The organism is Halomonas sp. JS92-SW72 (assembly GCF_003547075.1).
GTDB lineage: Bacteria > Pseudomonadota > Gammaproteobacteria > Pseudomonadales > Halomonadaceae > Halomonas > Halomonas alkalicola.
The window spans coordinates 114,251-340,541 of the sequence record NZ_CP032147.1 but is presented as its reverse complement, the minus strand read 5'-3'; the positions used below and the strand labels follow the sequence as shown (position 1 = coordinate 340,541).

Below are 226,291 nucleotides of genomic sequence, written 5' to 3'. Positions count from 1 at the left end.
TGCACGCTGCGCCCCAGGGTCTCCAGCAGGCGCTGCAGGAAGGCGTCGCGGGGCGCCGGCACCAGCTGGCCCTGTTCGTCCAGGGGCAGGGCGAGGAACCAGATGACCGGCTCGGGCATGTCACCCAGGCGGAACACCAGGCCGAGACGCGCCTGGCCCTGCCAGGGGGCCGGCCAGGCCTGCTCGCCCGCCTCGAAGGCCGCCAGGGTCGCCATCTCGCAGGGCTCGACGCGTCTGCCCAGATGGTAGAGCCGTACCGCGGCGCCGCTGCGCACGAAGAAGTCATGTAAGGTGTTGATGGGCTGCATGCTCTCTCCCGTCGTCGAACCGTGCACTCTACCTTGGTCGTGCCTTGCTGTCAGCAGCTTCGGGGCGGCCGGGAGGGGGTGGCTGGTCAATTCTTGAACGATGCGCGGCGAGGCCCGTGAGACGTGGCCCCTGGACGCCTTTCCAGAGTTTATCCACAGCCCCGTTCAGGAAAACTGTGAACTGTGCACAACGCTGCCCGAGACGCCGTCGCGCTGTGCACAACCCCGGGGATTGCGCCCGGCGATGAGCGTGCGGTGGGGTGGTCGGGGAGGGAGCCGGTGGGGATAATGGTGGCTCATGCACCAGAGGACGTCACCATGAGTGTTCATCAGGAGCTGGCGGCGGCCCTGCGCGAGCTGGAAGCCACCATGCGCGCCACCGACCAGTGGCGAATGGCCCGACCAGACCCCATCGCTTTCGAGAGCGTCGAGCCCTTCTGTGCCGACACCATGTCGCTGCCCCAGTGGCTGCGCTTCGTCTTCATCGTGCGCCTGGAGGCGCTGGTGGAGGCGCGGGCACCGATGCCGGCGAAGTGCGAGGTAGCCCCCGCCGTGGAGGCGTGGCTGGCCCAGTCCGGGGTCAGCGGGGTCGAGGGGCGGATGCTGATCCAGGCCGTGGCGTCGGTCGACCGGCTGGTCACCGAGAACTGAGGCCGTGGTGGCCTGTGGCCTTGCGGCTGCCACAGGCACCCGATGACACGCCGTAGCACGCCGGCCCTCCCGGGCCGGCGGGTCTACTCGGCCGTCGCCAGCAGGCTGGCGTTGCCGCCCGCGGCGGTGGTGTCGATGCACAGGTGGCGCTCCACCACATAGCGTTCCGGGGCGATGGTCTGGGTCTCCAGTGGTACGATGGCCCCGTCGCGCTCAGCCAGGGCCATGCGAAGCTCGCGGGTCCAGTCGCTGGCACCGGCCGCGGCCACGGCCGCAATGCCGCTGACCTGGCTCAGCGTCTCGGCCTCGAGGCGGCCATCGAGGCCGACCACGGGCGCCCCGGCATCGACCAGCGGCTGCACGGCCTGGGCCGCCCCCGGGGCGACGAGCACCGCCGCACAGCCCGCGCCCAGCGCCTGGGCCGCCTGGGCGATGGCGATCTCCAGGGTCGGCCCCAGGCAGAGCACCGGGCCCTTCGGATAGAACGAAAGCCGGTTGCTCTCTCCCGTCGGCCCCGGCAGGGTCTGCGGGGTCAGGTCCAGGGCCGCGGTCTCGGCCAGCGCCTTGCGGATCACACCACGCTTCCCCGACAGCGTGCGGCGCAGTACCTCGACCCGATCGGGACGCGCCGCCCAGTTGCGGGCGTCCAGGGCATCCAGGGCCGACTGCAGATCACCGAGGGACACGGCATTTCCCGTCGGTGCCTCGTGCTGCTCCGCGGCGGCGGTGCGGCGGAAGCGGGCCACATAGAGCGGGCCGCCGGCCTTGGGCCCGGTGCCCGAGAGGCCCTCGCCACCGAAGGGCTGGGAACCGACGATGGCACCGATCTGGTTGCGGTTCACGTAGATGTTGCCCACATGGAGCCGTTCGACGATCTGCTGGACCCGGTCGTCGATCCGGGTATGCAGGCCGAAGGTCAGCCCGTACCCCCGGTCGTTGATCGCGTCGACCACCTTGTCGAGGTCGCGGGCCTTGAAGGTGGCCACGTGCAGCACCGGGCCGAAGATCTCGCGTTCGAGCTCCTCGATGCCCCCGACCTCGACCACCGCCGGGGTGACGAAGGTGCCGACATCCGGCACGGGCAGCGTCTTGATCACCTTGCCGGCCTTCGCCTGGGCCGCCACATAGGCGCCGATCTCGGCCTGGGCCTCGGCGTCGATCACCGGCGAGACGTCGGTGTCGGTGTTCCAGGGGTCGCCGATGGTGAGCGCGTCCATGGCGCCGTCGAGCATGTCGAGCAGGCGCTGGCGCGCCTCCTCCTGGACGTAGAGCATCCTGAGCGCCGAGCAGCGCTGGCCGGCCGACTGGAAGGAGGAGATCAGGATGTCGCGCACCGCCTGCTCGGTGAGCGCCGTGGAGTCGACGATCATCGCATTGAGCCCGCCGGTCTCGGCGATCAGCACCGCATCCGGCCCGGCATTCCGGGCCAGGGCCTGGTGGATGATCTGCGCCACCGGGGTCGAGCCGGTGAAGCAGACCCCGGCGATGCGCGGATCGCTGGTCAAGGGTCCGCCCACCGTCGGCCCGTCGCCGGGCAGCAGCTGCAGGGCCGCCTCGGGCAGGCCGGCCTCGCGCATCAGCTCGACGGCGCGGGCGGCGATCAGCGGCGTCTGCTCGGCGGGCTTGGCGAGCACGGCGTTGCCGGCGGCCAGGGCCGCGGCGATCTGGCCGGTGAAGATGGCCAGCGGGAAGTTCCAGGGGCTGATGCAGACGAAGATGCCGCGGGCGCTGCCGGGCGCCTCCGCCTCGAGTCGCTCGCCCTCATTGGCGTAGTAGCGCAGGAAGTCCACCGCCTCGCGCACCTCGGCGATGCCGTCGAACATCATCTTGCCCGCCTCGCGGGTGGTGATCACGGTCAGCTCGGCGATGTGCTCTTCATAAAGGTCGGCGGTGCGGCGCAGCACCTCGGCACGCTCGGCCGCCGGCCGCGCCGACCAGTCAGCGAAACCGGCCTCGGCGGCGTCGAGGGCGGCCGACACCTCCTCCGGGGTTGCCTCATGCACCCGGCCCACCACCCGGGAGGTGTCGGCAGGGGAGACCACATCGCGAGCCTCCCCCCGGGGTGCTGGGCTGCCCGCCAGCATGGGGCCGGCGGTCCAGGTGGCGTCGGCGAAGCCCTCACGCGCCTCGAGCAGCGGCAGGATCGAGGCGGGTTCGTTGATCCGGTAGCCCTTGGAATTCCTGCGCTCGGGAGCGAAGAGCTCGCCGGGCTGGCGGATCAGCGGGCTCGAGATGGCGTCCCCCAGCTGCTGCATCCCGGCCACCGGGTCCTTCGAGACCTGGTTCGGCGGAATCGAGGCGTCCACCACCTGGTTCACGAAGGAGGAGTTGGCGCCGTTCTCCAGCAGGCGGCGCACCAGGTAGGCCAGCAGGTCGCGGTGCGCACCCACCGGGGCGTAGATGCGGCAGTGGGTGCCCTCCGCCTGCTTGACGATCTGGTGCAGCGACTCGCCCATGCCGTGCAGGCGCTGGAACTCGTAGCTCTCCTTGTCGTCTCCCGCCATGGCGACCACGGCGGCACAGGTATGGGCGTTGTGGGTCGCGAACTGGGGGTAGATGCGGTCGCGCCGGTCGAGCAGCAGCTGGGCGCAGGCCATGTAGCTGACGTCGGTGTTGACCTTGCGGGTGAAGACCGGGAAGGTCTCGACCCCCATCTCCTGGGAGAGCTTGATCTCGGTATCCCAGTAGGCCCCCTTAACCAGCCGCACCATGATCCGGCGGTCGAACCGTTCGGCGAGGTCGTAGAGCGCCTCGATCACCGGTCCGGCGCGGCGCCCATAGGCCTGCACCACGACGCCGAAGCCGTCCCAGCCATCCAGGCAAGGATCGGCCATCAGCGCCTCGATGATATCGAGGGAAAGATCCAGCCGGTCCTGCTCCTCGGCGTCGATGTTGAAGCCGATATTGGCCTTGGCCGCCTGCCGTACCAGCTCCAGGGCGCGGGGCAGGAGCTCGGTCATCACCGTGTCGCGGTGGGTGTACTCATAGCGCGGATGCAGCGCCGAGAGCTTCACCGAGATGCCGGGGCTGCCGCGCACGTCGCCCTTGGCCTGCTTGGCGATGGCGGTGATCGCCTTGGCGTAGGCCGCGTGGTAGCGCCTGGCATCCTCGTCGGTGCGGGCTGCCTCGCCCAGCATGTCGTAGGAGTAGGTGTAGCCCTGCTTCTCGAGCTCGCGGGCATTCTTCATGCCCTCCTCGATGGTCTGGCCGAGCACGAACTGGCGCCCGAGGATCTTCATCGACTGGCCCACCGCGGTGCGCACTACCGGCTCGCCCATGCGGCGGACCAGGCCGCGCAGCGCCCGCACCGGCCCCTTGGGGTCGTCGTCCAGCACCTTGCCGGTCAGCATTAGCGCCCAGGTCGAGGCGTTGACCATCGAGGAGGAGGACTTGCCCAGGTGGGCGCCCCAGTCGGAGGGCTCGATCTTGTCGTGGATCAGGTCGTCGATGGTCTCCGCATCGGGCACGCGCAGCAGCGCCTCGGCCAGGCACATGAGCCCCACGCCCTCGGCGGTGGAGAGGCCGTATTCGGCCAGGAACGCCTCCATCATCGAGGGCTTCTTCTCCTTGCGCACGCGCTCCACATATCCGGCGCCGGCGTCGGCCACTCGCCGCCGCTCCTCCTCCGACAGCCGCAGCTGTCCGACGAGCCCATTGAGCACCGTAGCCTCATCGGCGGAATAGTGGGCGCGGATACGTGCACGAGCCTCGCTCACGGCGCCCTGGGGGTGAAGGTCTGCCTTGTTCATGCTCTGACTCCCTGGGGTTGTGACACTCCGCGTTGAGATGACAGCTGAAAGGGCTCCCGCAGGACCCCTTTCATTGCGCCGGGCGTGTCAGGTGCCCTTCTAGCGATGGATGTGCTGATACTCGCCGGCATCGGCGGTGAGGCTGCTCACCACCACGATGGCCACCATGGAGGCGATGAAGCCGGGAATGATCTCGTAGATGCCGGGCCCGCCCATGAAGGAGCCGCTCCAGCCGAGCGAGATCCAGATCATGACGGTGGCGGCACCCACCACCATGCCGGCAATGGCACCGGCACCGTTGGTGCGCGGCCACATCAACGACAGGATGATCAGCGGGCCAAAGGCGGCACCGAAGCCGGCCCAGGCGTTGCTGACCAGGCCCAGCACCTGGGAGTCCTCGTCGGAGGCGATGACGACCGCCACCAGGCCGACGATCACCACGCAGGCCCGGCCGATGGCCACGAGCTCCTTCTCGCTGGCCTCCTTGCGCAGGAACAGGCGATAGAAGTCCTCGGTCAGCGAGGAGGAGGACACCAGCAGCTGACTGGAGATGGTGCTCATGATCGCGGCCAGCAGCGCCGCGTAGAGGAAGCCGGTGATCAGCGGGTGGAACAGCAGGTTCGCCAGGATGATGAAGATGGTCTCCGGATCCTGGACATCCAGGCCGTTTCGCACCGCGTAGGCGCGGCCGAAGATGCCGAGCGAGATGGCGCCGATCAGGGAGATCGCCATCCAGCTCATGCCGATGTTGCGGGCGACGGGCACGTCCTTGAGAGAGCGGATGGCCATGAAGCGCACGATGATGTGTGGCTGCCCGAAATAGCCAAGCCCCCAGGCCACCGCCGAGAGCCAGCCGATGAAGGTCAGTCCCGCCGTCCAGGACAGCAGGGTGGGGTCGACGCTATTGAGGGTCTCGGACGCCTGGGAGAAACCGCCGCCGCCTTCCCCGAAGAGCACCACCGTCGGCATCAGCACCAGCGCCAGCATCATGATGCAGCCCTGCACGAAGTCGGTCAGGCTCACGGCCAGGAAGCCGCCCACTACCGTATAGACAAGCACCACGCCCAGCGTGATCACCACCCCCATGGCGTAATCGCTCATGCCACCGAAGTTGTAGATGCCCGAGAACGCGCTTTCGAACAGCTTGCCGCCGGCCACCAGGCCGGAGGCCGTGTAGACCGCGAAGAAGATGACGATGACGATGGCGGATACCGTCCGCAGCGGCAGCGCCCGGGTCGGGAAGCGATTCGCCAGGAACTCCGGGATGGTAATGGCGTTGCCGTAGTGAACCGTCTGCTCACGCAGGCGCGGTGCGACCAGGGTCCAGTTGAAGAACGCGCCCACGAGCAGGCCGATGCCGATCCAGGCCGAGCCCAGGCCGGAAACGAACAGCGCCCCGGGCAAACCCAGCAGCAGCCAGCCGCTCATGTCCGAGGCACCGGCCGACAGGGCCGCCACCTGAGGGCTGAGGGCTCGTCCACCCAGCATGTAGTCTTCGGACGAGGATGTGGATTTGCGCATGGCATAGATGCCGATGGCGATCATGAGCGCAAAGTAGCCAAACAGGCTGATCCAGACTCCAGTAGCCATGAAACGTCTCCAGTTCAGTGGGCCGAAGCTGACTCCGGCTGGATAACGCATCTACCGTTCGGGGTCCGGTAGCAGCGCGGGGTTCTTGTTGTCACTGCGCTTCTTGTCGGCATCACAAGACGCTGTTGCCTGTCATGCCGGGGCCTGCTCAACGTCATTTGAATAGCGTAGCAGCCAAGCCGGATCACTCTGGCTCCAGCTGGGTGGAAAGTGGCGTGCCGTCGAGGGGGCGGCCAACGGGCGGCACGTACCGGTCAGGGAGGATGGGGCCTTTCGGCATGACGCCGCTGGGGCGGTCCGGCGGGCAGCGCTCGACATGTCGAGCCCCCTTCAGGAAAAGGAAATGTAGCGTTAATACTAGTCCGTATCGCGACGAGTCAGCATTTCACGCTGTGTGAACGCACTTAAGGGCTCGGTGGAGCGGTGGTGATGGCGGGAGGATTTCGCCCCTGCCAACGCAACGAGGCCCGCCAGTGGCGGGCCTCGTCGTGGCGCGAAGGGAGGATCAGAAGCGGTAGCTGATGCCGCCCATCACCACCCAAGGGTCGATCTCTACCTTGCCGATCGGAGTACCATCCAGGCTGGCGTCAGTGTCGATATCGATATACCAGGCGGCGGCGTTGAGCGCCCAGTTGTCGTTGATCAGCAGGTCCACGCCCACCTGGCCGGCGGCGCCCCAGGAGCTGTCGAGGTTCAGGTCGCCAAGTGCGCTCTTCTCGCTGGAGAAGCGGGTGTAGTTGACGCCCACGCCCACATAGGGCTGCACCAGGGCCGCGGTGCCGCCCAGCGGGTAGTACTGCACGGTCAGGGTTGGCGGCAGATGCTTGGTGGACGCCAGGTTCTGGCCACCCAGGTTGATGTCATGCTCGAAGGGCAGGGCCGCCAGCAGTTCGACGCCGACGTTGTCGTGGAAGCGGTAGCCCAGGGTAAAGGCAAAATTGGTGTCGTCCTGAACGTCAACAGCAACAGTGTCGTTGACTACTGCACCGTTATCACTCTTCGGCGCTACCTTGGCCACGCCCAGGCGGGTAAAGAAGTCGCCGGCGCCGTAGGCCAGGGCCTGGGTGCTGGTGGTGAAGGCGGCAGCGGCCAGGCCGGCGGCCAGCAGGGTGGGGAGGGTCTTGCGCATGGAGGCGACTCCTTGTTGATGCTGTTGGGCATTGACAGATGGCAGTGCTTGGCCTGCCAGGGGATGTCGCCAGTGTAATCAGTCCGCCTGGAGGCGTTCTTGATCCAGGGCAAGAGTTGTTCGGTACAACTTTCCGACCCCCAGACGGCAAGACGCCGGGCCAGGGCCCGGCGTCTTGGGTCAGCGGCGCCTTCGTCAGGCGATCAGAAGCGCAGGGTCACGCCGCCGCCAATGGTCATCGGGTCCACCTTGGCGGTGCCGATGCGCTCGCCGTCCACGGAGAGGCGCGAGTCCACGTCGGCATAGTTGGCGAAGCCGTTGAGCATCAGGTTATCGGTGATGGCGAGATCCACGCCCACCTGGCCCACGGCGCCGTAGCTGCGGCGGGCATCCACGCCCTCCGGCTCGCCGGAGAAGCGGGTGTAGTTGAGGCCGGCGCCCACGTAGGGCTGCACGCGGGAGTCCAGGCCGCCCAGCGGGTAGTAGTTGACCAGCAGGTTGACCGGCATCCGGTCGATGGTCCCAGTATCGCCACCGGCGCTGATGGTGTGCTCGATCTTCTCGGAGCTGTTGAGCTCCACGCCGATGTTGTCGTGGAACAGGTAGCCGGCGCCGAAGGTGAAGCCGGTCTCGCCGCTGCTGACGCCGTCGAGCACGCCGTTGTCGGAGCGGGTGTCGGACTTGGCGAAGCCGCCGCGCACGAAGGTGTCGCCGGCGCTGTAGGCCAGGGCGGCCTGGCTGGCGAAGGCGCAGCTGGCGGCGATGGCGGCGGCGGTGATCAGTCGAGTGGTACGCATGTCAGGATCCTCCTGTTGCTTCACGCAAGAGCCTAGCCGGAACGCCCGGTGGCTTGTGACGAAGGTATTATAGGAAACGGTGTTTCCAAATGTCCCGTCACGAGTGGTCAAGAATTGTGAAAGTTCTTATCACCGCGGGTCGAGCGAGAAGGGGGAAGGTCGGACGCGAAGGCGCCGGGCAGGTGCCCGGCGCCGTGGCAGAAGTTAGGTAGGAATCAGAAGCGGTAGGTGATGCCGCCACCGATGGTCATGGGATCGATCTTGGCTTCGCCGATCTTGTCGCCGTCGAGCCGCACGTCCGCCGAGACGTCGGCGTAGCTCACGAAGCCGTTGAGCATCAGGCCCTGGGCCACGGCGAGATCCACGCCCAGCTGGCCGATGGCACCATAGCTTCGGCGCACGTCTATCGGCAGAGGGGTATCCTCGCCGGAGAAGCGGGTGTAGTTGAGGCCGGCGCCCACGTAGGGCTGCACGCGGGAGTCCATGCCGCCCATGGGGTAGTAGTTGACCAGCAGATTGATCGGCATCCGATCGACGCTGCCGATATCGCCCAGAGCTTCCAGGTTAAGACTGTGCTCGACCTTTTCCTGGCCGCTGAGCTCGATGCCGAGGTTATCGGTAAAGAGATACCCGACGCCGTAGTAGAGGCCTCGCTCATCGGAGACATCCAGGCGCAGGTTGTCGGCCGTTAGGTTGCCATTGTTGGACTTGACGTCGGTCTGGGCGATGCCGCCGCGCACAAAGATATCGCCCGCCTGGTAGGCCAGGGCCGCCTGGCTGGCGACGAGGCCCCCGGCGGAGAGCAGGGCGGCAGTGAGAAGGAAGTGCTTGTTCATCAGGGGATCCTCGCATCGATCATGGGCGTCACAGGCCCGAGGGGTTTTTCTTGTACATTCTGACTATAGAAAAACATTTGGTAGAAGTCTTGTAAAGATTTTGGATGGCCGTGATAGACCCTGATGGGCGGCATCACGGGAGATTTCGGCGGTGGCGGCGGGGCACAGGAGCGGGCCTTGCTGTACAAGATTTTTCGCGCTGCGGAATCGACGGTTCGCGCTCCGGGCGGAAATCGTCTTGACTTGAGGGAGGACAAGGAGAAGCCAGGGGGAAGACCCATGCGGATTGCCCAGCGCCTGAGTCGCGCGAGGTGGGAGCCCGAAATCTCGCTGCTGGTCGCGGCGTTCCTGGCGGTGTGGCTGCTGCTGGAGCCGGCACTGCTCCAGGGGCTGCCCACGGCGCTGCGGCTGCCGGCCATCCTGCTCGGGCTGTGGGCCCTGGGCGCCGCCTTCCTGCGCCCGCTGGCGCTGCAGGCCCCGCGTCGCCGGGGTCATCGGCTGCTGTCGCCGCCCTGGAGCCAGGTGGCGCTTGCGCTGTTTGCCCTGCTGCTCGTGGGAAGAGCGCTGCTGGCCTGAGTCTCTCCCCCTGCCACTGCTCCCTGGCCACGCCGGAATGCAGAAAGCCGCCCCGTGGGGCGGCTTTCCGGTTCAGGGTGGCAGGGGCCAGGCCCCCGGCACTCAGGCCTGATCGAAGGTGTCGAAGTCGGCGGTGATGGCGTCCGTCGGCTCCTCGGTGGCCAGGCTCGCCACCACGATGGCGATATAGGCGAAGATCACCCCGGGCACGATCTCGTAGAGGTCGAAGATCCCGCCGGAGAGCTCGGCCCACACCACCACGGTGATGCCGCCCACCACGATGCCGGCCAGGGCGCCCCACTTGTTCATGCGGCGCCAGTAGAGCGACATGATCAGCGCCGGGCCGAAGGCGGCACCGAAGCCGGCCCAGGCGTAGGCGACCAGGTCCAGCACGGTGGCATCGGGGTTGAGCGCCAGCAGGTAGGCCAGCACGGCGATGCCGATCACCGCGAAGCGGCCCACCCACACCAGCTCGGACTGCGAGGCCTCCTTGCGGAAGATCGCCTTGTAGAAGTCGTCGGTCAGCGCCGAGGAGGAGACCAGCAGCTGGGAGTCGGCGGTGGACATGATGGCGGCCAGGATGGCGGCCAGCAGGATACCGGCGATCACCGGATGGAAGATCAGGTTGACCATCACCATGAACACCGTCTCGCCGTCGGCCAGGTCGCGCTGCACGAAGCCCACGCCGAGCAGGCCCACGGCGATGGAGCTGACCAGCGCGATGGCGGTCCAGCTCACCGCGATGCGGCGGGCGGCGGGGATGTCACGGTCGCTGCGGATGGCGGCGAAGCGGGCCAGGATATGGGGCTGGCCGAAGTAGCCGAGGCCCCAGGCCAGGGAGCTGACGATGCCGATGACGGAGAGTGCCTCGCCGGTGGAGGCGTCGCGGAACCAGGCCAGCATGTACTCGCTCTCGGCGGCCAGGGCCGCGCCGGCGCCGCTCGCCCCGCCGAGATCGCTGAAGGCGATGATCGGCACGATGGCCAGCGCCGCCGCCATCATCAGGCCCTGGATCAGGTCGGTCCAGGAGACCGCCAGGAAGCCACCGATGAAGGTGTACATGATGATGGTCAGGGTGCCGATGGTGACGGCGATGCGGTAGTCGAAGCCGAACACGGTCTCGAACAGCCGGCCGCCGGCCACCAGGCCCGAGCTGGTGTAGAAGAGGAAGAACATCAGGATGAAGATCGCCGAGATCACCCGCAGCAGGTGCGACTTGTCCTGGAAGCGGTTGGCGAAGTACTCCGGCAGGGTCAGGGCGTCACTGACCTTGAAGCTGTAGAGGCGCAGGCGGCGCGCCACGATCAGCCAGTTGAGCCAGGTGCCGATCAGCAGGCCCACGGCGATCCAGCTGGCCGAGATGCCGCTGACGTAGGCCGCGCCGGGCAGGCCGAGCAGCAGCCAGCCGGACATGTCCGAGGCGCCGGCGGAGATCGCCGAGGTCCAGGGGCCGAGCGAGCGGCCGCCGAGGATATAGTCGGAGAGGTTGGTGGTGCGCTTGTAGGCGACGATGCCGATGCCGAGCATCAGTGCCAGGTACACCACGAAGGTGAAGCCGATGGCCATGTTGTTCTGAACCATTAGGGGGTTCCTTCAGTTTATTGTCGTTACAGACGAGCGGGGCTCACTCGTCTCCCAGCGCAAGCAGTGACGCGTTGCCGCCCAGCGCGGCGGTGTTGACGGTCACCGTCTTTTCCGTGGCGAAGCGCAGCAGGTAGTGCGGCCCGCCGGCCTTGGGTCCGGTCCCGGAGAGGCCCTGGCCGCCGAAGGGCTGAACGCCCACGACGGCGCCGATGATATTGCGGTTGACGTACACATTGCCAACGCGAATCTTCTGCGCTATTTCATCGGCGAAGGACTCATTGCGGCTATGAACGCCGAAGGTCAGTCCATAACCCCGCCCGTTGATCGACTCGATCACCCGGTCGATCTCGCTGGCCCGGTAGCGCACAATGTGCAGTATCGGGCCGAACTGTTCCCGCTCCAGCGCCTCGATGCCGTCGATCTCGAAGGCCACCGGGGCGACGAAGGTGCCGTCGCCGGTGAGCCGCGGGTCGAGGCGGGTCTCGGCGACCAGGCGTCCCTCGGCCTTGAGCCTCTCGATATGGGCCCCGAGGCCGCGGCGAGCGTCCTCGTCGATCACTGGGCCGACGTCGGTGCCCAAGTCGCGGGGGTCGGCCACGCGCAGTTCATTCATGGCGCCCTCGAGGATCGTGATGACCCGGTCGGCCACGTCCTCCTGGAGGTAGAGTACGCGCAGCGCCGAGCAGCGCTGGCCGGCGCTCTGGAAGGCGGACTGGATGACATCGGCGACCACCTGCTCCGGCAGGGCGGTGGAGTCGACGATCATGGCGTTCATGCCGCCGGTCTCGGCGATCAGGGTGGGCAGGGCGGCTCCCTCGCGGGCGGCCAGGGCGCGGTTGATGATCTGTGCCGTATCGGTGCCGCCGGTGAAGACCACGCCGGTGATGCGCGGATCGCTGGTCAGCACGCTGCCCACGGTGGGCCCATCGCCGGGCAACAGCTGGACCACGTCGCGGGGCATGCCGGCCTCGTAAAGCAGCTCAATCACCCGGTGGGCGACGATGGAGGTCTGCTCGGCGGGCTTGGCCAGCACGGTGTTGCCGGCCACGGCGGCGGCCACCACCTGGCCGCAGAAGATCGCCACCGGGAAGTTCCAGGGGCTGATCGCCGCAAAGACGCCCTTGCCGGCGAGCATCAGCTGGTTGGATTCGCCGGTGGGGCCGGGCAGGGCGATAGGCTGGCCGAACAGCTCCTCCGCTTTCATGGCGTAGTAGCGGCAGAAGTCCACCGCCTCCTTGATCTCGTCGACGCCATCGGTGAGCAGCTTGCCCCCCTCCCGGGAGCAGAGCGTCATCAGCTCGGCCATATGGGCCTCCATCAGGTCGCCGAGGCGGCGGACGATGGCGGCGCGCTCGGCCACCGGGGTGCTCTCCCAGCGCGGGAAGGCAGCCCAGGCGGCATCCACGGCGCGGGCGGCCTGCTCGGCGCTGGTCCACTGCACAATCCCGACCCGCTTGCGGCGGTCGTAGGGGCTTGCGACCGCGTGCTGGCTGGCCGGGTCATCGGCCACCTCGAAGGCCAGCAGCGGCCCGACCCGGTGCTCCTTCTCCATGCTGGCGGCCATCTCGTCCATCAGCGGCTGGTACTGGCTGCGCACGTTGAGGTTCACGCCGCGGGAGTTGGGGCGGCCGGGGCCGAAGATGTCACGCGGCAGGGGAATGCGCGGGTTGGCGTAGGTGGGGTACTGGCGCAGGGTCTCGGCCGGGTGCACGCAGAGCGACGCCACCGGCACGTCGGGGTCCACCAGCTGGTGCACAAACGACGAGTTGGCGCCGTTCTCGAGCAGTCGGCGGACCAGGTAGGGGAGCAGGTCCTTGTGGGCGCCCACGGGCGCATAGATGCGGCAGTAGGTGCCCTTGGGCGCGCGGGTCAGGGCGGCGTCGTAGAGCGCCTCGCCCATGCCGTGCAGGCGCTGGAACTCGAACGGGCGGGAGGCGTCGTTGGCCAGCTCCAGGATGGTGCTGATGGTATGGGCGTTGTGGGTGGCGAACTGCGGGAAGATGCGACCGCGGGTGGCATCCGAGAGCAGGAAGCGCGCACACACCAGGTAGGCCACGTCGGTGCTGGCCTTGCGGGTGTAGACCGGGTAGCCGTCGACGCCGAGCTGCTGGGACTCCTTGATCTCGCTGTCCCAGTAGGCGCCCTTGACCAGGCGCAGGGGGATCTCGTCACCCTGCTGGTCGGCCAGCCGGTTGAGGTAGTGGAGCACCGGCAGGGCGCGCTTGGAGTAGGCCTGTACCACCAGCCCGAAGTGGCCCCAGCCCTTGCCGATGTCGCTCTCGTAGACGGCACGGAACACTTCCAGGGAGATCTCCAGGCGGTCGACCTCCTCGGCGTCGATGGTCAGGGCCACGTCGCGCTCGCGGGCCATGGCGCCGAGCTTCTTTACGCTGTCGACCAGCTCGTGCAGCACCTGCTCGCGGCGACCGAACTCGTAGCGCGGGTGCAGGGCCGAGAGCTTGATGGAGACCGAGGGCGCCGGCGTCTTCGCGGAGAGCGCCTTGCTGGTCTTGCCCACCCGCTCGATGGCGCGGGCATAGTCGTCGAAGTACTTGGCCGCGTCGCTGCGGGTGCGTGCCGCCTCGCCGAGCATGTCGTAGGAGTAGGTGTAGCCCTTGTCGAACAGCGGCCGGGAGCGCTTGAGCGCCTCGTCGATATCGCGGCCCAGCACGAACTGCTTGCCCATCACCTTCATGGCCTCGCGCATGGCGCGCCGGATCACCGGCTCACCCAGGCGGTTGACCAGCCTGTTGATGAAGCTGGCCGGCCGGCCATCCTTCGGGTGGTCCAGGTTGATCACCCGGCCGGTCATCAGCAGGCCCCAGGTGGAGGCGTTGACGAACCAGGAGTCGCTCTGGCCGAGGTGGGACTTCCAGTCGGCGGGGCCGAGCTTGTCCTCGATCAGCGCATCGGCGGTGGCCGTGTCGGGAATGCGCAGCATGGCCTCGGCCAGGCACATCAGCATCAGCCCCTCGTGGGTGTCGAGGCTGTACTGCTGGAGCAGCTCGTCGATGGAGTCCACGGCGGTATCCATCTCGCGGACCTCGCGGACCAGCTCGCCGGTCTTGTCGGCAATACGCTGGAAGTCGCGGGAGTCGGCGTCCAGCGCCTTGATCAGCTCGGCCACGAAGGCCTCCTCGTCGACCACGTAATGGTCGCTGATGCGAGCGAAGAGGGTGTCGAGGTCCTGCTGCCAGGTGGCGTTGTCCAGCATCTTGTTGGAATCGAGCATGAAAGGTTCCCTGGTGATGTCGTCAGGCGGTAGGGAGCCGCAGGTACGGCCATGCCCAAGAGGGTAGGAGCGTGCCTGCGGCGCCGCTTGCGGATTCCGCGGAAGAACGTGCCGATTCCGCGGTTTCTGGCGCCTGTCTGTTCAGGGTGTTAGACGTTGGTCTAATTATGTGCTGGGGAGATCGTCCGCGGCGGGAGACGTCTCATCGAAGCGAGGGGGTGCGCTGACCTTTGAGCCGACCGGGGTGTCGCAGGCGGCTGGGGGGCTGGCCGAAGGCTTCTCGGCAGGCGTGGGAGAGGGCGCTCTGGCTGGCGAAGCCGGTCCGGGCGGCGACCTCGGAAAGCGGCAGGTCGCTTGCCGTGAGCAGATGCCGTGCGGCTTCCAGGCGGCGAGTGCGCACGTACTGCCAGGGCGTCACGCCGGCCTGTTCGCGAAAGCAGAGGCGGAAGTGAGCCTCGCTGAGACAGGCCACCCGGGCCAGGTCGGCGACGCTGAGGGGGCTTGCCAGATGGCGCTCGATGAAGCGGTCGAGGCGGGCCAGGTCGAGCCGGCGGCCGCGGGGTGGAGCGGGGGCATCGGGCAGGCGGTCGTTCAGGCAGCCGAGCAGGGTGGCCGCCAGGCGCTCCTGCTGTGGCTCGCTTTCCCCGGCGACATCGAGTTCCAGCAGCAGGAAATCCAGGTAGCGCTTGAGCGGTTCATCCAGGGCGAAGAAGCGCGGTGCGTCGAACAACCGCGACAGCTCGTGGTGAATGCCGATGAGGCAATGGGCTTCGTCCGGCAGGTCGAGAATCAGCTGGCGGTTCTGGCCGGTGCCAGCGTAGTAGTGCACGTGATTGGCGGGGACGATGCAGCCGGAGAAGGCTGAGATGGCACCGCCCAGCCCTTCGATCTCGAACTCTGCTTGCCCCTCCAGGCCGATCACGATCTGGTGAAAGTCGTGGGCGTGATGGCGTGTGGCGGTATCGAGGGGGATCTGGCGGATGGCACTCGACATGTCGGGCCCCGTTCAAGCGGGATGAGCTTTCCATTCTAACGCGGTTCGCGGCCCTGGTTCATTCCACGCTGGGTGGACGCTCCCGGAGGGCCAGGTGCCGGGCGAGGTGATCGCGCAGGGCGGTGAGCTCCTCCTGGCCGGTGGCGTCGAGCAGCGGCTTGCCGCGGGTGACCCGGCCGTGGTTGCCGTGCTCATCGACCAGGCGCTGGGCGCGGCGGCGGATGCCGTCGAGGGTCTCGTCATGGCGGATGGGGTAGCCGATGATGGTATTCCACTCGGTCTCGCCGACCCGGCTGTGCAGGGCGCGATCGATCAGGTCGAGCAGCTGGGCGGGTTCGGTTCGGTAGCGCGGGGTGCCGGAAAGCAGCAGCAGTGCCACCATGCCGCCGAAGATCAGCAAGCAAACAGCGAAGACGAGCAGGAAGAGGGCCATGGGCGCCACCAGAGAAGGATCCCATCTCAGAAGTGCCCCCGGGGAGGGCTCCTGAACCCACGTTTAAAATGAAAAAAATACTGCAATAACGTGGAGCGGGTGAAGGGAATCGAACCCTCGTCTTAAGCTTGGGAAGCTTCTGCTCTACCATTGAGCTACACCCGCTGGGCGGAATCGATAGTAAAACCAACCGCTTAGCCTTGCAAGCCGCGTCGCGCTCTTTTTCACGATTATGACGCAAGTGGCTGTTTTTGCACCGTGTTGCCGGCAGGCCCAGGGGCGACGAGCACGGGACGATGCTGGACCCGGCCAGAAATTTTCGCCCCTTCCCGAACTTTTTCTCGCAGCACTGTCTGAGTTAGCACAGGCAACAGCGCGATAGCAGTCGCTAACACTGTTGTTCTGGCTCGCAGTTTTTCGATCGATGCTTGGCCGCTTCCCCATGGAGGCGGCCTTCTTTTTGGGCACAGGATGGGCGGTGGCGGGGCCGAGACGGCCGCGCGCCTCGCCGGAGGGCCGGCGAGGCGCGCGGGAAGTCGCTCAGTGGTTGTGCTTGTGGCGCATGCTGAGAATGGCGTTGAGGACGTCGCGGCGCGTGACGATGCCCACCAGGCGCTCCTGTTCGACCACCGGATAGACCTTGGGCTTGCTGCCCAGCATCTCCTGGGCCAGGTCGGTGATGCTCTTGTTGGGCGTGACGGTGAGCACCTCGTGTCGCATCAACTCTCGAACCAGCGGCGGCTCCTCGTTCAGGTAGGTGCTCTCCAGCACCTTGCCGAGCACGTCCTGCTCCGAGATGAAGCCGATCAGGTGATCGCGCTCGTCGACCACCGGGACGCCGGGCAGCCTGTGCAGTGACAGCCCTTCGGCCAGGGTCGACACGGCGGTCTTGGCGGTGACCCGGTAGCAGTCACGGGACATGATCTCGCGAACGGTGGTGGGGGCCTTGTTGGGCATGGCGTATCTCCTTGTGCCGGTTCATCAGCAGCCCGGTTCGCCTTCAGCATAGTCGACCCTCGGCCGCTGCCGGGCGCGGCGGGCGTTAAACCGTCAACGCTGTGCAAGCCCAGCGGAACCCCAACCGGCGCCGCGACCTCCAAGAGAGCGTGCCCCCGACGAGACAGGAGCTTCCATGGATGCCCGCGAATACCTGGCCAGGAAGGGTCTCGACGGCGATCGCGACGCCGAGCGTCCCACCACCCTGGAGGAGAAGGCCTGGGCCCGGGCCCGCGAGGCCGGTGACAACCGGCCGCGCTCCGGTACGCCCCACGATTGGGAGGAGTGGGAGCGCTACCACGATGAGCTGGCCGACGGCGCCGAGACGCTGCAGCAAAAAATCGACCGCGAGGCGCACCGCCGGCTGCTCGAACACCCGCCGCCCGAGGGCATCGACGCCCACAAGGCCCGCGGCGCACGCCCTCCAGGCGAGGAGGAGGTGATGCCGTCTTACACGGCGCCAGCCCCGGACGAACCCCGCACGGCGCTGCTGGCCCTGGCCGTGCTGATGCCCCCTCTGGCGGTGGGGCTTGCGCGTGGCCCGGCCGGGAGGGTCGGGCGCTGCCTGCTGCTGACGCTGCTGGGCTGGGTCCCGGGGGTGCTCTATGCCTGGCGCCTGGTGACGCGGGGCATGCGCTGACATTTGCCGGGAGGAGCGGGCTAGACGGGGCTTGGCAGGGCCGGCGGCAGGCGTATAATCGCCGTCAACCTGTCTTGCTCCTGGAGTTGACCGTGGGCTATCTCGTCGGCGTTACCGTGCTGTGGGCCTTCTCGTTCTCGCTGATCGGCGTCTACCTGGCCGGCCAGGTGGACAGCTACTTCGCCGTGGCGATGCGGGTGGTGCTCGCGGCCCTGGTCTTCCTGCCCTTCCTGCGCCCGGGGCTGCTGCGCGGCCGCCAGCGCCTGGCCCTGATGGGGCTCGGCGCCGTGCAGCTGGGGGTGATGTACATCTTCTTCTATCAGTCCTTCCTGCTGCTCTCGGTCCCCGAGGTGCTGCTCTTCACCATCTTCACGCCGCTCTATATCACCCTGCTCGACGACGCCCTGTTCGGCCGCTTCACCCCCTTCTATCTGCTCACCGCGGCGCTGGCCGTGCTGGGCGCCGGCGTGATCCGCTACGACGGCCTCGACAGCGGCTTCCTGCTCGGTTTCCTGGTGGTGCAGGGGGCCAACCTCTGCTTCGCCCTGGGCCAGGTGGGCTATCGGCGCCTCTCGGCGGAGCTCCCCGACTCGCTGCCGCGCCACAGCGTCTTCGCCTGGTTCTACCTGGGGGCGCTGGTCGTCGCCCTGCCGGCCTTCGCCCTGCTCGGCAATGCCAGTGCGCTGCCCACCACCGGCGTGCAGTGGGGTGTGCTGCTGTGGCTGGGACTGGTGGCCTCCGGGGTGGGCTACTTCCTGTGGAACCTGGGCGCCACCCGGGTCGACGCCGGGGCCCTGGCGATCATGAACAATGCCCTGATTCCCGCGGGCCTGGTGGTCAACCTGGTGATCTGGAACCGCGACGCGGACCTCGTTCGCCTGGCGCTGGGCGGGGCGATCATCGCCGGTTCGCTGTGGCTCAACGAGCGCTGGCTCAGGCGCCGCGCGCCGCGGCCCGCCTGAGGCCGCCGCCAAGGCCGTTTGCCGGGGCGCAGGCCAGTGCCCATAATGGGCCGCTGCGATGCGAGAGGCCCGTGCATGCCATCCGACAAGAGTTCACCCCAGGGACGCGACGAGCAGGCGTCCTTCCGCAATATCGGTCTGATCGGCCGCCTGGGCAGCGCCAAGGTGGTCGATACCCTGAAGCGCCTGATCCGCTTCCTTGAGGAGCGGGGCCACCATGTGATCATCGAGGACCGCACCGCCACGGTGCTGCTCGACCACGGGCATGCCGAGTCGAGCCGACGCATGCTGGGTCAGCTGTGCGACCTGGTGATCGTGGTGGGGGGCGACGGCAGCCTGCTGGGGGCGGCCCGCACCCTGTGCCACAGCGGTACCCTGGTTCTGGGCGTCAACCGCGGCCGTCTGGGTTTTCTCACCGACATCTCGCCGGACGAGCTCGAGGCCCGCGTGGGCGAGGTGCTCGATGGCCACTACGAGGTGGAGGAGCGCTTCCTGCTGGATGCCGAGCTCTACCGTGACGGCACCCTGATGGGCAGCGGCGATGCCCTGAACGAGGTGGTGCTGCACCCCGGCAAGGCGGTGCGCATGATCGAATTCGAGCTGTTCATCGATGGTCAGTTCGTCTACAGCCAGCGCAGCGATGGCCTGATCATCGCCACGCCCACCGGCTCCACCGCCTACTCGCTCTCCGGCGGCGGCCCGATCATGCACCCCAAGCTCGACGTGGTGACCCTGGTGCCGATGTTCCCGCACACCCTCTCCAGCCGGCCCATCGTCATCGATGCGGCCAGCGAGATCCGCATCCACATCGGCGAGACCAACCAGACCTATCCGCATATCAGCTGCGACGGCCAGACCCGCGCCGTGGCCAAGCCCGACGATGTGCTGGTGATTCGCCGCAAGCCGCAGTGCGTCCAACTGGTGCATCCGCTCGGTCACAACTTCTTCGAGGTCCTGCGCAGCAAGCTGGGCTGGAGCAACCGCCTGGGAGACTGATGTGAGAACGCAGGCGAGACTCGAGGGATATGACCTGATCGGCGACGTGCATGGCTGCGGCGCCACCCTGGCGGCCCTGCTGGAGAAGATGGGCTACCACCAGCGAGGCGGCGTCTATCGCCACCCGCGGCGCCGGGTCATCTTCCTGGGCGACCTGATCGATCGCGGGCCGCGTATCCGCCTAGCGGTGCAGATCGCCCGTCGCATGGTGGAGGAGGGCGAGGCCCGGATCGTCATGGGCAACCATGAGTACAACGCCCTGGCCTACTGCCATCGCGCGCCCTCGGGACTGGGGCGCGAATGGCTGCGCGAGCATACCCCCCGCAACAACCGCATCATCAAGGAGACCCTGGAGCAGTACCGCGACCACCCCCAGGAGTGGGAGGAGGCGCTGGCCTGGTTCATGGAGATCCCGCTGTGCCTGGAAGAGGGCGGCCTGCGCGTGGTGCATGCCTGCTGGGATCAGGGATTGATCGACGAGCTGCGCAGGCGGCGCCCGGATGGCTGCATGGACGAGACCTTCCTGATCGAGTCCACGGCGCCCGGCACCGGCGCCTTTCGCATCCTCGATCGCCTGACCCGTGGCACCCAGATGCCGCTGCCGCTGGGCGTCGAGATCCACTCCGGGGATGGCTTCACGCGACGCAGCTTTCGCACCCACTTCTGGGCACACGACCCCGAGACCTGGGGCGACGTGGTGTTCCAGCCCGACAACCTGCCCGGTGATCTCGAGCTGCGGCCGCTGTCAGACGAGGAGCGCACGCGCTTGGCCCACTACGGGCCCGACGAGCCGCCGCTGTTCATCGGCCACTACTGGTGCGAGGGCATCCCGGCCCTGCCGGCGCCCAACGTGGCCTGCCTGGACTACAGCGCGGTGAAGTTCGGCCGCCTGGTGGCCTACCGCTGGAGCGGCGAGCGGGAACTCAATGCGGATCACTTCGTCTGGCTGCGGGTCCCCCGCGAGGAGCAGGTGCGCCCGCGGCCCTGGGAGATCACCTTCGAATGATCAGCGTAGTGGATACAAAAAATTACATCTTTTTTTCCTCGACGGCGTGAACTCTCCGCGTCACCCGCCCTCAGAGTAGGTGTTCCCTTGAATGATCCCTTGCTCTTGTCCGGCGGCCCCCTCCGCCGGACTTTTTCTTTGTGCGCGTTTGACACCCCCGTTTCCCCGCTTCAGGAGGCGCCATGTACCGGGTGATGCAGCTGCCCCCCGACCTCGACACCCGAGAGCTGCGACGTGCGCTCTGGGCTCACCGGATCGGCCATCGGATCACCGAGGAAGCCGAGGGGCAGACCCTGTGGCTGGCCGACCCTCGCCAGCAGCAGGAGATGATGCGGCTGCTGGCAAAGTGGCAGCGCGGGGAACCGCTGATGCCGAGGGAGCGGGGGGCGCGCTCGGCTGGGCTGCCGGCCGCTTCGCTGCTGACGCCGCTGCGTCTGGCGCCGGTCACCGCCGTGACCCTGGCGCTCTGTCTGGTGGTGTTCGCGGCCATGGCGGTGTTCGGTGATCGCGTGATCGCGGCGCTGGCCATCGTGCCCCTGGGCGTGATCAACGGCAGCCTGGCGGTGGGCAGCCTGGTCGAGGCGATGCTGGCCGGCCAGGTGTGGCGCCCGCTGTCGCCGGCCTTCCTGCACTTCGGCTGGATGCACCTGATCTTCAACATGCTGTGGCTGTGGTACTTCGGCCGCCAGGTGGAGGCGCTGCAGGGCAGCGGGCGCATGCTGCTGATCGTGCTCGCCGCCGGCATCGGCGCCAACCTGGCCCAGTACGCCGCGGGCACGGTGCTGTTCGGCGGCATGTCCGGCGTCGACTTCGCGCTGCTCGGCTACGTCTGGCTGATGTCGCGGCGGGCGCCCCACAGCGGCTTCTTCGTGCCCCAGATGCTGGTGGTCTTCATGCTCGGCTGGATGGTCTTCACCATGACCGACATGGCCGGTGCGGTGGGCTTCGGCAACGTGGCCAACGAGGCCCACCTCGGCGGGCTGGTCGTGGGCCTGGCGCTGGGCTGGTACTATTCCGAGCGCGCGCGCCGGCAGCGCTGACCTCGCCGTCACGACATCGCGTATGCACACAGGATGCACATAGAGAGACGACCCATGAGCGACATGACCTTCGAGCGCATGATCCAGCAGATGACCCCGGCCATCTACCAGAGCCTCAAGCAGGCGGTGGAACTGCGCAAGTGGCCGGACGGCCGACTGCTCAGCGCCGAGCAGACCGAGCTCTGCCTGGAGGCGGTGATCCGCTACGAGCACGAGAACAACGTGCCCGAGGAGCAGCGGGTGGGCTACCTGCAGCAGCGCACCTGCGGCGGCGCCAGCAGCGGTGCCGGCGTGGACCCCGCCCTGGCGGGCCTGGCCAAGGATGCCGGCCGTGGCTGAGTCCATCGCCGCGGCCGCCGAGGTACAGGGCTGCCTGACCAAGATGGCCATCGCACCGGGCGAGGCGGGGCAGCCGGCTCGCTATACCCTGCGTGCCGGCGAGCAGCGGCTCGATCTCAACGAGCGCCTGGGGCGGCCGCTCACGCTCGTCTGGACCGGTGCCATCGCCTGCACCCATTGCGGCCGGGCGACCAAGAAGAGCTTCGCCCAGGGCTACTGCTACCCCTGCTTCAAGAAGCTCGCCCAGTGCGATACCTGCATCATGAAGCCGGAGACCTGCCACTTCTTCGACGGTACCTGCCGCGAACCTGAGTGGGCCGAGCGTCACTGCTTCCAGCCGCATATCGTCTACCTGGCCAATGCCTCCGGCCTCAAGGTCGGCATTACCCGCGGCACCCAGGTGCCGACCCGCTGGCTCGACCAGGGCGCCGTGCAGGCACTGCCGATGTTCGAGGTCCAGACCCGCCAGCAGTCGGGCTTCGTCGAGACCCTCTTCAAGGAAGAGGTCTCCGACCGCACCAACTGGCGCGCCATGCTCAAGGGCGACACCGTCGAGATGGACCTGCCCGCCGAGCGCGACCGGCTGCTGGTGCGCCTGGAGAGCGGCCTGGCCAACCTGCGCGAACGCTTCGGGGAGGACGCCATCCGCCTGCTCGACGCGCCGCCGGTGACCCTCGACTACCCGGTGCTCGAGTACCCCACCAAGGTGGCCTCCCACAATCTCGACAAGACCCCCGAGATCGCCGGCACCCTGCTCGGCCTCAAGGGCCAGTACCTGATCCTCGACTCCGGCGTGATCAACCTGCGCAAGTACACCGGTTACGAGGTCAGGGTCGCCGCCTGAGCTATCCTGTCGGCACAGCCCACTGCGATCGCCGACAGGAGCCCCCATGAGCGAGACCATGCGCGCCATGCGCCTCCACGCCCCGGGAGAGCCGCTGAGGCTCGAGACCCTGCCGCGTCCGCAGCCGGGCCCCGGCGAGGTTCAGCTGCGGGTGCTCGCCTGCGGGGTCTGTCGCACCGACCTGCACGTGGTGGACGGCGAGCTCTCCGAGCCGCGCCTGCCGCTGGTGCCCGGCCACGAGATCGTCGGCGAGGTCACTGCCCTGGGGGAGGGGGTGACCGGCGTGGCGGTCGGGCAGCGCGTCGGCGTGCCCTGGCTGGGCTGGACCTGCGGCGAGTGCGCGCCCTGCCGGCGCGGCGAGGAGAACCTCTGCGAGCGCGCCGAGTTCACCGGCTACACCCGGGATGGCGGCTACGCGGAGTTTTGCGTGGCCGATGCCCGCTACTGCTTTCCCGTGCAGGGCGACGATGCCCAGGCCGCCGCGCCGCTGCTCTGCGCGGGGCTGATCGGCTATCGCACCTGGCGCCTGGCCGGCGGCGAGGCGCCCCGGCGGCTCGGCATCTACGGCTTCGGCGCCGCCGCCCATATCCTGATCCAGCTGGCGCTGGCTCGCGGCCAGCGAGTTTACGCCTTCACCCGCCCCGGCGACGCCGAGGCCCAGGCCTTCGCCCGGCGGCTCGGCGCCGCCTGGGCCGGCGGCAGCGACGAGATGCCCCCCGAGGCGCTGGATGCCGCCCTGCTGTTCGCCCCGGTGGGGGAGCTCATCCCCACCGCCCTTGCCCACGTGCGTCCCGGCGGGGTGGTGGTCTCCGGCGGGATCCACATGTCCGATATCCCGAGCTTTCCCTACCGGCTGCTGTGGGAGGAGCGCTCGGTGAAGTCGGTGGCCAATCTCACCCGCCGCGACGGCGAGGAGTTCCTGGCCTTGGCCCCCGAGGTGCCGATCCGCACCGAGACCCGCGCCTATGCGCTGGCGGAGGCCAACCGCGCCCTCGACGACCTGCGCGCCGGGCGCCTCTACGGGGCCGCGGTGCTGATTCCCTGACGCCTCTGGCGACTCTGGTAAGATGGGCGCCCCAAGTCAGGATGCCCCTGCCAGGAGTGGCCCCATGAGCGTGATCCCCGATCCTCTTCCCCAGCTCGACAGCATCGCCGCCGAGCGTGCCCTGCGGCGCCTCGACCGCCTGACCAAGCCACCGGGCAGCCTGGGGCGTCTGGAGCGGCTGGCCGTGGAGCTGGCGGCGATCCAGGCAGAGGCGCTGCCGCGGGTCTCGCCGCCCGCCATGCTGGTGTTTGCCGCCGATCACGGGGTGGCGGCCGAGGGCGTCTCGGCCTTTCCCCAGGCGGTGACCGCCCAGATGGTGGCCAATTTCACCGCGGGCGGTGCGGCCATCAACGTCTTCGCCCGCCAGCATGGGGCGCGGCTAGAGGTCATCGACGTCGGCGTGGCCACGCCCCTGCCCGATGGCACGGCCGACCACCCGCTGCTGGTGAGCGAGAGGGTTCGCCTCGGTACGACCAACATGCTCGAGGGCGATGCCATGACCCGCGACGAGGCACAGCAGGCCATGGCGGCGGGTGGGCGCGCCGCCGAGCGTGCCGCCGCGGCCGGCTGCCGTAGCCTGATCGTCGGTGAGATGGGCATCGCCAATACCACCGCCAGCAGCGCCCTGCTGGCGGCGCTGACCGGCAAGCCGGTCGCCGGCCTGGTGGGGCCGGGCACCGGCATCGACGACGAACGACTCGCCCACAAGCGGGCGGTGATCGAGCGCGCCCTGGCGGCTCGGCAGCCCGACCCGGCCGACCCCCTGGGAGCGCTGGCCGCGGTGGGCGGCCTCGAGATCGCCGCCATGGCAGGCGCCCTGCTGGTCGGCGCGAGCCACCGTCTGCCGCTGATCGTCGACGGCTTTATCGCCACGGTGGCGGCCCTCCTGGCCTGTCGACTCCAGCCGAGCCTGCGTAATTTCTTGATCTTCGGCCACCGCTCCCGGGAGCCCGGCCACGAGCTGGCGCTTCAGGCCCTCGATGCCCGCCCGCTGATCGATTTCGAGCTGCGCCTGGGCGAGGGCACCGGGGCGGCACTTGCCTTCCCGCTGCTCGACTCGGCCTGCCGCCTGCTGACGGAGATGGCCACCTTCGATGACGCCGGGATCGACGCGGCCCCATGACGGCCGGATTCACCGAGCTCGCCTTTGGCCCCGGGCTCACCCTCGACGTGGATGTCGACTGCATGCACCTGGCGGCTCCCCAGCCGCTCTGGACCCTGAGCAGCGCCCTGGTGGGCGGGGGGCTCGGCTGGCGTCGGCACTTCTGCAACTTCCACGTGGACAAGGCCTACGACGGCCGCGCGCCAGCCGCAGACCTGGCGAGCTGGCTGGCGGCGCGGGGCCTGCCGGAAGCGCAGAGCCTGGCCATGATGACCGCCGTGCGCCTCGAGCACCTGGCGCTGGCTCAGGACGAGGGCGTTCTGGTGGCGGTGACCGCCGGCGCGGGCAACGCCGTGGACATCGCGGCTCCGCTGGCCGGCGATCCGCGTCCGGTGGGCACCATCAACACCCTGGTCTTCCTCGACGCTCACCTCACCGATGGCGCCCTGGTCAACGCCTGCCTGTCCGCCAGTGAAGCCAAGGTCCGTGCCCTGCAGTCGCTGGCGGTGCGTGACCCCCACACCGGGACGCCGGCCAGCGGCACCTCCACCGACTGCCTGGCGATCGCCGTCACCCAGCGTGGTGCCGCGCAGCCCTACGCCGGCTCCGGTACGCGCCTCGGGCGCGAGCTGGGCCAGGCGGTCTTCCGGGCCACCCGCGAGGCGCTGCTGGCCTCCCGGGAGTGGCAGCGGCGGCGCGAGAGTCAGGAGGTGCCCCATGGCTGAACCGCTCTCCCTGGCGCTGCTGGGCCTGGTGCTGGCCGCCGTGGCGCTGGACCTCGCCATCGGCGACCCACGCCGCCTGCCGCATCCGGTGGTGGGCATGGGAGCGGTGATCGCTCGGCTGGAGCGGGCCTGGAACCATGGCACTCCCCGGGCGCGCCGGATCCGCGGCGCGCTGATGACGATCCTGGTGGTGGCGGGCAGCGGCCTGCTGGCCTGGGCCGCCATCGCGCTGCTGGCGCGGCTTCACCCCTGGCTGGGCTGGCTGGCGGAGTGGTGGCTGCTGGCCAGCTGCCTGGCCATTCGGGCCCTTCGCGATGCCGCCCTGGCGGTGGCCGTGCCATTGGCCAGCGGCGATCTTTCCGCCGCGCGCCGGGCGCTCTCCATGATCGTCGGTCGCGACACCGAGGGGCTCGATGAGGGGGAGGTGGCCCGCGGGGCGGTGGAGACCGTGGCCGAGAACACGGTGGATGGCGTCACCGCGCCGCTCTTCTTTGCCCTGCTGGGCGGCGCCCCCCTCGCGCTGGCCTACAAGGCGGTCAATACCCTGGACTCCATGGTGGGCTACCGCAGCGAGCGCTACCTTCACTTCGGCCGGGCCTCGGCGCGGCTGGATGACGCCGCCAACTGGGTGCCGGCACGGCTCACCGCCCTGACCCTCTGGCTGGGCGCGCTGTGTCTGGCGCGCTGGGAGCGCGGTCTGCGCACCCGGGGTGCGCTGACCGCCACCCGCCGCGAGGCGCCGCGCCATCCGAGCCCCAACAGCGGCTGGCCCGAGGCGATGGTGGCCAACCTGCTGGGCGTCCAGCTCGGCGGCACCAACCGCTACCGCGGCGAGGTCTCCGAACGGGCTCGGCTCGGTGTGCCCCATCAGCCGCTGGGCGCCGCCCATGTTCCGGCGGCGATTCGCCTGATGCACGGTGGCTGGCTGGGCTTCCTGGTCCTGCTGGCGGCGGCGGTGCTGCTGGGGGAGGCGGTCTCATGAGTCCCGAGGGCTTCGGCATGACGTCGGATGACTGGCCCCTGCACGGCGGCCAGCCGGGTCCGCTGCTGGCGCGCTTTGGGCTTGAGGATGACATGCCGCTGCTGGACGCCAGCGCCAACCTCAACCCCCTGGGGCCGCCGGCCTGGCTGGCCGGCTGGCTGGCGGAGCGGCTTCAGGGTGAGGCCAGCGAAGCGGCCCGCTACCCCGACCCCGACTACCGCGAGGCGCGTGAGGCCATCGCCGCCCATGAGGGGGTGGCCCCGGAGCAGGTGCTGCTGACCAACGGCGGCGCCGAGGCGATCTTCCTGGCCGCGGCCCTCCATGCCCGTGAGCGGCCCGGGGCGCCGGCGGCGATCGTCCATCCCACCTTCGCCGAGTATGCCCGGGCCTGTGCGGCCCAGGGGCTGCCGGTCAGGTCGCTCTGCCTGGCGTCGCCGGACTTTCACCTCGATGTCGAGGCCATCGCCACGGGACTGGGAGAGGCGCGGCTGCTCTTCCTGTGCCGGCCCAACAATCCTACGGCTACCCTGGTGCCACGGGCCGACGTGGAGCGCCTGCTGGCGCTGACCGCCGCCAGGGGCTGTCGGCTGGTGGTGGACGAGGCCTTCGTGGATTTCATCGGGGATGACAGCGAGGCGCTGACTCCGCTGCTCGCCGACCACTCGCACCTGGTGCTGCTGCGCTCGCTGACCAAGCACTTCACCCTGCCGGGGCTGCGCCTGGGCTATTTGCTGGCCGGTGCCGAGACGGTGGCGGCGGCCCGCGCCTGCCAGCCCGCCTGGAGCGTCAACGGCCTGGCCGCGGCGCTGGTGGCGCCGCTGCTGGCGGATAGCGACTTCGCCAGGCGCACCGAGGCCTGGCTCGCCGCCGAGCGGCCGCGGCTGGCGGCGGGGCTGCGTGCACTCGGCCTCGAGGTGGTGCCGAGCCGGGCCAACTTCTTCCTGGTTCGCCACCCGGTGGGGCGGGCGGCGACCCGTTGCTTGCTGCCGGCGCTGCTGCGCCGTGGCGTGCTGGTGCGTCATACCGAATCCTTTGCGGGGCTCGACGGCGGCTGGCTTCGCCTGGCCCTGAGTGACGCCGCGGCCAACGATCGCCTGCTGGCGGCCCTGGGCGCCGCCATGGCCGACATGGCACGGCCGGAGGCGGGCCGATGATCGCCTTCGTCAGCGGCGGCGCTCGCTCCGGCAAGAGCCGCCACGCCGAGGCGCTGGCCGGCGCGCTTCACGCCGAGCGCGGCGGCCAGCGCTGGTACCTGGCCACGGCGCGGGCCTCGGACGCAGAGATGACCGCGCGCATCGCCCGCCACCGTCGCGAGCGCGATGACGGCTGGCATACCCTGGAGGCGCCCCTGGCCCTGGCGGCCGCCCTGGCCGAGGTGGGGGAGGGCGACAGCGTGCTGCTCGACTGCCTGACCCTGTGGGCCAGCCAGTGGCTCTATGCCGGCGGTGGCAGCGAGGCGGAGGGGGAGGCGATGCTGGTCCGGGTGATCGAGGCGGCTCGGGAAAGGGATATTGCGCTGGTGGTGGTCTCCAACGACCTCAACGAGGACCTCCCTCCCGAGGACGCCGAGACCTGGCGTTACCTGGCCTTTCTGCAGCGGCTGCATGGCCGGCTGGCCCGGGAGGCCGACCGGGTCATCGAGGTGGTGGCCGGGTTGCCCATCGACTGGAAGCCTGCTGCAGAGCTCGACGAGGAGATCCTGCAATGAGAGACGCCCTTTTCGGGCTCGTGCTGGCCCTGCAGTTCCTGACCCGGATACCACTGCCCGTGGCCTGTCCCTGGAACGCCGCCACCTGCCGCTGGGCGTTGCGCAGCTACCCCCTGGTGGGGCTGTTGATCGGCGCCGCCCTGGCGGTTCTGGCCACCCTGGGGCAGGGGCTGCCCACTCCGCTGCTGGCGCTGGCGCTGCTCAGCCTGTGGGTGGCCCTCACCGGCGGCCTGCACCTGGACGGCGTCATGGACGTGGCCGACGCGCTGGGCAGCAATGCGCCCCTGGAGAAGCGCTGGGCGATCATGAAGGACAGCCAGGTGGGCAGCTTCGCGATCCTGGCCCTGGTGTTCCTGCTGGCCTGGAAGGGGGCGCTGATCTGGGCCCTGCTCGAGGCCGGGGCGAGCCCCTGGCTGTGGGTGGTGCTGCCGGCGCTGGCGCGCTTCGGGGCCCTCGCCCTGCTGCGCCTGGCACCCCTGGCGCGAAGCGAGGGGCTAGCCTGGACCTGGCGGCAGCACCTGGCGCCGCGGGACCTCGGGCTTGCGCTGCTGCCGCTGCTGATCGTCTTCGGCTTTGTGCCGGGCGGTGTCTGGCTGCTCGGCGCCCTGTGCCTCTTTCTGTTTGTCTACGGCCTCGCCATGGTGCGGGCCTTCACCGGCATCAACGGCGATATCGTCGGTGGCGCCATCGAGGGAGGAGAACTATGGCTGCTGTTCATCGCCTGGAGCTGGTGGTGGTTCGTCATGGCGTGACGCGCTGGAACCTTGACCGGCGCTACCAGGGCCAGCGCGACATCCCGCTGCTGCTGCCCGATGCCGTGCCGGACATGGACCGCTTGCGTGACCACCTGGCGGGCGAGACCTTCGACGCCCTGTACTGCAGCGACCTGACCCGCTGTCGGCAGACCCTGGCCCATGTGCTGCCGGGGAGTGAAGGGGCGGCGTCCTTCGATTCGCGCCTGCGCGAACTCGACTTCGGCGACTACGAGGGGCGCACCTGGGAGGAGCTCAAGGACGATCCGCGCTATCGCGCCTGGGTCGACAGCGCCGGCATGCAGGCGCCGCCCGGCGGTGAGTCCGCCGATGATCTCTGGGCGCGCCTCGAAGCCTGGCTCGAGGGCGTGCTGGCCCAGGCCGCCGAGCAGGGGCATCACCGCGTGCTGGCCGTGAGCCACGGTGGCGCTATCCGCGAGCTGCGTCGCCGCCTGGAGGCGACCGATTTCTGGGAGGGGGTCGTGGGCCAGGCCCAGGGGCGCCGTTTCGTGATCGAGAGCGAAAGAGGAGGCTGGCAATGCTGTGCATCATCGGCGGTGCCTGCTCTGGCCGACGCGCCCTAGTCGCCGAGCGCTATCCGCAGGCGGTCTGGCATCGGCTGGAGCCGGGAGAGCCTCCCGCGGACTGGGCCGGCCGTGCGCCGTCGGGCGGTGTCCTGGTGGTCACCGGCTGGGCGGAGTGGCTCAAGGCCCTGCTGGCCGCGACGGCCGATGACGAGGCCGTGCGCAGCGCCTGGCGGGCGCAGCTCTCGGCGCTGGACGAGCGGGAGCGAGAGGCGCAGGGCGAGGCGCTGCTGATCCTCGATGAGATGGGGTATGGCATCGTGCCCATGGCCGCTGAGGCTCGCCGCCTGCGCGACCTCAACGGCTGGCTTGCCCAGGAGGTCGCTTCGCGCAGCCGAGCGGTCTGGCAGGTGCGCCATGGGCTCTGCAAACAATTGAAATAGAATGGCTTTAAGTCAGGCGTTCGACTTTCGACGTTGACCCCGGGGCCGCGGGTTGCTAGCGTACGCGCACTCTCAGGTGCTGGCGGAGTGAGTGCCGCCAGGTAAACGGGAAGTCGGTGCGCGGTGCTCTTCTCAACAGCCCGCCAGTCCGACGCTGCCCCCGCAACGGTGATCGAGTCAAGAACCGCCATCACGCCACTGTGCCCACGGCATGGGAAGGCGGCGGTTCAGCAGGACCTCCGGCATCACGCCAGGCCCTCGCTCGTCAGTCCGGAGACCGGCCCGAGAGCGCATGCCGAATCGCGGAGGGCGGTCATCAGGCAGGGCATCGACCGCTCCGTTCGCGCCGCTTCCCTTCCTTCTGTTCCTCTGCACCGGCCCTCAAAAAAAAGCTGGACGCCGTGCGGGTGAGCACGGCGAAGCAAGGGACAGACATGAACACGATTTTTGCCTCCCGGGGCCTGGCGACCTTCGCCCTGGCCACCCTGCCGCTGGCCATTCAGGCCGCCGAGCCTCAGCTCGAGAGCCCGGCCGAAGCCACCGCCGAGGCGACCAGCCTCAACCCGATGGTCATCACCGCCGCCCTGGCGCCGCGCACCGCCGATGAGACGCTCGCTTCTGTCACCGTGCTCGACGAGGCCACCCTGCGCCGCCAGGATCCGGCGAGCCTTCCTGACCTGCTGCGCGGTCAGCCCGGAGTGGACGTGACCTCCAACGGCAGCTTTGGCAAGTCCAGCAGCGTGTCGATTCGGGGCACCTCGAATAGCCAGAGCCTTTTGATGATCGACGGTATTCGCCTGCGCTCCGCGACTCTGGGTGGCCCCGCCTGGCAGTTCCTCGACCCGCGGATGTTCGAGCGTGCCGAGATCGTGCGTGGCCCCCGCGGCAGTCTCTATGGGGCCGATGCCGTGGGCGGGGTGGTGCAGCTCTCTACCCCGGAAGGCGAGGAGGGCGCCCCCCAGCCGCGGGTCTCCGTGGGCGGCGGTTCCTTCAATACCCAACGCTACAGCGCCAGCCTCTCCGGCGGCAGCGGCGGCACCAGCTACTACGTTGCCGGCAGCCGCTTCGACACCGATGGCACGCCGGTGCGCCGCGGGGGCGAGGACAAGGGCTATGACAACACCTCGGGCCTGGTGCGGCTCTCCCATGCCTTCGAGAGTGGCGCCGAGGTGGGCGCGCTGGCGCTGCGGGCTCGGGGCAATACCGAGTTCGATAGCTTCGGGGCGCCGGCAGAGACCGACTTCGTTCAGCAGGTGTCCGGGGTCTACGGTGAAATTCCCGTCAGCGACACATGGCGCAGCCGCCTGACTCTGAGTGAGGCGCGGGACGAGAGCGATACCCTCGACGCCTTCGGGTTTTCCGTCTTCGATACCCAGACCCGAACGGCGCGCTGGGAAAACACCCTTGGCTTTGGCGTTCACGAATTGGTGGCCGGCGCCGAATATAGCGAAGACAGCATCAGCAGCACCAATGTCTACGACGAGACAAACCGCGACAATACCGCCGTCTTCGCCCAGGGCCTGCTCGACTTCTCCCCAGTCGCCGTCCAGGCTAGCCTGCGCTATGACGACAACCAGGCTTTCGGTGAGGAGGTCACCGGCAGTTTGGCACTGGGCTATGAGTTCGATGCCCACCATACGCTGAGGGCCAGTGTCGGCACCGCTTTCCGGGCGCCCAGCTTCAACGAGCTTTATTTCCCGGGCTTCAGCAATCCGGACCTCAATGCGGAGACGTCCGAGACCTATGAGCTGGGTGTTCGCGGGCAGTATCGCACCCTCTTCTGGGACCTGGCGGCCTACCAGAGCGATATTGATGAACTGATCATCAACGTTGACACAACGGGAGATGGTTGGGTCGATACGCCACAGAACGTTGCCAAGGCGCGTATTCGAGGCATTGAGCTCGCGACTGGGGCCGAAATCGACGACTGGACCCTGGCGGCGGCGCTGACCTGGACCGATCCGGAGAACCGGAGTGGCCTCAATGCGGGCAATCGCATCCAGCGCCGGGCCAGTCAGAGCGCCCGCTTCGACGTGGATCGCGCACTGGGCGACTGGACGCTGGGCGCGTCCTGGATTCTGCAGGGTTACCGCTATGAGGATGCCGCCAATACTGATCGCCTTAACGGCTTCGGGCTGGTCAATCTGCGCGCCGGCTGGGACTTTGCGCCGATGTGGTCGGCTCGCCTGACCGTGGAGAATGCCCTGGACAAGGAGTACGAGACCGCGCGTGACTATATCAACGCCGGCCGTGCGGCCTTCGTGAGCGTTCACTTTGGCCAGTAGCGGCCAGCTCAGCGGGGCCCTTGGCCCCGCTGCCGTCTTCTGCGCCTCGCTTGGCCTCGCCCTCGCGGGGCTGGGCGCGAGCGAGGCGCGCGCCGACTCCCCCTGTGCCGTCGATGACCGCGGCCGCGAGGTCTGCCTGGACGCGCCGGCCAGCCGTATCGCCGCGCTCTCGCCCGGGGCCACCGAGCTGACCTGGGCCGCCGGGGCAGGGGAGAAGGTAGTAGCGGTGGTGGCCTACAGCGACTATCCGCCCGAGGCCCGGGAGGTCCAATCGGTCGGCAGCCACACCCGCATGGACCTGGAAACCCTGGTATCGCTCGCGCCGGATCTGGTGATCGGCTGGATCACCGGCAACCCGGCGGAGCAGCTCGAGACACTCGAGGCGCTGGGGCTGCCGGTGTTCATGATCGAGCCGCGCACCGTCGAGGGGGTCGCCACTGCCATCGAGCGGCTGGCACGCCTGGCCGGCAGCGAGGCGGCGGGCGACGCCGAGGCCGCCCGCTTCCGAGAGGGCATGGCGGAGCTCGCCGAGCGCCACGCCAAGGCCGAGCCGGTGTCGGTCTTCTATCAGGTGTGGGACGAGCCCCTGATGAGCGTCAACGACGAGCACCTGATCGGCCAGGTGGTGACCCTGTGCGGTGGCGTCAATGTCTTCGGTGAGCTCTCGCGGCTGGTGCCGCGCCTCGACGACGAGTCGGTGCTGGCCGCCGACCCCGAGGCGATCATCGCCGGTGGCATGGGCGAGGAGAATCGCCATTGGCTCACCCACTGGGAGCAGTATCCGGGCCTGACCGCGGTCGCCCGCGACAATCTCTTCTTCGTGCCGCCCTCGCTGATCCAGCGGCCGACCCCGCGCCTGCTGGAGGGCAGCCGCATTCTCTGCGACAAGCTGGAGGTCGCGCGTGCCAGACGGTAGCCCCACTCGATGCGACAGCTGAGCCTGCCCCTGGGCCTGCTGCTGGCGGCGGCGCTGGCGGCGCTGGCGCTGTCGGTCAGCGTCGGCAGTGTCGGCGTGGCGCCTGGCGAGCTGTGGGCGGTGCTCCGCGGCGGCGGCGAGGTCCTGCCGCGCACCCTCATCCTCGAACTGCGGGTGCCGCGCTCGCTTGCGGCCTTCGCCGTCGGCGGCCTGCTGGCGGTGGCGGGTGCGCTGATGCAGGTGCTGCTGCGCAACCCTCTGGCCGACCCCTATGTGCTGGGACTCTCCGGCGGCGCCTCGGTGGGGGCGCTCGCCGCCATGCTGGGCGGCATGGGGGGGCTTATGATCTCCGGTTCGGCCTTCGGGGGGGCGCTGGCCTCGACCCTGCTGGTGTTCGGCCTGGCCCATGGCACCGGCAGCTGGACGCCGTCGCGGCTGCTGCTCACCGGGGTGGTGGTGGCCGCCGGCTGGGGGGCGGTGATCACCCTGATGCTGGCGGTGAGCCCCGCCGATCGTCTGCCCGGCATGCTCTACTGGCTGATGGGGGATCTCTCCTACGCGCGCACCCCCTGGCCGGCGCTCGTCATGCTGCTGGCGATCTGTCTGCTGGTGGTGCCCATGGGGCGCAGCCTCAACGTGCTGGCCCGCGGGCCGCTGCAGGCGGCGGCGCTCGGCGTGGCGGTGCGGCCGCTGGAGTGGGTCATCTATGTGGCCGCCAGCCTGCTCACTGCCATGGCGGTGACCATCGCCGGCAGCATCGGCTTCGTGGGGCTGGTGGTGCCGCATATGCTGCGCCTGGTGCTCGGCAACGACCAGCGCCTGATCCTGCCGGCCTGCGCCCTGGCCGGCGGCACCCTGCTGGTACTGGCGGATACCCTGGCGCGCACCCTGATCGCCCCGGAACAGCTGCCGGTAGGGGTGATCACCGCCCTGCTCGGGGTCCCTACCTTCCTCTACCTGCTCTACCGGAGCCGCTGATGAGCCGTCTCGATATCCGGGAGCTGGTCATCGATGTCCCCGCTCGCGCCGACGGCCGGCCGCTGACGCTGTGCGTCGAACCCGGCCAGGTGTGGGGGGTGCTGGGACCCAACGGGGCCGGCAAGACCACCCTGCTGCACACCTTGGCCGGGCTCAGGGCGCCGCGCCGAGGGGAGGTGCTGCTCGACGGCCGGCCCCTCGCCACCCTGGGCCGCCGCCGGGTCGCCCAGCGGCTGGGGCTGGTATTCCAGGAACGCCACGATGGCTTTCCCGCTACGGTGCGCGAGACCGCCCTGATCGGCCGCCACCCCTGGCTGTCGCCCTGGCAGATGGAGGGCGGTGAAGACCTGCGCCTGGCCGAGGCGGCGCTGGCGCGGCTCGATGTCGACCACCTGGCCGACCGCCTGGTCAGCACCCTCTCCGGCGGCGAGCGCCAGCGCCTGACCATCGCCACGGTGCTGACCCAGGCGCCGCGCCTCTGGCTGGCCGACGAGCCCACCAACCATCTCGACCTGCACCATCAGACCGAGGTCATGGCGCTGCTCGCCGGCGAGGCCGCCGCCGGCCGGGCGGTGATGATGTGCCTGCACGACCTCAACCTGGCGGCGCGCTGGTGTGACCACCTGCTGCTGCTCTATCCCGACGGCGAGGCGTGCTGGGGGAGGGCGGACACCATGCTGGTGCCCGCCGCCCTGGAGCGGCTCTACGGCCAGCGCCTGGCCACCGCCGAGGTCGACGGCGCCCCCGTTTTCGTCCCCGTGAGGTGATATGACGTCAATGATTCGCGGCGAGTGCCATGCCGCCCTGATCACCGCCCCCGGCTCCGGCCAGGGCAAGTCCATGGTCACCGCGGCGCTGGCGCGGCTGCACCGCAATGCCGGCCGCAAGGTGAGAGTGTTCAAGCACGGCCCGGACTACCTGGACCCCATGGTGCAGGAGGTGGCCTCGGGCCAGCCGGTGTACCAGCTGCATCCCTGGATGACCGGCGAGGCCGAGTGTCGCTGGCGCCTGGCCGAGGCCGCTCGGGAGGCCGACCTGATCCTCGTCGAGGGCTCCATGGGGCTCTTCGACGGAGCCCCCTCCAGCGCCGATCTGGCGATCCTGGCCGGCCTGCCGGCGCTGCCGGTGATCGACGCCTGGGGGATGGCCCAGACCTTCGGTGCCGTGGCCCAGGGGCTGGCCAACTACCACCCCGAGCTCACCATCCACGAGGTGATCGCCAACCGCATCGGCAGCCCCGGTCATGGCAAGCTGCTCGCCGACTCCATGCCGGAAGGGCTGACGCTGCTCGGCGCCATTCCGCGTCACGCCGCCATGGCGATTCCCGACCGCCACCTGGGCCTGGTGCAGGCCTCCGAGCTTGCGGAGCTGGACCGGCAGCTGGATGCCGCCGCCGAGGTGCTCAAGGAGGCCGGCCTCGACCGGCTGCCGGCCAGGGTGACCCTCGAGGCAGCGGCCCCCGAGCCGCCACCGCGGCTGCTCGAGGGCGTGCGTATCGGCGTGGCCCGCGACGACGCCATCGCCTTTCTGTATCGCGCCAACCTCGACCTGCTCGAGGCCATGGGTGCCGAGCTCGCCTTCTTCTCGCCGCTGGCCGATGACTCGCTGCCCGCCTGCGATGCCCTCTGGCTCCCCGGTGGCTACCCGGAGCTGCATGCGGCGAGGCTTGCCGCCAATGTGCCGATGAGAACGGCGATTCGCGCCCACCACGCCGCCGGCCGGCCGATCCTGGCCGAGTGCGGGGGGCTGATGGCCTGCGTGGAGACCCTGGTGGATGGCGACGGGCAGGCCCATGAGATGCTGGGGCTGCTGCCCGGCACCGCGCGCATGGCCGGCAAGCTCACCGCCCTGGGGCTGCAGTTCCTGGCCACCGATCGGGGCGAGCTGCGCGGCCACACCTACCACCACTCGCGACTGGAGACCGCCGCCGAGCCACTGGGGCGTACGCGCAAGCTGGCCGGCAGCGAGGCAGAGGCGGTCTATCGCGAGGGCAGCCTTACCGCCAGCTACTTCCACGGCTACTTCCCCTCCGCCCCGGAGGTGGTCGCCGCCCTATTCCGGGGTGAGCCGCTTACGCCTACCGCCAAGACCGGAGAATCACCATGAAAAAGGTCGATCCGAAGCGCCATGCCGAACGCATGGCCATCAAGCAGCAGATCATGCAGGCGCGCATCGAGGCCGCCGACAAGGAGCAGGGGCTCCTGCTGGTGCTCACCGGCCCCGGCAAGGGCAAGAGCAGCTCCGGCTTCGGCATGCTGGCGCGGGCACTCGGTCACGGCATGAAGGTGGGCGTGGTGCAGTTCATCAAGGGGGCCTTCAGCACCGGCGAGGAGGCCTTCTTCCGCCAGCTGCCCAAGGTGACCTACCACGTGATGGGCGAGGGCTACACCTGGGACACCCAGGATCGGGAGCGCGACATCCAGACCGCCGAGGCCGCCTGGGAGGTGGCGCGGGACATGCTGGATGACCCGAGCGTCGACCTGGTGCTGCTCGACGAGCTCAATATTGCCCTGCATTACGGCTACCTGGACCTCGACCGGGTGCTCGACGACCTCCAGGCACGGCCGCCGATGCAGCATGTGATCGTCACCGGCCGCTATGCTCCCGAGGCGCTGGTCGAGCTGGCCGATACCGTCACCGAGATGAAGGTGGTCAAGCACGCCTTCAAGGACCAGGGAGTAAAGGCCCAGAAGGGCATCGAACTCTAATCCCATGGCGACATTGATGATTCAGGGCACCACCTCGGATGCCGGCAAGAGCACGCTGGTGGCGGGACTGTGCCGGGTGCTGGCGAGGCGCGGGGTCTCGGTGGCGCCGTTCAAGCCGCAGAACATGGCGCTAAACAGCGCGGTGACCGCGGACGGCGGCGAGATCGGCCGCTCCACGGCGCTGCAGGCGCTGGCGGCGGGTGTGGCGCCCCACAGCGACATGAACCCGGTGCTGCTCAAGCCGGAATCGGATCGTGGCGCCCAGGTGATCCTGCGCGGCCGGGTCCACGGCCATATGGATGCCCTGGACTACCACGCCTACAAGCGCGAGGCGAAGGCCACGGTGATGGCGGCCTGGGAGGCGCTATCGGCGCGCTTTGACGTGATCATCGCCGAGGGGGCCGGCAGTCCGGCGGAGATCAACCTGCGCGAGAACGACATCGCCAACATGGGCTTCGCCGAGGCGGTGGACTGTCCGGTGGTGCTGGTGGGCGATATCGACCGCGGCGGCGTCTTCGCCCAGCTGGTGGGCACGCTCGAGCTGTTGAGCGAGCGCGAGCGGGCGCGCACCCGCGGCTTTGTCATCAACCGCTTCCGCGGCGATATCGCCCTGCTCGAGCCGGGGCTCGACTGGCTGGCCGAGCGCACCGGCAGGCCGGTGTTCGGCACGCTGCCCTACCTGCAGGGGCTGCTGCTGGACGCCGAGGACAGCATCGGCCTCTGCGGTCGCCAGTCGGGCGAGCCGGCGCTCCGGGTGGTGGTGCCGGCGCTGCCGCGCATCAGCAACCACAACGACTTCGATCCCCTGCGGCTGCACCCCCGGGTCGAGCTCAGCTTTATCGGCCCGAATCAGCTTGGGTCCGGCCGGGAGATTCCGCCGGCCGACCTGATCATCCTGCCGGGCAGCAAGAGCACCCGAGCCGATCTCGCCTGGCTGCGCGCCCAGGGCTGGGAGGAAGCGATACGGCGCCATCTGCGCTACGGCGGCCGGGTGCTCGGCATCTGCGGCGGCTTCCAGATGCTCGGCGACTGGATCCACGACCCCGAGGGCCTGGAGGGGCCGGCAGGCGCCAGCAAGGGGCTGGGGCTGCTCGAACTGGAGACGCACATGCTGCCCGGCAAGCGGCTGCGCAACGTCGGCGGCCGCCTGCTGCCCGAGGGCGTGCCGGTCGTCGGCTACGAGATCCACCAGGGGGGCAGCGAGGGCCCGGCGCTGGCGCGGCCCTTCTGCGAGCTGGCGGGACAGCCCGAGGGCGCCGTGAGCGAGGATGGCCGGGTGATGGGCAGCTACCTGCACGGGCTCTTCGATAGCGCCGAGGCGTGCGCGGCGCTGCTGGCACGCTGCGGCCTGGCGGAGGAGGGCGCCGTCGACCTGGCTGCCCATCGGGAGGCGGAGCTGGATCGCCTGGCCGACGCCCTGGAGCAGCACCTCGATATCGCCGCCATCGAGCGGCTGTTGGGGCGCTGAGGCGGGGCGTCTCGTGCGAGCCTGGCCTCGCTACCCCTGCTCCACGTAGGCGCCCATGGCGCGCATCCGCGACTCGAAACTTGCCACGTTGTCGACCAGGTCGTCGGGGCCGAAGGCCACGCACTCCGCCAGCAGCACCTCGATCAGGGTGATCGCCGAGAGGATCGAGGGGAAGAAATGCGGGGTGGCATTGGCCACCGGGAAGGTGATGGTGGCCCCCGGCACCAGCGGCGAGCGCATGGTGTCGGTGACCACGATGGCGCTGACCCCCGCCGCCCGGGTGATCTCCAGCGCCCGCATGGTCTCGGCGCAGTAGGGCTCGAAGCCGAAGGCCACCACCACGTCCCCCTCGCCGAAGGGGGCAAGCTCGGTCAAGAGCCCCCCCTCCTGGCCGCGGATCAGCTGGATATTGGGCATGGCGATACGCCCCACGTAGGCGAAGTGGTAGGCGCAGGCGAAGGTGTCCCGAAACCCCACCACGGCGATCTTCTCCGCGGCCAGCAGCCGCCTGGCCGCCTCGCGCACCCGTGCCTGGTTGTCGGCGGTGAACAGTCGGCCGATGTTGTCGAAGGCGGCGTCGCCCACGTCGAGAAACACCTGGTCGTCGGTCTGGCTGGCCAGGCTGCGCAGCTGGCTGGCCCGCCCGGAGAGCTCCACGGGGCCGGCCTGCACCGCCGACTGGAACACCTCCCTGAACTGCTCATAGCTCTCGAAGCCCAGCCGCTTGGCCAGGCGGACCAGGGTCGAGGCGGTCACCTCGGCGGCGGTGGCGGACTTGCGTATCGATTGGAAGGCGATCTCTACCGGGTGCTCCAGCACATAGCCGGCGGCCAGCTTCAGCTGCGGGCTGAGCTCCGGGTAGGCCTCGGCGAGCTCACGGTTCACCGCATCCAGCCGGGCGGGGCCGCTGTCGGTGTCCGGCGCGTTGTCGTCGCGTGGATCCTGTTCCAGCACGCTGATCTCCTGGGTTGGGGTGGCGCGGGGGCGCCATTGTACCCGATAGGCGACGCTGCTTGATGAAACATTTGTTCCTGGATGTGAATTATCCCGGTACGCACGTGTTGACCCCGATGCGACCTTTGGCTAGGATGCGCGGCAGAACAGGTGTGCTGCAAATCATTCGATAATGGCACGTTTGTTTCCTTGGCGATGGACCATCGCCGCTGATTATCGAAGTCGTTTGCCAAGCCTAGAGAGTGCCCTCCATGAGCCAAGCCGAGTACGAGACCCTGATCCTTCGCCGCCACGGCCAGGTCCAGGAGATTCGCTTCAATCGCCCCCATCGCCTCAACGCCGTCACCGAGGCGCTCTACGCCGAGCTCAATGACGCCCTGACCCGCGCCGAGGCGGACGGCGAGGTGCGCGTAGTGGTGCTTACCGGCGAGGGGCGCGCCTTCTGCGTGGGCGCCGATCTGAAGGAGCACAAGGAGGGGCGCACCGCCTTCGACCGCCGCCAGTACCTGCAGGGGGAACAGATCGTCTGCAAGCGCCTGATGCAGATGCAGACGCCGGTGATCGCCGCGGTGAACGGCTTTGCCCTGGGCGCCGGTGCCGAGCTCGCCATCGCCGCGGACTTCCTGCTGATGGCCGACAGCGCCCAGATCGGCCTGCCGGAGGTCTCCATCGGCAACTTCCTGGGCGGCGGCGTGACCTGGCTGCTGCCGCGCCTGGTGGGCCTGGCCAAGGCCCGTGAGCTGGTCTTCCTGGGTGAGCGCATCGATGGCGCCGAGGCCGTGCGCATTGGCCTGGCCAACCGCCACTACCCCGACGAGGGCTTCCTTGACGCCGCCCTGGCCTTCGCCGAGCGGGTGGCCAGTAAGGCGCCTTTCTCCATGGCGCTGGCCAAGGAGCAGCTCACCTTCTCCGGCGAGCGCACCCTGGATGCCTGCCTGGCCGCCGAGCTCGAGGGGATGACCTTCGTCGGCACCACCCGGGACTGGCAGGAGGGCGTCGACGCCTTCGCCGAGAAGCGCGTCCCGCGCTTCCAAGGCAAGTAGGCCCGTGCCTTCCGCCCCCCGTGAATCCCCCGGCCGCGGCCGGGCCTGAACCACGCGTCATCGCGCACTCTCTACCGCCCACTCTTCATCGCCCCCGAGGGCAAGGTCAGCCAGCACATGAACCCCATCGAAGGACACCTCACCACCCGCAGCCCGCTCCACGACATCCTGGCGCCCGGCGGCATCGCCGTGGTCGGCGCCTCCGCCGACCCCACCAAGCGCGGCTACAAGGCCATGGTCGGCCTGATCAAGGATGGCTACCGGGGCGAGATCTACCCGGTCAACCCCAAGGCCAACATGATCCTCGGGGTCAAGGCGTGGCCCTCGGTCACCGCCATTCCCGGCAACCCCGCCCTGGCGCTGATCTGTACCCCGGCGGCCACGGTGCCGGGGCTGATCGCCGAGTGCGGGCGGCGTGGCATCAAGGGCGCGGTGATACTGGCCAGCGGCTTCGCCGAGATCGGCGGAGAGGGGGCCGAGCTCGAGCGCGAGATGATGGAGAAGGCCCGCGCCCATGGCGTGCGCATCATCGGCCCCAACACCTCGGGCATCTTCAACCTGCACCATCGGGTCAACCTGCTGTCGCTGGACAACGTCAAGCCCGGCGGCGTGGGCATCATCTCCCAGTCCGGCAACATGCTGCTGTCGCTGGCACTCGAGGCCCAGTACAACGGCAACGTGGGCTTCTCCACCTACGTGGGCCCCGGCAACCAGAGCGACATCGGCTTCAACGACTACCTGCGCTACCTGGGCGAAGACGAGAACACCCGGGTGGCGACGCTCTACGTGGAGGGCTTCCGCGACGGGCGCAAGTTCCTCGACGTGGCGCGAGAGGTGACCGCCATGAAGCCGGTGGTGGTCTACAAGTCCGGCTCCACCGAGGCGGGCCAGAAGGCGGCCAGCTCCCACACCGGGGCGCTCGCCGGCAGCTATGCCATGACCGTGGACCTGCTCAAGCAGGCCGGGGTCAGCGTGGTGCAGCACTCCGACGAGATCCTGCCGGTGGCCGAGGGGCTGGGCCTCTTGCAGAAGGCGCGTGGCAAGCGGGTGGCGGTGATCTCCGACGGCGGCGGCCAGGCCACCATCGCCTCCGACCGCCTGGCCGAGGCGGGCCTCGAGCTCGCCGAGCTCTCCGAGTCGACCCGCCAGCAGCTGCGCGACGTGCTCTTCCCCCAGGCCTCCACCGTCAACCCGGTGGACGTGGCCGGCTCCACCGACGCCAATCCGTCGCTCTTGGCCACCTGCATGGAGATCGTTGCCGCCGACGACAACGTTGACAGCGTCTTCCTGGTGGGCATGTTCGGCGGCTACAGCATCCGCTTCGCGGAATCGCTGCTGGGCGACGAGATGCGCGGCGCCGAGGCGATGGTGGACCTCTCCAAGTCGACCACCAAGCCGCTGGTGATCTACAGCCTCTATACCCCCATCAAGCCGCCGGCGCTGCGTCGCCTGCACGAGGCGGGCCTGCCCATCTACGCCTCCATCGAGCATGCGGTGCGGGTGCTGGCGGCCCTGGGCGAGCGTGGCCAGTACCTGGCCCAGGTGGAGCGTCAGAGCCGCGAGCGCAGCGTCGAGCCGCTCCCCGAGCTCACCGCGCTGTTCCGTGAGGCCCGGGCCGAGGGCCGCGACCTCTTCGAGTACGAGGCCAAGCGGCTGCTGCGCGACCACGGCATCGAGGTGCCCCTGGAGCTGGTGGTCAGAAACGAGGCGGAGCTGGCGGAGGCCGCAGGGCAGTTCGGCGAGACGCCGCTGGCCATGAAGGTGGTCTCCCGGGATATCCTGCACAAGTCCGACGCCGGCGGGGTGAGGCTCAACGTGGTGGGCGAGGGCGCCATGCGCGAGGCCCGTGAGGCGATCCTCGCGTCCTGCCTGGCCTATGACGCCGACGCGGAGATCGAGGGCATCCTGGTCACGCCCATGGCGAAGAAGGGCGTCGAGGTGATCCTCGGGGTGATCCGCGACCCCATCTTTGGCCCGGTGCTGATGTTCGGCCTCGGCGGCATCTTCGTGGAGATCCTCGAGGACGTGGCCTTCCGCGCCATTCCGCTGTCGCGGCGCGACGCCGAGGAGATGGTGGATCAGATCAAGGCCAGGAAGATCCTCGACGGCGTGCGCGGCGAGAAGGCGGTGGACAAGGCCGCCCTGGTCGACCTGCTGCTCAAGGTATCGCGCATCGTCGAGGCCTATCCGGAGCTCTCCGAGCTCGACCTCAACCCGGTGATCGTCAACGCCGACGGCTATGCCGTGGTGGACGCGCGGGTTATCGTGGAACGCGACGATTCAGCCGACAGGGAAGCCCATTGATGAGCCAGACGACCCCGCCCAGCCTGCCCCAGCTCACCGACGCCCGCCTGACCCTCGAGGGTCGGGTGGCGACCCTGACCCTGGCGCGCCACGACGTGCGCAACGCCCTGACCGGCACCGCCCTGGTCGAGGACATCGTCGCCGTGGCCCAGTGGGTCAACGCCTGCGACGCCGTCTCGGTGCTGGTGATCACCGGCGAGGGCAGCGCCTTCTCCGCCGGCGGCAACGTCAAGGACATGGCCAACCGCGGCGGCGACTTCGCCGGTGACGTGGCCGAGGTCTCGGCCCGCTACCGCCGTGGCATCCAGCGCATCCCGCTGGCGCTGGCCGAGGTGGAGGTGCCGATCATCGCCGCGGTCAACGGCCCGGCCATCGGCGCCGGCTTCGACCTGGCCAACATGGCCGATATCCGCATCGCCTCGAAGAAGGCGAAGTTCGGCGAGACCTTCCTCAACCTGGGGATCATCCCCGGCGACGGCGGCTCCTGGTTCATGCAGCGCCTGATCGGCTACCAGCGCGCCTTCGAGCTGACCCTCACCGGCCGGGTGATCGACGCCGAGGAGGCGAAGGCCTACGGCATCGTGCTCGAAGTGACCGAGCCCGAGGCGCTGATGGCGACGGCGGGCGAGCTCGCCGGCCGCATCGCCGCCCAGCCGCCGAAGGCGACACGCCTCACCAAGCGGCTGATGAAGATGGCCCAGCGCACCGAGCTCAAGGATTTCCTCGATCTCTGCGCGGTCTTCCAGGGCATGTGCCACAACGAGCCCGAGCACCTGGAGGCGGTCAACGCCATGCTGGAGAAGATGGCGAAATAGCGCCTCTCGCAGCAGGCCGTGAGGCCTGGATTCGAGTCTACAGCGCGCCCGGCTTCGGCCGGGCGTCGTCGTGTCGGAGGGGTAACGGTCGGTTTCCGTGCAGAAAAGACTTGTCGGCGGGCGGCCCGGCTGGCGATGCTGAAGGCCTGATCTCTCACAGGGAAGTGACGCCATGGCCGACAGCACCCTGGTCTTCATCGTCCTCGGGCTGACCCTTGCCGCCTTCGTCTGGGGGCGCTTTCGCTACGACCTGGTGGCGCTCGCCGCGCTGCTCGGCTCGGTGATACTGGGGCTGGTGCCCGGCGAGCAGGCCTTCCTCGGCTTCGGGCACCCGGCGGTGATCACCGTGGCGGCGGTGCTGGTGCTCAGCCGCGGCTTCGAGCGCTCCGGGGTGGTGGACGTCATCGCCGAGCAGGTGCTCCGGGTGGGCGAGCGGCTCTTCCTGCAGCTGCTGGTGCTCACCGGCACCGTGGTGGTGCTCTCCGGCATCATGAACAACGTCGGCGCCCTGGCGCTGCTGCTGCCGGTGGCCATGCGCCTGGCCCGGGAGCACGACGCCTCGCCGTCGATCCTGCTGATGCCGCTGGCCTTCGGTTCGCTGCTGGGGGGGCTGACCACCCTGATCGGCACCCCGCCCAACATCATCATCGCCAGCTACCGCGGCTCGGTCACCGGCGAGAACTTTGGCATGTTCTCCTTCTTCCCGGTCGGCGCCGCGGTGGCACTGGCGGGGCTCGCCTTTATCGTGCTGCTGGGCTGGCGCCTGACCCCGAAGCGGGCCGGCAAGGCGTCCACCGAGGCGATGTTCGATACCGCCAACTACCTGGTGGAGTTGCGCGTCGGGGAGGAGTCGAAGGCCAACGGCCTGACCCTGCGCGAGCTGCAGCAGGAACTGGAGGAGACCATTCCGGTGCTCGCCGTGGTGCGCGACGAGAAGAAGCGGGCCGGCCACGCCTTCTTCGGCACCCTCCGGGAGGGGGACATCCTGCTGATGGAGGCGGGCCCCGATGAGATGAAGCTGCTGGAGGACAAGGCGGGGCTGCGACTGGGCAAGGACGCCGAGGAGGAAGAGCAGGGAGCCGACGAGAAGGAGGAGACCGAAGCGGGCCTGAAGGCGGAGTCGCCCAGCGTGGACTCGAGGCAAGCGCAGGTCGAGGAGAAGGCCGGGGAGGAGGCGGAGAGGGAAAAGGAGAAGGAAGAGAAGCGCGGCGTGGATACCGAAGGGCTGCAGCTGGCGGAGGCGGTGGTGCGCAACGACTCCATGATGGTCAACCGCACCGTCACCCAGCTGCGCCTGCACAACCAGTTCGGCCTGCACCTGGTCGCAGTGGCCCGGGACGGCGGGCGCCTCAAGCAGCGCCTGCGGGAGGTTCGCTTTCGCCCCGGTGATGTACTGCTGCTGCAGGGGGGCGAAAGCGAACTCGCCGAGAGCCTGGCCACCCTGGGCTGCCTGCCGCTCGCCAGCCGCAACCTGACCCTCGGCCAGCCGCGCATGCTGCTCGCCTCCATTGCCATCTTCGCTGCCGCCATCCTGGCGATGATCTTCGACCTGCTGCCGGCGGCCGTGGCACTCTCCCTGGCCGCGCTGGTGGCGCTGCTGGTGGGGGTGCTGCCCCTGCGCGAGGGCTACCAGGCCATCGACGGGCCGGTAATCGTGCTGCTCGGCGCCATGATTCCGGTGGGCCAGGCGCTGGAGACCAGCGGAGGGGCGACGCTGATCGCCGAGGCCATGCTCGCCTGGGGGGCCGAGTGGCCGGTGATCGTGACCCTGGTCGGTCTTTTCGTGCTCTCCATGGTGCTCTCCAATATCGTCAACAATGCGGCCGCGGCGCTGCTGATGGCGCCCATCGCGGCCAGCCTGGCCAGCGGCTTCGACGCCTCGGTGGACCCCTTCCTGATGGTGGTGGCGGTGAGTGCCTCCTGCGCCTTTCTGACCCCCATCGGCCACCAGTCCAATACCCTGGTGATGGGCCCAGGCGGCTATCGCTTCGGCGACTACTGGCGGCTCGGGCTGCCGCTCTCCCTGGTGGTGCTGGCGGTAGCCATTCCCATGATCCTGCTGGTCTGGCCGCTATAGACGAAACGCCCCGGCACAGGGCCGGGGCGTTGGATGACGGCGGTGACTAGAGGCGTCAGGCCGCCTGGTGGCGCAGCACCTTGGACTTGTCGATGACGAAGGCGTCGTATTCGAAGTCGTCCACGGTGAGCAGCTCCAGCACCTGGGCCTCGCGCTCGCGCATAAAGGCGGCGTCGTCTGCCGTGATCAGCCCGGCCTCCAGGGCCGCCTCCACCCGCTGCTCGGGGTGCAGGGCATCGGCGGGCAGCTCGCCCTTGGCGAAGGCCTTGTTGACGGTGCGGTAGAGCGCCTCGGCGCGCTCCTGGGACGCCAGCAGGGCGTTGTAGTGCGCCAGGAAGTTGGGCTGGCTGCCGTCGTCGGCCGACCAGGTGTTGGCCAGAAGCTTCGTGCGCAGGGCGGTGTCGCGGGAGACCGCCTGGGCGATGGCGCGGGCCAGGTCGTCATGGGGGCGCTTGAAGCGCTTGCCCCGCGGCATCACCGCCAGGCGCAGCCCGCAGGCCAGTGCCCGGTTGGGCAGGTTGTCGAACAGCTCGTCCAGGGCCTGCTCGGCGCGGCCCAGCAGCCACTGGCAGCTGTAGTGAAAGAGCGCCGCTTCACCCTCGACCCTGTCGCCCTCGTGCCACTGCTTGATCACCATGGAGGCGAGGTAGAGGTTGGCGAGCACGTCACCCAGCCGCGCCGAGAGCATCTCGCGCTGCTTGAGGGTGGAGCCGAGACTCGCCATGGCGGCATCGGCGCAGAGCCCGAAGCCGGCGGAGAGCCGCGCGATCTCCTGAGCGTAGCGCTTGGCCTCGCCCTCGAAGGGGACCGCGGGGCGGCCTAGCCCCAGGCCCTGGGTGAAGGCGCGGGCGGCGTTGCCGAAGATCAGGCCGGCATGACCGAAGAACGCCTTGTCGAAGGCCCGGACATCATCGGCGTCCCGGGCGGCCAGTTCCTCGAGCACGTAGGGATGGCAGCGGATGGCGCCCTGGCCGAAGATCATCAGGTTGCGGGTCATGATGTTGGCGCCTTCCACGGTGATCGCCACCGGGTTGGCGCTGTAGCCGATCGCCAGATAGTTGCGCGGCCCAAGCGTCACCGCCTTGCCGCCGTGGATATCCATGGCATCGCCGAGGATTACCCGCTGGAACTCGGTGAGCTGGCTCTTGAGGATGGCGGAGGGCACCGCTGGCTTCTCGCCGCGGTCGATGGTGTTGGCGGTCTGGTAGACCGCCGCCTGGGCGATATAGCCCAGCGCCGTCATGCGCGCCAGGGGCTCCTGGATGCCCTCCATCTCGGCCACGGGCACGTTGAACTGGCGGCGGATGCGGGCGAAGCCGCCGCTCCAGCCGATGGCGTAGCGGGCGGTACCGGTGGCGCCGGAGGGCAGGGTGATGCAGCGCCCCACCGAGAGGCACTCCACCAGCATGCGCCAGCCCTGGCCGATCATCGCCTCGCCGCCGATGATGGTGTCCAGGGGCACGAAGACATCCTTGCCCCTGATCGGGCCGTTCAGGAAGGGGCTGCCGATGGGGTGGTGGCGGCGGCCGATCTCCATCCCTGCGGTGTCGCGGGGAATCAGCGCCAGGGTGATGCCGCGATCCTCCTCGTCGCCCAGCAGCTTCTCCGGGTCGAAGAGGCGGAAGGCCAGGCCCACCACCGTGGCGATGGGGGCCAGGGTGATCCAGCGCTTCTCGAAGTTGAGGCGCACGCCGAGCACCTCTTTGCCGTCGATGGTCTGCTTGCAGACCACGCCGGTGTCGGGCAGCGAGGTGGCGTCACTGCCGGCACGCGGGCCGGTCAGGCCGAAGCAGGGGATCTCGCGGCCGTCGGCCAAGCGCGGCAGGTAGTGGTTCTTCTGCTCGTCGGTGCCGTACTTGAGCAGCAGCTCACCCGGCCCGAGGGAGTTGGGCACGCCCACCGTGACCATCAGAGTCTCGTTGACCGAGAGCTTCTGCAGCACCAGGGACTGTGCCTTGGCGGAGAAGCCCAGGCCGCCGTAGGCCTTCGGGATGATCATGCCGAAGTAGCGCTCCTGCTTGAGGTGGTCCCAGAGTTCCTGGGGCAGGTCGGCGCGCTCCTTGGCAATGTCCCAGGCGTTGCACATGCCGGCGGCGACGGAACACTGGTTGTCGATAAAGGCCCTCTCTTCATCCGTGAGCCCCTCGTCGCGGGCGTCCAGCAGCGCCTGCCAGTTCGGCTTGCCGGTGAAGAGCTCGCCGTCCCAGGCCACGCTGCCGGCCTCCAGCGCCACGCGCTCGGTGTCGGAGACCTTCGGCGACACCTTCTTGAACATGGCGAAGAGGCGCGGGGTCAGCCACTTGCCGCGCAGGGCCGGCAGGCCGGCCGCGGCCACGACCAGGGCGCCGACCAGCAGCAGCAGGCCCAGCAGGGAGGAGGCGAGGAGCAGGCTGGCAAGGCCGGTGACGGCGAGCACCGCCAGGGCGGGCAGGGCGCCCGCCTCGCGGCGCATCACCGCCAGCAGGCCGACAACGGCCACGATCAGCAGGATCAGGGTGAGCATGGAGAGACTCCGGTTGTTGTGAGAAGCAGGTATTCGAACAGATGTTTGAATTCTTGCAGACTAGTCCGCTTCAATGCAACCGGCCAGTGGCATGACTCTTGGCTAAGGCTTTGGAGAGGAGCGAGAGGCGCCGGGGATAGGCCGTAGAGGGGGTCCTATGCCAGGGGTGAGGAGCACTGCTCCGAACGGGCTGGCCATGGATGGCCAGCACCGGGCCTGCAAGCGGCACTGCTCCGAACGGGCTGGCCATGGATGGCCAGCACCGGGCCTGCAAGCGGAGCGGGACGCGAGAGCGAAGCAGGGCATCGGTAGCGCCCAGGGAGGGGTTCACAGCGCCCCCTCATAGGCCTGTCGCCGGGAAAGCCTCGAGCGTAGTAGCCATCTTCGACTGTCTGGAATCCGAATAAAAGCCCCGCGCTGCAGGGCAGGGCGGGGCGCTGGAGGCGACGAAAGGCGGCGCTATGTCGCGAGGCGGCGCTGCGGCTCGCCTCGGGCGGGGGCATTGCCCGCCACGTAGTAGGGGGCGTCGCTTCTCGGCAGCGGTTCGCGGCCGCGGATCCGGTCGGCGATCTTCTCGGCGAGCATGATGGTCGGGGCGTTGAGGTTGCCGGTTGGGATGAGGGGAAACAGCGAGGCGTCCACCACCCGCAGTCCCTCCACGCCGTGCACCCGGCCCTGGCCGTCCACCACGGCGTCGTCGCCCTCGCCCATGCGACAGCTGCCGCAGGGGTGGTAGGCGGTCTCGGCATGGGCGCGCACGAAGGCATCCAGCTCGGCATCGGACTGCACCTCGGGCCCTGGGGAGATCTCACGCCCGCGGTACGCATCGAAGGCGGGCTGGGCGATGATCTCCCGGGTCAGGCGGATGGCGTCGCGGAACTCCTGCCAGTCCTTCTCGGTGGACATGTAGTTGAACAGGATGCTGGGTGGGGCCTCCGGGTCCCGGGAGGTGAGGCGGATGCGGCCGCGGCTCTCCGAGCGCATGGAGCCCACGTGGGCCTGGAAGCCGTGGGCCTGCACGGCGCTCTTGCCGTTGTAGCTGATGGCGATGGGCAGGAAGTGGTACTGCAGGTTGGGCCACGCCTCCCGGTCGTTGGAGCGGATGAAGGCGCACGCCTCGAACTGGTTGCTGGCGCCGATTCCGCGGCCGAGGAAGAGCCACTCGGCGCCGATCTTCGGCTGGTTCCACCACTTCAGCGCCGGGTAGAGGGAGATCGGCTGCTTGCACTCGTACTGGATGTACATCTCCAGGTGGTCCTGGAGGTGGGCACCGACGTTCTCGTTGACCTGCACCGCCTCGATGTCGAACGCCTCGAGCACCTCGGCTGGCCCCACGCCGGAGCGCTGCAGGATCTGCGGCGAGGCGATGGCCCCGGCGCAGAGCAGCACCTCCCGATGGGCGCGCACCCGCTGCGTCTGGCCAGCGTGGTGATACCGCACCCCCACGGCGCGCCTGCCCTCGAACTCGATGACGTCGGTGATGGCGCGGGTCTCGATGGTCAGGTTCTTCCGCTGCCTGGCCGTGTCGAGGTAGCCCCGGGCGGTGGAGGCGCGGCGCCCTTTCGGGGTCACGAACCGGTCCATGGGGCCGAAGCCCTCCTGCTGGTAGCCGTTGACGTCCTCGGTCTCCGGGTAGCCGGCCTGCTTGCCCGCCTCGATAAAGGTGCGATAGAGCGGATTGTTGCCCGGCTTTCTATCAGTGCGCGGCGTGGTGACGCTCACTGGCCCGTCGCCGCCGTGGTAGGCGTCGGGGCCGATGTCGCGGCTCTCGGCCTTCCTGAAGTAGGGCAGGCAGTCGGCGTAGGTCCAGTCTTCGAGGCCCGGGGCCTGGGCCCAGCCGTCGTAGTCCAGGGCGTTGCCGCGGATGTAGCACATGCCGTTGATCAGCGAGGAGCCGCCCAGCCCCTTGCCGCGGCCGCACTCCATGCGCCTACCGTCCATGTGGGGCTCGGGGTCGGTCTCGAAGGCCCAGTTGTAGCGCTTGCCCTGCAGCGGGTAGGCGAGCGCCGCCGGCATCTGGGTGCGGAAGTCGAAGCGGTGATCGGGGCCGCCGGCCTCCAGCAGCAGCACGCTCACCTCGGCATCCTCGGTGAGGCGCGCGGCCAGCACGTTTCCGGCGGAGCCGGCGCCGATGATGACGTAGTCGTATTCGCGAACGCGGGACATGAATTCTCCTCAGAACACCGATGCGAAGGGGCCCATCTCCACCTGCACCGACTTGGTCTGGGTGTAGTGGGCCAGCGTCTCGACGCCGTTCTCGCGGCCGATGCCGGACTGCTTATACCCACCCACCGGCATCTCGGCGGGAGACTCCCCCCAGGTGTTGATCCAGCAGATGCCCGCCTCCAGACGGTGGATCACCTGGTGGGCACGGTTGAGGCTCTCGGTGAACACCCCGGCGGCCAGGCCATAATGGGTATCGTTGGCGCGGCGGATCACCTCCTCCTCGTCGTCGAAGGCGAGGATCGCCATCACCGGGCCGAAGATCTCCTCGCGCACGATACGCATCGCGTCGGTGCAGTCGGTAAACACCGTGGGGGCGGCCCAGGCGCCCGCCGACCAGTCAACCCCGGCGCCGTCGCTGCGAGCCCAGGCGTCGCCGCCGGCCAGCAGCCGTGCACCCTCTTCCTGGCCCAGGACGATATAGGAGAGCACCTTGGCCTGATGCTCGAAGCTCACCAGAGGGCCGAAGTTGACGGCAGGGTCCAGCGGGTCGCCGGCGCGGATGCGCGCTACGCGCTCCTTGACCTTCGCCTCGAAGTCTTCCTTCACCGAGCCCTCGACGAAGACCCGAGTGCCGTTGGTGCAGATCTGACCGCTGGAGTAGAAGTTGGCCATCATGGCGGCGTCGGCGGCGCGGTCCAGGTCGGCATCGGCGAAGACGATCAGGGGCGACTTGCCGCCGAGTTCCATGGTCACCTCCTTGAGGGTGGAGCCGCCGGCGGCGGCCATCACCTTCTTACCGGTACCCACCTCGCCGGTGAAGGAGACCTTGGCGATTCCCGGATGCTCGGTGAGCAGGGCGCCTACGCTGCCATCGCCGTGGACCACATTGAAGACGCCATCCGGCAGGCCCGCCTCGGTGAAGATCTCGGCCAGCTTCATGGCGGTGAGCGGGGTCACCTCGCTGGGCTTGAAGACCACGGCGTTGCCGGCGGCGAGCGCGGGAGCGGCCTTCCAGCAGGCGATCTGGATCGGGTAGTTCCAGGCGCCGATGGCGGCCACCACGCCCAGCGGCTCGCGGCGGGTGTAGACGAACGAATCCTCGCGCAGCGGGATCTGGGTGCCCTCGATGGCGGCGGCGAGGCCGGCGTAGTATTCCAGGGCGTCGGCGCCGGTGACGATGTCCACCGCGGCGGTCTCGCTGATCGGCTTGCCGGTGTTGCGGGTCTCGAGCTCGGCGAGTTCGTCGTTGCGCTCCCGGAGCAGTGCCACGGCGCGCTGCAGGACGCGCCCACGGGCCATGCCGCTCATGGCGGCCCATTCGCGCTGGCCGCGCCGGGCGGCGGCCACGGCGGCGTCCACATCGGCCGCCGAGGCCTGCTGCACCTCGGCGAGTCGGCTGCCGTCGAAGGGGTTCACGACCTCGAAGGTCTCGCCGGCGGTGGCATCCACCGCGCGGCCGTCGATGTAGAGGGGCAGAGGGGTTGGAAATGCCATGGGGCTCTCCTTCATGAATCGGTTGAGGGGGCGGCGTCGAGGAGCTGGTCCAGAGTGGCCAGCGCCACCCGGCGGGCCGCGGCGGCGTCCAGGCCCTCGGGGGTGAGGGCGCCGCGCAGCCAGAGGCCATCGATCATGGCGGCCAGGGCGTGGGCCGCCTGGCTGGCCTGGGCGCGGGGCATCAGGCGCCGGAACTGGGCGCAGAGGTTGGAGTGCAGGCGGCGGTCGTTGACCTGCTGCAGGCGCTGCAGGGACGGCTGGTGCATGCTGCTGGCCCAGAAGGCCAGCCAGGTCTTGGCTACCGGGCCGGTGACCTGGCTGCGATCGAAGTTGCCCTCGATGATGGCCCGCAGGTGCCCCCGGGGGGTGTCATCCTCCAGGGCCTGGCGGCGGGCGGCCACGGCGTCGCCCAGGTCGCTGAGGATCTGACGCATGGTCGCCTCCAGCAGGCCGTCCTTGCCGCCGAAGTAGTGGCTGATGATGCCGGCCGAGACGCCGGCATGGCGGGCGATTCGCGCTACCGTGGCATCGGCCAGGCCGACCTCGTCGATGGCGGCCATGGTGGCCTTGATCAGCTGCTGGCGGCGGATGGGTTCCATTCCGACCTTGGGCATCCCTGGCTCCTTCTCTGCTGTTTCTGTTGGACCCTGATCCCAGAGTGCCATTTTTTTATTGAACGTTCAATCAATAAAGATTCCCTGTCGTCCGCCCTTGCCAAGCGGGGGCGGTATGGGCATAATGCTGCCCGTTGATTGGCACCCGGCGTGCCCTTCGGCCTTGGCTACGTAGCTCAGCTGGTTAGAGCACATCACTCATAATGATGGGGTCCCCTGTTCAAATCAGGGCGTAGCCACCAGATACTCGAAACGCCCGCTTGGCTCCTGGCCAGGCGGGCGTTTTGTTTTCGGGGGCGCCGCAGGGGGAGGGAAGGGCGCTTCCCCTTGACCTTCAGAAGCGAATCCGTATACTACGCCCCGTGTTCGACGCCGTTCCCGGATAGCTCAGTCGGTAGAGCAAGTGACTGTTAATCACTGGGTCGCAGGTTCGAGTCCTGCTCCGGGAGCCAACGTCGCCTCGAACACGCTGCTGAAAAGCCGTGATTCCTCGATAGCTCAGTTGGTAGAGCAAGTGACTGTTAATCACTGGGTCGCAGGTTCGAGTCCTGCTCCGGGAGCCAACGTCGCCTCGAACACGCTGCTGAAAAGCCGTGATTCCTCGATAGCTCAGTTGGTAGAGCAAGTGACTGTTAATCACTGGGTCGCAGGTTCGAGTCCTGCTCCGGGAGTCACCGTCGCCTCGAACACGCTGCTGAAAAGCCGTGATTCCGCGATAGCTCAGTTGGTAGAGCAAGTGACTGTTAATCACTGGGTCGCAGGTTCGAGTCCTGCTCGAGGAGCCATCAGCTTTGTTGATGCATAGCCATCAGCCTGGTTCGATGAATCGCCATCAGCCGCATCTTCTTTGTTCCCGGATAGCTCAGTTGGTAGAGCAAGTGACTGTTAATCACTGGGTCGCAGGTTCGAGTCCTGCTCCGGGAGCCATCTTAAGTTCGTCATCCTGATCCGATCCGCTGGTTGAGTACGCTCGCCGGTGCTTCTGCGTGTCTGTCTTTCTGGTACGGCCTGTCTGGTACGGCCTGACTGGTACGGCCTGTCTGGCGCGGCGAAGCCGAAGCAAAAAAGAGCGCCGCCAAAAAGAACGCCGCCCCGAGGGGCGGCGTGATGGCGTGTCGAAGGGCGGGGTGGCTCAGTCGCGATTGGCCAGCCGGTAGCCCTCGCTGCTGAGCAGGGCGAAGTCCAGCAGGATATGGGCGGCTTCCTGCACCTGAACCTGCTCCACCGGCTCTTCGTCGTTCTCCTCGCTGCGCGCGTCGATCCACTCCTCGAGCATGTCCAGGCCCAGGGCCTGGCGGCGCTGGTTCTCGAGACCCAGTTGCTCGGCCTCCTGCTCCTCGACCTCGCGCTGGCGCTGTTCGCGGTTGAGGCTGACGCTGGTGGTCTGCTCGCGCAGCCGGCGATTGAGCTCCGCCTGCTGGGTCAGGTAGCGGAAGTTCGGGTGCTCCGCGGCGCGGCTGCGGTGGCGGTCCTTGATGGACTCCAGGTAGCGCCACGGCTCGCCGTAGTGGCGGTACTGCACCGAGCGAACGGTATCCCAGTCCAGGGCGTTGTCCAGGCTGCTCTCGCCGATCAGCTCGGGATCGATCAGGCTCGGGAAGATGATGTCCGGCTCCACGCCGCGGTGCTGGGTGCTGTCGCCGGAGATGCGGTAGAACTTGGCGCGGGTCAGCTTGATCTGGCCGTGGGAGAGTTCGTTGAGCGTCTGCACCGTGCCCTTGCCGAAGGTCGGGGTGCCCATCACCAGGCCGCGGCCGTAGTCCTGGATGGCGCCGGCGAAGATCTCCGAGGCGGAGGCGGAGAGGCGGTTGACCAGCACGCCGAGCGGGCCGTCGTAGAGGGTGCCTGCCTCGGTGTCGCCGTAGAGGCTGATGCGGCCGCGGGCATCGCGCACCTGCACGGTGGGGCCGCGATCGATGAAGAGCCCGAGCAGCGAGTTGGCCTCCTGCAGGGCGCCGCCGCCGTTGTTGCGCAGGTCCAGCACGATGCCCTCGATGTCCTCCTGCTTGAGCCGCTCGATCTCCCGGGCCACGTCGCGGGTGGTGCTGCGGAAGTCCTCTTCGCCGGCCTGCCAGGCATCGAAGTCCACGTAGAAGGTGGGGATCTTGATCACGCCGATGCGGTGCGGGCCGTCATCGCGCTCGATCTCGATCACCTTGCCCTGGGCTGCCTGGTCCTCGAGGTTCACGGTGTCGCGGGTGATCTCGACGATGCGCGAGCGGGTCATGTCCACCGCCTGGGCGGGCACCACGTCCAGGCGCACCACCGAGCCCTTGGGTCCGCGGATCAGGTCGACCACGTTGTCCAGGCGCATGCCCACCACGTTGACCATCTCACCCTCTTCCTGGCCCACGGCGATGATGCGGTCGGCGGGCTCCAGTGCGCTGGCACGCTCGGCGGGCCCGCCGGGTACCAGGCTGGCGACCTTGACGTACTCGCCATCGGACTGCAGTAGGGCGCCGATGCCCTCCAGGGAGAGGCGCATCTGGATGTCGAAGGACTCGCCCTGGCGGGGCGAGAGGTACTCGCTGTGGGGGTCGATGCTGCCGGTCACCGCGGCCATGAAGAGACCGAAGATGTCCTCCTCGTTGGTCTGGCGCACGCGGTTGAGCTGCCCCTCGTAGCGCTGGCGCAGGTTCTCTTCCACCTGCTCGTCGTCCTGGCCGCTGATGGCGAGCGTCAGAGCGGCGTTCTTGAGGCGCTTGAGCCAGAGGTCGTCGAGCTCGTCGAGGCTCTCGGCCCAGGGCGCTTCGTCGCGGTCCAGGGTCAGGCGCAGGTCGCTGTCGTAGCTGAAGCCAAGCCCTTCGTCGAGCCGGGCCAGCAGCCACTCGAAGCGCGTCTCGGCGCGCTCGTGATAGCGATGATAGAGGGCGTAGATCTCATCCAGTTCGCCGTCGAAGATGGCGTCGTCGATGCGTTCCTCGAGGTGGCGGAAGTCGGCGACATCGTCGGCCAGCAGGAAGGCGCGCTGGCCGTCGAGGACATCCAGGTAGCGCTCGAAGGCCTGGCGCGACCAGGCATTATCCAGCTGAATGTCGGCGTAGTGGCCATAGCGCAGCGATTCGGCGACTTCCACGGCCGCCTGACGCTGGGCATCGGTGGGTTGCGGCTGCGCCAGGGCAACGCCGGCGACCAGCAGCAGGCCGACCAGGGCGGCGGCTGGACGTCCCAGTTGGGCAAGCAGGCTCATCAATGAAGCACTCCCGGTTTCATGTACACTCTAATTCCCTTGACCCTTTCGGGGCCCGCGAGTTGCGTAGGCCGAAGGGCTATTGTAGCAGCATCCCTCGTCATCTCATGACACCTGTTAGCATCCCATGCCACCTGTTAGTAGAGGAATTCATGTCCCAGGACGATCTCATCGAGCGTCTGCTCGACTTCCTGCGTCGCTCGCCCACGCCCTGGCACGCCGCTGCCAGCATGGCGGCACGGCTCGAGGCGTCGGGTTTTCGTCGCCTCGACGAGCGTGAGCCCTGGCGGCTTTCGCCCGGCGAGCGCGTCTATGTGACCCGCAACGACTCCTCGATCATCGCCCTGCAGCTTCCCGAGGGGGAGCTGGACGCGCTGCGCATGATCGGTGCCCATACCGACAGCCCGGGCCTGCGCCTCAAGCCCAGTGCTGCCCAGACCAGTGCCGGCTGGCTGCAGCTCGGCGTGGAGACCTATGGTGGCGTGCTGCTGGCCCCCTGGTACGACCGCGACCTGGGGCTGGCCGGGCGGATCCATGTGCGCCATCCCGATGGGCGCCTGGAGGGGCTGCTGCTCAGCGTGGAGCGTCCCGTGGCGATCATCCCGAGCCTGGCGATCCACCTGGATCGCGACGTCAACCAGGGGCGTCCGATCAATGCCCAGACCCAGATGGCGCCGGTCTTCCTGCAGGGCGGCGAGAATGCCGACCTCGAGCGCCTGCTCAAGGGCTGGGTTGCGGAGCAGCACGGCCTGACGGAGGTCGAGCTGCTCGACTTCGAGCTGGCCCTCCACGACATGCAGCCGCCGGCGCGGATCGGCGTGGCGGGCGAGCTGATCGCCAGTGCGCGGCTCGACAACCTGCTCTCCTGCTTTGTCGGCCTCGAGGCGCTGCTGGCCTCGGATGGCAGGCAGGGTGTCGTGCTGGCCGCCAGCGACCACGAAGAGGTGGGCAGTGCCAGCGCCTGCGGCGCCCAGGGGCCCTTCCTGGGCGACGTGCTGCGTCGTGTCAGCGAGCAGCTCGGCGGGGGCGGGGAGGGAGGCTTCATCCGGCTGATCCAGGCCTCGCGGATGATCTCCTGCGACAACGCTCACGCGCTGCACCCCAACTTCACCGACAAGCACGATGCCGCTCACGGGCCGGCGCTCAACGGCGGGCCGGTGATCAAGGTCAATGCCAACCAGCGCTATGCCACCAACAGCGCGACCGCGGCCATGTTCCGTGACCTGTGTCGCGAGGCCGAGGTGCCGGTGCAGACCTTCGTGACCCGGGCCGACATGGGGTGCGGCAGCACCATCGGGCCGATCACCGCCACCGAGCTCGGCGTGCCGACCCTCGACGTGGGGGCTCCCCAGTGGGCGATGCACTCCATTCGCGAGACCGCAGGCGCGCGCGACGTCGAGTACCTCACCCGCGTGCTGACTGCCTTCTGCAACCGTTCCGAGCTTGCCTGAGCGGGTTTGATCCCGGGCGGGAATGCACCAGGACGAAAAGACCCGGCGCCAGTGGCGCCGGGTCTTTTCGGTATCTGGTGGCTACGCCCTGATTTGAACAGGGGACCCCATCATTATGAGTGATGTGCTCTAACCAGCTGAGCTACGTAGCCAGCGGCGCGTAATTTAGCCTCCAGGGCGGCAGCTGTCAACTCCCTGATGTGTAAGGCATCGGAAGGTGCAGGGCGGTCGCGGGAGGTGCTTGACACTCGAGGGGGCGCTCAGTAACATACGCGCCACCTCGACGAGCCGAGACATTGTGTCCCATTCGTCTAGTGGTCCAGGACACCGCCCTTTCACGGCGGGAACAGGGGTTCGAACCCCCTATGGGACGCCACTCGACTCATCAGGTGCCGGAGTGCAAGAAAGCGCGGGAATAGCTCAGTGGTAGAGCACAACCTTGCCAAGGTTGGGGTCGCGAGTTCGAATCTCGTTTCCCGCTCCATCTATCCTCAGGTAGGTAGAGCAGAGCAGGTAGGAGGGTCGCGAGCTGGAACGCCAGCCCGGTCGAATCTCGTTTCCCGCTCCATCTACCGTAAGGTAGGCGGAATCAGCTTTAAACGGCTTATTGCGTCCCATTCGTCTAGTGGTCTAGGACACCGCCCTTTCACGGCGGGAACAGGGGTTCGAACCCCCTATGGGACGCCACTCTTCCGGTAGCAGCAAGCGGTGCGATCAAGCGGGAATAGCTCAGTGGTAGAGCACAACCTTGCCAAGGTTGGGGTCGCGAGTTCGAATCTCGTTTCCCGCTCCATGCGTCCCATTCGTCTAGTGGTCTAGGACACCGCCCTTTCACGGCGGGAACAGGGGTTCGAACCCCCTATGGGACGCCACTCTTCCGGTAGCAGCAAGCGGTGCGATCAAGCGGGAATAGCTCAGTGGTAGAGCACAACCTTGCCAAGGTTGGGGTCGCGAGTTCGAATCTCGTTTCCCGCTCCATGCGTCCCATTCGTCTAGTGGTCCAGGACACCGCCCTTTCACGGCGGGAACAGGGGTTCGAACCCCCTATGGGACGCCACTTCGCTCGCATTGGCGGTACTCGACAAGCGGGAATAGCTCAGTGGTAGAGCACAACCTTGCCAAGGTTGGGGTCGCGAGTTCGAATCTCGTTTCCCGCTCCATGTCGGTCTGCGCCAGGCCAAGCTTGCGGTCACGAGCTGGAACGCCAGCCCGGTCGAATCTCGTTTCCCGCTCCATGTCGTGAAAATCGTTCAGCCAATTCCCACCAGATATTTCGATGCTTGCCCCCGTGCAGGCGTTTTTGCGTTCCCGGCCGGTGGGCTCAGGCTGCCGGTGGCTTGAAGTGGCCCCGCAGCGTCCCAATATCCTAAGGCCTTTGCGGCATACCGCTTTCGAACCTCGAACCGATCAAGGATTGCCAATGGCCGAACCGGCTCTCTCCATCCGTGGCCTCACCAAGGTCTACGGCAATGGCTTCGAGGCCCTCAAGGGCATCGACCTCGACGTCGCCGAGGGCGACTTCTTCGCGCTGCTGGGCCCCAACGGCGCCGGCAAGTCCACCACCCTGGGGGTGGTCTGCTCGTTGGTGCAGAAGAGCGCCGGCAAGGTCTCCATCTTCGGCATCGACATCGATCGCGACTTCCCCCGCGCCAAGTACCACCTGGGCGTGGTGCCCCAGGAGTTCAACTTCAACCAGTTCGAGAAGGTCATCGATATCGTGCTGGCCCAGGCCGGCTACTACGGCATGCCGCGGCGCGAGGCGCTGCCCCGCGCCGAAGAGCTGCTGCGCGACCTCGGCCTGTGGGACAAGCGCAACGGCAGCGCGCGCATGCTCTCGGGCGGCATGAAGCGCCGCCTGATGATCGCCCGCGCCCTGATGCACCGGCCTAGGCTGCTGATCCTCGACGAGCCCACCGCCGGCGTCGATATCGAGCTGCGCCGCAGCATGTGGGACTACATGCGCCGCATCAACCGCGAGGAGGGCACCACCATCATCCTCACCACCCACTACCTGGAGGAGGCCGAGAGCCTCTGCCGCAACGTGGCGATCATCAACCACGGCGCGATCGTGCGTAATACCGGCGTGCGCGAGCTGCTCGCCGAGCTCGATACCGAGACCTTCCTGCTCGACCTCGCCGCCCCGGTCGAGGCCGCCCCCGAGCTGCCCGGCTTCGAGGTCAGTCGGGTGGAGCCGGCCCAGCTGGCGCTGGTGGTGCATCGTGGCCAGCGCATCAATGACGCCTTCCGCTCCTTGAGTGAGCTGGGCATCGAGGTGGTCTCCATGCGCAACCGTGCCAACCGCCTCGAGGAGATGTTCGTCTCCATGGTGGAGCAGGGCAACGACGCCCTCGACAAGGCCGCAGCCGACGCGGAGGCCCGCCCATGAACCCGACCCAGACCGCCATCGCCCTCTGGACCCTGGTGCTCAAGGAGATCAAGCGCTTCACGCGGATCTGGCCGCAGACCCTGCTGCCGCCCTCCATCACCATGACCATGTACTTCATCATCTTCGGCAGCCTGATCGGCTCGCGCATCGGCGAGATGGACGGCTTCAGCTACATGGACTTCATCGTGCCGGGGCTGATCATGATGGCGGTGATCACCAACAGCTACTCCAACGTGGCCTCGAGCTTCTTCTCCAACAAATTCCAGCGCTCCATCGAGGAGATGATGGTCTCGCCGATGCCCAACTGGGTGATCCTGCTGGGCTTCGTGCTGGGCGGCATGGCCCGCGGCCTGGGGGTCGGCCTGATCGTCACCATCGTGTCGCTATTCTTCACCCGCATCAGCGTGGCCCATCCGCTGCTGACCATCGGCGTGGTGGTGCTCACCTCGGCGCTCTTCTCCATCGGCGGCTTCATCAACGCCCTGCTGGGCAAGAAGTTTGATGATATCTCCATCGTGCCGACCTTCATCCTCACGCCGCTGACCTACCTGGGCGGGGTCTTCTACTCGATCTCGCTGCTGCCGGCCTTCTGGCAGGGGGTGTCGATGCTCAACCCCATCCTCTACATGGTCAATGTCTTCCGCTATGGCTTCCTGGGCGTCTCCGACATCCCGGTGGGCTGGGCGCTGGCCGCCATCGTCACTTTCATCACCGTGCTGTTCGGCGTCGCCCTGTGGATGCTGGAGCATGGCAAGGGGATCCGCTCATGAACCACCATCGTCCCGATACCCTGGCGCATGCGCCCCTGGGTCGCGAGTCCGCCTATCCGGAGCGCTACGACCCCACGCTGCTTTATCCCATCCCCCGCGCCGCCAACCGGGCGCCGCTGGGGATCGCGGAGGGTCCGCTGCCCTTCGTCGGCGAGGACGAGTGGCACGCCTTCGAGGCGAGCTGGCTCAACGCCCGTGGCAAGCCGATGGTGGCCGTGGCGCGCTTCCGCCTGCCGGCGGACTCCCCCAGCTTGATCGAGTCCAAGTCCTGGAAGCTCTACCTCAACAGCCTCAATCAGACCCGCTTCGCGAGCCGCGAGGCGGTCATCGAGACCCTCGAGCGCGACCTGGCCGCGGCGGCCGGCGCGCCGGTGGCGGCCGAGCTGTTCGCTGTGGATGATGAGGCGCTCATGCCGCGCCGGCTGCCCGGCGAGTGCCTGGATGAGCTGGATATCGCCGTGGAGGCCTACACCCCCAGCGCCGAGCATCTGGCGGTGGGCGACGAGATCGTCGAGGAGACGCTGCACTCCCATCTGCTCAAGTCCAACTGCCCGGTCACCGGCCAGCCCGACTGGGGCAGCGTGCTGATCCGCTATCGCGGCCCCAAGCTCGACCGCGAGGGGCTCTTGCGCTACCTGATTGGCTACCGACAGCATCAGGATTTCCACGAGCACTGCGTGGAGCACATCTTCATGGACCTCCTGACGCATGCCCGGCCCGAGCGGCTGCTGGTGCTGGCGCGCTACGTGCGCCGCGGCGGGCTCGACATCAGCCCCTGGCGCGCCACCCCCGGCGAGCGCCCCCCCGAGCCACTGCGCCTGGCGCGGCAGTAGCGCCCCGGGTGGAGCTTGGATAGAGTGCCTTGAACCCACGCCAACAGGAGCACGACATGGATGCGATGACGCTGCTGCACGAACGCAGCTCCATGGGCAAGCTGATGGGGCCGCCGCCTTCGCCTGAGCAGCTCGAGGCGATCTACCGGGCGGCCCTGCGCGCCCCGGACCACAAGGAGCTGCGCCCCTGGCGTTTCATCGAGTTCTCCGGAGAGGGGCTCTCCCGCCTCGGTGAGCTGTTCGCCGAGGCCGAGTATCGCGAGGATCCCCACGTGGGGGACGCCGCCCTCGATGCCGCGCGCAAGAAACCCCTGCGTGCCCCCATGGTCATCGCGGTGATCGCCAGGGTGACCCCGGACCTCCCCAAGGTGCCGAAGATCGAACAGGTGATCTCCGCCGGCTGCGCCGCCCATGGCATCCTGCTGGCGGCCCACGCCCTGGGCCTCGGCGCCATGTGGCGCAGCGGCAAGTACGCCTTCGACCCCACGGTGCGCAAGGGGCTGGGCCTCGAGGAGGACGACGAGGTGGTGGCCTTCCTCTACCTCGGCCAGGTCGGCGGACGCCACCGGCCGATCCCCGAGCATGAGATCGACGCCTTCGTCGAACGCTGGCGCTGAGGGGAAGGGCAGATGCGCGAGATCGGCAAGCCTCACCCGCGGTTACCGCTCGCCGCCCCCGGCGAGGAAGATGACCCTGCACGCTTCCTGGCCTGGCTCGGCGAGGCGATCCCCCTGGTCGAGCAGTTGGGCATCCGCGAGATGCGCCGCGACGGCGAGTGCCTGATGTGGGAGCTGGACCTCTCGCCCAGCCTCAACGACAAGGGCACCGGCTTCGGCGGTGCCCTCACCGCTCAGACCACCCTGCTGGGCTGGTGCTGGACGACCCTCTGGCTGAGACGCCGGGGGCTGGCCCGTGATGTGGTGGTGGCCGAGGCCAGCCAGCGCTTCCTGGCGCCGGTCACCGGTGACTACCGCCTCGAGTGCACGCCGGAGGAGGAGGGCGGGCCCGCGCGCCTCGTCGACCAGCTCGCCGAGAAGGGGCGCGGGCGCATCCTGCTGCGCCAGCGGCTCTGGTGCGGCGAGACCCTGTGCCTGGAGGCCCGCGGCGACTATGCGGTCCTGGCGGAGCGCCGAGTGGAAAACGGCTTGCAATCCGGCACTTGAGGCGATAGGATACGCGCCGTCCTCAAGGGAAAGGCAGCGCCCTTCCCGACAGGGCAACAATGTGGAGAGGTGTCCGAGTGGTCGAAGGAGCACGCCTGGAAAGTGTGTAAGTCGAAAGGCTTCGAGGGTTCGAATCCCTCCCTCTCCGCCACAGAATATCGAAGAAGCCGCTGAGCCATCAGCGGCTTTTTCCGTTTCTGGCCCCGGTGTGCGGGCGGACGGCGCGCCGGGGGGCGAGGGCCTCCTGTTTCCTCCCTGAGCACTTTCTGGACCCTCCCGCCGCCACCCTGCCAGCCTGGCCCGCCGCGCGCTCGAACGCGAAAGGCGGCTTGATCCAGGATACGTCTCTGCATGAAGTGGGCTACTCTGTTGGGCTCATGTTCGCCAGAATGACCACTCGATTTCCCTGGTTGACCGCGCGGTGGAGTTGCCGGCGCGTTGTTCGCGAATCCAAGGAGGGTTCATGCCCACGACCACCCGCCAGCTGATGATGGACAGCCTGCTCCTGCTGATGGCGGCCACCTTCATCATCGTCGGCATCAACGGGCTGCTGCTGGCCTGGCTGGAGCTGGTCTACTCCCCGCTGCATCTGCTGCTGGTGGCGGATGCCTTCTTGGTGCTGGTGCTGGGGGGCGTGGGCCTGCTGGCCCTGTTGGCCGGCTGGGCCGGCGCTCGCCTGCTGGCCGGTGGGCTGCTGGGGGTCCTGCTGCTGCATACCCTCGCCCAGGCGCTGCTGGTTCCGCGGGGGTTCATGCCGGCCGGCATCGGGCCGCGCCTGGAGCTGCTGCCGGCCCTGCTGCTGCTGCCGGTGGCGCTCTGCCTGCTGGTAGGCAGGCCTGGCGGGCGCTGCCGCTGGGTCTGGATCGCCTGGGGAGGGCTCCTGGCGGGGGGCGGAGTGGTTGCCCTGCTGGCGATCGTTCCCTCGTTGCGCCCCTGGCTGCTGTCTCGCTTCAGTGCCCAGCTGCTCTCGGCGCTGGCGGTGACGGGGCTGCTCGGCCTGGGGATGTGGCTGGCCGGGCTGCGCGGCGATCGCCCGCTGCAGCTGGGGCGCCTGGCGGTGACGACCGGGCTGGCGGGGATCCTCCTCAGCAGCCTGGCCTGGTTCATGCTGAGCTGGCAGCAGGAGGAGACCCTCCACCGCCAGGCCGACTACCTGCTGGACAACATCCAGCTCAATGCCGAGCAGGTGATGGTGTCTCGCTTGACCCTGATGCGGCGCATGGCCGACCGCCTGGATGCCGCGGAGGGAGAGCTCGACGCGGCGGTGCTTGCGCGAGACCTGCAGAGCTACCTGCAGGATGCCTCGAGCCTCAAGGCGGTCGGCCTCTATCACCCGGAGTCCGGCTGGGAGTGGCTTGGCGGGGACGACCCCGTCAGCGAGGAGCGGCTGGCCGCAACGCTGGCGCTGGCCCCGGTGCGGGACTGGCTGGGCGTCGACCTTGGCCAGCCGCGCCTGATGCTCTCCGAGCCCGAGCAGCCGGGGCTGGCGCTGATGGCTATCGACGTGCCCGCCGGTGAGCGGCTGCTGCTGAGCCTGTTCGATCTCCCTGAGCTGCTGGCCGATGAGCTGCGCCAGCAGCTCGGGCTCTACCGCGTCGTGATCCAGCGCCATGGGGCCACGCTGCTGGAGCTGCGCCGGCCGGGCATCGCCAGTGATCCCGAGGGCGTCTTCGTCAACCATCTGCTGCACCGGCGCCATATCGGCCTTCCCGGAGGCGCCAAGCTGACCCTCGAGGCCTACCCGGGTGCCCAGCACGACTGGCTGCTCACCGCCCTGATGCCGGTTGGGGTCGCCGGCGGTGGACTGGTGCTGAGCGGCATGCTGGTGTTCAGCCTGGCGCTGGCCGGCCAGCTGCTCGGCCGCACCCGAGCCCTGGGCGAGGTGCGCCAGCAGCTCGAGGCACAGCAGGCCGTGCAGGCCCGCATCGTCCGGGAGGAGCCGCTGGAGGAGACCCTGGAAGCCATCTGCCGCATGCTGGAGCAGCAGGTGCCGGGGGCGCTCTGCTCGATCATGCTGGTCAACGAGGAGGGCACGGCCCTGGAGCTCGCGGGCGGTGAGCGCCTGCCCCCTGCCTACCGGGACGCGGTGATGACCCTCGGGATCGAGGCGGGCGTCGGCGCCTGCGGCAGTGCCGCCTATCTCGGCGATACCGTGATCTGCGAGGACCTGGCCGAAGACCCCCGCTGGCGCGGCTACCGGGAGGTGGCGCTGGCCCATGGCCTGCGTGCCTGCTGGTCGGTCCCCATCCTGGGCAGCGATGGCCGGGTGCTCGGTACCTTCGGGACCTACCTGCCGCGGCCCCAGGCGCCCGACGCCGCGGCCCGCCTGCTGCTCGACAAGGCCGCCGACCTGGCCGCCCTGGCGGTGGAGCGCCACCAGAGCCGGCGCACCCTGCGGCTGCTGGAGCGCAGCGTCGAAGGCAGCATCAACGGGGTGGTGATCGCCGACGCCAGTCGGCCCGATGTGCCCATCATCTACGTCAACCCGGCCTTCGTGCGCATGACCGGCTACGCCAAGGAGGAGGTGCTGGGACGCAACTGCCGCTTCCTGCAGGGGCCCGAGACCGATGCCGCGGCGGCGGCGTCCATCCGGCAGCAGCTGTCGCGGGGGGAGGAGGTTCACGTCACCCTGCTCAACTATCGCAAGGACGGCACGCCGTTCTGGAACGACCTCTATGTCGCCCCGGTACGCGATGCCCAGGGGAGCATCACCCACTACGTGGGGATGCAGAACGATGTCTCCGCGCAGAAGACCTATGAATCCCGGCTGGCCCACCATGCGAGCCACGATGCCCTGACGGGGCTGGCCAATCGCAGCCTCTTCGAGGACCGCCTCGAGCACGATGTGGCGCTCGCGATCCGTCGCCAGGAGCGGCTGGCGGTGCTGTTCGTGGACCTTGACGACTTCAAGCCGATCAACGACACCCTGGGCCACGCGGTGGGCGACGATGTCCTGCGCGAGGTGGCCCGGCGTCTGCAGGCCTCGGTGCGGCCCGGCGATACCCTGGCGCGCATGGGCGGCGACGAGTTCGTGCTGCTGATGACCGACATCATCCGGGAGGAGCAGGTGCTGACCCTGGTGGAGCGCCTGATGCTGGAGATCGCGCGTCCCTACCTGATCGACGGCCATGAGCTCTACCTGACCTGCAGCATCGGCATCGCCCTGAGCGACCCCGCCATGACGGAGCCGCGCGAGCTGATCCAGCAGGCCGATATGGCCATGTACAAGGCCAAGCAGCAGGGGCGCAACGCCTACCACTGGCACACCGGCGAGATCACCGAGCAGTTGGGCGAGCGGGTCCGGCTGCGCAACGACCTGCAGGAGGCCATCGTCTCCGGCAGGATGGAGCTGCACTACCAGCCGCTGATCGCTGGCGATGGGACCCTGGCCGGCGTCGAGGCGCTGCTGCGCTGGCCCCACCCGGAACGCGGCTATGTCTCCCCCGAGGTGTTCATCCCGCTGGCGGAATCCACCGGACAGATCATGCCGCTCAGTCGCTGGGTGCTGGAGCGCGCCTGTGCGGACATGGTCGCCCTGGGGCAGCAGGGCGTCGGCAGGGTGAAGGTGTCGGTCAACCTGTCGCCGCTGCAGTTCCATCGCCCCAGCTTCCTGGCCAATCTGCGCCAGGTGCTTCAGCAGACGGGGCTGCCCGCGGAGCAGCTCGAGCTGGAGCTGACCGAGGGCATCCTCATGGACAACACCGAGTCGGCCATCGATATCCTGCATGCGCTGCGCGGCATGCATATCGATGTCTCCATCGACGACTTCGGTACCGGCTACTCCAGCCTCAGCTATCTCCGGCACCTGCCGATCAGCAAGGTCAAGATCGATCGCAGCTTCATCCACGAGGTCACCACCAACCCCCATGATGCCGCCATCGTGCAGGGCATGATCTCGATGGCCGGCCACCTGGGGCTTCGCGTGGTGGCCGAGGGGGTCGAGACCGAGGACCAGCAGCGTCAGCTGGAGGCCTGGGGTTGCGATATCTTCCAGGGGTACCTTCTGGCCAAGCCGATGCCGCTGGAGGCCCTGTCGCGTTTCATCATCGAGCGTGGCAGGGTTGAATGATGACGACACCACGACCACTCGGGCCGAGAGGACACCAGGCTCCGAGGGACAAGATTCCAGCGGGGGAAAGATGACGCACTGTGCGCGGGTAGCGGACCACTGCGGTCGCTGTGAGGGCGAGCTGCCCTTCGAGTTCACCATGGCCTTCCAGCCCATCGTTGACCTGGCCTCCGCCCGGATCACCACCTACGAGGCCCTGGTGCGCGGACCGAATGGCGAATCGGCCTGGAGCGTGCTCTCCCAGGTCACCGACGAGCTGCTCTACCGCTTCGACCAGGCCTGCCGGGTCAGGGCGATCGAGATGGCCAGCGCCCTCGGCATGCAGGAGCGGCTCTCCATCAACTTCCTGCCCAACGCCGTCTATGAGCCCGAGGCGTGCATCCAGGCGACGCTGGATGTCTCCCGGCGGGTGGGCTGGCCCACCGACAGGCTCGTCTTCGAGTTCACCGAGACCGAGCGGGTGACCGACCAGGGCCATCTCAAGCGGATCATCGACAGCTATCGCGAGATGGGCTTCACCACGGCGCTGGATGACTTCGGCAACGGCTACGCCAACCTGGACCTGCTCACCGAACTCGAGCCGGACAAGCTCAAGATCGATCGTCAGCTGGTGATGGGCTGCGACCAGGACCGTCGCCGTCAGGCGCTGCTGCGGGCGGTGCACGGCCTGGCCAGGGAGCTGAGCCTCGAGGTGATAGCCGAAGGGGTGGAGACCCGGGAGGAGTCGCTATGGCTGGCCCGCGCCGGGATCACCCGCCAGCAGGGCTTCTTCCATGCCCGGCCCGCGGTCGCCGCCCTGGCAGAGGACCTGGAGCCACACCTGCGCGAGCTGCAACGCGCCATGCGGGCCTGAGCCAGCCATCACCGCTCAGCGACATCAGGCCAGCAGGCCGGACTCCGCAAGCCCCCGGGTGTGGCTGGCGAAGGCCTGGGCCATCCTCACGTCGTAGCGGTTCCTGGCGTAGGCGGGGCCGTTGTAGCGGCGTGCGAAGCGGTCCCACTGCTGGTGGCGCAGCGATGAGAGCAATACCGAATCCTTCTGGATAAAGCGCACGAAGGCGGCAAGGTGATCCCGCTCCCCCCGGTGCATGCACTCCACGTAGTGCCGGGCGCTGTCGTATTCCAGGTGCTGCCAGTGAAAGCCCATGATCTGGAAGAGTCCCCAGGAGGCCGACTCCAGCGCGCTGTCGTGGTGGATCTGCTGGGCGCGCTCCAGGCGCTCGTACTCCCTGACGCCCCCCGCGTAGCCCCCCGGTGAGGTGTTGACCAGATCGGGGGCGCTGGCGACATGAGGGGCCGGGTCGATGCCGTGGTGGCGGAGTCGGCGCGCCATGATATGGCGCTCGAACAGAATGGCCGGCCTGCCGTTGGAGAAGAAGCCGCTGCCTCGCGACTCCACCTCGTTCACCGCTATGATCGCCGCCACCGGCACCTCGAGCTCGCCCGCGGCCCAGACCAGATCCTGCTGGCCCAGCAGCCGATCCATGGCAGGGGCCTCGGCATCGGCTACCTCATCGGCATCGGCTGGCTTATGGGCAGGGGGCGGGTCAGGCGGTGTCTCGGCAGGGCAGGCCTCGCTGCTCTCCCGCCCCGCGGGGGCCTGGCGCAGCCTGCGATCGGTCTTGGGGCCTGCCAGGCCATCCACCACCAGGCCTGCCCGCTTCTGGAAGGCCCGCACCGCGCGCTCCGTTGCCGGGCCGAACTGCCCATCCAGCGCCAGCGGGAAGCCAGCCTGGCTCAGCCGCCGCTGCAGCTCCCTCACCTCATCCCCCGAGTCCCCTCGGCGCAGGATGCGCTCCTGATGGGGAATGAAGTCCACCTCCGAATACCAGTCGCTCATGCCACCCCCTTGCGGGCGTGTCGGTCGATCGACGGTCCCGCTGACTGAACGATAGTGGGCGAGCCGGCCTGCTGCCACCCGGCCTGTTCATGCCATGCGGTCTACTCCTCATCCTTGATGAGCTGATGGGGCAGGTTCTCGTCACTGCCTGCCAGGCTCATGGTCAGCTCCTCCCCGCCGGCGTGAGGGAGGTGGGGGCCGAGGAGGGCTGAGCCCGGGCTGGCCGCCGGGCACCGAGGATGGCGGCATCCCGCAGCTCCGGACGCACGAGCGTGTCGCCGTCCAGTTCGGCGAGCAGGCAAGCCAGGCGCTGCCTGGTCGAATCGGTGGCGGACGCGGCGTGGCCGCATGTGGCAGTACGGTTGGTCATGGTCGTCTCCAGTTCCCCTGCAGAGGCTCGCGCCCATGGGGCCTGCGAGTATGGTTCGGCCAGCGCCGACCCAGGGGAGTGGAGTCGCACGCCGCTTTAGCTGCATTTCTATCCCGCCCGCAAGTTGGTGCTTAAATCGGCGGTGGCCCGAGGGCCGAAAAACACGAAGCCCGCTTTGCATGTGCGAAAGCGGGCCTCTGGCGTCGCTTTAGCGGAATTTGTAGAGCGCCCGCAAGCTGGAATTCAAATCGGCGCTGACTCCACCATAGCCAGCGGCGAGGTGCCGTGTCAAACGGGAGCCACCGACCCTGCCGGAGATGCTGCAGGGCCGCGACACCTGTCGGCTCCGAGTCCGCGTGGCAGCGACGCGGCAACGCCTTGCGCTAGCCGGCATTGGGCATGCTCGGCCGATCGGGGTAAGCTGGCGGCATGCCGAAGGAGAGGCATGCCATTCACAGACCGGGAGAGACCCCATGCCGTTACGTTCCCTGCTGGCCGCCGCCCTGCTGGCCCTGCCGCTGGCCGCCGTGGCCGAGACCCCCAACATCACCCCGGGGCTCTGGGAGTTCACCAACACCACCTCGGTGACCGGCGAGGTGCCGATTCCTGACCAGACCGAGACCCATCAGGAGTGCATCGCCCAGGGCGACCTGGCGGATTCCGACTTCCAGTTCCTCGAGGTGGAGGAGGGCTGCGAACTCGTGGAGCACAACGTCTCCGCTGACGGCATCGACTACCGCATGGTCTGCCGCGCCGACGAGGGCGAGGCGCACATCGACGGCCGCATGGACTTCCTCGGCGAGCGCGTCGAGGGCAACGTCAACGTGACGGTGCAGTCCTCCATGGGCGAGATGCAGATGAACACCGTGGTCGAGGGCGAGCGTCTCGGCGACTGCTGAGTCCGCCTCGCCTCGAACGAACAGGGCCACCCCACGGGGTGGCCCTGTTCGCGTCTGGCCCTCGGTTCCCCGGCCTACGGCTGGGCCCGGCTGGCCTCCATCTCCTCCTCCAGGCGTCGCTTGACGTCGCCCGGCGAGCCGGTATGACGGGCCAGCAGGTCGTAGGCCACTGGCACCACGAAGAGGGTGAAGAGGGTGGCGGCGGCGACCCCGGAGAGGATCACGGTGCCGATCACCATCCGCGACTCGGACCCCGCGCCGCTGCCCACGATCAGCGGGATGGAGCCCGCCATGGTGGTCACCGCGGTCATCAGGATCGGCCGCAGGCGGGTCACCGAGGCGTCCACCAGGGCGTCGCGGAAGGCCAGCCCCTGGTCGCGCAGCTGGTTGGCGAACTCCACGATCAGGATGCCGTTCTTGGCGGCCAGGCCGATCAGCATTACCAGCCCCACCTGACTGTAGATGTTGAGCGACTGGCCGGTGACGTAGAGCCCCAGCATCGCGCCGCTCATGGCCAGCGGCACGGTGAGCATGATCACGAAGGGGTGCACGAAGCTCTCGAACTGTGCCGCCAGCACCAGGAATACCACCAGGGCGCCGAGGATCAGCAGGAAGGCGGTGGCGCCGCTGGCCTGCTGGAAGTCCCGGGAGGCGCCGCTGACGTCGGTCTGGGCCTGGGGCGGCAGCAGCTCGGCCGCGGCCGCCTCCAGATACTCGAGCGCCTCGCCCAGGGAGTAGCCGTCGGCCAGGTTGGCCTCGATGGTGATCGAGCGGATGCGATTGAAGCGGTTCAGGGTGCTGGCGCCGGCAAAGTCGCGGAAGGTAACCAGGCTGGCCAGCGGGATCAGCTCGCCGGTGCGCGCCGAGCGCACCTGGATGTTGTCCAGCGCCCGCGGGCTCGCCTGGCTGGCGCGGTCGCCCTCGACGATGACGTCGTACTCCTGGCCGTTGTCCAGGTAGCGGGTGACGTTGCGCCCGCCCAGCAGCACTTCCAGGGTGCGGCCGATCTCGGTGACGGTGACGCCGAGCGAGGCGGCCCGCTCGTAGTCGATGTCGACCCGCAGCTGGGGCTGAGTCTCGCGGTAGTTGCTGTCCACGCCGATCAGCCGCGGGTTGTCCTCGCGGATATGGTCCATCAGGATGTCGCGCCACTCGGCAAGCTCCTCGTAGGTGCCACCGCCCAGCACGAACTCCACCGGCTTGGCGATGCGCTGGCCGAACCCCTGGCGCATGACCGGGAAGGCCTGCACCCCGGGCAGCCCGGCCAGCTCGCGGCGGACGTCGTCCATGATCGCCCAGGCGTCGCGGCGTTGCCCCCAATCGGCCAGGCCGATGATGCCGAAGCCATTGTTGAAGTTCTCGATGTTGCCGAAGCCGCGCGGGGCGCGGATCACCACCCGCTCCATGTCGCCGCTCTCCACCATGGGTTGGAGGCGCGCCTCGATCTCGTTCATGTAGTCCATGATGTAGTCGAAGGTGGCCCCCTCGGGGCCGTTGACCAGGATGATGAAGCTGCCGCGGTCTTCCTGGGGGGTGTACTCGCTGGGCAGCAGGTCGGCCAGCCAGACGGTGGCGGCGATCAGCCCCACGAAGACCGCCAGCACCGCCAGGCGCGCCTTGAGCACCCACTCCAGCAGGGTGCGATAGAGGCGCTGGGTCAGCTCCAGCAGCCACTGCACGGCCCGGGCGACACGGCTGTCATCCTGGGCCGGCTTGAGGATCTTGGAGGCCATCATCGGCGTCAGCGACAGCGCCAGCACGCTGGAGATGGCCACCGCGGCGGCCATGGTCAGAGCGAACTCCGAGAAGAGCCGGCCCACGTTGCCCTGCAGGAAAGCCAGCGGCACGAACACCGCGATCAGCACCAGGGTGGTGGCGATCACCGCGAAGGCGATCTGCCGGGTGCCCTTGAAGGCCGCCACCAGCGGGGTCTCGCCGTAGTCGTGCATGCGGCGGTGGATATTCTCCAGCACCACGATGGCATCATCCACGATCAGGCCGATGGCCAGCACCAGCGCCAGCAGGGTCAGCAGGTTGATGGAGAAGCCCATCAGGGCCAGCGCCATGAAGGCACCGATGATCGCCACCGGCACCGTCACCGCGGGAATCAGCGTGGTGCGCACGTTGCCGAGGAACATGAAGATCACCACCACCACCAGCCCCATGGCGATGAACAGCGTCATCACCACCTGCTCGATGGCGCCGGCCACGAACACCGAGGCGTCGTAGTTGAGGGATAGCGACATGCCCTCCGGCAGGCTGGCCTGGACACGCTCGAGCTCCGCCTGCACGCCCTGGGAGACCTCCAGCACGTTGGCCGTGGACTGCTTCATGATCCCGAGGCCCACCATGGGCACGCCGTTGGCGCGGAACACCGAGCGGTCGTCCACCGAGCCGATCTCTACTCGGGCGACGTCGCCCAGGCGCACCAGATAGCCGTCCTCGCCCTGGGTGAGGGCCAGGCGCGAGAAGTCCCCCGGCTCGTTGAAGCTGCGCGGCAGCCGCACGATGAACTGGCGCTCGCGGGATTCGATGGAGCCGGCGGGCAGCTCGACGTTCTCGGCGCGCAGGGCGTTCTCGACGTCGCTGACCGTGAGGTTGCGGGCGGCCAGGGCGTTGCGGTCGATCCATACCCGCATGGCGTACTCGCGCCCGCCGCCGATCCGAACTCGGGCCACCCCGGGCTGCACCGAGAAGCCGTCCACCAGGAAGCGATCGGCGTAGTCGGTGAGCTCCGGAATGGTGAAGCCGTCGCCGGTCAGCGAGAGCCACAGGATCACTTCCTCGCTGGAGTCGGCCTTCTGCACCTCGGGCGGGTCGGCCTCGTCGGGCAGGTTGCGCAGCGCCCCGGAGATGCGGTCGCGGATGTCGTTGGCCGCGGCATCGATGTCCATGTCGAGACGGAATTCGATGTTGATCCGCGAGCGGCCATCCTCGCTTGAGGAGGTGATCAGCTCGATGCCCTCTACCCCGGCGATGCGATCCTCCAGGGTCTGGGTGATGCGGGTTTCCACCACGCTGGCCGAGGCCCCGGGATAGCGGGTATCGATGCTGACCACCGGCGGATCGATGGAGGGGTACTCCTGCAGCGGCAGGCGCTGCATGGCCAGCAGGCCGAAGGCCACGATCAGCAGCGCCAGCACCGTGGCCAGCACCGGGCGCTGGACGGAAAGATCGGAGAGACGCATCAGTCACGCTCCCCGCGGTTCGCCTCGAGGATCTCGCGCACCGTGGTGGTATCGTCGGCGATGCCCAGCAGGCTCACGCGATCCCCCGGCTGCACGCGCTGGACGCCGTGGGCCACCAGCAGCTCGTCGCCGTCGAGCCCGTCGAGGATCTCCGCCTGGCCGGTGCGTCGCTCGCCGACCTTCACCTCCCAGCGCTCGACGCGGTTGTCATCGGCCTCGTCGATCACCAGAACGAACTGGCGATCGCCGCTCGGGATCAGGGCGTTCTCCGGCACCACCACGGCCTCCCGCGGGCTGCGCTGTACGACGACCTCCATCAGCATGCCGGGACGCAGGCGCAGTTCGGGATTGGCCAGCTCGGCGCGCACCGAGACGCTGCGGCTCACCGGGTCGACCCGGGAGCCGACGCTCTCCACATGGCCCTCGAAGCGCTCGTCGGGGAAGGCCACGCTGCGCGCCGTCAGCGGCAGGCCGGGCTCGAGCAGGGCCAGGAACACCTCAGGCACGCTGAAGTCGAGCTTCATCACGTCGGTCTTGTCCAGGGTGACGAGCGTTGTGCCGGGGGTGACCAGGCTGCCCACGCTGATGTTGCGAAACCCCACCACGCCGTCGAAGGGAGCACGCACCCGGTAGTTGCGCAGGCGCGCCTCCAGCCCCTGGATCTCCGCCTCCACCTGGCGCAGCCGGGCCTGGGCGTCCTCCACATCGGCCCGGGGCGCGAGGTTGCGGCTCTGCAGCTGGGCCAGGCGATCCACCGTGGCGCGGCGCTCGTCACGCTGGGCCTGGGCGGCGCGCAGCAGCGCCTGCTGCTCGTCATCCTGCAGGCGTACCAGCAGCTGGCCGGCCTCTACGACCTGGCCGTCGCGGAAGTTCACCTCGGCGACGGTGTCGGTCACCGTGGCGGAGAGGGTCACGCTCTCGTCGGCGCGCAGGGTGCCCAGAGCCTCCAGCGGGTCGGACCAGGGCTCCAGGCTGACCCGGGCGCCGATTACCGGCGTCGCCTCCTGGGCGGCAAGGGGCATGGCCAGGGCCAGGCTCAGGACGGCGGCCAGCAGGCGGCCCGTGCGGAAGAGGCGAGGGGAGGGCGTTGTTGTCATGGGGCTCTTTTCATGGGGTGGCAAGAGACGATTGCCAGTCCTTGGCAATTCTTAACAAGCTATCAATGATCGTATCGAAAAATGTGGCAACAATGCGCAACGCACAGTCATCGCTATAGTGTACAAGAATTGTACATATTATTCATGGCTGTCTACCCGGGCCGGTCAACGCGGGCCTGTCGCCATGGGCATGCCATGGCCAGCCTCGGTAGCGTCGATCAACAGGACGCCGCCGGGCTGCTAGAATGCGCGTCCCTTGAGAGGTGGCCGAGAGTGACCATGACCTATGACGCGGTGATTATCGGTGCGGGTGCCGCCGGCCTGATGTGCGCACTGACGGCGGGCTATGCCGGGCGGCGGGTGCTGGTCATCGACCACGCCAAACGGGCCGGCAGCAAGATCCTGATGTCCGGTGGCGGGCGCTGCAATTTCACCAACCTGAACTCCACGCCGGCCAACTTCTTCTCCGCCAACCCGCACTACTGCATCTCGGCGCTGAAGCGCTACCGCCCGGAGCACTTCGTCGAGCTGGTGGAGCGTCACGGCGTGGAGTACGTGGAGAAGGCGCCGGGCCAGCTGTTCTGCGCCGACTCCGCCAAGGAGATCGTGCGGGTGCTGCTCACCGAGTGCGAGTGGGCCGGGGTGGAGCTGCGTCTCAAGACCTCGGTGGAGCGCGTCGAACGCCACGGCGAGGGCATGCGGCTGGTGACCTCGGCAGGGACCATCGACTGCGGGGCCCTGGTGGTGGCCACCGGCGGGCTCTCCATTCCCACCATGGGGGCCAGCGGCTTCGGCTTCGATCTCGCCCGCCAGTTCGGGCTGGCCGTCACCGAGACTCGCCCGGCGCTGGTACCCTTCACCCTGACCTCGCAGTGGAAGGCGCGGGCCGAGGCCCTGGCCGGGGTCGCCGGCGAGGTGGCCGTGCGCTCCCTGCGGGCCGGCGAGCCCCGCGGTCACTACCGCGAGCCCATGCTCTTCACCCATCGTGGCCTCTCGGGGCCGGCGATGCTGCAGATCTCGAGCTACTGGGAGCCCGGCGACGAGCTGGCCATCGACCTGCTGCCCGGGGTGGAGGCCTTTGAGGCGCTCTGCGCCGCGCGACGGGAGACGCCCCGGCGCCAGCTCTCCAGCTGGCTGGCCGAGCGGCTCCCCCGGCGCCTGGCCCAGGCGCTGGTCGAGTGGCACGGCGGCGACGGCGTGCTGGCGGAGCGCAGCAACGCCGAGCTTGCCGCCTGGGCGGCCCAGCTCGGCGACTGGCGACTCAAGCCCGCCGGCACCGAGGGATGGCGCACCGCCGAGGTGACCCTGGGCGGCGTCGACACCCGCTCGGTGTCGTCGAAGACCTTCGCGGTGGAGGGGCTGCCCCAGCTGCGCTTCATCGGCGAGGTGCTCGATGTGACCGGCGAGCTGGGCGGGCATAACTTCCAGTGGGCCTGGGCCAGCGGGGTGGCCTGCGGCAGCGCCCTCTGAGGGTGGCGTCGGCCGACAGGTCCAGGAGGGCTAGGCCAGGCGCCGGGCGATCTCCTCCCACAGCGCCCGGTAGGCATGTGCCGCGGGGGTAGCGGGGGCGAACTGGCGCAGTGGGGCACGCTCCAGGCCCATGCGCTCCACCACGCTGGCGCCGGGGATGGTGGTGGAGAGGCGCAGCGGCCAGCGCTCCGGCAGTGCGGCGATGGTCTCGCGGTGCAGGGTGCGGCGGCGATCGGCGAGGGTCACGAAGGGCCACACTTGGCAGGGGATATCGCGTTCGTCGAGGAAGTCGCGCAGCTGCTCCAGGGTGCGCACCGAGAGCACCGTGGGCACGATGGGCACCAGCAGGGCGTCCACGCTGGCAAAGACGCTCTCGGAGAGGGTCGAGAGGCTGGGCGGGCAGTCCAGCAGCACCAGGTCGTAGTCGTCGCGGACCGGCTTGAGGATGCGGCGCAGCTGATTGTCGCGCTGGGTGGCCAGCAGCTGGTCCAGCTCCCGGGAGGCCAGGGCGGCGGGGAGCAGGTCGAGACGCTCGATCTCGGTGGCGCGAATCACCTTGTCGAAGGCGGCCTGGCCCTTGACCAGGCGGGCCACGCCGCCGCGAATCTTGGGCTTGGCGCGCAGGTAGAAGGTGGTGGCGGCCTGGGGGTCGAGGTCCCAGAGCAGCACGCGCCAGCCGGCGGCGGCGGCCTCCGCCGCCAGGTTCACCGCGGAGGCCGTCTTGCCGACCCCGCCCTTGATGCTGTAGAGCGCCAGCATGCGCATGGCGTGCCTCCCTTCTTCCCTGGTGACGACCTCTTGCCGCACCTCATGGCGCCGTCAAGGCGTCGCCCGGCGGCGACGCCGTACCTTACCAGCTTAGGCCGGCTCGTCAGGTGACGGTTTCGTGACAGTCGCGGCGTCGCGCGTCCAGGGTCTATCCTGCTGGCAGAGTGCCCGTGCACGAATCCTCAGCCTGCCCCGGAGGTGCCCCATGACCCTGATTGCCGTTCATCACGAGCCCGGCGCCGATGAGACGTCGCTGCGCGACCGAGTCGTCGACGCGGCCCTGGGTGAGGCCGAGCGGCACGGCTGGGAGGCGGTCAGGCTCACCGAGGTCGCCGCGCGCCTGGAGGTGCCCATGGCCGCCGTGCTGGCGGAGTTCCGCGACCTGGACGCGGTGGCCAACGCCTGGTTCCAGCGCGGCCTGGAGGCGATGCTCGCCGACACCCCCGACGGCTTCGACCACTGGCCCGAGGCCCGGCGCCTGGCGCACCGCCTGCTGGCCTGGTGTGATGCCCTGGCGGCGCATCGCCGCGTCACCGTCGAGATGCTGCACACCAAGGCCCATCTTCCCCACCTGCACACCTGGGTGCCGATGCTCTTCGATCTGTCGCGCACCGTGCAGTGGTGGCGCGAGGCGTCGCGCCTGCCGGCCCCCTACGGGACCCGTCGCGCCCAGGTCGAGGAGCTGGCGCTGACCGGACTCTTCCTGGCCACCCTGGCGGTGTGGGCCAATGACGTGAGCGAGGGGCAGGCGCGTACCCGGCGCTTCCTCGAGAAGCGCCTGGCCCGCGGTGCGCACTGCATGAAGTGGGTGCCCGGCAGCCATCACGGCCACCGGGCTCAGAAGCCGGTGCGCTGACGGTCAGAGATAGCGGCCGCCGGAGGCGATGGCGACCGTCAGCAGGCCGAGGATCAGGTTGATGCCGATCAGCCGCCGGATCTGGCCGAGCTGGCGACCCCCCTCGGGCCAGTCGGCGGCCTCCACCGCGCGGCAGAGCCGACGGTAGGGGGCAAACCAGACGTGCAGGTAGATGGCCATCATCCCAAGGCCCAGCAGCAGCATCAGGTGGATGTGCCAGCGCGCGCCGGCCATGCCGCCGAACACCGCGAACAGCATCCACAGCCCGCTGACCAGCAGCACCGCCACCGAGGCCCATACCCAGGGGAAGAAGCGGTCGAAGACGCCGCGCCACAGGGTCAGGCGGGCCGGCGGCTCCAGCTGGCCGGCGGCGACCGGGCGCAGGATCATCCAGGCGAAGAACATGCCGCCCACCCAGAGGACGGCGGCGATCACGTGCAGGGTAATGGCGATGGCCATGGGGGTCCTCGTATCGGGGAAGGGTCAGCGCAGCAGGCGGCGGGCCCGGCGCAGCAGCAGGGCGCCGGCGGCCAGCCGCTTGGCGACCCGCAGCAGGGAGTTGGGGTGTCGAGCACTCTTCAGCAGCAGCACGCCGCCCAGGGCATAGAGCGGCGCCTTGAAGCGCATCAGCGCCTGCCACCCCTTGTCGATCGGGCGGCTCGCCTCGCGGTAGCGGCTGGCCTCGACCAGGATGTCGATGCGCTGCTGCTCGATCCTCGCCTCCAGCTGCGCCTTGCGCTCGGCGCGAGAGGGTTCGGTCACGTCGCGGCGGGCCGGAAGGCGGGTGCGGGAATCAGCGCTCATGGCGTCCCTCCCGGCGTTCCCGCTCCACCAGGTCGCGGTCGGTGGCCAGATGCTTCAGGGTGCTGACCAGCAGGGTGCGTCGCCTGGCCAGCTGCAGGGCGCGCAGGGCGAGCAGCGTGCCGCCGCTCAGCAGCACCAGGGCGCTTGCGGCGATGGCGGTGAGTCGGTAGCTGTCCCAGAAAGCCACGATCACCAGGGTGGTCAGCACCCCGATGCCGAGCATCAGCAGGATGAGGCTGAGCCCCACGATCAGCAGCAGGCCCACCAGCCGCACCCGCTCCTCCTCCAGCTCGAGGACGGCGAGACGCAGGCGCGTCTCGCCGGTGGCCAGCAGGCTGCCCAGCAGGCGCCGGGCGGCGGTGAACAGTCGCTGCGCCGGTCCCTGGCTTTCCGGCATCAGCGACGCCCGATCAGCATGCCGACCACCACGCCCACGGCGGCCCCGATGCCGATGCTGGTCCAGGGGTTCTCGTGCACGTAGCGATCGCAGGCATCGACCTGATGCTCCATGGAGTCGCGGGCCTCGCCGTAGAGGCGCTCGCCGCGGTTCTCGAGGCGGTCGCGGGTCTCCTTGAGCCGTCGCTCGGCGCGGTCGCGTAGCTCCTTGATGTTACTGCGGGAGTCATCGGCAGTGGCGCTGACCAGCTCTTCGATGGTCTGGGTGAGGTGGTGCAGGTCCTCCTTGAGCTGCTGGGTGGTCTCGTGGGTATGGGGGGCACGGTTTGCCATCGGGTCTTCCTCTGACGGTGAATGACAGCCCCAGCATAGCAGCCAGGGGCCTGCTTGCCACGGGGCCGGCCGTCACGCCGCCGGCGGCTTGTCCCGAGTCAGGGGTACGGTCAGGGTCAGCGGGTCATGCTGCCGCCGCTGAACAACGGATTGAGGCTGAAGCCCAGGCTGAGGCGATGATTGCGGTGATCGTAGTCGATCATGCTCTCGCCGTAGCCGTAGTAGTACTGCACATGGCCGCGGATGTTGCCGTTGAACAGCGGCCAGGAGTAGTCGACCTGGGTGCCCATGTTGCCGGCGCTGGGGTTGCCGCGCCACAGCAGGCTGAGCTCGCTGTCGCCCAGGCGTCGGGCCAGGGTGACGTCGCCGTAGCCCATGTAGCGCTCGATGTCGGGGTTGTCGTCCTCGCTCTTGGACTCCGGGATGCGCCAGTGGGGGGCCAGGCTGAAGGCCCAGTCACCGCGTTGGAAGATGCTCTCCACGTAGACCCGGTTCCAGCTGCGCGAGAGCGGGTCGGAGCGGCCGTTGGAGAGATGGTTCAGCGCCAGGCGGTTGCGCACGTTGGTCCAGCCCAGGGCCCGCCAGGCGTTGTCGAAGTTCATGAAGACTTCCGGCTCGTAGTTGGTCTCCCGGAAGGGCGAGGAGGAGTCGGTGTTGTAGGCCTGCCACCAGCTGCGCTGGGTGTAGGCGAAGTAGAGATCACCGGTATCGCCGAACAGCCCTTCGGCCAGGTTGACCTTGGCGCTGAACTGGAACTTCACCTCCACGTCGTTGGGTCCGTTGATGTCGGAGATCTCGCGGAACGCCTCCTTGTTGGGGCTGGCCGTGTAGCTGGCCGGAAAGAGGTAGTTGCGCCGATAGGTGGTGATGGCAAAGGGGTTGCGGCTCGACTCGAGCTCGAGCTGACGGCGCTCGGTGGCCTCCAGGGCGGCCTGCAGGTCCGGGGCGATCGGCTCTACCTCCTCGTCGGCGGGCAGCTCGGCCAGCGTACTCTGCAGCGCCTCGAGCTCCTCGTTGAGCGCCTGGATGCGCGCTTCCAGGGCGACGCGCTCGGCGGCACTGGCGGGCCTGGGCGCCGTTCCCGGGGCGTCGGCCGCCTGCAGCGCGCCGGCATGCAGCAGCAGGGCCAGGGTGGCGCCGGCGAAGGTGGCAGAGCGGGTCAGCGAGGTCATGGGGCGATCCGGGAGAAGAGAGATTCAGACCGCCGTTCTACCACGCCCGGCGGTCAAGTCAACAGCGCACGACCTTGGTTCCACAGGATTGCCATGCTTGCCCCAGGGGCAGAGAATCGAACCTGGCAGATACGTCCGGCAATGAGGTGGCCTGTGGAGAGAGGTGCGGGCGCAAGCCCCGTGAAGAGGGGTATTGCGGGCCGGTGGGGTTGGCTTGTGCTGGCGCTCGTGGCCCTGCTGCTGGTCGCGCTGCAGCCGGCCAGGGCCCAGGCCGATCTGCCGCAGCGCGACGAGGTGGAGGCGCGTCTCGAGGCCGTGACGCCGGCGGAGGGGGAGAGCCCCGGCGCCGCCCAGCGGCGGGAGCTCGAGGCCCTGGAAGAGACCCTCGCCTCCCTGGAAGCGCTGCAGGCGCTGGAGGAGCGCCTGGAGGCCCTGGAGGCGCGGGTGGAGCAGGCGCCCGCCGAGCTGCTGCGTCTGGAGCGCGAGCTTGCCGCCGAGGAGGAGGCCGCGCTGGAACTCTCCGCAGCGGAGCTGGACGACCTGGCGCTGGACGAGCTCGAGCAGCGCCAGCAGGAGGCGGTGATCGAACTGCAGCGGCTGCAGGACCGGCTCGCCGAGGTCAACGCCCAGCTGCTGACCTCCCAGACCCTGCCCGAGCGCTCCCAGCAGGCGATCTCCGAGGCGATGCAGGCGGTGGAGCGGGCGCGTCGCGACCAGGACGAGCTCGAGGGGCGGGGGCTCGCCGGCGATGATGCCCGGGTCTGGCAGCGCCAGGTGGAGCGCCGCCTGGCCGAGGTCAGCCTGCTGTTCCACCAGCGCGAGCTGAGCACCAACACCCGGCTTCGCGAGCTGGATCAGCAGCGACGGGACCTGCTGACCCAGCGCCAGTCCCGCCAGGAGGCGGAGCTCACGCTGCTGCAGAACGTCATCGACCGCAAGCGGCGGTTGGCCTCCGAGCAGGCCATCGCCGATGCGGCCCGGGACGACCCGCTGCTGGAGGCCGGGCACCCGGTGCTGGAGCGCGCCCAGCAGGTCAACCGCGATCTCAGCCTGGAGCTGCTGCGCGCCAACGACCGCACCAATGCCCTGGTGCGCGAGAGCCTGATGGTGCGCAGCCAGCTCGATCACGTGCGTCAGCTGCAGCGCAGCCTCAACGAGCAGATCGATGCGATCCGCGGCTCCATTCTGCTGTCGCGCATCCTGCGCGAGCAGCGCCGCTCGCTGCCCCAGGTCGCGCCGCGACGCGATCTCCAGGACGAGATCGCCGACCTGCGCCTGCGCCAGTTCGACCTGGTGCGCCAGCGGGATACCCTCCGCCAGGGCGAGCGCCTGGCCAATCAGCGCCTGCAGGAGGCCGGCGTCGAGGTCACCGAGGCCCTGGTGGAGTCGCTGCAGCGTCTCTATCAGTCGCGCCGCGAACTGGTGGACCGCCTGGAGCAGAGCTATGGCAGCCTGCTGAGCACGGCGGTGGAGCTGCAGCTCAACCAGCAGCAGCTGCTGGAGACCTCTCGGGAGCTGCGTGACACCATCGACGAGCAGCTCTTCTGGGTTGCCAACACCCGCCCGCTGGACCTGGCCTGGGCCCGCCAGCTGCCGGCCAATCTCGTCGTGGAGTGGCAGGAGGGCGAGTGGCGTCAGGTGCTGCCGATGCACTGGCGCCTTCCGTCGGCGGGGGCGCTGGCGGGCCTGCCGCTGCTGCTGCTGGCCGTTGCCCTGCTGTGGTGTCGCCGGCGCATCAAGGCGCGGCTGGCGCTGATTCATGAGCAGATCGGGCGGCTGCGCAGCGATACCCAGCTGCACACCCCCCAGGCGGTGCTGCTCAACGCCCTGCTGGCGCTGCCGGGCCCGCTGACCCTGGCGGCCCTGGGGGCTGCGCTGACGGCGGGCGGGGAGGGCATCGCCCACGCGCTGGGGCTGGCCGCCCTGCAGCTCTCTCTGGCCTGGGCCGTGATCGCCTGGGCGCGGCGCCTGCTGGTGCGCGACGGGGTGGCCACCAAGCACTTCTACTGGTCGCCGGAATACGTGGCCAGGCTGCGGCGCCTGGTGGGCTGGCTGGGTGTCGCCCTGGTGCCGGTGCTGATGATCGCCACCCTGGCGCGGGACGCCGAGTTCGGCCTCACCCAGCGCCCGGTGGCGCTGGGCCTGCTGGTGGCGGGCCTGATCGCCATGAGCGTGAGCCTGGCGCGGTTGATCCTGGCTCACACCCCCTTCTTCGGCGTGCGCCTGTTCCGCCTGGTGCTGGGGCTCTCCATGGCCGCGGTGCCGCTGGTGCTGCTCGGGCTGATCGCGGCGGGCTATGAATACACCGCCCTGAGCCTGGTCGGGCGCTTCGCCATCACCCTCTATCTGCTGGGGCTGTGGATCCTGGTGGAGGCGGCGGTGGTGCGAGGCCTGGCGGTGGCGGCCAGGCGGCTGGCCTTCAGGCGCGCCCTGGCACGGCGTCGAGCCGAGGTCAAGGAGGGCGCCGAGGGGGGCGTCGAGGTGGTCGAGGAGCCGCCCCTGGACATGGAGCAGATCAACCAGCAGTCGCTGCGCCTCTCCAAGCTGATCCTGCTGGTGGGCTTCGTGCTGCTGCTCTACGTGGTGTGGGCCGACCTGCTCACCGTGCTGGGCTATCTGGAACAGGTGGCCATCTGGGAGGCCGAGGGAGAAGTCGGCAGCGAGCTGGTCGGCAGTACCCTCAGCGTGGCGGACAGCATCACCGCGCTCTTCATCTTCGGCTTCACCCTGATGATGGCGCGCAACCTGCCGGGGCTCCTGGAGGTGATGGTGCTGTCGCGCCTGGAGCTCAAGCAGGGCAGCGCCTACGCCATCACCTCGCTGCTCTCCTACGCCATCGTGGGCACCGGCCTGGTGATGGCCCTGGCCACCCTGGGGGTGGCCTGGAGCCAGCTGCAGTGGCTGGTGGCGGCGCTGGGCGTGGGGCTGGGCTTCGGTCTCCAGGCGATCTTCGCCAACTTCGTCTCGGGCCTGATCATCCTCTTCGAGCGACCGGTGCGCATCGGCGACACCATCACCCTGGGGGCCCTGACCGGCACGGTGAGCAAGATCCGCATCCGCGCCACCACGGTCACCGACTTCGACCGCAAGGAGATCATCATCCCCAACCAGACCTTCATCACCGACCAGCTGATCAACTGGTCGCTGTCGGATACGGTCACCCGGGTGGTGCTCAGCTACCGCGTTGCCTATGGCTCCGACCAGGCACTGGTGCACCGGCTGCTCTACCAGGCCGCTCGCGAGAACCCGCGAGTGCTGGCCGACCCGGAGCCCCAGGTCTTCTTCATGGCCTACGGCGAGAGCACCCTCGAATTCGAGCTGAGGGTCTTCGTCAACGCCCTGGGCGACCGGCTCTACGCCACCGACGAGCTCAACTGCCGGGTCGGGGAGCTGTTCGCAGAGCACGGGGTCGATATCGCCTTCAACCAGTTGGAGATCTGGTTGAAGCGCCCGGGCGAGGCGCGCAAGGTGGTGGAAGGCGGGGGCCGGGGGAGCCAGCATCCGCCGCCGGGCAGCCACGGTGACCCGGGGGACTTCGACCTGGACGGCGGCGACGCGGGAGACCCCGGCGACGGTCGCTGAGGCCTGTTCAGGCCGGCGACCTCTCGCGCACGGCGTGGAGCAGGAACTCGCGGTTGCCGTCGCCGCCGAGCAGCGGGCTCGCCTGCCAGTGGCGAATGGCGAGTCCCAGCGCGGCGCAGCAGGCGCGGATCTTCGCTTCCACCTCTGCGTAGCGGGCGGGGTCGGTGACCAGCCCGCGGGCGTTGACGCCGCCCGGGCCCACCTCGAACTGCGGCTTGACCAGGCTAGTAAGCTCGCCGCCCGGCGGCAGCAGGGCCGCGATCTCGGGCAGGATCAGGGTCTGGGAGATGAAGGAGACGTCCATTACCGCAAGGTCCGGCCCCGCGGCGCCCTGGGCGGCCAGGGCCTCCCGCAGGCGGGGCTCGCGGGCCATGGCCCGGGCGTTGAGTCCCTCCAGGCAGGTGACCCGCGGATCCTCGCGCAGGCTCGGGTCGAGCTGGTCGTGGCCCACCTCCACGCCGATCACGTGGCGTGCGCCGCAGCGCAGGGCACAGTCGGTGAAGCCGCCGGTGGACTGCCCCACGTCGAGCACCAGCTTCCCGGTGAGCTCAAGGCCCAGCGCCTCGATCAACCCCTCGAGCTTGAGCCCCGCCCGGGAGACATAGCGCTCCTCGGGGTCCTCCGCCACCGTCAGCCGGGTATCGTCCGGCAGCTTCTCGCCGGGCTTGGTGAGCACCCGGCCGCTATCGGTCAGGGCGACATGCCCGTGGCGGATCAGCCGCTGGGCGCGGGTGCGGGAGCGGGCCAGGCCCTGGGTGACGAGTAGCTGGTCGAGGCGCTGCATGGCGGTTACCGGGTCGGGGACGGGATTGGGAAAGCAGGGGGGGCGTCGCACGGGCGAGCAGTATAGCGCCGGGAATCGCCTCGTGCAGCGCCTCGACCTGTTAGGATGTCGGGCGAGAGAACCCTTTACGGGCATGACCTTGAGGGATGCCGCGCGCTCCTCGGACGACCAGGGATAACGGTGATGTTGGAACAGGCGCTGGTACAGATGCTGCTGCTCTTGGGGGCCACGGTGGCCGTGGTGCTGGTCTTCCAGCGCTTCAGGATTCCCCCGAGCCTGGGCTATCTGCTGGTGGGGGTGCTGCTGGGCTCCCATACCGCCGGGCCGGTGGTGGCCGACGAGAATATCCGGGTGATCGCCGAGTTCGGCATCGTCTTTCTGCTCTTCACCATCGGGCTCAGCTTCTCGATGCCCCAGATCTATGCGCTGCGCCACACCATCCTCGGCTTGGGCACGGCCCAGGTGGCCCTGACCACGGCAGTGGTGGGCGGCCTGGCCTGGGCCCTGGGCCTGCCCGGCCCGGCGGCCTTCGTGGTGGGGGCGGTCTTCGCCCAGTCCTCCACCACCATCATCACCAAGCAGCTGATGGAGCAGGGCGAGAGCCAGACCCGCCATGGACGGCTGGGGACCACCATGTCGGTGTTCCAGGACATCACCGCGGTGCCCTTCGTGGTGGTGATTCCGGTTCTGGGGGTGGCGGCGGCCCAGGAGGTGGCAGGTGCGCTCGGGCTGGCGCTGGCCAAGGCGCTGCTCGCCTTCGTGATCGTGCTGGTCTCGGGACGGCTGCTGCTGCGTCCGCTGTTTCAGCTGGTGGCGGAGCGGCGCTCCGCCGAGCTCTTCACCCTGACGGTGCTGTTCGTGTCGCTGGTGGCTGCCTGGACCACCAAGACCCTGGGGCTTTCCATGGCCTTCGGCGCCTTCCTGGCCGGCATGGTGCTGGGCGACACCGAGTTTCGCCACCAGGTGGAGTCCACCATCCGCCCCTTCCGTGACGTGCTGCTGGGGCTCTTCTTCGTCAGCATCGGCATGCTGGTGGAGCCGGCCCTGCTGCCCGAGATCTGGTGGGAGTCGCTGCTCGGCGCCGCGGCGCTGCTGGGCATCAAGCTGGCCCTGGTGACCCTGATCGTGCGCCTCTCCGGGGTAGAGCTGCAGACGGCATTCCGAACAGGCATATTGCTGGCGGTGGGCGGCGAATTCGGCTTTGCCCTGCTGGCCATCGGCCTCGAGGGCGGGGTGGTCGGCACCTATCCCGCCCAGGTGGTACTCACCTCGGTGCTCTTCTCGATGATCCTGGCGCCGTTCCTGATCCGCTACAACCAGCCGCTGGCGGCCTGGCTGTTCGGGCGGGTGACACCGAAGGCGGATGTGGCCGCGCCGGCGCCCCAGGGCCTCGAGGAGCAGGGTCATGTGGTGATCTGCGGCTTCGGCCGCACCGGGCAGACGGTGGCGCGTTTCCTGGAGAGTGAAGGGGTGAACTACGTGGCCCTGGACATGGACCCCTCGATCGTTCGCGAGGCGCGGCTGGCCGGCCAGCCGGTCTATGTCGGTGACTCCTCGGATGCCGCCATGCTGGAGAACGTGGGGCTGGAGAGGGCCCGACTGCTGATCATCAGCCACGACGATCGCCCCGCCGCGCTCAAGACCCTTCGCCATGCCTCTCAGTTGAGGACCGGCATTCCCGCCGTGGTGCGCACCCGTGACGAGGGCTCGGTGGCCGAACTGGTCGCCGCGGGGGCCAGCGAGGTCATCCCGGAGACCCTGGAAGCGAGCATGATCCTGACCTCCCACGCGCTCCAGGCGCTGGGGGTGCCGCTGTATCGGGTAACCCGCCACCTCCAGGAGCAGCGTGCCGGTCACTACCAGATGCTGCGCGAGCTGTTCCGGGGCAGCCTGGACAATATCCAGGACCCGCGCCCGGCAGGCGAGCAGGAACGGCTGCATTCGGTGGTGCTGAGCGGGGGGAGCCCGGTCATCGGTCAGCGCCTGGCGCAGCTGAATACGGAGGGCGATCAGGTATCGGTGACGGCGCTGGTGCGCGGCGAGCATCGCCAGCGCTATCCCGCGGCGAGCACCGAGGTCCAGGCCGACGATGTACTGGTGCTGCTCGGCACCCAGGACAACCTCGAAAGGGTGGAGCGCCGGCTGACGGGGGCCGGGCGCGCCACCACCGAGGACTAGGCTTTCTCTGAAAAGTCGGTGAGCGAAGGACAGACAAGGCAAAAATCAGCGAAAAGACGGAGTTTACGGGGTGTAAATGAGTACTTTGAGCTGATTTTTAACGCCGTATGGTCGAGCGCAGCCAGTTTTCGGACAGAGCCTAGTCTGTCAGCGGGTGCTCGCGGCTCAGCGCCTTGATGTGCTCGCTGAGCCCCAGCGCCTGGCTCACGTCCAGCTCCAGGGCGATACCGGTGTTGAGGCTCTCGTCCAGCCCGCCGGCGTCGCTGACCGCCTGGAGCACCTGGCTGGAACGGCGCGCCTCCACCAGGATCAGGATTACGCTGCGGGCGGCCATGAACTCCAGTCCGAAGAAGGTCAGGTGGGGCCTGAGGCCCTGGCCTTGAGCGTTGTTGATGATGGTAGCGCCGGTGGCGCCGGCCTCGCGGGCGGCGTCCAGCACGATATCGGTCTTGTCCTGGTCGACGAAGACCATCAGCAGCTTGAAGTCCATGCGCATCTCCCTGTGTCGCCTGGGGGCGAGCCGGTGGCTCTCAGCTCTCCATTCTGGCAGAGCTCGCCGCGGAAGTCCTGGCCGGCATCAAGGCGTGCCGGCGGGCCCCGCGTCGGCCTGCAGGTCGGTCGGGGGAACCCGGTCGGCGCCCCAGCTGCGGTGGATGGCGCCGATCACCCGGTCGAGCTCCGCCTGGGTGATCTCGGCCAGCTCGCCGCGCTCCAGCGGGTCGTAGTGGAAGATGTAGAGGCGCGAGGCGAACTGCTCGAAGGGCAGCGAGGCCTCCCCCGCGCGCTCACCACAGCCGGCGGTGCTGACCCGGACGCCGTCGCCCCAGTCCTGGCCGCTGTCGTTGTTGGGGTTGTAGAAGTAGACCCGCATCACCTCCGAGGGGTCGAGGTTGACCCGCAGCACGGTGATGGCATGCCAGCCGATGAAGCGCGCCGCGCTGTCGGTGACCGCGATGCCCGCCGGCTGGGGATGGATCAGCGGCTGGTTGCCGTTGTAGTAGGGGTGGTAGCTGGCATAGAAGTGGCGCAGGAAGGTCTCCAGCTCGTGAAGCTGGCCGCTGGCCACGTCCACGTTGATGCGAAAGCCGCGCCCGGACCACCAGCCATGGAACTCCGGGTTGACCCAGCGGTGGGGGTCCCCCTCGCGGCCGATGCAGCGCCGCCCCATCTCGGCATAGATGCGATCCAGGTGGGGCACCACGATCAGCGACACCGGGTCGAGGTCCATGGGCAGGGCCTGGGCGACGCCGCCGCTGCTCTCCATCGAGGAGATCGGCTGGCCCTCGAAGTGCATGATGATCTCGTCGTCGCGGGCCGCCCAGGCCACCATCTGCAGCAGGTAGTCCGGGTCGTTGTAGGCCCACATGGAGAGCGCCCGGGCCGACTGGCAGGTGGGGTTGTTGCCTTGGCCCACGCCCAGCGGCTGGCCGAGCATGCAGAGCACCCCCTCGAGCAGCCGCGCCCGCGGCGAGACTGTGTCGCCGAAGGCGAGGTTCAAGCGCGCCTGGGACCACTCCGAGAGCGTCAGGCCCAGCTGGCGCCACATGGCCGGGGCCACCGGGGGCTGATAGAGGATGCCGCGCTCGAGCATCAGCGCCAGGCCGTAGACCGCCTGGGGGGTGGTCGGATGGACGCCGCCGCGGATCAGCGCCGAGACCAGCTCCCGGTAGCAGAACAGGCAGTCGCGGCCGGTGGCGGAGAGCCCCAGCGCCTCGGCCAGCAGGTGGTCGCCGTGGTCGATCAGATGGCGCAGCAGCACCGGGTGGTAGGGGGAGACCAGGCCGGTGTCGTGCATCGCCCGGGCGAAGCCGGTGGCCTCACCCTGCAGGGCGGCGCTGTCCATGCTGGACAGCCGCTCTCGGTAGACCTCGACGCCTGGATCCTCGCGGCAGGCCCGGGTGGGGCCGTAGAGCGAGCTGACCAGGCGGTCGGCGCCCTGGCCACTGGCGCCCAGCTCGATCTCCGGGTTGGCCTGGCAGATGGCGATCTGGGTGATCATCGCCTTGACCGGCTCCACCTGGATCGGGCGCTGCTGCAGGATGCGCCAGATCTCGTCGATCAGCCGGTCGATGATGTGCTCGTAGCCGATGCGTTCGGCCAGGTGCCGGAACAGGTGGCGGGGAATGGCGGCCAGGCGCCCCTGGGTCTCGCGCTCGGCCTCGCTGGGGGCGCCGAACAGCAGCCAGAGGTTGATCGCCATCACCTGGGTCAGGTAGTGGTGGGCCTGCTCGGCGGAGATCTGGGCGTGAAGATAGTCGCCCTTGGCCACGGCCAGCAGACGCAGTTCGCTGAGCGCCTCGATCACCACCATGTTGGGATCGGGGCTCTTGAGCGCATGGGTGGTCAGTGAGGGGACCAGATACTGCGGGGTGGCCCAGTCGGAGCCGAGGAAGACCCCGGCCTCCTCGAGGGCCGGGGCGCGGGCCTCGAGGGCGGCGGCACCGCCCTCCTGAAGCAGCACCCGTCGGGCGGTATCCATCACCCGCGGCAGCTTGCCGGGCTTGGCGAACTCCCGGGCAGCGGCCAGCAGGCCGATCGCCTCGTCCAGTTTCTCGCAGAGGCCAGCGAGCCGGTCGTTGGCCTCGGGAGCTGCGCTGGGGTCTTGCGTCTGTCGGTGCGTGGTCACGCCGACTCCTTGTCGTCAGGCTGTCATGTCCATGACGCCTGCATTAGACATAGAAATCAAGCTCTTCCATATGCTTGAGCAGTTCCTTCATGCGCGCCGCCTCATCGCCCTTGAAGTAGATCAGGCCCCAGTGGGTCCCGAAGGCGGTGCGCTTGGTGACGGTCTCCTCCATCGGCGGGGTGAGCTCGTGGGACTCGAAGTAGGGGTCGTCCTCGACCTCCTCGGGAATCTCCAGCTTGCTGACCACGCGGCGGCGAGGATAGACCCCGAAGCAGCCCGCATAGCCGTCGGCGTCCACTACCTCCTTCGGGAAGAAGGCGGCGATCTCCTCCGGGGTGCTCTTCGGGTCGAACACCAGCATGGAGGCCTGGTAGGCGTTGAAGCCATAGACCCGCTCGAGCAGCTCGAACACCTTGAAGCCCGGCGGACGATAGGCGACCTCGCCGAAGTACATCTCGCCGTCGCTGGTGACGAAGTACTCGGGGTGGATCAGGCCGAACTCGATGTCGAAGGCCTTGATCAGCTTCTCGATCTGGGCGGTGATCTGGGGGCGGTAGTGCTCGAGCTCCGGGGAGGCGGGCACGAACACCGAGTAGCCCAGGGTCACGTACTCGGAGATGTTGAGGAAGGCGATCTTGCCGTCGTGGATCCACGCCTCCACGGCGAACTCCCAGCCGTCCAGGTGCGACTCCATCAGCACCGGGAACTCCTCGTCGGGGATGGTATCGACCTCGTCCGGGGTGCGGATGACCCGGTGGCCCAGGCAGCCGGCCTTGTCGAAGGCCTTGAGGTGGATCGGGTCGTTGGGGTCGCCGTCGAGCTTGAGCAGGGTCTGGTTGACCCGCTTGAGGAAACGCACGACGTCCTCCTTGTCGTGGGCCTCCTCGAAGATGCCCACGCGGATACCGCCGAGCTGGGCGCGGCGCTTCATCAGCGCCTTGTCGCGCAGGAGCAGCGACTGGCCGTAGAGGCGCGGGTTGTCGAGCAGCACCGAGTTGATGGCACCGGCCCACTCCACGGTCTCCTCGAACAGCGGGATGGCCACGTCGACGCCCATCTCCTTGAGGGTCTCGGCGATCTCCATGGAGCGGTCGTTGAGGCGCTCGAAATTCCAGGAGACATAGGGGATGTCGTGCTTCTGGCAATACTCCTCGGCCCAGTCTGGGGCGACCACCACGTAGCGACGGTCGAAGTTCTCGGCGGCTTCGATGGCGTTCAGGCTCCAGCCCAGCAGGGCGATGTAGCCCTTGTTCGGATCCTTCTTCATGGGGCGCCTCCAGATGTGGCGGTGGATGTCCCCGGGCGGACAGTGCTGCCGTCGCCCCGGGGTGAAAGTGCTTTCCACGATACAGCAACGCTAGGCGAGGTTCATCCCGGTCTGCCGGGAGCGCGCCCCTTGCCGGCAGGCCCCGGCATTGGTATAGTGCGCCCGCACTCGGCAAGGCGTTGATTGCCAACGCTCCAGGCGCCGAGTCATCGACGTTGAAACAGCATGACGTCGCGCTGTGGTGGCCCCGTCGGTCCTCCCGCAACGCTAAGCCGCAAACCCCGCCAGGCCCGGAAGGGAGCAACGGTAGTGGTGGTCGCGTGTGCCGGGATGTGGCTGTCGGGGCCGCCTCCATTTGTGTTGTGGCCTGTCTCTCATGTTCTGCCTTCCTTCTGCAGTGCGCTTTCCGGATACTGTGGGCGTCCCACCCGGGCGCGGCATCGTCGCGCCTGGACGGCGGCATTGACCCCTGTTTCCGGGAGGATCCCATGCGACTCTATCACTCCGAGACCACCAAGGTGCGCCGGGCGCAGACCGAGCTCCACGACGGCGCCCTGGTGACCCCCTTCGAATGCCCCGATCGGGTCGACCTGGTGCTGGCGGGGCTCGAGGAGCGGGGCCTCGGCGAGGTGTGCGCGCCGCACGAACATGGCCTGGCGCCGGTGCTGGCGGTGCATGATCGCGACTATGTCGCCTTCCTGGAGCACTGCTGGACGGAGTGGCAGGCGGCGGGTCATGCGGGCGAGGCGATTCCCAACATCTGGCCGGCGCGCACCCTGCGTGGCGACCGGATCCCCGACAGCGTGGCCGGCCGGCTGGGCTACTACGCCCTGGCCTGCGAGACTTCGATCTGCGCCGGCACCTTCGAGGCCGCCATGGCCAGCAAGGACGTCGCGGTCTCGGCGGTGGATCACGTGCTGGAAACCGGCAGGCCGGCCTTCGGGCTGTGCCGCCCGCCGGGCCACCACGCCGCCAGCGACCAGTTCGGCGGCTACTGCTTCTTCAACAATGCCGCCATCGCCGCCCAGCGGGCGCTGGATGCCGGCCGCCGGCGAGTGGCGGTGCTCGACGTGGACTTCCACCACGGCAACGGTACCCAGCAGATCTTCTACGCCCGGGACGATGTGCTGGTGGCCTCGATCCACGGCGACCCGGCGGTGACCTTTCCCTACTTCCTGGGCTACGCCGACGAGCGCGGGGAAGGGGCCGGGGAGGGCTGCAACCTCAACCTGCCCCTGCCGCCCGGCACGACCTTGACGCGCTGGGTGGCGGCGCTGGACGAGGCCCTGGCCTGGATCCGCGAGGGGGATTGCGAGCTCCTGGTGGTCTCGCTGGGGGTGGATACCTTCGCCGGCGACCCGATCAGCGCCTTCCGCCTGGAAAGCGATGACTTCCTCGAGGTCGGACGTCGGCTGGCCGGTCTCGGACTGCCGACGGTGTTCCTGCTGGAGGGCGGCTATGCGGTGGAGGAGATCGGCGTCAATGTCGCCAAGGTGCTGAGCGGGTTCTCGCTGGGCTAGTCCCGTTCTCGCTCGCCCTGGGGGCGCAGGCTGCGCTGACGCTGCTGTACCTGCATGGCATCCATGCGTGACTTGAGGGCGGCCTGGGTGGCCTGCAGTGCCTCGGCGCGGATCTCGGCCTTGGAAGCTCGCTGGGCCGCCTCCTGGGCCTGTTTCTGGGCCTCGTGTCGGGCTCGCTCCAGGGCATCCAGGCGCTGCTTCTGTTCATTTCGCATCTCGGCGACCTCCTGGCGCTGGCGGCCGCGCTCGGCCTGCAGCTCCTTGGCGAGATCGGAGAGCTGTTCGGTCTTCTCGCGAACCTGGGCCAGGGCGCTGTCGCGCTGGGCCTCGGCCACGGCCTGGCTGCGCTCCGCCTTGATGCGTTCGGCCTCCGTCTCCCGGGCCTGGCGCTCGGCGGCGAGCCTTGCCTGGACGGCCTCCTCGAGCTGTTCGCGCAGCATCTCCACCTGCTGCTGGGTCTGCACCAGCCCCTCGCGATGGGTGCGGGCCTCGCGCTGTTCGACCTCCAGGTTCTCGCGCAGCTCCTCGAGCGCCGCCTGGAGCTCGTCGCGGCGGGAGAGCGCCTGCTCGGCGGCACTCTCGGCGCTGGCCAGTCGTGTTTCCATCTCGGCCAGGCGGCGTTCCATGGCCTCGCCAAGCTCGGCCAGGGTGGCGGCATCGCTGCGGGCCTCCTCGGCCAGCTGCTCGCCCCGGGAGAGGGCGTCGCCGGCGTGGCGGGCGAGCTCCTCCTCCAGCGCCGCGATCAATGCCTCCGGCAGCCGGGCAGCGGGGGGCGTCGGCGCCGGGCGGGCGGCGCGCCAGGCGGTCAGGTGGCGCTGGATGCGGTTGGGTGAGCCGGCGCCCAGGTGTTCGCAGACCCGCTGCAGGGTGGGTTCCGCCCCGCGCCCCTCGAGGTTCTCGGCGGCGGCGGCGACCTGCTCGAAGGAAATCTCCACCGGGGGCGGTGCGGAAGGCTGTCGGCTCATGGTCTCATCCCTGTTCGAAGCGCGCTTGGGTGTCATTCCGGCCGAGCCTACCACAGCCGGAGGCCGGCGCAGAGGCCGCAGCCCGCTTCCCGGGGCGCACGGGTCGCCTTGCTTTCCGCGGCCGGCCCCAGTCGCTAGAATGGACGATCCTGTCGGGCTTCGGGCGCCGATCAATGTTCCGGGCGCCGGCATCTCGCCGACATCCGACCACCGCAAGGATTCCGCGCTGCATGAGCTATCAGGTTCTGGCCCGCAAGTGGCGGCCGCGTACCTTCCACGAACTGGTGGGCCAGGAGCACGTGCAGCGTGCGCTGGTCAATGCCCTCGACCAGGGGCGGCTGCATCACGCCTACCTGTTCACCGGCACCCGTGGGGTCGGCAAGACCACCCTGGCGAGGATCCTGGCCAAGTGTCTCAACTGCACGGCCAGGGGGCACGGTGACGAGGGCATCACCTCGACCCCTTGCGGCGAGTGCGCCAGCTGCGTGGCCATCGACGAGGGGCGCTTCGTCGACCTGATCGAGGTGGACGCCGCCTCGCGCACCAAGGTCGAGGACACCCGCGAGCTGCTCGACAACGTGCAGTACGCACCGACCCAGGGGCGCTACAAGGTCTACCTCATCGACGAGGTGCACATGCTCTCCACCAGCAGCTTCAATGCGCTGCTCAAGACCCTGGAAGAGCCGCCGCCCCACGTGAAGTTCCTGCTGGCCACCACCGACCCGCAGAAGCTGCCCGCCACGGTGCTGTCGCGTTGCCTGCAGTTCACCCTCAAGCACATGCCCCCCGAGCGCATCGTTGGCCACCTGGCCAAGGTGCTCGAGGCCGAGTCGGTGCCCTTCGAGGAGAGCGCCCTGTGGCTCCTGGGCCGCGCCGCCGAGGGCTCCATGCGCGATGCCATGAGCCTCACCGACCAGGCCATCGCCTTCGGCCAGGGGCGGGTGCAGCATGCCGACGTCGCGGCCATGCTCGGCACCCTCGATCAGCGCCACGTGCTGGCGCTGGTCGAGGCCCTGGCCGAGGTGGATGCCGCCCGGGTGCTGGCCGAGGTGGCGGCGCTGGCCGAGCGCGCCCCCGATTTCGCCGCCGTGCTCGATGAGCTCACCGCGGTGCTGCATCGCCTGGCCATCGCCCAGATGGTGCCCGACGCCCTGGACAACGCCCACGGCGACCGCGAGGCGCTGCTGGCCCTTGCCGCACGCTTCACCGCCGAGGACGTGCAGCTCTACTACCAGATCGGCATCCAGGGGCGGGGCGACATGGAGCACGCCCCGGATCTGCGCACCGCGCTGGAGATGACCCTGCTGCGCATGCTGGCCTTCCGCCCCCAGGGGGTGCCGGCGCCGGCGAAGACGCCGCTGCCGCTGCGCGGCGCGGGGGAGGGCGGCAGCGGAGCCGCGGGCCCGGGTGCCGGCACGCTCACGCCACCTTCGCCGCCGCCGGCCGCTCCTGCCCAGGCGAGCGCTCGACCCGAAGAACCTCGTGAAGCGCCCGCTGCCGCAACGCCGCCGGAACCGGCGCCTCCGCCCCCGGTGGCGCAGGCTGCCCCCGCGGCGGCGCCGGCAGGCGCGCCGCCGGCCCCGGAGCCCCCGCCCTGGGAGGAGGCCGCCGCTGTGCCCGCTGCCCATGCCGCCGAGCAAGCGTCGAGGCCCGCCCCCGAGCCGCCTCGGGAGGCCGTGGCGCCCGAACTGACACCGGAGCCACCCGCCGAGCCGGCTGCGGTCGAGCGCCAGCCCGAGCCGCAGCCAGAGCCGCAGCCAGAGCCAGAACCAGAGCCCCCGCACGCCGAGCCGGCACCGGCCATGGCCGGCCTGTTCGGCCACGCCGACTGGCTGGCCTGCTTCGAGTCCCTGGGGCTGGGCGGCCTGACGCGCAATCTGGTGGCCAACTGCGTGGTGGAGCACGATGACGGCCAGGTGCTCCGGCTGCGCCTCGACCCGGCGCTCTCCGCCATGCGGGCCGACATCCATATCGAGCGCACGCAGCAGGCTCTGGCCGAGCACGGCGTGGTGCGGCGCCTGGTGGTCGAGGAAGGGGTGCTGCCCGAGCAGGTCGAGACGCCCCGCCTGCAGGCCGAGCGCCTGGCCGCCGAACGCCACGCCGAGGCGGTGGCCGCGCTCAAGCGCGACCCCAACGTACAGAAGCTCGAGCAGGCCTTCGGGGCCCGCCTGATCGAATCCACGGTCAAGCCGGCCGAAGCGCGGGCCGGCTCATGAACGCCGCGTTCGGCGCGGCGTCATAACCACGATCCGTCATATCACCACAGAGAGGACTCACCATGTTTAAGGGTGGAATGGGCAACATCATGAAGCAGGCCCAGGAGATGCAGGAGAAGATGCAGCGCGTCCAGGAGGAGATCGCCCGTGCCGAGGTGCAGGGCGAGGCGGGCGCGGGCATGGTCAAGATCACCATGAACGGCCGCCATGACGTCAGCAAGGTCGACATCGACCCCAGCGTCATGGAGGAGGACAAGGAGCTGCTCGAGGATCTGCTGGCCGCCGCCGTCAACGACGCCGTGCGCAAGGTCGAGGCCAACTCCAAGGCCAGGATGGAAGAGATCACCTCGGGCATGAATCTGCCGCCGGGCTTCAAGATGCCCTTCTGACGATGAGCTTCTCCCCCCTCGTCGAGAAACTGATGGAGTCGCTGCGGGTGCTGCCCGGCGTCGGGCCCAAGACCGCCCAGCGCATGGCCATGCACCTGCTCGAGCGCGACCGCGATGGCGGCCGTCGCCTGGCCGGGGTGCTCGATGAGGCGCTGGAGCGGGTCGGCTACTGCCGGCGCTGCCGCACCCTCACCGAGGAGGAGATCTGCGCGCTGTGTGAGAGCGCGCGGCGCGACGACACCCTGCTCTGCGTGGTGGAGTCCCCCGCCGACCAGCTCGCCATCGAGGAGGCGGGCGGCTTTCGCGGGCGCTACTTCGTGCTGCACGGCCACCTCTCGCCGCTGGACGGTATCGGCCCCGAGGATATCGGCCTCGACCAGCTCGAGGCACGGGTGGCCGAGGGAGGCATCGAGGAGATGATTCTCGCCACCAACCCCACCGTGGAGGGCGAGGCCACCGCCCATTACATCGCCGCCCAGCTCGCTCCCTACGGCATCCGCCTGTCGCGCCTCGCCTATGGCGTGCCCATGGGCGGTGAGCTCGAATACGTGGATGGCGGCACCCTGAGCCGCGCCTTCAACGGCCGCCTGCCGTTTTCCGGCGACTGACCCCCGGGCCAGCCCGGCCGCGCTAGCGTCAACACTCCCAACTGCGATTCACAACCCCTGTCGGAATCCCCATGCCCCTGACCCCCGAGATACGCTGGATCGATACCCCCGAGGCCCTGGACGCCGCCTGCGCCGAGGTGGCCGACGCCGATGTCATCGCGCTCGATACCGAGTTCTTTCGCGAGAACACCTTCTATCCGGTGCCTGCGCTGATCCAGTTCTCCACCGGTGGCCCGGCCTGGCTGGTCGACCCCCAGGCGGTGGCCTGCACCGACGCCTTCCGCCGGCTGCTGGCCGAGGGGCCACTGAAGCTGGTTCACGCCGCCAGCGAGGACCTCGAGGTCTTCGCCGGCTGGGCCGGCGTCACCCCCTCGCCGCTGGTGGACACCCAGCTGGCCCAGGGCCTGCTGGGCGAGAACCCGGGCATGGGCTACCAGAAACTGGTCGAGCACTGGACCGGCCACACCCTGCCCAAGGACGAGACCCGCTCCGACTGGCTCAAGCGCCCGCTCTCCGAGACCCAGCAGGCCTACGCGGCCCTGGACGTGATCTACCTGATCGAGGTGTGGCATCAGCAGCGCGAGTCGCTGGAGCGCCACGGCCGCCTGGCCTGGCTCATGGACGACTGCGCCGAGCTGGTGGCCCAGGCGGGGCGCAACGGCGAGGCCGACGCCCAGTGGTACCTGCGCCAGCGCCAGCTGTGGCGCCTGACCCCGCGCCAGGTCGAGGCCTACCGCCGGCTGACCACCTGGCGGGAGGGAGAGACCCGGGCGCGCAATCTGCCGCGGGGCTGGCTGGTCCACGACCGGGTGCTCTATGCCATCGCCGAGGCGCTGCCCGAGAACCGCTTCGAGCTGGCCCGCATCGAGGACGTCAAGCCGAGCCTGATCAAGCGCGACGGCGATACCCTGCTGGCGCTGGTGGCCGAGGCGCGCCACCTGGACGACGCCGAGCTGCCGCCGGCGCTGCCGTCGCCCATGGCGCCGGAGTTCAAGCGGGTGCTCAAGGCGCTCAAGAAGGTGGTCAACGCCGAGGCCGAGGCCCAGGGCCTGGCGCCGGAGGTGCTGCTGCGCCGCCGGGACCTGGAGGCCCTGGTCATCGCCCATCTGGAACATGAACCGCTGCCGCTGCCCTCGGGCTGGCGTGGCGAGCGACTCAACGCGGGCCTGATCCGGGCCCTGGAGGAACAGCCCCGATGAATGACGATCGGATGCGCGGCGACAAGCTGCTGTGCGAGGTCTTCAAGAGCCCCCGCATGGACGAGATGTATCTCTACGTGGACAAGCGCGAGGGGGTTTCCCGGGTGCCCGAGCCGCTGCTCGAGCGCTTCGGCAAGCCGGTGCCGTCGCTGACCCTGATCCTCACCGCCGACAAGCGCCTGGGCCGCGCCCAGGCCGCCGACGTCATGGCGGCGATCCGCGAGAAGGGCTTCTACCTGCAGATGCCCCCCGCCAAGGAGGAGTACCTCCTCGATCTCTACCGCACCCCCACCGAGGCGCGTTATTGAGCTGGCTGAGCCTGGCAGTCACTGCCGGTGGGAAGGGGCGTCGGGGGCAAGCCGAAGAGGAGGTCCTATGCCAGGGACGGCATCGGTAGCGTACAGGGAGGTATTCACAGCGCCTCTCTCGCAGGCTTGTCCCCGGACCAGCCCCGTCGTCGCTTCTGCAAGATGGCAGGACAAACGGGAGACGTCATGAGAGAACGATTCTGGGAGCAGTACCCCCTCGAGGAGCTGACCGCCGAGGAGTGGGAGGCGCTGTGCGACGGCTGCGGCCAGTGCTGCCTGCTGAAGTTCCAGGATGACGAGAGCGGCGAACTGGCGGTGCTCAACCTGGCCTGCGAGCTGCTGGATCTCCACAGCTGCCGCTGCAGCGACTACGAGCACCGCCTCGAGCGGGTGCCGGAGTGCACCCGGCTCACGCCGGAACTGATCGACCAGTTCCGCTGGCTGCCCCACTCCTGCGCCTACCGCCGGGTGGCGGAGGGGCGCAAGCTGGCCCGCTGGCATCCGCTGCTCTCCGGCGACCCGGAGCGGGTCCACCGCAAGGGCATCAGCGTGCGCAGCTTCGCCGTCACCAGCCGAGGGGTCCCCGAGGAGGAGTACGAGGACCATATCATCGCGGTGATTCCCATCGATTGACGGGCCCCAGGCGGGATGAGGGCTATGCCTCGCGGTTTTCCATTCCCAGCGCCCAGAGGATGTAGGCGTCCTGGCGGGCGCCGTCGTGCCATGCCTTGAAGCGTCCCGAGGCACCGCCGTGGCCGGCGGCCATGTCGGTGCGCAGCAGCACGGGGCCGCGAGCGGTGCCGAGCTCCGTCAGCCGCGCGTAGAGCTTGGCGGGCTCCCAGTAGGGCACCCGCGTATCGTGCCAGCTGCCCTGCAGGAACATGGTCGGGTAGGGGGCCGCGGCCAGGTTGTCCAGCGGCGAGTAGGCGCGGATGCGCTTGCGGGCGTCGGGTTCGTCGGGATTCCCCCACTCGGTGTACTCGGCGGTGGTCAGCGGCAGGTCGGGGTTCTCCATGGTGCGCAGCACGTCCACGAAGGGCACGTCGAGCACCGCCGCACAGAACGCCTCCGGCGCCAGATTGAGGCTGGCGCCCACCAGCAGGCCGCCGGCACTGGCCCCGTAGGCGGCGATGCGCTCGCCGTCGCTGATGCCGTGCTCCACCAGGCAGTCCCGGGCGGCGAGGAAGTCCCGGAAGCTGTTGGCCTTGTGCTCCAGCTTGCCGGCCAGGTACCAGGGCTCGCCGCGATCGCCGCCGCCGCGCACGTGGGCCACGGCGAAGGCCGCGCCGCGGGCCAGCAGCTCCAGGCGCGCCACGGAGAACCAGGGGTCGAGCACCTCGCCGTAGGCGCCGTAGCCGTAGAGCAGCGTCGGCAGCGGGTGGCCCGCCAGGTCGGCGCGCATCACCACCGAGACGGGGATGCGCTCGCCGTCGTGGGAGGTCGCCCACAGCCGCTCGCAGGCGAGCTCTTCGGGCCGGAGGTCGCCGTGGATCGGCTGCTGCTTGAGCAGGGTGCGCTCGCCGCTGTCCAGGTCGTGCTCGATCCAGGTCACCGGCAGCACGAAGGACTCCTCGCGCAGGCGCAGGCGGCGCTGGTCGAAGTGGGGCGCATCGCCCAGCGCCAGGCTGCAGGGCGTCTCCGGCAGCGGCAGGCGCTCGTCCCGGGTGAGGCAATGCCCAGCATCGAACTCCATCACCCTGAGCCTGACCTGGGCCTCCTCATGGTCGCGCTCGGTGATCACCAGCCCCCAGGAGAAGGCGTCGACCCCCTCCAGGGTGTCCTCGTCGCGGTGGGGAATCAGCGGCTGCCAGCGGTCGGCGTCGGCGGCGGCATCCAGTTGCGCCTCGTCGATCACGTCGAGGCGGAAGTGAGGGGCCTCGCGGTTGTGGAGCAGGTAGAAGTGGCCGGGCCGGTGGTCCAGGGAGAGCTCCACGCCGCTCTCCCGGGGGCGGAAGCAGCGTGGGGGAGTGGCCGGCGCCCGGGCCGGAATCAGGTAGCTCTCGCTGGTGTCCTTGGAGGCGCTCTCCAGCACCAGCCACTCCCGGGAGCGGGTCTTGCCGAGCCCCAGCCAGAACTCCGGGTCCTCCTCGCGCAGCACCAGCGCAGGCTCACTCGCCACGCCCTCGGCCAGCGCCAGGCGCCAGACGCTCTCGGGGCGCTGGGTGGCATCGTAGCGGGTGAAGAACAGGGTAGTGTTGTCCTCGGCCCAGGTGAGCTCGGGGCCGATGCCCTCCAGCAGGCGCACCGGCTCGCCATCGGGGAGCCGGGCCAGGAAGAGGTCGAACATCTCGTCCCCGGTGGTGTCCTCGGTCCAGGCGAGCCAGCGCTCGTCGGTAGAGAGGGCCATGTCGCCGAGCTCCAGGAAGTCGTGGTCGGCGGCGCGGGCCTCGAGATCCAGGAAGGGCGCGGCACGGTCCGGCTTGCCGTTGGGGTGGCGCCACCATACCGGGTAGTCGGCCTCGGCGGCGGTCTCGCTCCAGTAGGTGTAGTGGTCCAGCGGGGAGCGCAGACCGTGCACGGCCAGCTCGCGGCGGGCCAGGTGGCCGTGGTAGAGCCGCTCCACCAGGTCGTCCAGGGGGGCAAACCAGGCGGCGAACTCGGCGTTGGCCGCCTCGAGGAAATCGGCGACCGCTGGCTCCTCGCGGTTCTCCAGCCAGTGCCACTCGGGGTCCTCCGGGCGACGGAAGCGGGCCACCGGGGAGTCGGCGGCCGGGCTGTCGGGGCGATGCGGCGGCTGTGCTTTCATGGTGGGAGATGTACCATACTCAAGACTGTGAATAGAGAGGTGGCAATGCCAATTACCGATTCGATGACCCTACTATGGCTGGTCTACGCCGTCCTGTCGCTGGTGGTGCTGCTGACCGGCTACCTGGGCCTGGCCTTCCTGCCGCGGCTGCTGCGGCTGCCGATCACCTGGCTGGTGGCCGGCGTGATGTGGGTGCCGACGCGCTTCCATATGCCGCTGCTGGAGGAGGGGGAATTCTACACCGGTCTGGCGCCGGCGGTGGTGGTGGCCCTGGTGGGCTTCCTCGAGCGCGACAGCGGCCTGATGCTGCCGGCCCTGATGCTGACCGCGGCCGGTGCGGCGGCGGGCGTGGCCTTCGGGCTGCTGCTGGCCTGGCGTGGCGGCGACCGCGACCACTATGTCGACATGGATGACAACGAGGACGACGTGCCCCCTGCCAAGCCTGGCGGTGGCGGACGTCGCGAGCCGGTGATCGGCTGATCGCACGCCGAGCATCGGCCCAACAGGAGCCGATCAGCGGCTAAGGAGCCGGGCATGGCCGGGGCGTGGATGATGAGGTCGTGGAGGAGCCGTCGGGTGGGGCGTGGCTTCGCCGGCGTGCTGCTGGCGGGCCTGCTGTGGCTCGCGGCCGGGGCTGGGCTGGCGCAGCCGGTCGAGGAGAGCCCGGACGTGCGGGTGATCATCGATGTCTCAGGCAGCATGCGCAGCAACGATCCCGACCAGCTCGCGGCCAGCGCCCTGGAGCTGCTGGCCGCGTTGCTGCCGGACGGCACCCCGGCCGGCGTCTGGACCTTCGGCGAGCGCGTCGACAACCCGCTCCCGCTAGGCGAGGTCGACGACGAGTGGCGCGAGCGTGCCATGGCCCTGCGTCCCGCCCTGGTGGAGTACCAGCAGCACACCGACATCGAGGCCGCCGTGCGCAGTGCTGCCGAGAGCCCGGCCAACGGCTGGCGCCACCTGGTGCTGCTCACCGACGGCATGATCGACCTGGCGCCGGCACGGGGAGCCAAGCCGGAGATCGACCTCGCCTCGCGGCGTGCCCTGCTCGAGGAGCTCGCCCCGGCACTGGCGCAGCGCGGGGTGGTGGTGCACGCCATCGCCTTCTCCGACGAGGCCGACCTCCGCCTGGTGGAGCGCCTCTCCCGGACCACCGGCGGCCTGCCGGCCCTGGTGCAGTCCCCGGAGAGCCTGCTGGGTGCCTTCGTGGACATCGTCGAGCGCATCTTCCCCGCCGACCAGGTGCCCCTGGCCGAGGGGCGCTTCGCCATCGAGCCCGGCGTCGAGGCCTTCTCGGCGCTGCTCTTCCACGCCCCGAACGGCGACCCCCTGACCCTGGTGGCCCCGGACGGCACGCGCTTCACGCCCGATTCGCCGCCGCCCGGCGCCCGCTGGCAGGTGGAGCCCCGCTTCGACCTGCTGCGGGTGCCGGACCCCGTCCCCGGCGAGTGGCGCGTAGAGGGCGAGGTCGCCGACGACAGCCGCATCGGGGTAAGCGGTGCCGTGAGCCTGCAGCTGGCACCGCTGCCGGCCGTCCTGAACCCGGGGCAGACGCTGCCGCTGGAGGCCTGGCTGGCCCGCGGCGGTGAGCCCTGGCAGGAGGCCCCGGAGGATCTCGCCATCAGCGCGACCCTGCTCGACGCCGAAGAGGCGCCGCGGGCGGAGGTCTGGCTGCCCCGTCAGGGCGAGCGCTTCGTCGGCGAGCTGACGGTGCCGGAGCTCTCCGGAGCCGCCCGCCTGCGCTTTGAAGCCCGGGGGGAGGGCATCGTCCGCCTGCGTGACCTGGCGGTGAACGTGCAGCCGCTGCTGAGCCTGCTGGACGAGGCCGAGGAGGGCCTCGGGGTTGGCGACTCGCGCCTGGCTCCCCTGGGCGAGCGCTTCCACGAGGATCTCGCCACCGGCCGCGAGGGTGAGGCGGTGCCCGACAGCGCCGCCGACCGCTTCATCGATTTCATCCATGACCTGCCGGCCCAGGCCGCCACCCTGTGGCGCGAAGGCCGGCCCTGGCTCGAGCGCCGTGGCGCGGCCTTCGCCGGCGACCCGCGCCAGTGGGCGGTGGCGGGCCTGGTGGTCGTGCTGCTGCTGACCCTTTTGGCCCTGCGCCGGACCCGGCGGCGTCGCCGGGTCGTCCACCGGGAGGAACCCCATGTGTGAGCTTCTGGGCATGAGCGCCAACGTGCCCACCGATATCTGCTTCAGCTTCACCGGCTTCCTGCATCGCGGTGGCGGCACCGGCCCCCATCGCGATGGCTGGGGCATCGCCTTCTACGAGGAGGGCGGCTATCGCGACTTCCGCGACCCCCACCCCTCGGTGCATTCGCCGATCGCCCGGCTGATCACCGACTACCCGATCAAGTCGAACATCGTCATCAGCCATATTCGCCAGGCCAACGTCGGCCATGTCCGCCTGGCCAACACCCACCCCTTCGTGCGCGAGATGTGGGGCAGCCCCTGGTGCTATGCCCACAACGGCCAGCTCGAGGGCTGGCGGGGCCTGCCGCTCAGCTTCTACCGCCCCATCGGGGATACCGACAGCGAGCACGCCTTCTGCTGGCTGCTGGGCGAGCTGCGCCGCTGCTTCCCGGCGCGCCCGCAGAGCGACGCCGAGCGCGAGGGGCTGTGGCGGCTGCTCCACCAGCTCTGCGAGCGCCTGCGCGGCCTCGGGGTGTTCAACCTGCTGCTGGCCGACGGCGACTACCTCTACACCTTCTGCTCCACCAAGCTGGCGCATATCACCCGGCGGGCCCCGTTCGGCCGCGCCAGCCTGTCGGACGCCGAGCTCACCGTGAACTTCGCCGAGCACACCACGACCCACGACATCGTCTCGGTGATCGCCACCGAGCCGCTCACCGACAACGAGGCCTGGGAGCGCATGGTCCCGGGGGAGCTGCTGGTATGGCGGGATGGCGTGATCCAGGCGTGCTACGGCCGCCGAGATGCGGGAGATCGGCCGGCTGGCCTTTTCGGCGGCCAGGGCACAGGCTAGCGGTGAGGGGCCCGGACGGAGCGGTTTCAATCCATTGTTTCAATCGATCGTTTTACACTCCGAGTTGGCCGGTTTAAGGTAGGGCCCCGGGACAACAACAAGCGCCGGTGGTCCATCGGCGACTCAACGGAGAGACGTGATGAGTGAGCATGCCAACGCCCCGATCCTGTCCGGCCCCGAGCTCAAGGGGATGGAAGAGTACGGTTCGGTTAACGATGTCTTCCAGGCAGCGGTCAAGCGCTATGCCGACAAGCCGGCCTTCAGCTGCATGGGACAGACCCTGAGCTTCGCCGACCTGGATCGCCTCTCCGGCGATTTCGCCGCCTGGCTGCAGCACGAGACGACCCTGCAGCCCGGCGACCGCATCGCCATCCAGCTGCCCAACGTGCTGCAGTTCCCGGTGGCGGTGTTCGGCGCCATGCGGGCGGGCATGGTAGTGGTCAACACCAACCCGCTTTATACCGAGCGGGAGATGGCTCACCAGTTCAAGGATTCCGGCGCCAAGGCGATCGTGATCCTGGCCAACATGGCCGACAAGCTCGAGAAGATCCTCGACCGCACCGATATCCAGCACGTGGTGGTGACCCAGCTCGGCGACCTGCACGGTTTCCCCAAGCGTCCGCTGATCAACCTGGTGGTCAAGCACATCAAGAAGATGGTGCCCGCCTATCGGCTGCCCGGCCACACGCCGTTCCGGCAGACGCTGAAGGAGGGGGCCGCCCGTCAGCACCGCGACGTCAAGCGCGAGCTGGATGACATCGCCGCCCTGCAGTACACCGGGGGCACCACCGGCCTGGCCAAGGGCACCATGCTGACCCACCGCAACCTGGTCGCCAACATGCTCCAGGCCGGGGAGGCGATCGGCAAGGGTCTCAACAACGGCGAGGAGGTGGTGATCGCGCCGCTGCCGGTCTACCACATCTATACCTTCACGGTGAACTGCCTGTTCCTGATGGAGACCGGTAACCACTCGATCCTGATCACCAACCCGCGCGATCTGCCCAACTTCGTCAAGGAGCTCAAGGGGCTCCAGTTCACCGCCTTCATTGGCCTGAATACCCTCTTCAACGCCCTGTGCAACCGCGAGGACTTCCGCGCCCTGGACTTCTCGAAGCTGCACCTGACCATCTCCGGCGGCATGGCGCTGACCAAGGCGGCGGCGGAGCGCTGGAAGGAGGTCACCGGCTGCGACATCGCCGAGGGCTACGGGCTCACCGAGACCTCGCCGGTGGTCAGCTTCAACCCGGTCGACGCCATTCAGCTCGGCACCATCGGCAAGCCGGTGGCCGGCACCCGGGTCAAGGTGGTGGATGCCGACGGCAATGACCTGCCCTTCGGCGAGCCGGGCGAGCTCTGCGTGCAGGGGCCCCAGGTGATGAAGGGCTACTGGAACCGCGACGACGAGACCATCAAGGTGATCGACGACGACGGCTGGTTCCACACCGGCGACATCGCGGTGCTCCAGGAGGACGGCTATATCCGCATCGTCGATCGCAAGAAGGACATGATCCTGGTCTCCGGCTTCAACGTGTACCCCAACGAGGTGGAGGACGTCGTCGCCACCCATCCGGGCGTGCTGGAGTCCGCGGCGGTCGGCGTGGAGGACGAGAACAGCGGCGAGGCGATCAAGCTCTTCGTGGTGCCGCGCACCGATGACCTCGACCCCGACGAGCTGCGCGCCTGGTGCAAGAAGGAGCTGACCGGCTACAAGGTGCCCAAGTACGTGGAGCTGCGCGACGAGCTCCCGAAAACGAATGTCGGCAAGGTGCTGCGCCGTCAGCTGCGCGATGAGGAGCGCGAGAAGGCCAAGGCCGCTTCCTGAACCGCCGATAGCCGCTGCCTGGCTGGGCCATAGCCAGCCTCAATGGCGCGGATTAGGCGCCGCCCAGGCGGCGGCGTTACAATGATCTGCCCGTTCCGGCTTGCCGGTGCGGGCAGTTTTCCTTGTTGCCCTCCACCCCCGGAGCCGCCGTGTCCGACGTGACCACCGACCCTTCTCTCGCCACCGATGCCCTGACCGATGCCGACCGCCTGCGCGCCCTGCGCCAGGCCCTCGACGGCGTGCTGCTGCGCGACCGCGCGTCGCTCGACAAGCGCCTGCACGGCCTGGCGCGTCGGCTGAAGGAGGGCAAGCCGGTGGATCGCGGCCTGGGCGAGGTGGAGCAGGCCGTGGCGCGCTCCCGGGAGGCGGTGGCGCGACGCGCGGCCCGCCCGGTGACGCTCAACTATCCCCCCGAGCTGCCGGTGGCGGAGCGCCGCGAGGAGATCCTCGACGCCCTGCGCGACCACCAGGTGGTGGTGGTGGCCGGCGAGACCGGCTCCGGCAAGACCACCCAGCTGCCCAAGATCTGCCTGGAGCTGGGGCTGGGTCGCCGCGGGCTGATCGGCCACACCCAACCGCGGCGGCTGGCGGCGCGCTCGGTGGCCGCGCGGCTGGCCGAGGAGCTCGAGACCCCGCTGGGGGAGCAGGTCGGCTACCAGGTGCGCTTCACCGACCAGAGCAGCGACCAGACCCTGGTCAAGCTGATGACCGACGGCATCCTGCTGGCGGAAACGCGCCACGATCCCGATCTCACCCGCTACGAGGTGATCATCATCGACGAGGCCCACGAGCGCAGCCTCAACATCGATTTCCTGCTCGGCTACCTGAAGCGCCTGCTGCCCCGTCGCCCCGACCTCAAGGTGATCATTACCTCGGCCACCATCGACGTGGAGCGCTTCGCCGCCCACTTCGCCCGGCCCGGCAGGGGCGAGGCGCCCGACCGGCCGGCGCCGGTGGTGGAGGTCTCCGGGCGCACCTTCCCGGTGGAGCTGCACTACCGCCCGCTGGTGCGCGAGGCCGAGGACGAGGAGGACCGCACCCTGCAGGAGGGCATCCTGCATGCGGTGGAGGAGATCGAGCGCATCGAGCGCGACAAGCGCTGGCTCCATGGCCCCCGCGACATCCTGGTGTTCCTGCCCGGGGAGCGGGAGATCCGCGAGACCGCCGATACCCTGCGCCGGGCCGACCTGCGCGGCACCGAGATCCTGCCGCTCTACGCGCGCCTCTCCAATGCCGAGCAGAATCGCGTCTTCGCGCCCCACGCCGGGCGGCGCATCGTGCTGGCCACCAACGTCGCCGAGACCTCCCTCACCGTGCCGGGCATCCGCTACGTGATCGACCCGGGCCTGGTGCGCATCAGCCGCTACAGCTACCGGGCCAAGATCCAGCGCCTGCCGGTGGAGCCGGTCAGCCAGGCCAGCGCCAACCAGCGCATGGGGCGCTGCGGCCGCGTGGCCGAGGGGGTCTGCATCCGCCTCTATGACGAGGAGGACTTCCTCGCCAGGCCGGCGTTCACCGACCCCGAGATCCGCCGCACCAACCTGGCCTCGGTGATCCTCTCGATGCTCTCGCTGAAGCTCGGCGACATCGAGGCCTTCCCCTTCGTCGACCCGCCGGATTCGCGCTTCGTCACCGACGGCTTCCGGCTGCTCTTCGAGCTGGGCGCGGTGGACGAGGGCGGGCGGCTCACTCCGATCGGCCGCAAGCTGGCCCGGCTGCCCATCGACCCGCGCCTGGCGCGCATGGTGCTGGCCGGCGCCGAGCAGGGCGGCCTGCGCGAAGTGCTGATCGTGGTGGCGGGCCTCGCCGTCCAGGACCCCCGCGACCGCCCGGCGGAGAAGCGCCAGGCCGCCGATCAGGCCCACCGCCGCTGGCAGGACCCGGACTCCGACTTCGTGGCGCTGCTCAATCTCTGGGACGGCGTCGAGGCGGCCCGGGAGGTGCTCTCCGGCAATCAGCTCAGGCGCTGGTGCAAGGAGCACTACATCAACTACCTGCGCCTGCGCGAATGGCACGACACCTTCCGCCAGCTGCGCCAGCTGCTGCGTGACATGCAGATCGAGGTGCCGCCGCCGGCGCCCTGGCCCGCCGCCGAGGAGGGCGATGAGGAGAAGGCGCGCCAGGAGCGCCGTCGCCGCCAGGCCGCCACCCTGCACCGGGCGCTCTTGCCGGGGCTTCTGTCCCACCTCGGGCTTCTCACCGAGAACCGCGAGTACCTGGGCGCGCGCAACCGCAAGTTCGTCATCCATCCGGGGTCGGGGCTCGGCAAGAAGTCGCCCAAGTGGCTGATGGCCTTCGAGCTGGTGGAGACGACGAAACTGTTCGCCCGCACCGTGGCGAAGATCGACCCCGAGTGGATCGAGCCGCTGGCCGGGCACCTGGTCAAGCGCAGCTACGCCGAGCCCCACTGGGAGATGAAGCGCGCCCAGGTGATCGCCAAGGAGCAGGTCACCCTGTTCGGCCTGCCCATCGTGACCGGGCGGCGGGTGCACTACGGCCCCATCGCGCCCGTCGAGGCCCGCGAGCTCTTCATCCGCCGCGCTCTGGTGGAGGGGGAGTTCCGCACCCGCGGCGACTTCTTCGCCCACAACCGGGCGCTGATCGAGGAGGTCGAGGACCTCGAGGACCGCGCCCGGCGCCGCGATATCCTGGTGGACGAGGAGACCCTCTTCGCCTTCTACGACGAGCGCCTCCCCGAGGGCATCCATAACGGCAAGGGCTTCGAGGCGTGGCGAAAGCAGGCCGAGGCCGAGAACCCCGCGGTGCTCAAGTTCGACCGCGCCGCCCTGCTGGCCCGGGAGGCCAGCGAGGTCACCGAGGCCGACTACCCGGACGAGCTGGCCCTCAACGGCGTACGCTATCCGCTTGCCTACCACTTCGAGCCCGGCGCCGAGGACGACGGGGTGACCCTCACCGTGCCCGCCGCCATGCTGCCCCAGCTGCCCCTGGCGCGGCTCGAGTGGCTGGTGCCGGGCCTTTTGCGCGAGAAGTGCATCGCGCTGATGAAGTCGCTGCCCAAGGCGATTCGCCGCCAGGTGGTGCCGATTCCCGACTGGGTGGATGCCGCCCTGGAGACCCTCGTCCCCGACGACATGCCCCTCACCGAGGCGCTGGGCGAGTTCCTGCGCCGGCGCACCGGGGTGCGCCTCCACCCCGACGACTGGCAGCGTGACCAGCTCGAGCCCCACCTGGTGATGAACCTGCGGGTGGTGGACCATGAGGGCAACACATTGGGCCAGGGCCGCGATGCTCGCGAGCTGGAGCGCCGCTTCGAGGCGGCGGCGGGGCAGGGGGCCCGGGCGCTGGCCGCCGAGGCGCGCCTGGAGGCGCCGGTGGAAGGGCTGCCCGAGGCCGCGCTGCCGGAGTCGCGGGTGACCACCCAGGCGGGCATCCGGGTCGAGGCGTTCCCGGCCCTGGTGCCGGAGGGGGAGGCCTTCCGGGTCGAGCTCTTCGACCACCCCGACAAGGCCCGCGAGGCCCACCGCGACGGCATCGTGCGCCTGGCCATGCGTCGCCTGCCCGATCAGGTGCGCGAGATCGAGCGGCTGGCGGGTCTCGGCACCTGTGCGCTGCTGTTTGCCAAGGTGGGCAGCAAGCGCCAGCTGACCGACGACGTGGTGCGGGCGGTGTTCACCCGGGGGGTGGCGCAGGACCCGCTGCCGCGCTCGGCGGCCGAGCTCGAGGCGCGCCTGGCGGCGACCCGCGCCGAGCTCCTGCCCCGTGCCGAGGCCCTGGTGGTCACCCTGGAGGCCGCCCTCAAGGGCCACCTGGCGGTCACCAAGGCGTTGAAGGGCAACCTGAACCTGGCGCTGGCGCTGGTATACAGTGACCTCAAGGGGCAGATGGCGCGGCTGGTACACCCCGGCTTCGTCAACGAGGCCGGCGAGTGGCTCGAGGAATACCCGCGCTACATGGAGGCGGCCCAGATCCGCCTGGAGAAGGCGCCCCGGGAGCGGCTGCGCGACCAGATGCACATGCAGGAGATCCAGGCCCTGGAGGCGCGCCTCGAGGCCCGCCTTCAGAGTGAGCGTCGCGGCGGCATGGCGCCCCCGGTGCTGGCCGAGTTCCGCTGGTGGATCGAGGAGCTGCGTGTCTCGCTCTTCGCCCAGCAGCTGGGCACGAAATTTGCGGTCTCCGCCAAGCGCCTCGAGAAGCGCTGGGCGGAGATCACCGGGCGCCCCTGAGCGCCCGCATGAACAGCGGCCGTGGCGAGCGGCCTTGGCGGCTTCCGCCGCGAAAGGGAGAACGTATGACCAACGTCGTGATCACCGGCACAGGACTCTTCACGCCGGAGCACACCATCGACAACGATGCCCTGGTGGCCTCGTTCAATGCCTGGGTGGACGCCGAGAACGCGCGCCGCGCCGAGGCCGGCATCGAGGAGCGCCTGGCGCATTCGAGCAGCGAGTTCATCGTCAAGGCCTCGGGCATCCACAGCCGCCATGTGCTCGATGCCGAGGGCATCCTCGACCCCGAGCGCATGCGCCCGCGGCTGCGCGAGCGCAGTAACGACGAGCCCTCCATCCAGTGCGAGATGGGCAGCGTGGCGGCCCGCCAGGCCCTGGCCCGTGCCGGGCTGGAGGCCGCCGACATCGACCTGGTGATCGTCGGCTGCTCCAACCTGGAGCGCCCCTATCCGGCGGTGGCGGTGGAACTGCAGGCCGCGCTGGGCGCCGGTGGCTACGCCTTCGACATGAACGTGGCCTGCAGCTCGGCCACCTTCGCCATCGAGACCGCGGCCAACGCCATCCGCGCCGGCAGCGCTCGCCGGGCGCTGGTGGTCAACCCGGAGATCTGCTCGGCGCACCTCAACTTCCGCGACCGCGACAGCCACTTCATCTTCGGCGACGCCTGCACCGCCATCGTGCTGGAACGCGACGACCTGGCCACCAGTGAGGCGCGCTTCGAGATCCTCGGCACGCGCCTGGTGACGCGCTTCTCCAATGCCATCCGCAACAACGCCGGCTTCCTCAACCGGGTCACCGACGCCGACCCCCAGGCGCTGGACAAGCTGTTCGTCCAGGAGGGGCGTCGGGTGTTCAAGGAGGTCTGCCCCCTGGTGGCGGCGCTGATCGGGGCGCACCTGCAGGCGCTGGGCTTCTCCGGCGACGACCTGGCGCGGATGTGGCTGCACCAGGCCAACCGCCACATGAATGACCTGATCGCCCGCCGGGTGCTGGGCCGCGACCCCAGCGAGCAGGAGGCGCCGATCATCCTCGACCGCTACGCCAACACCAGCTCGGCGGGCTCGATCATCGCCTTCCACCTGCACCATGATGACCTGGCGCCGGGAGCGCTGGGGGTGATCTGCTCCTTCGGGGCGGGCTACAGTGCCGGCAGCGTGGTGGTGCGGCGTGTCTGACCCGGGTGGCGTGGCGGCAATCGACAAGGAGCGTGACATGATGACAAGGACGACACGGCGGGGCTGGGTGAAGGCGGCGTTCGCACTGCTGGCGGCGACGATGCTGGCCGGCTGCGCCAGCACGGCTGCCATCGAGGAGCGCCATCCCGACGACCCCTGGGAGGGCTTCAACCGCCGGGTGTTCGCCTTCAACGACGCGGTGGATCGCGCCGTGCTGAAGCCGACCGCGCGGGGCTATCGGGCGGTGACGCCGCAGCCGGTGCAGACCGGGGTGGGCAACTTCTTCTCCAACCTGGGAGAGCCGCGCACGGCGATCAACAGCCTGCTGCAGGGCAAGCCGGGCAACGCGGGCATCGCCATGTCGCGCTTCCTGATCAACACCACCGTCGGCATCGGCGGCCTGTGGGACTTCGCCACCCATATGGAGATCACCGGCCGCGACGAGGACTTCGGCCAGACGTTGGCGGTGTGGGGGTGGGAGGAGTCACGCTACCTGGTGCTGCCCCTCCTGGGGCCGAGCACGCTGCGCGATACCGGTGGCCTGCCCGCGGATGCGGTGACCTATCCGCTCTACTACCTGGACGACGCCGAGCTTGAGATCGCGCTCACCGCGCTGCGGATCGTGGACATGCGCGCCGGGCTGCTCGACCAGGAGGAGCTGATCCGCGGCGACCGCTACAGCTTCATCCGCGATGCCTGGCTGCAGCGGCGTCGCTTCGAGATCAACGACGGCGAGACGGGCGATGACCCCTTCGCCATGGACGACTTTGACTTCGACGACGCGGACTTCGACGACGCCGACTTCGACGACGCCGACTTCGACGACGCCGACTTCGACGACGACGTCGACGACGCCTTCTCCGACTGAGGCCCCTTTCCATGGACCGTCCCAAGCAGCTCATCGGTGTGATCGATGCCCCCGGCCCGGCGCGCAACGCCCTGGCCGAGGCCATCGCCCGTGATGGCCTGGCGGTGATCGCCGTCGACAGCCCCGACGAGCTGCCGGCGGAGGTGTCGCTGGTGGTGGCCCATGCCCGGGCGCTCTCCGAGGAGCAGTGGGCGCCGCTCTGCGCGCGCCTGCCGACCCTGGTGGTGAGCGACAGCCGCGAGTCCCCCGGGCTGCTCTCCGCGGTGGATGCCGGCCTTGTCGACTACATCGTCGAGCCGCTGCGCCACGGCCAGCTGCTGCGGCGAATGATCCGCAAGGTGATCGAGCTGCGCCGCCTGGAGGAGGCGCGGCGCGAGGATCAGTCGCGCCTCGAGGAGCTCAACGAGAGCCTGGAGACCCACCTGGCGATGCTGCGTCTCGACCAGCAGGCCGGCGGCCAGATCCAGCGCAAGCTGCTGCCGCCGCGCCCCCAGACCTCGGGCGGGGTCACCTGCGACTACTGGTTCGCCCCCTGGCTCTATCTCTCCGGCGACTTCCTGGACTTCCAGCGCCTGGACGAACGTCATCTGCTGTTCTATTTTGCCGATGTCTCCGGTCACGGCGCCTCCTCGGCCTTCGTCACCGTGCTGCTCAAGTACCTGGCCAACCGCTGGCAGGGCGAGTGGGACGGGACCGCGCCCGAGGCCCTGCCGCCGCGCTGGTTGAGCGATCTCAACCGCGAGCTGCTGGACACCGGCATCGGCAAGCATGCCACCCTGTTCGTCGGGGTCATTGACCTCGAGCGCCGCTATCTGCACTATTCGCTGGGCGCACAGCTGCCCATGCCCCTGCTGGTGGCGGATGGCGAGGTTCGGCCACTGGCCGGCGAGGGCATGCCGGTGGGGCTGTTTCCCGGTGCCGACTACCCCACCCTGGGGTGTCCGCTGCCCGAGAACTTCCGCCTGTGGCTGTGTTCGGATGGAGTATTGGAATGCCTGCCGGGCGAAACGCTCGACACGCGGCTCAGGGAACTCGAGCAGCGGGTGCTGGCCAGCGAGACGCTGGAAGACCTGCGGGCCAGTCTGGCCCTCGGCCATCTGGCCAGCGGTGACGATGTCGGTACGGATACGGCCATCGAGGCACTGCCCGACGACCTGACCATCATGATGTTGAGCGGATTTGGCAATGTTGATTCCTGAAGGACGCGTCAAGGCGGCATTCGACGCCGGTGTCTTCGTCCTCAAGCTGTGTGGCGATGTGCGCCTGACCCTCTGCGCGACCCTGGACCGCCAGGCCCAGCAGCTCGCCCAGACCCCGGGGCTCACCACGCTGATCATCGATCTGCGCGACGCCACCAACGTGGACTCCACGGCACTGGGCTTCCTGGCCAAGGTGGCCATGGCGGTGGAAGGCCGCCTGGCCGAGCGACCCACCATCGTCGCCGACAATCCCGACATCCAGCGCATGCTGGACGTCATGGGCTTCGCCCGCTATTTCACCCAGGTGGAAGCGCCCATCACCGAGGTGTGCGAGCTGTGCGACCTGCCGGAGATCCCCTGTGACGTGGAGGAGACCCGCCAGCGCATCCTCGAGGCCCACCGCATCCTGATGCGCATGAACGAGCACAACCGGGAGGAGTTCCAGCCCCTGGTGGAGATGCTCGAGGCCCAGGAGGCTGCCTCCCACCCTCACTGATCCGGGCCTCCCCCCTCCGCATCGCGCTACCCGCGTCGCTACCCTCGTCGCTAGGCCCGGCGCAGCTCGCCCAGCAGCGCCTCCAGCCTGCGCTGGTCCTCCATGAACTTGCGAATGCCCTCGGCCAGCTTCTCGGTGGCCATGGCGTCCTCGTTCATGTGCCAGCGGTACTCGGCTTCGTCCAGAGGCTCGAGGCCGCTGGTTTCGGCATCCTCCGGGACCAGGCGGCGCTCGAGGGAGCCGCGGGCATCGGCCAGCTCGCCGAGCAGGGCGGGGGAGATGGTCAGTCGGTCGCAGCCGGCCAGCGCCAGGATCTCCCCCGCGTTGCGAAAGCTCGCCCCCATCACGATGGTGTGGTAGCCGTGCCCCTTGTAGTGCTCGTAGATGCGCTTGACCGACTGCACGCCGGGATCGCGTTCGCCGCTGAAGTCGGCTTCCGGCGAATGGGCCCGGTGCCAGTCCAGGATGCGCCCCACGAAGGGGGAGACCAGCGTCACCCCGGCGTCGGCGCAGGCCTGGGCCTGGGCGAAGCTGAACAGCAGGGTCAGGTTGGTGTGGATGCCCTCGCGCTCGAGCTGCTGGGCGGCGCGGATGCCCTCCCAGGTGGCGGCGACCTTGATCAGGATGCGCTCCGGCCCGATGCCGTGGCGGGCGTAGCGCTCAATCAGCGAGCGGGCCCGGGCCAGGGTGGCGTCGGTGTCGAAGGAGAGCCTGGCGCTCACCTCGGTGGAGACATAGCCCGGCACCAGGGAGCTGATCTCGCTGCCGATCTCCACCGCCACCGCGTCCAGGGCGTCATCGAGGTCCGTCGCGCGGCGGGCGATCTCGGCCAGGCGCTCGCGGCGCCCTTCCAGCTGGGCGGCCTGCAGGATCAGCGAGGGGTTGGTGGTGGCATCGGTGGGTTCGAACCGGCGGATGGCGTCGATGTCGCCGGTATCGGCGACCACGGTGGTCATCTGCCGGAGTTGCGAGAGCAGGTCGTCGGCCATGGGGTAGGGCTCCTGGGGAAAGGGGAAGATCACTCTATCAAGCCAGTATGACAGGGAACAGGGACCGGCAGGGAAGGCGACGATAGGCTATGATTAGCGGCCTATCTATGCATGCCAAGGAGCCTCCTTGACCCTCGACGCCCGACGCGTGGCGCTGCTGGTGGCCGCCAACACCGCCCTGGCCCCCTTCGCCATCGATGCCTACCTGCCCGCCATGGGGGTGCTCGCCGAGCATCTCGGCGCCAGCATCCATCACACCGAGCTCTCCATCAGCATGTTCCTGGCCGGGTTTGCGGTCGGCCAGCTGATCTTCGGGCCGCTCTCCGACCGGCTCGGCCGCAAGCCGGTGCTGCTCGGCGGCCTGGTGGTCTTCCTGCTGGCGAGCCTCGTCATCACCACGGTGGATACCCTCCCGGAGCTGCTCGCCTGGCGCTTCGTCCAGGCCCTGGGCGGCGGGGCCAGCGTGGTCAACTCCGCGGCCATCGTGCGCGACTGCTTCAGCGGCCGCGAGGCGGCCAGGGTGATGTCCACCATGGCGATGATCATGATGCTGGCGCCCCTGGTCGCGCCGGTGGTGGGCAGCGGCCTGCTCTATCTGGGCGACTGGTGGCTGATCTTCGTCTTCCTGGCCGCCTACGCCGCCTTCCTGCTCTGGTGGCTGGGTACCCGCCTGCCGGAGACCCGACCGCCGGGGGCGCCGGCGGCCGGCTTCCGCGAGGTGCTGGCCAACTACGCAAGCGTGCTGCGCCACCGCGCGGGCATGGGCTACATCTGCGCGGTGGCGGCCTCCTTCGGCGGGCTCTTTGCCTTCGTGACCGCCTCGCCCTACGTCTACCTGGAGCACTTCGGCCTGACGCCGGCCACCTACCCGCTGGTGTTCGGCATCAACGTGGTGGTCATCGCGCTCTCCAACCGCGTCAACATCTACCTTCTACGCGATCGCACCCCGGGGCAGAACCTCGCCCTGGGCCTTCTGGTGCAGCTGGCGGCGGCGGCTGCCCTGGGGTTGGCCGCGGCGCTGGGGATGGCGTCGCTGCCGGTGGTGGTGGTGCTGGTGATGGTCTACGCCGGCATGATCGGGCTGATCACGCCCAATGCCATGTCGATGCTGCTCGACGAGTTCGGCCACATGAGTGCTACCGCCACGGCGCTGATGGGCTTCATCAAGTTCGGTGCGGCGGCCCTGGCGGGGGTGATGGTGGGGGCCTTCGAGATTGAGAGCCTCTGGCCCATGGTGGGCACCATGCTGGCGGCCTCGGTGGTCGGCAACCTGGGGCTGCGCCGGCTGGCGGGGCGCGCCGCCCATGCCTGAGGCGCTGCTGGCCTGGCTCGATATGGGGCTCGGTACCTGGCTTGGCTGCCTGGTGGTGCTGGCGCTGGGGGCCTGTCATGCCTGAGGCACTACTGGCCTGGCTCGACATGGGCCTCGGCACCTGGCTCGGCTGTGCCGCCACCCTGGCGCTGGGGGCCTGTCATGCCTGAGGCGCTGCTGGCTTGGCTCGATATGGGCCTCGGCACCTGGCTCGGCTGCGCCGTCACCTTAGCGCTGGGGGCCTTCGTGCAGCGGGCCACCGGCTTCGGCCTCGCCGTGGTGGGGGCACCGCTGCTGCTGATGCTCGAGCCGCGCCTGGTGCCGGTGATCCTGGTGCTGTTCGGCTTCACGGTGGCGCTCACCACCCTGCGCCACTACTGGCGCGAGGTGCGCCTTGCCGAGATCGGCACCGCCCTGGTGGGGCGCATCCCGGGCAATGCCCTGGGGCTCTGGCTGCTGCTGGCCGCCCCCATGGCCGTGCTGGAGAAGCTCATCGCCGGCAGCGTGCTCTTCGCGGTGGCGGTGACCCTGTTCCGCTTCCGCCTGCCGGTCAACCGCGCCACCCTGTTCGGTGCCGGGGTCTTCTCGGGCATCTTCGGCACCATCGCCGCGCTCAGCGGCCCGCCCCTGGTGCTGCTGCTGCACGGTTTCTCGCCGGACCGCCTGCGCGGCACCCTCTCGGCCTTCTTCGTGGTCACCGCCCTGATGACCCTGGTCACCCTGGGACTGGGCGGGCTGCTCAGGGCCTGGCATTTCGGCGTGGCGCTGACCTTCGCCCCGGGGGTGCTGGCCGGCAGCTGGCTGGCCAGCCGGGTGGCCCATCGCCTCGATCGACGCCTGCTTCAGGGGGCCTCGCTTTCGCTCTGCACCCTGGCAGCGCTGGGCCTGTTGCTATGACATCGTTCGGACACATCCATGTCACATAACTGAAACCCTCACCCTGCAGACTCCTCACTGCGAACGGCTGACACAGTCGACCCGAAGCCGAAGGACCCGAGTCCACCGGCCCCTACGCAGAGAGAGGATCTTCACGATGAACGTCAACAAGCGCACCCTGAGCGTTGCCCTGGCTGCCGGCCTGGCCGTCGGTGTCTCCACCGCTGCCATGGCGCGCGACACGGTCCAGATCGCTGGTTCATCCACCGTCCTGCCCTTCGCCAGCATCGTGGCCGAAGAGTTCGGTGCCAACTTCCCGCAGTTCAGCACCCCGGTGGTGGGCTCCGGTGGCTCCGGTGGCGGCCTGCGGCAGTTCTGCCAGGGCGTCGGCGAGAACACCATCGACATCGCCAACTCCTCTCGCGCGATCCGCAGCGCCGAGCTGGAGAACTGCATGGCCAACGGCGTCAACGAGGTCCTCGAGGTGATGTTCGGCTACGACGGCATCGTGTTCGCCTCTCGCGCCGACCGCGGCAGCTTCGCTCTGACCCCGGCCCACGTCTTCGCCGCCGCCGCCCAGCAGGTGCGTGTCGACGGTGAGCTGGTCGACAACCCCTACACCCGCTGGTCCGAGATCGATGCCGACCTGCCGGATCAGGAGATCGTGCTGGTCATTCCGGCCTCCAACCACGGCACCCGCGAGGTGTTCGAGGAGAAGGTGCTGCACATCGGTTGCGACAGCTACGAGATGGAAGGCGACGCCTGTGACGCCCTGCGTGGCGATGGCCGCATCATCGAGATCGCCGGCGACTACACCGAGACCCTGGCGCGCCTGGACGCCCAGTCCGATGCGGTGGGCGTGTTCGGCCTGAGCTTCTACGACCAGAACCGCGACCGCCTGCAGGTCGCCACCGTGGACGGCGTGACCCCGAGCCTCGAGACCATCGGCTCCGGCGAGTACCCGGTCTCCCGCCCGCTGTTCTTCTACGTCAAGGGCGAGCACCTCGACGTGATCCCGGGCCTGGCCGAGTACACCGAGTTCTTCCTCAACGAGATGGTCTCCGGCTTTGGCAGCCCGCTGGAGGACGCCGGCCTGATCCCGCTGGACGACGAGGAGCGTGCCGAGGCCCTGGAGCAGTTCCAGGCCCGCACCCTGGTCAGCGTCGAGTAAGGCCGTGATTCCCGGGGCAGGCAGGCGCCTGCCCCGGTTCGCCTATGCGGGGAACCCATGAATAACCTTGCCTTGATCGCCATCCTGCTGATCGTCATGGCCCTGGCCTACCAGGTCGGCCTGACGCGCAGTCGCGCGGTGGCAACCGACGGCGTGCGACTGCACTCGCGTCCCGGCTACTACGGCATGCTGGTGGCCCTCTGGTGTGGCCTGCCGGCCTTTGCCCTGTTCCTGCTCTGGAGCCTGGCGGGCGCCTCGCTGGTGGAGCTGCTGGTGGTTCGCCAGCTGCCCCCCGAGGTGGCAACCCTCAGCGAGCGGGAGCTCGCCACCTTCCTGCGCCGCGTCTCGGCGCTGGCCGCCGAGCGTGCCGTTTCCGGCACGCCCAGCGATATCGAACTCGCGGCCGCGGCCCATATGGCCAGCTTGCAGCAGCTCGGGCGGCTGATCGCCATCGCCACCATGGCGGTGGTCGCCACCGCCGGCCTGGTGCTGGCGCGGGGGCGGATCTCACCGCAGCTGCGTGCCCGCAACCAGGTCGAGCGGGTGATCACCGTGACGCTGGCACTCTGCTCCGGCGTCGCCATCCTGACCACCGTGGGCATCGTGCTCTCCATGGTGGGCGAGGCGATGAACTTCTTCCGTTTCATCAGCCCGCTGGACTTCTTCTTCGGTACCACCTGGAACCCCCGCTTCAGTACCGCCGGCGACGCCGGGCAGGGGGAGTTCGGCCTGCTGCCGCTGCTGTGGGGCACCCTGATGGTCAGCACCATCGCCCTGCTGGTCGCCGTGCCCCTGGGCCTGATGACCGCCATCTACATGGCCGAGTACGCCCCGGCCTGGCTGCGTAACGTGGCCAAGCCGGTGATCGAGGTGCTCGCCGGCATCCCCACCATCGTCTACGGCTTCTTCGCCCTGATCGTGATCGGCCCCTTCCTCTCCGGGCTCGGCGACATGGTGGGCATCAGCATTCGCACCACCAGCGCGCTCACCGCGGGCCTGGTGATGGGGATCATGATCATCCCGTTCGTCTCCTCGCTCTCCGACGACATCATCACCCAGGTGCCCAAGGCCCTGCGCGACGGGGCGCTGGGGCTCGGCGCCACCAAGTCGGAGACCATTCGGCAGGTGGTGCTGCCGGCGGCGCTCCCGGGCATTGTGGGCGCCTTCCTGCTGGCCGCCAGCCGCGCCATCGGCGAGACCATGATCGTGGTGCTGGCGGCGGGCAACAACCCGGTGCTGCACGCCAACCCCTTCGAGGCGGTCTCCACCATCACGGTGACCATCGTCAATCAGCTGACCGGCGACATGGACTTCGCCAGCCCCCAGTCGCTGGTGGCCTTCGCCCTGGGCCTGACGCTGTTCGTCATCACCCTGGGGCTGAACGTCATCGCCCTGGTGGTGGTGCGCCGCTACCGCCAGCAATACGAGTAACCGCCCGTGACCACTGACACCCTCTCCATCGAAGAACGCAGCCGCCAGCGGCTGGCAACCATCGAGGCCTCCCTGGCGGGGCGCCACGCCCGCGAGCGACGCTTCCGTCGCCTGGGGCTGGCGGCGGTGGTCACCGGCATGGGCCTGGTACTGATCCTGTTCGCCAGCATCCTCTCCCGCGGGGTGCCGGCCTTCTGGCAGGCCACCTTCCATCTGGACGTCCACTTCGACCCCGAGTTGATTCGGGTCGAGGAGAAGCCGGTGCGCGCCTCCGGCGAGAGCGCCAGTGCCTTCCGCGAGCGCGAGCTGGCCTGGATGAGCCAGGTAGGCCTGGTCAACTGGCAGCAGATCATCGACGAGGCGCTCAAGACCGAGCTCGGCGAGATCGAGGCGCGCCAGGCCCGGGACCTGCGCGCCCTGGTCACCTCCGGTGAGCGCTTTGCCCTGCGCGACCGCTTCATCGAGGACCCCTCGCTGCTGGGGCAGACCGTTACCGTCAAGATGCTGGCCTCGGCCAACGTGGATGTGTGGTTGAAGGGCAACATCGACCGCAGCCTGCCGGATCATCAGCAGCAGCTCAGCCCCCAGACCCGGGAGTGGGCCGACGAGCTCTACGCCCGCGGGGTGATCACCAACGCCTTCAGCACCGCGCTCTTCCTCAACACCGACTCGCGCAGCTCGCTGGCCTCGGCGGGCCTGGCCGGCGCCTTCATGGGCTCGCTGTTCATGATGCTGGTGGTGATCGTGCTCTCGGTGCCGATCGGCGTGGCCAGCGCCATCTACCTGGAGGAGTTCGCACCGAAGAACCGCCTGACCGACCTGATCGAGATCAACATCAACAACCTGGCGGCGGTGCCCTCCATCGTCTTCGGCCTGCTGGGGGCGGCGATCTTCATCGGCTACCTGGGGCTGCCGCTCTCCGCGCCCCTGGTGGGTGGCCTGGTGCTGACCCTGATGACCCTGCCCACCATCATCATCGCCACCCGGGCCTCGCTGCGCTCCATTCCCGGCTCGATCCGCCAGGCGGCGCTGGGCATCGGCGCCTCGAAGGTGCAGACGGTCTTTCATCACGTGCTGCCGCTGGCGCTGCCGGGGATCCTGACCGGCTCCATCCTCGGTGTCGCCCAGGCCCTGGGCGAGACGGCGCCGCTGCTGCTGATCGGCATGAACGCCTTCGTCGCCAACGTGCCGGGTACCCCCCTGGAGCAGTCCACGGCCCTGCCGGTGCAGATCTACCTGTGGCAGGGCAACGAACTGCGCAACTTCTTCGAGGCGCGCACCTCGGCAGCCATCATCGTGCTGCTGGGCCTGATGCTGAGCCTCAATGCGCTGGCCATCTGGCTGCGCAAGCGATTCGAGACGAGGTGGTAAATGAACATGGTAACCAGCACCCCGGTACCCACCGGCCTCGGCGACAGCCGGACCAGCAAGGCCTCCGATCGCATCAAGATGCGCGCCCGCGGCGTCAAGGTGCACTACGGCGAGACCGAGGCGCTCCACGGCATCGACGTGGACATCTTCGAGAACGAGGTGGTGGCCTTCATCGGCCCCTCGGGCTGCGGCAAGTCGACCTTCCTGCGCTGCCTCAATCGCATGAACGACACCATTCCGGGCTGCCGGGTGGAGGGCGAGGTGACCCTGGAGGGTCAGGACATCTACGCGCCCAACCTCGACGTGGTGCTGCTGCGGGCCCAGGTGGGGATCGTCTTCCAGAAGCCCAACCCCTTCCCCAAGTCGATCTACGAGAACATCGCCTACGGGCCGCGCCTGCACGGCCTCGCCCGGCGCAAGGCGGAGCTCGATGACATCGTCGAAGGCAGCCTGCGCAAGGCGGGGCTCTGGGAGGAGGTCAAGGACCGCCTCGACCAGCCCGGCACCGGGCTCTCCGGCGGCCAGCAGCAGCGCCTGTGTATCGCGCGGACCATCGCGATCAGCCCCGAGGTGATCCTGATGGACGAGCCCTGCTCGGCCCTGGACCCTATCGCCACGGCGAAGATCGAGCAGCTCATCGACGAGCTCTCCGACAGCTACACCATCGTCATGGTGACCCACAACATGCAGCAGGCCGCGCGCGTCGCCGACCGCACCGCCTTCTTTCACATGGGCGACCTGGTGGAGGTCGACAAGACCGACAGGATCTTCACCAACCCCAGTAACCAGCGCACCCACGACTACATCACCGGGCGCTTCGGCTGAGGAGGGTGGCATGGAGACGAGGCTTCAGGTGCTGTTCCTGTGCAATGCCAACTCGGCGCGTTCGCTGATGGGGGAGGCGCTGCTCAACCACATGGCGGGGGATCTCTTCGAGGCGCACAGCGCCGGGGTGGAGCCCGATGCACCCCACGCCCACACCCTGGCGGCGCTGCAGGAGTTCGGCATCCCGGTAGAGGGGTTGGCCAGCGAGTCCGTCGAGCGCTATACCGACCGTCACTTCGATGCCGTGATCATCCTCTGCGAGAAGGCCCAGCAGCGCTGTCGCGACTGGCAGGGCAGGACCGACGAGCTGATCTTCTGGGACATCCCCGATCCGCGCCTGTACGAGGGGCCAACGGCCTACACCCGGGCGCTGCGCGACATTCGCGGCCGGCTGGAGCTCTGGGTGGCGGTCAAGCGCCGCCAGCAGCGGCGCTCGCAGGCGCAAGGCGCGAGCGACGCCTGTTGGCCTGGGGTACCATAGCGGGCATCTCCTGCCCGCCATGGTGAGCATCGATGATCGAGCCCTCCCGCCTCTTCAAGTGTCTCGGCGACGACACTCGCCTGCTGGTCACCCTGCTGATCCATCGGGAGGGTGAGCTGTGCGTCTGCGAGATGACCCACGCGCTGGACGCGTCGCAGCCCAAGGTGTCGCGGCACCTGGCGCAGCTGCGCGCCTGCGAGCTGCTCAGCGATCGCCGCGAGGGGCAGTGGGTCTACTACCGCCTGGCCGAGGGGCTGCCGGGTTGGGTCGAGGGGGTGCTCGTCGCCGCGGAGCAGGGCGAGGGCGGGCGGCTCGCCCTGCTACAGCAGCGCCTGGCGGAGATGGGCAATCGGCCGGAGCGGTGTGCCACGCTGTGCTGATCAGGCCCTGAGGAGCGTCGCCAGCTCCCTCTCCCATTTGCTTCCAGACTGACCCCGATCAACTCCGCTGCCGGCCGGCCCCTTCATCGCCCGTCGACGGGATCGGAAGCTCGCACAGGCCGCGCATGGCCCACAGGCCGAGCAGCGGACCCGGCAGCAGCCACCACAGCACCCAGCTCCCCTGCAGCCCCCACAGCGCGGTGGTGAGGGAGATGGCAGGGATGGTCAGGGCGAAGCCCACGGCGTTCATGACGGCCAGGGTGGACCCCACCCGCTCGCGTGGGGCGCTGGCCGCCGCCAGCGCCGAGAACTGCGGCGAGTCGGCGATCACCGCAAGCCCCCACAGGGCCAGCAGCCCCAGCAGCAGCCCGGGCGGCGCCCAGGGCAGCAGCGGGTAAGCCAGGCAGACCAGCCCGGAGGCCGCCAGGGCCCGGCGTGCCACCCACAGGCTGCCGAGCCGGCGGCTCAGCGCGCCGCCGCCCACACAGCCCAGGAATCCCAGGGCGATCACCGAGAACGAGAGCCAGGGAATCCAGGCCTCCGGGGCGCCGAGCCTCGCCACCTCCCGCGCCACCAGAAAGGGCGTCAGCGTCCAGAGCGCATAGAGTTCCCAGCAGTGGCCGAAGTAGCCACCCGCCACGGCACGGAAGCGACGCTCGCGCAGGGCCGCCAGGCCGTCCAGCAGGCGCGCCTTACCCCCGGGCGGTGGCAGATGTGGCCCATCCCCCAGGGCGAGGATCAGGGCGCCGCCCGCCAGCGCCAGGGCCGAGGCGCCCAGCAGCGGCCACTCCCAGGGCAGGCCCAGGGTGGAGCCACGCAGCAGGTGGGGCAGGGCGGTGCCCAGGGTCAGCATCCCGACGAGCCACGCCAGCGCCGCGCCGGTGTGCCTGGGCGTCCAGCCGATCACCAGCTTCATGCCCAGCGGATAGATGCCGGCCAGGCAGAGCCCGGTGGCGAAGCGCAGCAGCAGGTCCAGGGGCGGATGGGGGGCGGCGATCACGAAGCCCGCATTGGTCAGCGCGCCGAGCAGGCAGGAGAGGGCGAAGATCCGGCTGGCCCGGAAGCGATCGGCCAGACCGGTGGCGGCCAGGGTCAAGGTGCCGACGATGAAGCCCGCCTGGACGGTCAGGGTCAGGCGGCCCAGGTCCGCCTCGGAAAGGCCCAGATCCCGGGAGAGCGAGAGGCCCACGCCGTTGACGGAGAACCACAGCGAGGTGCCGCAGAGCTGGGCGAGAACGATGAGCGCCAGGGGATGGCGCCGCCACAGGGAAGGAGTCATTCCTCGATCCTCGCCGCCGGACGCTTCCAAGGCAAGCATCGACGCCTCAGCGCTTCAGCGGCGCACCGTCACCGCGTCCCCCTTGCGCCGGATGAAGTCCCTCGCCCGCCGGCTGATCGCGATGGCCATGCACTGCTCTCCGGGGTCAGCGTGCGGCCTCGACCGTCGGAGCGACGGCGGCGGGGAAGTGGTGGCGGGTGCGGTTGGCGATGCGCACCAGGGCCAGCATCAGCGGCACCTCGACGAGCACCCCCACCACCGTGGCCAGGGCCGCGCCGGACTGCAGGCCGAACAGGGCGATGGCGGCGGCCACCGCCAGCTCGAAGAAGTTGCTGGCGCCGATCATCGCGCCGGGTGCAGCCACGTTGTGGGGCACCTTCCAGGCCTTGGCCCAGCCGTAGGCGATAAAGAAGATCAGCACCGTCTGGATGATCAGCGGGATGGCGATCAGCAGGATATGCAGCGGGTTGGCCAGTATCACGTCGCCCTGGAAGGCGAACAGCAGCACCAGGGTCACGATCAGCCCGATGGGCGTCACCGGGCCGATACGCTTCATGAAGACGTTGTCGTACCATTCGGCGCCGCGGCGGGCGATCAGGGCGCGCCGGGTCAGGACGCCGGCGGCGAGCGGAATCACGATATAAAGAAAGACCGACAGCGCCACCGTATCCCAGGGCACCTGGATATTGGAGATGCCGAGCAGCAAGACCACGATGGGCGCGAAGGCGAAGAGCATGATCAGGTCGTTGAGCGACACCTGCACCAGGGTGTAGGCGGCGTCGCCCCGGGTCAGGTAGCTCCACACGAAGACCATGGCGGTGCAGGGCGCGGCACCGAGCAGGATGGCCCCGGCCAGGTACTGCCTGGCGAGCTCCTCTGGAATGAACGGCCGGAACACCACCATCAGGAAGAACCAGGCGATGGCGAACATGGTGAAGGGCTTGATCAGCCAGTTCACCGAGGTGGTGATGACAAGCCCCTTCGGCTGGCGACGCACGCCGAGCACCGCGGAGAAGTCGATCTGCGCCATCATGGGGAAGATCATCGCCCAGATCAGGATCGCCACCGGGATCGACACCTGGGCCACCTCGAAGCGCGAGAGCGTCTCGGGCACCGCCGGGGCGAACTGGCCGAGCAGCACCCCGGCGACGATGGCCAGCGCCACCCATACCGAGAGGAAGCGCTCGAAGAGTCCCATGCCCTCCGTGGTGCTGGGTGTCTGGGATTCCTGGCGTGTGGTCATGGGCAAGGTCCTGTGGCCGGCGGGTGTATATATGGTATTACATATATTCTAAGGCCGGTGGCGGCGCTTGGCCACTCGGTGCATGACGCTCACCCCGTGGCTGGCGCGTTGCGCTGGTCCGGGGCGCGCCGGAAGGCCGGCGAGACCTCGGTCGGGTCCTGATTCCGGCGCTGCTCGGCGGCGGCCTCGGCCCACCAGGTGAGCTGGCCCAGGGTGCGCCCGAAGTAGCCGGCCCAGCGGTCCGGGTCCTCTCGGAAGCGGCCCTCCTCGTCGAGGGCTTCCTGGGCCTTCGGCACGTGGATCATCGCCGAGACCGGCAGGCAGCCGAGCTCGGCGAGGAAGGTGCGCAGGGACACCGCCGCCCGGGCGCCGCCCCACTGGCCGGCGGAGTAGGTGACGATGGCGCTGGGCTTGAAGGCGAACAGCGAGCTGCCGAAGTGGTTGAGCAGGTGCGAGAGCGCCGGGCTCATGGAGTGATTGTACTCGGGGCTGACCATGACGTAGCCGTCCGCGGCCGTGATCTTGCCGGCCAGGGTCTCCAGGGCCTCGGGCACCTTCGATTTCGCATAGGCGAAGTGGGGCTTGAAGACGGCGCCGAGCTCGATCGCGAGCGGGTCGATCAGCTCCACGCTGGCGCCGTTGGCCTCCAGCAGCTCTACGCAGGCGCGGGCCACCCGCAGGCCGAGCCCAGGAAGACCAGGTAGTAGGGCATGGCGGAGGCTCCTCACGAAACATTGTTTCTCCCACCCTAGCAGGCTTTGCCCTTCCCACCGATAACCTCTCCGGGCCTGCTATCATGCCGCCTCCAGACGATGAGGATGCCCCGTGACCACAAGCTCGACCCTGCGACTCGACGGCATCGGCATCGGCACGCTATCGGCCGTGTCGCTGAGCGTCGCCGCCGGCGACATCCATTGCCTCTCCGGCCCCAGCGGCTCCGGCAAGAGCCGGCTGCTGCGCGCCGTGGCCGACCTCGAGCCCCATGCCGGCCAGGTGTGGCTGGGGGAGGTCGCCCAGTCGTCGTTGCCTGCCCATGCCTGGCGCGCCCGGGTGATGCTGGTGCCGGCGGAGAGCCAGTGGTGGGCGGACAGCGTCGGCGAGCACCTTCCGGCGTTTCCCGCCGCCGAGGACCTGGCGGCGCTGGGTTTCGAGGCGTCTGTGCTGGGCTGGCAGGTGTCACGGCTCTCCTCGGGGGAGAAGCAACGCCTGGCGCTGCTGCGCGCCATCGCTCAGGGACCTTCGGCGCTGCTGCTCGATGAGCCCACGGCCAACCTCGATGACGCCACCACCCGCCGGGTCGAGGCGTGGCTGATGGGCCATGCCCGTCAGCGCGGCTGGCCGGTGCTCTGGGTGGCCCACGACCCCGGCCAGATCGCCCGGGTGGCGAGCCGCCACTGGCGGATCGACGGCACCGAGCTCAGGGCAGAGGAGGTGGCGCCATGGAGGTGATACCGCTGGCCTGGTGGCAGCTGGCGCTGGCCGCGCTGATGGTGGTGGGGCTGGCCGGCTGTACCGCGGCCCTGCGCCTGGGGATGAGTCGCAGCCTGCTGATCGCCGCGGCTCGCACCGTGATCCAGCTGGGGCTGATCGGCCTGGTGCTGGAGGCGCTGTTCGCCGCCGAACGGCTGCTGTGGGTGGTGCTGATGGCGCTGGCCATGCTGCTGATCGCCGGCCGGGAGGTGATGGCGCGTCAGAAGCGGCGCCTGAGCGGCGGCTGGGCCTTCGGGATCGGCACCCTGGCGATGTTTCTCTCCTCGTTCACGGTGACCGTGCTGGCCCTCACCGTGATCATCGGCCCCGACCCCTGGTACCGGCCCCAGTACGCCATCCCGCTGCTGGGGATGCTGCTCGGCAACACCATGACCGGCGTGGCCCTGGCGCTGGATCGCCTCACCGACAGCGCCTGGCGCCAGCGGGCGGTGATCGAGAACCGCCTGATGCTCGGCGAGCCCTGGCAGGTGGCGATCGGCGACATCCGCCGCGAGGCGATGCGCAGCGGCCTGATGCCGATGATCAACGCCATGGCCGCCGCCGGGGTGATCAGCCTGCCCGGCATGATGACCGGCCAGATCCTGGCCGGCACCGCACCGGGACTGGCGGTGAAGTATCAGATCCTGATCATGTTCGCGATCACCCTGGGCACCGGTTTCGGCACCCTGGCGGCGGTGGCCGCGGGCAGCCGGCGGCTCTTCGACGACCGCGAGCGGCTGCGTCTCGACCGCCTGGTGGCGTCGCGGCGCTGATCAGGGGTGGGAGAGGAACGCCGCCACGATGGCCACGAGTGCTTCGGGGCACTCCCGGTGGGGCACGTGGCCGCAGGGCAGCAGGCTCGGCGCGGCGGGCCCGGGGGTCCGGGACGCGATGCGCCGGGGCTGGGCCAGGGAGCCGAACTCGTCGTGCTGGCCATGGATCGCCAGGGTCGAGCAGCGTACCCGCGCCAGGGCGTCGTCCAGGTGCCAGTCGTCGAAGGCCTCGGTCTGCCAGGTGTCGACCCAGGCACGCAGCACCCACTGTGCCCGATCGCCGTGGTAGCGGGCCAGGCGCGCCAGCTGCTCCGGATCGCGGAAGGCCGCCTCGGCCTCGCGGATGCCGGCCAGGATGCGCGGCTCCATGTAGGCCTGGGCCGCCACGGTGATCAGCGCCTCGCAGCCGTCGGCGTACTGCCCCGCCGCCTCGATGGCCATGCCGCCGCCCACGCTGTGGCCGAGCAGCACGAAGCGCTCGAGCCCCAGCGCCTCGCGCAGCGCGGCGAAGGTGGTGCGCGCCTCGTCGGCGATGAAGGTGGTGGGCAGCTGGCCGGGGTAGGGGGCGGAGCGTCCGAACCCCAGGCGGTCATAGGCGATCACCTCGCGGCCGGTAGCCTCGGCCAGCCGTTCGGGAAAGCCGCGCCACAGCGCCACGCAGCCCAGCGAATCGTGCAGCAGCACGATGGGGCTCTGCGCCGCCGATGGCGTCTCTGGCCGCCAGCGGACGGCGTGGATGCCGCCCGCCGGGGTCTCTAGGGTGAGGACCTCCATCAGTCGATCAGCTCGACCGCCACCGCGGTGGCCTCGCCGCCGCCGATGCACAGGCTCGCGATGCCGCGCTTGCCGCCGCGGGTGCGCAGGGCGTGGATCAGGGTGGCGATGATGCGCGAGCCGGTGGACCCGATGGGGTGGCCCTGGGCGCAGGCGCCGCCGAAGACGTTGACCTTGTCGTGGGGGATGTCGAGCCCGTCCATGGCCAGCAGGGTGACCACCGCGAAGGCCTCGTTGATCTCGAACAGGTCGACGTCATCCACGCCCCAGCCGAGCTTCTTCATCAGCTTGTCGATGGCGCCCACCGGGGCAATGGTGAACTCGCTGGGGTGCTGGGAGTGGGTGCTGTGGCCCAGCATGCGCGCCAGGGGCTTGGCGCCGAGGCGATCCGCCGCTGCCTGGCTGGCCAGGATCAGCGCCGAGGCACCGTCGGAGATGGAGCTTGAGTTCGCTGCGGTGATGGTGCCCTCCTTGGCGAAGGCGGGGCGCAGCGAGCGAATCTTGTCCAGCTTGGCCTGGAAGGGCTGCTCGTCGTGGCTCACCACGCTCTCGCCTTGGCGGGTGGTGACGGTGACCGGGGCCATCTCGGCGTCCAGGTGACCGGCATTGGTGGCCGCCATGGCGCGCTCCAGCGAGGCGATGGCGAAGTCGTCCAGGCGCTCGCGGCTGTAGTCGCGGGCGCTGGCGACGTCCTGGGCGAAGACCCCCATCAGCTTGCCGGTTTCGGCGTCCTCCAGGCCGTCGAGGAACATATGGTCCTTCAACTCCCCATGGCCCAGGCGGTAGCCGGTGCGCGCCTTGGTCAGCACATGGGGGGCGTTGGACATGGACTCCATGCCGCCGGCCAGCATCACCTCGGCGCTGCCGGCGCGGATCAGGTCGTAGGCCAGCATGGTGGCCTTCATGCCGGAGCCGCACAGCTTGTTGATGGTGGTGGCGCCGATGGCATCGGGAATGCCGGCCTGGCGCATGGCCTGGCGGGCCGGACCCTGCTTGACGCCGCCGGGCAGCACGCAGCCGAGGATGCCCTCGTCGATGCTGGCGGCCTCGATGCCGGCGCGCTCGATGGCGGCGCGGATGGCGACGGCGGCGAGCTCGGGCGCGGTCATGCTCGACAGGCTGCCGAGCATGCCCCCCATGGGGGTGCGGGCGGCGGAGAGGAAGACGATATCGCTGGAGTGGCTCATGGTGATTCTCCCGATGTGGCGTGCGGTTCCCGGTGGAGCCGCCTTGTGATTGTAAGTCGAGATCGCGGGTTGGCCCGCGCTGCGTTGACCCGCTGGCGGGGCTGTGCTTTTCTCAGGGTCAACCAAGCAAGCGCTAGTGTAAACGTCGATGAATGTAATGAATGAGTCACCGCGCCGCAAGGAACTGACCCGCCAGGCCGCCCAGCTGTTCGTCCAGGAGGGCTTCGATCGCACCACGGTGCGCATGCTGGCCCAGGAGATGGGCATCAAGTCCGGCAGCCTCTTCCACCATTTCCGCGACAAGCAGGAGATCCTCGCGGCGGTGATCGAGGAGGGGACCCAGAATGCCCTGGTCATCGCCCGCGAGGCCCTGGCCCGCTGCGACAGCAGCGCCGACGCCCGGCTGCACGCCATGGCGCGCGCCCACCTGGAGACCCTGCTCACAGACCGCAACGCCCACGTGGTAGCGCTCTACGAGTGGCGCCGCCTCGACCCCGATGCCCGCGCCCACCTGAGCCACCTGCGTGACGCCTACGAGGAGCTCTGGGAGCAGGTGATCGACGAGGCCCTGGCCGAGGGGCTGATCCACGGCGACCGCTTCCTGGTGTCGCGCTTCGTGATGGGCGCGCTCAACTGGACGGTGCGCTGGTACGACCCCGCAGGGCCTCGCACCCCCGACGACCTGGCCGACGAGCTGGTGGCGATGATCACCCGTCGTCCCGCCTGAGCCGCTCACCACGCTTTCTCTCCGGCCCTTTCCTCTCCGCACCTTTCCTCTCCGCACCTTTCCTCTCCGCCCCGCCCCTTTCCTGCCCGCCGCCGTCCGTCCCCGAGCCGCCCTCCGGCGGCTCGCTCGACCATGGTCTAGTCGCTTCACGAGCTCCCGCCCTTGCCCTGTTCGCGAGGAGTCGCTAGCTTGGACCTAGCGCTTGATAGGTTGACGCTTACGTTAACTGAATCTATCCAGAGAGCCTACAACAACCATAAACCGCCAGATGAGGACCGTCATGAGCCCGCAAGCGAGCCTGCCCGACTATCGCGCCTACCTCGAGACCTTCTCCGTCGATGAGATGATCGCCCGCCTGGACGATCACCGTGACGGCAAGGCCAACGCCTTCGAATCCTGCTGCGGGCGCCACCTGCGCGCCGGCCGCGGCGATGTGCTGGCGCTGGTCCAGGAGGACACCCAGGGCAACGTCAACACCCTGACCTACGCCGAGCTGGAGGCCGAGAGCGCCCGGCTCGCCGGCTGGTTCGCCGAGCAGGGCCTGGGGGTAGGCGACCGCATCGCCTGCATGCTGCCGCGCTCCCCGCAGCTGCTGGTGGCGGTGCTGGCCACCTGGCGCATCGGCGCCGTCTACCAGCCGCTGTTCACCGCCTTCGGCCCGGATGCCGTGGACTACCGCCTGGGCCGCGCCGACACCAAGCTGGTGATCACCGATCACGCCAACCGCTTCAAGTTCGACGGCCTGACCCAGTGCCCGCCGGTGCTGGCGGTGGGCGGCCCGGACGCCGACCACGCAGGCGACCTGGACTGGGCCGATGCGCTGGCCCACTCGCCGATTGAGGCCAGCCCGCCGCGCCTGGGTCGCGACGCGCCCTTCCTGCAGATGTTCACCTCCGGCACCGTGGGCAAGCCCAAGGGGGTGGCGGTGCCGCTGGCCGCCATGACCGCCTTCGCCCTCTACATGGAGCTGGCCGTGGACCTGCGCGAGAGCGACCGCTTCTGGAACATGGCCGACCCGGGCTGGGCCTACGGCCTCTACTACGCCATCGCCGGGCCCCTGCTGCTGGGGGTGACCACCCACTTCTGCGAGGCGGGCTTCAGCGCCGAGGGGGCACTCGCCTTCATGAAGCGCCACCGCATCACCAACTTCGCCGCCGCGCCCACCGCCTATCGCCTGATGAAGGCCTCGGGGCTGTTCGACAACGCCCACTCGACGCTGTCGCTGCGCGCGGCGAGCTCCGCCGGCGAGCCGCTCAACACCGAGGTGGTGACCTGGGTGGAGCGCTCCCTGGGCTGCCCGGTCATGGACCACTACGGCCAGACCGAGACCGGCATGACCTGCAACAACCACCACGCCCTCGACCATCCCAAGCACGTCGGCGCCATGGGCGTGCCGATGCCGGGCTACCGCCTGGCGATCCTCGACGCCGAGTACAACGAGCTGCCCCCGGGCGAGCCGGGCGTGCTGGCGGTGGACATCAAGAACTCCCCGGCGCACTTCTTCGCCGGCTACACCTGGCAGGAGAAGCACCCCTTCGCCGAGGGCTACTACCTGACCGGTGACGTGGTGATCAGAAACGAGGACGGCACCTTCCAGTTCGCCGGCCGTGACGACGACATCATCACCACCGCCGGCTACCGGGTCGGGCCCACCGACGTGGAGAACAGCGTGATGACCCATCCGGCGGTGGCCGAGTCCGCCGCCGTGGGCCAGCCTGACGAGATCCGTGGCGAGATCATCAAGTCCTACGTGGTGCTGCGCGAGGGCTTCGAGGCAAGCGAGCAGCTGGCCGACGAGATCCGTCAGCAGGTCCGCGAGCGGCTCTCCACCCACGCCTTCCCGCGGGTGATCGAGTTCGTCGATGAGCTGCCCAAGACCCCGAGCGGCAAGATCCAGCGCTTCAAGCTGCGTGCCGATGCCGTCGAAAAGGCCGACGCGGCGCCGGCCAAGTAACCCAAGGACCCCGATATGCACGTCAAGGACAATACCTTTCTGATCACCGGTGCCGCCTCCGGGCTGGGGGCGGCCACCGCCGAACGCCTGGTCGCCGCGGGCGGCCGGGTGGTGCTCTGCGACCTCTCCGACGCCGTAAAGGCCCACGCCGAGCGCCTGGGCGACGCCGCCCGGGCGGTACGCGGCGATGTCACCTCCGGTGACGACATCCAGGCCGCCGTGGACGCCGCCGTCGAACTCAGCGGCGGCCGCGGCCTCGCGGGTGTAGTGCACTGCGCCGGCGTGGTCAGCGTGGCCAAGCTGGTCGACCGCGAGGGCAACCCCGCCGATCTGGACGCCTACGCCCGCACCATCAACATCAACCTGGTGGGCACCTTCAACGTGATGCGCCTGGCCGCCGCCGCCATGGCAAAGAATGCGCCGGGCGAGGAGGGCGAACGCGGGGTGATCATCAACGTCGCCTCCATTGCCGCCATGGACGGCCAGGTGGGGCAGTGCGCCTACAGCGCCTCCAAGGCCGGCGTGGTGGGCATGAGCCTGCCCGCGGCCCGGGAGCTCTCGCGCCACGGCGTGCGGGTGATGGCCATCGCCCCAGGGGTGTTCGAGACCCCGATGATGAGCGAGATCCCCGACGAGGCGGCTCAGGCCCTGGCCGCCGCCGTGCCCTTCCCCAAGCGGCTCGGCCGGCCCGAGGAGTTCGCCCGCCTGGCTGAGCAGATCATCACCAACGTGATGCTCAACGGTGAGGTGATCCGCCTCGACGGCGGTATCCGCATGCAGTAGACGAGAAATCAAACGAACGCTTGACTCTCGAGGCGGTGGCGGCTAATTTCAAACGAATGTTTGAAAGCGGCCGCCGCCGCCTTCGCGTCCCTATGACTCGGTGCCCCCATGTGGCCCGGCCGTGGAACTGGAGAGATCGAGATGCCCGACTATCAGGCCCCCCTGCGCGATATCCGCTTCGTGATGGACGAGATGCTGGACTACCCGGCCCATTACGCCCGCCTGCCCGGCGGCGAGGAGGCCAGCCCCGACGTGGTGGCGGCGATTCTCGAGGAGGGCGCTCGCTTCGCCCGCGAGGTGCTGCTGCCGCTGAACCAGAGCGGCGATCGCGAGGGCTGCCTGCTGGAGGGCGGCGAGGTGAAGGCGCCCAAGGGCTTCAAGGAGGCCTACGCCCAATACGTGGAGGGTGGCTGGCCGAGCCTCGCCGCCGACCCCGCCCACGGCGGCCAGGGCCTGCCGCACTCGCTGGCCATGGTGCTCAACGAGATGATCTGCTCCACCAACCTGGCCTGGGGCATGTACCCGGGGCTCTCCCACGGCGCCGCCGACGCCCTGCGCCACCACGGCACCGAGGAGCAGCAGGCCACCTACCTGACCAAGCTCGTCGAGGGCACCTGGACCGGCACCATGTGCCTGACCGAGCCCCACTGCGGCACCGATCTCGGCCTGATCAAGACCCGCGCCGTGCCCACCGATGACGGCGCCTATGCGATCACCGGCACCAAGATCTTTATCTCCGCCGGCGAGCACGACCTGGCCGAGAACATCGTCCACCTGGTGCTGGCCAAGCTGCCCGACGCCCCCGAGGGCTCCAAGGGCATCTCACTGTTCGTGGTGCCCAAGTTCATGCCCAACGAGGCGGGGGAGCCCGGCGAGCGCAACGGCGTGGTGTGCGGCTCGCTCGAGCACAAGATGGGTATCCACGGCAACGCCACCTGCGTGATGAACTTCGATGCGGCGAAAGGCTTCCTGGTGGGTGCGCCCAACAAGGGCCTGGCCTGCATGTTCACCATGATGAACGCCGCCCGCATCGGCGTCGGCATCCAGGGCCTCGGCCTCACCGAGGCGAGCTTCCAGAACGCCCTGGCCTACGCCCGCGACCGCCTGCAGATGCGCGCGCTCTCCGGTCCCAAGGCGCCGGAGAAGGCCGCCGACCCGATCATCGTCCACCCGGACGTGCGTCGCATGCTGCTGACCCAGAAGGCCTTTGCCGAGGGTGGCCGGATGCTGACCCTCTACACCGCCCAGATGATCGACGTCGTCGAGCACGGCACCGATGCCGTCGAGCGCGAGCGCGCCGAGACCCTGCTGGGCCTTCTGACCCCCATCGTCAAGGCGTTCCTCACCGAGGTGGGTTTCGAGGCCACCAACGAGGGCGTGCAGGTCTTCGGCGGCCACGGCTTTATCCAGGAGTGGGGCATGGAGCAGCTGGTGCGCGATGCTCGCATCACCCGTCTCTACGAGGGCACCACCGGCATCCAGGCCCTCGACCTGCTCGGCCGCAAGGTGCTGATGAGCCAGGGCGAGAGCCTCAAGGTCTTCACCAAGGAGATCCACAAGTTCTGCCAGGCCGAGGAGGGCTCGAGCGAGCTGGCCGAATTCGTGCGCCCGCTGGCCAAGCTCAACGCCGAGTGGGGCGAGCTGACCATGAGCATCGGCATGAAGGCCATGTCCGACCGCGAGGAGGTGGGCGCGGCCAGCGTCGACTACCTGATGTACTCGGGCTACGTGACCCTGGCCTACCTGTTTGCCCGCGCCGCGAAGCAGGCCCGCCTGGCACTCGCCGAGGGCAGCGATGAGGCCGCCTTCTACCGCGCCAAGCTCGATACCGCGCGCTTCTTCTTCCAGCGCCTGGTGCCGCGCACCCGCACCCACAAGGCCGCTATCGAGGCCGGCGCCGAGTCGCTGATGGCGATCAGCGCCGAGGATTTCGGCCTGGGCTTCGAGATCTAGCACTCTCTCGGTCGCAAGGAAGTTCGACTTCCAGGACGATCGGTGGCTTGGCGGCGGGGGCTCCCCGCCGCTTTTTTTTATTGTCGACTTTCCTGTCGTCGCGCTGGTTCAGGGGGCGAGGGCGAGGCATCATGTGTCGCCCCGATCCTGACCCACAAGGATTCCCGCCAGCATGACCGCGACTTCCCACCTGGATAACGCCCTGGCCTCCCTGACAGGGGAGAACCCCCTGGAGGCCTGCCTGGACGCCCTGTTCGGCTGGCTGCGTGCCGGCGAGCCCGAGCGGGTCGGCGAGCGCCTCGATGCGCTGATGCAGGCGCTGGGCGACGACCCGGAGCGGGCCCGCATCCTGGCCGAGGGCATCCTCGGGCGGTTCTCCGAGCTCGAGATCTACCCGTCGCTGGTGCGGCTGGGGATCCTCTCGCGGGAAGGGCTGTTCAGCGAGATGTCCACCCGGCTCTATGATCGGCTGAACCCGCCGCCGGTGGACCTGGACGACTCCAGTGATCTGCTGGCAAGCCTGATCACCCGCCACGACAAGCCCTGGCTCGAGGCCCTGCCGGCCCATGGCTGGCTGCGCCTCGGCCGCGTGCTGCTGGCCGCCCTGGATGACGATACCCGCCGCCGGGTCCGCGTGCACCTGCAGGAGGAGTGCCTCTATGCCCTGGAGATGCTGGCCATCTGGGTGGCGGCGGAGGAGCTCGACCCCGAGCTGATGCGCATCGACGAGCGGCTGACCCGCATCGACTCCCCCTTCATCGCCCTGCAGCGAGAGGTCCACGCCTTCGTGGAGTTCCGGGACACGGCGGCGGGGGAGACGCGAAGGGACGACTATCCGGCCATCGACCACCTCTGGGTAATGCTCGAGCAGTGCAACGACCAGGTGGCCCGCTTTCGTCGGCGCGGGGCCGGCAGCCTGGGCTCCTCGGTCAATGCCTCCTACCTGATCGAACGGCTCGAGGACACCCTGAAGCGCATCGAGCGGCTGATCCTGCTGACCAGCCCGCAGCCGCGGATCGCCTGCACCCGCAGCGGCCTCGCGCTGTGGCGGGAGCTGCTGCTGGCGACCGCGGAGAAGGGCAGCCTGCGCGCGGTATGGAAGAAGAGCACCCGGATGATGTCGCGCAGCATCACCCAGAACAAGAGCGACCACGGCGAGCGCTATATCTCCCGGGACATGCGCAGCTACCTGGGCCTGCTGGCCACCGCCGCCGGGGCCGGGGTGATCATCGCCGTGATGGCGCTGATCAAGATCACCATCGAATCCTGGGGGCTCTCGCCGCTGCCCCAGGCCCTGCTGGTGAGCCTCAACTACGGCCTGGGCTTCGTGCTGGTCCACCTGCTGCACTTCACCATCGCCACCAAGCAGCCCGCCATGACGGCGGCGAGCTTCGCCGCCGAGGTGGAGCGCAATCGCCGCGGCCGATCCGTCAGCCGCAAGCTAGGCAGGCTGCTGCTTGACGTGAATCGCTCCCAGTGGGCGGCCGTGTGGGGCAACGTCTGCGCGGCGCTGGCCACCGCCCTGGTGATCACCTCGGCGGCCATGGCGGTCAGCGGTAGCGCCCTGTTGGCCAGCGACCAGATCGCCTACCAGCTCAGGGCCATCTCGCCGGTTCAGAGCCTGGCCCTGCTCTACGCGGCCATCGCCGGCGTCTGGCTGTTCTGCTCCGGGATCATCGCCGGCTTCTTCGACAACCGCGCCGACCATATCCAGCTGGGGCGGCGGCTCATGGGCCATCCCGCCCTCCAGCGCCTCTCGCCGGCGCGACGCCAGCGCCTCGCCCACTATCTGCACGAGAACTACGGGGCGCTTGCCGGCAACTTCCTGTTCGGCGTTCTGCTGGGCATGACCGGCTACCTGGGCCATCTGCTGGGCCTGCCGCTGGATATCCGCCACGTGGCCTTCTCCTCCGCCAACCTCGGCTACGCCAGCTTCAGCGACTTCCAGGGCGTGGGACTCTTCCTGATCGGCTTGCTGTTCGTGATGATGATCGGCTTCGTCAATCTCTGGGTCAGCTTTTCCCTGGCGCTGATGGTGGCGCTACGCTCGCGCGCCTGCCGGATCGAGCCGGGCGTGCTGCTGGCCGGCGTCTGGGAGGAGATCCGCCGCGAGCCGCTGCGCCTCTTCCTGCCGGCGGTGCTTTCCGGCAGGAAGAGCGGTTAGGCGCAGGCCCCCCGAAGGGAGCCGGCATCCAGGCCCCCGGCATGGTGGGGCAGGGCCAGCCGGGCAGGGCCGGCGGTGGCCCAGGGAGACGAGCTACCAGCCGAGCCGTCGTCGCAGCAGCGACAGCAGCGCCTGGAGGGGGCCCGATACGTCGGCCGGGGAAGGGGTTGGGGAAGTATTCAGGGAAGCGGGCCGTTCAGGCTTTTGGCGGGTGCCGGTCAGGGCATTGCCCCGGGCCAGCTGCGTCAGGAAGGCGATCTCGCTCTCGCTGAGCGGTTCGCGGGGGTGTTCCAGGACCTTGTGCATCGCGGTTCACCTCGTTCAGGAGGGACAGGAAGGAACAGGAAGGGGAGTGGCGCCCGGGCCGCGTCGGCCGCGGGCGCCTGCTGCCGCTTCGATCAGCGGCTCGTCTCCTCGATGGCGGAGAGCATGGCGTCGAGCAGGGTCACGCCCTCGTCCCCGTAGCGCCGCTCGATCACCTCCCGCACGGCAGGCTGGGTGGCCGCGACGAACGCCTCGCGGGCCTCCGGCGTGATGGTGTTGACCTCCATGCCCCGCGAGAGCTTCGGCAGCCCGCCCTCCGAGGCCTCGATGATCCGCGACATGGCGCGGCCGGCATCCACCGCTACCTTGGAGGCCCAGTCGACCACCCGCTGGTGCTCCTCGGAAAGGCTGGCGTAGAACTCGTCATTGATCAGCCACAGGTAGGGGGTGATCAGGTGGTTGCTGATGGTCAGGTAGTCCTGCACCTCATCGAAGTTGGCGAAGGCGGTCTGCTGGATCGGGTTCATCTGCCCGTCGGCCACGCCGGTCTGCAGTGCGGTATAGACCTCGGACCAGGCCAGCGGCGTGGCGCGGGCGCCCAGCGCGTTGATCATGGCCTCGTGGGTGGGCAGCGTCATGGTGCGGATGCGCATCCCTTCCATGTCCGCCGGCGCGGTGATCGGGCGCTCGGAGTTGGTGAAATGGAAGAAGCCGCCGCTGTCGAGCAGGCCCAGCAGCTTGAGCCCGTCGGTGTGCCCTTCCAGGTCCTCCGCCAGCATCTGGCCGAAGTCGCTGGAGAGGTCGATCACCTCGGTGGCGACGCCGATGTTCGGGAAGGCGAAGGGGATGTCGAAGATGCCGATGCGCGGGTAGTGCTCGGCGATGCCGCCCGCCGAGGAGATCGACGACTCGACGATGCCCTGGCTGACCTGGTTGATGACGTTGGCGTCATCGCCCAGCTGGCCGGCCGGGTAGATCTCCACCTTGAGCTCGCCGTCGGTGGCGGTTTCCACCAGCTGCTTGAAGACCGCGGTCATGGCGCCGGAGTTGCTCGCCGTGGCCTCGGCCGGGTTGAGGTGGGCGATGCGCATGGTGGTGGCGGCATGGGCCGAGGCGCTGGCCAGCATGGCCAGCGACAGGGTGGCGCTGGCCAGGGCCCGGCGAGAGAAGGGCAGGGTGCGAAGGGTAGGGGTCATGGATGGCTCCTTGGGTGTGACGACGGTCGGGTGGTCGGGTGTGATGACGCTCGCGTGAGCGAAGGGTCTGCCAGTGGCCGGCATCAGCCGGCCAGCCCGAGCAGGCGGGGAACGAAGAGGGTGATCGGCTGCCAGTAGGCCGCCACGATCAGCACCAGCAGCTGGGCCACGATGAAGGGCCACAGCGAGCGGGTGATCGCCTCGATGCGCTCGCCGGTGACGGAGGCCAGCACAAAGAGGCAGGCCCCCACCGGCGGTGTCATCAGCGAAATGGTCAGCGAGAGGATGATGATCATCCCGGCATGCACCGGCTCGAGGCCGATGGCCAGGGTCAGCGGCGCCAGCACCGGCGCCAGGATGATCAGCGCGGCGTTGATGTCCATGAACAGCCCGATGAAGAGCAGCAGGGCAATGATCATGCCCACCACCACGGCCGGGTTCTCGGAGATCGACAGGAAGCCCGAGGCGATGAGCTGGGGAATCTGGTTGAAGGTCATCCACCAGCCGAGGATCGAGGCCGAGGCGATGATCAGGAAGATCACTCCGGTGATCAGGGCGGTGCGGGCCAGCATCTGGTAGAGGTCGCGCAGCCCGACGTTGCGGTAGATGACGCAGCCCACGAACAGCGCATAGAAGACGGCCAGGGCGGCGGCCTCGGTGGGAGTGGTGATGCCCGTGAGGATCGCCGCCAGGATGAAGACCGGCAGGATCAGGGCCAGCAGGCTGTAGCGAAACTCCCGGAGGATGCGCATCAGGCTGGGGCCCCGGTCATCCTTGGGGAGGTTGAGGCGGCGCGCCGTGGCGGCGATCAGGCACATGCAGACCAGGCAGAGCAGCAGCCCCGGGATGATGCCGGCGGCGAAGAGCCCGGCGATCGACACCCCCATCAGGGAGCCATAGATGATCGCCAGGGTGGAGGGCGGGATGATCGGCCCGATGATCGAGCCCGCGGCGGTCACCGCACAGGCATAGGGGCCGGAGTAGCCCGCCTTCTTCATGGCCGGCACCAGGGTGTTGCCGAAGGCCGCCGCATCCGCGGTGGCGGAGCCGGTGAGCCCGGCAAACATCACCGAGGCCAGCATGTTGGAGTGCGCCATCCCCCCGCGCAGCCAGCCCACCAGCGCCTGGGCGAAGTTGACCAGGCTCATGGTCAGCCCAGAGCGGTTCATGATCTCCCCGGCCAGGATGAAGAAGGGCATCGCCAGGAAGGGGAAGAGGTTCAGCCCGGAGAAGAAGCGGTCGGGCACCATGGCGAGGAAGCGTCCCCCGCCCATGTCGAAGATGCCGATCATGCCGGCGACCCCCAGCACGATGCCGACCGGCATGCCGAGGAAGAGCAGAAGGAAGAAAGCGGAAGCGACGATGGCCATGGGGCGTATCCTTCAGGCGCGGACCTGGGCGGGCTGGGGGGCTCTTTCGAGGAGGTCTCGGGCGGCGCCGAGGGCGAGCTGCAGGCACGCCAGGCCCGAGGCGATGGGGATGATCAGGTAGGGATAGCCGCGGGGAATCCCGAAGATCATGGTGGACTGGTTGAAGCCCCGCTCCACGTAGGTCAGCCCGTGGTAGAACATGATGGCGAAGAAGGCGAAGCCGATCAGGTCGAAGGAGAAGGCCAGCGTCTTTCGCATCAGGCGCGGCAGGCGGTCGAAGATGACCAGCATGCCGACATGCTGGCGCTTGCAGATGCCGAGCGAGACCGCGAGCAGGGCCACCCAGATCATCAGGTAGCGAGCCAGCTCCTCGGTAAAGGTCAGGTTCCAGGGCAGCACATAGCGCGACAGTATGCCGATCCATACGGTGACGACCAGGATCGTCAGCATGGCCACGGCCAGGCGTTCCACCCAGAGGTTGAGGGTCTCGCTGATGAGGGTGAGGCGATGGTGCAGCGTTGTCATGGTGGCGTAGGCTCTTGAGTCATTCGGCTGCCTGTCACCATTCAATAAGCGTTCCACCTCTTGATAAGTCGAATAAAAACAAAGATTTCAGTCCGAATTGACTGTGGAAAGGTGCGGGGTGCTTGCGAGGCGTTTCATCATGATGGTGCATCGATGCACCGCAAGAAGGCGTTGGAAAAGGCGGGGGTGAAGCGGCGTTATGTCCCGGGGGAATATAGACCGATAAGTTCGGTAATGATGGCGATCACTTTCCACAAATAGAAAGGGAATAAATACGCAGAATCACCGGGCGATTCGTGGGGAATCTCCGGGGAATGGGGGGGGAGGTTTCTGGGGAGTGGGTGGGAGTTGTCAGGCGCGTGATGCGGTCGGTCAGGGGCTCCTCAGCTCGTGGTGGTGCCGCTGTTTCGCTGGGTAAGCCAGCTCAAGGCATCGAGCTCATCCAGGTCGTCATGCAGGGTTTCGATCCGCTTCAGGCGCTCCTGTCCCTGGTGAAGCTCATGGTGGAACAGCGAGCTGCACAGCAGGTTCATCACGCTCATGGCGGCGGAATAGCTGTCGAAGAGTGACTGCGAGCGCACCTCGCAGACGAAGGCCCAGGTGGCGTTCTGGGTCGGCTCCGCCGCCGAGGGGTCGGTCAGCAGCAGGGTGCGGGCCCCCTGCCGGCGCGCGATCTCCAGGATGCGCGAGACCAGGGCCACGCGGCGGCGCATGCCCACCATGATCAGCACGTCGCCCTCGGCGATATCGACGAGGTCTTCCGCCAGGGTCTGGCCCGCCCGGGGCAGCAGCGCCACGTCGGGCCGCACGATCTGCAGCTGCCGCTGCAGGTAGCTGGCCAGCATGTGGCTGTTGCGAAACCCGGCAACGTGCACGCGCCTGGCGTGGGCGAGGGCATCCACGGCGTCCCGCAGCCGGTCGGGGCGGATCGACTCCAGCGTCAGGGTCAGGTTGTCGCGCTCCTGGGCCAGGTGGTCGGCAATGGGCTGGCTCGCCTGGGTCGAGCCCGGCTGGCCGCCGGTGGGCGATGCGGAGGAGAGATAGACCGGTGAGCCCCAGCGCTTGGCCTCTCGGGCCTGCTGGCGCGCCTCGTTGAAGTCCCGATACCCCAGGCGCTGGAAGAAGCGCGAGGCCGCGGCGCGGGACGTGCCCGCCGCCTGTGCCAGTTCGCCGGCGCTGTAGGTGGCGATGTCGCCGGGAAAGCTGAGCAGCAGGTCGCCCAGGCGCTTCTCCGCCGGGGGCAGGGCGTCGTAGTGCGCATGGATCCGCGCTTCGAGCGAGTGGGGGTCTTGGCGTTGGGTCATGGGGCGATGATGCCATCCTCGGTCGCGATTGGAAACAGATTTTCAATCATTGACAGATTGAAAATTGTATTTCAGATTGGATGGCATTCGATCACGCCCGTTCACACCCCCATTTTCGTTATGCCCCCAGCCAGCCGGCGTGAGCCTGTCCGGCGCCAGGCCCGGGGCCAGCCCAAGGATGCCCATGAAACCGCTGATCCCCCACGACACCCTGCATCACCATGCCAATCCGCGCGCCCGGCGCGGGGAGCCGATCGGCCCGCGGCCCCGCGCCGTGCTGACCCAGGAGGCCATGCGCGAGGCCCGCGAGGAGATTCGCGCTTGGCCAGGCTACCGGCCCACCCCGCTGCTGGCGCTGGAGGGGCTGGCGGCGGCGGCAGGGGTCGGCCAGGTGTTCTACAAGGACGAGGCCCACCGCTTCTCGCTGAACAGCTTCAAGGCCCTCGGCGGCGCCTACGCCGTGCTGCGCCTGCTGAAGTCGCGGCTGCCGGCGGGGGTCACCACCGAGGCGCTGCTGGCGGGGGAGCACCGCGAGGCCGTCGGCGAGATCACGGTGTGCTGCGCCACCGACGGCAACCATGGCCGCTCCGTGGCCTGGGGGGCGCAGCAGTTCGGCGCCCGCTGCGTGATCTACCTGCATGCCACCGTCTCCCGGGGGAGGGAGGAGGCCATTGCCCGCTTCGGTGCCGAGGTACGCCGGGTGGGCGGCAACTATGACGACTCGGTGCGCCAGGCGGCGCGCGACGCCGAGGCGAACGGCTGGTTCGTGGTCTCCGACACCTCCTACCCCGGCTACATGACGGTGCCGCGGGATGTCATGCAGGGCTACACGGTGATGGTCGATGAGGCCACCCAGCAGCTCGACGCGCCGCCGACCCACTGCTTCGTCCAGGGCGGCGTGGGCGGGCTTGCCGCGGCGACCCTGGCCCAGCTCTGGGAGGCCTACGGGGCCGATCGGCCGCGGGTCGTGGTGGTGGAGCCCGAACAGGCCGCCTGCCTCTACGCCAGCGCCCGGGCCGGCGCCCCCACCGCCGTGGAGGGCGAGCTCGAGACCCTGATGGCGGGCCTGGCCTGCGGGGAGGTCTCCCTGCTCGCCTGGGAGGTGCTGGACGAGGGCATCGACGACTTCATGACCGTGAGCGACGCCGCCGCCGTCGACGCCATGCGGCTGCTGGCCGATGGCGTGGACGGCGACGCCCCGCTGGTGGCCGGCGAGAGTGCGGTGGCGGGCCTGGCGGGACTGTTGATCGCGAGCCAGGACCCGGCGCTGCGCCGCGCTCTCGGCCTGGATGCCCAGAGCCGCGTGCTGCTGATCGGCAGCGAGGGGGCCACCGACGAGGCGGTCTATCGGGAACTGGTCGGCCGCTCCTCGGCCGAGGTGATGGCGGAGGTGGCGACTCATGCGTGATGCCCTGCGAATCAACGGCCAACGCCTGGTGGCCCGCCTGGCCGCCCTGGGCGAGATCGGTGCCCTGGAGGGCGGCGGCGTCTGCCGGCTGGCGCTCAGCGACGAGGACCGCCAGGGGCGGGAGCGCGTCATCGGCTGGATGCGGGAGCTCGGGCTCAGCGTCAGCGTGGATGCCATGGGCAACCTCTTCGGCCTGCGCCCCGGGCGCGAGGACGGACCGCCGGTGATGACCGGCTCCCACATCGACACCGTGCGCACCGGCGGCCTCTACGACGGCAACCTGGGCGTGCTGGCCGGCCTCGAGGTGATCGAGACCCTCAACGACGCCGGCATCACCACCCGTCGCCCGCTCTGCGTGGCGGCGTTCACCAACGAGGAGGGCGCCCGCTTCGCCCCGGACATGATGGGCAGCCTGGTCTACGTGGGCGGTATGCCCCTGGAGGAGGCGCTCGAAACCCGGGGCATCGACGGCGCGCGGGTCGGTGACTGCCTGGACGCCATCGGCGCCCGGGGCGAGGCGCCGGTGGGCGCACCGGACGTACACGCCTTCGTGGAGCTGCACATCGAGCAGGGGCCGGTGCTGGAGGAGTCCGGCGTGACGATCGGCGCCGTGGAGAAGGTGCAGGGCATCTCCTGGACCGAGTTCACCTTTACCGGGACCTCCAACCACGCCGGCACCACCCCCATGCGGCTGCGCCACGATGCGGGCTACGCGGCCATGGCCACCGCCACCTTCGTGCGCGAGCTGGCGACCCGCCTCGGCGGTGACCAGGTCGGCACCGTGGGCGCCCTGACGCTCTCCCCCAACCTGGTGAACGTGGTGGCCAACCGGGCGCGCTTCACCGTGGACCTGCGCAACACCGACAACGAGATCCTCAAGCAGGCCGAGCGGGCCCTGGCCGACTTCGTGACGCAGCTGGCCGAGGAGGAGGGGATCGAGGTGGAGCGCCGCACCCTGGCGCGCTTCGACCCCGTGCCCTTCGACCCCGCCATGGTGGACCGCGTGGAGGGCAGCGCCCGGGCCCTCGGTCATTCGGTGATGCGCATGCCCAGCGGGGCCGGCCACGATGCCCAGATGCTGGCCAGGGTCTGCCCCACCAGCATGATCTTCGTGCCGAGCGTCGGGGGCATCAGCCACAACATCAAGGAGTACACGGCGCCCGACGACCTCGAGGCCGGTGCCAACGTGCTGCTGCAGGTCCTGCTGGGCCTGAGCGAATGACGCCCCGTCAGCACGCCTGTCCCCCATTCGCTCACCGGAAGGAGTCCCCATGAGCCGTAAACTGATCGTAGGCGCCGCCCAGCTCGGCCCCATCGGCCGCAACGAGACCCGCCGCCAGGCCGTCTCCCGCATGATCGAGCTGATGCGCGAGGCACACGCCCGCGGCGTGCAGCTGGTCGTCTTCCCGGAGCTGGCGCTGACCACCTTCTTCCCGCGCTGGTACTTCGAGGACTCGGCCGAGGTCGATGCCTTCTTCGAGCAGGAGATGCCAGGCCCCGAGACCCGGCCGCTGTTCGAGACGGCGCGGGAGCTGGGGGTGGGCTTCTACCTGGGCTATGCGGAGTTGGCCCGGGAGGCAGGGCGGGTGCGCCACTTCAACACCTCCATCCTGGTCGATGGCCACGGCGAGATCGTCGGGAAGTACCGCAAGATGCACCTGCCGGGGCATCACGAGCACGAGCCCTGGCGCCCCTTCCAGCACCTGGAGAAGCGCTACTTCGAGCCCGGCGACATGGGGTTCGGCACCTGGCAGGCGTTCGGCGGCACCATGGGCATGGCGCTGTGCAACGACCGGCGCTGGCCGGAAACCTACCGCATGCTGGCCCTGCAGGGCGCCGAGCTGATGATGCTGGGTTACAACACGCCGATGCACTACCCGCCGGTGCCGACCCATGACCACCTGCAGGGGTTTCACAACCATCTCTGCATGCAGGCCGGGGCCTACCAGAACGGCATGTGGGTCGTCGGGGTGGCCAAGGCGGGCCGCGAGGAGGGCTGCGAGCTGCTCGGCCAGAGCTGCATCATCGCCCCGACCGGCGAGATCGTCGCCATGGCGGGAAGCGTCGAGGACGAGCTGATCACCTACGCCTGCGACCTCGATCGCACCCGCGAGATCCGCGAGCACATCTTCAACTTCGGCCTCCACCGCCGCCCGGAGACCTACGGCCTGATCACCGACCCCAAGGCCGCCGGCTGACGCCCCTCGGGTGTGGCACCTGTCGGCAGGTCGGGGGTGACTGGCCAGCGGGCCCGGGCAGGGCCATGATGATGCTCTCGTCTCCGCCTCGCCGGCGGGAACGCGTTCACCCGCCACCTGCCCGAGGAAACGCCCATGACTCGAACGACTCACCTGCAGGAGCTGCTCCGGGTGCTGCGCCACCACCAGGGCCCGATCGGCGGGCCCGAACTCGCCAGGGCGCTTGGCGTGACCCTGCGCCACCTCTACCAGGACATCGCCGTGCTGCGCGCGGTGGGAATCGAGGTGGTCAACGAGCCGGGCCGCGGCTATGTGCTGCCGCCGGAGGTCAAGCTGCCGCCGGCGGCCCTGGCCGAGCCGGCCCCGGCCGCTGGCGCTCAGGATCAGCCCGCCGCGCTTATCTTCTATACCAACCCCCTCTCCCGGGGCGGCATCGTCCACTGGATGCTCGAGGAGCTCGGCGCCACCTATCGCATGGTGACCCTCGAGTACGGCGCCGCCATGAAGACGCCGGAGTACCTCGCCATCAACCCGCTGGGCAAGGTGCCGGCGATCCGCCACGGCGAGACGGTGGTGACCGAGGCCGCGGCCATCTGCGCCTACCTGGCCGATGCCTTCCCCGAGGCCGGCCTGGCCCCGCCCTCCGCCGCCCGGGGCGACTACTACCGCTGGCTGTTCCTCGCCGCCGGCCCCCTGGAGAGTGCCATCGCGCTGAACGACCTTGGCGTTGCGCCCACACCGGAGCAGGCGATGCGCCTGGGCTCTGGCGACTACTGGGCCCTGGTCGAGACCCTGGCCGCGGCCGTGGCGGGCAGGCCCTATATCGCCGGCGACGCCTTCAGCGCCGCGGATGTCTATGTCGGCTCCCATATCGGCTGGGGCATGCAGTTCGGCACCCTGCCGCGCCGCCCGGAGTTCGAGGCCTACTGGGCCGGGCTGCGCGAGCGGCCGGCCCACCGGCGCTGCGAGGCCCATATCGAGCAGGTGCTGGCCCGGTAGGGATCATGGCGATGGGACGCCCAGCCGGTCATCTTGCGAGCCTTCCGCTGCACCTCATCCTGCCGGTGCTGGCGCTGCTGCTCTGGTCGCTGTCGGGCAGTGCCTGGGCCCGCTGGCTCTTCCTGCCCGCCTGGGTGCTGGCCACCCAGCTGATCGCCGCCGGCAGCCTGGAGGCGGCCCGCCTGCGCCGCCGCGCCTGGCTGGGGCAGTACCTGCGTGACGGCTCCCCCTGGCATCATCGGCTGCGCGGCGGCGTCCTGATGTTGGCTCGCCATCAGCTCCTTGGCGCCCTGCTGGCGCTGGTGCTGCTGGTGAAGCTGCGGGGGCTGCCCCTGGCCGCCTGGCCGCTGCTGCTGGCGGGGGCATTCGGCGTCGCACTGGCCCGCGGTTGGCTGCACCGGCGCCTGGCGCCGCACGTGATCGAGGCGCGTCTGCCGGCGGTCACCCGGCGCCTGCTGGTGGGGCCGGTCGCCGGCCTGCTGGCCCTGGCGCTGGTCGGGATGGCCCTGTGGCTGCCCCAGCCATGGCTCGTCGACCTGGGCTGGGAGGCGGCGCTACTGCGCCACCTGCCGGCCGGCGAGGGCGGATCGCTGCTCGCCTTCTTCGAACGCTTGGCGGCCGCCGCCGAGATCACCCGGGCCTGGGCGATGCAGAACGCCGAGGCGCAACTGTCGCTGGGGGCGCCGCTGGCGCTGCTGGGGTGGCTGCTGATGCTGCTGACCCAGGGCGCCCTTGCTTGGGCCTTCGTGCGCCTGCTGGTCGGTGCCGATGCGCTGCGCGGCGAGGGAATAGCGAATCGGCGCCAGGAGGAGGCCCCATGAGCGACGCGACCCTGCCCCGTCGGGAAGGGCAAGCCCCCACGCGCGGCTGGCACAGCTGGGGGCTCTCGCTGCTGGTGGTCCTGCTGCTGCTGGTGCTGCTCGAGGGTGGCCACCGCTGGCTGGAGTCGCGCAGCCAGGCGCCGCTGTTCCGGGTGATCGTGGCGGGGGAGTCGCTGACCCTGGATGCGCAGGCCCATGCCGACTTTACCCGGGACCTCGCCACACTCACCGGCGAGGCCCAGGCGCGGCTCGCGGCGCGCATGGCGCCCTGGTGGGAGGCGCGCCTCGAGGCGGCCTTCGACCCGTTGGCCTCGGCGGTGCCCGGCTATCTGGACTGGTACTTCTCCGCGCCGGGCAGCTACCAGCGGCTCGCCGTGGCCCTGGTCGGCGATCTGGATGCGTGGCTGGACGAACAGCTTCACGAGCGGCTGGTGGTTCCCAGTGGCCTGGAGGCGGCGCTGGCCCAGCTCCAGGCGGACTATCCGGAACGCCTGGCCCGCGAGCAGCAGGCGATGGCCGAGGGCCTGGCCGCCACGCTTCACGAGCGCTATGCCCCGCGCCAGGTGGCCGCGGAGCCGGGGGAGGGCGAGAGCCCCGCCCTCGACCTGGACGCCGTACTGCGGCACGCCCTCGATGAGGGCCTGGATCGTTCGCGCTGGAGTGCCGCGGCGGTGGGGGGAAGCGGCGTGGGGCTGGTGGCGGGCCGAGCCCTGGCCGGGCGGCTGGGGGCTGGCGCCGCCGTGCAGGGCAGCCGCATGGCGCTGCGCAGCCTCGCGCTGCGTCTTGGGACCGGTGCGGCGCGCTCGCTGGCCAGCGGCGGGGCGGCGGCGGTGGCCACCTCGCCGACCGGCCCGGGGGCCGTGGTGGTGGGCACGCTGACCACGGCGGTGACCCTGGCCGGCATCGCCGGCAGCGAGTACGCCTTGCTCAAGGGGCAGGAAGCGCGCTATCGCCCGGCCATGGAGGCCCAGCTGCAACAGGCCCTCGACGAGGCCCGTGCCTCTCTGGCCCTGAGCCTCGAGGCCGCCACCGTTGCCATGGCCCGCGACATGGAGGCGCGGGTGAACCGCGTAGTTTCGCCGGATGGTGCGACGGAAGAGGTGGGCAACAAGGCGACGCCCGAGGCCTACCGTATCCTTGGCAGGTGGGGCGTAACGGCCCCAGGATTTCTACCGGCTCCCGTCAAGTTCGGGATACACTCGGCGTTCGCGAACCGGACGCCCTGACACATGCCCGTTGATCTTCAAGCCCTCTATCCCAAGCTTGTCCACCTGATGCTGGACACGGTCTTCGTGGTCGACAGGGACAACCAGATCGTGTTCGTGAGCGATGCCTGTGAGGTACTGCTCGGTTACCGTGCCGACGAGCTGATGGGCACGATGATCACGAATTACATGCATCCGGACGACCTGGCGGCCTCTCTGGCCTCCATCACCCGGGTCATGAAGGGACAGTCCCACATCGATTTCCGTAACCGCTACATCCGCAAGGATGGCGGTATCGTACATATCCTGTGGTCTGCCTGCTGGTACGAGGAGGAGGGGGTTCGGATCGGCGTCGCCCGGGATGTGACGGCCCTCAGGCAGGCCGAGGACGAATTGCGCTACCTCGCCCATCATGATGCGCTCACGGGGCTGACCAACCGGTCGCTGTTCTATGATCGGCTGGAATCGGCGCTGCATGCGGCCCACCGCCATCGAAGTGGCCTGGCGCTGCTGTTTCTGGATCTCAATGACTTCAAGCGCATCAATGATGCCCATGGCCATGCGGTGGGAGATCGTGTGATCTGCTCGGTGGCACGACGGCTGGAAGGCTGCGTGCGAGAGACGGACACGGTGGCGCGGATGGGCGGCGATGAATTCACCGTCCTGTTGACGGACATCCACTCGACGGATGCCGTCTCCAGGAAGGTGGAGCAGATTCTCGCGGTCCTTTCCGAGCCTCTGGGCGGTGAACTGGACGGGATCGTGCCCTCCTGCAGTATCGGCGTGGCCTGTTATCCCGCCGACGGGGAGGATGCCGACACCCTGCTGAGCCATGCGGATGGCGACATGTACCGGATCAAGAGGCACCGCTCGGCCGCTCGGTGACGAGCGGCCAGGCCAGTCAAGCGCCGTGCAGGCGCTTATGCAGGCCGCGGATTCGCTCGGCGAATGCCGGCACCGGCCCCTCGACCACGGCATCGGGCACCACCTGCCGGATCGGCAGCGCCGCCACCGGCGCCGGCGAAGCGCCGATCTCCCCAAGCCAGCCGATGAGTTGCTCCGACGAGCTGGCATAGACGATCCGCCCCAGGCCCACCCAGCCGTGGGCCGCAGCACACATGGGGCAGTGCTCGCCGGAGGTATAGACGGTGGCTCGCGCCCGCTGCTCGGGCGTCAGGTGCTCCGCCGCCCAGCGCGCCAGGAAGAACTCCGGGTGCTGGGTAGCGTCGCCGCCGGCCACGTGGTTATGGTCTTCCGCCAGCACCTCGCCATCCCCGCTCACCAGCACCGAGCCAAACGGCTCATCCCCCGCCTCCAGCGCCTGCTCCGCCAGCGCCACGCAACGCTCCAGGTAGGCCATGTCGGTCTCATCGATCATCTTCCGGGCTCCTTGGGTTACCGAGTCTCCCAGCATACGCTAACCACGACGTTGGCCAACCGAAGCCCCCTGAGCTAGGCTGGGGTGCATTACAAACGGAAACAGCCCGGCAACAGGGCTGACCCAGGGAGCAGGGAAGGCGATATGGCAGCGACACCCACCGATATTTCATCGACCGGCCGGCATGGCTACGGGAAATGGCAGAACGCCATTTCCCGTAGCCATGCCGGTTTTTCTATGGCTGATTTCGACCCAAAGCGGCCATTCCTACAAAGGTAGTGGGTACCTCAATCCGTGTTAGGCAATACACAAAGGAGAAACACATGGCTTCGAAGAAGAAAAAAAAATCTGAACAGGAAAGTGCCATTCGACCAGGTTCTGCGAAGGAACACGGTGAGCTGGTTAATGGCAGTGTCCACGTGTTTGTAGACGATCAGAATTTATTCTGGGGGGCAGTTAACGCCGGTGAAGGGCGTAATTACAGAGTAGACTTCGGTCGGTTGTTGACGGCAGCATGTCGCGATGGGAACGGGAAGTCACGATTTGTCAAAAGCGCCTATATAGCTGGCGTTATCCCTGATGATGATTCATTCTGGTATATGGCTGAAAAGCAAGGCTTTACTGTGCGCCGTGGTTACTTGAGCAACGCCGGCGGTCAACAAAGATCAAAACAAGACGATGCCTATCTAATCACAGAAATCACTTCAACCCTTTATGAGCAAGAGGGACCGTCAACAATTGTTTTGGTCGCTGGAGACGCAGATTATGTCCCCCCTCTAATCCGAGCGAACGAAAAGGGTTGGCGTGTTGAGGTGGCGTTTATTGCGCGCGGATTGTCCTCAGCACTAGATCCAGTTACACATTTCTTTCGTTCAATCAACCTTTCAGCGGTGCAGTATCTTCCAGGCTAAGCATGCCTCAAAATCGCAACCACTCGGACGCCACAGCCTACGCTCCTTCGTCTCTTCGGTGCTGCGGGCGTTATGACAATTTACCAGCATACGCTATGCGGTAGGATCGGCACAGCAGACTTTTAAGGTGATTAATTAGTGAAAAGCTTACCCCCTATTCACAAAGCACTGGAAGAAGCTGATCTCCGTGGTGAACTGATTCCTTATGTTCTCTCTCTTGAGAGTCTCGCTGGCAGACTCGAATGCGGTCCTGTTTTATGCGAACTTCATAATGCGGGAAAGATATCGCTGGTTTCAGATGATAACTTAGCGGCGATTGAAGCTCTTGGGCACAACGATTTTTGGTCGGTCGTGCATTCGCTCGATCAGGCGATACCCGAACTAGATTGCTCGTACCAAGATGTGCTGAGATTTGTCCAGACGCTCGTTGACAAGGCTGGATCAGACGGCGCAGCAGGCATGCCAAATCAGTCGTTGGTTAAATGGTGCAAAGTCAACCCTGAAAAGGCCAAACAGATCGTCTCAGAAGCGAAATATCTCGACAAAATCTGCCTTTCACATTGTGTTTTTGCGATCCAGGGTCTTGGGGACGCAGAACTTGCGTTTGAGTTGCTTGGTCACTCAGACAAAGTCGTTGTCGCGGCGGGTCTGCGCTCTCTTGGGAGGCTGGAAATGGGCAGCGGAACAATTGCCAAGCGTGTCATTGACGAGTGCTGCGAAGCCATCGCGACTGGAAAAGACCCATACTTAAGGTCTTCCGCTATCGAAACCGCTTTCAAAACATGGGAAAAAATTGGTCCGTTGGAACCATACACGCAGAAGGAGTTCCTTAAGGCAATAACCAGTGAAAAGGAAGGTGATGAATTAGTTCAGCTATCAGCCTCTCTCTTTTATTATCAAAAAGGCTTGGTGGACGAGAGTATTAATCAGATTTTGGAGGCTCTCGTTGGAGAGATTTCAAATCCACAGGCAACCCTCCACTGGCTGGATCATGCCATACACTCCAAAGACGAAAGATGGAGCCTTACGAAAATAATAGATGTCCTCGCTGCGCAAATTCCTAAATTGGACAACCCAATCGAGTCAAGGCAGCTTTACAACTTTTGTCAATGGATTTGGGAAGATCCAGATAATGCGTCTCAACTTTTTTCGAGTTGGATCGTGAGCGGTCAGTTTAGCTTATGCAAATTTCTCGTGGATATGGTCGGAGAAGGTGGCAAGAAGAACACACTTGTTGAAATTTCTAAGCCTGACTTGCCGAATGATTCGGACAATCAGATTTTTATGGCACGAAAATGCGTTGGGTTCCTATGGCTTCATGAAGTTACTGCCGCGTCTATTCTCTTAAGTATCGTGAAAAATGGAAAGAAGGCTGCGCGAGCAGCGGCGGAAGACCTTTTGTTTGATCCATTGTTGCTTAGCTACGGTGGTGATCTCCGTAGCTTTCTTGAGGGACAAGCCCAAAACCCATCAAAGCGAATTTCTGATTGTGTTCGGCGTCTTCTAAAAAGTCATGACGCCTACATCGCTGGCCTTAAAAAGGTAGAACACCTAGTTGAATTTTTTCCCACTATTGAGCAACGCCGTGCCGCAGTGGTGAAGGATCGTGAGCGCAACAAAGACATCCAGAAGCAAGCACATGAGAGATCAATATTTTCCCAGTTAGTTACACACCAAACGCTTCTGTACGGTAAGAAAAGCTTCTCCATAATTCACGGAGGGGATGGTAAAAAAATCCCAAGCGTTACTTCATTGTCAGAATTTTCTTATAGCACCGAATTTCCGAGGCTTTCTGTAGTCGATCCAGTAGGATTTAACCAGGCTCTTACAATTTTCAGGATTGAGCGAAAGGTCTCTCAATGAAAATAATCTTGAAAGAGTACTTGGCGTCTCTCAAAGAGCGTGGCGATTTAGATAAATCTGTTTTGCCTAACTTGCTCTCTGAAATTGGGCTACGCGTTCTGAATACACCAATGATAGGGACGAGACAGAATGGTGTGGACATTGCAGCGGTGGGGCAAGTCAAAGGAGAGGATGAGCAGAGGTATCTGTACCTGTTCTGCATCAAGGCGGGGAACGTGACACGGCGTGATTGGGAAGTCAGTGAACAGTCTGTTCGCCCAGAGCTGAATGAGATCAAGGACGTCTATTTGAGAAGCAACGTTGCTCAAGAGCACGCCGAACTTCCAATAAAAATATGCCTGTGCTGTGGTGGAGAGCTTGAAGAAACGGTTCTCATGAATTGGGCAGGATACACCGAGCAGAACAAAACGGATAAGATCAGCTACGAGTTATGGAACGGAGATCGATTAGCTGATCTCATGATGCGATGTCTCTTGGCCCGAGAACTTTTGGACGAGGAGCCACGCCGGAATTTTCAGAAAGCGGTAGCAATGGTCAATGAGCCTAATGCTTGTTACGAGTACACGCGAGCCTTTCTCGGCAATCTTTTACTAGAAGAACAAACCTCTCAGAAAAATGAACTTCTTAGGCTGCGACAATCGTATATTTGTTTGCATGCGGTGATTGCTTGGGCGATTGAGGCCAATAACTTAGAAAGCACTTACAAGGTTTCCGAACTTGGCATGCTGTTCTGCTGGAATGCAATTCGGAAAAGATTGCCAAAGAAAAAGCCAACTAAGCACGACAACGCCTTGATGTTTGTTCTGGATCAGTTCCTGAAACTGTACCTCACCACGTCGGAGATGTACCTTTCAAAGACCGCTTACGCCCACGGTGGGAGGCTGCACGCACTCTCTGTAGCTGTGCGATCACGGGAGTCCGTTGATGTTAATCTGGCGATGTTTGAACTCTTGGGCAGGTTGGCGATACGTGGCATTTGGACTGATCATTTTTCCAAGAGTCTATCAGGTGCCAATCCAGGCCTCTTGAAATCCTTGGCAGAGAGCACTGATCGCACACTGGATACGATGGTTTTATTGATCAGTAATAACCCAACGCTCAGTTCGCCGATTCGAGATGATCACATGATTGAAATTGCATTGGTCATGTATCTTGCTCAGCTAACGCAGAAAGAGATCCGCTTCCTGCCTTGGCTAAGAGCCATTTCTGATAAAACGACGTTCGCCCTCGTCACGAATACTAAATATCCTACATGTCTTCACGACTATGCCGACCTGTTATCCCACCCCGTAAGTGCAGAGCAATCGTACCGTGACGAAGCTTGTGCGGGGAGTGTTTTATATCCCTATATCTTTTTTTGGATGCAGTATGTGGCCGATGTAAAAGAGATTGCAGAGTTCACGGAGCGGCTAGAAAGACAGATACCTAATTGCACTCATCAAGCATGGTTTCCAGATGAAGATTCCGATGATCTTATCTGGCACGGTGAGACGTATCACGGCATTTGCGTAACTGATGTATCGCCCCATAATGGTCATGAAGCATTGGCGGGAACACTCAATAAAGCAATGGAAACTTGCACGGCGATAACTGATGTCAGTGCGGTTAGGAAAGGCTTGATTCCTATGTTTTTGACTGCGTGTAGACACTACAGGCTTCCTGTTCCGCCAAGTTTTTGGTTTGTGCGTACACAGGAATAACACATCCTTTTAGCTTTAAATCAATTTTATGTTTGGGGAGTGTCGAAAACTTTGTCGTTGCACAAGTTGCACAAGTTGCACATAAGTGCATAACATATTACTGTTGGCAGACGCACCTACGCTGCGCTCCGGTACGCCGCAAAGCCAGGGGTTATGTTACTCAGGGGGAGGTGAGATGAAAAACCTTGGAATTCGAGCTAAACCTTCAGAGTTTGCCTTTGCGGTGTACGATTCAGAGGCAAACGAGTTGGTGAACGTCGAGAGGGTCAAGATTCCCAAAGCCCTAGAGGATCCCGAGGCGCTGAAGTACGTACGCAACACTATCTTGGACATACTTCGTGAGTACAAGATTGAGGCAGCCGGAATAAGAATCACTGAGAGTAATTCGCAACACCTAAATATTAGGCGAATTGAAATAGAGGGCGTCATTCAAGAAGCATTCGCAAGTAGCACACTGAGATCCTACTATGTAGGACAGATTTCAAGCATCGCAGCAAAAGTCGGGATCGCACGGGCGGACTTTAAACGCTACGTTGAAGGCGAAATCGATTGTGATCTAGTTGAAAACTGGAATCAGTTTGGCTCGGAAGAGCGAGAAGCCGTTCTGGCAGCGATGGGAGCAACAAATGCTTAAGCCTCTCAGTACCGCCGAGGTGAACTTCCACCTTGGGGAAGAAATCGGCGCAGAAGGAAAAAACTCTCAAGTCTATCGGGCGCGTGACGTTCAGCTCGACGCTGAGCTGGCAATAAAGAAAGTTGAAAAGGCCCGCTTGGATGATGTTGATGAGTTCTTTCAAGAGGCAAGTCTACTGTATCTAAGCAGCCACACGAATGTAGTGCCGATTCATTATGCGTGTCAAGACGAAGATCACATCTACTTGGCAATGCCATTCTTTGAAAATGGTTCCCTTAAGGGGCGCATGGCAGCTGGCCACCTTACCGTTAGAGAAGTAATTACGTACAGCACACAGTTCCTGAGTGGCTTGCACAATATCCACTCTAAGGGGCTGATCCACTTTGACATCAAGCCCGACAACATCCTGCTGTCAGCACGAGGGGAAGCTATGCTATCTGATTTTGGTCTCGCTAAGCAGACTGCCTTTGGCGGTCGAGCGGGTCAAGATCGTATCTACGGAAAGATGACGCCTCCAGAAGCATTCAATGCCTATGAATTCACTAGGCATTTCGACATTTATCAGGCCGGTTTAACGATATATCGATTGGCTGTAGGAGATTCAGCTTTCTATGAGCAGTTCGAGAACTTCGTTGAGAATGGGGTTCTCAATCGAGATAGATTCAGGCACGCAGTAGTTAATGGTCAATTTCCATCGTGTGCTCAGTTCCCGGAGCACATACCCAATCGACTTATCACCACCATTCGCACTTGTTTGTCGAGGAACCCTCAAGAACGCTTCCATTCGGCGAGCGAAATAGTGAATTCCTTTGCAGATATAGAGGGCGGGTTTCTGGATTGGCGGCTGAGCGGTCAAGCAGGCGACCGGGAATGGACCAAAAAAACTGGCGACAGGAGGCTGCGGCTGAGAGTGAATGCAGACGGAACCAGTGAAGCGACTAGGCAAATTGGTGACGGTCAGGCGAAACGAGTAAGGGAATATTGTCAGCAAGCACTCTCGCGTGCCGACATTAAACGGTTTCTGAGGGAGTACTGATAGGGATGAAACGCGTGGCCAACGACCAATCCAAGTACACACTGCGCTCGAGGGTAGGGCTAAAAGTGGTCCGCAGAGAGCACAACGCGGAAGTTAGCTCTCGGCGGAACTTTGAAGCAGCGCCGGACGGGTATTTTATTTGGGGTCGTGCCAAGAAAAACGAAACATAACACATTGCAGGTGACGTTTGACCCGCTGCGAACCTTTGCTGTAGCAAAGGCACACATCGCCTCAAACGCACCTAAACGTGGGCGTTAGGAGGCTCTGGCAACGTGGATGTATTGCATAGTTTTCTTACTACAATTGGTGGCGCAATCGTCGGGGGCTCTCTTGGGTTTTTCTTTAGTAACCTTCAGTGGCGCCAAGCGATAAAGCGAGAAGAGAAATTAAGACGGCAGGAAGAATTCAAGAAGCTCGTTGCTCTCACATACGAGGTCATTGAGTACATTCGAGATTATTGGGCGAACTCCCAGCATATGAGGATTCAAGAGTTTATGGCGTGCATGACGGGTAGGGACCCCATTACTCGGATTCTTGCGGTCGTAGTTGCTTCTGCACCGGAGCTGCAGTCTGACACTGAGCGCTTGAAGACAGCAGTTGGTGATGTCAAAGGCCCCGATTTTCCGGTTACTAGAGAGAAGTTCGAAGCAGCAATCAAAGTCGCTAATGAATTTGGATCTGCTACATATGAGTACGTTAAGAAGCACTCCTAACAAGTCGCGCCACGCGGATGGCTTTTTCTCCGCATTGCTCCCAAAAGTCCACCGGTGCGCTCTACGTTATTTCAGCACCGACTGAACGACTGCTCCTGGCCGAAACCTGACATAGCCATCCTGGAACGGCTTCGCCGAGTTGGCGAAGCCGGATTATCAAGTCGTGGTAATCACCTGGCATTGGCCCCGAACTCATGCAGCTTGCGGAACCACGCGTTTCGCTGTTTCTCGCTCATGGTTTCCACGCTGCCGATCAGAGTCTCATTCACCGGAGAGAAGCCGACGAAACCGAGGATGTTGCGTTCCAGCGACTTGACGCTGTGGGCCCGGTAAAGGTGCCGGTAGATCATCGCCGGCATGCCCATGGTGACCACGACCCTCGCCGAGCGGCCGGTCAGCCCCTTCCTGCCGAGGGGATTGCCCTCCACGTACTCGAAGGCGAAGCCGGGGCGCAGCACCTGCTCCAGAAACGCCTTCACCAGCGCCGGCATGTCGCCAAGCCAGAGCGGGAAGCACAGTACCAGGTGCTGGCACCAGGCGATGGACGCCTGTGCGTCTGCCAGCGCGTCGGGCAGCGGGTCCGTTTTCCATGCCTTCTGGCTGCGCAGCAGCGGAACGTCGAGGGCGGCGAGCTCGATCACGCGCACCTCGTGGCCCTGGGCCTCTGCCCCCTGGCGATAGTGATCGGCCAGCGCATGGCAGAGGTGTGGTTCGCTGGCGTCCGGGTGGCCCTGCAGGATCAGGATTCGATGGCTCATGGTGGGTGATCTTGTGGGGAGAGAGTAGGGCTGCCATATAGCCTAGCCCCCATCGGCGAACCCGTCCGTCATCTCGTGCAAGGCGCTGGCCGCTGGCATCCAGTAGGTTGCTGTGGGCCCGATGGCCAGTCCAGGGTCGGCAGGGACGTTCCCGGATGCCACACTGGGTCGAGCCCTTTTCATCAGGAGTACGCCATGAGCAACGGACCCTACGGGCAGATCGCCTGCGGCTGCGGTGCGCTATCGCTGCTGGTATGCGGCGCCCCCCTGGCTCTCGGCGAAGACGCCGAGGGCGAGGCGGTGGCCTTCTGGCCGCTTTCGGCCATCCAGATCGGCCAGGGGGCCGAGGAGCTCACGCTCTTGCAGGAGGACCGCGGTGGCGAGGCCTGGCGCTGCGGGCGCTGCGACGAGCGCCTGCTGCACGGCGATGACGAGGCCGGCGTGGCGGTGTTGGCGGGGCTTCCGGAGGATAGCGACGGGGCCGGCGTGACACTGACGGCAGCGCAGCAGCGTTGCCTCGAGGCGCTGGGCTATCGGGTCCTGGTGGGAAGGTAACAGGGGAGGCGGTGCCTCCCCTGTGGGCTCAGGCGCTGCGCAGGTCGCAGCTGACCGCCGGGTTGAAGGGCTCGAGGTTGCCGCTGGGGTTGTTACGGAACCAGACGTGCTGGTCATAGTGGGGCTCGAAGCCGTGGGCCTGGTCGCCGGGGATGGCCGGGTCATCGGCCATGTAGTCCCAGGTGCGGCCCAGGAAGCTCGGCGGCTCGCTGTGGCCGGCCTCCTGCCAGGCCCGGGCGAACACCAGGTTCTCGACGCCCACCAGCACCATGGAGCCGTCCGCCTGGGGTTCGTAGAGCAGGATGGCGGGCTCCATGAAGTCGGTATGGGTGCCGGTGCCGTCCACCCGCGGTTCGGTGGCGGTGATGCCGAGCAGGTCGGGGCGCATGTAGTGGATGCCCATGTGTCCGAGTTCCGGCGGCAGGCCGTGCTCGCCGGCCTTCACGCACTCGCCGGAGGGATCGGGGATGTAGCCCTCGGCCAGCGCCACGTTCACGTCCGTAAAGCGTTCCACCGCCGCACGGATCGCCTCTATCGTCTCGGCAACGTCATCGGCCTGGCTGCTGGCGGCAGGCAGGCCTGCGGCGGCGAAGCCCAGCACGACGATGCCACTCCACAGGATATTACGCATCGGGGTCTCCTCCGGGTCATGTCGTGGCGCGGGAAGTCACGACCTCGGCCCCTGCGCCGGGCGGCGAGGGGCCAAGAGAATGGGGTGGGTCACCTTGATCATAGCCGGCGGGGGAGGGAGGCAGCGGGTGGTTACGCTAGGGTACCCGGCATCAGCCGGGCGGGCTGTGCGGGCTGATCGGCCTAGGTCCGCATCACGGTTCCGCGGCCGCGGTTGCTCTCACAAGAGGCGTTACGAGAGGCGTTTCCAGCCGTGGAGGAGGTAGCGGGTGGCGCTCTGCCAGCGGGAGGGGGCGGCGGGCGCCGGCGCCTTGGCCAGAGCGTCGATGGCCCGCTGAAGGGCCTCGAGGATGGCGTCCAGGTGGCGGTGGCAGAGGGTGCTGTCGAGGCCGCCGGGGCAGCGCGAGAGGAGCTGGTCGCACGCCTCCCGGGCGCTCTCGAGGGCCGCGTGGGCCTCGGCGGGCAGCGTCGGCTCCTCGCTGCAGGCCTTGAGTTCGCGGCAGAGCATGCCGAGCATCCGGGTGTCGAGCCAGCAGGGCATGCCGTCGTCGGCCTTGCCGGCCATGGACTGCTTGATGGCGCGGAAGGAGCCCCGCAGGAAGACGGCGGTGTAGTACGCCTTGGGGCGTTCTGTGCTCATGGGGTGCCCGTGCTGCGATTCAAGTGAGAATGTCTATCAACTGTGATGCATTTTCATCATTGGGTCAATGCCGGGTCCAGCGGCGGGTAGCCCAGCGCCTGACGCAGCGCCTCGGCATGGGCGGCGACCCAGTTCGGGTCGATGGGCCCCCAGTCGCGGATCACGTAGGCGCCGATGTTGTGGCGTGCCCCGTCCTCGTGCTCGAACTCGCAGACGATATCCAGCTCGCCCAGGGCGGAGAGGGTGTCCTGGGCGGTGCGCCGCGGCATGCCGGTGGCGGCCGTCACCGCCGGGATGCTGGCGATCCCCCGGGACACCAGGTAGGCCACGTAGAGGCGGCGGTAGAAGCTGGATCGGGTCTTGCTGAGTGTCATGGGGCCTCGCGTCTTTGGGGGGATCTCGGGTCACATTCGTACGCGGTCGAACTCGCGGCGGAAGTACATCTCCAGGCGCAGGTCCAGCGCCCAGCGCGGTTCGCGGTCCGCCTCGCGGGGGAAGTGCAGGGCGGGGGCCACGTCCAGGAACAGGATGCCGCGGTGCAGGTCGCGGCGGTAGCGAGTCTGCAGGTAGGTGTCCTCGATGCGCGGGTTCGAGCCGCTCTCGCCCAGCGCCACGGCGCTGTAGCGGATCGCCCGGCGGCGGTCGATGCGCCGGTTGAGCTCCACCGCCTCGCTGAACTCCAGGGTATCGACCACCTCGCGCCATTGCACGTTGGTGATGAAGCGCAGGTGGCGGTTCTCGTCCACGGGGCGGCCGACGTCCCAGCGGGTGCGGGCGGAGTAGCCGTCCTTGTTGAACCAGGAGAGGCGGTTGTCGCTCTCCAGCTGCCAGGGCCCGTCGTTGAGGGTCCAGAGGCGCTGGGTGATCACCCGGGCGTAGGGGTCCAGCGGCAGCCGCACGCGAATGCCGGCGCCGACCTGGGTGTTCCACTGCTCGCTCTTGTCGCGGCGCCCCAGGCGGTTCAGGCCGATGCGCAGGCTCTCCACGCCGCTGATGCGGTCATCCACCAGCTGGTTGTCCTGCTCGGCCAGGGTGCCCTGGGTCTCCTCCGGCTCGCTCTCGATGACCAGCCGCAGGCGCTCCTCGGTGGTGGGCAGGTCGAGGCGGAAGCGGGCGCCGATGTCCTGCTGGAAGGATTCCCCCTCCTTCCAGCGCCAGCCCTGGCTGATCCTCAGGTAGGAGTCGTTCTCGATGCTCAGGGCGTCGGTGGTGCCGAAGAAGCCGTCGATGCGCCGCGAGGTGGTCTCGACCCAGCGGGAGACGTTCTCGTGCAGCGGCTCGATCCGTTCGTTGGCCCAGGGGGGCAGGTCGCTGTCGTCCTCCGGCAGGTCCTCGGCATCGGGCTCGCCGTCGCCGCCTTCCGGCATCTCGACGGCGCCGAGCTCATCGTCGAGCCAACCGCCCATGGGGGCCGGGGCGGTGTCGGCGTGGGCGCCCAGGGCGGCGCAGGCCGCCAGCGCGATCAGGACCTTTCTCATCCGTGGGCTCCCCCTCAGTTCCTGATAGCAGTCTATCCATGAACCCCGTTGAAGTCGCGAACCGTGGGCGCTAGCGGCAGAGGGCGTCGCGGGCCTCGGCCTGGCTCACCTCGTGGCCGGAGGGCAGCGCCGCCGCGGGGTCGAGCAGCCAGGTGGCCAGGTCGGCCTCGGTGCGCTCGCGCCGGGTGTAGCGGGTCAGCATGTGGTAGCCCTCCGGATAGAGCGCCAGGCGCCACTCGGGGGCGTCGGTGTCCTGCGCAGGCAGGCGCTCGAGCAGGGCGCAGGCGGCCTCGGCGGGAATCACCTCGTCCGCGTCGCCGTAGAGGATCAGGGCGGGCCCCGGCAGCCGCTCAGCGGCGGCCAGGGCCAGGCTCATGGTCTCGCTGACGCCATGCAGGGTGTCGACCCGGGCTCTGCGCAGGATCAGCGGGTCGCGTGCCAGACGCGCCATGATCTCGGGGTCGTCGGTGGGCTCGATGCCGAGCCGGCGCACGCTGCTGGCCGAGAAGCTGACCGAGGGGATGAGCCGCACGCCGAGCCACAGGCTGGCGCGCTGGTACCAGGGCATGGCCTCGAGCCCCCACACCGCCGGGGCGATCAGCACGCTGCCGGCCACCGGCGGCGGGTAGTCCGCCAGGGTCAGCAGCACCACCGCGGCGCCCATGCTCTTGCCCACCAGGTAGAGGGGCGTGTCGGGATGGCGCGACTGCAGCAGCGCGACCAGGTGGTGAACATCGGCCACCAGCCGCCGGTGACCGGGCCAGATCCGCCGCTGGGCGGTGAGGCCGAAGCCGCGCTGATCGAAGGCGTAGGTGGCGATGCCGTGGGGAGCGAGCGCCTCGGCCATGACTTCGAAGCTGCCGCCGTGGTCGTTGAAGCCGTGGACAGCCAGCACCAGGGCGCGGGGCTCCCGGGAAGGCTCGCCCTCGGCGGGCCAGTGCCGCAGCGGCAGGCGGTAGCCGTCCTCGGCGATCGCCCAGTCGGGCTCCAGGCGCACGGTATCCGGGCCGGGCCCGGGCTGCTGGAGCATCGCCTGGCCGCAGCCGCTCAGCAGCAGGGCGCCGAGCACGAGCAGGGCTCGCCGCAGGGCAGGGCGCAGGGCAGGAAGTAGAGAAAGGCTCAGCGCGAGGCGCGGGCGTGCGGGCATGGGGCTCTCCGGTCCGGGTCCCATGATCATACCCCCGGGGCGGCGCCGGGTTTCACCCCTGCGGTGACCTCGCCTACCCTGGGGGCGAAGGGATGAGCTGGTCAGGGAGGAGACGATGAGCAACGTGATGCGGCGTGCCCTGGGGTGGGGGGCCATCTATCTCGTGCTGGCGCTGCTGCCGGTGGCCGCGGTGGTGGCCTTTTCCTCGGCAGAGGGGCGCGGCTTCGGGGTGGAACTCGGCACCCTGCTCGGGCTGCTGGCCCTTGCGGTGATGGCGCTGCAGGCGCTGGTCTCGGGCCGCCACCGCTGGTTCGGCGAGGCGCTGGGCTTCGACAACCTGCTGCAGTTCCACCGCCGAATGGGGCTCTTCGCGCTGCTGCTGGTGGTGGCCCATCCGCTGGCCATGCTGGCCTCGCGGCCGGCGTGGCTCGACTACCTGGACCCTCGCGACGACACCCTGCGCGCCCTGGCCCTGGTGGGGCTGCTGCTCGCCACCCTGCTGCTGGTGGTCACCTCGCTGTGGCGCCAGGCCTGCGGGCTCTCCTACGAGCGCTGGCGGGCCCTGCATGGCCTGCTCGCGGTGGCGGTGGTGGGCGGCGGCCTCGGCCATGCGCTCATGGTGGGCCATGTCACCCGGGGGCTGGCCGGATGGGTGCTGGGCGGGCTGGTGGGCCTGTCACTGCTGCTGGTGGTCCAGAGCCGCCTGCTGCGGCCCTGGCGGCTGCGCCGCCGCCCCTGGCAGGTGGTCGAGGCGTCGCCTGCACGCGGCGACGCCACCACCCTGGTGCTGGCACCGGTGGGCGGGCATCGGCTCGCCTTCGCCCCCGGGCAGTTTGCCTGGATCACCCTGGGCGAAACGCCCTTCCGGCTCCAGCAGCATCCCTTCTCCATCGCCTCATCGGCGCAGCGGTGCGAGCGGCTGGCCTTTACCATCAAGCGCCTGGGGGACTTCACCGCGACCCTGCCCGAAGTGCCCGCCGGCACCCGGGCCTTCGTCGAGGGGCCCTACGGCGCCTTCTTGCCGGACGCCGACAACCCGTCCGGCGCCGTGCTGATCGCCGGGGGCATCGGTGTCACGCCTGTGATGAGCATCCTGCGCACCTTCGCCGACCGCGGCGAGCGCCTGCCGCTGTGGCTGATCTATGCCAATCCGACCTGGGAGGAGGCCACCTTCCGCGAGGAGCTCGATGCCCTGGCCGAGCGCCTCGACCTCGAGGTGATCCACGTGCTCGATGAGCCGCCGGAAGGCTGGCAGGGCGAGCGTGGCAAGGTCGACCGCGAGCTGCTCTCGCGCTGCCTGCCCGCCGACGATGGCCGCCGCGACTACTTCATCTGCGGCCCCGACCCGCTGATGGATGCCGCCGAGGGGGCGCTGATCGAACTCGGGGTCGCCCCGACCCGCCTGCACTCCGACCGCTTCGACATGGTGTAAGGAGAGAGACCATGCTGCACCGCTACGCCCGCCATGCCGCCACCCTGATCGCCGTGCTGCTGGTCATCGCGGCGCTGCTCGCCGCCCTGCTGCGCGGCTGAGGGCGACCTCCGCGCCTGGCCTCAGCGCCGAAACCACCCCTTCATCACCGCGGTGATGCGGCGCATGTCGTCCGGGGAGGTGACATAGGCGGGCATGGTGTAGAGCCAGCGGCCGATGGGGCGCAGCCAGACCCCCTGCTCGCGGGCCCAGTCGGCCACCCCGGCGAGGTCCGCGGCGGCGCGGGTCTCGATCACCGCGGTGGCGCCCAGGGTGCGCACCTCGACCACCGCGGGGTGGGCGGCCAGCGCCTCGTCCCTCACCAGCTCCTCTTCAAGCACCCGGTTGAGCCCGGCGATCCGGCCCAGGTACTCCTCCTCCTCGAACACGGCGAGGCTCTCCAGGGCCACGGCGCAGGCCAGCGGATTGCCCATGAAGGTCGGCCCGTGCATGAAGGCGTGCATCGGCGTGTCACCGATGAAGGCCTCATGCACCCGGTCCGTGGCAAGCGTCGCCGCGTGGCCGAGATACCCCCCGGTGAGCCCCTTGGAGAGCACCATGATGTCCGGCGTCACCCCGGCGTGGTCGGCGGCGAACAGCCGCCCGGTGCGGCCGAAGCCAGTGGCCACCTCGTCGAACACCAGCAGCACGTCGAACTCGTCGCACAGCGCCCGGGCCCCGACCAGGTAGTGGGGCGAGGTCATGTTGAGCCCCCCGGCGGCCTGCAGCAGCGGCTCCATCAGCAGGGCGGCGATCTCGCCGTGGTGGCGCTCCAGCACCGCGCGCAGGGCGGCGAGGTCGCCGGCCACCGCCTCGGGCGCGGCGTTGAAGGGGGCGGTGGGGGCCGGGGCGAAGTGGTGCCGGGGCAGGTAGCCCGAGAAGAGCGAGTGCATGCCCTCCTCGGGGTCGCAGACGGCCATGCAGCCGGCGGTGTCGCCGTGGTAGGCCTTCATCAGCGAGAGCAGGCGATGCTTGCCGGGGCGGCCCTGCAGCTGGTGATACTGCACGGCCATCTTCATGGCCACTTCCATGCCGACGGAGCCGCTGTCGGAATAGAAGACGTGGTTGAGCCCCTCCGGGGTGACCCGCACCAGCTCCCGGGCCAGGCGGTCGGCCGGCTCGTGGGTCAGGCCGCCCAGCATCACGTGGCAGAGCGCGTCGGCCTGCCTCTGGATGGCGCTCACCAGGCGCGGGTGGCGGTAGCCGTGGATCATGCACCACCAGGAGCAGGTGGCGTCGAGCAGCGTCTCGCCGCCCTCCAGGGTGAAGCGCGGCCCCTCGCCGCCGATGACCTTCGGCGCCTGCCGCTGGGTCTTGAGGTGGGCATAGGGGTGCCAGACGGGAGAGCGGTCGCTCGAGGTCATTCAGGGCTCCAGCAGGAGGTGGGGGTAACGGACGGACACGCGAAGGCGCCGCGCATCCCGGAAGAGATGACGGAGGAGGATCGTCGATAGCGGAGGGAACAGCGAGAAACCACGATGGTGCGGATGGGGAGACTTGAACTCCCACGCCCGAAGGCACCAGAACCTAAATCTGGCGTGTCTACCAATTCCACCACATCCGCACGGTGATGCAGGCGAGCATATTCTACGGACGCCCCCCCGCAAGTCAATGAGCATCGGGAAGTTCCAGGTGGTCGGCGGCGGCCGCGGCCATGGCGGCAGGCGCGTCGGCCGCCAGCCGCGGGATCACGCCGAGGCAGGGCGCGGGCAGGGTGCGCGCCAGGGTGGCCAGGTTGTCGCGGTAGAGGGCGTCGTCCGCGGCGAAGGCGGGGTCCACCTGGCTGCCGAGCCAGCCGGCCAGGCGCAGGCCGGAGGCCATGATGGCCTCGGCGGTCAGGCGGGCGTGGCTGAGGCAGCCCAGGCGCAGGCCCACCACCAGGATCACCGGGAGTTCCATCGCAAGTGCCAGCTCGGCGAGGTCCTCGTCATCGTTGAGCGGCACCCGCCAGCCGCCGGCGCCCTCCACCAGGGTCAGGTCGCGCTCGAGGGCCAGCAGCGGGCGCAGCCAGCCGGTGAGGTCGGCCAGGCGCACCTCGACCCCGGCGCGCCGGGCCGCCAGGTGGGGGGCGATGGCGGGGGCGAAGGCGAAGGGGTTGATCGTCGTGTAGTCCGCCGCCGGCACGCTCTGGGCCTGCAGGGCCAGGGCATCGGCGTTGCGCAGGCCGTCCGGGGTGGCCTCGCTGCCCGAGGCGATGGGCTTGAGGCCCAGGGTGGTCAGGCCCTCGCGGCGGGCGCGGGCCAGCAGGCCGGCGCTGGCCAGGGTCTTGCCGGCGTCGGTGTCGGTGCCGGTGACGAAGTAGGCGGGCATCGCGTCTCCTCAGTCTCGGGTCAGGTCGAGGGTGAGCAGCCGGTAGCTGACCGGCAGCCCCTCGGGCTCGCGCAGGGCGTCGAAGCGGCGCCGGGCCCGTGCCAGGTCGGCGCGGGTCAGGCGGGCGCCTGCGCGCGCGGTCTGGGCGCCCACCCCCTTGATGGAGGCCATCACCGCGGCCAGGTCGGGGTAGTGGAAGCGCAGGGTCTGCCGCTCGACGCTGACGCGGCGAAAGCCGGCCAGGCGCGCCGCGGCCAGGTGCTGCTCGCGACCGAGCAGCGGCAGCAGGGCAGCGGGGGCGCCGGGCCGCGACCAGGCGTGGCCGACCTCCGCCAGGGTGCCGGGGGCGAGGGTGTTGATCAGCGCCCGCCCGCCCGGGCGCAGCACCCGGTGCAGCTCGCTCAGCACTCGGGAGAGGTCGGCGCACCACTGGATGGCCAGGTTGGAAAAGGCGAGGTCCAGGCTGCCGTCCGCGAGGGGCAGGGCGGCGGCGTCGGCGCATACCCAGCGCAGGCGCGGGTCGCTGCCGTGATCGTGTCGGGCCGCGGCCAGCATGCCCGGGGCCAGGTCGAGGCCGATGACCGTGGCGTCGTCGCCGAAGCGTTCGGCCAGGCGCTCGCTCCAGTGCCCCGGGCCGCAGCCGAGGTCCAGCACCTGCCAGTGCGTGCCCAAGGGCGTGGCGGGTGCGGGCAGGCGCTCCCAGAGCACCTCGCCCATGGTGAGCTGGGCAGCGGCCAGGCGCGCATAGTCGCCGGCGGCCCGGGAAAAGGCGTGGGCGACCCGGCGCCGCCAGTGGGGCGAGGAGGGCGAGCTGCCCGGGTGGTTCACGGCGTGGGATGCGCTCATGGGCAGGCCTCTGCGGTGGGGGCCGCGGGCGCGCGATGAGGCGCGGCGGCAAGCGTCACAAGGGCCTCGGCCAGGGCGGCGGGCCGGGAGAGCATCGGGCAGTGGCCGGCCTGCTCGAGCCGATGATCGGCGCGGGTGATGGCACCCGGCGCCTGCAGCGGGTCATCGGCGCCGCTTATCCGAATCACCGGGCAGCCGGCACCGGCCAGGGCGCAGGAGAGGTCCAGATTCTCCAGCCAGGCCAGGCCCGCGGCGAGGGTGGCGGGATCGGCAGGCGGGCCGTCGTCCAGCAGGGTGCGCAGCCGCCGATGGGCGTCTCGGGGGCTGGGTTCGCCCCCGAGCTGCCAGCGCTGGAAGTGGGCCAGGGTGGCCTCCGGGTCCCGGGCGAAGGCGCGGCGGAAGGCGGTGAGCTCCGCGCGGCTGACGCCTTCGGGGTCGCAGAAGCGTGCGCCCATGCCGAGCAGGATCAGCGCACGGGGCGCCGGCAGCCGGGCGAGCAGGGCGCCCGCCAGCAGGCCGCCCAGCGACCAGCCGATCCAGATGGCGTCGGCGGGCAGCGCGCGCGCCATGGCCTCGGCCAGGGCGTCCAGGCAGTCCGGGGCCGCCAGCGGGGCACGACCCCCGTAGCCGGGCCAGTCCGGCGCGACGACGCTGACGCCGTCGGGCCAGTGCTCGGCCAGCGGCTGCCAGATCCGCGCGTCGCAGCCCCAGCCGGAGAGCAGCACCAGCCGCGTCATGGGGTCACCTCCGCCGCGCTGGAACGCTCGGCGGCCCGGCAGGCGGTGAGCCCCTCGAGCAGCGCCTCCAGGTCACTATCGGTGTGAGCGGCCGAGAGCGTGATGCGCAGCCGGGCCTGGCCCCGGGGCACGGTGGGCGCGCGGATGGCGCCGACCAGAAGCCCCCGCCGGGTCAGCCGCTCGGCCCAGGCCATCACGCGGCGGTTCTCGCCGAGCACCAGCGGCTGGATGGGCGTGTGGCTCTGCGCCAGCGGCAGCCCCAGGCCTGCGGCCTCGGCGCGAAAGCGGGCGATCAGGCGGGTCAGGCGGGCGCGCCGCTCGGGCTCCTCGGCCAGGATCTCCAGGGCTGCGAGGGTCGCCGCGGCGACGCCGGGCGGCTGGGCGGTGGTGTAGACATAGGGGCGGGCGAACTGGATCAGGTGGTCGATCAGCGCCTGGCTGCCCGCCACGAAGGCGCCGCCGCTGCCCAGCGCCTTGCCCAGGGTGCCGACCAGGATCGGCACGTCCTCCACGCCGTGGGCGCGGCCCACACAGCCGTCGCCCTGTTCGCCGAGCACGCCAAGGCCGTGGGCGTCATCGATCATCAGCCAGGCCCTGTGGTGACGCGCCAGCGCGGCGAGGCCAGCGATGTCGGCCACGTCGCCGTCCATGCTGAAGACCCCGTCGCTGACCACCAGCTTCGGCGCCTCGGCGGGGGCGCGCTCGAGCAGCCGCGCGAGATCGGCCAGGTCGCCATGGTGGAAGCGCCGCGAGGGGGCTCCCGATAGGGCGGCGCCATCGAGCAGGGAGGCGTGGTTGAGGCGATCCTGGAACACCCGGGTCTCGCCATCGCAGAGCGCCTGGAGGGTGCCCAAGTTGGCCATGTAGCCGGTGGAGAAGAGCAGGGCGCGGGGGCGGCCGGTGAGCTCGGCCAGCCGGCACTCCAGAGCCTCGTGGACCGCCAGGTGGCCGCTGACCAGGTGCGAGGCGCGCCCGCCGGCACCAAGGCGGCGGGCGGCCCGGGCCATCGCCTCGGCCAGGCGCGGGTCACCGGCCAGCCCCAGGTAGTCATTGCCGGCGAAGTCCAGGGGGGCGGTATCGGGGGAGGCGGTACGGCGCTGGCGCCACAGGCCGCGTGCCCGGTGCGCCTCGCCGCGCTCGGCGAGGCGGCTTGGCCAGTCGCGGGTGGCCATGGCTCAGGCGCCGGCGTCGTAGGCGAGTTCGCTGGCCCGGGCGGCGGCCCCTGCTGCCGTCTGACGGGCCAGTGCGGCCTCGACGCCCGCCTGCATCCGGGCGTCGTCGGCGCAGGTCTGACGGCTTTCGGGATGCAGGCCGAGCCGGGCGAACAGCGCCCGGTCGCGCTGCGCCTGGGGGTTGGCGGTGGTCAGCAGCCGCTCGCCGTAGAAGATGGAGTTGGCGCCGGCCAGGAAGGCCAGCGCCTGGGTGGCATCGTCCATCTGCTCGCGGCCGGCGGAGAGGCGCACGTGGCTCTTCGGCATCAGGATGCGGGCCACGGCGATGGCGCGGATGAACTCGATGGGGTCCAGGTCCTCCACGTGCTCGAGCGGGGTGCCCGGCACCTTGACCAGCATGTTGATGGGCACCGACTCGGGGTGCGGCTCGAGCCGCACCAGCTGCTGGAGCAGGGCGGCGCGGTCGCGGGGGGCCTCGCCCATGCCCAGGATCCCGCCGGAGCACACCTTCATGCCGGCGTCGCGCACATGACCCAGGGTCTCCAGGCGGTCGGCGTAGGTGCGGGTGGTGATGATCTCGCCGTAGTAGTCCGGCGAGGTGTCGAGGTTGTGGTTGTAGTAGTCGAGCCCCGCCTCGGCCAGGCGCCCGGCCTGGTCGCCGTCCACCATGCCTAAGGTCATGCAGGTCTCGAGCCCCAGCGCCTTGACCCGGCGCACCATCTCCAGCACCGCCTCGAGGTCCTTCTCCCGCGGGCTCTTCCAGGCCGCGCCCATGCAGAAGCGGCTGGCGCCGGCCGCCTTCGCCGCCTCGGCCTGCTCGACCACCTTCTCGATCTCCAGCAGCTTCTCCCTGGAAAGCCCGGTGTTGTAGTGGCCCGACTGCGGGCAGTACTTGCAGTCCTCCGGGCAGGCACCGGTCTTGATGGAGAGCAGGGTGGAGACCTGCACGGCGTTCGGGTCGAAATGGGCGCGATGCACCCGCTGGGCGTGGAACAGCAGGTCGTTGAAGGGCAGGGCGAAGAGCGCCTCGATCTCGTCGAGGGTCCAGTCGTGGCGAGGCTGGGCCGTGGCGGCTAGGGTCAAGGAGTCGGCGGTCGAGATCGCATCGCGGGTATCGAACATGGGGGGGGCTCGCGTATGGTCAACTTGGATGTGATGAGTAAGTTGACGGAAAGCCTATCCCAGTGGCGCCTGTTGTCAACCCGGTCGGGCGTTGAGGTTGACAGATGGCTGCGTCGCCACCTGCCGGGTCGCTGCGCCTTCTGCCTGGGCAAGGCCGAGCGGGAGCGCCCCTGGTGCGCGGCCTGTTTCGCCGAGCTGCCCTGGAACCTGCCGGCCTGCCCGCGCTGCGCCGAACCCCTGCCCGGGCGCCCCGAGGCGAGGCCATGCGGGCGCTGCCTGCGCTCTCCGCCCGCCTTCACGCGCAGCCGGGTGCCGCTGCGCTATGAGCAGGAGGTGGCCGGGCTGGTGCAGCGCTTCAAGTTCGAGGCCTCTCCCCGGGCCGGGGCGGTGCTGCTGGCGCTGTTCGAGGCCGGCCTGCCGGAGACGGTCCTGGCCTGGCCCCAGGCCCTGGTGCCGGTGCCGCTGCACCCCTGCCGCGCCCGGGAGCGGGGCTTCGATCAGGGCGAGTGGCTGGCCAGACGCCTGGCGCGTCGGCTCGAGCGCCCGCTGGTGCAGGCACGCCGGTGTCGCGATACCCCCAGTCAGCGCGGCCTGGACCGCGATGAGCGCCGCCGCAACCTGAACCGCGCCTTCGTGATCGAGGCGGCGCTGCCCCCGCGGGTGGCGCTGCTGGACGATGTGATGACCACCGGGGCGACCCTGGAGGCCCTGGCGTCGGCCTGCCGCGCGGCGGGTGCCCGCGAGGTCGAGGCCTGGGCGGTGGCGAGAACGCCGCTGCCGTAAAGCAGCCGGCATCCGCCAGTAACGCTGACGGCTTTCTCCAGTAACGCTGACGGCTCTGCTAGCATGCGGGTTTTACTGCCGGAACTGCCGCTATGGAAACTTCCCCCCATCCCTTTGCCAGCCTCTCGCCCGCGCGGGTGGTGGCGGCGGTGGAGTCGCTGGGCTTCTGGCTGCCCGGCGAGCCCTTCACCCTCAACAGCTACGAGAACCGCGTCTACCTGGTGCATGACGACGAGCGGCGGCGCTGGGTGGTGAAGTTCTACCGTCCGGAGCGCTGGAGCGATGCGCGCATCCAGGAGGAGCACGATTTCCTGGCCGAGCTTGACGAGGCCGGGGTGGCCGTGGCCGCGCCCTGGCGCGACGACGAGGGCGTGAGCCTTCACCGCGCCGAGGGGTTTCGCTTCGCGCTCTTTCCCGGCCTGCCGGGCCAGGCCCCGGAGCTGGAGAATCCGTCACACCTGTTCGCCCTGGGGGAGCTGATCGGTGCCGTGCATGCGGTGGGCGAGCGCGGTCGCTTCGTCCATCGCGGTGCCATGGACCTGGACGAGATGGTGCTGGAGGCCCGGGAGCGGGTGCTGGCCAGCGCCTGGCTCGGCAGCCGCCAGCGCGAGGCCTATGCCCGGGTCACCGCGGCCCTGCACGAGCGGCTGGCCGACCACGCCTGGCCCGCCGAGCGGGCGATCCGTGTCCACGGCGACTGCCATATCGGCAATATCCTGGGCCGCGATGAGCACTTCGCGCTGGTGGATTTCGACGACTGCCTGATGGCGCCGGCGGTGCAGGACCTGTGGATGCTGATCACTGCCGAGCACGTCGAGGAGCGGCACATGCAGCTCTCGGAGGTGATGGAGGGCTACGAGGAGCATCGCGAGTTCGACCGCCGTGAGCTGGCCCTGATGGAGCCGCTGCGCACCCTGCGCCTGCTGCGCCACAGCGCCTGGCTGGTGGCGCGCTGGGAGGACCCGGCCTTTCCGGCGGCCTTTCCCTGGCTGGCCGACGAAGGCTACTGGGACGGCCAGATCCGCTCTCTGGAGCAGCAGCGCCAGGTGCTCGAACGTGAGCCCCGCTGGCTTGCCTGATGTCGGGGCTTGGCCCAACGCAAAGCGCCCCTGAGGAGGGGCGCTGTATCGCGAGAAAGGGGCGCTGTGTCGCGAGAAGGCGTTGCCTGCCTACTGGTCCGGGTCGGGACGCTCGGCGGGAATCGGGTTGGCGACCCCGGCCCCCTCGGCCTGGCGGCGCTGGATGTTGATCTTCTCGGACTGGTTCTCCTGCTCCTCGATGGAGAGTTCGCTGGCCAGCCGCAGCTCGAAGGCGTGCTCCGGGGTGAGTTCGCAGCGTCCGCTGTCGCAGGCGGCGATGCCGAAGCTGCCGTCCGCGTCGTAGGCGGCCGCCGACATCTCGCCTGAGTAGATCTCGCTGTCGCCGCCGTCGGTGGCGATGCAGGTCACGGACTTGGTGGTGATGCGCACCCGCTCGCCCTCGAGCCGGGCATCGCCCACCATGATGCAGTGGCTCGGCAGCTCAAAGGTGCCCTGACCGTTGGCGACCGGGCGCAGCAGGATGTCATCGCGGCGCGGCTCGTCCTGGTCCAGGGTGATGGAATCGATCACCTGCACCTCGAGGCGCGCGTCGGCGGGCAGTTCCAGGGTCGCGGCCAGCGCCAGAGACGGGCTCAGGAGGGCGGCCAGCAGCAGAAGGGTGGGGGTCTTGGTCATGTCGAGCTCTCGGAAGAAGTCGTGCACTGCATGAGAGCCAGGATTCTAGCACAGGGGGGCTGGGCCCTCCCATTTGCCACGGGGCAGAGGTGCGGCAGGTTGTCACGTGGCGAGCCTGCGCCACGCGGGGGCTTGCGCTAGAATGCGGGATTGACGTCAATTTATACTGTACAAGATATTTTTGTTGTATATCTTCTGTACATGAAAACCGATCAGGACGGGCTCGACGATGACCGAAGAAATCGCCAACCACTACCGGCAGATCCTCCTCGCACTGGGTGAGGATCCGGAGCGCGAGGGCCTGCGCGATACTCCCAAGCGTGCCGCCAAGGCGATGCAGTTCCTCAACCGCGGCTACGTCCAGTCGCTGGAGGAGATCGTCAACGGCGCCGTGTTCGAATCGGAGACCGACGAGATGGTGGTGGTCAAGGACATCGAGCTCTACTCCATGTGCGAACACCACCTGCTGCCCTTCATCGGCAAGTGCCATATCGCCTACCTGCCCAGCGGCCGGGTGCTCGGGCTCTCCAAGTTCGCGCGCATCGTCGACATGTTCGCCCGTCGCATGCAGATCCAGGAGAACCTGACCCGCCAGATCGCCGAGGCGGTGCAGCAAGTGACCGATGCCCGGGGCGTGGCGGTGGTGGTGGAAGCCAAGCATCTGTGCATGATGATGCGGGGCGTGGAGAAGCAGAACTCCAGCATGACCTCCTCGGTGATGCTGGGCGCCTTCCGCGACAACCCCTCCACCCGCCACGAGTTCCTGACCCTGGTCAGCGGACGCTGAGACCCACCCGCCAAGGAGATCGGCCATGCCGCTGCACGCCATCGATGACCAGCACTTCGATCATGACCTGGCCACGATCCGCATCAAGAACCTCCGCCTGCGCACCTACATCGGCATCAAGGAGGAGGAGATCCAGAACCGCCAGGACGTGGTGATCAACGCGGTGATCCGCTATCACGCGGACAAGGCGGTGGCCTTCAACCATATCGAGCAGGCGTTGAACTACCGCACCATCACCAAGCAGGTGATCGCCCATGTGGAAGGCAATCGCTTCCTGCTGCTGGAGCGGATGACCCGCGAGGTGCTGGACCTGGTGATGGCCCACGAGCAGGTGCTCACCGCCCAGGTCGAGATCGACAAGCCTCACGCGCTGCGCTTCGCCGACTCGGTCTCCATCACCCTCTCGGCCAGCCGCGACCCTCGCCGCCCCGTCTGAGCGGCCGGTCGCGCCGCTCCCCCGCAAGGCCCCGGTGCGCTTTGAGCCCCGGGGCCTTTGCGCTTAGCATGTGAGGCCCGTTCCCGTCCGCGCAATGGAGTGACCTTGGAAGGCGACACCCCGACCCCCGTTTCCCCCCGGCGCCGCTACGCCCCCTGGGCCATGGCCGCCATCGTCTCGGCCCTGCTGGCCCTGCTGCTGCAGGGGGCGCTGCTGCCCCTCAACCTGGCCGCCGCGGTGATGGCGCTGCTCGGCCTGCGCCAGATCCGCCGCGAGCCCGAGCGCTACATCGGCCGCCCCTTCTGCTGGCTCGCCATCGCCCTGGTGCTGATCCTCGCCGTGCTCACCGCCATGCTGGAGCCGACTCCGTCGGTGCCGCCGGCCGAGTACATGGTGCCGGACGAAGCGCAGCAGATGCCCGATGAGGGGCGCGCTCCGTCCGAGCCGGTCGCCGACGAGCGTTGACAAACTCGGCCACAGACGTGGCGCCCCCCCGCCGCGGTCCCGTATCCTAGGCGCTAGCCTGTCAGCCGGCCGCGCCCTGCCGTTCTCTACAACAATTTTGTTACAACAACACCGCCTTGCCCTCAGGAGATGCCCATGGAAGCCCTCAAGGAAACGCAGCTCTACTGTCCCTTCGCCTATATCGACGGCAGCTGGGTCGCCGCCGACAGCGGCGAGCAGATCCAGGTGCTCAATCCGGCCACCGGCGAGCCCATGGGTGACGTGCCGCGCCTGGGTCGCGTCGAGACCGAGCGCGCCATCGAGGCCGCCCATGCCGCTCTGCCGGCCTGGAAGGCGCTGACCGCCCTGGAGCGCGCCGATATCCTGATGAAGTGGCACGACCTGATGCTCGAGCACCAGGACGATTTGGCCATGATCATGACCTTCGAGCAGGGCAAGCCGCTCAAGGAGGCCGCCGGCGAGATCGCCTATGCGGCGAGCTTCCTGCGCTGGTTCGCCGAGGAGGCGCGGCGCATCTACGGCGAGACCATTCCCGCCGCCAAGGCCAACCAGCGCATCGTGGTCACCAAGCAGCCGGTGGGGGTGGTCGGCGCCATCACGCCGTGGAACTTCCCCTCGGCGATGATCACCCGCAAGGCGGGCGCGGCGCTGGCCGCCGGCTGCACCATCGTGGTCAAGCCGGCCAGCCAGACGCCGTTCTCGGCCACGGCGCTGGCGCTGCTGGCCGAGCGCGCCGGTGTGCCCCGCGGCGTCTTCAACGTGGTGCCGGGCCGCGCCGGCGAGATCGCCGCCGCCATGACCGAATCCCCGCTGGTGCGCAAGATCACCTTCACCGGCTCCACCGAGGTGGGCCGCGAGCTGATGGCCAACGCCGCCCGGCACATCCAGAAGATCTCCCTGGAGCTGGGCGGCAACGCCCCCTTCATCGTCTTCGAGGACGCCGACCTGGACGCCGCGGTGGAGGGGGCCATGGCCGCCAAGTTCCGCAACGCCGGCCAGACCTGCGTCTGCACCAACCGCTTCCTGGTGCAGTCCAGCGTGGTCAACGCCTTCTGCGAGAAGCTCGCCGTGGCCATGCACAGCGAGCTCAAGGTGGGCGACGGCACCCAGGAGGGCATCAACATCGGCCCGCTGATCGACGACAAGGCGGTGGCCAAGGTCAGCGAGCACATCCAGGACGCCGTGGACAAGGGCGCCGAGCTGCTGATGGGCGGCCATCCCCACCCGCTGGGCGGCAACTTCTTCACCCCGACCCTGGTCAGCTTCGCCACCTCCAGCATGAAGGTGGCCCACGAGGAGACCTTCGGTCCCCTGGCCGCGGTGTTCCCCTTCGACGACGAGGAGAGCGCCGTCGAGATGGCCAACGACACCGAGTACGGCCTCGCCGCCTACTTCTACTCCCGCGACCTGGGCCGCGTGTGGCGCGTCGCCGACGCCCTGGAGTACGGCATGGTGGGCATCAATACCGGGCTGATCTCCAACGCCGCCGCCCCCTTCGGTGGGGTCAAGGCGTCCGGCCTCGGCCGCGAGGGCGGCCACCAGGGGCTGGAGGAGTTTCTGGAGACCAAGTACCTCTGCATCGATCTTGGCTGATCAGCCGTTCTGGAAGCAAAAAGCCCGCGACATGGTCGCGGGCTTTTTCGTCAGATAGCAGGCGTCAGTGGCGGAAGTGGCGCATGCCGGTGAAGACCATGGCGATACCCGCCTCGTTGGCGGCGTCGATCACCTCCTGGTCGCGCATGGAGCCGCCCGGCTGGATCACCGCGGTGATGCCGGCCGCCGCCGCGGCGTCGATGCCGTCGCGGAAGGGGAAGAAGGCGTCAGAGGCCATCACCGAGCCGGGCACCGAGAGGCCCTCGTCGGCGGCCTTGATGCCGGCGATGCGGGCCGAGTAGACGCGGCTCATCTGGCCGGCGCCCACGCCGATGGTCTGGCCATCCTTGGCGTAGACGATGGCGTTGGACTTGACGTACTTGGCCACCTTCCAGGCGAAGGCCAGGTCGCGCAGCTCCTGCTCGGTGGGCACCCGCTCGCTGACCACGGTGAGCTCGTCGCGGCCGACCATGCCGAGGTCGCGGTCCTGGACCAGCAGGCCGCCGGTGACGCGCTTGAAGTCGTGGGCGTGCTCGCGCTCGCCCGGCCAGTGGGCACCGACGTCGAGCAGGCGCACGTTCTGTTTCTCGGCGACGATGGGCAGGGCGTCCTCGGCGACCCCGGGGGCGATGATCACCTCGACGAACTGGCGGTCGATGATGGCGCGGGCGGTCGCGGCGTCCAGTGGCACGTTGAAGGCGATGATGCCGCCGAAGGCGCTGGTGGGGTCGGTGGCGAAGGCCTTGTCGTAGGCCTCGAGCGCGGTGGCGCCCACCGCCACGCCGCAGGGGTTGGCGTGCTTGACGATGACGCAGGCGGTGTCGGTGAAGGCCTTGACGCACTCGAAGGCGGCATCGGTATCGGCGACGTTGTTGAAGGAGAGCTCCTTGCCCTGCAGCTGGGTGGCGGTGGCGACGCTGGCCTCGCTGGCCCCTGCCTCGACGTAGAAGGCCGCGCTCTGGTGCGGGTTCTCGCCGTAGCGCATGGTCTGCTTCTTCTCGAACTGCAGGTTGTAGGTGCGCGGGAAGCCATCCTCGCCGCCGGGCACCCGCTGGCCGAGGTAGTCGGCGATGGCGGCGTCGTAGCCGGCGGTGTGCTCGAAGGCCTTCACGGCGAGATCGAAGCGGGTGGCGTCACTCACCGCGCCGTCCTGGGCGGCGATCTCCGCCAGCACCCGGGCATAATCGCCGGCGTCCACCACGATGGTGGTATGGGCGTGGTTCTTGGCGCAGGCGCGCACCATGGTGGGGCCGCCGATGTCGATGTTCTCGATGGCATCCGTGAGGGTGCAGTCCGGCTTCGCCACGGTCTGGGCGAAGGGGTAGAGGTTGACCACCACCATGTCGATGGGAGCGATGCCGTGCTCGGCCATCACCGCATCGTCCTGGCCGCGGCGGCCGAGGATGCCGCCGTGGATCTTCGGGTGCAGGGTCTTGACGCGACCGTCCATGATCTCGGGGAAGCCGGTGTGCTCGGACACCTCGGTGACGGCGATGCCGTTCTCCTGGAGCAGGCGGAAGGTGCCGCCGGTGGAGAACAGCTCGACGCCGCGCTCGGACAGGCCGCGGGCAAAGTCGACGATGCCGGTCTTGTCCGAGACGCTGATCAGGGCGCGGCGAACCGGGGTGGGGGAGGCTTGGGCCATGGGGGTCACTCTCTGCTGACGGGTGGGACGAACAATCGGGGCGGCATGGGCATGACATGCCGAAGGGAGCCAGCGGCTCCCTTCGTGAATGGGTCAGATCAGGTCGTACTGCTTGAGCTTCTTGCGCAGGGTGCCGCGGTTGAGGCCGAGCATCTCGGCGGCGCGGGTCTGGTTGCCCTGGGTGTGGTCGAGCACGGCGGCCATCAGCGGGGCTTCCACCTCGGCCATCACCATGGCGTAGAGCCCGGTGACCTCGCCGCCGTCCAGGTGGGCGAAGTAGCGGCGCATGGCGAGGTCCACCGCCTCGCGCAGCGGGCGCTGGCCGACGGACTCGTCGAGCGCCTGGGGGCGTTGGCCCTCCAGCCCGTTGAGTTCCTGGCCATGTCCAGACAGCTCGGGGTTCGGGGGAAAGGCTTGGCTGGTCATGCGGCTCGTGTTCCTTTCGACGTCATGCCCTCCCGCTTGGGCGCGGCGGCCTCGAGGGGGGCGTGACGAAAGCAGTCGTCGATGAAGCGATGCTGGGCGGCGGCGCTCTGAAGGCCGTTGAAGATGGCCTTGTAGTCGCGCTGTCTCTCCGCCGTGAGGCGGGTGTCGCCGGCCAGGTACCAGCCGACGTGCTTGCGCGCGATGCGCACGCCCATGTGCTCGCCGTAAAAGTCGTGAAGGGCCGTGAGATGATCGCGCAGCACCGCGGCGCGCTCCTCGTCGGCCGGGGGCGCCAGGCGCTCCCCATGGCGGAGGTAGTGGTCGATCTCGCGAAAGATCCAGGGGTTGCCCTGGGCGCCGCGACCCACCATCACCGCATCCGCCCCAGTATAGTCGAGGACGGCGGCGGCCTTCTCCGGCGAGTCGATATCGCCGTTGGCGAAGACGGGAATGCCCACCGCCGCCTTGATCTCGGCGATGGTGTCGTACTCGGCCTGGCCGGTGAAGCGCTGCTGGCGGTGGCGGCCGTGCACGGAGAGGGCCTGGATGCCGGCGGCCTCGGCCAGCCGCGCGATGCGCACCCCGTTGTTGCTCTCGGCGCACCAGCCGGTGCGGATCTTGAGGGTCACCGGCACCCGTACCGCCGCCACCACCGTGTCGAGGATCTCGGCCACCAGCGCCTCGTCGCGCAGCAGCGCGGAGCCGGCGGCCTTGTTGCACACCTTCTTGGCCGGGCAGCCCATGTTGATGTCGATGATCTCGGCGCCCATCTCGGCATTCAGCCGCGCCGCCTCGGCGAGCATCTCGGCATCGCCGCCGGCGATCTGCACGGCACGGGGGCCGGGCTCACCGCGGTGGTCCATGCGCAGGCGCGACTTGCGGGTATGCCACAGGCTCGGATCCGAGGTGACCATCTCGCCCACCACCAGCCCCGCGCCCAGCCGCCGGCAGAGCTGGCGGAAGGGGCGATCGGTGACGCCGGCCATCGGCGCCAGGATCAGCCGGTTGGGCAGGGCGTGGTCACCGATGCGGGGCAGGGACGGGCGGGTGTCGGGCATGGTGTCGGACGGTGATGGCATGAGGGGGGCATATCATACGCCCCCGGTCGGATGGGGTGAAGTGGCGAAGGGTCGCGTCTAGCGCGCCCGCCGCCCGGTAAGCCGCACCCAGCCGTCGCTGGTGACCGGCTCGTCCATGGCCAGGCCCTGGGCGCGATAGGCCTCGAGGACCTCCTCGGCCTGGCCCGCGAGGATGCCGGAGAGCGCCAGGCGCCCCCCGGGGGCGACGTGGCCAGCGATCATCGGCGCCAGCGCCACCAGTGGGCCGGCGAGGATATTGGCCACCACGATGGGGAAGGTCTCGGCGTCGTCGAGCTGTTCGGGGTAGCAGAGCCGGAAGCGGCCCTCGTCGATGGCGTTGCGCTCGGCGTTGTCGCGGCTGGCCTGCAGCGCCTGGGGGTCGATGTCGGTGCCGATGGCGCTGGCCGCGCCGAGCCTGAGCGCGGCGATGGCGAGGATCCCCGAGCCGGTGCCGATGTCCAGGACCGCCCGGCCGTGGAGGCTATCGGCCACCGCCAGGCCGTCGAGCCAGGCCAGGCAGAGCGCCGTGGTGGGGTGGGTGCCGGTGCCGAAGGCGAGCCCCGGGTCCAGGTGCAGGTTGACGGCGCCGGGCTCCGGCGGCTCGTGCCAGCTTGGCACGATCCACAGCCGCTCGCCCATCTGCATGGGCTGGAAGTCGTCCATCCACTCCCGCTCCCAGTCGCGGTCGGCCAGCAGTTCCACCTCGATCTCGGGGCAGGGCTCCTCGGGGAGCTCGGCGGCCCAGGCCTGGCGCACCCGGTCGAGCATGGCCTCGACGCCCTCCAGGTCGTCGTAGAGGCCGGTGAGCACCGTCTCGTTCCACAGCGGGGTGCTGCCGCGCTCGGGCTCGAAGACGGGGTCGTCGTGGGCATCCTGCAGGGTGATGGCGGTGGCGCCCTCGTTGAGCAGCAGCTCCTCGAGGGTCTCGGCCTGCTCGGGGGGAATATGGGCCTTGAGTTGCAGCCAGGGCATGGCGGTGTTCCGTGATGTGGAAAGGAGAGAGGGCAACGCAAGCGGGGCGGCCGAGGCCGCCCCGCGGAAGTCGCCGGGGAGCGTCACATCCCCAGCTTCTTCTCCAGGTAGTGGATATTGACCCCACCCTGCTGGAAGTAGCCGTCGCGCACCAGGTCCTTGTGCAGGTCGGTGTTGGTCTTGATGCCCTCCACCAGCAGCTCGTCCAGGGCGACCCGCATGCGGGTCAGCGCGGTCTCGCGGTCGGCCCCCCAGGTGATCAGCTTGCCGATCAGGGAGTCGTAGTGGGGCGGCACCGTGTAGCCGGTGTAGACGTGGGAGTCCATGCGCACCCCGAGGCCACCCGGCGGGTGGTAGAGGGTCACCTTGCCGGGGGAGGGCATGAAGGTGCGGGCATCCTCGGCGTTGATCCGGCACTCGAAGGCGTGGCCCGAGAGCTTGACCTCCTCCTGAGTGATCGACAGCGGCAGGCCGGAGGCGATGCGCAGCTGCTCGCGGACGATATCCACACCGGTCACCATCTCGGTGACGGGGTGTTCGACCTGCACCCGGGTATTCATCTCGATGAAGAAGAACTGGCCGTCCTCGTAGAGGAACTCGAAGGTACCGGCGCCGCGGTAGCCGATGGTGATGCACGCCTGGCGGCATGCCTCGAGCACGTCGGCGCGGGCCTTCGGGTCGAGCATGGGGGCCGGGGCCTCCTCGATCACCTTCTGGTGGCGGCGCTGCAGGGAGCAGTCGCGGTCATAGAGGTGAATGGCGTTGCCCTGGCCGTCGGCCAGCACCTGCACCTCCACGTGGCGAGGATTCTCGAGGAACTTCTCCATGTAGACGGTGCCGTCGCCGAAGGCCGCGTGGGCCTCGGTGCGGGTCACGGTCACCGCGGAGAGCAGATGGGCCTCGGTGTGCACCACGCGCATGCCACGACCACCGCCGCCGGCGGCCGCCTTGATGATCACCGGGTAGCCGATGCGCCGGGCAACGGCGACGATCTCGCCCTCGTCATCCTCCGGCAGCGGACCGTCGGAGCCCGGCACCGTGGGCACACCGGCCTTCTTCATCGATTCGATGGCGCTGACCTTGTCGCCCATCAGGCGGATGGTCTCCGCCCGGGGGCCGATGAAGGCGAAGCCGGAGCGCTCGACCTGCTCGGCGAAGTTGGCGTTCTCGGAGAGGAAGCCGTAGCCGGGGTGGATGGCGCTGGAATCGGTGACCTCCGCGGCGCTGATCAGCGCCGGGATGTTGAGATAGGACTGGGCCGAGGCGGCCGGGCCAATGCAGACGGCCTCGTCGGCCAGGCGCACGTGCATCAGCTCGCGGTCGGCCTTGGAGTGGACCGCCACCGTCTTGATGCCCAGCTCCTTGCAGGCGCGCAGGATACGCAGGGCGATCTCGCCGCGATTGGCGATGAGTACCTTGTCCAGCATGATGAATCCGCCAGTGTCAGGTGAATGAAGAGGTGCGGCGACGTCAGCCGAGCACGATCAGCGGCTGGTCGAACTCCACCGGCTCGCCGTCATCGACCAGGATCGCCTCGACCACGCCGTCGCGGTCGGCCTCGATCTGGTTCATCATCTTCATGGCCTCGACGATGCACACGGTGTCGCCCTTCTTGACGCTGGAGCCCACCTCGATGAAGGGCTTGCTGCCCGGAGCCGGGCTGCGATAGAAGGTGCCCACCATGGGGGAGGTGATGGCCTGGCCCTGATAGCCGGGGCCTTCATCGGCATCGGCCGGGGCCGCCGCCGGGGCCTGGGGAGCGGGCTGGGTCGGTGCGGCATAGCCCTGGGGCATGATGGGCTGCCAGCTCGCGCCGTTGGGATGGCGGCTGATGCGCACCGACTCCTCACCCTCCTGGATCTCGATTTCGCTGATGTTGGACTCTTCGAGCAGCTCGATCAGCTTCTTGACCTTGCGGATATCCATGACGTTGTCCCGATCGCTTGGGTGCAGTGAATGAGGGCTGGCCCGGTGGCGCTGTCAACCCGGACCAACTTGCCATAGATCGCGGCAAGATGGCGTCTCTTACCGCTCTAATGGCCTTGAAAAAGGGATGACGCCGGAGTTTGCCGAAAATCCACGGGGAAGTCCAGTAGCGCGCAGAACGCCGTTCGAACCGCGGATTTAAACGGCTGTTTGACGACGTTCGCGACCGGCCGTCGACGGCAGGGTCAGCTCGTCTGGCCGTTCAGCCAGTCGAGCACCCCCTGGAGATGGGAGGCCAGCCCCGGGGCACGCATCTCGCCCTGGATGCGTGCCTCGCGCAGCTCCTCCTTGCCGTGGAAGAAGAGCAGGCTGGGCGGGCCGAACAGCCCGAAGTGGTCGAGCAGCTCCCGGGAGGCGCTGCCCGAGTCGGTCACATCGACGTTGATGCGGGCGAAGGCGGCGAGCGGCTCGGCAACGCGGGGATCGGGGTAGACCTGACGCTCCATCTGCTTGCAGGAGATGCACCAGTCGGCGGTGAAGTGGACGAAGACCGGGCGGGCGTCGCCTACCGAGGCCAGCGCCTGCTGCAGCTCATCGAGCCCTTCGACGGTGGTGACCTCGGCCGGCTCCACCGCTGCCGCGCCGCCACCACCACCGCCCAGATTGGCCAGGGGGCGCAGCGGGTCATGGGCGCCGCTGGCGGCCCCCAGCACCAGGGCCAGGCCCCAGGCCAGCAGCAGCATGCCGGCGGCCTGGCGCACCCGCGGCCAGCCCTGGGGCAGGTTGACCGACATGGCCCCCAACGCCAGGGCGCTGCCGATGGCCAGGCCCGCCCACAGCAGCAGTGCCACCGCCGAGGGCAGCAGGCGCTCCACCAGCCAGATGGCCACCCCCAGCAGCAGGATGCCGAAGGCGATCTTGACGCCGTTCATCCAGGCGCCGCTGCGCGGCAGCAGGGTGGTGCCGAAGGTGCCTACCAGCAGCAGCGGTACCCCCATGCCGAGCCCCAGGGCGAGTAGCGCCGCGCCGCCCAGCATGGCGTCGCCGGTGGTGGAGATGAACACCAGGGCGCCGGCCAGCGGCGCGGAGACGCAGGGGGAGACCACCAGCACCGACAGCGCCCCGGCCAGGGCCAGGCCGCCCGGGCCGCTCTGCTGGGCGCGGGCCTGCCAGGCATCGATCCGCGAACTCAGGCGCGGCGAGGTGCGCAGCTCGAAGGCGCCGAACATGGCCAGGGCGAAGAGGGCGAAGAGCACCGCAAAGGTGATCAGCACCGGTGCCGACTGCAGCCGGGCCTGCAGGTTGAGGCCGGCACCGAACAGGCCCATCAGTACGCCCACGGCGGCGTAGGTGAGCGCCATCCCGGCCACGTAGCTCAGCGAGAGCACGAAGGCGCGGGGACGCCCGGGGTTCTGGCCGACGATGATCGAGGAGAGGATCGGCACCATGGGCAGCACACAGGGGGTAAAGGTCAGCCCCAGGCCGGCCAGGAAGAAGAGCCCGAGCACCAGCGGCAGGCTGGCCTCGGCCATCAGGCGCTGGAAGCGGCCGTCATCGCTCTGGGGGGCGGCGGGGCCGGTGGGCGTGGCGGACCCGTCACCCGTACCCCCCGCGCTGCTGCCGTTGCCGCCCACCAGAGCGGCGAAGGCCGCCGGCGCGGCGCGCTCCGGCGCCTCCAGGGAGACGCGCTCCGGCGGGTAGCAGAGGCCGGCATCGGCGCAGCCCTGGAAGGTGAAGGCGAGCGGGAAGGGGCCGCTGACCCCCTCCTCGAGGGGCACCTCGAGCAGCATGGTGTCGCGGAAGACGTAGACATCGCCCATGAATTCGTCGCTGGTGAACTCCCCCTGGGGAATCTCCGGCTCGCCCAGGGTCACGGCGTCGGACGTCACCGCCAGCTGGTGGCGGTAGAGGTAGTGCTCGGGGGTGACTTCGACCCCCACGTAGAGGGTCTCGCCGTCGTGCCAGGCCTGGGGCTGGAACGCCTCCAGCACCGGCAGGAACTGCTGGGAGCTGGAGGAGGAGAACCACTGCGCCTGGGCGGCCAGCGGCAGCAGCATCATCAGGAGCAGCGGGGCGAGGCGTCTGGCGATCATGTCGGGCATCCTTATCCTTGCGGGTGTCGGGGCGAACTCGGACTAGAGACCCATGGCCGGCGGCGCGGTTCCCCGCGATGGCGGCCGGGGCGCTGGAGTTCGCAGTGGTGCTAGGATAGCGCAGAAGCACGCGGCAGTCGGCGTGCCGCGTCCTGCGTCGTCTGCGCCCCATTGTCGCATCGCGCGGACCTACGTTCATTAGACAGGGATTATCACGACATGGCCTGGAAAAGCTGGCGCGCCGCCCGGCGCCGCAGGAAGGAGGAGGCGCTGGAGCGCCCCCGCTATGGCTGGATCTGGAAGCCGCTGGTGGCACTGGCGGGGCTCTACTTCTTGGTCACCATCGCACTGGGGATCTGGTGGAGCCAGCCGCCGGCCCCCTTCGACGTGGAGCAGGCGACCCTCGAGCGCCGCGGCGAGGCCGCCTATGCGCCGGCGGCGCGGGGCACGGTGACGGTGGCGACCCTGGCCGAGACGGTGGCGACGCTGCTCGACAAGCCCGGCGGCTACCTGCGCAACGACATCGCCCCGCCGGGCGTCTGGCTGGACAACATGCCCAACTGGGAGCTCGGTGTGCTGGAGGTCTCCCGAGACCTGGCCCGCGCCCTGCCCGGAATGGCGGCGGAGCGCAGCGACCCCCTCGAGGAGGCTCGCGAGCGGCTCGAGGGGGATGACCGCGACTGGTTCTACCCCACCACCGAGCAGCGCCTCGAGCAGGCCGTCGCGGCTCTGGATGCCCAGCTCGGCGAGCTGGGCGCCGACCGGGACGGTTTCGTGCCCGGCCAGGGCCTGGGCGAGTGGCTGGAGCGCAGCGCGGCGCGCCTGGATGACCTCGCCCTGCGCCTGGCGGCCAGCGTCGGCAGCCACGAGGCGCTGACCGAGCTTGCCGTGGAGACCGAATCGCTGCCGCCGCGGACCCCCTGGCACCGGGTCGATGACATCTTCTTTGAGGCCCGCGGTACCGGCTGGGCCCTGGCCCAGCTGCTCGAGGGCGTGCAGCGCGACCAGGCCGACGTGCTGGCCGAGAGCGGCGCCGAGGCCGAGTGGGAGCGCCTGCTGGCGGAGCTCTCCATGACCCAGCGGCGGCTGTGGAGCCCGGTGGTGCTCAACGGTTCCGGCTTCGGGCTGTTCGCCAATCACTCCCTGGTGATGGCGCTGCACATGACGCGGGCGCGGGATCTCGCCGCCCAGCTGGCCGAGCGTCTGGCCGAACCGCCTGCGGCCCTGGCGGCGCCGGCAGAAGCCACCGCGTCGATCCCCGAGGAGGGGGAGGAGGCGGAGCCCGTGGAGCCACCGGTGGTGGAGGTGGAGCGCCTCGAGGAGGAGCTTGTCGAGCCGCCCCCCGAGGGGCTGGCCGCGCCGGAGGAGTGAGCCGCTCGCGCCCCTGAATGCAGCAGGGCCGCCCTATCGGGCGGCCCTGCTGGGTCTGGCCGGGTGCCAGTTGGAAGGATCAGGCCTTCTCGTAGGCGGCCACGGCCTTCTCGATGGCCTTGCGGGCGGCCTCGGCGCCTTCCCAGGACTCCACCTTGACCCACTTGCCCTTCTCGAGATCCTTGTAGTTCTCGAAGAAGTGGGCGATCTGCTGGCGCAGCAGCTCGGGCAGGTCGGTCACTTCCTGGACCTCATCGTAGAGGCTGGAGAGCTTGGCGTGGGGCACGCAGACCAGCTTGGCGTCCTCGCCGGCCTCGTCGGTCATGTTGAGCACGCCCACCGGACGGGCGCGGATGATGGCGCCGGGCTGGACCGGGTAGGGGGTGACCACCAGGGCGTCCAGCGCATCGCCGTCGTCGGCGAGGGTGTGCGGGATGAAACCGTAGTTGGCCGGGTAGAACATGGGGGTGGCCATGAAGCGGTCGACCAGCAGGGCTCCCATGTCCTTGTCGATCTCGTACTTGATCGGCGCATGGTTGGCCGGGATCTCGATCGCCACGTAGACGTCGTTGGGGAGGTCCTTGCCGGCAGGGATGTTGTCGAAGTTCATCGTCGCTTCCTTGGGTTGGAGATCAGCCTGGTCAATTGCTGAGCGAAAAATCCGCGAAATTATACGGAGCGGGCACCGGGATTACCAATGCGACATAGGTGCCGAGCTAGCCCGCGGAGGCAGCGGCCTGGGTGGATGCGGCTTAGGTTGACACCACGCGGGGGCGCCGGGAGTGTATCATGGGCGCCGGCGGGGTTCGCCGGCTGCCGATCCGGGCGGCGCGGGTCCCTGGGGAAGATCGACTCGGCGCTCAAGGAGAAGCCTCTTGGGATCTGCGCAGCTGTCATTGAGTTACGGCCAGGCCTACGTGGCGCCGGATCGGCGCCATCACCGCAGCTCCATGTCGGTGCGCTTTCCGCAGCCCGGGCAGCTCAATGCCAAGGGCGCCTGCGCGGTGATCAGCGACTCCATCCGGCGCAACTCCATGGCCAAGCAGGCCGGGGACCTCAGTGTGCGCGGCTTCCTGGCCGACTACTACTCCACCCCCGACCACTGGGACGTCAAGACCTCGGCGACCCGAGTGCTGCGCGCCCTCAACGGCTGGTGCTTCAGCCAGAGCCAGTGCGTGGCCGAGGGCAGCTATGTCTCCTCGCTGTCGGCCATGGTCTATCGTGGCCGCATCGCCCACCTGTTCCACCTGGGCGATACCCTGGTGTTTCGCCTGCGCGGCGCCGAGTTCGAACAGCTCAGCCGCGACCATGTCACCGACCTCGGCGGCTATCGCTACCCCTCCCGGGCGCTGGGCATGGATAACAGCATCGATATCGACTATGCCCAGTTTCCCATCAAGCAGGGCGATATCTTCCTGTTCACCACCCAGGCGGTGCTGGGCACCCTGATGCCCTCCGAGTATGTGCAGCTGATCCGCCAGGATGTCAGCGACCTCAACGCCGCCTGCGACCGGCTGGCCGAGGCGGCGGTGCAGCGGGCCCAGGCCCGCGGCTATGGCGCCGAGCAGTTCTGCTTCCAGCTGGTTCGCATCGACGAGCTGCCCGACGAGCAGCCCGACCACCCCGGTCGCGCCTACGGCGAGCTGCCGATTCCGCCGGAGCTCGCGCCGGGGGATCGCCTGGACGGCCTGCAGGTCGAGGCGGTGCTCTCGCGCACCGCCCAGTCGCGGGTCTACCGGGTGCGGGACGTGCACACCGAGCGGGAGATGGTGATGAAGGCGCCGAGCCCGGAGCTCTCCAACCGCAACGCCTACCTGGAGCACTTCCTGCTGCAGCAGTGGGTGGTGGAGCGGGTCAAGTCGCCCTTCGTGGTGAGGATCATGGAGTCCTCCCGGCCGCGCCGCTACCTCTACTACCTGATGGCCTACGTGGAGGGCGAGACCCTCACCGAGTGGGCCAGGCGGCACCCTCAGGCGAGCCTGGTGCAGCGCCTGGACATCGCCAATCAGCTCGGCAAGGCGATCCAGGCACTGCATCATCGCGACATCCTGCACCAGCAGATCTATCCGGGGAACGTGCTGATCGATGCCCACGGTCAGGTGGTGCTCACCGACTTCAGCGCCTGTCGGGCCCGGGAGGGAGGGGGGCATCGCGATGCCCGGGAGCTGTTGCGCCAGGTAGGCCTCACCGAGCACAGCGCCCCCGAGTACGCCCTGGACGATTCGGTGGGCCGGCGCAGCGACCAGTACTCCTATGCGTCCACCGTCTACTGGCTGCTCACCGGCGAGCTGCCCTACGAGCTCACGCCCAATCGCCTGCGCAGCCACACCGACCTCGAGCAGCTGACCTACCGCAGCGCGCGCACCCGCAATCCCGAGGTGCCGCCGGCCCTGGACGAGGCGCTGCGCCGCGCCCTGGACCCCCAGCGCTCGCTGCGCTTTCGGCGCATGTCGGAGTTCCGCCGCGCGCTGCGCCAGCCCCTCGCCACCGAGCCGCATGGCGCCGGCCCGCGCGCCCGGCCGCGGCTGTTTCGGGATCCCGGCCACTTCTGGCAGGGCGTGGCCGGCATCCTGCTGCTGCTGCTGATTCTCTCCTGGCTGCTGCGATAGGCGCTTCTGGCGCTTGAGCTCTTGCTAGAGCTTGAACTCCGGCAGCTTGCGCTCGACCCGGTGCAGCGCCAGCCTGGCCACCTTGGGCAGGCCGTTCTCGAAGGGCGGGAAGTCCTCGCCCTGGATCAGCGGCGACAGGTACTGGCGGCACGCCTCGGTGATGCCGAAGCCATCCTCGCGGATGTACTCCCTGGGCATGAACTTCTCGCGGTTGGCGACCTCGGCCAGCGGGGCCGGCTCGATGGTCCAGCGGTAGGGGGTGTCGGAGACGCGCTTGATGGCAGGCATCATGGAGTTCTTGCCGGCGATCGCCAGCTCCACCGCCTTCTCGCCCACCGCGTAGGCCTGCTCCACGTCGGTCTTCGAGGCCAGGTGGCGGGCGGCGCGCTGCAGGTAGTCGGCCACCGCCCAGTGGTACTTGTAGCCCAGGTCCTGCTTGACCATGCCGGCAAGCGTGGGGGCCACGCCGCCGAGCTGGCGGTGGCCGAAGGCGTCGGTGTTGCCGGAGTCGGCCAGGAAGGTGCCGTCCTCGTAGCGGGCCCCCTCGGAGACCACGATCACGCAGTAGCCATACTTCTTGACCGCCTCGTCGACCCTGGCCATCACCGCGGAGCGATCGAAGGCCACCTCGGGGAAGATCACCAGGTGGGGCGGCTCGCCCTCGCCGTTGCCGGCGAGGGCGCCGGCGGCGGCGATCCAGCCGGCGTGGCGGCCCATCACCTCGAGCACGAACACCTTGGTGGAGGTGGCACACATGGAGGCGATATCCAGGGAGGCCTCCAGGGTGGAGGTGGCGATGTACTTGGCCACGCTGCCGAAGCCCGGGGAGTTGTCGGTGATCGGCAGGTCGTTGTCCACGGTCTTGGGCACGTGGATGGCGGTGAGCGGGTAGCCGAGCTTCTCGGAGAGCTGGGAGACCTTGAGGCAGGTGTCGGCGCTGTCGCCGCCGCCGTTATAGAAGAAGTAGCGGATGTCGTGGGCGCGGAACACCTCGATCAGCCGCTCGTACTGGGCGCGGTGGCTTTCGATGTCCTTGAGCTTGTAGCGGCAGGAGCCGAAGGCGCCGCCCGGGGTGTGGCGCAGCGCGGCAATCGTCTCGTCGGACTCCCGGCTCACGTCGATCAGGTCCTCGGTGAGGGCGCCGATGATACCGTTGTGGCCGGCATAGACCTTGCCGATCTGGTCCGGGTGGCGGCGGCAGGCCTCGATCACGCCGCAGGCGCTGGCATTGATCACGGCGGTGACGCCGCCGGACTGGGCGTAGAAGGCATTGTGGGCCATGGGGCTGTTCCTGCTCCTGGTCGCTGCTGGTCGGGGATAGGGTGACGAAAGTCGGAGGATTCTAGCCGAAAGCGGCCGAGGCTGCATCCGGGGCACTCCTTGCTGTCGCAGATGGCAGTGCCGCTCAAGGCTGTTCCGGCGACAGGCCTCGAGGGGGCGCTACGAGTACGTCCTTGTAGGCTACCTCGGCCCTGCGGCGCTCTCGCGTCCCGCTCCGCTTGCAGGACCGGGGCTGGCCATCCTTGGCCAGCCCGTTCGGAGTAATACTCCTCACCCCTGGTCCTCGGACCCCCTCTCCGGCCTGCCCCCGGCGCCTTTCGCTATCTCCCTCTCGTCACCTGCGATAGCTCTGTCCGGGGTCGCCGGGCGCTGGAGGGGCTCCCGGCGCCATGCTAGTCTCGCCACACCCTGCCGCGGTGGGATGCCGCGGCGCACGTCGGTAGTCAGGAGAGCGCATGCACGTCCATATCCTCGGTATCTGCGGCACCTTCATGGGCAGCCTGGCGCTGCTGGCCCGGGAGCTTGGCCATACGGTCAGCGGCTCGGATGCGGGGGTCTATCCGCCCATGAGCACCCAGCTCGAGGAGGCGGGCATCGCGCTTTGCGAGGGCTATGCCCCGGCCAACCTCGCGCCGCGCCCCGACCTGGTGGTGATCGGCAATGCGCTCTCCCGGGGCAATCCCGAGGTGGAGGCGGTGCTCGACATGGGCCTGCCCTATGTCTCCGGCCCCCAGTGGCTGGCCCAGCAGGTGCTGCCCGGGCGGCGGGTGATCGCGGTGGCCGGCACCCACGGCAAGACCACCACGGCGAGCCTCGTCGCCTGGCTGCTGGAGTCCGCGGGCCAGGCCCCCGGCTTCCTGATCGGCGGGGTGCCGCGCAACTTCGGCGTCTCTGCGCGCCTCGGGGCCCCGGGCGCCCCCTTCGTGGTGGAGGCCGACGAGTACGACACTGCCTTCTTCGACAAGCGCTCCAAGTTCGTCCACTACCGCCCCGAGATCGCGGTGCTGGGCAACCTCGAGTTCGATCATGCGGATATCTTCGAGGACCTTGCCGCCATCGAGCGGCAGTTCCACCACCTGGTGCGTACCGTCCCGGGCCGCGGGCGGCTGCTGGTGGCCGACGGCGAGCCGGCGCTCGACCGCGTGCTGGCCATGGGTGCCTGGACGCCGGTCGCTCGCTTCGGCCGGGACGCCGCGAGCGCCTGGCGCTACGAGCTCGAACGCGAGGACGCCTCGCGCTTCCGGGTGATCCACCAGCAGGGGGAGGGCGATGACAGGGTCGACGAGGATGCCGTGGTGGACTGGCCGCTGACCGGCGACTACAACGCCAGGAATGCCCTGGCGGCGCTGGCCGCCGCCCACGCCTGCGGGGTCGATCTGGCCCGGGGCGCGGCGGCGCTGTCGCGCTTCGAGACCCCGCGGCGGCGCCAGGAGCTGCGCGGCGAGGTGGCCGGCATTCAGGTGATCGACGACTTCGCCCACCACCCCACCGCCATCGCCGCGACCCTCGCCGGCCTGCGCGCCGCCACCGCCCGCGGTCGGCTGCTGGCGGTGATCGAGCCGCGCTCCAACACCATGCGCCTGGGCAGCCTGCGCGACCGCCTGGCCGAGTGCGTGGCCGCCGCGGACATCGCCTACTGGTTCCAGCCGGCGGGGCTCGACTGGTCGCTCGCCCCGGTGATCGCGGCGAGTCCGGTGCCGGGGCACCTCGAGCAGGACCTCGACGTCCTGGTGGCGGCGCTGGTGGCCGAGGCGCGCCCCTATGACCGCATCGTGGTGATGTCCAACGGCGGCTTCGGCGGGATCCATGAGCGACTGCTGGTCGCCCTGGAGGCGGCCCATGGCTGAGCGGAGTCGCGAGAGGCCGGTATCCCCCTTCGGCCCGCCGGTGACGGTGGCGCTCACCGGTGCCTCGGGGGCCCAGTACGGCCTGCGCCTGATCGAGGCGCTGGTGGCCGCCGAGCGCGAGGTGTGGGTGATGATCTCCAAGGCGGCGCATCTGGTGATCGCCACCGAGACCGATGTCGAGCTGCCGGCGCGCCCCGAGCGTCTGGCCGAGGCGCTGGTCGCCCGCAGCGGGGCCCGACCGGGCCAGATCCGCTGCTTCGGGCGCGAGGACTGGATGGCGCCGGTGGCCTCGGGGTCCGGGGCGCCGTCCTCCATGGTGATCTGCCCCTGTTCCACCGGCACCCTCTCGGCGGTGGCCACCGGGGCCAGCAACAACCTGATCGAACGCGCCGCCGACGTGGCCCTGAAGGAGCGCCGCCAGCTGGTGCTGGTGCTGCGCGAGACGCCGCTCTCGGCCATCCACCTGGAGCACATGCTGAACCTCACCCGGCTGGGCGCGGTGGTGCTGCCCGCGGCACCGGGCTTCTATCACCAGCCGAGCACCATCGATGACCTGGTCGACTTCATCGTGGCGCGGATCCTCAACCAGCTCGGCATCGAGCACCGCCTGATGCCGCGCTGGGGCGAGCCGTGATCAGCCTCAAGCTGCTGTCGGTCTTCGTGCCGACCTTCCTCTTCGTCTCCATCACCCCCGGCATGTGCATGACCCTGGCCATGGTGCTGGGGATGACCCAGGGGGTGCGGCGCACCCTGTGGATGATGGCCGGGGAGCTGGTGGGGGTGGGGCTGGTGGCCCTCGCCGCCGGCGCCGGGGTGGCCGCCCTGATGCTGCGCCAGCCGGAACTCTTCGCGCTCTTCAAGTGGCTGGGCGGTGCCTACCTGATCTACCTGGGGGTGATGATGTGGCGCTCCCGGGGGCGCATGGCGATTCCGCTGGAAGAGCTCGAGCTCGCGCCGGCGAGCCGCGGCCAGCTGGCCCTGCAGGGCTTCGTGACGGCGGTGGCCAATCCCAAGGGGTGGGCCTTCTTCGTGGCGCTGCTGCCGCCCTTCCTCGACGCCTCGCGCCCGCTGGGCGGCCAGCTGGCGGTGCTGATCGCCATGATCCTGACCATCGAGTTCCTCTGCCTGACCCTCTACGCCGCCGGCGGCAGCCGGCTGCGGCGTCTCCTCGGCCGTGACGGCAACGTGCGCCTGCTCAACCGCATCGCCGGCGCGCTGATGGTGGGCGTCGGCCTGTGGCTCGCGCTGGGCTGAGCGCCGGCCCCCTGGCCTAGATCGGCGGCAGCCAGGCGATGCGTGCCGCCACCAGCGCAAGCGAGCCGATGCCGAGCCAGACCCAGGGGCAGGGAGCAAGCGGGGCCCGCGGCCTGGCCTGCCAGGCGAGCTGGACCAGCGCGCAGACGACCAGACCCAGCAGGGCGCCGCCCACCAGGTCGCTGAACCAGTGCACGCCGATCACCAGCCGCGACAGCGCCATGACCACGGCGAACAGGATGGCACCCCAGTAGACCCAGTGGCGCTGGCGGTGGGGCAGCTCCCGGGCGATGAAGGCGGCGGCGAGCCCGGCCAGCACCACCGCCGTGGAGCTGTGGGCGCTGGGGTAGGCCATGGAGCCGGTCAGGTAGTCGGGCGTGCCCGGACGTGGGCGATCGAAGAAGGCCTTGCCCCAGGTATTGAGCAGGGCGATCAGGCCGAGCCCGCCGCCGATATGGGCGAAGGCGTCGAGGCGGCGCCGCCACAGCAGCCAGCCCCCCCAGGGCAGCACCAGGGCGAGCACGCCATAGGTGTCGCCCACCCGCGCCAGGGCCTGGCTTGCCGTCTCAAGCCACGGGGTCGCCAGATAGCCGAAGAGGGCGTGCAGGCGCACATCCATCACCAGCGGGCCATCGGCGCCGTGCTGCATCACCATCAGCGTCCAGCCCGAGACGCCTCCCAGCGACAGGATCAGCAGCAGCCAACTGGCCAGGGGCACCTCGCCCCGGGCGCGGGCACTCTGTGACAGCCAGAGCCGGCGCATCACCGGGTGGCGACGCGCGACCCTGGCGAGCAGGCGGTAGAGTCGCCCGCTGCGGCCCACCTGCTGGCGCAGCCAGGAGAAGATCACGATCAGCGCCACCAGGATGGCGGCCAGGGCCACGATCAGCGGCTGGGCGCCCTCGGGGACGTCGAGCAGCTGCTGCCAGGTGCGCCCCAGCAGATAGCCCGGCAGCACGTAGGCTGGGGCCCACAGCGCCGCCGAGGCGAGGTTGGCCCAGGTGAAGGCCCGCGGCGACATCCTGAGCATCCCGGCGATCAGGGGCACCACCGGGCGCACCGGGCCGACGAAGCGGCCGAAGAACACCGAGAGGGTGCCGTAGCGCTGGAAGAAGCGCGCCCCCCGGGCGAGCCACTCCGGGTGGCGCGACAGCGGCCACAGTCGGACCACCCGCTCATGCTGGGTGTAGCCCAGCCAGAAGCTGGCCCAGTCGCCGAGCACCGCCCCGACGAAGGCCGCCAGCATGATGGCGGGCAGCGCCAGCTCCTGATGGCCGGCCAGGGAGGCGGCGGCGGTCATCAGCACCACCCCGGGCACCAGCAGGCCGACCAGGGCCAGGGATTCGACCAGGGCGATGGTGGCGATGATCAGCAGCAGCAGGGTGGGAGAGGGCGTCAGCTGGTAGAGGGCGTCGGCGAGGTTCAAGGAAGGCTCCGTGTCGGGTGGGTCGGGGGCCGGCGTGGGTGGCCGCAGGGTGTGTCGGAACGGGGCGCGAGGTCAGCCATTGACCTGCCGCTGGACGGTGGCCTGCAGTCGCTGCATGAAGTGTCCGGGGGATTCGCCATGGCGCAGATGGCAGTCTGTCAGGCGCGTCTCCACGGGGCCGGTGTCCAGCAGCACCGCGCGATGCAGCGCCTCCTCGAGGCGCTGGTGAACCAGCAGGGCGCCGCTCTCGCTGGTGTCCGGCAGCACGAGCCAGAAATCGGCATCGCCCTCGCGGCCCAGCAGGTCGTGGTCCCGGCTGCAGCGTGCCACGGTATCGCAGAGGGACCCGAGCAGGGCGCGTCGAGCCCCGGGCCCGAACTGCTCGCCAGCCATCTCCAGCTGGGGCAGGTGGATGACCAGTACCGCCAGGCGCTGGTGGAGCAGCTCGGCGCGTTCGCACTCGCTGTGCAGGCGGTCATGCAGGGCGCTGCGCCGGATCGCGTCGCACTCCTCGTCCAGGGGGTCGGTGGCCTGGAGCAGGCTGCGCTGGTGGAGGATCTCCCAGGGGGCGAGGCCAGCCACCATTACCAGGCTCAGGTAGCCCAGCACCAGGTCCAGGTCGAGCAGGTTCTCGCCCAGCAGCAGCCAGAGCGGGGTCAGGGTGAGGTTGAGCAGCATGGCCGGGCCCAGCGGCAGCAGCAGCAGGGTCAGCACCGGAGGCAGGCCCAGCCAGAAGGGGGCGAGGGAGGAGTGCGTGGGCAGCTCCATGGCCACCAGCAGATAGCCGCACACCAGTACCAGGTAGGCCGAGAGTCGGGCGGTCTCCGGCTGGCCCAGGCGCATCAGGGCGGCGGTGATCAGCAGTGGGGCGAGCAGCGCGGGGAGCAGGATGCGGTCGTAGTCGCCGATCAGGTAGAACCAGGCCGCCTGACTGACCAGCAGCAGGGCGGCGAGGGCATAGAGGCCGGCGTGAAGCCGGGTGTGCTGCAGCTCAGCCATGATCCACCTCGCGCGTCGGGCCCGTCGCCTCCGTCTGGCGCTCCAGCGCCCGGCACTCGTCGGCCAGCGAGACGACCCGCGAGAGCGGCGTGGCGCGCAGCCGCTGGATCGGCCCCAGCGCGGCCAGCAGTTCGGCGCGCCGGCGCTCGGCCTGCTCGGCATCCGGAGAGAGCAGCAGGGCGGCCAGGGTACGGCCATCGAGCCGATAGCAGTGCTCGAAGCTGCGGGTCAGGGTGCACAGCCGCTGGGCCTGGTGCCAGAAGCGTCTGCGACCCGTGCGCAGCAGCACGAGCTCGCCATGCACCCCGTCGCGGCGGATCCGGGCCCGTTCCCGGGGCAGGTCGCGGCCCAGCTGGGCGCGCGGCCAGAGGCGCAGGCCGGGCGCCAGGTGGGCGCGGCGGCGTGCGATGCCGCGCAGCGGCGCCAGATCGCGGGAGCGGGAGAGCCCGAGCAGCAGTAGCGCCGCCAGCACCGCGCCGGAGAAGGCCGCCTGTTCCGGCGGCATGGCGTGGGCCAGCCAGCCCCAGGAGAGCGCGGCCAGCAGCAGGTTGAGGACGGACATCCAGGCCGGCTGGGGGAGCATGACCAGGGCCGCCCAGGCCCACAGCCAGATCGGAAAGCGCTCGGGGGCGGTGAGCAGCAGGGCGGTGAGCAGCAGGCTGGGCAGCAGCTGCCAGGGCACCAGGGGCGGCCGGCGATGGCTGAACTCCACCAGCACGGCCGAGACGGCCAGCCAGCCGGCGGCCATCCACAGCAGCAGGGCCTCGGTGAGATTCGCCGATGCCGGGGCCATCAGCGCCGGCAGCAGGGCCGCCAGCAGCAGGTTGAGGCGCAGCAGGCCGACTTTGTACTTGCTCTGCATGGTGGCTTACTATGACTCCCTTTCCCGTATTCGCGCGGCCAGGCTGCGCCAGTATAACGTCGTGGCCGCTCCCTCTGGCCACGCCCACAGGAGACCTCTTTCGGCATGTCAGCACAAGTCATCTCCACCGACGAGGCGATCCGGGACGTCGAGACCTACATGGCCGGGCTCGGCCAGGCGGCCCGCCAGGCCGCGGCCGCCATGCGTCGCGCCTCCAGCGGCGCCAAGAACGCCGCCCTGCTGGCCATCGCGGCGCGCCTCGAGGCGCAGCGCGCGGCGATCGCCGCGGCCAACGCCGAGGACATGGCCCGCGGCCGTGACGGCGGGCTCGACGCCGCGCTGCTCGACCGCCTGGAGCTCACGGCGCCGCGCATCGACGCCATGATCGAGGGGCTCCGCCAGGTGGCGGCGCTGCCCGACCCGGTCGGCGAGATCGACGGCCTGCGCTATCGGCCGAGCGGGATCCAGGTGGGGCAGATGCGCGTGCCGCTGGGTGTGATCGGTATCATCTACGAGTCGCGGCCCAACGTCACCGTCGAGGCGGCGAGCCTGTGCCTCAAGTCCGGCAATGCGGCGATCCTGCGCGGCGGCAGCGAGGCGCGCGCCTCCAATGCCGCCATCGCCGCCTGCCTCCGCGATGGCCTGGCCGATGCCGGGCTCCCCGAGGGCGCCGTGCAGGTGGTGGCCACCACTGACCGCGCCGCCGTGGGTCGCCTGATCGCCATGCCCGAGTATGTCGACGTGATCATTCCCCGCGGCGGCAAGTCGCTGATCGAGCGGATCTCCCGCGAGGCCCGGGTGCCGGTGATCAAGCACCTGGACGGCGTCTGCCATGTCTACGTGGATGCCACCGCGGATCTCGACAAGGCCTTCGCCATCGCCGTCAACGCCAAGACCCACCGCTACGGCACCTGCAACACCATGGAGACCCTGCTGGTGGATGCGCCGGTGGCCGAGCGGCTGCTGCCACGGCTGGCCGCGGCCTACGCCGAGCACGGCGTGGAGCTGCGCGGCTGCGAGCGCACCCGGGCGATCCTGCCCGAGGCCGCTGCCGCCAGCGAGGCGGACTGGGGCACGGAGTACCTGGCGCCGGTGCTGGCGGTGCGCGTGGTGGAGGGCATCGAAGCCGCCATCGAGCACATCGAGCGCCACGGCTCCCACCATACCGACGCCATCGTCACCGACGACTACGGCTTGGCGCGGCGCTTCCTGGCCGAGGTGGACTCCAGCTCGGTGATGGTCAACGCCTCCACTCGCTTTGCCGACGGCTTCGAGTATGGCCTGGGCGCCGAGATCGGCATCTCCACCGACAAGCTCCACGCCCGCGGGCCGGTGGGCCTCGAGGGGCTGACCACCCGCAAGTACGTGGTGCTGGGCGACGGCCAGATCCGCCAGTGAGCCAGGGCGTGCACCTGCCGCTGCCCGCGGGGGAGGCCGACCCGCCGCGCGTGCCGCGCATCGCCATGCTCGGCGGCACCTTCGACCCGGTGCACCTGGGTCACCTGCGCAGCGCCGTGGAGCTTCGCGAGGCGCTCGAGCTGGATCGGGTCCACATGATCCCGGCCAGCGTGCCGCCGCTGCGCGGCGAGCCGCGGGTCTCCCCGGAACAGCGCCTGGCGCTGCTGCGCCTCGGTATCGGTGACACGCCCGGCCTGGTCGCCGACCCCCGGGAGCTGCACCGGGCGGGTCCCTCCTTCAGCGCCGACACCCTGGCCTCGCTGCGCGAGGAGGTCGGCCCCGGGGCGCGCCTGGTGATGGCGCTGGGCCACGACGCCTTCCTGCGCCTGGCCGACTGGCACGAGCCCGAGCGGCTCTTCGCCCTGGCCCACCTGGTGGTGATCGACCGCCCCGACTTCGAGGCGCCGCTGCCGGCGGCCCTGGGCGCGCTGATCGCCGGTCGCGAGGTGGTCGGCGTGGAGGCGCTGATGGCGAGTCCCGCCGGTGGCCTGCTGCGCCTGGCGCTGCCCTCGCGCATGGCGATCTCGGCCACCGAGGTGCGCCGCCGCCTGGCCCAGGGCAGAAGCGTGCGCTACCTGCTGCCCGAGGCGGTGGAGCGCCACCTGCTCGAGCACGGCCTCTATCGCAGCTGACTTCCTGAAGCACACCGTTGAGGGGCGCCGGCGGCAGGCCGAGCCGTGTGGCGATGGCAGAAAGGCCGGGAACGGGCGCTGCCAGCGGGCGGTCAACCCGGTACAATGGCGGATCAACGACATTCAGACAGAAGACCCTATGCAAACTGACGCACTCAAGACTCTGGTGATCGACGCGCTGGAGGATCTCAAGGCCAAGGACATCGCCCTGCTGGATGTCTCGCACCTGACCAGCGTGACCGACCTGATGGTCATCGCCAGCGGCACCTCTACCCGTCACGTCTCGGCCCTGGCCGGCAACGTGGTCCAGAAGGCCAAGGAGGCCGGCCTCCAGCCGCTGGGCGTCGAGGGCGAGAACGGCGCCGACTGGGTGCTGGTCGACCTGGGTGACGTGGTGGTGCACGTGATGCTGCCGGAAACTCGCCAGCTCTACGACCTCGAGCGCCTGTGGGCCGACCTGCCCAGCGACGCCGAGCGCAGCGAGGGCGAGGCCTCCGGCGCATGAGGGTCCGCCTGCTGGCGGTGGGCACCCGCATGCCCGCCTGGGTCACGGAGGGGGTCGAGGAGTACCGCAAGCGACTCCCGCGGGACTTCGCCCTCGAGGTGGAGGAGATCGCTCCCGGCCAGCGCGGCAAGAATGCCGACATTCCCCGTGCCATCGCCCAGGAGGCCGAACGCATCCGGGCCCGCCTGCGCGGTGACGAGCATGTCGTGGCCCTGGAGGTGGGGGGCAAGCCGTGGAGCACCGAGCAGCTCGCCACCCACGCCGAGGCCTGGCGCCTCGACGGGCACGACGTGGCGCTGCTGGTGGGCGGCCCCGACGGACTCGAGCCGGGGCTTTCCGCCGCCGCCGATCAACGCTGGTCGCTGTCGCCGCTGACCCTGCCTCACCCGCTGGTACGGATCCTGCTCGCCGAGCAGCTCTACCGTGCCTGGACCCTGATGGTGGGCCACCCCTACCACCGCTGACCGAGCCACCGCCTGGCCGAGAGTGCGATGCGCAAGAATCGCGACAACCTCAAGAGCCCCGAGCAGGAGCTGCGCATCTTCCGGGTGCGTGCGCTGCTCGCCGCCGTGCTGGTGTTCGCCATGACCGGCCTGCTGATGGGGCGGCTGGCCTACCTGCAGGTGGTCCAGCACGAGCTCTACAGCACCCGCTCCGAGAAGAACCGCGTGCGGGTGGAGCCGCTTCCCCCCACCCGTGGTTTGATCTACGACCGCAACGGCGTGCTGCTGGCCGAGAATCGGCCCACCTACAACCTCACCCTGGTGCGCGAACGGGTCGATGACCTGGACGCGACCCTGGGGCTGCTGGTGGAGCTGCTCGAGCTCTCCGGCGAGGAGGCCGAGGCGTTCCGGCTGCGCTCCCGCCAGCGCCAGCGCCCCTTCCAGCCGGCGCTGCTGATGAGCGACCTCGACGAACAGCAGATCGCCCGGGTGTCGGTCAACCGCCACCTGCTGCCCGGCGTCGAGGTGGAGGCGCAGCTGCTGCGCTACTACCCGGATGCCGAGGTGATGGCCCACGCGCTGGGCTATGTGGGCCGCATCAACGCCGAGGAGCTGGCAACCCTGGATACCGGCCGCTACGCCGGCACCCACTTCATTGGCAAGACCGGCGTCGAGCGCTTCTACGAGGACGAGCTGCATGGCCAGGCGGGGCTGCGCAAGGTGGAGACCAATGCCCGCGGACGAGTACTGCGCGAACTGGGGCGTACCGATCCGGTGCCGGGCCAGCATCTGACCCTGACCCTCGACAAGAAGATGCAGAAGCTGGCCTATGAGCTGCTCGACGGCCGCCGCGGCTCCATCGTCGCCATCGCGCCGAAGACCGGCGAGATCCTGGCCATGGTCTCGGCGCCGGGGTTCGACAGCAACCAGTTCGTCACCGGCATCGACGTGGCCTCCTATCGGGCGCTGCAGGAGAACCTCGACCTGCCGCTCTACAACCGGGCCATCCGCGGCCACTATCCGCCGGGCTCCACCATCAAGCCCTTCCTGGCCCTGGCCGGGCTGGCCGAGGGGATCATCACGCCGGATCGGGCGATCCATGACCCCGGCTTCTACCAGCTGCCCAACGACTCCCGTCGCTACCGCAACTGGCTGCGCTGGGGGCACGGTCGGGTCGACATGGAGCGCTCCATCGCCGTCTCCAACAACACCTACTACTACTCGCTGGCCCACGAGATGGGCATCGACCGGCTCCATGACAACATGAGCGCCTTCGGCTTCGGACAGCGGGTGGGCCACGACGTGTTCGGCGAGAGCACGGCGCTGATGCCCTCCCGGGACTGGAAGCGCGGGCGCTTCAACCAGCCCTGGTACCCGGGGGAGACCCTCTCGGTCGGCATCGGCCAGGGTTACTGGCAGGTTACCCCGCTGCAGCTGGCCACCGCCACCGCAGTGCTGGCCAACCGCGGCGACTGGGTCAAGCCGCGCCTGGCCAGCCGCATCGGTGACCGGGAGGTGCCGGCCCGGGTCGCCGACACGCCCGCGGACATCGAGATCCCCAACGACGCCTGGTGGGATCGGGTCTTCTCCGGCATGGAGAAGGTGCTCACCGGTCACGAGGGCACGGCGCGGCGCACCGGGGTCGGGCTCGAGTACCGCATGGCCGGGAAGTCCGGCACCGCCCAGGTCTTCTCGCTGGGCCAGGACCAGCGCTACAACGCCGAGGAGCTGGCCGAGCGGCTGCGCGACCACGCGCTGTTCATGGCCTTCGCGCCCACCGAGGACCCCCAGATCGCGGTGTCGGTGATCGTCGAGAACGCCGGGGGCGGCAGCACCCACGCCGCCCACCTGGCCCGGGCCATGACCGATGCCTGGCTGCTCAGGGATCGCGAGCTCGACGTGGAGGAGCTGCGCGAGGCAATGGAGGAAGACGATGGCCGAATCGCGGGGAACTGAGTCATGGGCATGATCGACCTCTCCCGGGTGCTGCGTCCCTACCCGGTGCGGGCCCCGGCCAGCGGGATCCCCCGGCGCCGCAGCCTGTGGGAGCGGCTTCACCTGGACCCCTGGCTGCTGGGCATGCTGCTGGTGCTGATGGCGGCGGGCCTGGTGGTGCTCTACAGCGCCAGCGGCCAGCGCATCGACGCGGTGATCGCCCAGGGCCTCCGCTTCGGGGTGGCGCTGGTGGTGATGTTCGCCCTCGCCCAGCTCTCGCCGGCCAGCCTGCTGCGCTGGGCGCTGCCGGCCTATCTGCTGGGAGTGCTGCTGCTGGTGGCGGTGGAGCTCGTCGGTGACGTTGGCATGGGGGCCCAGCGCTGGCTGGTGATCCCCGGCGTCATCCGCTTCCAGCCCTCGGAGATGATGAAGCTGGCCGTGCCGCTGATGGTGGCCGCCTACCTCAGCCGCCAGGAGCTCCCCCCACGGCTGCGCGACATCGCGGTATGCGGCGTGCTGATCGCCGTGCCGGTCGTGCTGATCGCCAAGCAGCCCGACCTCGGCACCTCGCTGCTGGTGACCTCGGCGGCGGTCTTCGTGGTGCTGCTGGCCGGGCTCTCCTGGCGCTTTATCGCCGCCCTGGCGGTGATCGCCGCGGCGGCGCTGCCGCTGCTGTGGATGAACCTGCACAACTACCAGCGCCAGCGGGTGCTGACCTTCCTCGATCCCAACAGCGACCCCCTGGGCTCGGGCTGGAACATCATCCAGTCCACCACCGCCATCGGCAGCGGGGGGGTGTTCGGCAAGGGCTGGCTGCAGGGCACCCAGTCCCAGCTGGAGTTCCTGCCCGAGCGCCATACCGACTTCATCGTCGCCGTGCTCGGCGAGGAGTTCGGCCTGGTCGGCATCGTGGCGATCCTGCTGCTCTACCTGCTGATCATCACTCGCGGCCTGTGGCTCGCCGCCGGTGCCCAGGACACCTTCGGGCGCCTGATGGCGGGCAGCATCATCCTCACCTTCTTCATCTACGTCTTCGTCAATGTGGGCATGGTCAGCGGCATCCTGCCGGTGGTCGGCGTGCCGCTGCCGCTGGTCAGCTACGGGGGCACCTCCAGCGTGACCTTGATGGCGGGTTTCGGTATTCTCATGGCCATTCACGCGCACCGTCGCTTGCTCCCGCGCTAGTGCCGCTGCGGGCATCCGGCTGCCGAATCAGGGAGAGAGCTGCATGTTACGGATTCGAAACCATGGCGTGAGGGCGCTGGTCGCGATGGCTGCCCTGGGCGTGTCGATGAGCCCCCTGGCGGCGGATTTCGACCCGCGCAGCCACGCCGAGACGCGTCAGCTGGTCGAGGAGCTGGCCGCCAAGGGGATAGAGCGCGACTGGCTCGAGGCCGCCATGGCCTCCGCCGACTTCCAGCAGGGCGTCTTGGACGCCATGGCCGGTGCCGCCGAGCGTCGCCTGCGCTGGGACGAGTATCGCGAGATCTTCCTGCAGCCCGAGCGTATCCACCGCGGCGTCACCTTCCTCGAGGTGCATCGCGATGCCTTCGAGCGCGCCGAGGACGAGTATGGCGTGCCCGCCGAGGTGATCGCCGCCATCATCGGCGTCGAGACCAGCTACGGGCGCTTCACCGGCCGCCACCGGGTGATCGACTCCCTGGCCACCCTGGCCTTCCACCACCCGACCCGGGGCGGCTTCTTCCGCGGCGAGCTGGCCGCCTTCCTCGAGATCACCCACGAGCAGGGCGTCGACCCCGGCGAGCTCACCGGCTCCTATGCCGGCGCCATGGGCTACCCGCAGTTCATCCCGACCAGCTACCGCGCCTATGCGGTGGACTTCGACGACGATGGCATCCGCGATCTCTGGACCAACCCGGTGGACGCCATAGGCAGCGTGGGCAACTACTTTGCCGAGCATGGCTGGCGAGCCGGCGAGGCGATCTATCACGATGCCGAGGGACCCGCGACCCCGCCGGAGACCATCGAATTCAACCGCGCCGCGCGCCCGCCGGCCGTGGCGGCGAGCGACGTCGCCGAGGCCGGGATCACGGTGCCCGATGCCTTCGATGCCGATCGTCCGCTGCTGCCGGTCTCCCTGGAGGACGGCGAGGACAACTGGCGCTATGTGCTCGGCGACCACAACTTCTACGTGATCACCCGCTACAACCACAGCCATCTCTATGCCATGGCGGTGACCGAGCTGGCCGAGGCCATCGAAGCGGCGCGGGCGCTGGATGCCCACTGGCTGCAGGCGGTGCAGGCCAACGGGGAGGGGCAGCCATGAGCGCCCGGCTGGGGTGGCTGGTGGCGGCCGCAGCGTCCGTGCTGCTGGCGGGCTGTGCCGGCAGCGGCGGCCAGGCCCCGTCGAGCTCCTCGGAGATGCGCTCGGCGGCGCCGTCCGCCGCACCGGCCGGCGGGGGGCGCTACGCCATGTCCGGGGACGCCTACCCCCTGGATCCCCCTGACGTCAGCCAGATTCCCGATGCGGTGCCGCGGCTCGAGCCGCCGTCCCGGGGCGGCAACCGACCGACCTACGAGGTGTGGGGCAAGACCTACCAGGTGCTGCCCGACGCCCGCGGCTACGCCCGCCAGGGCACGGCCTCCTGGTACGGCGAGAAGTTCCACGGCTACGCCACCTCCAACGGCGAAATCTACGACATGTACAAGATGACCGCCGCCCACCGCTCGTTGCCGCTGCCGAGCTACGTGCGGGTCACCAGCCTGGACAACGGCCGCTCGGCGATCGTGCGGGTCAACGACCGGGGGCCCTTCCACAACGACCGCGAGATCGATCTCTCCTATGCCGCCGCCGCGCGGCTGGAGATACTGGAGCGCGGCACCGGGCGGGTGAAGGTGGAGGCGATCGACGTGGAGCAGTGGCTCGCCGAGAACGGCGGGGGCGGCTCCCGCAGCGCGACCGCCGCAGTCGCCCCGCCGGCCCGTCAGGCGGCAAGCCAGGTGGCCTTGGCCCCTGCGCCGCAGGCCGCACCCGTGGCGCCCGCCGCCGCGTCCACCAATGGTGCTGCCACGTCCGGCAGCCCCGCGGATGGCCGCCCCATCTACCTCCAGATCGCCGCCCTGGGCTCCGCCGAGAGCGCCCAGGCGCTGCAGGCCAGGCTCCAGGCCGAGCTCTCCCGCCCGGTGCGGGTGGCCACCTCGACCGGCGTGCACCGGGTGCAGGTCGGTCCGCTGGCCAGCGCCGACCAGGTGGAGCCCGTGCGCGGCGAGCTGCGCCGGGCCGGGTTCGAGCAGAGCTTTATCGTCAACGGCGCCGAGTGATCGGCGCTGGGTCCCTTTCCCCTGAGCGTTCCATGAGAGCTGTCCCCATGAGAGAGTTGTTCTTCCTTCGCCGCCTGAGGCTGATCCCGGCGCTGCTGGCCTGCCTGCTGATGGTATCGACGCTGGCCTCGGCCCAGAGCGTGCCGGTTCCCCAGCCCCAGCCGCAGACCATGATTCCCTCTCCGCCCCAGCTGGCCGCCAAGTCATGGTTCCTGATGGATGCCGACAGCGGCCGGGTGCTGGTGGAGCACAACGCCGACGAGCGCCTGCCCCCGGCGAGCCTGACCAAGCTGATGACCGCCTACCTGGTGGAGCGCGAGCTGGACCGCGGCAACATCGCCATGGATGACATGGTGCGGGTCAGCGAGAACGCCTGGCGCACCGGGGGTTCCAAGATGTTCATCGAGGTCGACACCCAAGTGTCGATCCGCGACCTGCTCTACGGGATCATCATCGCCTCCGGCAACGATGCCAGCGTGGCGGTTGCCGAGCACCTGGCCGGGGGCGAGGCGCCCTTCGCCGACCTGATGAACCAGCACGCCACCCGCCTGGGGCTGCACAACACCAGCTTCGCCAACGCCACCGGGCTGCCGCACCCCGAGCAGTACTCTTCGGCCCGGGACATGGCGCTGCTCTCCCAGTACATCATCAACGACTACCCCCAGCACTACGCGATGTACGCCGAGAAGTACTTCACCTACAACGACATCCGCCAGCCCAACCGCAACCGGCTGCTGTGGCGCGACCCCACGGTGGATGGCCTGAAGACCGGCTGGACCACCGAGGCGGGCTATGGTCTGGTGGCCTCCGCCAAGCGTGACGGCATGCGCCTGATCTCCGTGGTGATGGGCACCACCTCCGAGGAGTCGCGCGCCCAGGAGACCCAGAAGCTGTTGAGCTATGGCTTCCGCTACTTCGAGACCCTCAAGCTGTACGACGCCGGCTCGGTGCTCAACACCCCGCGGGTCTGGGGCGGCGAGAGCAACCAGCTGCCGGTAGGCGTCGACCGCGACGTGATGATGACGGTGCCGCGGGCCCGCAACCAGGAGCTGACCGCGCGCCTGGATATCCAGGGTGATCTGGCCGCTCCCATCGAGGCAGGCCAGCGCGTCGGCATCCTCGAGGTGCGCCTGGGTGAGGAGGTGGTCGGCGAGCAGCCCCTGGTGGCACTCGAGTCGGTGGAGGAGGGCGGCTTCGTCAAGAAGCTGCTCGACCAGGTCCGGCGCTTCTTCTCCAACCTGGTCGGCGGCTGGTTCGGCTAGGCCTTCGGTGGTCTCTCCCCGGCGGGTTGCGTAAAATGACGCCATACACGCAACCCGCCGGACTTCCCATGAACGACAACTCCCTGCGCGACCTGCGCCAGCCGAGCCGCCCGGCCTCTGGCAAGCCGCCCACGATCACCTTTCCCTGCCGCTACTCCCTCAAGGTGGTGGGTGACGCCGCCGAGGATTTCGCCGCCATGGTCTGCCAGGTGGTGAGCCGCCACGACCCGGAGTTCGATGCGACCCGCCTGGAGGTGGTGGCTAGCCGCAACGGCCGCTTCCAGTCGGTGCGCCTGACCATCCGCGCCACCGGTGAGACCCAGCTGCAGGCGCTGTTCGTGGAGCTCAAGGCCACCGGCCGCGTGCACATGGTGGTGTGATGGCCACCCCTCCCTCCGAGTTGCCCTCGGCGCCTGAGGCGCTGCCGCCCATCGAGCTGCACCGCCTGGGCCGTCGCCCCTACCTGCCGGTGTGGCAGGCGATGCGGGAGCTCACCGACACCCGTGACGCCGACACCCCGGATCAGTTCTGGCTGGTGGAGCACGACCCGGTCTTCACCCAGGGACAGGCGGGCAAGCCCGAGCACCTGCTGATGCCCGGGGATATCCCGGTGGTGCAGACCGATCGCGGCGGCCAGGTGACCTACCATGGCCCCGGTCAGGTGGTGCTCTATCCGCTGATCGACGTGCGTCGCTCGCGCCTTGGCGTGCGTGACCTGGTGAGCGGGCTCGAGAACGCCGTCATCGCGCTGCTGGCGGAGTACGGCATCGCCGCCCGGGCGCGTCCCGATGCGCCGGGCGTCTACGTGACGACGGGCATGGGCGAGGCCAAGATCGCCTCGCTGGGGCTGCGCATCCGGCGCGGCGGCAGCTTCCACGGGGTGGCGCTCAACGTCGACGGCGACCTCTCCCCCTTCCAGCGCATCAATCCCTGCGGCTATGCCGGCATGGCGATGACGCGCCTGGCGGATCTGGTCGCCGACGGTGCCGGCGTGGCGACGCCCGGCGTGGAGGAGATAGGCGAGCGCCTGGCCCGGTGCTTGGCGCTCGAGCTGGGCAGGGAGCTGATCAGCCGACGTTGATGGCGTCGATGCGGTCGGGGTCGGGCGCCTGGCCCGGCACCGGGGCCGGCGCGGAGAGGCCCAGGTTGTTCTTCTCGAAGACCCGGTCGGCGCGGTAGCTGGAGCGCACCAGCGGTCCTGCCGCCACCTCCATGAATCCCTTCTCCAGGCCGATCTGGCGATAGCGCTCGAACTCCTCGGGGGAGACCCAGCGCTCCACCGCCAGGTGGTTGCGGGTGGGGCGGAGGTATTGGCCCAGGGTGACGATATCCACGCCGATCTCGCGCAGGTCGTCGAAGGTGGCCAGGATCTCCTCGTCGGTCTCGCCCAGGCCCAGCATCAGGCTGGTCTTGGTGAGCACCGCGGGGTTGTGGCGCTTGGCGTGGGCCAGCACGTCCAGGGTCTTGCGATAGCCGGCGCGCGGGTCGCGTACCTTGCGGGTCAGCCGCTCGACGGTCTCGACGTTCTGGGCGAACACCTCGAGGCCGGAGTCGACCACCTGCTCGATGGCCGCATGGACGCCGTCGAAGTCCGGGGTCAGCGCCTCCACCACCACCTCGGGGGTGTTGGCCTTGATGGCGCGGATGCAGGCCGCGTAGTGGGCGGCGCCGCCGTCGTCGAGGTCGTCGCGGTCCACCGAGGTGAGCACCACGTAGCGCAGCCCCATCAGCTCCACCGACTTGGCGGTGTTGGCCGGCTCCTCGGCGTCCAGCCAGCCCCCGGGGTTGCCGGTATCCACGGCGCAGAAGCGGCAGGCGCGGGTACAGACCGAGCCCATCAGCATGATGGTGGCGGTGCCGTTGCTCCAGCACTCGCCCATGTTGGGGCAGTGGGACTCGGCGCATACGGTGCTCAGGCGGTGTTCGCTGACGTTGCGCTTGACGGCCTCGAAGCGCTCGCCGCCGGGAATCTGGGCGCGCAGCCACTTGGGCTTGCGCCCCGGGTCGGCGGCCTGCTCTTCCGGCTCTCGGCGCTGCTTGATGCCGTCCTTGATGGCGGCAAAGCCGTGCTGGGTGCGGAACTTCTCGCCGCTGGGGACGTGTTTCGAGGTCTTGTCGCTCATTCGGGTGTGAGCCCCTTCGCTCGGCGGCCGCCCGGCGAGCGGGCGATGGCGGCATCGGCTGCCGGCAGGCCGCGTCGGGCGTGCTGATGGTTACTGGGTGTCGGGCCCACAATCTACCATAGTCGCAGGCGCCAGGCATCGTTCGGGCGCGTCGCCCCGCCTGGCCTTGACCTGGCTCAGGGGTGGATCAGGAGCTCAATGGCAGGCAGACCACGTCGTGATTGGGCAGCGGGCGGGGCGGGGCCTGGAAGTGGGCGTGGAACTCCGCCAGGTGCTCGCGCACGAAACGCAGGAACAGCTCGGTGACCGGGGTGGGAAAGCGCTCCCGGGGGTAGACGGTGCACCAGGAGTGGCGCAGCGGGAAGTCGGGCAGACTGAGCTCCTCGAGCAGGCCGGCCGCAAGCTCCAGGCGCACCGCCAGGCGCGGCAGCACGGCGACGCCTAGCTGGGCCATCACCCCCTGCTTGACGGCCTCGTTGGTGCCGAGCTCGATGCGGTGGGCCAGGCTCACGTCCTGAGCGGCGGCCAGCTCCTCGAAGGCGCTGCGCACCCCGGAGCCGGGCTCGCGCATCAGCACGTAGTGGCGAGCGAAGTCCTCGAGGGTGGGCGAGCTGGCCTGGAGCAGCGGATGGCCGGGCCAGACCAGCGGGATCATCTCATTGTCGAGGATCGGCATGATCACCAGGTCGCTGTCGTCGGGCACCCTGGCCATGATCACCAGGTCGTCGCGCCGCTCGGCCAGGCGCTCCAAGGCCTGGCTGCGGTTGCACACCTTGAGGCGAACCTGGACGTTGGGGTAGTGGGCGCGGAAGCGCGCCAGCAGATGGGGCACCACGTACTGGGCGGTGGAGACCGCCGCCAGGTTGAGCTCGCCGCGGATGGTGCCGGACATGTCCGAGAGCGCCATCTGCAGCCGCGAGACCTGGCCGAAGATGGCCCGCACCGAGGCCGCCAGGGCATCGGCCGCCGGCAGCACATGGAGAGTCTTGCCGGCATACTTGAACAGCGGCTGGCCGAGCGCCTGCTCCAGCTGGCGGATCTGGGCGCTGACCGCGGGCTGCGTCAGCCCCAGCTGCTCCGCCGCTCGGGAGTAGGAGTGCTGATCGTGAACCGCCTGGAATACCTGCAGTTGGCGGAAGGTCAACTTGTTGAGCAGCTTGGGAGTGGTCATGATCGCCTGCCGAATGGACGCCGTCGGCCTCTTGTCGGTCCGTGATCCATGCTAGCACCGCCGCCCCCGCCGGGGCCACCGCCAAGGAGGCAAGTGCCACGTGAACAGTTTCACGCTTTCCGGTTCCGCGGGGAGCCCGCCCCGCCTCGCCCTGGCCGCCGTCGGACTCGCCGGCCTGCGGGTGCGCCAGGCCGCCGCCGAGCTGGGCCTGGCCTGCCTGGGGGCCGTCACCCCCGACGAGCCCGCCGAGGCGCTGGTGGCGCGCGCCCTGAGTGCCGGCTGCACGGCGCTGCACCCCGGCGAGGCCGACACCCGCCGTCAGCTGGCGTTGGCCAGGGCCTGTCGGGCCGCCGGGCTCCCCTTCGTGGGGCCTCGCCTCGCGCTGATCGAGGCGATGCAGGATGGTGCGGCGGTGCGGACCCTGCTGCGCGAGGCGGGGGTCCCCCTGGCGGAGGAGGGCGTGCCGGGGCGGCGGGTCGAGCTGGCGGTGCTCTGCGACCGCCTCGGCCGGGTGCGCTGGCTGGCGGTGCGGGAAGCGCTGGGGCCGGGCCTGGTGCGCGCCCCGGTGGCCTGGCTGACGCCTGAGCAGCGCACCTATCTTGGCCAGCTCGCTCTCCAGGGGCTCGCCGCCCTTGAGCTGCGGGGGCTCGTGACCCTGGGCTTTGCGCTGCAGGAGAACCGGCTGGGCTTCTGCGACATGCGCCCCGGGCTCTGTGGTCGGGAGGCGCTGGACGAGGCCCTGACCGGGCTGGATCCGGTGGTGGTTCAGCTGCGCCTGGCGGCCGGCGATCGGCTGCGGGACCGCCAGGCGGCCCTGGCCCCCCGCGGTCATGCCCTGCAGTGGCGCTGCGTTCCCGCGGCGGCCACCGGAATCAGCGGCGGCCCCGGTCTGCGCCTGGACCGCGCCCCCGAGACCGGGGGAGAGGGGCGCCTGACGGCCTGGGGGCGCACGCCCGAGGAGGCGCGGCGCCGCGGTCGGCGTGGCCTGGCGGAGCTGCTGGGCGAGGAGGAGGCCGCCGCGCTGATGCGCCCGCTGGGCGTCGACTAGGCGTGCCCGTCACGGAGTTTTCACTCGCCGGGGCGTCGATATTGCGTTATATTGCACTGCAACAAACGGCGTGCAATCTCCACGCTCTGTTCCTCCTCCCTCTGACCGAATTGCCAGGAGCTCGCGATGAATCTTCCGATGCCGACTCCCCCGGCCCCCGTGGTAACGCTGTTCGACCCCTTCGGGTTCGGACGCGCCGCGGGCCGCTACTGGCTGGATGCCTTCGAGCGCAGCGTGCTCTTCATGGACGTGATGCGCCAGCGTGGCAACCAGTACCTCGAACATATCGAGCAGACCCGTCCCAGCGTGCTGGGCTTCGAGGCCGAGGTGCTGATGGACGGCCGCGAGCTGTCGCGTCCGGTCAACTACGAGCTGCTGCGGATCCTGCCCCCCAGGGGCTATCCCACCGACCCGCAGATGCGCCCCTTCGTGGTGGTCGACCCCCGCGCCGGTCACGGCCCGGGCATCGGCGGCTTCAAGCCCGACAGCGAGATCGGCGTGGCGCTGCGTGCCGGTCACCCCTGCTACTTCATCGGCTTTTTGCCCTATCCGGAGCCCGGCCAGACCGTGGAGGACGTGGTGGAGGCGGAGATCGCCTTCCTGCGCCTGGTCAACCAGCGCCACAGCGAGCGCGGTTCCGAGAAGCCCATGGTGGTGGGCAACTGCCAGGCCGGCTGGCAGATCATGATGGCCGCGTCGTTGGAGCCCGACCTCTTCGGGCCGATCCTGATCGCCGGCTCGCCGCTCTCCTACTGGGCCGGTACCCGCGGCAACGCGCCGATGCGCTATACCGGTGGCATGACCGGCGGCAGCTGGATGACCTCGCTGCTCAGCGACCTGGGCGATGGCCAGTTCGATGGCGCCTGGCTGGTGCAGAACTTCGAGAACCTCAATCCGGCCAACACCTACTGGACCAAGCAGTATCGGCTCTACGCCAACATCGACACCGAGGCCGAGCGCTACCTGGAGTTCGAGCGCTGGTGGGGCGGCCACGTGGTGCTCGGCGGCGACGAGATCCAGTACATCGTCGACAACCTCTTCGTGGGGAATCGCCTCTCCACCGCTCAGATGGTCACCTCCGACGGACGCCGCATCGACCTGCGCAACGTGCGCTCGCCGGTGGTGGTGTTCTGCTCCTGGGGCGACGACATCACGCCGCCGCCCCAGGCGCTGGGCTGGGTGCGCGACCTCTACGCGGGGGTCGATGACATCGAGGCCAGCGAGCAGACCATCGTCTACTGCGTCCATGACAGCACCGGCCACCTGGGGATCTTCGTCTCCGGCAGTGTCTCCCGCAAGGAGCACACCGAGTTCACGGCCAACATGGACTACATCGACGTGCTGCCGCCGGGCCTCTACGAGACCACCGTCTCCGAGGCCGCCCAGCGCAGCGATGCCGAGCTGATCGAGCGGGACTACCTGCTGGAGTTCACCTCGCGCAGCGTCGAGGAGCTCGATCAGGTGGTGCAGCACTCCACCGAGGACGATACCCGCTTCGCCACCGTGGCGCGGATCTCCGAGATCAATCTCGGGCTCTACCGGCTCTTCGTGCAGCCCTGGGTGCGCGCCCTGGCCACGCCCGAATCGGCCCGCTGGATGCGCCGCATGCACCCCAACCGCCTCGGCTACCGCCTCTTCTCCGACCGCAACCCGCTGATGACCGCGATCCCGCTGCTGGCTGACAAGATTCGTGCCAAGCGCCATCCGGTGGACGAGGAGAACCTCTTCCGGGTGCTGGAGTCGATAGCCTCCAGCCAGATCACCGGCAGCCTCAATGCCTGGCGTGACCTGCGCGACGGGGCCACCGAGCGCCTGTTCCTCGATCTCTACGGCCAGCCGCTGCTGCAGTCGCTGGTGGGCCTGGGCGGTGACGCCCACGTGCATCGCCGCCGCCCGGGGTCGGAGCCGGAACACCGCCGCTTCATCGAGCGTCGCCAGGCAGAGCTCTCCGAGCGCGTCGCCGAAGGCGGCAGCCACGAGGCGGTGATCCGTGCGCTGATCTACGTGCTGGGGGGCGCCCCCTCCACCGACGAGCGCAACTTCAAGCGCCTGCGTGCCTCCCACGCCGAGCTGGAGCCCCAGCTCACCGTGGCGGACTTCAAGCGGCTGATGCGCGAGCAGTTCTTCATCCTCAAGCTCGATCGTGAAAGGGCCGTCGAGGCGCTGCCCGAGCTGCTCAAGGGGCAGACGGCGGAGCAGATCGCCGACCACCTGGAGCATATCGAGCACGTGCTGGCGGCCAGCGGCGAGCTCTCCGAGCGCTCCAGCGAGCGCCTGGCCCGGATCAGGGGGCTCTTCGAGCAGGCCATCGACCAGGCGCCGATCCTCGAGGCCGAGGCGCGTGCCGAGGCCCAGGCCTGGGTCGGCACCCAGGCCGAGGCCCAGCGCCTGGCCCTGAGCGACCTCGAGGGCCTGATGGAGTCCCAGCCGGGGGCGAAGGCCAAGGCCGAGGCGCCCACCGCCAAGGCCGAGGAACCCGCCGCCAAGGGCGAGGCGTCCGCTGCCAAGGGCGAGGCGCCCGCCGCCAAGGTCGAGGCGCCTGCCGCCAAGGCCGATGCGCCCGCCGCCAAGGCCGAGGCGCCCGCCGCCAAGGCCGAGGAAGCCGCCGCCAAGCCGGCCGCCTCGCGTCGCCGGACCCCGGCACCCCGTCGCAAGCCGGGTGGCAACAAGCGCTGAGCCAGGCTCGGCTCGGCCCCAGCAGCGCCCCTGCCACCCCGGTGGCGGGGGCGCTGTCATTGACGCAGGCTTGCCCTCGCCCGAGAGTGCGGTCTAGGGTCAGAAGGCGCCAACCGCGGCCACCCACTGGCGCGATGCCAGGTGCTGGGTTAGGGTAGGCGCATTTTTCGCCCGCCGAATCAGGGCGGTATGGCATTGTCAGGCGAGGACTCGACGTCCACGCCATGCACTTTCAGTGGAGCACTATGGGAAAGTCACTGGTCATCGTCGAGTCGCCGGCCAAGGCCAAGACGATCAACAAGTATCTCGGCAGCGACTTCATCGTGAAGTCGAGCGTGGGTCACATCCGTGACCTGCCGACCAGCGGCTCGGGCAAGGCGGCCTCGGATCCCAAGGAGCGCGCGCGGCAGGCCGCGGCGACCCGCAAGATGTCGCCGGACGAGAAGGCCGAGTACCGGAAGCGCAAGTCCCAGGAGCAGCTGATCCGGCGCATGGGCATCGACCCCGAGCACGGCTGGGAGGCCCACTACGAGATCCTCCCGGGCAAGGAGAAGGTGGTCGCCGAGCTCCAGAAGCTGGCCCAGAAGGCCGACACCGTCTATCTCGCCACCGATCTCGACCGCGAGGGGGAGGCCATCGCCTGGCACCTTCGCGAGACCATCGGCGGCGACGACGCGCGCTACAAGCGCGTGGTCTTCAATGAGATCACCAAGAACGCCATCCAGGAGGCGTTCAAGGACCCCGGCACCCTGAACATCCCGAGGGTCGAGGCCCAGCAGGCGCGGCGCTTCCTGGACCGCGTGGTCGGCTTCATGCTCTCGCCGCTGCTGTGGGCCAAGATCGCCCGCGGCCTCTCGGCCGGGCGGGTGCAGTCGGTGGCCATGCGCCTGATCGTCGAGCGCGAGCGCGAGATCCGCGCCTTCGTGCCCGAGGAGTTCTGGGACGTCCATGCCGATCTGGTGCCGCAGGTCGAGGGGGCCGACGGCGAGCCGGTGCGCTTCGAGCTGGTGCGCCAGGACGGCAAGCCCTTCCGGCCCACCTCCGAGGCCGAGACCCTGGAGCGCATCGCCGCGCTCAGGAAGGCGTCGCTCGCCATCACCTCGCGGGAAGACAAGCCCACGCGGTCGAAGCCCAACGCACCCTTCATCACCTCGACCCTGCAGCAGGCCGCCAGCGGCCGGCTGGGCTTCTCGGTGAAGAAGACCATGACCCTGGCCCAGCGCCTCTACGAGGCGGGCTATATCACCTACATGCGAACCGACTCCACCAACCTGTCGAAGGATGCCGTGGAGAGCGTGCGCGAGTTCATCGGCGGCGAGTTTGGCGAGCGCTACCTGCCGGAGGCGCCCAACCGCTACTCCAGCAAGGAGGGCGCCCAGGAGGCCCACGAGGCGATCCGCCCCTCCGATGTGGGGCGTCGCGCCACCGACCTTGCCGGCATGGAGCGCGACGCCGAGCATCTCTACGAGCTGATCTGGCGCCAGTTCGTGGCCTGCCAGATGACTCCGGCCGAGTACCTCTCCAGCACCCTCACCGTGGAGGTCGACGGCTACGAGCTCAAGGCCAAGGGGCGCGTGCTCAAGTTCGACGGCTACACCCGCGTGATGAAGCCGGCCGGCAAGAACGAGGACCAGTCGCTGCCGGATCTCGCCGAGGGTACCCCCATGACCCTGGCCTCCCTGGACCCGCTGCAGCACTTCACCAAGCCGCCGGCCCGCTACACCGAGGCGAGCCTGGTCAAGGAGCTGGAGAAGCGCGGCATCGGCCGGCCCTCCACCTATGCCTCGATCATCTCGACCATCCAGGACCGCGGCTACGTCAAGCTGGAGAACCGGCGCTTCTATGCCGAGAAGCTCGGCGATATCGTCACCGAGCGCCTCAAGGAGTCCTTCCCCGACCTGATGGACTACTCCTTCACGGCGCGCATGGAGGATGGCCTCGACGAGGTGGCCGAGGGCGAGCGCAACTGGCGCGCGCTGCTCGATGCCTTCTACGCCGAGTTCAGGAAGGAGCTCGCGGAGGCCGAGAGCGAGGAGGGGATGCGTCCCAACCAGCCGGTGCCCACCGACATCGACTGCCCCAGCTGCGGGCGCAAGATGCAGATCCGTACTGCCTCCACCGGGGTCTTCCTGGGCTGCTCCGGCTACAACCTGCCGCCCAAGGAGCGCTGCAAGACCACCATCGACCTGCTGCCCGGCGAGGAGGCAGTGGCCGCCGACGCCGACGAGGAGGCCGAGACCGATGCCCTGCGGGCCAAGCACCGCTGCGGCAAGTGCGGCACCGCCATGGACAGCTACCTGATCGACGAGACCCGCAAGCTGCACATCTGTGGCAACAGCCCGGACTGCGACGGCTACGAGATCGAGCAGGGCAGGTTCCGCATCAAGGGCTACGACGGCCCGACCATCGAGTGCGACAAGTGCGGCAGCGAGATGCAGCTCAAGTCCGGGCGCTTCGGCAAGTACTTCGGCTGCACCAGCAGCGAGTGCAAGAACACCCGCAAGCTGCTGCGCAGCGGCGAGGTAGCGCCGCCCAAGATGGACCCCATCGACATGCCGGAGCTGGCCTGCCAGAAGGTCGATGACCACTACGTGCTGCGCGACGGGGCCAGCGGCCTCTTCCTGGCGGCGAGCAAGTTCCCCAAGAACCGCGAGACGCGCCCGCCCCTGGTCCGCGAGCTCAAGGCTCACGCCGAGGAGCTCCCCGAGAAGTATCGCTACCTGCTCGACGCCCCCAGCGAGGATCCGGATGGCCGCCCGGCGCAGATCCGCTTCTCGCGCAAGGCCAAGGAACAGTTCGTGATGACCGACGAGGAGGGCAAGGCCACCGGCTGGAAGGCCACCTTCGACGGCAGCCGCTGGCAGGTGGAGGACAAGCGTAAGTGACCCCGCGAGCCCGTACCAACCAGCTGCTCTACCAGGCCGAGCTGCTGCTCGACACCCAGGCCGGCGACGACGAGCACGCCGAGGCCCGCCGCATGGCCGCCGAGGAGGGCGCCCTGGCGCTTGCCGAGCTGGCTCTCGAGTCGCTGCTGCGCGAGGTCACTGAGCACGCGCGGCTGCCCCGCCACGACTGGCGCGAGCTGCTCGGCCCCGAGGGAGCCGGCATCGCCGAGCTGCACCGGCTGCGCGAGCTGGCCGCCCAGCCCGGCAGCTGGCTCGCCTGGCTGGTGTCCCGGCTCGAGGCGCTGCACGCAAGCGAAGGCGCCGCCCGCCGCCGCACCGGTGCCGCTGCCGGCCTGATCGCCGTGGGCAGCGCCGCCGCCCTGGGCGACGAGCTCCACGGCTGCCTGCAGGCCGCCAAGGCCGAGATCGCCGCCCTGCGCGAAACCAGCCAGGAGTGGTAGGGGGCGAGGGGCGCCTGGTAACTTTCAAACAGTCGTTTATACTCGGTGCCATCGCCCACCTACCGGCCAAGCCCCATGAACGCCATCGCAAGGACGCGTCAGTTCATCCTCCGGTACCTCGCCGCACCGCTGCTGGCCCTGCCGCTGGCGATGGCCCCCGCGGCGGCAGCCGACCTGACCCTCGACCCCCGGCTGCTGCCCGGCGGCGAGGGCGACCTGCCCGCGCTGCGCCAGGAGCTCGAGCGCCTCTCCGCCGGGCGGCGCACGCCCGACCTGGCCGCGGCGGCGCCCGGCACCGGCGTTCGCCTGCCGGGGCTGGACGTCCTGGAGTCCCCCGAGTTTCTCACCACCACTGACCTCCTGGCCCTCGAGCCCCTGGACGGCGCCTCCCGGGTGCTGTTGCTCGGCCCTGCCGAGGCGCTGGAGGCTGCCGGCGAGGCCCTGGCCGGCCAGGCTCGCCTCCGGGGCATCGCGCTGGTGCCCCTGGCCGTGGTCCCCTCACGCTATCCCTCCACGGCCGACCTTCAGGGCGCCGATGGCGCCCTGGTGCTGGCGCTGCCCGGCCTCGACGGAGAGGCCCAGCGCCGGCTCTTCGACCGGCTGGCCGAGGCGGGAGTGCCGAGCGTGGCGCTGACCGATGCCCGTCAGGTCGAGCGCGGTGCGCTGTTCTCCTCCCCCGGCGCCCTGGATCCTGACGCCTGGCGCCGCCGGCTGGCGCTGCGCCTGGATGACGTCGCCGCCGGCCGTCCCCCCGAACCCCTGTACGCCCGTCCCGGCCTGGGCCGCCCCTGGCTCAACCTCGAGACCGCCGCCCGGCTCGACTGGTCGCCGAGCTTTTCGCTGCTCGGCGAGGCGCGCCTGGTGGGCGAGGCCGCCGCCCCGGAGGCAGCACCCCTGGCACTTTCCCAGGCGGTGGCCCTGGCACTTTCCGCGAGCCCGGCCCTGGCCGCCGCCCGTCAGGGCATCGAGGTGGAGGCCTTCGACCGCGACCTGGCCGCTTCCCGCTACCGTCCCAATCTCTACCTGGAAGCCACCGGGCGGATGATCGACGAGACCCGCGCCCGCGCCGCCCTGGGCCAGGAGCCGGAGCGCCTGGTCAGCGGCGGAGCGGTGCTGGAGCAGCTGCTCTTCTCCGAACCGGCCCTGGCCGCCATCGCCGTCGCCGGCAGCCTCGACCGCGCCCGGCGCGCCGAGCTCGAGGTGGAGAGCCTCGACCTGGCACTGGCGGTATCACGGGAGTTTCTCGACCTGCTACGCCTCGACGCCAGCCGCGAGGTGCTCGAGGCCGACCTCGAGCTGGCCCGTGCCCAGCGTGACCAGGCGATGCGCGGCGAGACCGCCGGCGCCGTGGGGCGCGGCGAGGTGGCCCGCTTCGAGGCCGAGCTCACCCAGGCCCGGGAGCGCCTGGAGCAGGCGGTGGCGGACCGCGAGCGGCTGGCGATCGCCCTCAATCGCCGGCTGGGTCGGGCCCCGGCCGCCCCGCTCGCGCCGGTCGAACCGGAGCTGGATGGCCCCGAATGGCTGGGCGGTGATGACCAGTTCCTGGCGGTTCTCGACTCTCCGGCGAGCCTCGCCGACTGGCAGGGGCGGCTGGTGACCGCGGCCCTGCGCGACTCTGCCGAGCTCGAGGCGATTGCCGAGCTGCGCCAGGCGGCACGCCGGGAGCTGACTTCGCGCCGCCGGGCCTTCTGGCTGCCCGAGGTGGGCCTCGAGGCGCGCTATACCAGCGAACTCTCCCGGGCCGGTGAGGGTGAGCGGGCCCCCTGGGAGTCGTCGAACCCGGTCGTCCAGGCCGGCGTCGGGGCCCTCGAGGGGGCGGGCGTGGGGCTGCCCGAGACCGGTCGCGACCAGTGGAGCGTCGGGGTCTCGGCGCGGCTGCCGCTCTATGCCGGCGGGCGGCGCAGCATCGAGCGTGACCGCAGCGCGGCGCGCCTGGAGCAGGTGGCCCTCGAGGACGCCGAGGCGCGTCTGGGACTCGAGGCCCGGCTGCGCGCCGCCAGCGTCGAGCTCGCCGCCGCCTGGCGGCGCATCGCCCTGCGCGACGCGGCCCGCGAGCACGCCGAGGAGGCCCTGGCCCTGGCCGAGGAGGCCTGGCGCGAAGGGGCGCTCTCCCAGGTGGCGCTGCTCGATGCCCGTACCAGCGCACGCCAGGCGGGCCTCGCCGCCGCCGAGGGGCGCTGGCAGGCGCTGCAGGCGCTGGTGCACCTGCAGCGCGCCCTGGGGATCACCCCGGGCCCCATGGCGGCCGAGGCTCGCGAGCGGCTGCTGGCGGGCGCCGGCGGCGCGCTGGGGGAAGGGCACACGACAGGAGAAGGACCATGATCATGCGGGGAATCCTGCTGGCGGGACTGGTGCTGCTGGCCGGCTGCGCCGAGGAGCCGGTGGAGGAGGCGCCGCTGCGCCCGGTGCGCACCCTGGTCCTCGAGGCCGACGGTGCGACCGGCGAGCGTGAGCTGCCGGCGCGCCTGGAGGCGGCCGCCAACCGCCGGATGAGCTTCCGTGTGGCGGGCCAGCTCGAGGCCCTGGAGGTAGCGGTGGGGGAGCGGGTGACGGCCGGCCAGCCCCTGGCCCGGCTCGAGGCCGACGACCTGCGCCTGCAGCGCGACCGCGCCCGCTCGGCCCTGGCCGGTGCCGAGGCGGCGGCGGCCAACGCCGAGGCCGAGTGGCAGCGCGCCCGGCGCCTCTACGAGGCGGGCAGCGCCCCGGCCCGGGACCTCGACGCCGCCCGCGCCCAGCGCGACGCCGCCCGGGCCCAGCGTGACGGCGCCCGGGACGCCCTGGCCCTGGCCGAGCGACAGCTCGGCTTCACGCGCCTCGCAGCGCCCGACGCCTGCCGGGTGGCGAGCCGCCTGGCGGAGGCCGGCGAGAACGTCGGTGCCGGTCAGCCGGTGCTGGTGCTCGCCTGCGGCGACGATCTGGAGGTGCGCGCGGTCCTCTCGGAGGACCTGCTCGGCGAGCTGGTCATCGGGGCGCCGCTGCGGGTGCGCCTGCCGCTCGCCGACCTCACCCTGGCCGGCGAGGTGGCCGAGATCGGCCTGCCGGTGGACCCGCGCCAGGCCACCTGGCCGCTGCGGGTGGCCCTCCCGGGCCTGGCGGAGGACGAGCGCGCGCGGCTCCAGCCCGGCATGGCGGCGGAGCTGACGCTGCCCCTGGGCGGCCCCGGCAGCGGCATCTGGGTGCCCATGGTGGCGGTGCAGCAGGATATCGACGGTCACTTTGTCTACGTGGCTGAGGAGCGTGGGAGCAGCGATGCCAGCGATGCCACCGGGGACCGCGAGGCGACGGTGGTGCGCCACACCGTGACCCTGGGCGGTCGCCACGGCGAGCGCCTCGAGGTGCTGGCGGGGCTCGAGCCGGGCCAGCACCTGATCGTGGCGGGAATGAGCCGGCTCCATGACGGCATGCGGGTGCGCCTGCTCGAAGAGCGCAGCACCGCCGCGGAGGCCTCGCCGTGACCCTGACCGAGGCGGCGCTGCGCTACAACCGGGTGACCATCGCCGGGCTCCTGGTGGTGCTGCTGGGGGCGGTGATCAGCTATCTCTCCATCTCCCGGGCAGAGGATCCGGCGGTGACGGTGCGAGTGGCTCAGGTGGTCACCTACCTGCCCGGGGCCACCCCGGAACGGGTCGAGCAGCTGGTCACCGACCCGCTGGAGACCGCCATCATGGAGATGCCGGAGCTCGACTTCGTCGAGAGCACCTCCCGGGCCGGGGTCTCCATCATCCGGGTGGAGCTGCGTCCCGACGTGAGGGACGTCCAGGCCGGCTGGGACAAGCTGCGCCGCAAGGTGGGCGACGCCCGGGGCAGGCTGCCCGACGAGGCCCACGCGCCCATCATCAACGACGAGTTCGGCGACGTCTTCGGCATCATGCTCTCGCTCACCGGCGAGGGGTACGAACAGGCGGAGCTCAAGGAGGTCGCCGACGACGTCCGCGACCGCCTGCTGATGCTCGATGACGTGGCCAAGGTGAACATCCACGGCTACGCCGAGGAGCGCATCTTCCTGGAGTACAGCGAGGCGCGCCTGGCCGAGCTCGGCGTCTCCCCCCAGGGGCTCGCCCAGCTCTTGGCCGCGCGCAACATCGTGCTGCCCGGCGGGGCGATCCGAAGCGGCGACGAGCGGCTGATCCTCGAACCCACCGGCAACTTCACCCATATCGACGACATCCGCCGGGCGCTGCTGCCGCTGCCCGACGGCACCCTGGTGCCCCTGGGCTCGCTGATGGAGGTGCGCCACGGTTACGCCGATCCGCCCATGAGCCGCTACCACGCCGGCGGCGTGCAGGGGCTGGCGATTGCCATCGCCATGCGCGAGGGGGGCAACATCCTCGATCTGGGCGAGCAGGTCCAGGGCGCCATCGAGCGCCTCGAGCGTGACCTGCCGGTGGGCCTCGAGTTCGAGGTGCTGGCCAACCAGCCCGACCGGGTCGAGGAGCGCATCAACGAGTTCCTGATCAACCTGCTGCAGGCGGTGGCGCTGGTCTGCGTGGTGATGCTGCTCTTCCTGGGGCTGCGCACCGGGCTGATCGTGGCGAGCCTGGTGCCCTCGGCGATACTGGCCTGCCTCGCCTTCATGGGGCTCTTCGACATCGGCCTCGACCAGGTCTCGCTCGGGGCGCTGATCATCGCGCTGGGCATGCTGGTGGACAACGCCATCGTCATGGTGGAGTCGATCCAGGTCTCTGCCCGGGAGGGCAAGAGCGTGCGCCAGGCGGCGCTCGATTCCGCCCGGCAGCTGCGTTTCCCGCTGCTCACCGCCTCGCTGACCACGGCGGCGGCCTTCCTGCCCCAGTTCCTGGCGGTCTCCGACGTCGGGGAGTACACCCGCTCGCTGTTCCAGGTGGTCACCATCACGCTGCTCTCCTCCTGGCTGCTCTCGCTCACCATGATCCCGCTGCTCTGCGTGGCCTTCATCAAGGTCAGGCCGAAGGAGGAGGGCGCCTCGCCCCGGGGCCAGGCGGGGGGAGAGGCGCGCGACGAGCAGAGCGATCAGGCGGGCCGGGCGCGACCGCCGCTCTCGGCGCACATCGCCGAGCGGGTCTACGCCGGCTACCGTCGGCTGCTGCTGGCCCTGCTGCACCACCGCGCCCTGACCCTGGCCGCGGTGGCCGGCCTGCTGGGGCTCGCCTGGCTCGGCTTCGGGCCGCTGCCCAAGATCTTCTTTCCCCAGGCGGAGCGCACCATCGTCACCGCCGAGCTGCGCCTGCCCTTCTCGGCGCCCATCGAGCGCACCCGGGCAGTGGTGGAGGAGATCGAGGTCTTCCTGGCCGCGGAACTCGCCGCCGAGAGCGATGAGACGGGCGAGTGGGTGCGCGACGGGGTGGAGCGCTGGGGCAGCTTCATCGGCTTCGGCGGCGAGCGCTACATCATCAACCACGCCCCGGAGCCGCCGAGCCCCGAGTACGCCTTCCTGCTGCTGCAGACCAACCGCTGGCAGGCGGTGGACGCGGTGATCGAGCGCCTCGATGCGTGGCTTTCCGAGCGCTTCCCGGACCTGCAGGCCACCGTGGCCGCCACCAGCTTCGGCCCGCCGGTGACGGTGCCGCTTTCGGTGCGCATCTCCGGCGACGACGAGGCGACCCTCAGGCGCATCGCCGAGGAGGTGCGCCAGCGGGTCGCCGAGGCGTCGGGCACGCGCAACGTCCGCGATGACTGGGGCGAGTGGATCAAGCGGCTGCGCATCGACGTGGACCCGGCCCGGGCGCTGCGCGCCGGCGTCACCGAGCGCGACGTGGCGCTGAGCCTGCAGACGGCGCTCTCGGGGATGACGGTGGGCACCTTCCGCGACGGCGACACCCTGGTGCCGATCCAGCTGCGCAACGAGCGCGGCGAGGTGCGAACCCCGGACGACCTGGCGGGGGTCACCGTGCTGCCCGTCGGCGGCGGGGTGGGGGTGCCCCTGGCCCAGGTGGCCGAGGTCGAGCTCGACTGGGGCCCGGCGCGCATCCTGCGCCGGGACCGCTTCCGCACCATCTCGGTGGAGGCGGAGCTGGCCCCCGGGGTCACCGCCGCCGGGGTGGCGGCCGAGCTGCGCCCCTGGCTCGAGGAGCGCCAGGCCGAGTGGCCGAGCGGGGTCTTCTACGAGTTCGGCGGCGAGGTGGAGTCGTCGCGCATCGCCACCTACTCCATCGCCGAGAAGCTGCCGATCGGTGCCATGGCGATCCTGCTGCTGCTGGTGGTGCAGTTCAACTCCCTGCGCCGGCCGCTGATCATCCTGGCCACCATCCCATTGTCGCTGATCGGGGTGATCTTCGGCCTGACCATCACCGGCTCCCACTTCGGCATCATGACCTTCCTCGGGGTGGTGTCGCTGGCCGGTATCGTCATCAACAACGCCATCGTGCTGATCGATCGCATCGATCTCGAGCGCGGCAAGCTCTCGCCCCAGGAGGCGATCCTCGAGGCGGGCCGGCGGCGCCTGCGCCCGGTGCTGATGTCGACCCTGACCACCAGCGGTGGCCTGCTGCCGCTGTGGCTGGGCGGGGGCCTGCTCTGGGCGCCCATGGCGATCACCATCATCTTCGGTCTGCTGGCCGCGGCGCTGATCACCCTGTGCGTGGTGCCGGTGCTCTATTCGCTGCTGATGCGGGTACCCTTCGAGCGCCGCCGCGACGGCGAGGCGGCGACTGTGTCAGGCTGAGGGTCTCTTTCCCGAACGAGACCAGCCCCATGGAGCGTGTCGCCCTCTTCGTCGATGTGCAGAACGTCTACTACACCACCCGCGAGGCCTTCGGGCGGCACTTCGACTACCACGACTTCTGGGCACGCTTCGCGGCGGGACGGGAGGTGGTGGTGGCCAACGCCTATGCGGTGGAGCGCGGCGATCCCCGCCAGCGCCAGTTCCAGGCCATCCTGCGCACCATCGGCTTCGACGTGAAGCTCAAGCCCTTCATCCAGCGCAGCGACGGCTCCGCCAAGGGCGACTGGGACGTGGGCATCGCCCTGGATGCCATGGAGGCGGGGCCGCGTGTCGATCACCTGGTGCTGGTCTCGGGGGACGGCGACTTCGACCTCCTGGTGGACCGACTCCGCCAGCGCTTCGGCATCCGGGTGACCGTCGTCGGGGTGGCGCGCCTCACCGCCGATTCCCTGGTACGCGCCGCCAGCGACTTCGTGCCGGTCGACGCCAGCCTGCTGCGCTAGAACCTGCCATCGGCGTCCTTCATCGCCTTACGTTGATACACGTCAAGCACGCCGCCCCGCCCTTGGCTAGGATGAAGACAGGAGCAGGCCGGGACGGCGGCCGCGACGACAACAGCGAGGAGGATGCGCCATGCGATTTCATCAGGTGAAGGAGCTGGTCGACTGGGCCGCCGGCTACCATCGGCGGCTAGCCGAGCAGTTCGCCGCCCTGGCCGGGGGCGGCGACGTGGACGAGCGGGTGCGCATGGCGCTGGAGTACCTGGCCGAGCGCGAGCGCAAGCAGGAGAACGACCTCACCGGCTACCTGGACGATGGCAGCGACCACAGCAAGGTGCTTTCGACCTGGTTCGACGATCCCGCCGACTTCCCCCACCCGCCGGTGCTCGAGCGGCTGCCCGAGTGCATCGCTTGCGACAGCGTGCAGACCGTGCTGGCCACGGCGCTGACCGCCCACCGTACTCTCCAGGATCTCTATGCCCACCGCGCCGAGCTGGCCGGCGGCAGCGACGAGAAGGCCTTCTTCGAGGCCCTGGCGGCCGGCCACGAGGCCGAGGTGCGGCGCATCGCCCGGGATATCCAGCGGCTCGAGGACTACTGAGGAGGCCACCATGAGCGAACAACTGCTTTCCCCCAAGATGCTGGGCTACTGGACCGAGGCGACCCTTCGGGAGGCCCCGGACGAATCCGGCATCTACTGCGTGTTCCGGGCGGCGAAGGACCCCGAGACCGAGGAGATGGACGTTCAGGAGCTGCTCTACGTGGGTGAGCACAGAAGCGCCCGCCACGGCCTGCAGCATGACGGCCACCGCGACAAGTGGCACGCCTTCCCGCAGCCCGACGAGGAGATCTGGTACGCGGTGGGGCTGTGCGGCAGCGCCAACCGCGAGCGCCTGGCCGCGGCGATGATCAACGCCCACAAGCCGCGCTTCAACTCGGACAGCCCCTACCTGGACCGCTTCCCCTTCGACGACACCACGGTCCATATCTACGGCAAGAAGCACAAGCTGCAGAGCATCTTCAACGTCGATCGTCAGGACTGAGGGTTTCCCGGGCGAAGTGGCGCGGCTCCGGCGGATTTACCTGCCGGTGCCGTCGCGGATTATGAAGATTCGCTCGAGGCTGTTCCGGCGACAGGCCGTCGAGGGGGCGCTGTAAACCCTTCCCTGGGTGCTACCGATGCCATCCCTGGCATAGGACCCCCTCTTCGACCTGTCCCCGGCGCCTCTCGCTCCAGCTAGTGGTACGATTCTGCTACTCAGCGGGCGGTGTGAAGGGCGGCCATAACCGGTACAATCGCGCCCCTTCCATGCACCGACCGGACCCTCTCCTTGATCTCCACCGCCAACATCACCATGCAGTTCGGGGCCAAGCCCCTGTTCGAGAACGTCTCCATCAAGTTCGGCAACGGCCACCGCTACGGCCTGATCGGCGCCAATGGCTGCGGCAAGTCCACCTTCATGAAGATCCTCGGCGGCGACCTCGAGCCCTCCTCGGGCCAGGTCATGGTCGAGTCCGGCGCCCGGCTCGGCAAGCTGCGCCAGGACCAGTTCGCCTACGAGAACGAGCGGGTCATCGACACCGTGATCATGGGCAATGCCGAGCTCTCCCAGGTGGCGGCGGAGCGCGAGCGCATCTACTCCCTGCCCGAGATGAGCGAGGAGGACGGCATGGCGGTGGCCGACCTGGAGGTGCGCTTCGCCGAGCTCGACGGCTATACCGCCGAGGCCCGCGCCGGCGAACTGCTGCTGGGACTCGGCATCCCGATCGAGCAGCACGCAGGCCCCATGAGCGAGGTGGCCCCCGGCTGGAAGCTGCGCGTGTTGCTGGCCCAGGCGCTCTTCTCCGACCCCGACGTGCTGCTGCTCGACGAGCCCACCAACCACCTGGACATCAATACCATCCGCTGGCTGGAGGGGGTGCTCACGGCGCGCAACAGCACCATGATCATCATTTCCCACGACCGCCACTTCCTCAACAGCGTCTGCACCCACATGGCGGACCTCGACTACGGCGAGATCCGCCTCTTCCCGGGCAACTACGACGACTACATGACCGCGGCCACCGCCGCCCGGGAGCGCCAGCACGCCGACAACGCCAAGAAGAAGGCGCAGATCGCCGACCTCCAGGCCTTCGTCAGCCGCTTCTCGGCCAACGCCTCCAAGGCCAAGCAGGCCACCTCCCGGGCGCGCCAGATCGACAAGATCAAGCTCGAGGAGATCAAGCCCTCGAGCCGGATCAGCCCCTTCATCCGCTTCGAGCAGGCGCGCAAGATCCACCGCAACGCGGTCAACGTGGAGGGGCTCGCCCAGGGCTACCCCGACGAGGCGCCACTCTTCCAGGGCTTCGGCATGACCGTGGAGGCCGGCGAGCGCATCGCCATCATCGGCCCCAACGGCATCGGCAAGACCACCCTGCTGCGTACCCTGGCCGGCGAGCTGTCGCCGCTCTCCGGCAGCGTGAAGTGGACCGATAGCGCGGACCTCGGCCACTTCGCCCAGGACCACGCCGACGACTTCGCCAACGACGCCACCCTGTTCGAGTGGATGGCGCAGTGGACCGATGGCGGCGAGCAGGTGATCCGCGGGGCGCTGGGGCGCATGCTCTTCGGAAGCGACGACATCGGCAAGTCGGTGAAGGTGATCTCCGGCGGCGAGCAGGGGCGCATGCTGTTCGGCAAGCTGACCCTGACCCGGCCCAACGTGCTGCTGATGGACGAGCCCACCAACCACCTGGACATGGAGTCCATCGAGGCGCTCAACCTGGCGCTTGCGCACTACCCGGGCACCCTGATCTTCGTCAGCCACGACCGCGAGTTCGTCTCCTCCCTGGCCACCCGCATCCTCGACATGGGCGAGGAGGGCATCACCGACTTCAGCGGCAGCTACGACGACTACCTGAGAAGCCAGGGCCTCTTCGGCTGAGGCATGGGGCGTTTAGGGGCCGTCTTGGCCCCTTCGCCGACGCTGGACTAGGGTGAGGGTGTTGCCGGCCGCGGGTCGGTGTCGCCGCAAGGATGCCCATGCCCTGGATCAAGTTCCTGCATATCGTCGCCCTGGTGAGCTGGTGCGGCGTGCTGCTCTACCTGCCCGCGCTGCTCTGCCAGCTGGCACGCCCCGAGCGCGTCGCCCAGGGCGTCTCTCCGGGAGCGCCGCCGCTGCCGCGGCTGCTCTACAACGGCCTGGCGAGCCCCGTTGCGCTGCTCGCCATCGCCTCCGGTACCCTGCTGTTCCTGCTCCACGGCCTCACCGGCCCCTGGCTGGTGCTCAAGCTGCTGGCGGTCTGTGTCATGGTGCTGGCCCACGGCCTGTGCGGCTGGCTGCTGCTGCGCCTGGAGCAGGAGCGGCCGCGCGGGGTCGTCGCCGGGTCGCTCTTGGCCGGCAGCGTGGCGGGGCTCGCCATGCTGGCGGTGGTCGGCCTGGTGCTGGCCAAGCCGGCGCTGTAAGGGGGAGGAGAGCCAATGCCGCAGCCTTGCCCCTCAGTCATCGAGATCCACGCCCACCGCATGCTCGTAGACCAGCTGCCCGCCGAGAAAGCCCGCCAGGGCGATCAGCGCGGCGGTGGCCAGGCTCAGCGCCAGCCCCCAGGGCAGCAGGGCCTCGCCCGCGAAGCGCCACAGCCAGTTGAGCGAGGCGAGCGAGAGCATCACCACCGCCACCATGGCGTGGCTCCAGGCGGTCACCAGGCGGCGAATGCCGCGCACCGTCACCAGGTCGATGAGGCCGGCGAGGCTCGCCACCCAGCCGCCGAAGGCGCCCACCCCGGCCAGCCACAGCGAGGCGCGGGCCCAGAAGGGGTCGCCGGTAGTCAGAAAGCCCAGGTCGCTGGCCACCAGGGCGAGCAGGGCGGCCACCGGGAAGTGGATCATCACCGGGTGCAGGGGGTGGCCGGCGACGGCCGCGCGGCTGCGGATGGAGCGCTTTGGGGGCGTTGGCATGGCGGCGTCCCTGTCGATGGCGTCATGGGTGGCGTCCCCCTCAGTGAAGGCCGCGGCGGCCGGCGGGTCAACCCGGGCCCGCCGCGCCGGGCGCGGCTCAGGGGAGCGGGCGGGGTGTTCAGCGTGGCGCTCGCCATGGGGTTGAGCGGCTGCAGCGGCAGCCACTCCATCCTCGACCCGGCGGGGCCGGCGGCCCGGGACGTGGCCTGGCTCTGGTGGTGCATGTTGATCGGCTTCGGGCTGGTGTTCGTGGCGGTGGTGGCGCTGTGGCTGGCCGCCTTCCGGCCCCGGGAGCAACCTCGGCGCAGCCCCGAAGCGGAGCGCCGGCTGGGGCTACGCTGGATCCTGGGCGGCGGCATCCTGCTGCCCGGGGTGAGCATCCTGATACTGCTGGCCTTCGGGGTGCCCGCGGGACAGCGGCTGCTGCCCCTGCCGCTGCCCGGTGGGGAGCCCCCGCGGGTGATCGAGGTCACCGGCCACCAGTGGTGGTGGGAGATCCGCTACCCGGACGAGGCGGGCGAGGTGGTCACCGCCAACCACCTGGTGATGCCCGCAGGCGAGCCGGTGGACTTCCACGTCACCGGCGCCGACGTCATCCACGCCTTCTGGGTGCCGCGCCTGGGCGGCAAGATCGACATGATCCCCGGGCGCACCAACCGCATCCGTCTCGAGGCCGACGTCCCGGGCGTGTTCGGCGCCCAGTGCGCCGAATACTGCGGCGTCCAGCACGCCCATATGCAGCTCCACGTGGAGGCGGTGCCGCCCGAGGCATTCGAGGCCTGGCTGGCGGCGCGCCGGGACGCCGAGCCCGAGTCGCTGGATCGGGAAGACGCCCATGCCCCGGCCCGCGAGACCTTCACCGCGCAGTGCGCCAGCTGCCACCGGGTGGCGGGGCTCGCCGAGGGTGACATTGGCCCCGACCTGACCGACCTCGGCGCCCGCGCCACCCTCGGCGCCGGGACCCTGGCCATGGAGGAGGGGGCCGTGGCCCGCTGGCTCGCCGAGCACCAGCGCCTGAAGCCCGGCAACCGCATGCCCGCCCACGATCACCTAGCGCCCGAGGAGCTCGCGGCCCTGGGCGCCTGGCTGGAGGCCCTGGCACCATGAGCGAGACGATGCGACCCACCCCGGAGGCCGAACGGCTGCACCGCGAAATGGAGGCGGTGTGGGGCACTCCCCGCGGCTGGCGCGGGCTCTTCAGCGTGGTCAACCACAGCACCCTGGGGCTGCGCTTCATGGCCACGGGGCTGGTCTTCTTCCTGCTGGGCGGGGTGCTGGCGATGCTGATCCGCACCCAGCTGGCGCTGCCCGACCAGGCCTTCATGTCGCCGGAGATCTACGCCCAGGTCACCACCATGCACGGCACGGTGATGATGTTCCTGTTCGCCATCCCCATGCTGGAGGGGCTGGCGATCTACCTGATTCCGAAGATGATCGGCACCCGGGACCTGGTCTGCCCGCGGCTCACCGCCTTCGGCTACTGGTGCTACCTGTTCGGCGGCATCATCCTCTTCTCGAGCCTGCTGCTGGAGATGGCCCCGGACAGCGGCTGGTTCATGTACACCCCGCTGAGCAGCAGCGAGTTCGCCCCCGGGCCGGGCTCCGACTTCTGGCTTCTGGGCATCACCTTCGTGGAGATCTCGGCGCTGGCCGCCGGGGTGGAGCTCACGGTGTCGATCCTGCGCACCCGGGCGCCGGGCATGGCGCTGCACCGCATGCCGCTCTTCGCCTGGTATATCCTGGCCATGG

196 protein-coding genes, 18 tRNA genes, 1 other RNA gene and 1 riboswitch (2 of these 216 cut by a window edge) are annotated in these 226,291 nt (G+C 69.0%); of the genes, 139 read left to right on the top strand and 76 right to left on the bottom strand.

What is annotated here, in order from left to right; all coding sequences use genetic code 11:
* A protein-coding gene (locus tag D1793_RS01580; RefSeq protein WP_119020586.1) for a DUF3549 family protein crosses the window boundary here: on the bottom strand, window positions 1–308 show its start. 718 nt of this gene lie to the left of the window's left edge; only the first 308 of its 1,026 coding nucleotides appear in the window; its start codon is at window positions 306–308; its stop codon lies beyond the left edge, outside the window.
* Window positions 309–626: 318 nt separating this feature from the next.
* Between D1793_RS01580 and D1793_RS01575 the strand changes: the two genes are divergently transcribed.
* Complete coding sequence (locus D1793_RS01575; protein ID WP_119020585.1) at window positions 627–959, top strand: YqcC family protein; 333 nt, start codon at window positions 627–629, stop codon at window positions 957–959.
* Window positions 960–1,042: 83 nt separating this feature from the next.
* Here the strand turns inward: D1793_RS01575 and putA (D1793_RS01570) are convergent, their stop codons facing one another.
* From putA (D1793_RS01570) to D1793_RS01550, 5 genes are all read right to left on the bottom strand, one after another.
* On the bottom strand, window positions 1,043–4,708 hold the full coding sequence (putA, locus tag D1793_RS01570; RefSeq protein WP_119020584.1) for a bifunctional proline dehydrogenase/L-glutamate gamma-semialdehyde dehydrogenase PutA: 3,666 nt from the start codon (window positions 4,706–4,708) through the stop codon (window positions 1,043–1,045).
* A 99-nt stretch (window positions 4,709–4,807) separates the two neighbouring features.
* A complete protein-coding gene (gene putP, locus D1793_RS01565; protein WP_119020583.1) occupies window positions 4,808–6,298 on the bottom strand; it encodes a sodium/proline symporter PutP in 1,491 nt (496 codons plus the stop codon).
* 505 nt (window positions 6,299–6,803) lie between these two features.
* Entirely contained in the window at window positions 6,804–7,427 is a 624-nt protein-coding gene (locus D1793_RS01560) for an OmpW family outer membrane protein (RefSeq protein ID WP_119020582.1), read from the bottom strand.
* 203 nt (window positions 7,428–7,630) lie between these two features.
* Complete coding sequence (locus D1793_RS01555; protein ID WP_119020581.1) at window positions 7,631–8,224, bottom strand: OmpW family outer membrane protein; 594 nt, start codon at window positions 8,222–8,224, stop codon at window positions 7,631–7,633.
* A 215-nt stretch (window positions 8,225–8,439) separates the two neighbouring features.
* A complete protein-coding gene (locus D1793_RS01550) occupies window positions 8,440–9,060 on the bottom strand; it encodes an OmpW family outer membrane protein (RefSeq protein WP_119020580.1) in 621 nt (206 codons plus the stop codon).
* A gap of 279 nt (window positions 9,061–9,339) precedes the next feature.
* Here D1793_RS01550 and D1793_RS01545 point away from each other — a divergent pair, with 279 nt between their 5' ends.
* Window positions 9,340–9,636, top strand: coding sequence for a hypothetical protein (locus D1793_RS01545; protein ID WP_119020579.1), 297 nt, complete (start codon window positions 9,340–9,342; stop codon window positions 9,634–9,636).
* A gap of 102 nt (window positions 9,637–9,738) precedes the next feature.
* Here the strand turns inward: D1793_RS01545 and putP (D1793_RS01540) are convergent, their stop codons facing one another.
* The 6 genes from putP (D1793_RS01540) to D1793_RS01515 all read right to left on the bottom strand — a co-directional run bounded on the left by putP (D1793_RS01540) (window position 9,739) and on the right by D1793_RS01515 (window position 16,836).
* A complete protein-coding gene (gene putP / locus D1793_RS01540; RefSeq protein WP_119020578.1) occupies window positions 9,739–11,217 on the bottom strand; it encodes a sodium/proline symporter PutP in 1,479 nt (492 codons plus the stop codon).
* Between the two features lie 43 nt (window positions 11,218–11,260).
* Window positions 11,261–14,452: a bifunctional proline dehydrogenase/L-glutamate gamma-semialdehyde dehydrogenase PutA gene (putA, locus tag D1793_RS01535; protein ID WP_119020577.1), complete on the bottom strand. Its 3,192-nt coding sequence runs from the start codon at window positions 14,450–14,452 to the stop codon at window positions 11,261–11,263.
* Window positions 14,453–14,654: 202 nt separating this feature from the next.
* Window positions 14,655–15,446 carry an AraC family transcriptional regulator gene (locus tag D1793_RS01530; protein ID WP_119020576.1) on the bottom strand — a complete coding sequence of 264 codons (792 nt, stop codon included), beginning with the start codon at window positions 15,444–15,446 and terminating at the stop codon, window positions 14,655–14,657.
* 58 nt (window positions 15,447–15,504) lie between these two features.
* On the bottom strand, window positions 15,505–15,879 hold the full coding sequence (locus D1793_RS01525) for a hypothetical protein (protein ID WP_119020575.1): 375 nt from the start codon (window positions 15,877–15,879) through the stop codon (window positions 15,505–15,507).
* Between the two features lie 91 nt (window positions 15,880–15,970).
* Window positions 15,971–16,044, bottom strand: a tRNA-Gly gene (locus D1793_RS01520).
* Between the two features lie 375 nt (window positions 16,045–16,419).
* Complete coding sequence (locus D1793_RS01515; protein ID WP_119020574.1) at window positions 16,420–16,836, bottom strand: CBS domain-containing protein; 417 nt, start codon at window positions 16,834–16,836, stop codon at window positions 16,420–16,422.
* A gap of 175 nt (window positions 16,837–17,011) precedes the next feature.
* On the opposite strand from D1793_RS01515, the gene D1793_RS01510 reads away from it, so the two are divergent.
* The 23 genes from D1793_RS01510 to D1793_RS01400 all read left to right on the top strand — a co-directional run bounded on the left by D1793_RS01510 (window position 17,012) and on the right by D1793_RS01400 (window position 38,338).
* Window positions 17,012–17,515: a YqaE/Pmp3 family membrane protein gene (locus D1793_RS01510; protein WP_119020573.1), complete on the top strand. Its 504-nt coding sequence runs from the start codon at window positions 17,012–17,014 to the stop codon at window positions 17,513–17,515.
* A gap of 92 nt (window positions 17,516–17,607) precedes the next feature.
* Entirely contained in the window at window positions 17,608–18,477 is an 870-nt protein-coding gene (locus tag D1793_RS01505; protein WP_119020572.1) for a carboxylate/amino acid/amine transporter, read from the top strand.
* A 75-nt stretch (window positions 18,478–18,552) separates the two neighbouring features.
* Complete coding sequence (locus tag D1793_RS01500; protein ID WP_119020571.1) at window positions 18,553–19,473, top strand: NAD(+) kinase; 921 nt, start codon at window positions 18,553–18,555, stop codon at window positions 19,471–19,473.
* 1 nt (window position 19,474) lies between these two features.
* Entirely contained in the window at window positions 19,475–20,479 is a 1,005-nt protein-coding gene (locus D1793_RS01495) for a metallophosphoesterase (protein ID WP_119020570.1), read from the top strand.
* 182 nt (window positions 20,480–20,661) lie between these two features.
* Window positions 20,662–21,519, top strand: a complete 858-nt coding sequence (locus tag D1793_RS01490) for a rhomboid family intramembrane serine protease (protein WP_119020569.1) — start codon at window positions 20,662–20,664, stop codon at window positions 21,517–21,519.
* A 54-nt stretch (window positions 21,520–21,573) separates the two neighbouring features.
* On the top strand, window positions 21,574–21,858 hold the full coding sequence (locus D1793_RS01485) for a DUF1315 family protein (protein ID WP_119020568.1): 285 nt from the start codon (window positions 21,574–21,576) through the stop codon (window positions 21,856–21,858).
* Window positions 21,842–22,702: a DUF2797 domain-containing protein gene (locus D1793_RS01480; protein ID WP_240407751.1), complete on the top strand. Its 861-nt coding sequence runs from the start codon at window positions 21,842–21,844 to the stop codon at window positions 22,700–22,702. Before D1793_RS01485 ends, D1793_RS01480 begins: the two co-directional genes overlap by 17 nt.
* A gap of 46 nt (window positions 22,703–22,748) precedes the next feature.
* Window positions 22,749–23,747: a zinc-dependent alcohol dehydrogenase family protein gene (locus tag D1793_RS01475; RefSeq protein WP_240407750.1), complete on the top strand. Its 999-nt coding sequence runs from the start codon at window positions 22,749–22,751 to the stop codon at window positions 23,745–23,747.
* Between the two features lie 64 nt (window positions 23,748–23,811).
* Entirely contained in the window at window positions 23,812–24,870 is a 1,059-nt protein-coding gene (gene cobT, locus D1793_RS01470; RefSeq protein ID WP_119020567.1) for a nicotinate-nucleotide--dimethylbenzimidazole phosphoribosyltransferase, read from the top strand.
* The gene (locus tag D1793_RS01465; RefSeq protein ID WP_119020566.1) at window positions 24,867–25,574 is read left to right on the top strand and encodes an adenosylcobinamide amidohydrolase; all 708 of its coding nucleotides are present in this window, start codon (window positions 24,867–24,869) and stop codon (window positions 25,572–25,574) included. The genes cobT and D1793_RS01465 overlap by 4 nt, the downstream gene beginning before the upstream one ends.
* Window positions 25,567–26,556, top strand: coding sequence for an adenosylcobinamide-phosphate synthase CbiB (cbiB, locus tag D1793_RS01460; RefSeq protein WP_119020565.1), 990 nt, complete (start codon window positions 25,567–25,569; stop codon window positions 26,554–26,556). The genes D1793_RS01465 and cbiB overlap by 8 nt, the downstream gene beginning before the upstream one ends.
* Window positions 26,553–27,710, top strand: a complete 1,158-nt coding sequence (gene cobD / locus D1793_RS01455) for a threonine-phosphate decarboxylase CobD (RefSeq protein ID WP_240407749.1) — start codon at window positions 26,553–26,555, stop codon at window positions 27,708–27,710. The genes cbiB and cobD overlap by 4 nt, the downstream gene beginning before the upstream one ends.
* Window positions 27,707–28,264 carry a bifunctional adenosylcobinamide kinase/adenosylcobinamide-phosphate guanylyltransferase gene (locus D1793_RS01450; RefSeq protein ID WP_119020564.1) on the top strand — a complete coding sequence of 186 codons (558 nt, stop codon included), beginning with the start codon at window positions 27,707–27,709 and terminating at the stop codon, window positions 28,262–28,264. The genes cobD and D1793_RS01450 overlap by 4 nt, the downstream gene beginning before the upstream one ends.
* The gene (locus tag D1793_RS01445) at window positions 28,261–29,016 is read left to right on the top strand and encodes an adenosylcobinamide-GDP ribazoletransferase (protein ID WP_119020563.1); all 756 of its coding nucleotides are present in this window, start codon (window positions 28,261–28,263) and stop codon (window positions 29,014–29,016) included. Before D1793_RS01450 ends, D1793_RS01445 begins: the two co-directional genes overlap by 4 nt.
* A complete protein-coding gene (locus D1793_RS01440) occupies window positions 28,968–29,600 on the top strand; it encodes a histidine phosphatase family protein (protein ID WP_119020562.1) in 633 nt (210 codons plus the stop codon). Before D1793_RS01445 ends, D1793_RS01440 begins: the two co-directional genes overlap by 49 nt.
* Complete coding sequence (locus D1793_RS01435; protein ID WP_119020561.1) at window positions 29,555–29,983, top strand: bifunctional adenosylcobinamide kinase/adenosylcobinamide-phosphate guanylyltransferase; 429 nt, start codon at window positions 29,555–29,557, stop codon at window positions 29,981–29,983. Before D1793_RS01440 ends, D1793_RS01435 begins: the two co-directional genes overlap by 46 nt.
* A 57-nt stretch (window positions 29,984–30,040) precedes the next feature.
* A riboswitch (cobalamin riboswitch) is annotated at window positions 30,041–30,284 on the top strand.
* 133 nt (window positions 30,285–30,417) lie between these two features.
* Window positions 30,418–32,268: a TonB-dependent receptor gene (locus D1793_RS01430; protein ID WP_119020560.1), complete on the top strand. Its 1,851-nt coding sequence runs from the start codon at window positions 30,418–30,420 to the stop codon at window positions 32,266–32,268.
* Window positions 32,258–33,184 carry a cobalamin-binding protein gene (locus tag D1793_RS01425; protein WP_240407748.1) on the top strand — a complete coding sequence of 309 codons (927 nt, stop codon included), beginning with the start codon at window positions 32,258–32,260 and terminating at the stop codon, window positions 33,182–33,184. The genes D1793_RS01430 and D1793_RS01425 overlap by 11 nt, the downstream gene beginning before the upstream one ends.
* Before the next feature lie 9 nt (window positions 33,185–33,193).
* Complete coding sequence (locus D1793_RS01420; protein ID WP_119020559.1) at window positions 33,194–34,162, top strand: iron ABC transporter permease; 969 nt, start codon at window positions 33,194–33,196, stop codon at window positions 34,160–34,162.
* Window positions 34,162–34,929: an ABC transporter ATP-binding protein gene (locus tag D1793_RS01415; RefSeq protein WP_119020558.1), complete on the top strand. Its 768-nt coding sequence runs from the start codon at window positions 34,162–34,164 to the stop codon at window positions 34,927–34,929. The genes D1793_RS01420 and D1793_RS01415 overlap by 1 nt, the downstream gene beginning before the upstream one ends.
* 10 nt (window positions 34,930–34,939) lie before the next feature.
* The gene (locus D1793_RS01410; protein ID WP_119020557.1) at window positions 34,940–36,268 is read left to right on the top strand and encodes a cobyrinate a,c-diamide synthase; all 1,329 of its coding nucleotides are present in this window, start codon (window positions 34,940–34,942) and stop codon (window positions 36,266–36,268) included.
* Window positions 36,265–36,870 carry a cob(I)yrinic acid a,c-diamide adenosyltransferase gene (gene cobO / locus D1793_RS01405; protein ID WP_119020556.1) on the top strand — a complete coding sequence of 202 codons (606 nt, stop codon included), beginning with the start codon at window positions 36,265–36,267 and terminating at the stop codon, window positions 36,868–36,870. Before D1793_RS01410 ends, cobO begins: the two co-directional genes overlap by 4 nt.
* 4 nt (window positions 36,871–36,874) lie before the next feature.
* Window positions 36,875–38,338 (top strand): cobyric acid synthase, encoded by a 1,464-nt coding sequence (locus tag D1793_RS01400; protein ID WP_119020555.1) that lies wholly within the window; start codon window positions 36,875–36,877, stop codon window positions 38,336–38,338.
* 30 nt (window positions 38,339–38,368) lie between these two features.
* On the opposite strand, the gene D1793_RS01395 is transcribed toward D1793_RS01400, so the two are convergent.
* The gene (locus D1793_RS01395; RefSeq protein ID WP_240407747.1) at window positions 38,369–39,292 is read right to left on the bottom strand and encodes a MurR/RpiR family transcriptional regulator; all 924 of its coding nucleotides are present in this window, start codon (window positions 39,290–39,292) and stop codon (window positions 38,369–38,371) included.
* Between the two features lie 251 nt (window positions 39,293–39,543).
* Between D1793_RS01395 and D1793_RS01390 the strand changes: the two genes are divergently transcribed.
* The 4 genes from D1793_RS01390 (at window position 39,544) to D1793_RS01375 (ending at window position 45,531) form a co-directional block, all read left to right on the top strand.
* Window positions 39,544–40,335 (top strand): enoyl-CoA hydratase/isomerase family protein, encoded by a 792-nt coding sequence (locus D1793_RS01390; protein ID WP_119020554.1) that lies wholly within the window; start codon window positions 39,544–39,546, stop codon window positions 40,333–40,335.
* Window positions 40,336–40,452: 117 nt separating this feature from the next.
* Window positions 40,453–42,639 (top strand): acetate--CoA ligase, encoded by a 2,187-nt coding sequence (locus D1793_RS01385; protein ID WP_119020553.1) that lies wholly within the window; start codon window positions 40,453–40,455, stop codon window positions 42,637–42,639.
* Window positions 42,639–43,454 carry an enoyl-CoA hydratase-related protein gene (locus D1793_RS01380; RefSeq protein WP_119020552.1) on the top strand — a complete coding sequence of 272 codons (816 nt, stop codon included), beginning with the start codon at window positions 42,639–42,641 and terminating at the stop codon, window positions 43,452–43,454. The genes D1793_RS01385 and D1793_RS01380 overlap by 1 nt, the downstream gene beginning before the upstream one ends.
* 172 nt (window positions 43,455–43,626) lie before the next feature.
* The gene (locus D1793_RS01375; protein ID WP_119020551.1) at window positions 43,627–45,531 is read left to right on the top strand and encodes an SLC13 family permease; all 1,905 of its coding nucleotides are present in this window, start codon (window positions 43,627–43,629) and stop codon (window positions 45,529–45,531) included.
* A 55-nt stretch (window positions 45,532–45,586) separates the two neighbouring features.
* Here D1793_RS01375 and D1793_RS01370 read toward each other — a convergent pair whose 3' ends face one another.
* From D1793_RS01370 to betI, 4 genes are all read right to left on the bottom strand, one after another.
* Window positions 45,587–48,034, bottom strand: a complete 2,448-nt coding sequence (locus tag D1793_RS01370; protein WP_119020550.1) for an acyl-CoA dehydrogenase — start codon at window positions 48,032–48,034, stop codon at window positions 45,587–45,589.
* 459 nt (window positions 48,035–48,493) lie between these two features.
* Complete coding sequence (betA, locus tag D1793_RS01365) at window positions 48,494–50,200, bottom strand: choline dehydrogenase (RefSeq protein ID WP_119020549.1); 1,707 nt, start codon at window positions 50,198–50,200, stop codon at window positions 48,494–48,496.
* 9 nt (window positions 50,201–50,209) lie between these two features.
* A complete protein-coding gene (gene betB, locus D1793_RS01360) occupies window positions 50,210–51,694 on the bottom strand; it encodes a betaine-aldehyde dehydrogenase (protein ID WP_119020548.1) in 1,485 nt (494 codons plus the stop codon).
* 11 nt (window positions 51,695–51,705) lie between these two features.
* Complete coding sequence (gene betI / locus D1793_RS01355) at window positions 51,706–52,308, bottom strand: transcriptional regulator BetI (protein WP_205527607.1); 603 nt, start codon at window positions 52,306–52,308, stop codon at window positions 51,706–51,708.
* Window positions 52,309–52,473: 165 nt separating this feature from the next.
* Between betI and D1793_RS01350 the strand changes: the two genes are divergently transcribed.
* From D1793_RS01350 to D1793_RS01325, 6 genes are all read left to right on the top strand, one after another.
* Window positions 52,474–52,550: transfer RNA gene (locus D1793_RS01350), tRNA-Met, on the top strand.
* Window positions 52,551–52,684: 134 nt separating this feature from the next.
* Window positions 52,685–52,760: transfer RNA gene (locus tag D1793_RS01345), tRNA-Asn, on the top strand.
* Window positions 52,761–52,795: 35 nt separating this feature from the next.
* A tRNA-Asn gene (locus tag D1793_RS01340) sits at window positions 52,796–52,871 on the top strand.
* A 35-nt stretch (window positions 52,872–52,906) separates the two neighbouring features.
* Window positions 52,907–52,979, top strand: a tRNA-Asn gene (locus tag D1793_RS01335).
* Window positions 52,980–53,017: 38 nt separating this feature from the next.
* Window positions 53,018–53,093, top strand: a tRNA-Asn gene (locus D1793_RS01330).
* A gap of 66 nt (window positions 53,094–53,159) precedes the next feature.
* Window positions 53,160–53,235, top strand: a tRNA-Asn gene (locus D1793_RS01325).
* Between the two features lie 205 nt (window positions 53,236–53,440).
* Here D1793_RS01325 and D1793_RS01320 read toward each other — a convergent pair.
* A complete protein-coding gene (locus D1793_RS01320; protein ID WP_119020547.1) occupies window positions 53,441–55,498 on the bottom strand; it encodes a carboxy terminal-processing peptidase in 2,058 nt (685 codons plus the stop codon).
* Between the two features lie 152 nt (window positions 55,499–55,650).
* Here D1793_RS01320 and D1793_RS01315 point away from each other — a divergent pair, with 152 nt between their 5' ends.
* Window positions 55,651–56,949, top strand: a complete 1,299-nt coding sequence (locus tag D1793_RS01315) for a M18 family aminopeptidase (protein WP_119020546.1) — start codon at window positions 55,651–55,653, stop codon at window positions 56,947–56,949.
* A gap of 75 nt (window positions 56,950–57,024) precedes the next feature.
* Here D1793_RS01315 and D1793_RS01310 read toward each other — a convergent pair.
* Window positions 57,025–57,101: transfer RNA gene (locus D1793_RS01310), tRNA-Met, on the bottom strand.
* Between the two features lie 148 nt (window positions 57,102–57,249).
* Here D1793_RS01310 and D1793_RS01305 point away from each other — a divergent pair.
* From D1793_RS01305 to D1793_RS01230, 16 genes are all read left to right on the top strand, one after another.
* Window positions 57,250–57,325, top strand: a tRNA-Glu gene (locus D1793_RS01305).
* Between the two features lie 33 nt (window positions 57,326–57,358).
* Window positions 57,359–57,433: transfer RNA gene (locus D1793_RS01300), tRNA-Gly, on the top strand.
* 127 nt (window positions 57,434–57,560) lie between these two features.
* Window positions 57,561–57,636, top strand: a tRNA-Glu gene (locus tag D1793_RS01295).
* Window positions 57,637–57,667: 31 nt separating this feature from the next.
* Window positions 57,668–57,742 (top strand) — tRNA-Gly (locus tag D1793_RS01290).
* Between the two features lie 3 nt (window positions 57,743–57,745).
* Window positions 57,746–57,821 (top strand) — tRNA-Glu (locus D1793_RS01285).
* 31 nt (window positions 57,822–57,852) lie between these two features.
* Window positions 57,853–57,927, top strand: a tRNA-Gly gene (locus D1793_RS01280).
* A gap of 3 nt (window positions 57,928–57,930) precedes the next feature.
* Window positions 57,931–58,006 (top strand) — tRNA-Glu (locus tag D1793_RS01275).
* 28 nt (window positions 58,007–58,034) lie between these two features.
* Window positions 58,035–58,109: transfer RNA gene (locus tag D1793_RS01270), tRNA-Gly, on the top strand.
* A gap of 260 nt (window positions 58,110–58,369) precedes the next feature.
* A complete protein-coding gene (locus tag D1793_RS01265) occupies window positions 58,370–59,335 on the top strand; it encodes an ABC transporter ATP-binding protein (protein ID WP_119020545.1) in 966 nt (321 codons plus the stop codon).
* Window positions 59,332–60,105 carry an ABC transporter permease gene (locus tag D1793_RS01260; RefSeq protein ID WP_119020544.1) on the top strand — a complete coding sequence of 258 codons (774 nt, stop codon included), beginning with the start codon at window positions 59,332–59,334 and terminating at the stop codon, window positions 60,103–60,105. Before D1793_RS01265 ends, D1793_RS01260 begins: the two co-directional genes overlap by 4 nt.
* Window positions 60,102–60,938 carry an NADPH-dependent 7-cyano-7-deazaguanine reductase QueF gene (gene queF / locus D1793_RS01255; protein ID WP_119020543.1) on the top strand — a complete coding sequence of 279 codons (837 nt, stop codon included), beginning with the start codon at window positions 60,102–60,104 and terminating at the stop codon, window positions 60,936–60,938. The genes D1793_RS01260 and queF overlap by 4 nt, the downstream gene beginning before the upstream one ends.
* A gap of 56 nt (window positions 60,939–60,994) precedes the next feature.
* On the top strand, window positions 60,995–61,555 hold the full coding sequence (locus D1793_RS01250) for a nitroreductase (RefSeq protein WP_119020542.1): 561 nt from the start codon (window positions 60,995–60,997) through the stop codon (window positions 61,553–61,555).
* Between the two features lie 12 nt (window positions 61,556–61,567).
* On the top strand, window positions 61,568–62,101 hold the full coding sequence (locus D1793_RS01245) for a YiiD C-terminal domain-containing protein (RefSeq protein ID WP_119020541.1): 534 nt from the start codon (window positions 61,568–61,570) through the stop codon (window positions 62,099–62,101).
* Window positions 62,102–62,164: 63 nt separating this feature from the next.
* Window positions 62,165–62,252, top strand: a tRNA-Ser gene (locus D1793_RS01240).
* 312 nt (window positions 62,253–62,564) lie between these two features.
* Entirely contained in the window at window positions 62,565–66,170 is a 3,606-nt protein-coding gene (locus D1793_RS01235; RefSeq protein ID WP_240407746.1) for a sensor domain-containing phosphodiesterase, read from the top strand.
* 70 nt (window positions 66,171–66,240) lie between these two features.
* Window positions 66,241–67,023, top strand: coding sequence for an EAL domain-containing protein (locus tag D1793_RS01230; protein WP_119020540.1), 783 nt, complete (start codon window positions 66,241–66,243; stop codon window positions 67,021–67,023).
* A gap of 24 nt (window positions 67,024–67,047) precedes the next feature.
* Here D1793_RS01230 and D1793_RS01225 read toward each other — a convergent pair whose 3' ends face one another.
* The gene (locus tag D1793_RS01225) at window positions 67,048–68,010 is read right to left on the bottom strand and encodes an N-acetylmuramidase family protein (protein ID WP_119020539.1); all 963 of its coding nucleotides are present in this window, start codon (window positions 68,008–68,010) and stop codon (window positions 67,048–67,050) included.
* A gap of 163 nt (window positions 68,011–68,173) precedes the next feature.
* Complete coding sequence (locus D1793_RS01220; protein ID WP_119020538.1) at window positions 68,174–68,380, bottom strand: hypothetical protein; 207 nt, start codon at window positions 68,378–68,380, stop codon at window positions 68,174–68,176.
* Between the two features lie 473 nt (window positions 68,381–68,853).
* Here D1793_RS01220 and D1793_RS01215 point away from each other — a divergent pair, with 473 nt between their 5' ends.
* On the top strand, window positions 68,854–69,279 hold the full coding sequence (locus D1793_RS01215) for a DUF3617 family protein (RefSeq protein WP_119020537.1): 426 nt from the start codon (window positions 68,854–68,856) through the stop codon (window positions 69,277–69,279).
* A gap of 74 nt (window positions 69,280–69,353) precedes the next feature.
* Here D1793_RS01215 and D1793_RS01210 read toward each other — a convergent pair whose 3' ends face one another.
* On the bottom strand, window positions 69,354–72,467 hold the full coding sequence (locus D1793_RS01210) for an efflux RND transporter permease subunit (RefSeq protein WP_119020536.1): 3,114 nt from the start codon (window positions 72,465–72,467) through the stop codon (window positions 69,354–69,356).
* Complete coding sequence (locus tag D1793_RS01205; protein ID WP_119020535.1) at window positions 72,467–73,564, bottom strand: efflux RND transporter periplasmic adaptor subunit; 1,098 nt, start codon at window positions 73,562–73,564, stop codon at window positions 72,467–72,469. Before D1793_RS01205 ends, D1793_RS01210 begins: the two co-directional genes overlap by 1 nt.
* Before the next feature lie 279 nt (window positions 73,565–73,843).
* On the opposite strand from D1793_RS01205, the gene D1793_RS01200 reads away from it, so the two are divergent.
* On the top strand, window positions 73,844–75,034 hold the full coding sequence (locus D1793_RS01200) for an NAD(P)/FAD-dependent oxidoreductase (RefSeq protein ID WP_119020534.1): 1,191 nt from the start codon (window positions 73,844–73,846) through the stop codon (window positions 75,032–75,034).
* A gap of 30 nt (window positions 75,035–75,064) precedes the next feature.
* On the opposite strand, the gene D1793_RS01195 is transcribed toward D1793_RS01200, so the two are convergent.
* On the bottom strand, window positions 75,065–75,799 hold the full coding sequence (locus tag D1793_RS01195) for a ParA family protein (protein ID WP_119020533.1): 735 nt from the start codon (window positions 75,797–75,799) through the stop codon (window positions 75,065–75,067).
* 208 nt (window positions 75,800–76,007) lie between these two features.
* Here D1793_RS01195 and D1793_RS01190 point away from each other — a divergent pair, with 208 nt between their 5' ends.
* Window positions 76,008–76,658 (top strand): TetR/AcrR family transcriptional regulator, encoded by a 651-nt coding sequence (locus tag D1793_RS01190; RefSeq protein ID WP_119020532.1) that lies wholly within the window; start codon window positions 76,008–76,010, stop codon window positions 76,656–76,658.
* 3 nt (window positions 76,659–76,661) lie between these two features.
* On the opposite strand, the gene D1793_RS01185 is transcribed toward D1793_RS01190, so the two are convergent.
* The 5 genes from D1793_RS01185 to D1793_RS01165 form a co-directional block, all read right to left on the bottom strand.
* Window positions 76,662–77,117, bottom strand: coding sequence for a CopD family protein (locus D1793_RS01185; RefSeq protein ID WP_119020531.1), 456 nt, complete (start codon window positions 77,115–77,117; stop codon window positions 76,662–76,664).
* Window positions 77,118–77,141: 24 nt separating this feature from the next.
* Complete coding sequence (locus D1793_RS01180; protein ID WP_119020530.1) at window positions 77,142–77,462, bottom strand: YqjK-like family protein; 321 nt, start codon at window positions 77,460–77,462, stop codon at window positions 77,142–77,144.
* Window positions 77,452–77,859, bottom strand: coding sequence for a phage holin family protein (locus tag D1793_RS01175; RefSeq protein WP_119020529.1), 408 nt, complete (start codon window positions 77,857–77,859; stop codon window positions 77,452–77,454). The genes D1793_RS01180 and D1793_RS01175 overlap by 11 nt, the downstream gene beginning before the upstream one ends.
* The gene (locus D1793_RS01170) at window positions 77,859–78,191 is read right to left on the bottom strand and encodes a DUF883 family protein (RefSeq protein ID WP_119020528.1); all 333 of its coding nucleotides are present in this window, start codon (window positions 78,189–78,191) and stop codon (window positions 77,859–77,861) included. The genes D1793_RS01175 and D1793_RS01170 overlap by 1 nt, the downstream gene beginning before the upstream one ends.
* A 116-nt stretch (window positions 78,192–78,307) precedes the next feature.
* Complete coding sequence (locus D1793_RS01165) at window positions 78,308–79,363, bottom strand: phospholipase A (protein WP_119020527.1); 1,056 nt, start codon at window positions 79,361–79,363, stop codon at window positions 78,308–78,310.
* A gap of 219 nt (window positions 79,364–79,582) precedes the next feature.
* Here D1793_RS01165 and mscK point away from each other — a divergent pair, with 219 nt between their 5' ends.
* On the top strand, window positions 79,583–82,945 hold the full coding sequence (mscK, locus tag D1793_RS01160) for a mechanosensitive channel MscK (protein ID WP_240407807.1): 3,363 nt from the start codon (window positions 79,583–79,585) through the stop codon (window positions 82,943–82,945).
* A 7-nt stretch (window positions 82,946–82,952) separates the two neighbouring features.
* Here the strand turns inward: mscK and D1793_RS01155 are convergent, their stop codons facing one another.
* A complete protein-coding gene (locus D1793_RS01155; protein WP_119020525.1) occupies window positions 82,953–83,729 on the bottom strand; it encodes a TlyA family RNA methyltransferase in 777 nt (258 codons plus the stop codon).
* 183 nt (window positions 83,730–83,912) lie between these two features.
* On the opposite strand from D1793_RS01155, the gene D1793_RS01145 reads away from it, so the two are divergent.
* On the top strand, window positions 83,913–85,907 hold the full coding sequence (locus D1793_RS01145; RefSeq protein WP_119020523.1) for a cation:proton antiporter: 1,995 nt from the start codon (window positions 83,913–83,915) through the stop codon (window positions 85,905–85,907).
* A 139-nt stretch (window positions 85,908–86,046) separates the two neighbouring features.
* Here D1793_RS01145 and D1793_RS01140 read toward each other — a convergent pair whose 3' ends face one another.
* The 3 genes from D1793_RS01140 to D1793_RS01130 form a co-directional block, all read right to left on the bottom strand.
* The gene (locus D1793_RS01140) at window positions 86,047–86,397 is read right to left on the bottom strand and encodes a P-II family nitrogen regulator (protein WP_119020522.1); all 351 of its coding nucleotides are present in this window, start codon (window positions 86,395–86,397) and stop codon (window positions 86,047–86,049) included.
* An 87-nt stretch (window positions 86,398–86,484) separates the two neighbouring features.
* A complete protein-coding gene (locus D1793_RS01135; protein WP_119020521.1) occupies window positions 86,485–88,533 on the bottom strand; it encodes a hypothetical protein in 2,049 nt (682 codons plus the stop codon).
* 43 nt (window positions 88,534–88,576) lie between these two features.
* Window positions 88,577–89,800 (bottom strand): carboxylate--amine ligase, encoded by a 1,224-nt coding sequence (locus tag D1793_RS01130; protein ID WP_119020520.1) that lies wholly within the window; start codon window positions 89,798–89,800, stop codon window positions 88,577–88,579.
* Between the two features lie 248 nt (window positions 89,801–90,048).
* Between D1793_RS01130 and ffs the strand changes: the two genes are divergently transcribed.
* Window positions 90,049–90,145, top strand: an RNA gene (ffs, locus tag D1793_RS01125) — signal recognition particle sRNA small type.
* Window positions 90,146–90,288: 143 nt separating this feature from the next.
* A complete protein-coding gene (locus tag D1793_RS01120) occupies window positions 90,289–91,320 on the top strand; it encodes a histone deacetylase family protein (protein WP_119020519.1) in 1,032 nt (343 codons plus the stop codon).
* On the opposite strand, the gene D1793_RS01115 is transcribed toward D1793_RS01120, so the two are convergent.
* Entirely contained in the window at window positions 91,317–92,285 is a 969-nt protein-coding gene (locus D1793_RS01115; protein ID WP_162899876.1) for a DNA-binding protein, read from the bottom strand. The two genes, D1793_RS01120 and D1793_RS01115, sit on opposite strands and share 4 nt — an antisense overlap.
* Window positions 92,286–92,515: 230 nt before the next feature.
* Between D1793_RS01115 and dnaX the strand changes: the two genes are divergently transcribed.
* The 6 genes from dnaX (at window position 92,516) to D1793_RS01085 (ending at window position 97,638) form a co-directional block, all read left to right on the top strand.
* Window positions 92,516–94,501: a DNA polymerase III subunit gamma/tau gene (gene dnaX, locus D1793_RS01110; protein WP_119020517.1), complete on the top strand. Its 1,986-nt coding sequence runs from the start codon at window positions 92,516–92,518 to the stop codon at window positions 94,499–94,501.
* Window positions 94,502–94,563: 62 nt separating this feature from the next.
* Window positions 94,564–94,890: a YbaB/EbfC family nucleoid-associated protein gene (locus D1793_RS01105; protein WP_110069811.1), complete on the top strand. Its 327-nt coding sequence runs from the start codon at window positions 94,564–94,566 to the stop codon at window positions 94,888–94,890.
* 2 nt (window positions 94,891–94,892) lie between these two features.
* Window positions 94,893–95,498, top strand: coding sequence for a recombination mediator RecR (gene recR / locus D1793_RS01100; protein WP_119020516.1), 606 nt, complete (start codon window positions 94,893–94,895; stop codon window positions 95,496–95,498).
* A 71-nt stretch (window positions 95,499–95,569) separates the two neighbouring features.
* The gene (gene rnd / locus D1793_RS01095; protein WP_119020515.1) at window positions 95,570–96,697 is read left to right on the top strand and encodes a ribonuclease D; all 1,128 of its coding nucleotides are present in this window, start codon (window positions 95,570–95,572) and stop codon (window positions 96,695–96,697) included.
* A complete protein-coding gene (locus D1793_RS01090; protein ID WP_119020514.1) occupies window positions 96,694–97,005 on the top strand; it encodes a YcgL domain-containing protein in 312 nt (103 codons plus the stop codon). Before rnd ends, D1793_RS01090 begins: the two co-directional genes overlap by 4 nt.
* Before the next feature lie 186 nt (window positions 97,006–97,191).
* Window positions 97,192–97,638: a YcgN family cysteine cluster protein gene (locus tag D1793_RS01085; protein ID WP_119020513.1), complete on the top strand. Its 447-nt coding sequence runs from the start codon at window positions 97,192–97,194 to the stop codon at window positions 97,636–97,638.
* Window positions 97,639–97,660: 22 nt separating this feature from the next.
* Here D1793_RS01085 and D1793_RS01080 read toward each other — a convergent pair whose 3' ends face one another.
* Entirely contained in the window at window positions 97,661–99,751 is a 2,091-nt protein-coding gene (locus tag D1793_RS01080) for a prolyl oligopeptidase family serine peptidase (RefSeq protein ID WP_119020512.1), read from the bottom strand.
* Window positions 99,752–99,796: 45 nt separating this feature from the next.
* On the opposite strand from D1793_RS01080, the gene D1793_RS01075 reads away from it, so the two are divergent.
* The 9 genes from D1793_RS01075 (at window position 99,797) to D1793_RS01035 (ending at window position 112,481) form a co-directional block, all read left to right on the top strand.
* A complete protein-coding gene (locus D1793_RS01075) occupies window positions 99,797–100,231 on the top strand; it encodes a hypothetical protein (RefSeq protein WP_162899875.1) in 435 nt (144 codons plus the stop codon).
* 96 nt (window positions 100,232–100,327) lie between these two features.
* A complete protein-coding gene (locus tag D1793_RS01070) occupies window positions 100,328–101,902 on the top strand; it encodes a vWA domain-containing protein (protein WP_162899874.1) in 1,575 nt (524 codons plus the stop codon).
* Window positions 101,895–102,734: a class II glutamine amidotransferase gene (locus D1793_RS01065; protein ID WP_119020509.1), complete on the top strand. Its 840-nt coding sequence runs from the start codon at window positions 101,895–101,897 to the stop codon at window positions 102,732–102,734. The genes D1793_RS01070 and D1793_RS01065 overlap by 8 nt, the downstream gene beginning before the upstream one ends.
* A gap of 139 nt (window positions 102,735–102,873) precedes the next feature.
* Window positions 102,874–104,556, top strand: coding sequence for an AMP-binding protein (locus D1793_RS01060; protein WP_119020508.1), 1,683 nt, complete (start codon window positions 102,874–102,876; stop codon window positions 104,554–104,556).
* Window positions 104,557–104,714: 158 nt separating this feature from the next.
* Window positions 104,715–108,740 (top strand): ATP-dependent RNA helicase HrpA, encoded by a 4,026-nt coding sequence (gene hrpA, locus D1793_RS01055; protein WP_119023525.1) that lies wholly within the window; start codon window positions 104,715–104,717, stop codon window positions 108,738–108,740.
* Between the two features lie 65 nt (window positions 108,741–108,805).
* On the top strand, window positions 108,806–109,918 hold the full coding sequence (locus tag D1793_RS01050) for a beta-ketoacyl-ACP synthase III (RefSeq protein ID WP_119020507.1): 1,113 nt from the start codon (window positions 108,806–108,808) through the stop codon (window positions 109,916–109,918).
* A 37-nt stretch (window positions 109,919–109,955) separates the two neighbouring features.
* Complete coding sequence (locus D1793_RS01045; RefSeq protein WP_119020506.1) at window positions 109,956–110,786, top strand: VacJ family lipoprotein; 831 nt, start codon at window positions 109,956–109,958, stop codon at window positions 110,784–110,786.
* 11 nt (window positions 110,787–110,797) lie between these two features.
* Window positions 110,798–111,985: a response regulator gene (locus D1793_RS01040; protein WP_119020505.1), complete on the top strand. Its 1,188-nt coding sequence runs from the start codon at window positions 110,798–110,800 to the stop codon at window positions 111,983–111,985.
* On the top strand, window positions 111,972–112,481 hold the full coding sequence (locus tag D1793_RS01035; protein WP_119020504.1) for an STAS domain-containing protein: 510 nt from the start codon (window positions 111,972–111,974) through the stop codon (window positions 112,479–112,481). The genes D1793_RS01040 and D1793_RS01035 overlap by 14 nt, the downstream gene beginning before the upstream one ends.
* Window positions 112,482–112,531: 50 nt before the next feature.
* Here D1793_RS01035 and tal read toward each other — a convergent pair whose 3' ends face one another.
* A complete protein-coding gene (tal, locus tag D1793_RS01030) occupies window positions 112,532–113,470 on the bottom strand; it encodes a transaldolase (RefSeq protein ID WP_119020503.1) in 939 nt (312 codons plus the stop codon).
* Between the two features lie 127 nt (window positions 113,471–113,597).
* Between tal and D1793_RS01025 the strand changes: the two genes are divergently transcribed.
* From D1793_RS01025 to D1793_RS00990, 8 genes are all read left to right on the top strand, one after another.
* Complete coding sequence (locus tag D1793_RS01025; protein WP_119020502.1) at window positions 113,598–114,782, top strand: multidrug effflux MFS transporter; 1,185 nt, start codon at window positions 113,598–113,600, stop codon at window positions 114,780–114,782.
* 162 nt (window positions 114,783–114,944) lie between these two features.
* A complete protein-coding gene (locus tag D1793_RS01020) occupies window positions 114,945–115,679 on the top strand; it encodes a sulfite exporter TauE/SafE family protein (protein WP_119020501.1) in 735 nt (244 codons plus the stop codon).
* Between the two features lie 136 nt (window positions 115,680–115,815).
* On the top strand, window positions 115,816–116,829 hold the full coding sequence (locus D1793_RS01015; RefSeq protein ID WP_119020500.1) for a substrate-binding domain-containing protein: 1,014 nt from the start codon (window positions 115,816–115,818) through the stop codon (window positions 116,827–116,829).
* Window positions 116,830–116,886: 57 nt separating this feature from the next.
* On the top strand, window positions 116,887–118,260 hold the full coding sequence (pstC, locus tag D1793_RS01010; protein WP_119020499.1) for a phosphate ABC transporter permease subunit PstC: 1,374 nt from the start codon (window positions 116,887–116,889) through the stop codon (window positions 118,258–118,260).
* Between the two features lie 6 nt (window positions 118,261–118,266).
* Window positions 118,267–119,631, top strand: a complete 1,365-nt coding sequence (pstA, locus tag D1793_RS01005; RefSeq protein ID WP_119020498.1) for a phosphate ABC transporter permease PstA — start codon at window positions 118,267–118,269, stop codon at window positions 119,629–119,631.
* Between the two features lie 78 nt (window positions 119,632–119,709).
* Window positions 119,710–120,456 carry a phosphate ABC transporter ATP-binding protein PstB gene (gene pstB / locus D1793_RS01000; protein WP_240407856.1) on the top strand — a complete coding sequence of 249 codons (747 nt, stop codon included), beginning with the start codon at window positions 119,710–119,712 and terminating at the stop codon, window positions 120,454–120,456.
* A 10-nt stretch (window positions 120,457–120,466) separates the two neighbouring features.
* A complete protein-coding gene (locus tag D1793_RS00995) occupies window positions 120,467–120,937 on the top strand; it encodes an arsenate reductase ArsC (RefSeq protein WP_119020496.1) in 471 nt (156 codons plus the stop codon).
* A 32-nt stretch (window positions 120,938–120,969) separates the two neighbouring features.
* Entirely contained in the window at window positions 120,970–121,317 is a 348-nt protein-coding gene (locus tag D1793_RS00990) for a metalloregulator ArsR/SmtB family transcription factor (RefSeq protein ID WP_119020495.1), read from the top strand.
* A 58-nt stretch (window positions 121,318–121,375) separates the two neighbouring features.
* On the opposite strand, the gene D1793_RS00985 is transcribed toward D1793_RS00990, so the two are convergent.
* From D1793_RS00985 to D1793_RS00975, 3 genes are all read right to left on the bottom strand, one after another.
* A complete protein-coding gene (locus D1793_RS00985; protein WP_119020494.1) occupies window positions 121,376–122,596 on the bottom strand; it encodes an MFS transporter in 1,221 nt (406 codons plus the stop codon).
* A gap of 145 nt (window positions 122,597–122,741) precedes the next feature.
* Complete coding sequence (gene arsB / locus D1793_RS00980) at window positions 122,742–123,839, bottom strand: ACR3 family arsenite efflux transporter (protein WP_119020493.1); 1,098 nt, start codon at window positions 123,837–123,839, stop codon at window positions 122,742–122,744.
* An 89-nt stretch (window positions 123,840–123,928) separates the two neighbouring features.
* The gene (locus D1793_RS00975; RefSeq protein WP_119020492.1) at window positions 123,929–124,567 is read right to left on the bottom strand and encodes an NAD(P)H-dependent oxidoreductase; all 639 of its coding nucleotides are present in this window, start codon (window positions 124,565–124,567) and stop codon (window positions 123,929–123,931) included.
* A 97-nt stretch (window positions 124,568–124,664) separates the two neighbouring features.
* On the opposite strand from D1793_RS00975, the gene D1793_RS00970 reads away from it, so the two are divergent.
* Window positions 124,665–125,288 carry an ATP-binding cassette domain-containing protein gene (locus D1793_RS00970; protein WP_119020491.1) on the top strand — a complete coding sequence of 208 codons (624 nt, stop codon included), beginning with the start codon at window positions 124,665–124,667 and terminating at the stop codon, window positions 125,286–125,288.
* On the top strand, window positions 125,279–126,082 hold the full coding sequence (gene fetB / locus D1793_RS00965; RefSeq protein ID WP_119020490.1) for an iron export ABC transporter permease subunit FetB: 804 nt from the start codon (window positions 125,279–125,281) through the stop codon (window positions 126,080–126,082). Before D1793_RS00970 ends, fetB begins: the two co-directional genes overlap by 10 nt.
* Here fetB and D1793_RS00960 read toward each other — a convergent pair whose 3' ends face one another.
* Both D1793_RS00960 and D1793_RS00955 read right to left on the bottom strand, forming a co-directional pair.
* Entirely contained in the window at window positions 126,083–126,856 is a 774-nt protein-coding gene (locus tag D1793_RS00960; RefSeq protein ID WP_119020489.1) for an alpha/beta fold hydrolase, read from the bottom strand.
* A complete protein-coding gene (locus D1793_RS00955; protein ID WP_119020488.1) occupies window positions 126,856–128,043 on the bottom strand; it encodes an acetyl-CoA C-acyltransferase in 1,188 nt (395 codons plus the stop codon). The genes D1793_RS00960 and D1793_RS00955 overlap by 1 nt, the downstream gene beginning before the upstream one ends.
* A 157-nt stretch (window positions 128,044–128,200) precedes the next feature.
* Here D1793_RS00955 and D1793_RS00950 point away from each other — a divergent pair, with 157 nt between their 5' ends.
* From D1793_RS00950 to D1793_RS00930, 5 genes are all read left to right on the top strand, one after another.
* A complete protein-coding gene (locus tag D1793_RS00950) occupies window positions 128,201–128,770 on the top strand; it encodes a TetR/AcrR family transcriptional regulator (RefSeq protein ID WP_119020487.1) in 570 nt (189 codons plus the stop codon).
* 280 nt (window positions 128,771–129,050) lie between these two features.
* The gene (locus tag D1793_RS00945) at window positions 129,051–130,724 is read left to right on the top strand and encodes an AMP-binding protein (RefSeq protein WP_119020486.1); all 1,674 of its coding nucleotides are present in this window, start codon (window positions 129,051–129,053) and stop codon (window positions 130,722–130,724) included.
* 15 nt (window positions 130,725–130,739) lie between these two features.
* Window positions 130,740–131,507: an SDR family NAD(P)-dependent oxidoreductase gene (locus tag D1793_RS00940; protein WP_119020485.1), complete on the top strand. Its 768-nt coding sequence runs from the start codon at window positions 130,740–130,742 to the stop codon at window positions 131,505–131,507.
* Between the two features lie 141 nt (window positions 131,508–131,648).
* On the top strand, window positions 131,649–133,460 hold the full coding sequence (locus D1793_RS00935) for an acyl-CoA dehydrogenase C-terminal domain-containing protein (RefSeq protein ID WP_119020484.1): 1,812 nt from the start codon (window positions 131,649–131,651) through the stop codon (window positions 133,458–133,460).
* A gap of 172 nt (window positions 133,461–133,632) precedes the next feature.
* The gene (locus tag D1793_RS00930) at window positions 133,633–135,624 is read left to right on the top strand and encodes a recombinase (RefSeq protein ID WP_119020483.1); all 1,992 of its coding nucleotides are present in this window, start codon (window positions 133,633–133,635) and stop codon (window positions 135,622–135,624) included.
* 93 nt (window positions 135,625–135,717) lie between these two features.
* On the opposite strand, the gene D1793_RS00925 is transcribed toward D1793_RS00930, so the two are convergent.
* From D1793_RS00925 to D1793_RS00905, 5 genes are all read right to left on the bottom strand, one after another.
* On the bottom strand, window positions 135,718–135,930 hold the full coding sequence (locus D1793_RS00925) for a hypothetical protein (protein ID WP_119020482.1): 213 nt from the start codon (window positions 135,928–135,930) through the stop codon (window positions 135,718–135,720).
* Between the two features lie 92 nt (window positions 135,931–136,022).
* Entirely contained in the window at window positions 136,023–137,084 is a 1,062-nt protein-coding gene (locus tag D1793_RS00920; protein ID WP_119020481.1) for a DctP family TRAP transporter solute-binding subunit, read from the bottom strand.
* A gap of 83 nt (window positions 137,085–137,167) precedes the next feature.
* A complete protein-coding gene (locus tag D1793_RS00915; protein ID WP_110069773.1) occupies window positions 137,168–138,454 on the bottom strand; it encodes a TRAP transporter large permease in 1,287 nt (428 codons plus the stop codon).
* A gap of 12 nt (window positions 138,455–138,466) precedes the next feature.
* A complete protein-coding gene (locus D1793_RS00910; RefSeq protein ID WP_119020480.1) occupies window positions 138,467–138,979 on the bottom strand; it encodes a TRAP transporter small permease in 513 nt (170 codons plus the stop codon).
* 383 nt (window positions 138,980–139,362) lie between these two features.
* Window positions 139,363–140,283: a MurR/RpiR family transcriptional regulator gene (locus D1793_RS00905; RefSeq protein ID WP_119020479.1), complete on the bottom strand. Its 921-nt coding sequence runs from the start codon at window positions 140,281–140,283 to the stop codon at window positions 139,363–139,365.
* Window positions 140,284–140,467: 184 nt separating this feature from the next.
* On the opposite strand from D1793_RS00905, the gene D1793_RS00900 reads away from it, so the two are divergent.
* The 7 genes from D1793_RS00900 (at window position 140,468) to D1793_RS00870 (ending at window position 147,799) form a co-directional block, all read left to right on the top strand.
* A complete protein-coding gene (locus D1793_RS00900) occupies window positions 140,468–141,691 on the top strand; it encodes a diaminopropionate ammonia-lyase (RefSeq protein ID WP_205527606.1) in 1,224 nt (407 codons plus the stop codon).
* Window positions 141,684–142,913: a Zn-dependent hydrolase gene (locus D1793_RS00895; RefSeq protein WP_119020477.1), complete on the top strand. Its 1,230-nt coding sequence runs from the start codon at window positions 141,684–141,686 to the stop codon at window positions 142,911–142,913. Before D1793_RS00900 ends, D1793_RS00895 begins: the two co-directional genes overlap by 8 nt.
* A gap of 49 nt (window positions 142,914–142,962) precedes the next feature.
* Window positions 142,963–143,889, top strand: coding sequence for an N-carbamoyl-D-amino-acid hydrolase (locus tag D1793_RS00890; RefSeq protein ID WP_119020476.1), 927 nt, complete (start codon window positions 142,963–142,965; stop codon window positions 143,887–143,889).
* A gap of 135 nt (window positions 143,890–144,024) precedes the next feature.
* Window positions 144,025–144,888, top strand: coding sequence for a glutathione S-transferase N-terminal domain-containing protein (locus D1793_RS00885; protein ID WP_119020475.1), 864 nt, complete (start codon window positions 144,025–144,027; stop codon window positions 144,886–144,888).
* A gap of 11 nt (window positions 144,889–144,899) precedes the next feature.
* Complete coding sequence (locus tag D1793_RS00880; protein WP_119020474.1) at window positions 144,900–145,709, top strand: hypothetical protein; 810 nt, start codon at window positions 144,900–144,902, stop codon at window positions 145,707–145,709.
* Complete coding sequence (locus D1793_RS00875; RefSeq protein ID WP_119020473.1) at window positions 145,706–146,935, top strand: hypothetical protein; 1,230 nt, start codon at window positions 145,706–145,708, stop codon at window positions 146,933–146,935. Before D1793_RS00880 ends, D1793_RS00875 begins: the two co-directional genes overlap by 4 nt.
* Window positions 146,936–146,938: 3 nt before the next feature.
* Window positions 146,939–147,799: a sensor domain-containing diguanylate cyclase gene (locus D1793_RS00870; RefSeq protein WP_119020472.1), complete on the top strand. Its 861-nt coding sequence runs from the start codon at window positions 146,939–146,941 to the stop codon at window positions 147,797–147,799.
* A 16-nt stretch (window positions 147,800–147,815) separates the two neighbouring features.
* Here the strand turns inward: D1793_RS00870 and D1793_RS00865 are convergent, their stop codons facing one another.
* The gene (locus D1793_RS00865; RefSeq protein WP_119020471.1) at window positions 147,816–148,292 is read right to left on the bottom strand and encodes a nucleoside deaminase; all 477 of its coding nucleotides are present in this window, start codon (window positions 148,290–148,292) and stop codon (window positions 147,816–147,818) included.
* A 323-nt stretch (window positions 148,293–148,615) separates the two neighbouring features.
* Here D1793_RS00865 and D1793_RS00860 point away from each other — a divergent pair, with 323 nt between their 5' ends.
* From D1793_RS00860 to D1793_RS00840, 5 genes are all read left to right on the top strand, one after another.
* Complete coding sequence (locus tag D1793_RS00860; protein ID WP_119020470.1) at window positions 148,616–149,203, top strand: NYN domain-containing protein; 588 nt, start codon at window positions 148,616–148,618, stop codon at window positions 149,201–149,203.
* Window positions 149,204–149,341: 138 nt separating this feature from the next.
* The gene (locus tag D1793_RS00855; RefSeq protein ID WP_119020469.1) at window positions 149,342–151,066 is read left to right on the top strand and encodes a hypothetical protein; all 1,725 of its coding nucleotides are present in this window, start codon (window positions 149,342–149,344) and stop codon (window positions 151,064–151,066) included.
* Between the two features lie 8 nt (window positions 151,067–151,074).
* A complete protein-coding gene (locus tag D1793_RS00850) occupies window positions 151,075–152,766 on the top strand; it encodes a hypothetical protein (RefSeq protein WP_205527605.1) in 1,692 nt (563 codons plus the stop codon).
* Window positions 152,767–152,941: 175 nt separating this feature from the next.
* Window positions 152,942–153,400 carry a hypothetical protein gene (locus tag D1793_RS00845; protein ID WP_119020467.1) on the top strand — a complete coding sequence of 153 codons (459 nt, stop codon included), beginning with the start codon at window positions 152,942–152,944 and terminating at the stop codon, window positions 153,398–153,400.
* Window positions 153,393–154,436 (top strand): serine/threonine-protein kinase, encoded by a 1,044-nt coding sequence (locus D1793_RS00840; RefSeq protein ID WP_119020466.1) that lies wholly within the window; start codon window positions 153,393–153,395, stop codon window positions 154,434–154,436. The genes D1793_RS00845 and D1793_RS00840 overlap by 8 nt, the downstream gene beginning before the upstream one ends.
* Before the next feature lie 883 nt (window positions 154,437–155,319).
* Here the strand turns inward: D1793_RS00840 and D1793_RS00835 are convergent.
* A complete protein-coding gene (locus D1793_RS00835; protein ID WP_119020465.1) occupies window positions 155,320–155,907 on the bottom strand; it encodes an NAD(P)H-dependent oxidoreductase in 588 nt (195 codons plus the stop codon).
* 195 nt (window positions 155,908–156,102) lie between these two features.
* Here D1793_RS00835 and D1793_RS00830 point away from each other — a divergent pair, with 195 nt between their 5' ends.
* Window positions 156,103–156,462 carry a hypothetical protein gene (locus D1793_RS00830; RefSeq protein WP_119020464.1) on the top strand — a complete coding sequence of 120 codons (360 nt, stop codon included), beginning with the start codon at window positions 156,103–156,105 and terminating at the stop codon, window positions 156,460–156,462.
* A gap of 28 nt (window positions 156,463–156,490) precedes the next feature.
* Here the strand turns inward: D1793_RS00830 and D1793_RS00825 are convergent, their stop codons facing one another.
* From D1793_RS00825 to D1793_RS00805, 5 genes are all read right to left on the bottom strand, one after another.
* Window positions 156,491–157,093, bottom strand: coding sequence for a hypothetical protein (locus D1793_RS00825; RefSeq protein WP_205527604.1), 603 nt, complete (start codon window positions 157,091–157,093; stop codon window positions 156,491–156,493).
* A gap of 231 nt (window positions 157,094–157,324) precedes the next feature.
* On the bottom strand, window positions 157,325–157,732 hold the full coding sequence (locus D1793_RS00820; RefSeq protein WP_119020463.1) for a hypothetical protein: 408 nt from the start codon (window positions 157,730–157,732) through the stop codon (window positions 157,325–157,327).
* A gap of 56 nt (window positions 157,733–157,788) precedes the next feature.
* On the bottom strand, window positions 157,789–158,106 hold the full coding sequence (locus tag D1793_RS00815; RefSeq protein ID WP_119020462.1) for a winged helix-turn-helix domain-containing protein: 318 nt from the start codon (window positions 158,104–158,106) through the stop codon (window positions 157,789–157,791).
* 30 nt (window positions 158,107–158,136) lie between these two features.
* Window positions 158,137–159,210, bottom strand: a complete 1,074-nt coding sequence (locus D1793_RS00810; RefSeq protein WP_119020461.1) for a hypothetical protein — start codon at window positions 159,208–159,210, stop codon at window positions 158,137–158,139.
* Between the two features lie 70 nt (window positions 159,211–159,280).
* Window positions 159,281–160,357 (bottom strand): alpha/beta hydrolase, encoded by a 1,077-nt coding sequence (locus D1793_RS00805; RefSeq protein WP_119020460.1) that lies wholly within the window; start codon window positions 160,355–160,357, stop codon window positions 159,281–159,283.
* Window positions 160,358–160,472: 115 nt separating this feature from the next.
* On the opposite strand from D1793_RS00805, the gene D1793_RS00800 reads away from it, so the two are divergent.
* Entirely contained in the window at window positions 160,473–161,789 is a 1,317-nt protein-coding gene (locus D1793_RS00800; RefSeq protein WP_119020459.1) for a ferredoxin reductase family protein, read from the top strand.
* 122 nt (window positions 161,790–161,911) lie between these two features.
* Here D1793_RS00800 and bioA read toward each other — a convergent pair whose 3' ends face one another.
* The 7 genes from bioA to bioB all read right to left on the bottom strand — a co-directional run bounded on the left by bioA (window position 161,912) and on the right by bioB (window position 168,015).
* A complete protein-coding gene (gene bioA, locus D1793_RS00795) occupies window positions 161,912–163,192 on the bottom strand; it encodes an adenosylmethionine--8-amino-7-oxononanoate transaminase (RefSeq protein ID WP_119020458.1) in 1,281 nt (426 codons plus the stop codon).
* A 115-nt stretch (window positions 163,193–163,307) separates the two neighbouring features.
* Window positions 163,308–163,392, bottom strand: a tRNA-Leu gene (locus tag D1793_RS00790).
* 44 nt (window positions 163,393–163,436) lie between these two features.
* A complete protein-coding gene (bioD, locus tag D1793_RS00785; protein ID WP_119020457.1) occupies window positions 163,437–164,138 on the bottom strand; it encodes a dethiobiotin synthase in 702 nt (233 codons plus the stop codon).
* A 9-nt stretch (window positions 164,139–164,147) separates the two neighbouring features.
* Entirely contained in the window at window positions 164,148–164,984 is an 837-nt protein-coding gene (locus D1793_RS00780; RefSeq protein WP_119020456.1) for a methyltransferase domain-containing protein, read from the bottom strand.
* A complete protein-coding gene (locus tag D1793_RS00775; protein ID WP_119020455.1) occupies window positions 164,981–165,721 on the bottom strand; it encodes an alpha/beta fold hydrolase in 741 nt (246 codons plus the stop codon). The genes D1793_RS00780 and D1793_RS00775 overlap by 4 nt, the downstream gene beginning before the upstream one ends.
* Complete coding sequence (gene bioF, locus D1793_RS00770; RefSeq protein WP_119020454.1) at window positions 165,718–166,893, bottom strand: 8-amino-7-oxononanoate synthase; 1,176 nt, start codon at window positions 166,891–166,893, stop codon at window positions 165,718–165,720. Before bioF ends, D1793_RS00775 begins: the two co-directional genes overlap by 4 nt.
* Window positions 166,894–166,896: 3 nt before the next feature.
* On the bottom strand, window positions 166,897–168,015 hold the full coding sequence (gene bioB / locus D1793_RS00765; RefSeq protein ID WP_119020453.1) for a biotin synthase BioB: 1,119 nt from the start codon (window positions 168,013–168,015) through the stop codon (window positions 166,897–166,899).
* Between the two features lie 72 nt (window positions 168,016–168,087).
* Between bioB and D1793_RS19310 the strand changes: the two genes are divergently transcribed.
* Window positions 168,088–168,798 carry a ComF family protein gene (locus tag D1793_RS19310; RefSeq protein WP_162899873.1) on the top strand — a complete coding sequence of 237 codons (711 nt, stop codon included), beginning with the start codon at window positions 168,088–168,090 and terminating at the stop codon, window positions 168,796–168,798.
* Window positions 168,799–168,890: 92 nt separating this feature from the next.
* Entirely contained in the window at window positions 168,891–169,877 is a 987-nt protein-coding gene (locus D1793_RS00750) for a serine/threonine protein kinase (protein WP_119020451.1), read from the top strand.
* A gap of 90 nt (window positions 169,878–169,967) precedes the next feature.
* On the opposite strand, the gene D1793_RS00745 is transcribed toward D1793_RS00750, so the two are convergent.
* The gene (locus tag D1793_RS00745; RefSeq protein WP_119020450.1) at window positions 169,968–170,513 is read right to left on the bottom strand and encodes a hypothetical protein; all 546 of its coding nucleotides are present in this window, start codon (window positions 170,511–170,513) and stop codon (window positions 169,968–169,970) included.
* A gap of 229 nt (window positions 170,514–170,742) precedes the next feature.
* On the opposite strand from D1793_RS00745, the gene folE reads away from it, so the two are divergent.
* From folE to D1793_RS00725, 4 genes are all read left to right on the top strand, one after another.
* Window positions 170,743–171,300, top strand: a complete 558-nt coding sequence (folE, locus tag D1793_RS00740) for a GTP cyclohydrolase I FolE (protein ID WP_119020449.1) — start codon at window positions 170,743–170,745, stop codon at window positions 171,298–171,300.
* Between the two features lie 25 nt (window positions 171,301–171,325).
* Window positions 171,326–171,736 (top strand): dihydroneopterin triphosphate 2'-epimerase, encoded by a 411-nt coding sequence (gene folX, locus D1793_RS00735; protein WP_119020448.1) that lies wholly within the window; start codon window positions 171,326–171,328, stop codon window positions 171,734–171,736.
* A 105-nt stretch (window positions 171,737–171,841) separates the two neighbouring features.
* Window positions 171,842–172,201 (top strand): hypothetical protein, encoded by a 360-nt coding sequence (locus D1793_RS00730; protein ID WP_119020447.1) that lies wholly within the window; start codon window positions 171,842–171,844, stop codon window positions 172,199–172,201.
* Window positions 172,202–172,336: 135 nt separating this feature from the next.
* Entirely contained in the window at window positions 172,337–173,794 is a 1,458-nt protein-coding gene (locus tag D1793_RS00725) for an NAD-dependent succinate-semialdehyde dehydrogenase (RefSeq protein ID WP_119020446.1), read from the top strand.
* 64 nt (window positions 173,795–173,858) lie between these two features.
* On the opposite strand, the gene purH is transcribed toward D1793_RS00725, so the two are convergent.
* The 7 genes from purH to dsbD all read right to left on the bottom strand — a co-directional run bounded on the left by purH (window position 173,859) and on the right by dsbD (window position 181,935).
* Window positions 173,859–175,439 (bottom strand): bifunctional phosphoribosylaminoimidazolecarboxamide formyltransferase/IMP cyclohydrolase, encoded by a 1,581-nt coding sequence (gene purH / locus D1793_RS00720; protein ID WP_119020445.1) that lies wholly within the window; start codon window positions 175,437–175,439, stop codon window positions 173,859–173,861.
* A gap of 93 nt (window positions 175,440–175,532) precedes the next feature.
* Window positions 175,533–175,865 carry a DNA-binding transcriptional regulator Fis gene (gene fis / locus D1793_RS00715; RefSeq protein ID WP_119020444.1) on the bottom strand — a complete coding sequence of 111 codons (333 nt, stop codon included), beginning with the start codon at window positions 175,863–175,865 and terminating at the stop codon, window positions 175,533–175,535.
* Window positions 175,862–176,923: a tRNA dihydrouridine synthase DusB gene (gene dusB, locus D1793_RS00710; RefSeq protein WP_119020443.1), complete on the bottom strand. Its 1,062-nt coding sequence runs from the start codon at window positions 176,921–176,923 to the stop codon at window positions 175,862–175,864. The genes fis and dusB overlap by 4 nt, the downstream gene beginning before the upstream one ends.
* 78 nt (window positions 176,924–177,001) lie before the next feature.
* Entirely contained in the window at window positions 177,002–177,916 is a 915-nt protein-coding gene (gene prmA, locus D1793_RS00705) for a 50S ribosomal protein L11 methyltransferase (protein ID WP_119020442.1), read from the bottom strand.
* 83 nt (window positions 177,917–177,999) lie between these two features.
* Complete coding sequence (accC, locus tag D1793_RS00700; RefSeq protein ID WP_119020441.1) at window positions 178,000–179,343, bottom strand: acetyl-CoA carboxylase biotin carboxylase subunit; 1,344 nt, start codon at window positions 179,341–179,343, stop codon at window positions 178,000–178,002.
* A 43-nt stretch (window positions 179,344–179,386) separates the two neighbouring features.
* Window positions 179,387–179,842, bottom strand: coding sequence for an acetyl-CoA carboxylase biotin carboxyl carrier protein (accB, locus tag D1793_RS00695; protein ID WP_119020440.1), 456 nt, complete (start codon window positions 179,840–179,842; stop codon window positions 179,387–179,389).
* Window positions 179,843–180,087: 245 nt separating this feature from the next.
* Entirely contained in the window at window positions 180,088–181,935 is a 1,848-nt protein-coding gene (gene dsbD, locus D1793_RS00690; protein WP_119020439.1) for a protein-disulfide reductase DsbD, read from the bottom strand.
* A 219-nt stretch (window positions 181,936–182,154) separates the two neighbouring features.
* Here dsbD and D1793_RS00685 point away from each other — a divergent pair, with 219 nt between their 5' ends.
* Entirely contained in the window at window positions 182,155–183,306 is a 1,152-nt protein-coding gene (locus D1793_RS00685; protein ID WP_205527603.1) for a DUF2333 family protein, read from the top strand.
* A 79-nt stretch (window positions 183,307–183,385) separates the two neighbouring features.
* Here D1793_RS00685 and ppa read toward each other — a convergent pair whose 3' ends face one another.
* Complete coding sequence (gene ppa / locus D1793_RS00680; RefSeq protein WP_110069714.1) at window positions 183,386–183,916, bottom strand: inorganic diphosphatase; 531 nt, start codon at window positions 183,914–183,916, stop codon at window positions 183,386–183,388.
* A 265-nt stretch (window positions 183,917–184,181) separates the two neighbouring features.
* Here ppa and D1793_RS00675 point away from each other — a divergent pair, with 265 nt between their 5' ends.
* Entirely contained in the window at window positions 184,182–185,915 is a 1,734-nt protein-coding gene (locus D1793_RS00675; RefSeq protein ID WP_119020438.1) for a bifunctional protein-serine/threonine kinase/phosphatase, read from the top strand.
* A gap of 24 nt (window positions 185,916–185,939) precedes the next feature.
* Here D1793_RS00675 and D1793_RS00670 read toward each other — a convergent pair whose 3' ends face one another.
* Window positions 185,940–187,196, bottom strand: coding sequence for a 6-phosphofructokinase (locus tag D1793_RS00670; RefSeq protein WP_119020437.1), 1,257 nt, complete (start codon window positions 187,194–187,196; stop codon window positions 185,940–185,942).
* Between the two features lie 455 nt (window positions 187,197–187,651).
* On the opposite strand from D1793_RS00670, the gene mpl reads away from it, so the two are divergent.
* The 3 genes from mpl to D1793_RS00655 are packed head-to-tail and all read left to right on the top strand — an operon-like array spanning window position 187,652 to window position 190,297.
* A complete protein-coding gene (gene mpl, locus D1793_RS00665) occupies window positions 187,652–189,043 on the top strand; it encodes a UDP-N-acetylmuramate:L-alanyl-gamma-D-glutamyl-meso-diaminopimelate ligase (RefSeq protein WP_119020436.1) in 1,392 nt (463 codons plus the stop codon).
* Complete coding sequence (locus D1793_RS00660; RefSeq protein ID WP_119020435.1) at window positions 189,036–189,677, top strand: flavin prenyltransferase UbiX; 642 nt, start codon at window positions 189,036–189,038, stop codon at window positions 189,675–189,677. The genes mpl and D1793_RS00660 overlap by 8 nt, the downstream gene beginning before the upstream one ends.
* The gene (locus tag D1793_RS00655; protein WP_205527602.1) at window positions 189,674–190,297 is read left to right on the top strand and encodes a LysE family translocator; all 624 of its coding nucleotides are present in this window, start codon (window positions 189,674–189,676) and stop codon (window positions 190,295–190,297) included. The genes D1793_RS00660 and D1793_RS00655 overlap by 4 nt, the downstream gene beginning before the upstream one ends.
* 16 nt (window positions 190,298–190,313) lie before the next feature.
* Here the strand turns inward: D1793_RS00655 and D1793_RS00650 are convergent, their stop codons facing one another.
* From D1793_RS00650 to D1793_RS00640, 3 genes are all read right to left on the bottom strand, one after another.
* Window positions 190,314–191,723 carry a bifunctional DedA family/phosphatase PAP2 family protein gene (locus tag D1793_RS00650; RefSeq protein ID WP_119020434.1) on the bottom strand — a complete coding sequence of 470 codons (1,410 nt, stop codon included), beginning with the start codon at window positions 191,721–191,723 and terminating at the stop codon, window positions 190,314–190,316.
* A gap of 72 nt (window positions 191,724–191,795) precedes the next feature.
* Window positions 191,796–192,722 carry a diguanylate cyclase gene (locus D1793_RS00645; protein ID WP_119020433.1) on the bottom strand — a complete coding sequence of 309 codons (927 nt, stop codon included), beginning with the start codon at window positions 192,720–192,722 and terminating at the stop codon, window positions 191,796–191,798.
* Complete coding sequence (locus D1793_RS00640; protein WP_119020432.1) at window positions 192,715–193,584, bottom strand: hypothetical protein; 870 nt, start codon at window positions 193,582–193,584, stop codon at window positions 192,715–192,717. The genes D1793_RS00645 and D1793_RS00640 overlap by 8 nt, the downstream gene beginning before the upstream one ends.
* Window positions 193,585–193,689: 105 nt before the next feature.
* On the opposite strand from D1793_RS00640, the gene D1793_RS00635 reads away from it, so the two are divergent.
* From D1793_RS00635 to lipB, 11 genes are all read left to right on the top strand, one after another.
* On the top strand, window positions 193,690–194,982 hold the full coding sequence (locus D1793_RS00635) for a glutamate-5-semialdehyde dehydrogenase (protein WP_119020431.1): 1,293 nt from the start codon (window positions 193,690–193,692) through the stop codon (window positions 194,980–194,982).
* 65 nt (window positions 194,983–195,047) lie between these two features.
* Window positions 195,048–195,674 carry a nicotinate-nucleotide adenylyltransferase gene (gene nadD, locus D1793_RS00630; RefSeq protein ID WP_119023522.1) on the top strand — a complete coding sequence of 209 codons (627 nt, stop codon included), beginning with the start codon at window positions 195,048–195,050 and terminating at the stop codon, window positions 195,672–195,674.
* Window positions 195,675–195,813: 139 nt separating this feature from the next.
* A complete protein-coding gene (gene rsfS / locus D1793_RS00625) occupies window positions 195,814–196,179 on the top strand; it encodes a ribosome silencing factor (protein WP_119020430.1) in 366 nt (121 codons plus the stop codon).
* Window positions 196,176–196,643, top strand: a complete 468-nt coding sequence (gene rlmH / locus D1793_RS00620; RefSeq protein WP_119020429.1) for a 23S rRNA (pseudouridine(1915)-N(3))-methyltransferase RlmH — start codon at window positions 196,176–196,178, stop codon at window positions 196,641–196,643. Before rsfS ends, rlmH begins: the two co-directional genes overlap by 4 nt.
* Before the next feature lie 27 nt (window positions 196,644–196,670).
* Entirely contained in the window at window positions 196,671–198,578 is a 1,908-nt protein-coding gene (gene mrdA / locus D1793_RS00615; RefSeq protein ID WP_119020428.1) for a penicillin-binding protein 2, read from the top strand.
* A 3-nt stretch (window positions 198,579–198,581) separates the two neighbouring features.
* Window positions 198,582–199,742, top strand: a complete 1,161-nt coding sequence (gene rodA, locus D1793_RS00610) for a rod shape-determining protein RodA (RefSeq protein ID WP_119020427.1) — start codon at window positions 198,582–198,584, stop codon at window positions 199,740–199,742.
* 43 nt (window positions 199,743–199,785) lie between these two features.
* A complete protein-coding gene (mltB, locus tag D1793_RS00605; RefSeq protein WP_119020426.1) occupies window positions 199,786–200,844 on the top strand; it encodes a lytic murein transglycosylase B in 1,059 nt (352 codons plus the stop codon).
* Entirely contained in the window at window positions 200,841–201,839 is a 999-nt protein-coding gene (locus tag D1793_RS00600) for a septal ring lytic transglycosylase RlpA family protein (RefSeq protein ID WP_119020425.1), read from the top strand. Before mltB ends, D1793_RS00600 begins: the two co-directional genes overlap by 4 nt.
* A 110-nt stretch (window positions 201,840–201,949) precedes the next feature.
* Window positions 201,950–203,101, top strand: coding sequence for a D-alanyl-D-alanine carboxypeptidase family protein (locus D1793_RS00595; protein ID WP_119023521.1), 1,152 nt, complete (start codon window positions 201,950–201,952; stop codon window positions 203,099–203,101).
* 68 nt (window positions 203,102–203,169) lie between these two features.
* Window positions 203,170–203,481, top strand: a complete 312-nt coding sequence (locus tag D1793_RS00590; protein WP_119020424.1) for a DUF493 domain-containing protein — start codon at window positions 203,170–203,172, stop codon at window positions 203,479–203,481.
* Window positions 203,481–204,182 carry a lipoyl(octanoyl) transferase LipB gene (lipB, locus tag D1793_RS00585; protein ID WP_119020423.1) on the top strand — a complete coding sequence of 234 codons (702 nt, stop codon included), beginning with the start codon at window positions 203,481–203,483 and terminating at the stop codon, window positions 204,180–204,182. Before D1793_RS00590 ends, lipB begins: the two co-directional genes overlap by 1 nt.
* Here lipB and lipA read toward each other — a convergent pair.
* Window positions 204,169–205,224: a lipoyl synthase gene (gene lipA, locus D1793_RS00580; protein WP_119020422.1), complete on the bottom strand. Its 1,056-nt coding sequence runs from the start codon at window positions 205,222–205,224 to the stop codon at window positions 204,169–204,171. The genes lipB and lipA overlap by 14 nt on opposite strands.
* Before the next feature lie 187 nt (window positions 205,225–205,411).
* On the bottom strand, window positions 205,412–206,395 hold the full coding sequence (locus D1793_RS00575) for a LysR family transcriptional regulator (protein WP_119020421.1): 984 nt from the start codon (window positions 206,393–206,395) through the stop codon (window positions 205,412–205,414).
* A 100-nt stretch (window positions 206,396–206,495) separates the two neighbouring features.
* Here D1793_RS00575 and D1793_RS00570 point away from each other — a divergent pair, with 100 nt between their 5' ends.
* The 12 genes from D1793_RS00570 (at window position 206,496) to D1793_RS00515 (ending at window position 224,050) form a co-directional block, all read left to right on the top strand.
* Entirely contained in the window at window positions 206,496–207,443 is a 948-nt protein-coding gene (locus tag D1793_RS00570) for a hypothetical protein (protein ID WP_119020420.1), read from the top strand.
* Window positions 207,444–207,569: 126 nt separating this feature from the next.
* Complete coding sequence (locus D1793_RS00565; protein ID WP_119020419.1) at window positions 207,570–210,119, top strand: DUF3141 domain-containing protein; 2,550 nt, start codon at window positions 207,570–207,572, stop codon at window positions 210,117–210,119.
* 245 nt (window positions 210,120–210,364) lie between these two features.
* Window positions 210,365–213,004, top strand: coding sequence for a type I DNA topoisomerase (gene topA / locus D1793_RS00560; protein WP_119020418.1), 2,640 nt, complete (start codon window positions 210,365–210,367; stop codon window positions 213,002–213,004).
* Window positions 213,001–213,465, top strand: a complete 465-nt coding sequence (locus tag D1793_RS00555) for a DUF6586 family protein (RefSeq protein ID WP_119020417.1) — start codon at window positions 213,001–213,003, stop codon at window positions 213,463–213,465. Before topA ends, D1793_RS00555 begins: the two co-directional genes overlap by 4 nt.
* Before the next feature lie 75 nt (window positions 213,466–213,540).
* Window positions 213,541–215,787, top strand: coding sequence for a TolC family protein (locus D1793_RS00550; protein ID WP_119020416.1), 2,247 nt, complete (start codon window positions 213,541–213,543; stop codon window positions 215,785–215,787).
* Entirely contained in the window at window positions 215,784–216,920 is a 1,137-nt protein-coding gene (locus tag D1793_RS00545; RefSeq protein ID WP_119020415.1) for an efflux RND transporter periplasmic adaptor subunit, read from the top strand. Before D1793_RS00550 ends, D1793_RS00545 begins: the two co-directional genes overlap by 4 nt.
* On the top strand, window positions 216,917–220,105 hold the full coding sequence (locus D1793_RS00540; RefSeq protein WP_119020414.1) for an efflux RND transporter permease subunit: 3,189 nt from the start codon (window positions 216,917–216,919) through the stop codon (window positions 220,103–220,105). Before D1793_RS00545 ends, D1793_RS00540 begins: the two co-directional genes overlap by 4 nt.
* Before the next feature lie 29 nt (window positions 220,106–220,134).
* The gene (locus D1793_RS00535; protein ID WP_119020413.1) at window positions 220,135–220,608 is read left to right on the top strand and encodes an NYN domain-containing protein; all 474 of its coding nucleotides are present in this window, start codon (window positions 220,135–220,137) and stop codon (window positions 220,606–220,608) included.
* Between the two features lie 130 nt (window positions 220,609–220,738).
* Complete coding sequence (locus D1793_RS00530) at window positions 220,739–221,206, top strand: 2-hydroxyacyl-CoA dehydratase (protein WP_119020412.1); 468 nt, start codon at window positions 220,739–220,741, stop codon at window positions 221,204–221,206.
* 10 nt (window positions 221,207–221,216) lie between these two features.
* Complete coding sequence (locus D1793_RS00525; protein ID WP_119020411.1) at window positions 221,217–221,648, top strand: hypothetical protein; 432 nt, start codon at window positions 221,217–221,219, stop codon at window positions 221,646–221,648.
* A gap of 288 nt (window positions 221,649–221,936) precedes the next feature.
* Window positions 221,937–223,529 carry an ABC-F family ATPase gene (locus D1793_RS00520; protein ID WP_119020410.1) on the top strand — a complete coding sequence of 531 codons (1,593 nt, stop codon included), beginning with the start codon at window positions 221,937–221,939 and terminating at the stop codon, window positions 223,527–223,529.
* 98 nt (window positions 223,530–223,627) lie between these two features.
* The gene (locus D1793_RS00515) at window positions 223,628–224,050 is read left to right on the top strand and encodes a CopD family protein (RefSeq protein ID WP_119020409.1); all 423 of its coding nucleotides are present in this window, start codon (window positions 223,628–223,630) and stop codon (window positions 224,048–224,050) included.
* Between the two features lie 33 nt (window positions 224,051–224,083).
* On the opposite strand, the gene D1793_RS00510 is transcribed toward D1793_RS00515, so the two are convergent.
* Window positions 224,084–224,542 carry a DUF2231 domain-containing protein gene (locus D1793_RS00510; RefSeq protein ID WP_119020408.1) on the bottom strand — a complete coding sequence of 153 codons (459 nt, stop codon included), beginning with the start codon at window positions 224,540–224,542 and terminating at the stop codon, window positions 224,084–224,086.
* A 24-nt stretch (window positions 224,543–224,566) separates the two neighbouring features.
* Here D1793_RS00510 and coxB point away from each other — a divergent pair, with 24 nt between their 5' ends.
* Together coxB and ctaD are read left to right on the top strand one after the other, a co-directional pair.
* Window positions 224,567–225,649, top strand: coding sequence for a cytochrome c oxidase subunit II (gene coxB, locus D1793_RS00505; protein WP_205527600.1), 1,083 nt, complete (start codon window positions 224,567–224,569; stop codon window positions 225,647–225,649).
* Window positions 225,646–226,291, top strand: the 5' portion of a protein-coding gene (gene ctaD, locus D1793_RS00500) for a cytochrome c oxidase subunit I (protein ID WP_119020407.1). 1,883 nt of this gene lie beyond the right edge of the window; only the first 646 of its 2,529 coding nucleotides appear in the window; it begins with the start codon at window positions 225,646–225,648; its stop codon lies beyond the right edge, outside the window. Before coxB ends, ctaD begins: the two co-directional genes overlap by 4 nt.

Coding starts and splice junctions, on each gene's coding strand:
- D1793_RS01575 (WP_119020585.1), top strand. CDS start 627: ATGAGTGTTCATCAGGAGCTGGCGGCGGCCCTGCGCGAGCTGGAAGCC.
- putA (WP_119020584.1), bottom strand. CDS start 4,708: ATGAACAAGGCAGACCTTCACCCCCAGGGCGCCGTGAGCGAGGCTCGT.
- putP (WP_119020583.1), bottom strand. CDS start 6,298: ATGGCTACTGGAGTCTGGATCAGCCTGTTTGGCTACTTTGCGCTCATG.
- D1793_RS01560 (WP_119020582.1), bottom strand. CDS start 7,427: ATGCGCAAGACCCTCCCCACCCTGCTGGCCGCCGGCCTGGCCGCTGCC.
- D1793_RS01555 (WP_119020581.1), bottom strand. CDS start 8,224: ATGCGTACCACTCGACTGATCACCGCCGCCGCCATCGCCGCCAGCTGC.
- D1793_RS01550 (WP_119020580.1), bottom strand. CDS start 9,060: ATGAACAAGCACTTCCTTCTCACTGCCGCCCTGCTCTCCGCCGGGGGC.
- D1793_RS01545 (WP_119020579.1), top strand. CDS start 9,340: ATGCGGATTGCCCAGCGCCTGAGTCGCGCGAGGTGGGAGCCCGAAATC.
- putP (WP_119020578.1), bottom strand. CDS start 11,217: ATGGTTCAGAACAACATGGCCATCGGCTTCACCTTCGTGGTGTACCTG.
- putA (WP_119020577.1), bottom strand. CDS start 14,452: ATGCTCGATTCCAACAAGATGCTGGACAACGCCACCTGGCAGCAGGAC.
- D1793_RS01530 (WP_119020576.1), bottom strand. CDS start 15,446: ATGTCGAGTGCCATCCGCCAGATCCCCCTCGATACCGCCACACGCCAT.
- D1793_RS01525 (WP_119020575.1), bottom strand. CDS start 15,879: ATGGCCCTCTTCCTGCTCGTCTTCGCTGTTTGCTTGCTGATCTTCGGC.
- D1793_RS01515 (WP_119020574.1), bottom strand. CDS start 16,836: ATGCCCAACAAGGCCCCCACCACCGTTCGCGAGATCATGTCCCGTGAC.
- D1793_RS01510 (WP_119020573.1), top strand. CDS start 17,012: ATGGATGCCCGCGAATACCTGGCCAGGAAGGGTCTCGACGGCGATCGC.
- D1793_RS01500 (WP_119020571.1), top strand. CDS start 18,553: ATGCCATCCGACAAGAGTTCACCCCAGGGACGCGACGAGCAGGCGTCC.
- D1793_RS01490 (WP_119020569.1), top strand. CDS start 20,662: ATGTACCGGGTGATGCAGCTGCCCCCCGACCTCGACACCCGAGAGCTG.
- D1793_RS01485 (WP_119020568.1), top strand. CDS start 21,574: ATGAGCGACATGACCTTCGAGCGCATGATCCAGCAGATGACCCCGGCC.
- D1793_RS01480 (WP_240407751.1), top strand. CDS start 21,842: ATGCCGGCCGTGGCTGAGTCCATCGCCGCGGCCGCCGAGGTACAGGGC.
- D1793_RS01475 (WP_240407750.1), top strand. CDS start 22,749: ATGAGCGAGACCATGCGCGCCATGCGCCTCCACGCCCCGGGAGAGCCG.
- cobT (WP_119020567.1), top strand. CDS start 23,812: ATGAGCGTGATCCCCGATCCTCTTCCCCAGCTCGACAGCATCGCCGCC.
- D1793_RS01465 (WP_119020566.1), top strand. CDS start 24,867: ATGACGGCCGGATTCACCGAGCTCGCCTTTGGCCCCGGGCTCACCCTC.
- cbiB (WP_119020565.1), top strand. CDS start 25,567: ATGGCTGAACCGCTCTCCCTGGCGCTGCTGGGCCTGGTGCTGGCCGCC.
- cobD (WP_240407749.1), top strand. CDS start 26,553: ATGAGTCCCGAGGGCTTCGGCATGACGTCGGATGACTGGCCCCTGCAC.
- D1793_RS01450 (WP_119020564.1), top strand. CDS start 27,707: ATGATCGCCTTCGTCAGCGGCGGCGCTCGCTCCGGCAAGAGCCGCCAC.
- D1793_RS01445 (WP_119020563.1), top strand. CDS start 28,261: ATGAGAGACGCCCTTTTCGGGCTCGTGCTGGCCCTGCAGTTCCTGACC.
- D1793_RS01440 (WP_119020562.1), top strand. CDS start 28,968: ATGGCTGCTGTTCATCGCCTGGAGCTGGTGGTGGTTCGTCATGGCGTG.
- D1793_RS01435 (WP_119020561.1), top strand. CDS start 29,555: ATGCTGTGCATCATCGGCGGTGCCTGCTCTGGCCGACGCGCCCTAGTC.
- D1793_RS01430 (WP_119020560.1), top strand. CDS start 30,418: ATGAACACGATTTTTGCCTCCCGGGGCCTGGCGACCTTCGCCCTGGCC.
- D1793_RS01420 (WP_119020559.1), top strand. CDS start 33,194: ATGCGACAGCTGAGCCTGCCCCTGGGCCTGCTGCTGGCGGCGGCGCTG.
- D1793_RS01415 (WP_119020558.1), top strand. CDS start 34,162: ATGAGCCGTCTCGATATCCGGGAGCTGGTCATCGATGTCCCCGCTCGC.
- D1793_RS01410 (WP_119020557.1), top strand. CDS start 34,940: ATGATTCGCGGCGAGTGCCATGCCGCCCTGATCACCGCCCCCGGCTCC.
- cobO (WP_119020556.1), top strand. CDS start 36,265: ATGAAAAAGGTCGATCCGAAGCGCCATGCCGAACGCATGGCCATCAAG.
- D1793_RS01400 (WP_119020555.1), top strand. CDS start 36,875: ATGGCGACATTGATGATTCAGGGCACCACCTCGGATGCCGGCAAGAGC.
- D1793_RS01390 (WP_119020554.1), top strand. CDS start 39,544: ATGAGCCAAGCCGAGTACGAGACCCTGATCCTTCGCCGCCACGGCCAG.
- D1793_RS01385 (WP_119020553.1), top strand. CDS start 40,453: ATGAACCCCATCGAAGGACACCTCACCACCCGCAGCCCGCTCCACGAC.
- D1793_RS01380 (WP_119020552.1), top strand. CDS start 42,639: ATGAGCCAGACGACCCCGCCCAGCCTGCCCCAGCTCACCGACGCCCGC.
- D1793_RS01375 (WP_119020551.1), top strand. CDS start 43,627: ATGGCCGACAGCACCCTGGTCTTCATCGTCCTCGGGCTGACCCTTGCC.
- D1793_RS01370 (WP_119020550.1), bottom strand. CDS start 48,034: ATGCTCACCCTGATCCTGCTGATCGTGGCCGTTGTCGGCCTGCTGGCG.
- betA (WP_119020549.1), bottom strand. CDS start 50,200: ATGTCCCGCGTTCGCGAATACGACTACGTCATCATCGGCGCCGGCTCC.
- betB (WP_119020548.1), bottom strand. CDS start 51,694: ATGGCATTTCCAACCCCTCTGCCCCTCTACATCGACGGCCGCGCGGTG.
- betI (WP_205527607.1), bottom strand. CDS start 52,308: ATGCCCAAGGTCGGAATGGAACCCATCCGCCGCCAGCAGCTGATCAAG.
- D1793_RS01320 (WP_119020547.1), bottom strand. CDS start 55,498: ATGAGCCTGCTTGCCCAACTGGGACGTCCAGCCGCCGCCCTGGTCGGC.
- D1793_RS01315 (WP_119020546.1), top strand. CDS start 55,651: ATGTCCCAGGACGATCTCATCGAGCGTCTGCTCGACTTCCTGCGTCGC.
- D1793_RS01265 (WP_119020545.1), top strand. CDS start 58,370: ATGGCCGAACCGGCTCTCTCCATCCGTGGCCTCACCAAGGTCTACGGC.
- D1793_RS01260 (WP_119020544.1), top strand. CDS start 59,332: ATGAACCCGACCCAGACCGCCATCGCCCTCTGGACCCTGGTGCTCAAG.
- queF (WP_119020543.1), top strand. CDS start 60,102: ATGAACCACCATCGTCCCGATACCCTGGCGCATGCGCCCCTGGGTCGC.
- D1793_RS01250 (WP_119020542.1), top strand. CDS start 60,995: ATGGATGCGATGACGCTGCTGCACGAACGCAGCTCCATGGGCAAGCTG.
- D1793_RS01245 (WP_119020541.1), top strand. CDS start 61,568: ATGCGCGAGATCGGCAAGCCTCACCCGCGGTTACCGCTCGCCGCCCCC.
- D1793_RS01235 (WP_240407746.1), top strand. CDS start 62,565: ATGCCCACGACCACCCGCCAGCTGATGATGGACAGCCTGCTCCTGCTG.
- D1793_RS01230 (WP_119020540.1), top strand. CDS start 66,241: ATGACGCACTGTGCGCGGGTAGCGGACCACTGCGGTCGCTGTGAGGGC.
- D1793_RS01225 (WP_119020539.1), bottom strand. CDS start 68,010: ATGAGCGACTGGTATTCGGAGGTGGACTTCATTCCCCATCAGGAGCGC.
- D1793_RS01220 (WP_119020538.1), bottom strand. CDS start 68,380: ATGACCAACCGTACTGCCACATGCGGCCACGCCGCGTCCGCCACCGAT.
- D1793_RS01215 (WP_119020537.1), top strand. CDS start 68,854: ATGCCGTTACGTTCCCTGCTGGCCGCCGCCCTGCTGGCCCTGCCGCTG.
- D1793_RS01210 (WP_119020536.1), bottom strand. CDS start 72,467: ATGCGTCTCTCCGATCTTTCCGTCCAGCGCCCGGTGCTGGCCACGGTG.
- D1793_RS01205 (WP_119020535.1), bottom strand. CDS start 73,564: ATGACAACAACGCCCTCCCCTCGCCTCTTCCGCACGGGCCGCCTGCTG.
- D1793_RS01200 (WP_119020534.1), top strand. CDS start 73,844: ATGACCTATGACGCGGTGATTATCGGTGCGGGTGCCGCCGGCCTGATG.
- D1793_RS01195 (WP_119020533.1), bottom strand. CDS start 75,799: ATGCGCATGCTGGCGCTCTACAGCATCAAGGGCGGGGTCGGCAAGACG.
- D1793_RS01190 (WP_119020532.1), top strand. CDS start 76,008: ATGACCCTGATTGCCGTTCATCACGAGCCCGGCGCCGATGAGACGTCG.
- D1793_RS01185 (WP_119020531.1), bottom strand. CDS start 77,117: ATGGCCATCGCCATTACCCTGCACGTGATCGCCGCCGTCCTCTGGGTG.
- D1793_RS01180 (WP_119020530.1), bottom strand. CDS start 77,462: ATGAGCGCTGATTCCCGCACCCGCCTTCCGGCCCGCCGCGACGTGACC.
- D1793_RS01175 (WP_119020529.1), bottom strand. CDS start 77,859: ATGCCGGAAAGCCAGGGACCGGCGCAGCGACTGTTCACCGCCGCCCGG.
- D1793_RS01170 (WP_119020528.1), bottom strand. CDS start 78,191: ATGGCAAACCGTGCCCCCCATACCCACGAGACCACCCAGCAGCTCAAG.
- D1793_RS01165 (WP_119020527.1), bottom strand. CDS start 79,363: ATGACCTCGCTGACCCGCTCTGCCACCTTCGCCGGCGCCACCCTGGCC.
- D1793_RS01155 (WP_119020525.1), bottom strand. CDS start 83,729: ATGCAGCGCCTCGACCAGCTACTCGTCACCCAGGGCCTGGCCCGCTCC.
- D1793_RS01145 (WP_119020523.1), top strand. CDS start 83,913: ATGTTGGAACAGGCGCTGGTACAGATGCTGCTGCTCTTGGGGGCCACG.
- D1793_RS01140 (WP_119020522.1), bottom strand. CDS start 86,397: ATGGACTTCAAGCTGCTGATGGTCTTCGTCGACCAGGACAAGACCGAT.
- D1793_RS01130 (WP_119020520.1), bottom strand. CDS start 89,800: ATGAAGAAGGATCCGAACAAGGGCTACATCGCCCTGCTGGGCTGGAGC.
- D1793_RS01120 (WP_119020519.1), top strand. CDS start 90,289: ATGCGACTCTATCACTCCGAGACCACCAAGGTGCGCCGGGCGCAGACC.
- D1793_RS01115 (WP_162899876.1), bottom strand. CDS start 92,285: ATGAGCCGACAGCCTTCCGCACCGCCCCCGGTGGAGATTTCCTTCGAG.
- dnaX (WP_119020517.1), top strand. CDS start 92,516: ATGAGCTATCAGGTTCTGGCCCGCAAGTGGCGGCCGCGTACCTTCCAC.
- D1793_RS01105 (WP_110069811.1), top strand. CDS start 94,564: ATGTTTAAGGGTGGAATGGGCAACATCATGAAGCAGGCCCAGGAGATG.
- recR (WP_119020516.1), top strand. CDS start 94,893: ATGAGCTTCTCCCCCCTCGTCGAGAAACTGATGGAGTCGCTGCGGGTG.
- rnd (WP_119020515.1), top strand. CDS start 95,570: ATGCCCCTGACCCCCGAGATACGCTGGATCGATACCCCCGAGGCCCTG.
- D1793_RS01090 (WP_119020514.1), top strand. CDS start 96,694: ATGAATGACGATCGGATGCGCGGCGACAAGCTGCTGTGCGAGGTCTTC.
- D1793_RS01085 (WP_119020513.1), top strand. CDS start 97,192: ATGAGAGAACGATTCTGGGAGCAGTACCCCCTCGAGGAGCTGACCGCC.
- D1793_RS01080 (WP_119020512.1), bottom strand. CDS start 99,751: ATGAAAGCACAGCCGCCGCATCGCCCCGACAGCCCGGCCGCCGACTCC.
- D1793_RS01075 (WP_162899875.1), top strand. CDS start 99,797: ATGCCAATTACCGATTCGATGACCCTACTATGGCTGGTCTACGCCGTC.
- D1793_RS01065 (WP_119020509.1), top strand. CDS start 101,895: ATGTGTGAGCTTCTGGGCATGAGCGCCAACGTGCCCACCGATATCTGC.
- D1793_RS01060 (WP_119020508.1), top strand. CDS start 102,874: ATGAGTGAGCATGCCAACGCCCCGATCCTGTCCGGCCCCGAGCTCAAG.
- D1793_RS01050 (WP_119020507.1), top strand. CDS start 108,806: ATGACCAACGTCGTGATCACCGGCACAGGACTCTTCACGCCGGAGCAC.
- D1793_RS01045 (WP_119020506.1), top strand. CDS start 109,956: ATGATGACAAGGACGACACGGCGGGGCTGGGTGAAGGCGGCGTTCGCA.
- D1793_RS01040 (WP_119020505.1), top strand. CDS start 110,798: ATGGACCGTCCCAAGCAGCTCATCGGTGTGATCGATGCCCCCGGCCCG.
- D1793_RS01035 (WP_119020504.1), top strand. CDS start 111,972: ATGTTGATTCCTGAAGGACGCGTCAAGGCGGCATTCGACGCCGGTGTC.
- tal (WP_119020503.1), bottom strand. CDS start 113,470: ATGGCCGACGACCTGCTCTCGCAACTCCGGCAGATGACCACCGTGGTC.
- D1793_RS01020 (WP_119020501.1), top strand. CDS start 114,945: ATGCCTGAGGCGCTGCTGGCTTGGCTCGATATGGGCCTCGGCACCTGG.
- D1793_RS01015 (WP_119020500.1), top strand. CDS start 115,816: ATGAACGTCAACAAGCGCACCCTGAGCGTTGCCCTGGCTGCCGGCCTG.
- pstC (WP_119020499.1), top strand. CDS start 116,887: ATGAATAACCTTGCCTTGATCGCCATCCTGCTGATCGTCATGGCCCTG.
- pstB (WP_240407856.1), top strand. CDS start 119,710: ATGCGCGCCCGCGGCGTCAAGGTGCACTACGGCGAGACCGAGGCGCTC.
- D1793_RS00995 (WP_119020496.1), top strand. CDS start 120,467: ATGGAGACGAGGCTTCAGGTGCTGTTCCTGTGCAATGCCAACTCGGCG.
- D1793_RS00990 (WP_119020495.1), top strand. CDS start 120,970: ATGATCGAGCCCTCCCGCCTCTTCAAGTGTCTCGGCGACGACACTCGC.
- D1793_RS00985 (WP_119020494.1), bottom strand. CDS start 122,596: ATGACTCCTTCCCTGTGGCGGCGCCATCCCCTGGCGCTCATCGTTCTC.
- arsB (WP_119020493.1), bottom strand. CDS start 123,839: ATGACCACACGCCAGGAATCCCAGACACCCAGCACCACGGAGGGCATG.
- fetB (WP_119020490.1), top strand. CDS start 125,279: ATGGAGGTGATACCGCTGGCCTGGTGGCAGCTGGCGCTGGCCGCGCTG.
- D1793_RS00960 (WP_119020489.1), bottom strand. CDS start 126,856: ATGGAGGTCCTCACCCTAGAGACCCCGGCGGGCGGCATCCACGCCGTC.
- D1793_RS00955 (WP_119020488.1), bottom strand. CDS start 128,043: ATGAGCCACTCCAGCGATATCGTCTTCCTCTCCGCCGCCCGCACCCCC.
- D1793_RS00950 (WP_119020487.1), top strand. CDS start 128,201: ATGAATGAGTCACCGCGCCGCAAGGAACTGACCCGCCAGGCCGCCCAG.
- D1793_RS00945 (WP_119020486.1), top strand. CDS start 129,051: ATGAGCCCGCAAGCGAGCCTGCCCGACTATCGCGCCTACCTCGAGACC.
- D1793_RS00940 (WP_119020485.1), top strand. CDS start 130,740: ATGCACGTCAAGGACAATACCTTTCTGATCACCGGTGCCGCCTCCGGG.
- D1793_RS00935 (WP_119020484.1), top strand. CDS start 131,649: ATGCCCGACTATCAGGCCCCCCTGCGCGATATCCGCTTCGTGATGGAC.
- D1793_RS00930 (WP_119020483.1), top strand. CDS start 133,633: ATGACCGCGACTTCCCACCTGGATAACGCCCTGGCCTCCCTGACAGGG.
- D1793_RS00925 (WP_119020482.1), bottom strand. CDS start 135,930: ATGCACAAGGTCCTGGAACACCCCCGCGAACCGCTCAGCGAGAGCGAG.
- D1793_RS00920 (WP_119020481.1), bottom strand. CDS start 137,084: ATGACCCCTACCCTTCGCACCCTGCCCTTCTCTCGCCGGGCCCTGGCC.
- D1793_RS00915 (WP_110069773.1), bottom strand. CDS start 138,454: ATGGCCATCGTCGCTTCCGCTTTCTTCCTTCTGCTCTTCCTCGGCATG.
- D1793_RS00910 (WP_119020480.1), bottom strand. CDS start 138,979: ATGACAACGCTGCACCATCGCCTCACCCTCATCAGCGAGACCCTCAAC.
- D1793_RS00905 (WP_119020479.1), bottom strand. CDS start 140,283: ATGACCCAACGCCAAGACCCCCACTCGCTCGAAGCGCGGATCCATGCG.
- D1793_RS00900 (WP_205527606.1), top strand. CDS start 140,468: ATGAAACCGCTGATCCCCCACGACACCCTGCATCACCATGCCAATCCG.
- D1793_RS00895 (WP_119020477.1), top strand. CDS start 141,684: ATGCGTGATGCCCTGCGAATCAACGGCCAACGCCTGGTGGCCCGCCTG.
- D1793_RS00890 (WP_119020476.1), top strand. CDS start 142,963: ATGAGCCGTAAACTGATCGTAGGCGCCGCCCAGCTCGGCCCCATCGGC.
- D1793_RS00885 (WP_119020475.1), top strand. CDS start 144,025: ATGACTCGAACGACTCACCTGCAGGAGCTGCTCCGGGTGCTGCGCCAC.
- D1793_RS00880 (WP_119020474.1), top strand. CDS start 144,900: ATGGGACGCCCAGCCGGTCATCTTGCGAGCCTTCCGCTGCACCTCATC.
- D1793_RS00875 (WP_119020473.1), top strand. CDS start 145,706: ATGAGCGACGCGACCCTGCCCCGTCGGGAAGGGCAAGCCCCCACGCGC.
- D1793_RS00870 (WP_119020472.1), top strand. CDS start 146,939: ATGCCCGTTGATCTTCAAGCCCTCTATCCCAAGCTTGTCCACCTGATG.
- D1793_RS00865 (WP_119020471.1), bottom strand. CDS start 148,292: ATGATCGATGAGACCGACATGGCCTACCTGGAGCGTTGCGTGGCGCTG.
- D1793_RS00860 (WP_119020470.1), top strand. CDS start 148,616: ATGGCTTCGAAGAAGAAAAAAAAATCTGAACAGGAAAGTGCCATTCGA.
- D1793_RS00845 (WP_119020467.1), top strand. CDS start 152,942: ATGAAAAACCTTGGAATTCGAGCTAAACCTTCAGAGTTTGCCTTTGCG.
- D1793_RS00840 (WP_119020466.1), top strand. CDS start 153,393: ATGCTTAAGCCTCTCAGTACCGCCGAGGTGAACTTCCACCTTGGGGAA.
- D1793_RS00835 (WP_119020465.1), bottom strand. CDS start 155,907: ATGAGCCATCGAATCCTGATCCTGCAGGGCCACCCGGACGCCAGCGAA.
- D1793_RS00830 (WP_119020464.1), top strand. CDS start 156,103: ATGAGCAACGGACCCTACGGGCAGATCGCCTGCGGCTGCGGTGCGCTA.
- D1793_RS00825 (WP_205527604.1), bottom strand. CDS start 157,093: ATGCGTAATATCCTGTGGAGTGGCATCGTCGTGCTGGGCTTCGCCGCC.
- D1793_RS00820 (WP_119020463.1), bottom strand. CDS start 157,732: ATGAGCACAGAACGCCCCAAGGCGTACTACACCGCCGTCTTCCTGCGG.
- D1793_RS00815 (WP_119020462.1), bottom strand. CDS start 158,106: ATGACACTCAGCAAGACCCGATCCAGCTTCTACCGCCGCCTCTACGTG.
- D1793_RS00810 (WP_119020461.1), bottom strand. CDS start 159,210: ATGAGAAAGGTCCTGATCGCGCTGGCGGCCTGCGCCGCCCTGGGCGCC.
- D1793_RS00805 (WP_119020460.1), bottom strand. CDS start 160,357: ATGCCCGCACGCCCGCGCCTCGCGCTGAGCCTTTCTCTACTTCCTGCC.
- D1793_RS00800 (WP_119020459.1), top strand. CDS start 160,473: ATGAGCAACGTGATGCGGCGTGCCCTGGGGTGGGGGGCCATCTATCTC.
- bioA (WP_119020458.1), bottom strand. CDS start 163,192: ATGACCTCGAGCGACCGCTCTCCCGTCTGGCACCCCTATGCCCACCTC.
- bioD (WP_119020457.1), bottom strand. CDS start 164,138: ATGCCCGCCTACTTCGTCACCGGCACCGACACCGACGCCGGCAAGACC.
- D1793_RS00780 (WP_119020456.1), bottom strand. CDS start 164,984: ATGAGCGCATCCCACGCCGTGAACCACCCGGGCAGCTCGCCCTCCTCG.
- D1793_RS00775 (WP_119020455.1), bottom strand. CDS start 165,721: ATGACGCGGCTGGTGCTGCTCTCCGGCTGGGGCTGCGACGCGCGGATC.
- bioF (WP_119020454.1), bottom strand. CDS start 166,893: ATGGCCACCCGCGACTGGCCAAGCCGCCTCGCCGAGCGCGGCGAGGCG.
- bioB (WP_119020453.1), bottom strand. CDS start 168,015: ATGTTCGATACCCGCGATGCGATCTCGACCGCCGACTCCTTGACCCTA.
- D1793_RS00750 (WP_119020451.1), top strand. CDS start 168,891: ATGGAAACTTCCCCCCATCCCTTTGCCAGCCTCTCGCCCGCGCGGGTG.
- D1793_RS00745 (WP_119020450.1), bottom strand. CDS start 170,513: ATGACCAAGACCCCCACCCTTCTGCTGCTGGCCGCCCTCCTGAGCCCG.
- folE (WP_119020449.1), top strand. CDS start 170,743: ATGACCGAAGAAATCGCCAACCACTACCGGCAGATCCTCCTCGCACTG.
- folX (WP_119020448.1), top strand. CDS start 171,326: ATGCCGCTGCACGCCATCGATGACCAGCACTTCGATCATGACCTGGCC.
- D1793_RS00725 (WP_119020446.1), top strand. CDS start 172,337: ATGGAAGCCCTCAAGGAAACGCAGCTCTACTGTCCCTTCGCCTATATC.
- purH (WP_119020445.1), bottom strand. CDS start 175,439: ATGGCCCAAGCCTCCCCCACCCCGGTTCGCCGCGCCCTGATCAGCGTC.
- fis (WP_119020444.1), bottom strand. CDS start 175,865: ATGACCAGCCAAGCCTTTCCCCCGAACCCCGAGCTGTCTGGACATGGC.
- dusB (WP_119020443.1), bottom strand. CDS start 176,923: ATGCCCGACACCCGCCCGTCCCTGCCCCGCATCGGTGACCACGCCCTG.
- prmA (WP_119020442.1), bottom strand. CDS start 177,916: ATGCCCTGGCTGCAACTCAAGGCCCATATTCCCCCCGAGCAGGCCGAG.
- accC (WP_119020441.1), bottom strand. CDS start 179,343: ATGCTGGACAAGGTACTCATCGCCAATCGCGGCGAGATCGCCCTGCGT.
- accB (WP_119020440.1), bottom strand. CDS start 179,842: ATGGATATCCGCAAGGTCAAGAAGCTGATCGAGCTGCTCGAAGAGTCC.
- dsbD (WP_119020439.1), bottom strand. CDS start 181,935: ATGATCGCCAGACGCCTCGCCCCGCTGCTCCTGATGATGCTGCTGCCG.
- D1793_RS00685 (WP_205527603.1), top strand. CDS start 182,155: ATGGCCTGGAAAAGCTGGCGCGCCGCCCGGCGCCGCAGGAAGGAGGAG.
- ppa (WP_110069714.1), bottom strand. CDS start 183,916: ATGAACTTCGACAACATCCCTGCCGGCAAGGACCTCCCCAACGACGTC.
- D1793_RS00670 (WP_119020437.1), bottom strand. CDS start 187,196: ATGGCCCACAATGCCTTCTACGCCCAGTCCGGCGGCGTCACCGCCGTG.
- mpl (WP_119020436.1), top strand. CDS start 187,652: ATGCACGTCCATATCCTCGGTATCTGCGGCACCTTCATGGGCAGCCTG.
- D1793_RS00660 (WP_119020435.1), top strand. CDS start 189,036: ATGGCTGAGCGGAGTCGCGAGAGGCCGGTATCCCCCTTCGGCCCGCCG.
- D1793_RS00645 (WP_119020433.1), bottom strand. CDS start 192,722: ATGGCTGAGCTGCAGCACACCCGGCTTCACGCCGGCCTCTATGCCCTC.
- D1793_RS00640 (WP_119020432.1), bottom strand. CDS start 193,584: ATGCAGAGCAAGTACAAAGTCGGCCTGCTGCGCCTCAACCTGCTGCTG.
- D1793_RS00635 (WP_119020431.1), top strand. CDS start 193,690: ATGTCAGCACAAGTCATCTCCACCGACGAGGCGATCCGGGACGTCGAG.
- nadD (WP_119023522.1), top strand. CDS start 195,048: ATGCTCGGCGGCACCTTCGACCCGGTGCACCTGGGTCACCTGCGCAGC.
- rsfS (WP_119020430.1), top strand. CDS start 195,814: ATGCAAACTGACGCACTCAAGACTCTGGTGATCGACGCGCTGGAGGAT.
- rlmH (WP_119020429.1), top strand. CDS start 196,176: ATGAGGGTCCGCCTGCTGGCGGTGGGCACCCGCATGCCCGCCTGGGTC.
- mrdA (WP_119020428.1), top strand. CDS start 196,671: ATGCGCAAGAATCGCGACAACCTCAAGAGCCCCGAGCAGGAGCTGCGC.
- rodA (WP_119020427.1), top strand. CDS start 198,582: ATGGGCATGATCGACCTCTCCCGGGTGCTGCGTCCCTACCCGGTGCGG.
- mltB (WP_119020426.1), top strand. CDS start 199,786: ATGTTACGGATTCGAAACCATGGCGTGAGGGCGCTGGTCGCGATGGCT.
- D1793_RS00600 (WP_119020425.1), top strand. CDS start 200,841: ATGAGCGCCCGGCTGGGGTGGCTGGTGGCGGCCGCAGCGTCCGTGCTG.
- D1793_RS00595 (WP_119023521.1), top strand. CDS start 201,950: ATGGTATCGACGCTGGCCTCGGCCCAGAGCGTGCCGGTTCCCCAGCCC.
- D1793_RS00590 (WP_119020424.1), top strand. CDS start 203,170: ATGAACGACAACTCCCTGCGCGACCTGCGCCAGCCGAGCCGCCCGGCC.
- lipB (WP_119020423.1), top strand. CDS start 203,481: ATGGCCACCCCTCCCTCCGAGTTGCCCTCGGCGCCTGAGGCGCTGCCG.
- lipA (WP_119020422.1), bottom strand. CDS start 205,224: ATGAGCGACAAGACCTCGAAACACGTCCCCAGCGGCGAGAAGTTCCGC.
- D1793_RS00575 (WP_119020421.1), bottom strand. CDS start 206,395: ATGACCACTCCCAAGCTGCTCAACAAGTTGACCTTCCGCCAACTGCAG.
- D1793_RS00565 (WP_119020419.1), top strand. CDS start 207,570: ATGAATCTTCCGATGCCGACTCCCCCGGCCCCCGTGGTAACGCTGTTC.
- topA (WP_119020418.1), top strand. CDS start 210,365: ATGGGAAAGTCACTGGTCATCGTCGAGTCGCCGGCCAAGGCCAAGACG.
- D1793_RS00550 (WP_119020416.1), top strand. CDS start 213,541: ATGAACGCCATCGCAAGGACGCGTCAGTTCATCCTCCGGTACCTCGCC.
- D1793_RS00545 (WP_119020415.1), top strand. CDS start 215,784: ATGATCATGCGGGGAATCCTGCTGGCGGGACTGGTGCTGCTGGCCGGC.
- D1793_RS00535 (WP_119020413.1), top strand. CDS start 220,135: ATGGAGCGTGTCGCCCTCTTCGTCGATGTGCAGAACGTCTACTACACC.
- D1793_RS00530 (WP_119020412.1), top strand. CDS start 220,739: ATGCGATTTCATCAGGTGAAGGAGCTGGTCGACTGGGCCGCCGGCTAC.
- D1793_RS00525 (WP_119020411.1), top strand. CDS start 221,217: ATGAGCGAACAACTGCTTTCCCCCAAGATGCTGGGCTACTGGACCGAG.
- D1793_RS00515 (WP_119020409.1), top strand. CDS start 223,628: ATGCCCTGGATCAAGTTCCTGCATATCGTCGCCCTGGTGAGCTGGTGC.
- D1793_RS00510 (WP_119020408.1), bottom strand. CDS start 224,542: ATGCCAACGCCCCCAAAGCGCTCCATCCGCAGCCGCGCGGCCGTCGCC.
- coxB (WP_205527600.1), top strand. CDS start 224,567: ATGGGTGGCGTCCCCCTCAGTGAAGGCCGCGGCGGCCGGCGGGTCAAC.